Annotated in this window: 198 protein-coding genes, 2 pseudogenes, 1 CRISPR repeat array and 1 riboswitch (2 of these 202 running past the window's edge); of the genes and pseudogenes, 36 read left to right on the top strand and 164 right to left on the bottom strand. The window is 36.5% G+C overall.

The features are described from left to right. Positions 1-3, top strand: the end of a protein-coding gene (locus A5821_RS14750; protein ID WP_086315479.1) for an ArgE/DapE family deacylase. It extends 1,143 nt beyond the left edge of the window; the window shows 3 of its 1,146 coding nt (coding positions 1,144-1,146); its start codon lies off the left edge, out of view; the stop codon is at positions 1-3. A 68-nt stretch (positions 4-71) separates the two neighbouring features. Here A5821_RS14750 and A5821_RS14745 read toward each other — a convergent pair whose 3' ends face one another. Both A5821_RS14745 and cls read right to left on the bottom strand, forming a co-directional pair. Further along, positions 72-1,553 carry a helix-turn-helix domain-containing protein gene (locus tag A5821_RS14745; RefSeq protein WP_086315478.1) on the bottom strand — a complete coding sequence of 494 codons (1,482 nt, stop codon included), beginning with the start codon at positions 1,551-1,553 and terminating at the stop codon, positions 72-74. Positions 1,554-1,663: 110 nt separating this feature from the next. Continuing rightward, a complete protein-coding gene (gene cls / locus A5821_RS14740; RefSeq protein WP_086315477.1) occupies positions 1,664-3,160 on the bottom strand; it encodes a cardiolipin synthase in 1,497 nt (498 codons plus the stop codon). 395 nt (positions 3,161-3,555) lie between these two features. On the opposite strand from cls, the gene A5821_RS14735 reads away from it, so the two are divergent. Genes A5821_RS14735 through A5821_RS14720 form a run of 4 tightly spaced genes read left to right on the top strand, consistent with a single transcriptional unit; the run spans position 3,556 to position 6,996 of the window. Next, complete coding sequence (locus tag A5821_RS14735; RefSeq protein ID WP_086315476.1) at positions 3,556-3,765, top strand: hypothetical protein; 210 nt, start codon at positions 3,556-3,558, stop codon at positions 3,763-3,765. Between the two features lie 32 nt (positions 3,766-3,797). Beyond that, on the top strand, positions 3,798-4,937 hold the full coding sequence (locus tag A5821_RS14730) for a M20/M25/M40 family metallo-hydrolase (protein WP_086315475.1): 1,140 nt from the start codon (positions 3,798-3,800) through the stop codon (positions 4,935-4,937). Further along, positions 4,934-5,779, top strand: coding sequence for a YitT family protein (locus tag A5821_RS14725; RefSeq protein ID WP_086315474.1), 846 nt, complete (start codon positions 4,934-4,936; stop codon positions 5,777-5,779). Before A5821_RS14730 ends, A5821_RS14725 begins: the two co-directional genes overlap by 4 nt. 47 nt (positions 5,780-5,826) lie before the next feature. Further along, positions 5,827-6,996, top strand: a complete 1,170-nt coding sequence (locus tag A5821_RS14720; RefSeq protein ID WP_086315473.1) for a hypothetical protein — start codon at positions 5,827-5,829, stop codon at positions 6,994-6,996. 69 nt (positions 6,997-7,065) lie between these two features. On the opposite strand, the gene A5821_RS14715 is transcribed toward A5821_RS14720, so the two are convergent. The 3 genes from A5821_RS14715 to A5821_RS14705 all read right to left on the bottom strand — a co-directional run bounded on the left by A5821_RS14715 (position 7,066) and on the right by A5821_RS14705 (position 11,660). After that, a complete protein-coding gene (locus tag A5821_RS14715) occupies positions 7,066-8,322 on the bottom strand; it encodes an MFS transporter (protein ID WP_086315472.1) in 1,257 nt (418 codons plus the stop codon). A 272-nt stretch (positions 8,323-8,594) separates the two neighbouring features. After that, positions 8,595-9,926: a dihydrolipoyl dehydrogenase family protein gene (locus A5821_RS14710; protein ID WP_086315471.1), complete on the bottom strand. Its 1,332-nt coding sequence runs from the start codon at positions 9,924-9,926 to the stop codon at positions 8,595-8,597. A 297-nt stretch (positions 9,927-10,223) separates the two neighbouring features. Next, entirely contained in the window at positions 10,224-11,660 is a 1,437-nt protein-coding gene (locus A5821_RS14705) for a glycoside hydrolase family 1 protein (protein ID WP_086315470.1), read from the bottom strand. A gap of 572 nt (positions 11,661-12,232) precedes the next feature. On the opposite strand from A5821_RS14705, the gene A5821_RS14700 reads away from it, so the two are divergent. Beyond that, positions 12,233-12,775 carry a LysM peptidoglycan-binding domain-containing protein gene (locus A5821_RS14700; RefSeq protein ID WP_086315469.1) on the top strand — a complete coding sequence of 181 codons (543 nt, stop codon included), beginning with the start codon at positions 12,233-12,235 and terminating at the stop codon, positions 12,773-12,775. 359 nt (positions 12,776-13,134) lie between these two features. On the opposite strand, the gene A5821_RS14695 is transcribed toward A5821_RS14700, so the two are convergent. The 30 genes from A5821_RS14695 to A5821_RS14550 all read right to left on the bottom strand — a co-directional run bounded on the left by A5821_RS14695 (position 13,135) and on the right by A5821_RS14550 (position 49,753). Further along, a complete protein-coding gene (locus A5821_RS14695; protein WP_086315468.1) occupies positions 13,135-14,661 on the bottom strand; it encodes a bifunctional metallophosphatase/5'-nucleotidase in 1,527 nt (508 codons plus the stop codon). A gap of 6 nt (positions 14,662-14,667) precedes the next feature. Then, entirely contained in the window at positions 14,668-15,882 is a 1,215-nt protein-coding gene (locus A5821_RS14690; protein WP_086315467.1) for a metallophosphoesterase, read from the bottom strand. Positions 15,883-15,899: 17 nt separating this feature from the next. Beyond that, the gene (gene phnE / locus A5821_RS14685) at positions 15,900-16,673 is read right to left on the bottom strand and encodes a phosphonate ABC transporter, permease protein PhnE (protein WP_422392091.1); all 774 of its coding nucleotides are present in this window, start codon (positions 16,671-16,673) and stop codon (positions 15,900-15,902) included. A gap of 5 nt (positions 16,674-16,678) precedes the next feature. Further along, on the bottom strand, positions 16,679-17,458 hold the full coding sequence (gene phnE / locus A5821_RS14680; protein ID WP_086315465.1) for a phosphonate ABC transporter, permease protein PhnE: 780 nt from the start codon (positions 17,456-17,458) through the stop codon (positions 16,679-16,681). After that, positions 17,455-18,222 (bottom strand): phosphonate ABC transporter ATP-binding protein, encoded by a 768-nt coding sequence (gene phnC / locus A5821_RS14675; protein ID WP_086315464.1) that lies wholly within the window; start codon positions 18,220-18,222, stop codon positions 17,455-17,457. Before phnC ends, phnE (A5821_RS14680) begins: the two co-directional genes overlap by 4 nt. Positions 18,223-18,305: 83 nt before the next feature. Continuing rightward, positions 18,306-19,244, bottom strand: a complete 939-nt coding sequence (locus tag A5821_RS14670) for a phosphate/phosphite/phosphonate ABC transporter substrate-binding protein (protein WP_086315463.1) — start codon at positions 19,242-19,244, stop codon at positions 18,306-18,308. Between the two features lie 468 nt (positions 19,245-19,712). Then, positions 19,713-20,720 (bottom strand): ABC transporter substrate-binding protein, encoded by a 1,008-nt coding sequence (locus A5821_RS14665; protein WP_086315462.1) that lies wholly within the window; start codon positions 20,718-20,720, stop codon positions 19,713-19,715. A gap of 37 nt (positions 20,721-20,757) precedes the next feature. Continuing rightward, on the bottom strand, positions 20,758-21,522 hold the full coding sequence (locus A5821_RS14660) for an ABC transporter ATP-binding protein (RefSeq protein ID WP_086315461.1): 765 nt from the start codon (positions 21,520-21,522) through the stop codon (positions 20,758-20,760). Positions 21,523-21,524: 2 nt separating this feature from the next. Next, positions 21,525-22,616, bottom strand: coding sequence for a FecCD family ABC transporter permease (locus A5821_RS14655; protein ID WP_086315460.1), 1,092 nt, complete (start codon positions 22,614-22,616; stop codon positions 21,525-21,527). A 37-nt stretch (positions 22,617-22,653) separates the two neighbouring features. Then, positions 22,654-23,274 (bottom strand): nitroreductase family protein, encoded by a 621-nt coding sequence (locus tag A5821_RS14650; protein WP_086315459.1) that lies wholly within the window; start codon positions 23,272-23,274, stop codon positions 22,654-22,656. 198 nt (positions 23,275-23,472) lie between these two features. Continuing rightward, positions 23,473-25,689: a beta-glucosidase BglX gene (gene bglX, locus A5821_RS14645; RefSeq protein ID WP_086315458.1), complete on the bottom strand. Its 2,217-nt coding sequence runs from the start codon at positions 25,687-25,689 to the stop codon at positions 23,473-23,475. Between the two features lie 2 nt (positions 25,690-25,691). Next, positions 25,692-26,960, bottom strand: coding sequence for a PTS sugar transporter subunit IIC (locus A5821_RS14640; RefSeq protein WP_086315457.1), 1,269 nt, complete (start codon positions 26,958-26,960; stop codon positions 25,692-25,694). Between the two features lie 113 nt (positions 26,961-27,073). After that, entirely contained in the window at positions 27,074-27,901 is an 828-nt protein-coding gene (locus tag A5821_RS14635; protein ID WP_086315456.1) for an AraC family transcriptional regulator, read from the bottom strand. Between the two features lie 167 nt (positions 27,902-28,068). After that, positions 28,069-28,605 carry an HdeD family acid-resistance protein gene (locus tag A5821_RS14630; RefSeq protein WP_086315455.1) on the bottom strand — a complete coding sequence of 179 codons (537 nt, stop codon included), beginning with the start codon at positions 28,603-28,605 and terminating at the stop codon, positions 28,069-28,071. A gap of 188 nt (positions 28,606-28,793) precedes the next feature. Next, positions 28,794-33,653, bottom strand: coding sequence for a MucBP domain-containing protein (locus A5821_RS14625; protein WP_086315454.1), 4,860 nt, complete (start codon positions 33,651-33,653; stop codon positions 28,794-28,796). Positions 33,654-33,879: 226 nt separating this feature from the next. Continuing rightward, entirely contained in the window at positions 33,880-34,932 is a 1,053-nt protein-coding gene (locus tag A5821_RS14620) for a DUF916 and DUF3324 domain-containing protein (RefSeq protein WP_086315453.1), read from the bottom strand. A 136-nt stretch (positions 34,933-35,068) separates the two neighbouring features. After that, entirely contained in the window at positions 35,069-35,791 is a 723-nt protein-coding gene (locus A5821_RS14615) for a WxL domain-containing protein (protein ID WP_086315452.1), read from the bottom strand. 90 nt (positions 35,792-35,881) lie between these two features. Continuing rightward, the gene (locus tag A5821_RS14610) at positions 35,882-36,106 is read right to left on the bottom strand and encodes a hypothetical protein (RefSeq protein WP_086315451.1); all 225 of its coding nucleotides are present in this window, start codon (positions 36,104-36,106) and stop codon (positions 35,882-35,884) included. Positions 36,107-36,115: 9 nt separating this feature from the next. After that, positions 36,116-36,433, bottom strand: coding sequence for a hypothetical protein (locus A5821_RS14605; RefSeq protein ID WP_086315450.1), 318 nt, complete (start codon positions 36,431-36,433; stop codon positions 36,116-36,118). A gap of 2 nt (positions 36,434-36,435) precedes the next feature. After that, a complete protein-coding gene (locus A5821_RS14600) occupies positions 36,436-37,539 on the bottom strand; it encodes a DUF916 and DUF3324 domain-containing protein (protein WP_086315449.1) in 1,104 nt (367 codons plus the stop codon). A gap of 34 nt (positions 37,540-37,573) precedes the next feature. Beyond that, a complete protein-coding gene (locus A5821_RS14595) occupies positions 37,574-38,227 on the bottom strand; it encodes a hypothetical protein (protein WP_086315448.1) in 654 nt (217 codons plus the stop codon). Between the two features lie 72 nt (positions 38,228-38,299). Beyond that, positions 38,300-39,049 carry a winged helix-turn-helix domain-containing protein gene (locus A5821_RS14590; RefSeq protein ID WP_086315447.1) on the bottom strand — a complete coding sequence of 250 codons (750 nt, stop codon included), beginning with the start codon at positions 39,047-39,049 and terminating at the stop codon, positions 38,300-38,302. A gap of 262 nt (positions 39,050-39,311) precedes the next feature. Beyond that, positions 39,312-40,403, bottom strand: coding sequence for a tyrosine-type recombinase/integrase (locus tag A5821_RS14585; RefSeq protein ID WP_086315446.1), 1,092 nt, complete (start codon positions 40,401-40,403; stop codon positions 39,312-39,314). Positions 40,404-41,038: 635 nt separating this feature from the next. After that, positions 41,039-41,616: a CRISPR direct-repeat array (repeat unit 33 nt; unit sequence ATTTCAATCCACTAGCTCTAAACAGAGCTAGAC). Between the two features lie 171 nt (positions 41,617-41,787). Continuing rightward, positions 41,788-42,078 (bottom strand): CRISPR-associated endonuclease Cas2, encoded by a 291-nt coding sequence (gene cas2, locus A5821_RS14580; protein ID WP_086315445.1) that lies wholly within the window; start codon positions 42,076-42,078, stop codon positions 41,788-41,790. A 9-nt stretch (positions 42,079-42,087) separates the two neighbouring features. Further along, positions 42,088-43,119 (bottom strand): type I-C CRISPR-associated endonuclease Cas1c, encoded by a 1,032-nt coding sequence (gene cas1c / locus A5821_RS14575; RefSeq protein ID WP_086315444.1) that lies wholly within the window; start codon positions 43,117-43,119, stop codon positions 42,088-42,090. Next, a complete protein-coding gene (gene cas4 / locus A5821_RS14570) occupies positions 43,116-43,769 on the bottom strand; it encodes a CRISPR-associated protein Cas4 (protein ID WP_086315443.1) in 654 nt (217 codons plus the stop codon). The genes cas1c and cas4 overlap by 4 nt, the downstream gene beginning before the upstream one ends. A gap of 1 nt (position 43,770) precedes the next feature. Further along, on the bottom strand, positions 43,771-44,628 hold the full coding sequence (gene cas7c / locus A5821_RS14565; RefSeq protein ID WP_086315442.1) for a type I-C CRISPR-associated protein Cas7/Csd2: 858 nt from the start codon (positions 44,626-44,628) through the stop codon (positions 43,771-43,773). A 3-nt stretch (positions 44,629-44,631) separates the two neighbouring features. Then, positions 44,632-46,554 (bottom strand): type I-C CRISPR-associated protein Cas8c/Csd1, encoded by a 1,923-nt coding sequence (gene cas8c, locus A5821_RS14560; protein ID WP_086315441.1) that lies wholly within the window; start codon positions 46,552-46,554, stop codon positions 44,632-44,634. After that, positions 46,554-47,285, bottom strand: a complete 732-nt coding sequence (gene cas5c, locus A5821_RS14555; protein ID WP_086315440.1) for a type I-C CRISPR-associated protein Cas5c — start codon at positions 47,283-47,285, stop codon at positions 46,554-46,556. Before cas5c ends, cas8c begins: the two co-directional genes overlap by 1 nt. 44 nt (positions 47,286-47,329) lie before the next feature. Continuing rightward, on the bottom strand, positions 47,330-49,753 hold the full coding sequence (locus A5821_RS14550; protein ID WP_086315439.1) for a CRISPR-associated helicase/endonuclease Cas3: 2,424 nt from the start codon (positions 49,751-49,753) through the stop codon (positions 47,330-47,332). Positions 49,754-50,000: 247 nt separating this feature from the next. Here A5821_RS14550 and mazE (A5821_RS14545) point away from each other — a divergent pair, with 247 nt between their 5' ends. Then, the gene (gene mazE / locus A5821_RS14545) at positions 50,001-50,231 is read left to right on the top strand and encodes a type II toxin-antitoxin system PemI/MazE family antitoxin (RefSeq protein WP_086315438.1); all 231 of its coding nucleotides are present in this window, start codon (positions 50,001-50,003) and stop codon (positions 50,229-50,231) included. After that, positions 50,231-50,572, top strand: coding sequence for a type II toxin-antitoxin system PemK/MazF family toxin (locus tag A5821_RS14540; RefSeq protein WP_086315437.1), 342 nt, complete (start codon positions 50,231-50,233; stop codon positions 50,570-50,572). The genes mazE (A5821_RS14545) and A5821_RS14540 overlap by 1 nt, the downstream gene beginning before the upstream one ends. 303 nt (positions 50,573-50,875) lie before the next feature. On the opposite strand, the gene A5821_RS14535 is transcribed toward A5821_RS14540, so the two are convergent. Next, complete coding sequence (locus A5821_RS14535; RefSeq protein WP_139844078.1) at positions 50,876-50,962, bottom strand: type I toxin-antitoxin system Fst family toxin; 87 nt, start codon at positions 50,960-50,962, stop codon at positions 50,876-50,878. A 1,090-nt stretch (positions 50,963-52,052) separates the two neighbouring features. Between A5821_RS14535 and A5821_RS14530 the strand changes: the two genes are divergently transcribed. The 3 genes from A5821_RS14530 to A5821_RS14520 all read left to right on the top strand — a co-directional run bounded on the left by A5821_RS14530 (position 52,053) and on the right by A5821_RS14520 (position 53,033). After that, positions 52,053-52,325 (top strand): hypothetical protein, encoded by a 273-nt coding sequence (locus A5821_RS14530; protein ID WP_086315435.1) that lies wholly within the window; start codon positions 52,053-52,055, stop codon positions 52,323-52,325. Between the two features lie 137 nt (positions 52,326-52,462). Then, positions 52,463-52,696 (top strand): type II toxin-antitoxin system PemI/MazE family antitoxin, encoded by a 234-nt coding sequence (mazE, locus tag A5821_RS14525; protein WP_086315434.1) that lies wholly within the window; start codon positions 52,463-52,465, stop codon positions 52,694-52,696. Next, positions 52,689-53,033, top strand: coding sequence for a type II toxin-antitoxin system PemK/MazF family toxin (locus A5821_RS14520; RefSeq protein WP_086315716.1), 345 nt, complete (start codon positions 52,689-52,691; stop codon positions 53,031-53,033). The genes mazE (A5821_RS14525) and A5821_RS14520 overlap by 8 nt, the downstream gene beginning before the upstream one ends. A 49-nt stretch (positions 53,034-53,082) precedes the next feature. Here A5821_RS14520 and A5821_RS14515 read toward each other — a convergent pair. The 5 genes and pseudogenes from A5821_RS14515 to A5821_RS14495 all read right to left on the bottom strand — a co-directional run bounded on the left by A5821_RS14515 (position 53,083) and on the right by A5821_RS14495 (position 56,426). Next, a pseudogene (locus A5821_RS14515) lies at positions 53,083-53,357 on the bottom strand (type II toxin-antitoxin system RelE family toxin). Beyond that, positions 53,354-53,575 carry a type II toxin-antitoxin system RelB family antitoxin gene (gene relB / locus A5821_RS14510; RefSeq protein WP_086315433.1) on the bottom strand — a complete coding sequence of 74 codons (222 nt, stop codon included), beginning with the start codon at positions 53,573-53,575 and terminating at the stop codon, positions 53,354-53,356. Before relB ends, A5821_RS14515 begins: the two are co-directional and overlap by 4 nt. A 167-nt stretch (positions 53,576-53,742) precedes the next feature. After that, entirely contained in the window at positions 53,743-54,363 is a 621-nt protein-coding gene (locus A5821_RS14505) for a DJ-1/PfpI family protein (RefSeq protein ID WP_086315432.1), read from the bottom strand. Positions 54,364-54,660: 297 nt separating this feature from the next. Next, positions 54,661-55,599, bottom strand: a complete 939-nt coding sequence (locus A5821_RS14500) for a helix-turn-helix transcriptional regulator (protein WP_086315431.1) — start codon at positions 55,597-55,599, stop codon at positions 54,661-54,663. A gap of 170 nt (positions 55,600-55,769) precedes the next feature. After that, positions 55,770-56,426: a Crp/Fnr family transcriptional regulator gene (locus A5821_RS14495; RefSeq protein WP_086315430.1), complete on the bottom strand. Its 657-nt coding sequence runs from the start codon at positions 56,424-56,426 to the stop codon at positions 55,770-55,772. A 252-nt stretch (positions 56,427-56,678) separates the two neighbouring features. On the opposite strand from A5821_RS14495, the gene A5821_RS14490 reads away from it, so the two are divergent. Both A5821_RS14490 and A5821_RS14485 read left to right on the top strand, forming a co-directional pair. Beyond that, a complete protein-coding gene (locus tag A5821_RS14490) occupies positions 56,679-57,878 on the top strand; it encodes an MFS transporter (protein WP_086315429.1) in 1,200 nt (399 codons plus the stop codon). A gap of 15 nt (positions 57,879-57,893) precedes the next feature. Continuing rightward, entirely contained in the window at positions 57,894-58,076 is a 183-nt protein-coding gene (locus tag A5821_RS14485; protein WP_086315428.1) for a hypothetical protein, read from the top strand. A gap of 386 nt (positions 58,077-58,462) precedes the next feature. On the opposite strand, the gene A5821_RS14480 is transcribed toward A5821_RS14485, so the two are convergent. The 10 genes from A5821_RS14480 to A5821_RS14435 form a co-directional block, all read right to left on the bottom strand. Continuing rightward, positions 58,463-59,284: a MetQ/NlpA family ABC transporter substrate-binding protein gene (locus tag A5821_RS14480; protein ID WP_086315427.1), complete on the bottom strand. Its 822-nt coding sequence runs from the start codon at positions 59,282-59,284 to the stop codon at positions 58,463-58,465. A gap of 17 nt (positions 59,285-59,301) precedes the next feature. Beyond that, complete coding sequence (locus tag A5821_RS14475) at positions 59,302-59,976, bottom strand: methionine ABC transporter permease (RefSeq protein WP_086315426.1); 675 nt, start codon at positions 59,974-59,976, stop codon at positions 59,302-59,304. Next, positions 59,973-60,704, bottom strand: coding sequence for a methionine ABC transporter ATP-binding protein (locus A5821_RS14470; protein WP_086315425.1), 732 nt, complete (start codon positions 60,702-60,704; stop codon positions 59,973-59,975). Before A5821_RS14470 ends, A5821_RS14475 begins: the two co-directional genes overlap by 4 nt. Before the next feature lie 15 nt (positions 60,705-60,719). Continuing rightward, complete coding sequence (locus A5821_RS14465; RefSeq protein ID WP_086315424.1) at positions 60,720-61,733, bottom strand: lipoate--protein ligase; 1,014 nt, start codon at positions 61,731-61,733, stop codon at positions 60,720-60,722. A gap of 368 nt (positions 61,734-62,101) precedes the next feature. After that, positions 62,102-65,389, bottom strand: a complete 3,288-nt coding sequence (locus A5821_RS14460; RefSeq protein WP_086315423.1) for a KxYKxGKxW signal peptide domain-containing protein — start codon at positions 65,387-65,389, stop codon at positions 62,102-62,104. 337 nt (positions 65,390-65,726) lie between these two features. Beyond that, entirely contained in the window at positions 65,727-66,818 is a 1,092-nt protein-coding gene (locus tag A5821_RS14455; RefSeq protein ID WP_086315422.1) for a tyrosine-type recombinase/integrase, read from the bottom strand. A gap of 1,017 nt (positions 66,819-67,835) precedes the next feature. Next, positions 67,836-68,528: a thioesterase II family protein gene (locus A5821_RS14450; RefSeq protein ID WP_086315421.1), complete on the bottom strand. Its 693-nt coding sequence runs from the start codon at positions 68,526-68,528 to the stop codon at positions 67,836-67,838. Between the two features lie 21 nt (positions 68,529-68,549). Further along, positions 68,550-74,180: a non-ribosomal peptide synthetase gene (locus A5821_RS14445; protein WP_086315420.1), complete on the bottom strand. Its 5,631-nt coding sequence runs from the start codon at positions 74,178-74,180 to the stop codon at positions 68,550-68,552. 2 nt (positions 74,181-74,182) lie between these two features. Beyond that, on the bottom strand, positions 74,183-81,778 hold the full coding sequence (locus tag A5821_RS14440) for a non-ribosomal peptide synthetase (RefSeq protein WP_086315419.1): 7,596 nt from the start codon (positions 81,776-81,778) through the stop codon (positions 74,183-74,185). Then, positions 81,771-91,214, bottom strand: coding sequence for a non-ribosomal peptide synthetase (locus A5821_RS14435; protein ID WP_170923050.1), 9,444 nt, complete (start codon positions 91,212-91,214; stop codon positions 81,771-81,773). Before A5821_RS14435 ends, A5821_RS14440 begins: the two co-directional genes overlap by 8 nt. A 332-nt stretch (positions 91,215-91,546) precedes the next feature. Here A5821_RS14435 and A5821_RS14430 point away from each other — a divergent pair, with 332 nt between their 5' ends. Further along, positions 91,547-92,233, top strand: coding sequence for a 4'-phosphopantetheinyl transferase family protein (locus A5821_RS14430; RefSeq protein ID WP_086315417.1), 687 nt, complete (start codon positions 91,547-91,549; stop codon positions 92,231-92,233). A gap of 131 nt (positions 92,234-92,364) precedes the next feature. Here A5821_RS14430 and A5821_RS14425 read toward each other — a convergent pair whose 3' ends face one another. The 5 genes from A5821_RS14425 to A5821_RS14405 form a co-directional block, all read right to left on the bottom strand. Beyond that, on the bottom strand, positions 92,365-93,606 hold the full coding sequence (locus tag A5821_RS14425) for an MFS transporter (RefSeq protein WP_086315416.1): 1,242 nt from the start codon (positions 93,604-93,606) through the stop codon (positions 92,365-92,367). Between the two features lie 138 nt (positions 93,607-93,744). Beyond that, complete coding sequence (locus A5821_RS14420) at positions 93,745-93,948, bottom strand: hypothetical protein (protein WP_086315415.1); 204 nt, start codon at positions 93,946-93,948, stop codon at positions 93,745-93,747. A 20-nt stretch (positions 93,949-93,968) separates the two neighbouring features. Further along, positions 93,969-94,196: a hypothetical protein gene (locus tag A5821_RS14415; RefSeq protein WP_086315414.1), complete on the bottom strand. Its 228-nt coding sequence runs from the start codon at positions 94,194-94,196 to the stop codon at positions 93,969-93,971. A gap of 20 nt (positions 94,197-94,216) precedes the next feature. Then, positions 94,217-94,903 carry an ABC transporter permease gene (locus A5821_RS14410; RefSeq protein ID WP_086315413.1) on the bottom strand — a complete coding sequence of 229 codons (687 nt, stop codon included), beginning with the start codon at positions 94,901-94,903 and terminating at the stop codon, positions 94,217-94,219. Then, complete coding sequence (locus A5821_RS14405; RefSeq protein ID WP_249921889.1) at positions 94,900-95,613, bottom strand: ABC transporter ATP-binding protein; 714 nt, start codon at positions 95,611-95,613, stop codon at positions 94,900-94,902. The genes A5821_RS14410 and A5821_RS14405 overlap by 4 nt, the downstream gene beginning before the upstream one ends. 247 nt (positions 95,614-95,860) lie before the next feature. Here A5821_RS14405 and A5821_RS14400 point away from each other — a divergent pair, with 247 nt between their 5' ends. Together A5821_RS14400 and A5821_RS14395 are read left to right on the top strand one after the other, a co-directional pair. Next, entirely contained in the window at positions 95,861-96,448 is a 588-nt protein-coding gene (locus tag A5821_RS14400; protein ID WP_086315411.1) for a TetR/AcrR family transcriptional regulator, read from the top strand. A 22-nt stretch (positions 96,449-96,470) separates the two neighbouring features. After that, entirely contained in the window at positions 96,471-96,707 is a 237-nt protein-coding gene (locus A5821_RS14395) for a hypothetical protein (protein WP_086315410.1), read from the top strand. Positions 96,708-96,804: 97 nt separating this feature from the next. On the opposite strand, the gene A5821_RS14390 is transcribed toward A5821_RS14395, so the two are convergent. The 4 genes from A5821_RS14390 to A5821_RS14375 all read right to left on the bottom strand — a co-directional run bounded on the left by A5821_RS14390 (position 96,805) and on the right by A5821_RS14375 (position 102,645). Then, entirely contained in the window at positions 96,805-98,232 is a 1,428-nt protein-coding gene (locus tag A5821_RS14390; protein ID WP_086315409.1) for a family 1 glycosylhydrolase, read from the bottom strand. A 48-nt stretch (positions 98,233-98,280) separates the two neighbouring features. After that, positions 98,281-100,140: a beta-glucoside-specific PTS transporter subunit IIABC gene (locus A5821_RS14385; RefSeq protein ID WP_086315408.1), complete on the bottom strand. Its 1,860-nt coding sequence runs from the start codon at positions 100,138-100,140 to the stop codon at positions 98,281-98,283. Between the two features lie 4 nt (positions 100,141-100,144). Then, positions 100,145-100,993, bottom strand: coding sequence for a PRD domain-containing protein (locus A5821_RS14380; RefSeq protein WP_086315407.1), 849 nt, complete (start codon positions 100,991-100,993; stop codon positions 100,145-100,147). A gap of 203 nt (positions 100,994-101,196) precedes the next feature. Beyond that, positions 101,197-102,645 (bottom strand): glycoside hydrolase family 1 protein, encoded by a 1,449-nt coding sequence (locus A5821_RS14375; protein ID WP_086315406.1) that lies wholly within the window; start codon positions 102,643-102,645, stop codon positions 101,197-101,199. 162 nt (positions 102,646-102,807) lie between these two features. On the opposite strand from A5821_RS14375, the gene A5821_RS14370 reads away from it, so the two are divergent. Together A5821_RS14370 and A5821_RS14365 are read left to right on the top strand one after the other, a co-directional pair. Further along, positions 102,808-103,599 carry a MurR/RpiR family transcriptional regulator gene (locus tag A5821_RS14370; protein ID WP_086315405.1) on the top strand — a complete coding sequence of 264 codons (792 nt, stop codon included), beginning with the start codon at positions 102,808-102,810 and terminating at the stop codon, positions 103,597-103,599. Positions 103,600-103,622: 23 nt separating this feature from the next. After that, entirely contained in the window at positions 103,623-104,225 is a 603-nt protein-coding gene (locus tag A5821_RS14365; RefSeq protein ID WP_086315404.1) for a hypothetical protein, read from the top strand. Positions 104,226-104,422: 197 nt separating this feature from the next. On the opposite strand, the gene A5821_RS14360 is transcribed toward A5821_RS14365, so the two are convergent. The 16 genes from A5821_RS14360 to A5821_RS14285 all read right to left on the bottom strand — a co-directional run bounded on the left by A5821_RS14360 (position 104,423) and on the right by A5821_RS14285 (position 125,733). Beyond that, a complete protein-coding gene (locus A5821_RS14360) occupies positions 104,423-106,708 on the bottom strand; it encodes a glycosyl hydrolase family 18 protein (protein ID WP_086315403.1) in 2,286 nt (761 codons plus the stop codon). A gap of 311 nt (positions 106,709-107,019) precedes the next feature. Further along, positions 107,020-107,814, bottom strand: a complete 795-nt coding sequence (locus tag A5821_RS14355) for an LssY C-terminal domain-containing protein (protein WP_086315402.1) — start codon at positions 107,812-107,814, stop codon at positions 107,020-107,022. Beyond that, the gene (locus tag A5821_RS14350) at positions 107,815-108,030 is read right to left on the bottom strand and encodes a hypothetical protein (RefSeq protein ID WP_086315401.1); all 216 of its coding nucleotides are present in this window, start codon (positions 108,028-108,030) and stop codon (positions 107,815-107,817) included. Positions 108,031-108,245: 215 nt separating this feature from the next. Then, complete coding sequence (locus tag A5821_RS14345; RefSeq protein WP_086315400.1) at positions 108,246-108,821, bottom strand: LysM peptidoglycan-binding domain-containing protein; 576 nt, start codon at positions 108,819-108,821, stop codon at positions 108,246-108,248. 436 nt (positions 108,822-109,257) lie between these two features. Continuing rightward, positions 109,258-110,487 (bottom strand): hypothetical protein, encoded by a 1,230-nt coding sequence (locus A5821_RS14340; RefSeq protein WP_086315399.1) that lies wholly within the window; start codon positions 110,485-110,487, stop codon positions 109,258-109,260. Positions 110,488-110,508: 21 nt separating this feature from the next. After that, positions 110,509-112,290 carry a glucosaminidase domain-containing protein gene (locus tag A5821_RS14335; RefSeq protein WP_086315398.1) on the bottom strand — a complete coding sequence of 594 codons (1,782 nt, stop codon included), beginning with the start codon at positions 112,288-112,290 and terminating at the stop codon, positions 110,509-110,511. Positions 112,291-112,307: 17 nt separating this feature from the next. Continuing rightward, positions 112,308-113,447, bottom strand: coding sequence for a hypothetical protein (locus tag A5821_RS14330; RefSeq protein WP_086315397.1), 1,140 nt, complete (start codon positions 113,445-113,447; stop codon positions 112,308-112,310). A gap of 882 nt (positions 113,448-114,329) precedes the next feature. Next, complete coding sequence (locus A5821_RS14325; RefSeq protein ID WP_086315396.1) at positions 114,330-116,288, bottom strand: heavy metal translocating P-type ATPase; 1,959 nt, start codon at positions 116,286-116,288, stop codon at positions 114,330-114,332. A 184-nt stretch (positions 116,289-116,472) separates the two neighbouring features. Continuing rightward, positions 116,473-118,110: a peptide ABC transporter substrate-binding protein gene (locus tag A5821_RS14320; RefSeq protein ID WP_086315395.1), complete on the bottom strand. Its 1,638-nt coding sequence runs from the start codon at positions 118,108-118,110 to the stop codon at positions 116,473-116,475. Between the two features lie 33 nt (positions 118,111-118,143). Further along, a complete protein-coding gene (locus tag A5821_RS14315; protein ID WP_086315394.1) occupies positions 118,144-118,521 on the bottom strand; it encodes an OsmC family protein in 378 nt (125 codons plus the stop codon). A gap of 162 nt (positions 118,522-118,683) precedes the next feature. After that, a complete protein-coding gene (locus A5821_RS14310) occupies positions 118,684-120,000 on the bottom strand; it encodes a metallophosphoesterase (protein WP_086315715.1) in 1,317 nt (438 codons plus the stop codon). Between the two features lie 114 nt (positions 120,001-120,114). Continuing rightward, positions 120,115-121,539: a 6-phospho-beta-glucosidase gene (locus A5821_RS14305; RefSeq protein WP_086315393.1), complete on the bottom strand. Its 1,425-nt coding sequence runs from the start codon at positions 121,537-121,539 to the stop codon at positions 120,115-120,117. Then, positions 121,536-123,428: a beta-glucoside-specific PTS transporter subunit IIABC gene (locus tag A5821_RS14300; RefSeq protein ID WP_086315392.1), complete on the bottom strand. Its 1,893-nt coding sequence runs from the start codon at positions 123,426-123,428 to the stop codon at positions 121,536-121,538. The genes A5821_RS14305 and A5821_RS14300 overlap by 4 nt, the downstream gene beginning before the upstream one ends. A gap of 108 nt (positions 123,429-123,536) precedes the next feature. Further along, positions 123,537-124,373: a BglG family transcription antiterminator LicT gene (gene licT, locus A5821_RS14295; RefSeq protein WP_086315391.1), complete on the bottom strand. Its 837-nt coding sequence runs from the start codon at positions 124,371-124,373 to the stop codon at positions 123,537-123,539. A gap of 186 nt (positions 124,374-124,559) precedes the next feature. Beyond that, positions 124,560-124,892: a thioredoxin family protein gene (locus A5821_RS14290; protein ID WP_086315390.1), complete on the bottom strand. Its 333-nt coding sequence runs from the start codon at positions 124,890-124,892 to the stop codon at positions 124,560-124,562. Positions 124,893-124,965: 73 nt separating this feature from the next. Then, a complete protein-coding gene (locus A5821_RS14285; RefSeq protein ID WP_086315389.1) occupies positions 124,966-125,733 on the bottom strand; it encodes a MerR family transcriptional regulator in 768 nt (255 codons plus the stop codon). Positions 125,734-125,831: 98 nt separating this feature from the next. On the opposite strand from A5821_RS14285, the gene A5821_RS14280 reads away from it, so the two are divergent. Both A5821_RS14280 and A5821_RS14275 read left to right on the top strand, forming a co-directional pair. Next, entirely contained in the window at positions 125,832-127,574 is a 1,743-nt protein-coding gene (locus A5821_RS14280; protein ID WP_086315388.1) for an ABC transporter ATP-binding protein, read from the top strand. Continuing rightward, positions 127,574-129,349: an ABC transporter ATP-binding protein gene (locus A5821_RS14275; RefSeq protein ID WP_170923049.1), complete on the top strand. Its 1,776-nt coding sequence runs from the start codon at positions 127,574-127,576 to the stop codon at positions 129,347-129,349. The genes A5821_RS14280 and A5821_RS14275 overlap by 1 nt, the downstream gene beginning before the upstream one ends. Before the next feature lie 147 nt (positions 129,350-129,496). Here A5821_RS14275 and A5821_RS14270 read toward each other — a convergent pair whose 3' ends face one another. Next, positions 129,497-130,840, bottom strand: a complete 1,344-nt coding sequence (locus A5821_RS14270) for a hypothetical protein (RefSeq protein WP_086315386.1) — start codon at positions 130,838-130,840, stop codon at positions 129,497-129,499. 388 nt (positions 130,841-131,228) lie between these two features. Between A5821_RS14270 and A5821_RS14265 the strand changes: the two genes are divergently transcribed. From A5821_RS14265 to A5821_RS14250, 4 genes are all read left to right on the top strand, one after another. Further along, positions 131,229-132,848, top strand: coding sequence for an Ig-like domain-containing protein (locus A5821_RS14265; RefSeq protein ID WP_170923048.1), 1,620 nt, complete (start codon positions 131,229-131,231; stop codon positions 132,846-132,848). Positions 132,849-133,048: 200 nt separating this feature from the next. Next, a riboswitch (Lysine riboswitch) is annotated at positions 133,049-133,220 on the top strand. 149 nt (positions 133,221-133,369) lie between these two features. Then, complete coding sequence (locus tag A5821_RS14260; protein WP_086315384.1) at positions 133,370-134,953, top strand: ABC transporter permease subunit; 1,584 nt, start codon at positions 133,370-133,372, stop codon at positions 134,951-134,953. A gap of 9 nt (positions 134,954-134,962) precedes the next feature. Further along, entirely contained in the window at positions 134,963-135,706 is a 744-nt protein-coding gene (locus tag A5821_RS14255) for an amino acid ABC transporter ATP-binding protein (protein WP_249921880.1), read from the top strand. A 192-nt stretch (positions 135,707-135,898) separates the two neighbouring features. Beyond that, the gene (locus A5821_RS14250) at positions 135,899-138,022 is read left to right on the top strand and encodes a 5'-nucleotidase C-terminal domain-containing protein (protein WP_086315382.1); all 2,124 of its coding nucleotides are present in this window, start codon (positions 135,899-135,901) and stop codon (positions 138,020-138,022) included. Between the two features lie 46 nt (positions 138,023-138,068). Here the strand turns inward: A5821_RS14250 and A5821_RS14245 are convergent, their stop codons facing one another. Together A5821_RS14245 and A5821_RS14240 are read right to left on the bottom strand one after the other, a co-directional pair. After that, the gene (locus A5821_RS14245; protein ID WP_086315381.1) at positions 138,069-138,635 is read right to left on the bottom strand and encodes a TIGR00730 family Rossman fold protein; all 567 of its coding nucleotides are present in this window, start codon (positions 138,633-138,635) and stop codon (positions 138,069-138,071) included. 61 nt (positions 138,636-138,696) lie between these two features. Next, complete coding sequence (locus tag A5821_RS14240) at positions 138,697-139,335, bottom strand: histidine phosphatase family protein (protein ID WP_086315714.1); 639 nt, start codon at positions 139,333-139,335, stop codon at positions 138,697-138,699. 195 nt (positions 139,336-139,530) lie between these two features. On the opposite strand from A5821_RS14240, the gene A5821_RS14235 reads away from it, so the two are divergent. The 4 genes from A5821_RS14235 (at position 139,531) to A5821_RS14220 (ending at position 143,591) form a co-directional block, all read left to right on the top strand. Further along, positions 139,531-139,875 (top strand): MazG nucleotide pyrophosphohydrolase domain-containing protein, encoded by a 345-nt coding sequence (locus tag A5821_RS14235; protein ID WP_086315380.1) that lies wholly within the window; start codon positions 139,531-139,533, stop codon positions 139,873-139,875. After that, the gene (locus tag A5821_RS14230; RefSeq protein WP_086315379.1) at positions 139,872-140,360 is read left to right on the top strand and encodes a GNAT family N-acetyltransferase; all 489 of its coding nucleotides are present in this window, start codon (positions 139,872-139,874) and stop codon (positions 140,358-140,360) included. The genes A5821_RS14235 and A5821_RS14230 overlap by 4 nt, the downstream gene beginning before the upstream one ends. A gap of 115 nt (positions 140,361-140,475) precedes the next feature. Further along, positions 140,476-141,828 carry a branched-chain amino acid transport system II carrier protein gene (gene brnQ, locus A5821_RS14225; RefSeq protein WP_086315378.1) on the top strand — a complete coding sequence of 451 codons (1,353 nt, stop codon included), beginning with the start codon at positions 140,476-140,478 and terminating at the stop codon, positions 141,826-141,828. Positions 141,829-142,082: 254 nt separating this feature from the next. Further along, a complete protein-coding gene (locus A5821_RS14220) occupies positions 142,083-143,591 on the top strand; it encodes a helix-turn-helix domain-containing protein (RefSeq protein WP_086315377.1) in 1,509 nt (502 codons plus the stop codon). A 153-nt stretch (positions 143,592-143,744) separates the two neighbouring features. Here A5821_RS14220 and A5821_RS14215 read toward each other — a convergent pair whose 3' ends face one another. The 11 genes from A5821_RS14215 to A5821_RS14165 all read right to left on the bottom strand — a co-directional run bounded on the left by A5821_RS14215 (position 143,745) and on the right by A5821_RS14165 (position 157,797). Beyond that, positions 143,745-146,345 (bottom strand): YfhO family protein, encoded by a 2,601-nt coding sequence (locus A5821_RS14215; protein WP_086315376.1) that lies wholly within the window; start codon positions 146,343-146,345, stop codon positions 143,745-143,747. A 44-nt stretch (positions 146,346-146,389) separates the two neighbouring features. After that, a complete protein-coding gene (gene lepB, locus A5821_RS14210; protein WP_086315375.1) occupies positions 146,390-147,052 on the bottom strand; it encodes a signal peptidase I in 663 nt (220 codons plus the stop codon). A 24-nt stretch (positions 147,053-147,076) separates the two neighbouring features. After that, on the bottom strand, positions 147,077-147,763 hold the full coding sequence (gene lepB / locus A5821_RS14205; RefSeq protein WP_086315374.1) for a signal peptidase I: 687 nt from the start codon (positions 147,761-147,763) through the stop codon (positions 147,077-147,079). A gap of 41 nt (positions 147,764-147,804) precedes the next feature. Further along, complete coding sequence (locus A5821_RS14200) at positions 147,805-148,470, bottom strand: hypothetical protein (RefSeq protein ID WP_086315373.1); 666 nt, start codon at positions 148,468-148,470, stop codon at positions 147,805-147,807. Positions 148,471-148,494: 24 nt separating this feature from the next. After that, on the bottom strand, positions 148,495-149,553 hold the full coding sequence (locus A5821_RS14195) for a DUF916 and DUF3324 domain-containing protein (protein ID WP_086315372.1): 1,059 nt from the start codon (positions 149,551-149,553) through the stop codon (positions 148,495-148,497). A 78-nt stretch (positions 149,554-149,631) separates the two neighbouring features. After that, the gene (locus A5821_RS14190) at positions 149,632-150,390 is read right to left on the bottom strand and encodes a WxL domain-containing protein (RefSeq protein WP_086315371.1); all 759 of its coding nucleotides are present in this window, start codon (positions 150,388-150,390) and stop codon (positions 149,632-149,634) included. A 31-nt stretch (positions 150,391-150,421) separates the two neighbouring features. Then, a complete protein-coding gene (locus A5821_RS14185; RefSeq protein WP_086315370.1) occupies positions 150,422-151,228 on the bottom strand; it encodes a WxL domain-containing protein in 807 nt (268 codons plus the stop codon). Next, entirely contained in the window at positions 151,225-151,563 is a 339-nt protein-coding gene (locus tag A5821_RS14180) for an LPXTG cell wall anchor domain-containing protein (protein WP_086315369.1), read from the bottom strand. Before A5821_RS14180 ends, A5821_RS14185 begins: the two co-directional genes overlap by 4 nt. Positions 151,564-151,587: 24 nt before the next feature. Beyond that, a complete protein-coding gene (locus A5821_RS14175; RefSeq protein ID WP_086315368.1) occupies positions 151,588-155,151 on the bottom strand; it encodes a pectate lyase-like adhesive domain-containing protein in 3,564 nt (1,187 codons plus the stop codon). Between the two features lie 141 nt (positions 155,152-155,292). Then, positions 155,293-155,964 carry a winged helix-turn-helix domain-containing protein gene (locus A5821_RS14170; protein ID WP_170923047.1) on the bottom strand — a complete coding sequence of 224 codons (672 nt, stop codon included), beginning with the start codon at positions 155,962-155,964 and terminating at the stop codon, positions 155,293-155,295. 330 nt (positions 155,965-156,294) lie between these two features. Beyond that, on the bottom strand, positions 156,295-157,797 hold the full coding sequence (locus A5821_RS14165) for a helix-turn-helix domain-containing protein (protein WP_086315366.1): 1,503 nt from the start codon (positions 157,795-157,797) through the stop codon (positions 156,295-156,297). 318 nt (positions 157,798-158,115) lie between these two features. On the opposite strand from A5821_RS14165, the pseudogene A5821_RS14160 reads away from it, so the two are divergent. Continuing rightward, positions 158,116-159,311: pseudogene (locus A5821_RS14160) on the top strand (pyridoxal-dependent decarboxylase). Positions 159,312-159,393: 82 nt separating this feature from the next. On the opposite strand, the gene truA reads toward A5821_RS14160, so the two are convergent. The 53 genes from truA to iolA all read right to left on the bottom strand — a co-directional run bounded on the left by truA (position 159,394) and on the right by iolA (position 200,933). Then, positions 159,394-160,140 carry a tRNA pseudouridine(38-40) synthase TruA gene (gene truA / locus A5821_RS14155; protein WP_086315365.1) on the bottom strand — a complete coding sequence of 249 codons (747 nt, stop codon included), beginning with the start codon at positions 160,138-160,140 and terminating at the stop codon, positions 159,394-159,396. A 19-nt stretch (positions 160,141-160,159) separates the two neighbouring features. Beyond that, positions 160,160-160,957 carry an energy-coupling factor transporter transmembrane component T family protein gene (locus tag A5821_RS14150; protein WP_086315364.1) on the bottom strand — a complete coding sequence of 266 codons (798 nt, stop codon included), beginning with the start codon at positions 160,955-160,957 and terminating at the stop codon, positions 160,160-160,162. Continuing rightward, positions 160,954-161,823: an energy-coupling factor ABC transporter ATP-binding protein gene (locus A5821_RS14145; protein ID WP_170923046.1), complete on the bottom strand. Its 870-nt coding sequence runs from the start codon at positions 161,821-161,823 to the stop codon at positions 160,954-160,956. The genes A5821_RS14150 and A5821_RS14145 overlap by 4 nt, the downstream gene beginning before the upstream one ends. After that, a complete protein-coding gene (locus A5821_RS14140) occupies positions 161,799-162,638 on the bottom strand; it encodes an energy-coupling factor ABC transporter ATP-binding protein (RefSeq protein ID WP_086315362.1) in 840 nt (279 codons plus the stop codon). Before A5821_RS14140 ends, A5821_RS14145 begins: the two co-directional genes overlap by 25 nt. 305 nt (positions 162,639-162,943) lie before the next feature. Beyond that, on the bottom strand, positions 162,944-163,630 hold the full coding sequence (locus A5821_RS14135; protein ID WP_339098791.1) for a winged helix-turn-helix domain-containing protein: 687 nt from the start codon (positions 163,628-163,630) through the stop codon (positions 162,944-162,946). A 25-nt stretch (positions 163,631-163,655) separates the two neighbouring features. Further along, positions 163,656-164,282, bottom strand: coding sequence for a signal peptidase I (gene lepB / locus A5821_RS14130; protein ID WP_086315360.1), 627 nt, complete (start codon positions 164,280-164,282; stop codon positions 163,656-163,658). A 13-nt stretch (positions 164,283-164,295) separates the two neighbouring features. Then, complete coding sequence (locus A5821_RS14125) at positions 164,296-164,973, bottom strand: hypothetical protein (RefSeq protein ID WP_086315359.1); 678 nt, start codon at positions 164,971-164,973, stop codon at positions 164,296-164,298. A 24-nt stretch (positions 164,974-164,997) separates the two neighbouring features. Continuing rightward, complete coding sequence (locus tag A5821_RS14120) at positions 164,998-166,077, bottom strand: DUF916 and DUF3324 domain-containing protein (protein ID WP_086315358.1); 1,080 nt, start codon at positions 166,075-166,077, stop codon at positions 164,998-165,000. A gap of 112 nt (positions 166,078-166,189) precedes the next feature. Continuing rightward, the gene (locus A5821_RS14115; protein ID WP_086315357.1) at positions 166,190-167,023 is read right to left on the bottom strand and encodes a WxL domain-containing protein; all 834 of its coding nucleotides are present in this window, start codon (positions 167,021-167,023) and stop codon (positions 166,190-166,192) included. Positions 167,024-167,091: 68 nt separating this feature from the next. Beyond that, positions 167,092-167,901, bottom strand: coding sequence for a WxL domain-containing protein (locus tag A5821_RS14110; protein ID WP_170923045.1), 810 nt, complete (start codon positions 167,899-167,901; stop codon positions 167,092-167,094). Next, positions 167,898-168,248 carry an LPXTG cell wall anchor domain-containing protein gene (locus A5821_RS14105; RefSeq protein WP_086315713.1) on the bottom strand — a complete coding sequence of 117 codons (351 nt, stop codon included), beginning with the start codon at positions 168,246-168,248 and terminating at the stop codon, positions 167,898-167,900. Before A5821_RS14105 ends, A5821_RS14110 begins: the two co-directional genes overlap by 4 nt. 16 nt (positions 168,249-168,264) lie before the next feature. Further along, positions 168,265-171,042 carry an isopeptide-forming domain-containing fimbrial protein gene (locus tag A5821_RS14100; RefSeq protein WP_339098786.1) on the bottom strand — a complete coding sequence of 926 codons (2,778 nt, stop codon included), beginning with the start codon at positions 171,040-171,042 and terminating at the stop codon, positions 168,265-168,267. Between the two features lie 604 nt (positions 171,043-171,646). After that, entirely contained in the window at positions 171,647-172,750 is a 1,104-nt protein-coding gene (locus A5821_RS14095; protein WP_086315354.1) for a tyrosine-type recombinase/integrase, read from the bottom strand. 531 nt (positions 172,751-173,281) lie between these two features. After that, positions 173,282-174,463, bottom strand: coding sequence for a M20 family metallopeptidase (locus tag A5821_RS14090; protein WP_170923044.1), 1,182 nt, complete (start codon positions 174,461-174,463; stop codon positions 173,282-173,284). A gap of 20 nt (positions 174,464-174,483) precedes the next feature. Continuing rightward, positions 174,484-175,683, bottom strand: a complete 1,200-nt coding sequence (locus A5821_RS14085; protein ID WP_086315353.1) for a hypothetical protein — start codon at positions 175,681-175,683, stop codon at positions 174,484-174,486. A 266-nt stretch (positions 175,684-175,949) separates the two neighbouring features. After that, positions 175,950-176,333: a 50S ribosomal protein L17 gene (rplQ, locus tag A5821_RS14080; RefSeq protein WP_086315352.1), complete on the bottom strand. Its 384-nt coding sequence runs from the start codon at positions 176,331-176,333 to the stop codon at positions 175,950-175,952. 27 nt (positions 176,334-176,360) lie between these two features. Then, a complete protein-coding gene (locus A5821_RS14075) occupies positions 176,361-177,299 on the bottom strand; it encodes a DNA-directed RNA polymerase subunit alpha (protein WP_086315351.1) in 939 nt (312 codons plus the stop codon). Between the two features lie 80 nt (positions 177,300-177,379). Continuing rightward, entirely contained in the window at positions 177,380-177,769 is a 390-nt protein-coding gene (gene rpsK / locus A5821_RS14070; RefSeq protein ID WP_010761668.1) for a 30S ribosomal protein S11, read from the bottom strand. A gap of 27 nt (positions 177,770-177,796) precedes the next feature. Continuing rightward, positions 177,797-178,162: a 30S ribosomal protein S13 gene (gene rpsM, locus A5821_RS14065; protein WP_010761669.1), complete on the bottom strand. Its 366-nt coding sequence runs from the start codon at positions 178,160-178,162 to the stop codon at positions 177,797-177,799. Positions 178,163-178,180: 18 nt separating this feature from the next. After that, positions 178,181-178,297, bottom strand: coding sequence for a 50S ribosomal protein L36 (gene rpmJ, locus A5821_RS14060; RefSeq protein WP_002288710.1), 117 nt, complete (start codon positions 178,295-178,297; stop codon positions 178,181-178,183). Positions 178,298-178,329: 32 nt separating this feature from the next. Beyond that, on the bottom strand, positions 178,330-178,548 hold the full coding sequence (gene infA, locus A5821_RS14055) for a translation initiation factor IF-1 (protein ID WP_002356224.1): 219 nt from the start codon (positions 178,546-178,548) through the stop codon (positions 178,330-178,332). A gap of 194 nt (positions 178,549-178,742) precedes the next feature. Next, positions 178,743-179,393 carry an adenylate kinase gene (locus A5821_RS14050; protein WP_086315350.1) on the bottom strand — a complete coding sequence of 217 codons (651 nt, stop codon included), beginning with the start codon at positions 179,391-179,393 and terminating at the stop codon, positions 178,743-178,745. Between the two features lie 86 nt (positions 179,394-179,479). Then, complete coding sequence (gene secY / locus A5821_RS14045) at positions 179,480-180,778, bottom strand: preprotein translocase subunit SecY (RefSeq protein ID WP_086315349.1); 1,299 nt, start codon at positions 180,776-180,778, stop codon at positions 179,480-179,482. Next, positions 180,778-181,221 (bottom strand): 50S ribosomal protein L15, encoded by a 444-nt coding sequence (gene rplO / locus A5821_RS14040; protein WP_010761672.1) that lies wholly within the window; start codon positions 181,219-181,221, stop codon positions 180,778-180,780. Before rplO ends, secY begins: the two co-directional genes overlap by 1 nt. 36 nt (positions 181,222-181,257) lie before the next feature. Continuing rightward, on the bottom strand, positions 181,258-181,437 hold the full coding sequence (gene rpmD / locus A5821_RS14035) for a 50S ribosomal protein L30 (protein WP_010761673.1): 180 nt from the start codon (positions 181,435-181,437) through the stop codon (positions 181,258-181,260). A gap of 13 nt (positions 181,438-181,450) precedes the next feature. Next, positions 181,451-181,951, bottom strand: coding sequence for a 30S ribosomal protein S5 (rpsE, locus tag A5821_RS14030; protein WP_010770628.1), 501 nt, complete (start codon positions 181,949-181,951; stop codon positions 181,451-181,453). A 20-nt stretch (positions 181,952-181,971) separates the two neighbouring features. Further along, a complete protein-coding gene (gene rplR, locus A5821_RS14025) occupies positions 181,972-182,328 on the bottom strand; it encodes a 50S ribosomal protein L18 (RefSeq protein WP_010761675.1) in 357 nt (118 codons plus the stop codon). A gap of 96 nt (positions 182,329-182,424) precedes the next feature. Beyond that, complete coding sequence (gene rplF, locus A5821_RS14020; RefSeq protein WP_086315348.1) at positions 182,425-182,961, bottom strand: 50S ribosomal protein L6; 537 nt, start codon at positions 182,959-182,961, stop codon at positions 182,425-182,427. A 31-nt stretch (positions 182,962-182,992) separates the two neighbouring features. Further along, positions 182,993-183,391 carry a 30S ribosomal protein S8 gene (gene rpsH / locus A5821_RS14015; RefSeq protein WP_010761677.1) on the bottom strand — a complete coding sequence of 133 codons (399 nt, stop codon included), beginning with the start codon at positions 183,389-183,391 and terminating at the stop codon, positions 182,993-182,995. Between the two features lie 35 nt (positions 183,392-183,426). After that, positions 183,427-183,612: a type Z 30S ribosomal protein S14 gene (locus tag A5821_RS14010; RefSeq protein WP_002356214.1), complete on the bottom strand. Its 186-nt coding sequence runs from the start codon at positions 183,610-183,612 to the stop codon at positions 183,427-183,429. 18 nt (positions 183,613-183,630) lie between these two features. After that, positions 183,631-184,170: a 50S ribosomal protein L5 gene (rplE, locus tag A5821_RS14005; RefSeq protein WP_069635456.1), complete on the bottom strand. Its 540-nt coding sequence runs from the start codon at positions 184,168-184,170 to the stop codon at positions 183,631-183,633. A gap of 26 nt (positions 184,171-184,196) precedes the next feature. Beyond that, positions 184,197-184,505 carry a 50S ribosomal protein L24 gene (gene rplX, locus A5821_RS14000; RefSeq protein ID WP_010761679.1) on the bottom strand — a complete coding sequence of 103 codons (309 nt, stop codon included), beginning with the start codon at positions 184,503-184,505 and terminating at the stop codon, positions 184,197-184,199. 34 nt (positions 184,506-184,539) lie between these two features. Further along, positions 184,540-184,908 carry a 50S ribosomal protein L14 gene (rplN, locus tag A5821_RS13995; protein WP_010766218.1) on the bottom strand — a complete coding sequence of 123 codons (369 nt, stop codon included), beginning with the start codon at positions 184,906-184,908 and terminating at the stop codon, positions 184,540-184,542. A 59-nt stretch (positions 184,909-184,967) separates the two neighbouring features. Then, positions 184,968-185,234 (bottom strand): 30S ribosomal protein S17, encoded by a 267-nt coding sequence (rpsQ, locus tag A5821_RS13990; RefSeq protein WP_010761681.1) that lies wholly within the window; start codon positions 185,232-185,234, stop codon positions 184,968-184,970. Between the two features lie 23 nt (positions 185,235-185,257). Further along, entirely contained in the window at positions 185,258-185,446 is a 189-nt protein-coding gene (gene rpmC, locus A5821_RS13985) for a 50S ribosomal protein L29 (RefSeq protein ID WP_010761682.1), read from the bottom strand. Next, positions 185,436-185,870, bottom strand: coding sequence for a 50S ribosomal protein L16 (rplP, locus tag A5821_RS13980; protein ID WP_002356208.1), 435 nt, complete (start codon positions 185,868-185,870; stop codon positions 185,436-185,438). The genes rpmC and rplP overlap by 11 nt, the downstream gene beginning before the upstream one ends. Before the next feature lie 2 nt (positions 185,871-185,872). Beyond that, on the bottom strand, positions 185,873-186,529 hold the full coding sequence (gene rpsC, locus A5821_RS13975; protein WP_010766221.1) for a 30S ribosomal protein S3: 657 nt from the start codon (positions 186,527-186,529) through the stop codon (positions 185,873-185,875). Positions 186,530-186,640: 111 nt separating this feature from the next. Continuing rightward, positions 186,641-186,988, bottom strand: coding sequence for a 50S ribosomal protein L22 (gene rplV / locus A5821_RS13970; RefSeq protein ID WP_010761685.1), 348 nt, complete (start codon positions 186,986-186,988; stop codon positions 186,641-186,643). A 21-nt stretch (positions 186,989-187,009) separates the two neighbouring features. Continuing rightward, positions 187,010-187,288, bottom strand: a complete 279-nt coding sequence (gene rpsS / locus A5821_RS13965) for a 30S ribosomal protein S19 (protein ID WP_010761686.1) — start codon at positions 187,286-187,288, stop codon at positions 187,010-187,012. 42 nt (positions 187,289-187,330) lie between these two features. Beyond that, complete coding sequence (rplB, locus tag A5821_RS13960; RefSeq protein WP_086315347.1) at positions 187,331-188,161, bottom strand: 50S ribosomal protein L2; 831 nt, start codon at positions 188,159-188,161, stop codon at positions 187,331-187,333. Between the two features lie 38 nt (positions 188,162-188,199). Continuing rightward, complete coding sequence (gene rplW, locus A5821_RS13955) at positions 188,200-188,490, bottom strand: 50S ribosomal protein L23 (RefSeq protein ID WP_010761688.1); 291 nt, start codon at positions 188,488-188,490, stop codon at positions 188,200-188,202. Further along, entirely contained in the window at positions 188,490-189,113 is a 624-nt protein-coding gene (gene rplD / locus A5821_RS13950; protein ID WP_010770620.1) for a 50S ribosomal protein L4, read from the bottom strand. The genes rplW and rplD overlap by 1 nt, the downstream gene beginning before the upstream one ends. 25 nt (positions 189,114-189,138) lie before the next feature. Continuing rightward, positions 189,139-189,768 (bottom strand): 50S ribosomal protein L3, encoded by a 630-nt coding sequence (gene rplC, locus A5821_RS13945; RefSeq protein ID WP_010761690.1) that lies wholly within the window; start codon positions 189,766-189,768, stop codon positions 189,139-189,141. 24 nt (positions 189,769-189,792) lie between these two features. After that, positions 189,793-190,101, bottom strand: a complete 309-nt coding sequence (gene rpsJ, locus A5821_RS13940) for a 30S ribosomal protein S10 (RefSeq protein ID WP_002389727.1) — start codon at positions 190,099-190,101, stop codon at positions 189,793-189,795. A 393-nt stretch (positions 190,102-190,494) separates the two neighbouring features. Beyond that, positions 190,495-190,800, bottom strand: coding sequence for a PTS sugar transporter subunit IIB (locus tag A5821_RS13935; protein WP_086315346.1), 306 nt, complete (start codon positions 190,798-190,800; stop codon positions 190,495-190,497). A gap of 52 nt (positions 190,801-190,852) precedes the next feature. Next, the gene (locus A5821_RS13930) at positions 190,853-192,454 is read right to left on the bottom strand and encodes a solute:sodium symporter family transporter (protein WP_086315345.1); all 1,602 of its coding nucleotides are present in this window, start codon (positions 192,452-192,454) and stop codon (positions 190,853-190,855) included. Between the two features lie 24 nt (positions 192,455-192,478). Further along, on the bottom strand, positions 192,479-193,372 hold the full coding sequence (gene iolE / locus A5821_RS13925) for a myo-inosose-2 dehydratase (RefSeq protein WP_086315344.1): 894 nt from the start codon (positions 193,370-193,372) through the stop codon (positions 192,479-192,481). 33 nt (positions 193,373-193,405) lie between these two features. Further along, a complete protein-coding gene (gene iolG, locus A5821_RS13920; RefSeq protein WP_086315343.1) occupies positions 193,406-194,434 on the bottom strand; it encodes an inositol 2-dehydrogenase in 1,029 nt (342 codons plus the stop codon). Positions 194,435-194,594: 160 nt separating this feature from the next. Continuing rightward, the gene (locus tag A5821_RS13915) at positions 194,595-195,599 is read right to left on the bottom strand and encodes a Gfo/Idh/MocA family protein (RefSeq protein ID WP_086315342.1); all 1,005 of its coding nucleotides are present in this window, start codon (positions 195,597-195,599) and stop codon (positions 194,595-194,597) included. Positions 195,600-195,723: 124 nt separating this feature from the next. Next, entirely contained in the window at positions 195,724-197,637 is a 1,914-nt protein-coding gene (gene iolD / locus A5821_RS13910) for a 3D-(3,5/4)-trihydroxycyclohexane-1,2-dione acylhydrolase (decyclizing) (RefSeq protein WP_086315341.1), read from the bottom strand. A gap of 21 nt (positions 197,638-197,658) precedes the next feature. Beyond that, a complete protein-coding gene (iolC, locus tag A5821_RS13905; protein ID WP_212637430.1) occupies positions 197,659-198,618 on the bottom strand; it encodes a 5-dehydro-2-deoxygluconokinase in 960 nt (319 codons plus the stop codon). Positions 198,619-198,632: 14 nt separating this feature from the next. Continuing rightward, positions 198,633-199,451 carry a 5-deoxy-glucuronate isomerase gene (gene iolB, locus A5821_RS13900; protein ID WP_086315339.1) on the bottom strand — a complete coding sequence of 273 codons (819 nt, stop codon included), beginning with the start codon at positions 199,449-199,451 and terminating at the stop codon, positions 198,633-198,635. A 21-nt stretch (positions 199,452-199,472) separates the two neighbouring features. After that, entirely contained in the window at positions 199,473-200,933 is a 1,461-nt protein-coding gene (gene iolA / locus A5821_RS13895) for a methylmalonate-semialdehyde dehydrogenase (protein ID WP_086315338.1), read from the bottom strand. Between the two features lie 284 nt (positions 200,934-201,217). Here iolA and A5821_RS13890 point away from each other — a divergent pair, with 284 nt between their 5' ends. Both A5821_RS13890 and A5821_RS13885 read left to right on the top strand, forming a co-directional pair. Further along, entirely contained in the window at positions 201,218-201,973 is a 756-nt protein-coding gene (locus A5821_RS13890) for a DeoR/GlpR family DNA-binding transcription regulator (RefSeq protein ID WP_086315337.1), read from the top strand. Between the two features lie 24 nt (positions 201,974-201,997). Further along, positions 201,998-202,390, top strand: coding sequence for a tautomerase family protein (locus tag A5821_RS13885; RefSeq protein WP_086315336.1), 393 nt, complete (start codon positions 201,998-202,000; stop codon positions 202,388-202,390). 39 nt (positions 202,391-202,429) lie between these two features. Here A5821_RS13885 and A5821_RS13880 read toward each other — a convergent pair whose 3' ends face one another. The 6 genes from A5821_RS13880 to rpsL form a co-directional block, all read right to left on the bottom strand. Beyond that, positions 202,430-202,984, bottom strand: a complete 555-nt coding sequence (locus A5821_RS13880; protein WP_086315335.1) for a DUF2812 domain-containing protein — start codon at positions 202,982-202,984, stop codon at positions 202,430-202,432. After that, the gene (locus A5821_RS13875; RefSeq protein WP_212637429.1) at positions 202,974-203,312 is read right to left on the bottom strand and encodes a PadR family transcriptional regulator; all 339 of its coding nucleotides are present in this window, start codon (positions 203,310-203,312) and stop codon (positions 202,974-202,976) included. Before A5821_RS13875 ends, A5821_RS13880 begins: the two co-directional genes overlap by 11 nt. A 241-nt stretch (positions 203,313-203,553) precedes the next feature. Further along, positions 203,554-204,741 (bottom strand): elongation factor Tu, encoded by a 1,188-nt coding sequence (gene tuf / locus A5821_RS13870; protein WP_010761693.1) that lies wholly within the window; start codon positions 204,739-204,741, stop codon positions 203,554-203,556. 138 nt (positions 204,742-204,879) lie between these two features. Beyond that, positions 204,880-206,967: an elongation factor G gene (fusA, locus tag A5821_RS13865; protein WP_069635477.1), complete on the bottom strand. Its 2,088-nt coding sequence runs from the start codon at positions 206,965-206,967 to the stop codon at positions 204,880-204,882. Positions 206,968-207,047: 80 nt separating this feature from the next. Then, positions 207,048-207,518: a 30S ribosomal protein S7 gene (gene rpsG / locus A5821_RS13860; RefSeq protein ID WP_010761695.1), complete on the bottom strand. Its 471-nt coding sequence runs from the start codon at positions 207,516-207,518 to the stop codon at positions 207,048-207,050. Between the two features lie 56 nt (positions 207,519-207,574). Next, entirely contained in the window at positions 207,575-207,994 is a 420-nt protein-coding gene (gene rpsL / locus A5821_RS13855; RefSeq protein ID WP_086315334.1) for a 30S ribosomal protein S12, read from the bottom strand. 595 nt (positions 207,995-208,589) lie between these two features. Here rpsL and A5821_RS13850 point away from each other — a divergent pair. The 4 genes from A5821_RS13850 to gpmA all read left to right on the top strand — a co-directional run bounded on the left by A5821_RS13850 (position 208,590) and on the right by gpmA (position 213,453). Beyond that, the gene (locus A5821_RS13850) at positions 208,590-211,025 is read left to right on the top strand and encodes an Ig-like domain-containing protein (RefSeq protein WP_086315333.1); all 2,436 of its coding nucleotides are present in this window, start codon (positions 208,590-208,592) and stop codon (positions 211,023-211,025) included. Between the two features lie 122 nt (positions 211,026-211,147). Beyond that, positions 211,148-211,825 carry a ribose-5-phosphate isomerase RpiA gene (rpiA, locus tag A5821_RS13845; protein WP_086315332.1) on the top strand — a complete coding sequence of 226 codons (678 nt, stop codon included), beginning with the start codon at positions 211,148-211,150 and terminating at the stop codon, positions 211,823-211,825. A 131-nt stretch (positions 211,826-211,956) separates the two neighbouring features. Next, positions 211,957-212,544: a recombinase family protein gene (locus A5821_RS13840; protein WP_086315331.1), complete on the top strand. Its 588-nt coding sequence runs from the start codon at positions 211,957-211,959 to the stop codon at positions 212,542-212,544. Between the two features lie 222 nt (positions 212,545-212,766). Next, positions 212,767-213,453 carry a 2,3-diphosphoglycerate-dependent phosphoglycerate mutase gene (gpmA, locus tag A5821_RS13835; RefSeq protein ID WP_010770613.1) on the top strand — a complete coding sequence of 229 codons (687 nt, stop codon included), beginning with the start codon at positions 212,767-212,769 and terminating at the stop codon, positions 213,451-213,453. A 43-nt stretch (positions 213,454-213,496) separates the two neighbouring features. Here the strand turns inward: gpmA and A5821_RS13830 are convergent, their stop codons facing one another. From A5821_RS13830 to A5821_RS13765, 14 genes are all read right to left on the bottom strand, one after another. Beyond that, on the bottom strand, positions 213,497-213,832 hold the full coding sequence (locus A5821_RS13830) for a hypothetical protein (protein WP_086315330.1): 336 nt from the start codon (positions 213,830-213,832) through the stop codon (positions 213,497-213,499). A gap of 33 nt (positions 213,833-213,865) precedes the next feature. Beyond that, on the bottom strand, positions 213,866-215,056 hold the full coding sequence (locus A5821_RS13825) for an iron-containing alcohol dehydrogenase (protein ID WP_086315329.1): 1,191 nt from the start codon (positions 215,054-215,056) through the stop codon (positions 213,866-213,868). 152 nt (positions 215,057-215,208) lie between these two features. Further along, positions 215,209-215,916: a purine-nucleoside phosphorylase gene (deoD, locus tag A5821_RS13820; protein WP_010766242.1), complete on the bottom strand. Its 708-nt coding sequence runs from the start codon at positions 215,914-215,916 to the stop codon at positions 215,209-215,211. 26 nt (positions 215,917-215,942) lie between these two features. After that, entirely contained in the window at positions 215,943-216,761 is an 819-nt protein-coding gene (locus tag A5821_RS13815) for a purine-nucleoside phosphorylase (protein WP_086315328.1), read from the bottom strand. A 10-nt stretch (positions 216,762-216,771) separates the two neighbouring features. Continuing rightward, positions 216,772-217,938, bottom strand: a complete 1,167-nt coding sequence (gene deoB, locus A5821_RS13810) for a phosphopentomutase (protein WP_086315327.1) — start codon at positions 217,936-217,938, stop codon at positions 216,772-216,774. Between the two features lie 126 nt (positions 217,939-218,064). Further along, complete coding sequence (locus tag A5821_RS13805) at positions 218,065-219,027, bottom strand: ABC transporter permease (protein ID WP_010770607.1); 963 nt, start codon at positions 219,025-219,027, stop codon at positions 218,065-218,067. Beyond that, positions 219,027-220,160 carry an ABC transporter permease gene (locus A5821_RS13800; RefSeq protein ID WP_170923043.1) on the bottom strand — a complete coding sequence of 378 codons (1,134 nt, stop codon included), beginning with the start codon at positions 220,158-220,160 and terminating at the stop codon, positions 219,027-219,029. Before A5821_RS13800 ends, A5821_RS13805 begins: the two co-directional genes overlap by 1 nt. Continuing rightward, on the bottom strand, positions 220,153-221,718 hold the full coding sequence (locus tag A5821_RS13795; protein WP_086315325.1) for an ABC transporter ATP-binding protein: 1,566 nt from the start codon (positions 221,716-221,718) through the stop codon (positions 220,153-220,155). The genes A5821_RS13800 and A5821_RS13795 overlap by 8 nt, the downstream gene beginning before the upstream one ends. A 187-nt stretch (positions 221,719-221,905) precedes the next feature. Beyond that, entirely contained in the window at positions 221,906-223,003 is a 1,098-nt protein-coding gene (locus A5821_RS13790; RefSeq protein WP_086315324.1) for a BMP family lipoprotein, read from the bottom strand. Positions 223,004-223,218: 215 nt separating this feature from the next. Next, positions 223,219-223,614 carry a cytidine deaminase gene (locus tag A5821_RS13785; RefSeq protein WP_086315323.1) on the bottom strand — a complete coding sequence of 132 codons (396 nt, stop codon included), beginning with the start codon at positions 223,612-223,614 and terminating at the stop codon, positions 223,219-223,221. A gap of 24 nt (positions 223,615-223,638) precedes the next feature. After that, positions 223,639-224,301, bottom strand: a complete 663-nt coding sequence (deoC, locus tag A5821_RS13780) for a deoxyribose-phosphate aldolase (protein ID WP_086315322.1) — start codon at positions 224,299-224,301, stop codon at positions 223,639-223,641. An 18-nt stretch (positions 224,302-224,319) separates the two neighbouring features. After that, on the bottom strand, positions 224,320-225,621 hold the full coding sequence (locus A5821_RS13775; protein ID WP_086315321.1) for a pyrimidine-nucleoside phosphorylase: 1,302 nt from the start codon (positions 225,619-225,621) through the stop codon (positions 224,320-224,322). Between the two features lie 122 nt (positions 225,622-225,743). Then, positions 225,744-226,772 carry a LacI family DNA-binding transcriptional regulator gene (locus tag A5821_RS13770; protein ID WP_086315320.1) on the bottom strand — a complete coding sequence of 343 codons (1,029 nt, stop codon included), beginning with the start codon at positions 226,770-226,772 and terminating at the stop codon, positions 225,744-225,746. Between the two features lie 169 nt (positions 226,773-226,941). Continuing rightward, positions 226,942-227,427 carry an AmiS/UreI family transporter gene (locus A5821_RS13765; protein WP_086315319.1) on the bottom strand — a complete coding sequence of 162 codons (486 nt, stop codon included), beginning with the start codon at positions 227,425-227,427 and terminating at the stop codon, positions 226,942-226,944. Positions 227,428-227,619: 192 nt separating this feature from the next. Between A5821_RS13765 and add the strand changes: the two genes are divergently transcribed. Continuing rightward, positions 227,620-228,633, top strand: coding sequence for an adenosine deaminase (add, locus tag A5821_RS13760; protein ID WP_086315318.1), 1,014 nt, complete (start codon positions 227,620-227,622; stop codon positions 228,631-228,633). A 95-nt stretch (positions 228,634-228,728) separates the two neighbouring features. Here the strand turns inward: add and A5821_RS13755 are convergent, their stop codons facing one another. Then, a protein-coding gene (locus A5821_RS13755; RefSeq protein WP_086315317.1) for an endo-beta-N-acetylglucosaminidase crosses the window boundary here: on the bottom strand, positions 228,729-230,686 show its 3' portion. The gene runs 790 nt beyond the window's last position; 1,958 of the gene's 2,748 nt are visible here — the last part of the coding sequence; the start codon falls outside the window, past its right edge; the stop codon is at positions 228,729-228,731.

The following is a 230,686-nucleotide window of genomic DNA, read 5'->3' as shown; positions in this document are numbered from 1 at the left end:
TAAACAATAAAAAAAGTCGAAATGAACTTCAGTCCGTTCATTTCGACTTTTTCTATCGTTTTCAACTCCACTCAAATTTCAAATAACTTTTTCGTCAATCTTTCCAATTCTCCTATTGCTGGAAACTGCGAAACCTTGATACTTAGGCACCCTTCAAGTGGTACTAACATTACGTGGTTATAAATAATCACGTTGATTCCTTCTTTTTTTACATACTCTTCTGTAATTTTTTCATTAAAAACCCAGACAACATCAAAATTACTTGGAATTCTCTTTTTTAAAAGAGCAATCAAATGTTGTACATAACAGGCTTCACCAGAAATACTTAAAAGAATTTTTTTATTATTTTCGATCGTCGTGTCGATTAAATATGAACTAAAAAGTAAACTCAGGTTGGTCGCTACATCCTCTGGATAAAGCAACTTCGCATCATGTGTTAATTGAACTTGTTTTAATTTAGTCAAACAAGCTTGATAAATCTCAGGAAATTCTGTTTTTGCATACTGATTTAATTCAAATGAGTTTCTTTGAAACAGCGGTGTTATTCTGGATAATAAGCTGATATTTTCCAAAAATGAATTCACACAATGATACATCTCTTCGCTTTTTAATGGATCTAAAGGAATCGTTCCTTCAAAATCAAAGATCGCATTATACTTATTCTCATAATTAGATTTTCGTGTCAGATTGATCGAATAAATTTCCCCTTCAGGAGGCAAATAGATCACACTTGCCAAGGTTGTTATATAAGCATAAATATGTTCTTCATAAGGTAGATTTTCTATTGAAAAATACTTTTTCATCAATTGGTCATAAATCTCAGAAAATACGTCAAAACGCTTTGTCATAGGATATTTTTGTGTAGGATCTTGTTTTTTTGGCATATATAATTGCTTGTTGACTCTTTGTAAGATCACATGATGCCATAACTTCGCCCGATTAGCATCCAATGTTAAAACTCTTTGGTACTTTTTTAAAAATGCTTCCTGAAACTCATAATAAAATTTTTGTACCATTGTATCTAAGTGAATATCTTCTTCTCTCCATCCACGCTGACTTGTATAATCAAAATAGAGATACCGAATATTCGCTTCCTCACCAACCAAAGCTAGAAAAGGAGACAATTGTAAGGTTAGGTTATATCGTTCCAATACTTCAGTCAGACTAGGTAAATAGCGTCTTAATGTACGTTCTGATAGCCAAATACGTTCACACCAAGTTTCGATAGAATATTCTTCACCATCCAAAAGAGCACTCAATAACGTAAAAAGCGGTTGTTGATCAATGATATCTGATAAGACTTCTTCAATCGTATAGGTGCTATCTCGATTAAAAATAATTGTTTCTTTTTTCACTTGCACAAAACCATCTATCACGGGGCTATATTCTTGTAGCAGCTCTAAATCACTCTTTAACGTCTTTTTAGTCACACCTAAACTATCTGCCACATCTTCCATTGTTAATAAATCAGACGTATCCGCCAAAAAATAAATCAACTGAATCAATCGGATCGCTTTTTTGTCTGTTACTAAATCTATATACAATTTCCGCATGCTTTTTCCCCCTTAGGTGTGTCGTTCAGTTTAGTTATCTTTATTGAAAATACCTAGTAATAGTATAGCATGCGCGCTTTTAAAAGACGCCTGATATGATTCTTTTCCTCTTATAAAAGTGGGGCAAACAAGCCGCATATTTTGCCTTTGATTTTTTGCCAAGTGCTTCTTTGTGCTAATTCAAGCGCGGTTATTTTTCTAGCATTGATTTTGTCCTTTTTAAAATCAGCTGTTAATTTTTGAATCGCTTGTCCACTATACAAAATGGCAGACACTTCGTGGTTGATATCAAAACTACGAATATCAAAATTAGTTGAACCGATCGTGGCAACTTTTTCATCAATAATCATTATTTTACAATGTAAAAAAGCTGTATTATCATACTTATAAACATGAATGCCCGCACTAACTAAAGCTTCTAAGTAAAAGTCATTTCCATAATAAGAAAGTTTTCTGTCACCTTTCCCTGGAATGATAATTTCCACTTTGATTCCATTGCGAGCTACTCTTCTTAGCAAAGCCAGCATCTCGTCATCAGGAACGAAATATGGGCTTGCGATAGAAATTTTTTCCGTAGCCGAGTCCATCAAATTAAAAAGAACATCACGAACTACTCGCTCTTGATCGTAGGGTCCGCCATAAATCACTTGTCCTTCGTCATTTCCTTCCTCAATAATCGGAAAGTAATCTTCTGTCATAAACTCACTGGCGCTTCCATGACTGTTTTTCATATACAACCAATCATATAAGAACGCTTCCTGAAGTTCTGTAACTAACGCCCCTGTTACTTGCAAGTGTGTATCCCGCCAATGAGAAAACTTTGATGTGATTCCTAAGTATTCATTTCCAACATTTAAGCCTCCAGTGAAACCAACTTTGCCGTCTATGACGATCACTTTCCTATGATTGCGCCAATTCGCCCTAGCAATGTGATAAAACGATCGAATCGGATTAAAAATTTCTACTTCTATCTGGGCAGCTTTTAAAGAATCCAAATACTCATCAGATAATTTAACTGAACCTAAGCCGTCCACTCCAAATCGAACCTGCACGCCTTCCGCTGCTTTCCTTATCAGGATATTTCTAAGTTTATCAGCAAGTTCATCCTCTTTGATTATAAAATAAAACAAATGTATATGATGTTCCGCTTTGTTTAATGCCGAAAAAATCGCTGTAAATGTCTCTTCTCCATCCGTTAGTACATCAAACCGATTGCCACCCAACACTGCTTTTCCAGACAACTGTTTGTTTTTTTCTTCTACATTACTTAAATGCTCAAGATCCTTCGTTTCTAAATTCTGAACATAGTAAATCAAGGCTTCTTGTTCTCGCTTTTGAATCGCATTGCTTTTTAGATTCTTCCGTCCAAAAAAAAGATACAGAAATAGCCCCACAATTGGTACAAAATACAAAGTCAGCACCCAAGCTATTTTTACGCTCGTCACATCTGTTCGTCTAAAAACAATGTAGATACTTAATAAAATCGACAGCAGCTCAAACAATGTGAAAATAATCAACATAAACTGCGGGAAAAATATGAAAATCGTACCTAATGTGAGTAACGTAACAAATAAAATGATACAAAACTGCCGTACTGTTTGATTCATGATTACCCTCCTCTAAAAAATAATTATTCTATCGATTTCATCTAAAGAACACTATAATTCTTTTACACAAAAAACTTATTTATTCATTATAATAACGAATTAAAATCCAATAATACAGGCATTTTTTTCACTTTAAGGGAAAATGTTGCCAGATACACATCAAGTATTGCACTAATCCCTTGCGGTTATTGGGTTCTAAGATAAAAAAATTATAATAATGGCAAAAAATGCCAATTCACTACTTTTTTTGCCATTCAATTTAACAACTTCCCGTGATAAATTTGTGATATAGAAAACAAGCAGGGAAAATAGACACTGCTCAAAAAATACCACATCCTATTTTCCTGTCAAAGCTAGCTGAACTCATTACGCTTTTATAAAAGGGAGGGTTAAACATGAAAATAGAGCAGTATTTCTCTTACGGATACCTTTTTGAAGCCATACTATTGAATAAGCATGGCGAAACGATTGCAAAACAATTTGTTTCTATGGAATCACATGAAGAAATTGCTATGGAAAAAATTATTTGTCACATTTCTTTGTTGCAAGATTTTAAGTTACATCAGATCAGATTGATTGATGAAATTTGGATGGTTAAGGAATAAAAATAGGCATAAATAAGAAAGGATGTTTTTAAATGAATAAAAAAAGATTAGTTGATACATTTACTGAGTTAGTCGAAGTAGCATCAATTTCTCGTCAAGAAGGGGCATTTGTTCAATTATTAAAAGATAAACTAACAACATTAGGTTTAATAGTCTATGAAGATAATTCTATGGAGACAACAAAACTTGGAGCAAACAATTTAATCGCAAAACACGCTGGAAATTTAGCTAAAGAGCCAATCTTTTTTTCTTGCCATGTGGATACCGTAGAGCCTGGTGAAAATATTGAAGTAGTCGAAAAAAACGGTATTCTTTACTCTAAAGGCGAAACGATTTTAGCCGCAGACAATAAAGCTGGCATCGCGATTCTTTTAGAAATGATGGAAACAATTCTAGAAAACAATATCGAAACAGGCCCAATCGAGTTGGTCTTTTCCCCTGGTGAAGAAATCGGTTTGATTGGAGCAGCAGCATTGGATATGTCATTGATCGATTCAACATTTGGCTACGTATTTGATAATTCTGGTCCAGCTGGACACGGAATTGTTGCCAGCCCTTTCTTATATATGTTCGACATCGAAGTGACAGGAAAAGCGGCACACGCAGGTTTAGAACCAGAGAAAGGAATTTCTGCCTTTACAATTGCTCAGACTGCGCTTGAAGCCATTCCATTCGGCCGACTTGATGAACACACTACTTCAAATATCGGAAAAATTGCTGGTGGCGCTGGTGTCAATGTCGTGATGGAGCATTTGACAATCCAAGGAGAAGTAAGGTCGATCTCAGATGAAACAGCACGTGCCTTTCTTGCTTCGTTAGAACATGCATTCCAACAAGCTTCAATCCAGTATGGCGGTAACTTCACTCTTTCTGTTGATCAAAAAGCAACTGGTTTTCATTTAGCTGACAATTCTGATCCTTTTAGAATTGCTAAAGCCGCAACAAGTAAAATTGGTCGTACCTTTATCCCTGAAATTAGCGGTGGCGGCAGTGATGCCAATATCTTTAATGCTCATGGTAAACCAACATTGAATCTATCCATTGGATACGAAGAAATCCATACAGTCAATGAATACATCCCAATTACTGAAATGTTGAAGTCAGTTGAACTAGCTTTAGCAATCCTCGATGAAATCCCGAACATCGATACTTCAAGCGGGTCGCCAAGATGACTGCGCTTAGGAAAGGCCAAAATATTTTTCTGATCATTCTTGCGGTCTTGCTGCTGAGCATCTCGATCAATATGTTTTTGGGTCCCCATCATATAGCAGCAGGAGGCGTAAGTGGATTAGGTATTCTGGCAGAAGCTGCTTTTTCGATTGATAGATCAATCATCGTGTTGGTTTTAAATTGTTTGATGCTCCTTTTAACAATCATCTTTTTAGGAAAAAAAGTGTTCTTTAATACACTGATCGGCAGCTTATTGTTCCCTTTATTTTTAGCCGTCGTTCCTGAAATAATGGTTACCTCAGATCGATTATTATCGGTTATTTTTGGCAGTGCCATTTTTGGGATCGGCGTAGCAATTCTATATAAGATTGGGGCTTCTAGTGGCGGAACTACCATTCCTCCACTAATCTTACAAAAATATTGGCACATTAATACCTCAACAGGTCTACTAGTTACGGATGCTTTTATTGTCTTACTGAATGTTTTCATCTTTGGTATTGAATCATTTCTGTTTGCAATATTATCGATCATCATCACGTCGATCGTCATGACCTATATCGAAACTGGAGTTAAGCGAAGAAAATCTATTTTGATTTTCAGCCAAGATAAAACAAATGAGATCAAAGAAGAACTATTGCAAACTGTTAATCGAGGTGTCACACTCTTCAATGTTACTGGTGGAAAAACCGAGCAAGAAAATCAAATGTTGATGATTGTCAGTTCAAATAGTGAATATCCAGCAGTCATGCAGATTATTGATCAGATTGATCCAAAATCATTTGTCATCGTTTCAAATGTCGCTGAAGTTCACGGTTTAGGTTTTACTTATCACCCTATTCAGTGAGTTAGTCAAAAAAGAAAACATCTATCAAGAAAAGGAGCGCGAAAATTATGAATTCTGTGTTAGCTTTTACAATTATTATGCTTGTTTGGACGGTCAGTGATTATATCTCAAAAAAAACAAAATCCCTACTCTCAACCTTGCTAATTGCCTCATTAATCTTTTTGATTGGATTTAAAACAAACTTGTTTCCAGAAGATTTACTTCCTAGTTCATCGTTATTAGCCTTAGGAACAACTGTTGTCGGGTTTATCTTAGTCCATCTAGGAACCACGATCAGTTTGAAAGAATTTAAACAACAATGGCGAACCTTTTTGATTGGCGTCGCCGCAACACTGGGAATCGTGGCTGCTTTACTTCTTGTTGGTCCTTTATTTGAAAGCCAAAGCTATGCGATTGCAGCAATTGGCGCGATCTCTGGCGGTACAATTTCGATCATCATGGTTCAAGATGCAGCAATAGCTGCGGGCTTATTATCAGTGGCTGTTTTACCAGTTTTGATTTCTGCATTTCAAGGATTGATTGGTTTCCCTTTAACTTCATTGATTCTAAGAAAAGAAGCCAACCGTTTACATCAGGAATATCAAGCAAACCCAGATGCTTTTGCTAATACTGATAAAATCGAGGAAAAAGAAGAAAAGAAAACACGTCTACCTGAGCTTTTCCACACAACAGCTGGTACACTCTTCGTCGTTGGAGTTACTGTTTTACTCGCTACATTTGTTAATAACTTGACGAATGGCATGATCAATACCTTTATCCTTTGTTTGTTATTTGGGATTGCACTAAGAGAGTTAAATCTTTTCAAACCAAATATTTTGAATGGCATTGATGCATATGGTTTAATGATGTTGGCTATCTTAATCATCATTTTTGGTCCTTTAGCTACGATTTCCATTCATGACCTGATCGAATTGATTTTACCATTAACACTTTCATTTTTAGTTGGTGTTACTGGAAATGTTATATTCGCCGCGATTGCTGGAAAGTTTTTAGGGTATAGCTTGTCTATGTCCATTGCGATCGGTTTAACTTCATTATATGGATTCCCAGGTACGATGATTCTCAGCCAAGAAGCTGCAAAAAGCGTGAATGGAACTCCTGAAGAAATCGCCTTGATCGAGGGACAGATTCTACCTAAGATGGTGATTGCAGGATTTTCTACCGTAACGATTACGTCTGTTTTTATAACTGGGATTTTAGTGAATTTGATTGGTTAGATTAAAAAAAGAAAAAGTATGTCCTAGAAAAAATTGGACATACTTTTTCTTTTACTTCTCTATCATCTATCAGTCTATAATCCCTTTTAATTCAACGATCCCTTTATCGATTTCTTTCCATTCACTCATTACTTTTTTATAACGATATCGAATGATCACTGCCGCAATCACTCCGATCGCAGTCAAAAAGATATTCAATCCAAAAATCAATGACACATTGATTTTTGCCAATTGACCCGTGATATAGGGAACGACCATTACAGAGACAGATGTTGCAATTGAGTAGTAACTCGTGATTCTTCCTTTTCCTTTTGAAAACAACTCCAACAATACGGCAAGTCCTAATTGCCAGATACCTCCGGCCGCAAAAACACCGATACCGATCGAGCCAATTAAAAACATTGGCACACTTGGAAATACCGTCATACCAATTAACAAGAATAGTGAGATCAACGTACACCAAACAAGTAATAACGTCGGCGCAACCCCTCGTTTTACGATCAATGACGTTAAAAATACGGATGCAAAGGATCCAATGCTATAAGCACTGACCAAAACCAAGCTATTTGAATGATTCATAAGATTTAGTGACTCTGCAAAAGATGGCACCCACAAAATAAAAATATTGAACGTAGATACACAAGTAAAGCTAAAAACTAATAATGCCAATCCTTCAACCTTGAATAGTGGTCGTTTCTCTTTTGTATTCGCCTCGTCTTTTTCAATCGGTGATACATGTTCCTGTATCTGCGTTCTTTCTGGAAATCTAAGTTTAGAAATATACAGTAAATTAAGAAATAGCCCTAAAGCACAGCCGATAAAAACAAGTCCGTAGTAAATGTCATGGTTCAACATAAAGCGTGTCAGCAAAGGTAAAATAAATTGTCCTAAAGAAATAAAGGCTTTATTCAACACGCTAAGAGAGCTATTATCTTTTTCATTCGGATAAGCTTCCATCAAGGTTGGATAAGTGCTTGTATCCAAAAAAGCATTACTAAATCCAGCAAATAGGGCGAAAAATAGACCTTGTATATAATTTTGACTGATCAAAATCCCTAAGAAAAAAATTAAATAACTAATGATCCCCAACTGTACCGTTTTTTTACGTCCAAACTTATCTGAAAAATAACCAGCAAAGTACAAAATCAACACTCGTCCCAAACCAATACCGCTAATAACTAAGGTCACTTGTTGGACAGTTGCTTGCCAGTCATCCATCAAGGCATTAAGATTTTGAGATAAAATAATTGCCGCCATACCTTGAAAAATAAAATTCGTATATAAAGAGCCGATCAAAGAGGTATAATTTTTTTTTGTCGTTTCCATTGCCATTCTCCTAGCTGTTTAAGTTTAACTTTGCTCACTATTTCACTATATATAGTTTAAGAAGAATCGTCTATAATATCTAATGCTTTATTTTTATGTAATTGATAAATGAAATTTATGAATTACTTTTCTATAAACAATTTCCCTAGATTTTTAAAGTAATTATCCTATTATTGCTTACAGAGCGCTACAAGTCAATATTTTATTTTTTTATTCGGCATAATCAAAATAAGCTATAAACGAACTTTTCTAGGTTCGCTTATAGCTTATTTTTAGTATAGATAACTTAAATCACTAGAAACTGTTGGATACAACATAATCATTTCATTCACTTGTTCTGAAAGTAATTTTTGATTGATCATCAAGGTAAACAGATTAATCAGTTGATCTGCCTCATTACCTAGGACTGTTGCTCCAACTAATAGACCTGTCGCTTTTTCGATAATGATCTTCGCTTTGACCAAGGATTCATTGACATGTTTATACGTAAACCATTGAGATAAATCGAGATCTTGAACTTCATATCTTTCATTTTCAAGAGTATCCTGATTTGTTAAACCAACTTGTGCTAATTTAGGTGAGCTAAAAATAATTGTAGGTAAAGCAGGATATTTAATCCCTGTCTGTAAGTTTTCATTAAACAGTTTAGCAAGATATCTTCCTTCAAAACTAGAAACAGGTGTTAATTTGGGTTTATCTTTTTGTATACAATCTCCTATTGCGTAAATATTTTCTACAGATGTTTGTAGATATTCGTTTACTTGAATACCTTTATGAGTAAACTCAACACCTATTTTTTCCAAATTTAGACCTTCAACATTAGGAATCCGACCCGTTGCGCAGAATACTCGATCTACCAGCAGGGTTCCTTGACTGGTTAAAGAAACTTCAAACTGCTCCTCTATTTTGGTGACTGATTCAGCAGACTCATTTAAATGAAATTGAATTCCTCTGACTTTCAGATTTTCAATCAACGCTTTGGTCAAGTCCTTATCAAATCCTTTCAAAGGTCTTTCATTGTGGTGCAATAAATGAACCTCACTGCCGCAGCTGTTGGCAATATTAGCCAGTTCAAGAGAAATGTACCCACCACCGACAAATGCGATTTTTTCAGGTAATTCTTTCATGTTTAGAAAATCTGTACTTGTACCAAAGTTTTCTTTTCCAGGAATATCTAAAATAGCTGGTCTTTGTCCTGTCGCTAAAATAAATTTATCGGACCGATACTCTTGATTCTCCACTATAATTGTATGCTTGTCTTTAAAACTAGCTTTTCCAGTGATTGTTTGAACCCCAGCATTCCTTAATCCTGCTTTTTGTTCAACTGGTACAGGTTTGGTAAAGGTTTCTTTGAATGTCATTAAGTCGTTCCAGTTTATTTCAGGTACTGCATCAAATCCTATATTTTTCAATTGCAGAAGATTATCCCTTGCTTCAACAGCGCCATAAAGAACTTTTTTAGGATCACACCCTCGATTAGGGCAGGTCCCACCCCAAAGATCTTCTTCCACTACAGCAACTTTCGCACCTTTGGCTGATATGTCATATGCTGCTGCCATACCACCAGGTCCACTACCAATAATGATTACATCAAATTTCTCCATTGTAACGTCCTCCTTTATTTTCCAACGTAGTGAAGCTTTATTACAAATGGCTCTCATCACACAATACAGTTTTATTATAGCAAGGGTTTAGAAATAGTGCATAGGATTGACGCTTCACCATATGGAAAAAAACTTGAAGTTTGTTTATCTTCAAGTTTTCCCGTTATTCTTTGTCAACATTAACTCGCTTGACTATTTGATGATCCTACATTTCACTATCATTGATCGACATTTTAACTTCGTCCCCTTGACGAAGTATCCATCCACCAATCATCTGTTTCTCCACCCACAACTACTTTATACATTATTTCCATTTTCTTGAATAACTTTTTGATACCAATAAAAACTATCTTTTTTATACCGATTTAAGCTGCCATTTTGAGTTTCATCTTGGTCCACATAAACAAAACCATAACGTTTTTGATAGCCATTCAACCAACTTAATAAATCCGTATACGACCAAGTACAGTACCCTAAAACATCAACACCATCAGTAATCGCTTCTTTGATTGCATGAATATGGCTACTTAAATAGGCAATTCGATAGTCATCATGAATTTCTTTTTCATCTGTCAATTTATCATATTCACCTAGCCCATTTTCAGTGATCAATACAGGAATCCGATAACGGCTAGTAATTCTTCTAAGTGCAATACGCAGCCCTTCTGGATCGATCTCCCAATCCCAGTTTGTTCGTTCAACAAATGGATTTTCCACACGCTTAAAGACACCAGGAAGTCCAGTTTCTTCTGAAGATCCTTTTTCCCCTGTAGTATTCATCTTCCCTAACCCAACTCCATCAATTGGATTAAAAACGACTGTATTCGTTTGATAATAATTGATTCCTAAAAAGTCTGGTTTTCCAGCAGCTAAAAGCTCTTCATCGCCTGTTTCTATCAACGGAGCTAGCCCTTGTTCTTTTAGAATTTTTAGTGCGGCAATCGGGTATTGGCCAAACAAATAAACATCCATCCAAAAATGAGCATTTAAATCTTCAGCGTCTTCTGCTGCTAAGATATTTTTAGGATCACTATTTAAAGAGTAGTTTGGACTGTAGGCAAAACTTGGACCAATTTTTCCCGGCATACCCATTTCATGAAACTTCTTTATAACTGATGCATTCGCTAGATTAGCATAGTGATTTGCTTGATACATTCGCTTAGGATCGCTTACTGCTGGTGGGTGTGAAGCCATTAGATAGCCATGACTGATAAACACATTTTGTTCATTCAAACTAACCCAATAGTTGACCTTACCTCGAAATGCTTCAAATAATGTAACAGCATAATTTGTAAAATCAGCTACAATTTTTCTAGATTCCCAGCCTTGGTACTCGTCTTGAAGCGCTTTCGGTAAATCCCAATGATATAGCGTCAATACAGGTTCAATTTGATTTTTGATTAACTCATCCACTAAATCAATATAAAATTGTAATCCCGCTTGATTGACTTCACCGCGACCATTAGGAAAAATTCGCGTCCAAGCAACTGAGAAACGATATGCCTTTAAACCTTGCTCTTTCATTAAGGCGATATCTTCTTTATAGCGATGGTAATGGTCAACAGCTTTATCACCATTGGTTCCTTTAAATGTCTTACCAGGTATACGGACAAATTCATCCCAAACAGAAACACCTTTACCTTCTTCATTCCAAGCACCTTCTACTTGATAAGCCGCTGATGCCGAACCCCATAGAAAATCTGTTGAAAACGGATCTAATTGTGTATGCTCCATCTTTATCCTCCTATTTTGTTTTAACCTTTTAGTCATCTTATATATGAAATAATAAATCGACTCATTATAGTAATCATAGCAATTCATAAGAACATACGTCAAATATCAGTTCATCAGAAAGATGGGTACTCAACAAAAAAATCTACATTTTCTGAAAATACAGCTCGCACGCACTTGCATGAGCTTGATTCAACAAACATTAGACACAACTATTGAATTACTTTTCCCACTTTAATTAGCCTTTGAAAAATATTTTTTTGACTATTTACTGAAAATAAAATAATTTCAAATTAAAATCACTTATATTCTAAAAAAACAAATAATTAAAAACTAAACAGCACAAAAAACAAGAAAAAAACAAACAAATCCAAAGCAATCACATGATTATAGAAAAATATTTAGTTATTTCAAAAAAATGTTTTTTTACAATTGATTACTTGTTACTACAAAATCTATACAATCCACGCTTTTATTATTTTCCCCTTTGAGAGTAGTAGAGCATTGTGATATACTAGTAATGCTTTATTTTTCAGTATTTATCTCATATTTTTTTTGAAAGGAGTGAAACTATTTTGGAGGAAGAATACTCACGACGTAAACAGCAACGCCCGCCTTCATCATCCAAAGGCACTATCTTCATTGTTATTTTATTGTTATTTATAAATACACTCGCATTGGGTATTTTGCTATTTCTAAATGTTCAATCAGGTTCAAAACAAGAAGAACAATTAAGTAGTATAGAAAAGCTAGTCAACCAGCTAGACAAAAATCAAGTGACAAACAACCAAACAGCTGCCACAGGTAATACCGAACACAACGTTCCAGTTAGAGAAACTTCTACACAAACAAGCAAAGTAAATGAATCAAGTTCAACTGTTGAAAGCACCAGCCACCAAACTCAAACAACGCCCTCTTCATCAGACGTTGTTGAACAACAAACTGAACGTTCAACGGAACCATCAGTAGCACCTACAGCAACGACTTACACTGTTCAGCCTGGTGATACTCTGTCGGTGATTGCTGAAAGAAATAAGCTATCTCTTCAAGATTTGATGTTAAAAAATAATTTAACTGATTCAACTGTTTATATCGGGCAAGTGTTATCATTACAGTAGAGAACTATTTTCCCACTACATAATTTTATCTAAATGATGACACCTGTTATAAAAAATACAGAGCAAAACGAATAATGTTTTGCTCTGTATTTTTTATGATATTTCCCAAGTTGGCATGGAGACTTATAAAACAAGATACTCAGGAACTTTAATTCGGTCAGGGAATGAGTCAAAACATTAAAAAGGGAGTAGAACATAACTTTACAAGTCATATCCCACTCCCGAGGAATCCAAATAAAAGGTGCGACTCCTTGAAAAAAAAGCTTCTGTTCCGTTCTCTTTTTCTAAATTATCTCAATACATGACCAAATAATTGATTGCATTCCTACATTTGATCATGTCTATAAATTTTTAGCCTTTTACTTATGGCAATGATCTATTCTAAAATTTAAGTTCTTTGGAATCATAACTTCGTCTTTAGAATGAATAAAAGAGATAATCAACTCCACGATTTCTTCTGCCCCTTCATTGATTACAGGGCACTCCTGATAAACTGGAAAACCACCGCCACCACTGGCCCGATAATCGCTTAAAGCAATCGTAAATTCATCAGTATCTTTAATTCTTTGCTTTTTATAAGATAATTCAGTGACACGTTCTCCCGGCTGTTGACAAAGATCGATCGTATAATCAATACCGACAAAAAAGTCAAAATGATAATGTTCAATTTTAGGATACAAGTAACTCGGTGAAATAATCACTTTATTTTGCTCATCTAAACTAAAATAATCCGCATTTTTATCCACCACTTGTTTCAATTGAGCCCCAGTGATTTTGAGCGTAATCAACTGATTCGTATACGGATATGTTGCAATGACATCCCGCATCGTTACATTTCTATGAAATCCAGGTGAGGTATTAGCTAGCGAGACCACTGTGATTTGTGCGTTACTGGCTTGTAACTGAACTGCTCCAATCAATTCTACAACTGGGCTGCCATATAAAGCCATATCTAACTTTTCACTAGCTTTTGCATCACTATTCAATTTGCCGATTGCTTGATCCAGCCAATTTTGTACCTTTGTTTCCAAGGGATCAAGTTTAACTATCAAGTTAGCATCTGGTGCTCCAATAGGCTTACCGATTTTAGATGTTATTATGCTGTTATTTTGTCCTTTTTCAATCTCTATTTCAAAATAATTTTGCCCATTTGACGACGGTTGTACAATATATGTTCCGTGTAGTAATTGTCCTTCGATCAACAAATGCTGATGTCCTGTCAGCAATAAATCAAAATCAAGCTCTTCACAAATTTTATAGCCAATATTTTCACTTGTCTTTGATAGAATGCTCCCTGATTTTACGTCTCTTTCAAACCCACCATGATAAATACAAATAGTCAGATCAACCTGCGGCTTCATTTCCTCCAGAGCTTGTTTAGCTGCTATAAATGGATCAGAGATTGTAATATCTTTAATGTTTTCTTCTTTTTCCCAAACATTGATGTAGTCTGTCACTACACCAACAATGCCGACTTTCAAACCATTTTCTAAAGTCTTGATCGTCCAAGGAAATTTTTGCTTCTTACTTTTTGCATCTAGTAAATTTTCGCACACACACGTAGCATCTAATGCTTCTACATACTTATACAAATAGCTTGTTCCATAATTGACATCGTGATTTCCCACTGTTACAAAATCATAACCTGCGCGATTTAGTACTTCTGCTTGCGGAAAGCCCTCTTCTGGATGCGTTTGACAGTATGTTGCCAAAGCAGAACCTTGAAGCATATCTCCACCATCTATAATCAATGTATTCTCCTCTTTTTTAAAATTGGAAATGCATTTTAAAAGCCCTAAATCTCTTTCCTTAGTATCAGCATAATTAGTTGGGAATAAATAACCGTGGATATCAGATGTGTAATAGATTTTCATATGTTTTTCCATTTAGTCTCACCTCAGATCTAATAAATCATTGTTATTCACACTAGCAATATATTCATCAAACACATTATATATATAGTTTGTTTCTAGACGATAGCTTGGGAAAAGTGCTACATTAGATGTTATACGATAATCTGATTGATCCGGCACAAGTTGACCATTTTCTACCCTTAGCCCTTTAACGGTTTGGCTTAATGCTAGTTCGAGTAATTCACTTTTGGACACATGATAGGTCGAAAGTGTATAAGGTGGAATAAAACTAGTTAAAAACGCTCCAATCGTTTTCCCTTTGAGATCCACAGCATAAAAAGTACCTGGGATTTTCTTAGCCAAATACTGATCAAAAAAACTTATATCGAGGTCTTTTTTTAACCATTTTTCATACTCCTCTTTATCATATAAAGGATAACTAGCAGAAGGGTATTGTTTGGTCTCAAGCAATTGGGCTTTTTTAGCAGTTACTTGGTTAGCGTGAAGCGAAAAAATCAATGCACCAATATAATTCCCTCGATAGCCAGGCTGTACAAATGCAGTATTATTTAATACTCCTGCATTGATGCGATGCTGGTGTCCACAAATCACACCATCTATTCCTGAAATTTCACTAATGATTCTATAGGTCTGATCTTCCCCTGTATCATATTGTGTTGGTTCGCCTGTGATCATATCCCGTTCAATTCCGCCATGATAACTGATTATCAATACATCGACCTGCTCGCGGACAAGCGGCACCCATTTGTTTAAGCTCTCAATCACATTGATAAATTTAAGATCCTTGATTTGTTCGTAAGCAGTAATTTGCGGCATCGCACTAGTCGTCACTCCAATTATACCAACCTTGCATCCTTTACGCTCAATGATCGTATAAGGCTCAAAGATTAATTCATCTGACAAATCCAGAACATTAGCACAAAGATATTTCCCATTGAATGCAGCAGCTTGACGTTTTAAAAATTCGATACCATAATCAAAATCATGATTTCCCGGAATCATTACATCAAATCCAATTTTGTTCGCAAGCTCTATCAACGGTGAAATTGCTGTAGTCGTATTAAAAAAAGTAGTCTCAGGACTACCTACTAAAAAATCACCATTATCAATCAAAATTGGTTCATGATAGTTTTCAGCAATTGCAGGAAGAGAACAGATACCGTTCTCTTCCTTTGCTGTTGCTGTAAAAAAACCATGAACATCCGTCGTACTTAATATCGTTAATTCATTCATTTTTTCATCCTCACGAATTACTGTAATTTTTTACGTAAATAACCAGTTACAGCATCAATCAAGAATACTGTAATGATAATGCCAAACAAAATGATTCCAACTCTACCCCAATTTCTAGCTTGAATCGCAAATATCATCGGAGCGCCAATTCCACCAGCTCCAACTAAACCAAGTGTAGCTGCACTACGGACTGCGATTTCAAAATGATTCAATGCTAACGATAAAAATGTTGGAATCAATTGCGGCAGGCGTGCATAAAACAGGGTCTGCCAAAAGTTTGCCCCAACAGCCGTCATTGATTCTACTGGCGCTTCATCCATTGATTCGATTTCTTCTGTATATAACTTACCTAGCATACCAATCTGATGAACACCAATTGCTAATACTCCAGCAAATGGTCCAGGACCTACCATTTTCACAAAAATGATCGCATAAACAAGTTCTGGAAATGCTCTTAATACATTACAAATGAACTTACCTATTTTGGAAACGATCGTATTTGATTTCCACAAATTATGGGCACTAATAAAAGTTAATGGTAATGCTAAAACTGTCGCAATCACAGTACCTAAAAAGGCAATACCGATCGTTAATAACAATAAACTTAATAAATCTTCCCCGCTGCCATCATAAACATAACCCCAATCAGGTTGAAACAAGCCAGAAAAAACCGATTTGACCATATCAAACGACATATTACCAGCTTCTGAATAATCGATGCCTGCTGCTGAATACAGAATAATTGCTAAAACAACGATAATTGGTAAATAGCTTTTTACTTTTCGACTCATGCTCATTATACCAACCTCTTTCTGATAATTTCACTGATCCAATCAATCGTGATCACTACCACTAATATAGATAGAATAATGATCGACACACGATCATAGCGCATCAAACTCAATGAAGAGTTCAAGATCACACCAATACCGCCGGCTCCAACATATCCTAAAATCGTCGATGCACGAATATTTACTTCAAAAGCATACAAAGAATAACTAGCAATTTGGTGAGAAATCTGCGGTGCAATCGACCAAAAAGCAATCTGTGTCTTTGTTGCCCCAACGGATTCAGCGGCTTCGATCGGTCCATGATCGATCGTTTCGATGGCTTCATAAACTAATTGTGAAACCATCCCAAATGTAAATACTGCAATCGTCAATACACCCGTGAATTCCCCGATCCCAAACATGGCAACAAACAAAGCTGCTAATAATAAATTGGGAATCGTCCGAACAATACTCATTAGAAAACGGATAATCGTTGTTACAAAAAAGTTTCTTGTCACAACAGTTGTTGCTAGAAATGCAAAGGGCACAGCAAAAATCACCCCAAGTGTTGTACCGACTACAGACATTTTGATTGTTTTCAGCATCGGTTCAATGATTTTAGGAATATAACTCCAGTCAGGACTGAGAAAACGTTGTAAAAAAATCCCCATCTGATCCAAGTTATTAAAGACATCCGCCATTTGTGCTCCTGTGACTTGAGCACTTGAAACGACGCAAAGAAGAACTAACGCCACAATAAATAAATGCTTATATAAATCACGATGAATCGTATCTCTCAATTTCATTGTGCAACACCTTCAGTTTGTTTCAAAATATCCGCACCATAAATGCTTGTTAAGACTTCGTCTGTCGCCTCTTCTGCTGTTCCATCAAAAACCACTTCTCCATCACGTAAGCCAATGATTCGACTAGAAAATTCACGGGCCAAATCAACCGAGTGAAGATTGATTACCACAGTGTGGTTCAATTCTTGATTGATTTTTTTTAAATCTTTCATGATTTTTTGTGTCGTGATCGGGTCTAGTGAAGCTACAGGTTCATCCGCCAAAATAATGGATGCTTGCTGAACCAACGTTCGGGCAATTGATACACGTTGTTGCTGTCCACCACTTAATTCATCGCTTCGTGAATGCAGTTTATCCGCTAAGCCAACACGTCCTAATGCATCGTTTACTAAAGCATAATCGTCTTTTGAAAAAATGCCAAAGATACTTTTAAATGTAGAGTAATAACCTAACCTACCTGAAATAACATTTTTTTGAACAGAGCTTTTTTTCACTAAATTAAAGTGTTGAAAAATCATACCGACATTTCTACGAATCTTACGTAAGTCTCTCTTATTCGCTTTTGTGATCGAAGCACCATCAATGATAATATTCCCTTCACTGATTTCATTCAAACGATTGATTGAGCGCAGTAAAGTACTTTTTCCAGCACCACTTAGTCCGATCACTGAAACAAACTCCCCATCATTGATCGTTAAATTAATATTTTTAAGTCCTTTGACCCCATTATTATAGGTTTTTGTTACATTTTCAAACTGAATCATGATTTCTCCTTTTTATAATATAAAATAGAAAAGCTGAACGAAACCCGCTCAGCTTTCAATCTTTCCATAAATACAACAAAGCTTTATTCTGCTGCTTTTTCTGTATATTCTTCAACTGTATCGTAGTTTTTATCATCTGCTTCTACATAGCCTTTGTGTCCCCACATTGCCATCGCTTGTGCACCTTCAGTGTCATTAGGCATTGCCAAGAAAACGTCTTTGACTTTGGCTTGTAACTCTTTATCCATTTTTGGTTGAACAGCGATTGCATCATTTGGAATATCGCCTTTTGTTAGATATAAGACTTTTAAGTCTTTGAATAAATCGTCTTTTTCAAATTTTGAAGCAAACACGTTACGAGCACCTTCAAAGACAAAACAAGCATCTTGTTGTCCATTTAAAACAGCAGTGATTTCACTTGGGATATCATTTACCGTTGTCAATGTCACATCTTTTGTTGGGTCGATCCCAGCTTCCTTCATTTCAACGACAGGATAAATGTAACCGCTAGCTGAATTGGGACTTAAGCTAGCAATTTTTTTGCCTTTTAAATCTTTTAAAGAATCGATCCCGCTATCTGCACGAACTAACACTTCACCTTTAAATGTGCTTGATAGTTTATCTGGTTCTGGTTTACCTGTTTCACGATTAAAAGCTCCTAATTCAGAAGATAAAATCGCTGTTGCTGCTTTTTGATTTCGCGCTTGAACATATGCTGATGGCGGCATGATCCCGATATCTACCTTGCCCGATGCCATAGCTTCAACAATCGTCGAATAATCCGTTGCCAAAGTAACATTGACATCACGACCTAATTTTTCTGTTAAATATTTTGCGAAAGGTTTCGCTTTGGCTTCCATTGAGCCATCATTATTGGTTGGAACAAATTGTAACTCCAATGGTTTCGTATCATCTGCAGCTTTTTTGTTATTTGCTCCTCCGCATCCTGTAAGTAATCCTACACTTAAACCAATAACAGACAGCAACCCTAACAATTTCGTTCTCTTTTTCACTCTTTCCATCCCTTCGCATTTCGGTATTACTCAAGTAGATAATATTTCCCTACTTCAGTTATAACCATTGTATTTTAGTGGTGTAAATTTATCATAATAATGAAGTAAATATTGTGTAAATTTTCTGAAATATACAGCACTACTATTGTAGAACAATGAAATACACACTTGATAACTTTCAGTAAATCCCACTGAATTTCTCATTAAAAATGACTGTACCAAACTAAAATCAGTATAGCATATATTCAATCTTTTTCTAGACTGTTTTTCATATTTAGCTTATTTTATTCTCATATATTTTTTATTTTTAAAGTAAAAAAAACCTTTATTCTACAGGGTTCTATGCTTTCATTACTAATTGTTATCATTCGATTACACGAGATTGTTGTTATGCTATACATTTTAAAATTAATCTGAATCTAAAAAAAGAGCTTAGTCTTCTGACCAAACTCTTTTCACAAAATAAGAACTCTTCTTTTAGTTTGTCGGATACATCTCATCTGCCAATTTTTCGATTCCATCCAATGATTGGTATCCATAGCCAAACATGTAATTGTAATCCACCGCATAAACCTTTTTATTTTTTACCGCCGTCATGCTGGAAAGTTTTTGATTTTTCAATACAGCATCAATCATTTTTTCACCAGATATTCCATCCTTCATAGTACTCCAATCGGCTACGATCAAAACATCTGGATCGGTTTCGATCAGTTTTTCTACACTAACTTCCCCTTTCTCATTTTTGAAAACATTCTCTAATTTTACCATTTTGAAAATATCATTGAAAAAAGTTTCGTTATTCGCTGGATAAACATATAATTCTTCTGGATCAGTTGTGTGAAGATAGGCAAACGTTTGATCCTCTTTGATTTTAGTTAACTTTTTATCCACTGTTTCTTGGCGCTCTTTTAACTCTGATTTAAACGCATCCGCTTTTTCTATCACATTGAAAACTTTACCCAAACTGTCGATGTCCTCATAAACTGAATCAAATGTTCCGCCTGTGACAGAAGAGTTCAAGACGAACGTTTTTATCCCCATATCGTTTAGCGAATCTACAGTTCCGACACCCCAATCCTGGTTGTCAAACAAACCACCACGTCCATATACCAAATCAGGATCAACACTTAACGCCATTTCTTTGCCAATATAATCTGTTGATAAATGGTTCAATTCATTAAATTCTTTTTCAACAGTTTTATCTGGTTCACCGAAAACAGCGCCTACACCAACGATTTTATCTTTTAACCCTAAATGCAGTAATAATTCTGCGGCTGGTTGTGTATTGGCCAGAACTTTTTTTGGTACTTTATCGAAAGTTTGCTCTTTCTTTTGCCAGCTTTCCGCCCCTTCTGCTTTCGTAAAATTTTGGACCGTTACAGGATATCCTTCACTCTGGTTCTTTTTATCCGTCTTCTGCTCTTTTTGTCCACAACCAGCTAACATTGTTAAACCTAGTAAAGTAATAATAAGTGTTTTTTTCATTTTTTCCCTTCCTCTACTTAAAATTGAAATCTAGTGACTAATCTAATGAATAGGCAAAACCTAAACGATGCGTCACTGGATTTTGATAAATCGTACATTTAACCCCATAAATTTCTTCGATCAACTCAGCTGTAAACAACGCTTTCGGAGTGCCTTCAGCAATGATTTGCCCCGCTTTCATTGCATAAATGTAGTCACAGTAATGGGCCGCTAATTCTAAATCATGTAATGCTGCTAATACACCAATTCCCAGATTTTTCACACAATTCAGTATTTCCAATTGATAACGAATATCCAAGTGATTGGTTGGCTCATCTAAAATCATATAACTAGGCTGTTGTGCAATTGTCCGAGCTAAAATGACCCGCTGTTTCTCTCCGCCTGATAACGATAAGAAACTTCGGTCCGAATAGTTAGTCAGATTAGTCTTAGCTAAAGCATTCATCACAATGTCGATATCTTCTTGAGTGTCTGATTCTAATAATTTTTTATGCGGTGTTCGACCCAATAACACCATTTGAAAAACGCTTAGATCAAAATTTAGTTCATTAAATTGATTAACAACTCCTAGTTTTTGAGCGACTTTCTTTTCAGAAACTGACAAAAGATCTAAATCATCTAAAAATACACTGCCCGCTTGCGGTTTGATCCCTTTATAAATTCCTTTTAACATCGTCGATTTACCACAACCATTTGCTCCGATGACCCCCACAAATTGTTTCTTTTGTGTTTGAAAAGAAATGCTTTTAACGATCGACTCTTGCCCGATCATAATGCCTAAGTCTTTTACCTTTAGCTCCATTGTTAGCCTCCAAAATTGTAGCCTTTTTTGACGATGATATAAATAAATAGTGGCGCACCGATCACAGAAGTAATGATCCCGATCGGCAGTTCAACGCTTGGAATGATGGTTCTCGAAAGGACATCCGCCCAAATCATAAATAGTGAACCCGATAAAGCGACGATCGGTAATAATCGTTTATGATCCGAACCAATCAATCCGCGCACGATATGAGGAATGATCAACCCCACAAAGCCAATCATTCCAGAATAAGCCACGATTACACCTGTCAAAAGTGCTGCTAACAATAAATACAACTGACGATATTTACTCAAGGGAACCCCTAAAGTAATTGCCGCCTCATCGCCTAGTAACATGACATTTAAAATACGATGTTGAAATAAGAAAAATCCTGTAATCACTACAACCGTGATCGATAACACCGAAAGCTTATTCCAACTAGCTGATGCTAAGCTTCCCATAGCCCAAAAGGTTACTGTCTTCATCCCTTCAGCATTATTCGCCAGATACACAATAAAACTGGAAATCGAGCTGCATAGCGCGCCAATCACTGAACCTGATAAAACGAGTTTAACAGACGTCATCCGACCACCGATCCCTGATAAAATCAATACTCCGAAAGCCGCTGCCATTGCTCCCACAAAAGCACCAAAAGCCAAACCAAACTGAGAAAAAATACTTCCTGTACCAAATCCAACTAAAATCGCAAAAGTAGCACCTAGCGAAGCACCTGAAGAAATCCCTAAAATATAAGGGTCAGCTAATGGATTTTGAACAACAGCCTGCATCACTGCACCAGTTATAGCCAAACCCATTCCTACAAAAACAGCTAAAATCACTCGCGGAGTCCGGACAAACCAAATAATATTTACCGCTGAATTACTGCTGATCTCTTCTAGAGAGCCGACTCTGCCACCAGATATTTTAGTTAGTAAAATCTGAACAATATCTTCCGCTGAAATATTGGCTTGCCCATTGATCAAAGAATAAAGAATTGAAAAAAATATAAGAACTACTAGAAATAAAAGAATCAATGGATAATAGTGTTGTGTTTTAGCTTTGACCTTGTGATCGTTTGTCTTGATTGCCTGCAAAAAAATACGCCTCCTGTGTATCTGAAAATCTGTACTGCTAATTGCTGCCCTTTATATCTGTCAGTTTATCAGACAGATGAGTTGTCCATTGTTCTACTGGTTTTCTACGACTTGTTGGTAATTTCATCGTTGCATCAACTACGCTAATATCAAGCAAACCGATAATTTGTCGATTCGTTTCTACCCCAACAGCTTGTTTGAATACTTCGTCGAAAATCACTGGAATCGTGCGCCAAGTAACGCCAATGTCTCTTGACCAAGCCGCTAATTGAAAGTTTTGAATAAACGCTGAAACTGCCCCAATCGCTTCTAAGTTCAACTTTTCACTTTCACAAATAGGCGCAGTGACAATCAATGTTAGTGGAACATCCAAAAAATACTCACGTGTTCTCTTTTTAGCCTTCGTTACATTTTGTGGATCATAATTTGCCCAAGTATCCAACCGATCATAACTGTCCATGATTTTTTCTACGAATAACTGACGATCGCATGGATTGGCAACAATAATTACTTCCCACGGCTCTTCTTTAGAGTGATAAGGAGCATAACTGGAACTTGTTAATAGTTCATCTATAACTTCCAGAGAAATCGTTTGATCCGATACTGTTCGAATCGTTCGGCGAGCTCTTATGATTTGCTCAACTGAATCTATGTTCATCGTTTTTCTCCTATTCTTTTACCATTTTATGTTCGATAGATCTATAGAATAACTTTACACACCAATTGAAAGTGATAATCATTCTCAATTAGATTTTAAGAGTACCATTACATTATTTTATTTGCAAGTTTCTTTTCTATTTTTTAGAACAAAAAAACTGCCTGATCGGGCTATATCAAATCAGACAGCTTTTGTTTTTTATAACAATGTAAAGGATTTCTCTTGTGTGTCTTTCACATTTGGGCCAACAAAAACAATAAATGCTCCTGGTTCTGCGTCAAATGTCATATTCTTCGTATAAAATTTTAATTCTTCTTTGGTTAAATCAAAATATACGGTCTTTTCTTCGTCAGCATCTAACGCCACTTTTTGAAAAGCTTTCAATTCTTTTACTGGACGGACAACGGAACCTGTCACATCTTGAACATATAGCTGAACGGTTTCGGTTGTTGTGCGTTTGGATATATTTTTCACTTTAACCGAAACTTTTAGTGTCTCATGCATCTGTTCGCTACTTAATGTTAAATCAGTATACATAACTTTACTGTAGGATAAACCGTAACCAAATGAGAACAAAGGATCATTTTGACTGTCTAAATACTTAGAAACGAAACGTCCTTTATGAGTTGGACTTGTTAATGGACGCCCTGTTTTAAATTCACTATAATACATTGGCAATTGTCCGACCGAATAAGGGAAACTCATACTTAAACGTCCAGTTGGATTGGTTTGACCGAAAATAATATCAGCTAAAGCATTTCCGCCTTCTGTTCCTGGAAACCATGCTTGAACGATCCCATCTACAAGTTCTACTTCTTTTGTTAAAACTAAGGGTCTGCCGCTGATTACAATCAATACTGTTTTCTTATTTAACTCTGCTATTTTTTGTAAAAAGTCTTGTTGTATCTTAGGCAACGTAATGTCCGTGCGACTGCCTGCCTCACCACTTTGCATCGTATGTTCGCCTAACGCAAGTACGACCGTATCTGCTTGTTTTGCCAATGTTAAAGCTTGGCTAAGTTCTTGTTCTTTCATCGCATCTGTTAATCCTAATTGTTCGATCTGATCTTTAGTTGCACCGAACTCACCTAAAAATGTGTAATCTTCCAACATGTCGCATCCTTGAGTGTAGAGTAGATGCTCAGAATCCAGATAGTGTTCAAATCCTTTTTTGATCGTCACGACATCTTCACGTTTTCCATGAACAGCCCACAAGCCAATCAATTCTTGGTTATCGCCGTAGGGACCGACTAATAAGACCTTCTCTTGATTTGGCGTTAATGGTAAAACATCTCGTTTATTTTGCAGTAGCACAACGGATTCAGAGGAAACTTTTTTCGCTAAGTGACGTTTTTCTTCGGTTAAAAAAACACATTCTTCCTGTTCCTGACTTGCACCGCGATAAGGATCTTCAAATAATCCTAAATCATTTTTCAGTTTTAAAACGCGGTAGACGGATCGATCAACCAACTCAGTACTGATCTCACCATCTTCGATCAAGGGTTCCAACTCTTTCGCATAGCAAGGGGTCTTCATATCAATATCTGTTGTTGCTTCAATAGCTAGTTTCGTCGCTTCTCGATCATCAGTTGCTACACCATGAGCGATCAATTCTTGAATTGCTGCATAATCAGAGATAATGACCCCATCAAAGCCCCATTCTTTCCGTAAAATATCTTCCAATAAAAATTTACTCCCTGTCACTGGCATGCCATCATATGTGTTAAATGACGTCATGACTAATTGACAGCCAGCATCGACAGCTGCTTTATAAGAAGGTAAGTAATCTTGACGTAACCTGCGTTCTGACATATCAACTGTATTATATTCTCGACCACCTTCTGCCGCACCATAAGCCGCAAAATGCTTCACACAAGAAGCGATTCCTCCGCCATTAAGTAAATCTTTTTGCAAACCTGTCACCATTGCTTTAGCAAAGGCTGAATTCAGCACTGGGTCTTCCCCAGTAGATTCCAAGCTTCGCCCCCAACGAGCATCGCGTACTAAATCAACCATTGGTGCAAACGTTACATGAGCACCCGCTGCCTTTGATTCTTCTGCTGTTTGCTCATAAGCTTCTTCGATCAACGCAGGATTCCACGTTGCACCTAATCCTAATGGAATTGGAAAAATCGTACGATAACCATAAATAATATCTGCCATGAAAAGTAACGGAATCTTATGGCGACTTTTCTTCAAATAACGATCTTGGATTTCCCTTGTTTTCTCTGCGCCAGTGACATTTAAAACCGAACCAACTTGATCCACGATTTTTTGATCGATCCCTAATTTTTTTTGTGGTCCAACAGCTAATTGATCCGCATGGAAAAAATCACCTGACAACTGAACCAATTGTCCGATTTTTTCTGGCCAACTTAACGAATCAAGTAGTTCTTTTAATTTTGTCTCTTCCATTTTTACACCTCTTCACTTTGCTCTCTCAGGTATGTTTTTTTATCTAAACGCTTGAACCATGGGTACCAAAGAAGAGGTGATAATACTAGTTGAATCACTAATTGTAAAATAATCACAGAAATACTTCCTTGAACAGCAGCATGAAACCCGACTGGCAACCCAAAAATCGCTTGCACTCCGACAAATTTTGACACTAGCCCGATTTTCGTTAAAACATACGCTAAAATCAAGCCAATACTATTATTAAATATAAACGGCACCGCTAAATCAAAATTCAATACTAAAGGCGTTCCAAAAATTACTGGCTCTGTAATTCCAAACAATGCCGGCACAATGGAGATTTTCCCAACTTCTCGATACTGCTTACTTTTAGCCCGCAACATCAATAGCACTAAACCTAATGCCATGCCCCCAAATGTAATAATATTGAAAAATGCTAAACCAACGATATTCGGCGGCGTTTGACCAGCTGTTACAGCATTCATATTTTCAACATCCATTGCCATCCACAATGGCGTTACTAAAGGTAGGATCACATTCGTTCCATGAATTCCGAAAAACCAAAGTATCTGTTGAATTAAACTCAAAATAATCATAGCACCGATTGAACCGCCAATTCCTTTTAACGGTTCTTGAATAATCGTGTAAACAAACTGATGCATATTACCAAACGCAGTTAAACTAAACCCGAGATCAACTAAAATAAATAATATCCCGATCAAGACTGTTGGAATCAATGATTCAAACATCCGTGTTACCATTGGCGGTACACCTTCCGGCATTTTGATCGTCCAACCTTTACGCTTGATCGCTATAAACAAACGTCCAACAACTAACCCTACGATCATAGCCGAGAAGACACCTTGCGCACTTAACCAAGTGGTTGGCAATGCCGCAATCTCATCAGCCGTCTTATCTAGAGGTGTGATCAAAAGAAAACTCATTAATGAAATAATTCCTGCCGCAACGTAATCTTCTTTTTCATCCAATTTACGAACTAAATTGATCGCCATCAAAACTGAAATGTATAATGCCAGAGAACCAATCGTAAAGGTATTGACTTTTCCTAATAATGCAATCACTTGTGTAAATTCTTGTAACGTTTTAGACATGTTCATAAAAACAACTAATAATACCGCAATCGAACCGATAAAGACTGGACCTAATGTTGACATCATGGCGCCAGAAATAGCTTGAAGATAAGGATTATTTCCCATTTTATCAAAAAATGGACTCACCTTATCAAAAAGACCGATTAACTTTTTCTTCATGTTTATTTCCCCTCTCAATATCCAGTAAGCGCTTTACTTAAATTCAGTATACTGAGTATTCCTTCATATTTCTGTGCTAATTTCGTCTTCAAATCGGAAAAATAATGACTTTTTTATTTAAAATATTTTTGTCGATATTGTTGTGGAGACAAGGTGTAATTCTTTTTAAACACATTGTAGAATGACTTCACTGAGAAAAAACCATTTGCCATCGCAATATCTAATACGGTCATATCAGTATCTCTTAATTGATAATAAGCGTGCTCCAATCGAACGGTATTTACATATTCAGAAAAAGGAATGCCCATATATTTCTTGAAAAATCGTGAAAAATAGGCAGGATCATAGTTAAAAGTTTCTGCTACTTGTTCTAACCTCAGTGACTGATTATAATTCATTTGCACATATTCATTGATTTGTTTTAGCCGCTCTAAATGTTTCAAGCTTTTGATGGTTTGTTTAGTCGCTATCGGGATACTATAATGTTTAGTTAACACAGAAAGAAACGCCAACACCCGACTTTTGACCAGTAAATTCATGGATAAGTCATTTTCCTGATAATCGTGATAAATGTCATTCAATAAGGATTGAACAATCGGATCTTTTCGTTTTAATGGAATCAAATTAAATAAAAAGCGATCATTGTACTGTTGCTGTGTCATTTCTTTCAAAAAAGGAAGCGGAAACTGCATCACAAATACTTCATTGGGTAACGGACTTCTAGAAGAATGGATGATATTTGAATTGATGAATAATGTATCCCCTGGCTCTAACACATACGTTATCTGGGGAAAACGGACTTCTAAAGTCCCTTTCAAACAATACAATAACTCAGCACTTTCATGCCAATGCGTTGAAATCATTCGATCTGGGTTTCTAGATGTGAATGAAAAGAGTTTAAATGGATAATTTTTGTTAGGTGAAATCATTTCATGTTTCATATCGATACCTCTTTTACTTTTATTAAGCTGGTTAAATTATAAGCTATTTCAAACTTTGTTAAAAATGTTGATGTTTTGATTTTTTCAAACTATTTATCGACTCCTCCAAATTAATAGTGGTTTATCGGGCAAAAAAAAGAAGCTGGAAATCAGCTTCTCTTTTAGTGCTACTTAATATTACGCAATTGGAAAAATGAAACAATTTCGCCAATGCCCATAAAAATCAGAATACCACCAAATAATTGGAAAAGTACTAGTAAGCTACTGAATGGATTAAAGGTTAAAACCAATCCAGCAATAATCAAAATCACGCTATAAATCAGCATCGGCAGCCAGCTAACATTGACATACGTCCGTAAATTCACTGATTGGATCGCACGAGTAACACCAACAACCACGATCACTAGACCAAGGAAAATCGGTAGAATACTTACGATTCCTTTTGCAAAGACTAGCACGATTCCTGCAATCACTAATAAAACGATCCCACCTAGAAAACTCATTCCATATGTGCCCGTAGCTTTTTTGACTTTAAAACCATCATAAAGATTTAACACACCGATTATTGCAATATAGGCTGATATAAAGTAGACAGCCACCTGAAACACACTTCTAGGATTGATCAAAATCAACAACCCAAAAATCATATAAACAATTCCTCGTAACAATGCATATTTTCTTAATTGCTCCATAACGTTATTCATTATTATCCCTCCATTAACACATTACTTATTTGCTAACTATATTGTATAGAATTTCTTTGAATAAAACGAATAATATGGATCGATAATTGTTATTTTTTTAGAAGTTAAAAACAAAAAATACAACGAACTCGCCAGAAAAAGCTTCACCCATCATAAATTCTTTTGGGCGAAACTTTTTCATTTGTCTATTAAGGTGTTTGTTCTACTTGCCATAGAATCGTTGCGCGGTAGCCACCTGCTTGTAACACTTCACCAGAAGGAACTTCTAACAGTAAGCCTGACTGATTTTTATCCCATTCTGAACTTACATTGTATTGCCCTTTGGTTTCATGTGTTCTTTCTGCTATCGATTGTGTCTCATTTTCCGATAAAACAACCGTTTCCGCGTCACTTATCTTATAACGGATAGCAGAAGGTAAGACTTTGCTTGGATCTTCTTGGCTTGTCAGTGGTTTCTTCAACGTTGCTGTTAGATCCCATGCTCCGCCATTTTTACGATTATCCCAAACAATCAATGGTTTATCATACTTCGCTTTTTCTACCTTTATAAACGGAATTCCTAACGTTTTACGACCAAAATTCAAAAAGGTTGGTGAAGACTGTACGAATAACATCCCTTTAAATTGATATTGTACTGTACTCTCTTCACTTGTAACTGGAATTTTGGTTTCGTTATCTGGTTTTTTGACTAACTGATAGTTCTTTGCCAGAATTGATTCCAAGGCTTGTTGGACTTCTGTTTCTTCCGTTAGATCGATCGTTGTGCCGATGATCTTATCAAAAGTAATTTTGTCATGTAAAGAATCGCCTGTTTCATCTACGAATTCCACGTTCACTTTTTGGTTGCTTTGAATATCGATCGTGATTGTTTTTTTGGTTACTTCTGTCCCACGAACAGCTTTTAAAGTTGCCTTATAGCTTCCTTGTTCAGGATTCAGTGGTAATGTCGTTGACTCTACTGAAAGCGTGATATCTTTACTTGAACCAGTTGCAACATCCCAAGCAATCGCTTCAGATTTTTTAAGAATCAGTTTATTGACTTCGCTTTCAGTCAAGTTTTGAAATGATTCTGGTCTGCTATTAAAATTGTTCGCTGCAATATAAAGACCTCTAGATGGTGGTGTTTCATCGATCACTTGAATCGGAACCTTGATCAACGTCGTTTTATCTGGTTGATCGGCATCCGTCATTCGCACCATTACGCTGGTTAAACCTGTCACCGACGTATCTGGCATATCGCCTTCATATGCATATGAAGCGGTATGTCCAGGCAAGATAACTGCATCCTGAATGACTTCAGAAGCTTTTTTATTAAAAGCAGTTCCTTTTTTGATGATTTGCGGAATCGGTTTAGCACCAAGATTATAAACGTTGATTTTTACTGCATAATCTTGCGAAGGTAATCCATTATAGGGACCTTCTGACTCATTTATTGCTAGTAAAGAAGTATCATAATTTTTGATTGTACCTGGTTCTTCGTTCAACTGTTCAGGTAATCCTGTTCTTGGTATAGTCAATGGACTATCAAATTCTTTTTGACTATTTGCAGCAAAAGGCATCGTGACTTCAACACCTGTTGGATATGTCACATAAACCGTACCGTGATCCGATGCTGTAGGGATTTTACTTAGTTTGTAACTAGTATTAAAATCATCTACATAATCTGGATAAATATTGAATACTTCTGGATTCGCTTTTATTTGCATATAGGGAAGCTCATCACCTGCAAATATCTCGTAACCTGTGTTTAATGCTCCGTCTGGGGATATATCTTTCCACGGCGCACCTAATTGATACGCTGAATCGACACTCGATGCGATAACTTGCCCAGCACTGTAATTTTTACTTTCAGAACCTGCGCCCATAAAATCATTTCCGAAGTAATTTGTTCCGCCAGAAACCCCTGTACCGCTATATGAACCAGCTATATATTTAGTGTAATCTGAAAGCCAATTTCCTCGGGAATCTTTTAATCGAATTGTAAATCTTTTTCCAGACGAAGGTTGAATGTAAAAGCCACTACTATTCCCTAGTGCGTATATTGGAACTGAATCTGTATAATAATCCGTATCCACGCTTTCTAGCATTGAAAAGTTCTTTGTTGTATTAGAAAGATTGTACATATCTAATTGAACAGTGAAATTTAAATTTCGATTCAAAGTTAGGTTATATACATAAAGAATCTGATTAGGTTCATCTATTAAAATTTGCTTTAGCTCGTTGCCTTTTCGTAAAAAGTATTTGGAGGTCATCTTTGAATCAACCCCATTATAACCAAGTCCACTTCCTCTAGCCCAACCAGTCCCATAAATAGGGCTCGTATTTAATCCAGGAATATCTGATACTCGACCTTCACCACCACTATAAATATAGCCTTTACCAGCACTGTCTTTGATAATAAAACCGACTTCATTTTTCTGTGAAGTTACAGAAATTCCTCTTTCTGGAAAACCCATTTTTGAACCGTTTAATGGATTAGTAATAACACCATCAGTGGAATTCAAGGGGATGTTGTTCCAGCCTTCAATCGTACTATTTCCGAATACCTGATCTGGAAGAACCAGCACTTTGAACGTATAGGTCAACAGTTGTTCGCCTAAAGTTATCGTAATGGTTACCTCTTTAGACCCTCTACTTGAGTTCACAATCATAGATTTAGTAATTCGCGCATCCAGATCTTGTCCTGTCGTCAGATCCCAAGCTTTTGGTGCTAATTTTTTGGTTAGTAATTGGATGATTTGCGGAACAGTTTTTCCTTTGATCTCACTCGCATTTAAAAATGGTAGATGATTGAAACTCATCCCTGCTTTTGCATCTACAATAACAGTTTGATTATCTAACGTTACTGTAATCGGCACAGGAATAACTGTCGACACACTTGTATCTTTTTTATCCGTCATTTTTATATAACCCCAGTGAAATCCTGTTTTGCTAGTATCAAATTTATTGACAGGTTCAGTAGGATCACCGGCTGGGTTTTTGACCCATTCATAAGTAGAACTGGCGGCAGCCGAATCATTTAAGGACTGATATTTTGAAAAAATATTCGCTGCATTTGTACCCATCGCCATGTCTTTGCCTTGATCCACCTTAAAATAATAAGGGGATTTCACATCGGCACCAAAAATCGTAACATTTCGTGTAGTCGTAGCAGATGTCCCATCTAATTCTACTTTGATTGTCCCTGTATATGAGCCTATAGAATTATTGACTGCTGTCGTATCCGTAAATGATACTGGAACTGTTGCCCCAGTATTCATGTTCCAAGCACTTAAATGCGCTCTTGACTGAATGAGCGCAATCAGCTCTTCTTTACTTTTTCCTTTTGTTTCATTCGGGTAAAAAAGAACCTTCGCATCGGCTTTTACCATCACTTTATTTGTTAATAAAGCGGTAGTATCCGCGCTTGTCACATTGATCGGTACTTTGATGATCGTCGACACAGTGGCATCAGTTTTCTCGGTCATTTTTATATAAGCCCAGTGAAATCCAACGGTGGACGTATCAAACTTGTCGATTGCTTCACCATTTTCACCAACAAATTGATACAATGCGTTCGTTGCTGTCGTACTATTTACTGTTTGGAATTTTGTAAATAGGTTGGTTGGATTGGTGCTTAACGACAATGTGGCATTTTGGGCGATAGATACAAACGTTTGCGGATTAGCGCCGAATACCGTAACATTTCTAGTCGTTGTAGCCGAAACGCCATCTAATTCTACTTTGATCGTACCTGTGTATGAGCCTATAGAATCGTTGAGTGTTGTTGTTTCTGTAAATGATACAGGAACGGCTGCTCCTGTGCTCATATTCCAAGCACTTAAATGCGCTCTTGATTGAATCAACGCAATCAGTTCTTCTTTACTTTTTCCTTTCGTTTCATCAGGATAAAGTATTACCTTTGCATCAGATTTCACCATGACTTTATTGGTCAATAACGCAGTAGTATCTGCGCTTGTAACATTGATTGGCACTTTAATGATCGTTGTTACATTTTCATTCGTTTTTTCTGTCATTTTTACGTAAGCCCAGTGAAATCCAACTGTAGATGTATCAAATTTTTCCAATGCTTCGCCATTTTCATTTACAAATTGATAAACAGCATTTGATGCTGTTGCATTGTTCACAGTTTGAAACTTCGTAAATAAATTGCTTGGGCTTGTCCCTAAAATAAGTGTTGCATTTTGAGCAACAGACACAAAAGCTTGTGGATCAGCTCCGAAAATAACAACATCTTTTTGAACAGAAGCTTTTTGTTCCGCTTCACCTGTTCCTACTGTAATTTCAAACTCAGCTTTGTAAGTCCCTACAGAGGTTGTTACAATCGTTGTTTGAATTACATTCACTGGAACAGACGCGCCGTCTTCCACTTGCCAAGAGCGGACATTCGATTTTGTTTTGACCAACTGCTGTAGCTGCTCTTCCGTTTTATTCGCTGTTTCGTTTGGATACAAAATAATTTTGCCATTTACATTATCCGTTTGAAGCGCTATTTGATTGTCTAATAAAAAGGATGTTCCTAAGTCAGTAACAGTTACTGGCACGGGAACACGAATACTAGTCAACTCATAATTTTCAGTGATTTCTACATAAATTGTTTGAAATCCTGCCTGTTCACTGCTAGGTGTAGCAGGCGTTCCATCAGCGTTCACATATTCATATACAGCACCGTATTCTGGATGTGGAATAACCCTTTCTGAAAAGAGTTTTGCCAGACCTGCTTCGGTGTTGAGATTTGGGAAAGCTTCATTTTGTTTCAGCGTCAAAACTTTAGGAGTCGCCTTCAATCCGGCTTCATTTTCAACTGGATCTAGCGCCTTAGCTGTATAGTTTTTCTGTGCTTTTACTGTTGCTGATTTAGCGACACTTGCAGCCGACTCTTTATCGGTCGTCTGTTTGGTTACTTTTTTCACACTTGTTTCAGGCTTTGCTAATATCGGGTTGGTTATGGTGAATAAAGCAGTGACACAAAAAATGCCAACTATCGTAAGCCCAATTAGCATCCATAGTAGTTTAGCTTTAGAAGGATTCTTTTTTTTGTTATCCATTTTTTCTCCTTTCTTCTTTATTTTTGATTGCCTACCTGATTACACTCTATCGCAACACCTCCTTTGTATCACTATCACCTATTTAGTTCAGCTCAAATCAAATCATTGATTGAGCAATTTTGCTTGCTGATTAGAGGTGATGCACAAGAAGAGTGTTTGAGTCAGTTCACTATTATTTCTTTTAACACTATTCTTTTTCACACTTACAGTTGTGAAAAAGGGTTGCTTAGCGTCTCTTTTCATTTTCTGCTTTTTTTCGTTTTATCACTTTATAACCTAAAATGAATACAAGTGCACCTACACATAAAATTAAAAAAATGACCAAAAAAGTCTGTTTTGCGTCTGGTTTATTTTCTTTGAGCTGCATATTAAGGCTATTCGCCTCTAACGTATTAATCGTAAAATCTTCTATCCATGACCAATTGCCACCATTTTTGGAAGAAACCTTGATTTCAGCGGAATAAGTCCCTGCGCTCAATCCTTTATCGGTTAAATCAATAGGAAAATCAATCATCGAATTCGGAGCCATTCGCATGTCTTTCTTTTGGTATTCAACTAATACTTTTTGCTTGTTGGCTTTTCTTACTTGAACAGCGATCTTCATCCCTTCGACATATACCGGATGACGATTAGAAAGATTGATAAACAAATGACTTTTTTTATCTTTGAATGCTATGTATATTTTGTTTAATTTCAGCTCTGGTTTTATGCTATTCGTATCACCAACACGTAATAACATCCCTACTAAAAAAGCAAACTCATTTACAACGATATCTTTTTTTCCTTGATCACTTGCTTTATGATCCACCACAGGTTTCAATTGAATACCGCCAGCAATCAACCCATCTTTCATTTCCTTAGGCAGTGTGAGCATCAAATCGACTTGCTTACTCCCACCAGAAGGGATCACCACTTTAGTTGGTCCTTTAACGATAGTGGTGAAATCAGTTGTCAAAGAGGCATCTTTTGGCAAATCATTCGGTCCATATTCAACTTTCCCAATGCTATTGGTTTTTGCTGTGTTTAAGTGGATTTCAACTGTTAGGTCTTTTGCTAATGAATTATAGAGTTTGAGGGAAACTTGTTGTTCTTGTCCTTTCTGCATCGTCAGATCAAAGTAACCTAAGTTCTTATTTTTCTGATTCTCTGGATATACAATTTCATAAGATAATCCGCCAATCAAATTGGATGAATCTTGTTTTGCGAGGCTTTTAATGGGATCAACGAACAGTGCCAAACAGAAGAATAATACTATTAGATATATACGATGTTTTTTCAACGACTGATCCCTCCTTCTCTTTCCAACAATAATTCCTCGATTCTGTGTCATACAGACAATTCTGTGAACAATTTATAACAATAACTGTCAACCAATCTACTTACTTATTTATATCAACACACTACTAAGCTATTTCTTAGTAAGTATTGTCAAGACTCCAGTTCACGCTACCTTTAAATGCTTTACCGGCAGCTCCTGTTCCTGTAGTAACTGTTAGTTTAGTATCTGATAATTTTGTAGCAAAACCGCCTTTGACAGCATCTGCTTGCGTTTTTGCAATGATATTTGTTGCAGTCGTATTGCCAGCTTCTAATGTTACACTTTTGCTAACAGTGATATTGTTAGGATCAGCAAGTGTTCCTAAGTTTCCTTCGATTGGATTTGGTAAAAAGTCATTTGTATCTGGATCAACTTCACCAATATCGTAAGATTGTGCATCACCTAAAGTAAATGTTAGTTTTGATGGCAATTCTGTAGCTGAGCTGTCTTTAGAAACTAATTTAGACAATGAAGCCGTCACTTTCCAAGCAGAAGTTGTTACGGCTCTTGTGCCTTCTCCGCCTGTTTCAGTACCTTGTCTGTCATCATTCACGACAATATATTGATCTCCGGCTACAGTATTGCTATATGTAGCAATATTCGCTGTTGCTGCTTGACGACCAAAATCAAATTTAGATGGTGTCCATACCAATGCTAAGTTATCTTTGAATGGTCCTGGTCCAGGTTTTACTGGTCCATCAGTGTCAAAACGAATCCCCAAGTCTGTTTGCTCATTTCCGACTTCTTCTGCATTCGCAGGTTTTGCAAAAATCAGCAACGCTGATGAAGCAAGTAATGTTGTAAATAGTATTTTTTTCAAAATTTAATCACCCTTCTTATTTAACGTAAGTAAGATTGGCGACAGTTACTGTTATAAATCGTTCACAGAATAATACGTTGTTTCACCAATCTAGCCAATCAGTTTGATTTGGTCTTTTAGCAAAACAAACAAATAAATAATCAACCCTAGACTTGCGATAGACACAGCTAATAGACTAAAGTTAAAAACTAAATCCAGCTTCTTTTTTCGTAGCTTTCTGACTAAAAAAACGTCTCTTGAAAGTGTCACTAGAAAAAATAGTAACGATGTAGAGGCGATTCCTCCTAATATATAAATCCATAAATAATCTTTCATTTTACCCTCCTATACGTGCATGCTGTATACCTTACGTAAGCTGATAACACCTAAAAAGACAATCAAACAAGCGACACCTAACAATAATAGAATGAACGACGTCATCATTTGTCCTAAATGAGGTAACGCACCATCCGTTTCTGGGTAGACGGGAGGTTTTGTCTCATAAATTGGCGGTTTCGGTTTATCTGGTTCAACAGACTGATTGAATGATATACCTGTTTCTGTTTTCTCTTGCTCCGCTAACGCTTGAGGCGCTTGGCTAAACAAAATCCCAAACACACACACTACAAGAAACAACGGCCAAATAAAGTAAGGCTTTTTCATCCTTATTCACCATCTTTTCTATTGATTTTTTTTCGTTTTTTCTTTTGATTCCCCTGTTTTTTTCGTTTTGCAATTCTGACTTTTTTCCATTGTTTTTCCCATTTTTTTCTTCTAAGAAAGGTCAACGACATGATCAAGACACTAATCACTAAAAGGAATATCGCAGTACTTTTGATCCAAGTTGGCGTAATAATTTTAAACGCACTTTCTTCATTCATTTTTTTTGCTTGTTGGTTTGTGATCGTGAAGTCTTTGCTCAGCTGCCATTCTTGATAGTCGTTGGAGGCGTCTAGTTTTAAGGTATAGGCGCCAGATGGCAGATTAGCGATTCCCCAATCCATTTCAAAATCAAACGAACTGTTTGGCGCCATGCTGTAATTTTCGACAGATTTTCTTTTGACGACTTCCGCGGTCCCTTTTTTCGTCATCGTGCCGACAATGCTTAAATTTTCTAATACTTTGGGTTCTGGATTTTGTAAGTTCGCTAAAACCATTTTTTTCCCGCGTTTGATTGAAGCTTTTGCTGAGTTTAGATTCAATGTTTGGGCGTTATTGAATTCATCACCAGAACCTGACGTGATCAATCCGACACGGTAAGAAAACTCAGTTGAGACACCACTTTTCGCTTTCTCTCCTTGATCCAAGGCAAAAACGATTGCGCCCATTTTGACACCGTCATATTTTTCTTTCGGGGGTGTCAATTGAATTTTCACTGTCTTTTCCTCATAATTACCGACTGTAATATCTGGTGTGGCTATTTTGATCATCGAAGTCACTGGTTCTTTTAGTGTTGAATCGAAATACGTTTTATCGTCGCTATATTCGATCGTACCACCATCACCTGTGATCGCATTGGTACCATAGATCTTTATTCGTACATTTTCTTTTTTGGTACTTTTGACTCTTACTTCTAATGTTTGGGCTTCGCCTGGTGTTGTTTTTATATAAAAATAGCTTTTATTGGGATCGATTTGTGTATTTGACTGTACCAAAGTCACTGTATAGCCTAGATTATTGTCATCATCTGCCGCCATTACTTGATCAGTAAAAAAAAATAATGAAAAAACACAGATAAGGCTTAGATATATCGCATTAATCTTTCTCATGAAAAAGGGTTCTCCTAACTACTAGTATTTATTCTTATTGAATTGATTGAACAATGATTTCAACATACCATTCGTTTTTTTCGTCACACTTGATAGATCCTGCTAACTTATGACCTTTATTAGCAAAATAATCCGTCCAATGTGCCAAAAATTCTTTGGTATATTCTTCAGCTGCTTCCCTCGTTTGAAACGGTCCTTCGACTTTGACCATTTCATTTTCTTCGTACGATTCATCTTTTTCTTCATATAAAGATTTTGTAATGACATATATGATATAGACAATCGTCAGAGAAACGATGAATAGTAATAAAAACAGCGGCCAAATAATCGTTATCAATAGCGTTATAGCACTGATTCCGATAATCGCTAGAAACACGATCGTTGAATAAGTTCTCTCTTTTTGCTTGATTCCTTCGCGCTTATTTTTGGTATAAAACATCAAGAGTAGAAAAAGATTTAACGTCATCAGTAAAAAAGCAACAAATAAATACGTTAGTACATCACTCAAGTAATAATTCACTATGAACAATAACTGAATAATAAATTTGGCATTTTTGTCTACATAAAATATAGCCCCTTCATAAAACCTTGAAAAAAGAATAAAATTAGTGATCCATCCTACCAAAAGGATCAATTGACCGAGATAATACCCTCGATATTTTTGATAATAGTTCCGTTTGTCTTTCACACATTTAGCCATCCATTTCTTTAAATAATTACGTAGTCTTTTAAATCCATCTAGTCATTCTGATATGAGGGATCATTGCAAGACTTTTTCGCCTCGATTCTCGAAAAGAAATCGTTCGTTTTTTGAATAGGTAAGTAGATATCCTTTTGTTCGAATAATTTCAATTTCAAAATAGCTTTGTTCTTTTAATTTATTTCTGATATGGAAAATGAAGTTTGCCACACGATACTTTTCTAGAGATTCTCCCGTGGAGTTACCGTAAATTGCTTCATTGATTTGCTCATAGGTTACGACGTTCTCCAAGTTCTCATATAGCAGCTCAATAATTTTGAATTCTTTTCTGGTTAGTGCTATTATTTTGTCATGTACCACTAGACTTAGCTTGGCTGGATCTAAGTAATGATGATCAGATATTTTTTTCGGTTCTATCCTGTTTAATAAGTGATTTTTGTAATTGAGTGCATTTTTTATTTTGATTCCTAGTTCCTCAACCCCTTGATCCGACTCAATAATTTCAATTACTGAATTTTTACTTAGATGAGGATATAATTTTGTCAGCTCAGAGTCCTTTCCTTCACTTAGAATCCAAATAAATAAGGAATGTTCTTCTTTTAGATCGATCAACCACTGAAATGCTTTAACATAATCAGATGATTTCTCCAGCTGAAGCACTAAACCATCCAATGCTCCGATTTGTTCTTTTTCTGTAATTTCAATTAGTGAATACTGTTGCTCAATGAGAGCCCGTTTTATCAATAACTCTATGTGATCGTTCTGTTCAGAATCATCTCTGATATGTAATAGGCCAATTGTATTTTCCATATGGCTCCCTCCTCTTCAAATCTTTCTACCATTTATTTTCTTGTTTTATTAACAAACGAGAAACATCCTTACAAAACCACTTATACCAACACTCAAAACACTTTATGACGGCAAAATTGACGGCGTAGGTTTCTTAAATATCAAATAGCTAGCGAACAATCCTGCTACTCTTGAATCCATCAAACAAAAATAGTACGTTAAATGAAAATAAAGAAAAGTCTTACTACTTTTCAAATGTGATAATTTTTGAAAAGTAGTAAGACTAGCTGATTAAATTAATGGCTTTTCTTTTCTCTGACATAAAAGAATTTACGTAAACGTCTAGCGTCATTTTAGTAGAATGATGACCCAATAAAGCACTGATCGTTGCTATGCTCACTCCTTTTTCTAAACAACGAGTTGCAAAACTATGTCTCAGCTGATGAAAACGAATATTAGCAAAATGAAAACTTTGACAGATTTTCTTTAACCACGTTGAAATAAGACGTGGTTCTGCTGGTTTATCTCCTCCCAACACAAAGTCACCACTCGTTTGTTCTTTTTGTTGGATCAAAAGATTCTTGATATTTTTAGAAATTGGAATAGTGCGTTTAGACGCAAGACTTTTCGGCGTTCCTTCAATAACTTGTGTTTTTTTGTTCACCCCATTAACCATTTGGATTCTTTGAATCGTGCGTTGGACTGTTAGAATATCGGATGAAAAATCGATGTCTTTCCACTTTAATCCAGCAATCTCACCGATTCTCATACCAGTTTCTAGAGCTAAAATAATCGCAAGTCCTTTGGGATGCGTTGCTGCTTTTTCTTTTAATTTTTTTTGGTCTTGAGAGGTGATTGCCTCTATATTATTCGGAGTTTTTTTTGGCAAAGTGACATATTTACAAGGATTATCTGAGATCAACCCTCTTTTTACCGCGGCCGTACAGCAAGACATCAACACTTGATACACGATTCGAACAGAGTTAGGAGACAAATCACCTTCTATTTTTTTGATCCAATCATTCAAATTGCTCGTTGTAATGTTTTGCAGGGGACTGTCTCCTAAAAAAGGCAGGATGTGTTTCGTCATTTTATTAGTATAGCTAGCATGTGTGCTAGGCTTCAATTGCCCCTGTATTTCAGTTAGCCAACAAGTTGTCCAGTCATTAAGAGTCCCTTGATACTCAATGGTTTTAAAGGTATAGTTATGTGAATAAAGAGCTTTCATCGTTAATAATCTTTCTTTTAAATCCATATATGTTTTATTATATACATAGCCATATAGAGCACTTCCATCACTCTTTCTTCCTTTTATGTATCTTCCTTCCCAGCGACCATCTTTTCGTTTATAAATATTTTCACCTTTTCTTACCATAAATCATTTCCCCCTTATTTTAATTTTGACGGCGATTTGACGGCGAATAAAAATTATTGTAAAACAGCCATTAAACAATAAGATATAAAAGCGAACACAATGATTAAAATACAAAAAAATACTTAAAACAGTGTTGACAAACTGAAAAAAACAATATATCATCAGCTGAGAGACCTAAATATCACGGCAATTCCATAATTTTCTCGTTTGTTAATATAACAAGAAAATATTATTTTAAATAACAAATATAAAAGAATTTTTAAAACAAAAAAAATAATCTATTTTCAGATTTATGCCTAGAGACTATTTGAGATTTTGATTTCGGAGGTCTTTTTTTATGTGAGTATATATGTTTAAGTCCTGTCCAGTTAATTATCTGGATAATTCTTTTCTCGAAGTACCAATAACAATGACATCATGTCACTCTATTATACCTTTTATGAATGCAAGTTCTAGTTCCATTTTGTGATGTAGAAATTTTAGGAAGCAAAAAAGACCTAATAGAGATATTAGGTTTTTTTGTTTCCCGCTCTTCAGTTTTGATAGAGGTTCGTGTTTTTTTAGTAGAGCGGAAGATATACTGTTTAAACTGAGCTAGACTACATTAGTACAACCCAAGTAAAAAGGCATGACATATTTCAATACACTAGCTCTAAACAGAGCTAGACACTAACAACAAGAAAGTACCTAAGTTCACAGTAAAATTTCAATCCACTAGCTCTAAACAGAGCTAGACGAAAGTTCTCGAACCTCTTGAAAGAGATCTTCGTCAATTTCAATCCACTAGCTCTAAACAGAGCTAGACCAAGTCTTCGTTATTCAAAAAAGTGTCACCCCCTAATTTCAATCCACTAGCTCTAAACAGAGCTAGACATTGAACATTCATGTTTAATTCAATTGATCCGTCCGAATTTCAATCCACTAGCTCTAAACAGAGCTAGACCTTTATTTATTTTGTTACAGGTCGAAGTTTATATAAATTTCAATCCACTAGCTCTAAACAGAGCTAGACGACATAAATGCAATCACCATCACTCTTTACAAAAAGATTTCAATCCACTAGCTCTAAACAGAGCTAGACCTTTTCATTATTAGGGGGTCAACGATGAGGATAATTTCAATCCACTAGCTCTAAACAGAGCTAGACAATATTCCGGACAAAGATTCTATGGAAATTTTTATTTCAATCCACTAGCTCTAAACAGAGCTAGACCGTGAAAATAACAAAAATACATGACATTTTTCTGCTATTTCACAAAAAATCAACTTAAAAATTAAATTCAGATGAGAAAAAGAGCTTTTTATTGATGTTAAACACCTATTTATTGGTGCGGATCTCCCAGTGTTTTCATGTGCACTTTGGGTCCGCACCAAAATGTTAGTGCTAAAATATCAAAGGTGCTTCAATATTAAAGCTTTCTTTTACACCTATATGTTCTACTTTTTTTTGATAGTTATTTCCCAATCGATAAATTCGCAAACTGTCTAATTCTTCATCAATTAAATCAACTAATTCTTTTTTCAACTTTGTTAGTTCCGTCGCATCAACAACACATTCAAAAACAGAATTTTGGACACGTTGTCCATAATCTTGACATTTCTTAGCGACTTTTCTTAAACGACGGGTTCCATTTTTCGAACTTGTTGCAACATCATAAGTGATCAACACTAACATACTTTTCACCTACTTCCATAAAAATGGCGGGTAACCATCTAAATCTTCTCTTAAAAAGCGACTTAGTAATAATGCTTGAGCATAAGGAACTAACCCCCAATTGATTTTCTCCCCTAAAAACGGATGCTGAATTTGTTCTTGCTTTTTTTCTTGCCATTTTTGAAAAAAAATTCGCCTACCATCGTCCGTTAAAATCACAGCGCCACTTTCTTTTTTAACGAAATCCTTTTCAGTTATCATTTTTTTATTGATCAATGTCAAAACAAAACGATCTGCATAAATTCCACGTAATTCTTCCATTAAATCTAACGCCAACGAAGCCCGACCTGGTCGATCTTGATGCATAAAACCAACATACGGATCAAGACCAACTGTTTCTAAGGCTGCTGCACATTCTTGCGCTAACAAAGTATACGCCAAAGAAAGCATTGCATTGACATTGTCCAAAGGTGGTCTGCGGTTTCGACCATAAAAACCGAAATCACTTTTTTGTTGTAAAATCATTTGGTCAAACAATAGAAAATAGCGATTTGCTGCTTGTCCTTCGATCCCCCTGAGCGATTCTAGGTTATCGATTAGACGTATATCTTCTATATAATTTTTTAACTCTCCAGATATCTGTTTAAAGCGCTCAACATCAATTCTCATCGGATTCTCTCTTGTCAGACGTTCCAACATCCACCGTTGATTGTACAATTTACCAATAATAAAATGACGGGCAATCGCTAAGCTTTCTTCTTCAATGTCAGATAGACGATATTGCTTTTTACGTAATGTTACATTCCCCGTTGTACCTCCTGTAACCCGACTACCAAACTTACCAGTATTCGTCAAAAACGTTAGACCGATATTTTTTTCAGCACATTTGCGCATCAAAGCTGGACTTGCGCCCAAGTAGCCTGTTGTTACAATTGACTCTAAATTATGAAGAGGAACTCGGCCTAATGTTGTGTCTTCTTTTTTTATCACAATATTTTCACCATCTAAGGCTAGATAGGTTTCAGGAGTCGTAACGAATAATGTATTCAATAATTTTCTCATTCACATAACCTCCGATCTAAATAACCTTTAACCGTTTGAACATTCATCAATTTAGGCAAACAGATATTTTGTAACGAACACTTTTTACAGAAATTACCTGTTTTAACTTTAGGTGTGTAGCGCCTTGTCCAGTATTGATGCATTTCAGCTACATTTTTCTTGAGTTCTTCACGCAAAGCAGGCGTAATATCGATTTCTTCTCTGCGTTTTGTTTCATGATAATAAAGATAGCCTTTTGGTACTTCACAAACGAGCATTTCTTCTAAACAGACTGCCTGTGCGGTTAACTGTAAAATATCACTAAGTTCTTGCTTAGGCTTTCCATGCTTGTATTCAACTGGAATCGGTGAAAAGGTTCCTGATTCTCCGTTTAAGGGCACACCATTTGGATCTTGTACAAATTCCACAACATCACAGATTCCAGTAATACCCAAAGTTGGCGAATGGATAGGTAATGCACGAACAATTAAACGATCTTTGCGTTTTTCCCGAATCGTCGGTTGGTCTGTTTTTTCATGTAAATATTGTCCTTCTAGCGTCAAAACATTTTCTTGCCATTGCTGTTCAATGTGAATCAAGGCCCATTGACGGCGGCAAAAGAGAAAATGTTGGATACCAGAGATCATTAAATAATCTTGTTCATCGTACATATTATAGCCCTTCGATGACTGTTAGCTCGATTCCTTCTAGTGGTTCAACCATTACTGTATAATCATCGAATGATTTTGCTCGATCTACTTCAGGATTTTTTTCGATTTTTACAGAACGGTGGACTTTTGCAGAGGATGCTTTGCCCATTTTACTTGGGTGTTCCCACCAGTACACTTTTTCTACAGCCATGCTACCGTCTGGACGAGCAGAGGATGCATCATTTTCGAAAAGAGTTGTTAGGGCTGCTTTGATTTTATCTGCGTCATCGATGGTGAACCCAGTTTTTTCAGCGAGTTGAACGTTGATGCTGCCGCTGAAAACATAGACACCAAAGTCAACGAAATGTTTGGTTCCCATGGTATCGGAGCCTTTTTTATCACCCGTAACAGAGTTCACACTTTTCGTAATTTGCATCGTGTTGATATCGATTGGCTCTACACTTACAGCGGTCTGTATAGAAACAGGTCCACGAACACCAACGGATAAATCAGAGCCTTTAAACGCAAAGACTTGCCCAAAACTTCTAGTATCCATGAATGTTTTACAAGCGATTTGTGCGTAACGATCCGCATCCTTTTTCTTGTCTTTACTAATTGCCTCTAATTCCTCGACCGCGTCTGCTCGATCTTTCAAACTTTTAAAGCCATCATCCGCACGGTCATCAGACTGAACAAAAATACGTTCACCTAAGTCTTGTAGTCGATTACGAATTTTACGTTTAATTGCTACATCCGATATTTCTCCGAATCCGTCGAAGTTTTGGCGTGGTCGGTTTCCATTTAATGGATCACCGTTTGGATTGGCGTTTGTTACTGAAACAATGACTTTAAAATCGATTTTATTTTCTAATGTACTCATGATTTATTCCTCCGTTTTGTCTTCTGATTTTTTATAAGTGTCTAATTCATAACGTTGTTCAGAATAGCCCATAAGATATTCCCCATTCAATGGTTTGTTTGTTCTTTCCCCTTTTTCAAAGGATACAACAATTTCATCTATTAAATGTTGATAATATAGGCCTCTGTCTTTCAAACGTCCGTAATATGGAATTAAGTTTTCTTGGAGTGTTTGCCAAGTTTGTAAGGGATGATTACTAAATGTATTCATGTAACGCATTGCATTTGTCATTCTGTCTTTTTCACCCAAAGAAAGTGATTTTCTCTCCACCTTATCTGCTACCGCCAACATTCTTCCAAATAGATAACTTCTATCAGTTTCATTTTTATCTAATGCCACAATTCTTTCCCCCTTTTTAAAATGTTTATTCATGACTGCACAAGCAATACTTAGTGTTTTTTCCCATTCCCATTTTTCCATGCTTACAGGATTTGATGCTCGTTGCAACAGGTTTCTAACAAGATTGATTGGTATCTTTTTACCATCCACAACACAAGGAAATAATTCATGGATTGTATTTTTTATTAGCGTGTCATTAGCTCGTGCACCATACGCTGCTTCAGCAATGTCTCTAAGTGATGGAGCACCCCAAAATGTGTAGCGTTGCTTATTTTTACTACCATACGTATGACGCCAAAAACAGGTTTGATGCCATGCTTCAATTCGTGTAAAGTATTGTTCTTTTTCAAATGAACGATAGTAGAGAACGCCCATTCTTCCAGGAGTCGCAGCATCTAAAATCATAATATAAATTGGCTCATGGTAAGAAAGCTTCACGCTATAACCATTCAAGGCTTGCTTAAATAACTCAGAAAATTGTTGATGCGTTGTATCTGGATTTAATAATATTTCTGCTTCTTCATCTTTGGCAAAAATAGCATCAAAATCAAGAAAATCAGCACTTGATTCTTCTGGATTAGGCACCTCTGTTTCTTTTTTCCCCCAGGTTAAAAAGACTCGTCCATCCAAAATAAAGGCTTGTTTGCCAATCAGCCATTTCAAAGCATTGTGTCCTTTTTGAGAAACTTCGTAACTGATCGAAGCGACTTGATTTTTATCAGTAAAACGACCTTTGTATGTGAAATTTGTAGAATCATTTCCTGAGATCAATTTCGCCATATCACCGCCATAGCGTACTTTTGAAGGATGGTTTTCTGTTAGTGGTAACATTTTTCCAGTGACATAATCTAGCCCTTCATTTGTCAGTTCATTTGTATAATAAGCAACAAATGAATCAATTATTTCTTTATCTCCCCAGAGTGGTCGTTTTTCTTTTCCCTTTTCTTGAATAGCAAATCTGACAAATGAAGCTGATTGTTCCCCAACTACCACACTAAATAACGGCGGCTTCTCACCAAGTTCTGCTTCAAGCTCTTTTGACCATTTCGGAATAAGTTGATGATTCTTTTCAAACATTACATTTGCTTGTACTAAATCTTCAATCAATGTTCCTTTTTCTAAATACTTCAAAACACTTTTAACAACTGGCTGAGAATACTCTGATTCGCACCATGCCTGCAAGTTTTCTATATACATTTGATACGAATTTTTTCCAGCTTTATTCTTCTTATAGACACCACCATATTTTTCAAAGTCACCTGCCACATAGACTAAATTGTCATGGATTAAATGAGGTGCAGAGGTTGAGCCTGATCTTCCAGCAGACTCGATTGTCACAGGAATCATGGTTTGTGACTCTTCTTTTGGTACAACATCTGCCTCGTAAAATTCACCCTCTGGCGTTATCGTTACTTCGATTTGTGCATTTTGATAAGCATGAGCAATGGGCAAAAGAACGATTTCTTTTCCAGAAGATGTTCGTTGAACTTTCCCTACTTGATCCGCATTTTCTTTGTATGTTTCATATAAATCATTTAACCAACTCATCATTCAACCTCCTGTTCCAAGGTTTCAAATAGTCGATCGACAGTTTCCATTCCTGAAGGGTCAAATATTTTCGCTTGCATCGTTCTAAGCGGTCGAACTAAGCTACATTCTTCTGGTCGTATAAATTGAATAATGCCTTTTTCCATAATCGGACGCCACAAACGAACAGCTAATTCCTCTTTTCCTGTTTCATCTGGATAAGATAAACCGTGCACCATCGTGCCAAAATGTAACTCTCCTTCATAATTGTCATAGTCACCTTTCGTCGCACCAAACTCAACTGGTTCTACATATCCTTGACATTCTCTTGTTCCTAAAAAAATATCTCTCCGTCCGCCAGCTTTGATCGAACGTTTTAAAATCTGATAATGTTTGTCTTCATCCCAATCTCCTTTTAAATCAGGGCGATGTGGATTAAACTCAAAATGGACTTTCACTTCATAAACAGGCTTTTTCAGATACGTATAATATGCTAAATCACTAGCGCTGCTATCATTGTATTTCATCGGTCGCATGCCTTTTGATTCCATTTGAATCGAGTTCATCACGCGAACTTCATCAATATAGTACATAATCGATGGTTTCCAATAAATGCTTTCTGTGATTCCTTTGAGCGCTTGATAGGTGGGCACTTGATAGGTCATTTTTTCACCACCCATTTTTGTCAAAGGATCTGTAAAAAGAGCGTATTCACCTTCAACTCTAAATGAAATCTGATTTTTGTATCTCATCGTTGCTTCCTCCTTTATAATCAAACTCTTGAAGTCAGATACTATTAAAATCCTAAATAACCACTCGCCACTTCTGCTTCTATATCTATTCCAAACTTCAAATCATACGCATTACTGGTCAGAGCCAAAATATCGCCATTCAACAGTGGATAAATTCCACCACTTGCTTGAAGTTCTATCAATTCATGCTGGAAAATATTGACCATATATTGTTGTGCTTTTTTCAACGTTGGCGCATACTCTTCAGGTCTTAGCTCACCATTTAAATCCGCAATCAATTCATTCCCATCTTTGTACGGAACAAGCACTGATGTCGTTGGACTATCAATGACTTGAAAATATTTCCCTACTGTTTTAGGACTACTTCTCAGAGCCAAAATAGGTGCAGAGCCGTGTGTTCGTTTATAATGTTCCAGCGCATTAGCACCTTCTCCTAATAGACTAAATAGTTCGAGCGATGTCTTTTTAACTGGATAGTTTAATTCATACTTAAAACAATCATAATAACGATCAAAATACCGTTTTTGAACATCATGAGAAAGTAATTCCGCTTGTTCAAGTTGACTGTTTTCTTTAAGAATATCTAACGTAATTCCTTGTCCTTTTTTAATCTGTGGCAAATGAGTCAGATTTTCAAGATCTGTGGAAAGATTAACTAGGTAGACTGGTTGTTGCTTAGTTTCCCCATGTCGATTACACCGTCCTGCAGCTTGAGCAATTGAATCCAAGCCAGCCACCGAGCGAATCACCGATTGAAAACTAATATCTACACCCGCTTCAATTAATTGCGTTGTGATACAGATTAGTTTTGTCTCACTATTTTTTAGTTTCTCACGTAATTCATCCAACAAATCTTTCCGATGTTTGGCACACATTGAGGTACTTAAATGATATAATTCAACATCTTCTAATTGTTGTTCTTCCAAATATTGATATAAACTCCGAACAGCTTTTTTGGTATTTAAAATAATCAACAAATTTTCTTTCTCTACTAAAATGTCTTGACTGAAATCAGCTAATGCTTCAAGCTTCCATGGTTCATCTGTTGTTCGATCAATGACCTTTACTCGTTTAAACTTAGATTCTACTTCTGATAAATCCAAAACCATTTCGCCATCGGAATCTTTGGTTAACGCTCGTCCAACATTTTCTAAAGACGGCTGAGTTGCTGTACACAGAACACTCGTTGTCCTACCGAATTTTTTTAAGAAGTTCAAACTTTCATTAAATAAATGGGTGCAGTTCGTTGGAACACCCTGAGCTTCATCAAAAATAATCACAGCATTCGTTAAATTATGAAAACGACGTGGGTTTCGAGTTCCTCGACTGTAAATCGTATTTAGAAACTGCACCATCGTTGTAAAAATTACAGGACTTTCCCAATTGTCTTTCATTAACGCTTGTTTTTGCTCCAACGCTTCTTTTTCTGATTCTTCGGATTTCCTTGCTTTCGTTTCTTCCTGATCTGTAAAAACATTGGAATGATGCTCTAGAATATTTTCTTCATCTTTTAAAATCTCTCGGACTGTCGCAGCGTTCTGTTCGATAATCGTTGTGAATGGTACGACATAAATGATGCGCTCTTTTCCATGTTTTATAGCGTGATTCAAGGCAAATCGTAAACTAGCTAACGTTTTTCCACCGCCCGTGGGAATCGAAAGGGTATAAATCCCTATTTCTCTTTCAGCAAAGGCCTTGCATTGATTTGACATCTGTCCACGAAGTTGGTTAATTGGTGTGTCAGCGGTAAAAGTTGAAATATATTCTTCTAGGCTTTGACTATAAGATTTCAGTAACTCGTCATTTTCATGCTTTTTAAATTTTTCATTTTCTTCAAACAACATCGTATTTGTTCGGTCGGCATCCAGTAAGCAACTATAGATGAATTTCAAAAGGAAAAATGTATCATTTTGTTTGATTCTGCTTTTTCCATTTGATTGATAAAAACCTTTTAAATCTTCTATTGCTTCTGATAATAATTGTTGAAATTGTTCTTCTGACATCACTTCTTCAAAAAAACGAAGTTTAATCTGTTCATAATCTACAACTTCTATTTCCGCTACTCGCCTAAGATAATCAGAAGTTGCTTCTCCTTCTGGTGTAAAAAAATCTTGCAGCCCTCGACTGCTGTGATGAGAAATAATCGCATTCCCCACCAATTCAGCAAAAATATATGAAAATGGATCACGACTATTTTTGTGGCAATAATCAAAAAGAAGTTTACCGCCAGCTGTTGAATGATCCACGCTCCCCCGTGTCACACTTTTCGGATCAGCAACAGCTTTTCTTAAATATTCTTGGAATTCGTTGGAATATTTTCCTAAATCATGAAGTAAACCTGCTATATAGCTGACTTTTCTTAATCCAATTTTTGCGCCCCAATCGCCGCTCAATACGGCACATTCTACTAGGTGATTCTTTAATAATTGCTCTTCTCCATCTGATTTCCTTACATGTGCGACATACATACTTAAACTCCTTAATTGGTTTCTAAATGTCTTAAATAAATTATACCACTTATAAAAAAAAGAACTATCTAAAATTTTAGATAGTTGAATTAATTTCCATAAAAATAAATTCGTATTAATGTTTGTTAATATAAATTGACATTTAAAAACAAATAAATTATAATTGTACAACAACACTAAATATCACTCAGAATTCTTTACAACATTCAATATATCGTAGTAGAATAAGAATTAAGAGGTGATAGTTATGTTATTTACAAAATCAAGATTACAAGGTAGCTCTGTTGTCGTGACACTACCAGCTAACAATGGAGAAAAACCTGAATCTAATAAAGAATATGTGGTTGTCTATTCAGAAGATGGTACGATTACTCTAATACCCAAAATCACTGATCCCTTTTCTGGCGGAGCTGAGGGAGAATTTTATGAAGCTGATGAATGGTCAGACCTGACGCCTGAAGGGAGAGAATTATTTTAATGCCTAAAAATAAGACTTACATCCCTAAAAAAGGTGATATTATTTGGATTAACTTTGATCCTTCATCTGGTAAAGAGATTCAAAAACGAAGACCTGGCCTTGTTGTTTCACGTTATGATTTTAACAGGAAAACAAAATTTGCAGTGATATGCCCAATTACCACAACAGTTAAAGAAATTCCAACCAGATATACCCTTCCTGAAGAAGTTGAAATACAGGGTCAAGTTATTATCTCTCAACTAAAATCATTAGATTTTGTTTCAAGAAAAATTGAATTTGCTGATCGCTTACCTGTTAAAGATATGTCCAAAATAGATCAAGTAATTGAATACATTTTTTGAATAGGTAAGTTTTACATATTTTCAGTATTCACAACTATGTCACATTACTTTATGTGTGGATTGAAACGTATTTATGTTTGTTTTATAAGAAAAGTTGCAGAGCTGAGATCAGCTCTGCAACTTTTGCTAATCCTTTAGATTTACTTTTATAAAATAGACTCTCCGCACTTCAAAGCAAGAAAAACTTGACTCCATCTTTCTTTTCATGTATCTTATAAGTAGAAAATAACGAGCATGTAGATACACCAAAGACCCCATCACTTTCGAGGAGTGATGGGGTCTATTTTGGCTTTCAGCCGCTTTCTAGTCCTGCCGATTATCTAGCCAATGTTTGAATAGTCCCAAGACTACTTCAACAATAATCGGGCCAATAATAAACAATAGGTTCACCCCTTTTATGCGATACGTATCGCCATCGCAAAAGAGAAAGCGACCACTTTTAGCATTGAGGTTGGGACAGAAGTGTTTAATCCCAAGAAATAAGCTGAAATGCACGAAAATTGCTCTTCAAATTTTTGTGCATTTCAGCTTATTTCCGAAGGGATTGCTTCTGCTCCCACCGTTTATCAGGATTCTTACTACCTTTTCTTCGTAATTAATTCTGCTTTTGTCAAATTTGTCCTATTCTTAAAATTATTTTGCCCATTTTCATTAATTTTGACTTCGCAGAAAAAACTCCTCAATTTCAAAAAAATGTTGTTATTTTTCCTTATATATAAGGAGTATGATTTTCATGTTATTTAATGCCGTTCCACAAAAAAACTCGTTGTGAACAAGCACCTTTTTATGTATAATAAAATGCATAGGATAGAAATAACTAACATTAAAAATAAATAAATTGGCTCTTCATGGTCTGGCGCCAACCAAACCAGAAGCCTTGTTTAAACAGCAGTATCTGTAAAGCAACTTTGCCAATAGCGTCAGGATAAATCTATTTTTTGTTGCACACTCACGACAGTGACAACATTTTTTATAGTCTCTTTATCTTGCCTATTTGTAGACGATTACAGGTCACCTGTGGATCGTCTTTTTTTATTTCTATCCTACAAACTTTGAGACGAAGAAGAACTTTCAGGGGAACAACGTTCATTTTATTCACCTTGTACTTTTCATCATCTGCTCTGCCTTATTGTCAGTCGCAGTCCTTCAATTCTTAGAGCTTTAGCTCTTAGAAATTGATGCGATCGAAGCGACAGCGTAGTAATTCAAAGCAAAAAAGGCACTTCATTGTTCGGCGCCAACCGTTCAATGAAGCCCTGAATAGAAAGCAGTATCTCTCTATCCAAGTTGCCCATTTACTAGTACCGTAGTACCAGCTTCTTTATTGTACCTAATTCTTGTAAGAATTTCTAGACACTTTTGAAATTTTTTCTGAATGCACAAGGTAGGGTTCTACATACTAGCATAATTCAACAATAGAGACGGACAGCTTTAGCATTTTTCTTTTGCTCTACATACTAAAGAGAAAAGGAGTATTCCCATGAAAAATTCCGCCATCTGCATCAAAACTGTCCCTTATCAAGAGATTCTAAATCTTCGAGATTCACTCGAGCGTTTAGAATCTTGGAAAGAACCGCTAGAAGTTTTGGAAAAGTATTTTACCAATCCAACTACACCAATCAATAAAAAACAAGTAGTCAAACAATACTACGCTAGTGCAAAATTGTTTGAAACCTTTCATAAAGAGTATGCACTTTTGATAGCCGAATCGCAAAATCAATTAGCGAGTATTACACAAAATCAAAAGATCTAATCAAAAAATGAAAAGGAATATTTTTTGCGTATTTAGATATTGTAAGGGATAAATTGAAAAAACTCACACGTCATTACAGCAGAAAAGTTTCGTAAGATGTAATTACATCTTATAATAGAAAAAAAGGAGGTCATCTTATGGATACTGTAAAAGCAAGAAGACAAGGAAATGCAATCATGGTTACCTTATCAAGTAAGTTCGCCGTAAAAGACGGTCAGGAGTTCTTTTCCTACAAAGACAGTGAAGGCATTATTTCTCTCATACCAAAAGTTGATGACTACTTTGCTAATGCTAAACCAGGTGAGTTTACAGACAGTGATGATCATTTAGCAACTGATTTTACACCTAAAGGAATTGAACTGGATAATTAAACAAAGAGACATTGTCACAATTGATTTTGAACCTGCAAAAGGTAGCGAAATCAAAAAAAGACGACCTGCTTTAGTCATGAGTCGTGATGAATACAACCTTTCTTCAAACCTGATTACTGTCTGCCCCATCACCTCAACTAAGTCAAATCATCCTTACTTTGTTTCAATAACCAGTGAGGCTTTTGAGAAAGAAAGCACAGTCAATACAAAGCAAGTTTACTCACTAGATTTTACCGAAAAAGGTGGACGGAATGTTCAAGTAATCGGTCATTTAAAAGCAAAGGACTTTTTAAATGTTGCGCAACATTTTCTACTAAACTTCAATTTTCCTTTTTAAAACAAACGAAAGACTTAGAAGTTCATTACCATCTTCTAAGCCTTTTCCACTAATTACATACGTCTTTCCTATGTCCAATTGTTACAATAAGAATCGTAATTGACCCATCCTCTATATCGCAACAATACGATAATCTCCAATTTGGTAGCACCATTGTCCGCTTTTGTTGCCAACCAAGCCTTTTCCTATCATTCTGGGATTTTCAATCCCTTCCAGATATTTATCAATCCACGAAAGAATTAATTTTGCTTGAAATCTGTCCATCTCTTTTAATACTTTTTGCGCTTCTTTTTCATACCGAACAACATACTTTTTTTCTGTCATAAACCAAGCTTCTTCACCATTTCAACATGAGAAATACTTTCATCTTTTATTCGATGCTCTTTCATTAGTTTATTGTAGGTATCCATATCAATTTGATCTTCTAAATTTTCCAAAATTTTAGTTCTAGCAAGTTCAGATAAGGATAGCCCATTAAAATCAGCCATTTTTTGCATGAACTCTTTTTCGTCCTCAGATAGTCTGAATGTCACAGTGCTCATTTCGTTCCCTCCTTTTGTATACAACTCTCAATTGCACGCTCTAAAAAAACTTGCCTGTTATCGAGCTCTTGAAAGTCCGCCTTCTCTTTTACCAAGAATTCATTTTTCGAAGGACTCTGTTCACAACGAAATTCTCTAATAACTCTTCACCCCATGAAGCACTACTTTTAATCAACATCCTCATCACTTGTACTTCTAAGTTCTTGTTTTAGCGCTTCATAATACCCTAATTTGAAAAAGTTATACCAGTTTGCTACTTCTTTCTCTGGCATTACTTGAAGTGCCAGCAAAATTTCTCTAGCAAACTCTAAATACCCCGTCCCGTTAGCTGTAATCAAATTATTCGCTCTTATTGCTTGGGTTTCTACAAATTGGTTTGCGCCCGTATAACGATTACCTGCGTACTCTTGCAAGTCTTGTAGTTGGTTACTTGTATGTTTGCCATCATTTAGTAAACCTAGAGTTCCCAGATAAACAGTCGCATCGCAAATCGCAGCAATCAAAGCGCCTTGCTGTTCCGCTTTTTCTACTAAAGCCACAACAGCTTCTGCTTTATCCTTTCGCCAAGACTTTCCGCCAATTAAAACCAACGCAGCAAACTCTTTTTGACACGCTTCAGCAAATGTATAATCCGGCAATGTAGAAAAACCGCCCATCGAATGAATGGCTTGTTTTTCATTTGACACTGTTTTAACGGTGAAACCTTCTTCCTGATTCAGAACCGCCGCAATTGAGGCCGCTTCCCAATCTGCATATTCTTCTAATAACACAAAAAGTACTTCTGTCATATTTTATTCCTCCTTATATATAGGTAACAACGCTCCGCTACACCTTGTACTTTTCAACATCAGTTCGTTTTATTCACTGTGTTTCAAAGCAGGCTCGTTTAACTCTGACAGGAAAATAGGAAAAACGAACTGAGGTGCTTTTTGCCTCATTTAGTTTTTATCTTTTTCCCGAAGACCTTCAATCCTTAGAGCTTTAGCTCTTAGGAATTGTTGAGATCGAAGCACAGCGTAGTGATAGCCCGTATAGCTAGATACCTTTCGGACTTTATCATACAACAGAAGTGTGACAACTGATTGTCAGCTTTTATAAAGAAAATACATTTGTTCAATTTTCGATTTGACTGCTTCAACGATTATCGGCGGTTCAATGACTCGTACCTTGTCTTGAAAACGTAAAATGAAATCCACTGTTTTTTCCTGATCGATCAATGGAAACACGATTGTTCCAACAGCCGAGGCTTTATCCTGTTCCTCAAAAAATTCTGCACCAAATTTGTCAATCAAATATAATTTATCCTTTTGATCATACGTTAAAACTACTTGTTGACTTGCCGGCAATGCCATTGCTTCTAGATAATCATTTTCAGACTCAATAGTTAGCTTTATAGCTTCTAAAGGTCGAGGCTCAAATCCCTCATCTAACAACTCATATGTTTGAATCCTGGTCAGTTTAAACAAGCGAAATGCCTTTCTTTTTAAGCAAAAACCATAAAGATACCAATGGGACGCTTTAAAAACAAGTTTATACGGTTCTACTTTTCGCTCTGAATAGCCTTTTTTGGAATGATACTGAATAACAATGATTCGCTGCATTGCTATTGCTTGGCGTAAATCATTTAGTTTGTTCTTGCCTTCATTGAGTGTAAACCACGACGATAGATCGATCAATAAATCGCTTTGCGGTTGTTGCAAGCTTGTATTTGGTGCAATTTTTGCTAGTAAGGGACTGATGTCAGAGGACGCTGAGATACTTTGAATCGCTGAAAGGCCGGTCAAAATAGTCGAGATATCTTCTGTTGAAAAAATATGTTTACTAACTTTATACCCCTCAACTATGCCATAACCGCCACGAATTCCTGAATAAGAAACAATCGGAATCCCTGCTAAATTTAACGTTTCAATATCACGATAGATAGTTCGTTTAGATACTTCCAATCGTTCAGACAATCCTTTGGCAGTCATTCGGTCATTTTCGGTTAACAAATTTACTAGACTGAGTAAGCGATCGATTTTCATATTTTCTCCTTTTCATTGCATAGATACGTAATAAAAAAGGAATCTATTTGCTAAATGCGCATTGATTCCTTCTTTCTTGATTTTTGTATCATCATTATACTGTGTAATTTCTTACAGCACAATTCAAGTTATTTGTTGATCGTGTCAACATCGGATTTATATACGCTTTTCTACAAAATTATATTATCTTTCAAAATATCCATATCCGTAATCACAATCTTCCGATCTTGAATCTTAATCGCTCCTAAATCCTTCAGCTGCTGCATCATGCGATTTACACTACTAGCAGAAGTGATTCCACAAAAATGGGCAATCTCTTCATTAGTGACCACAAAATCAACCAACAGCCCATCTTCTAACTGCACGCCAAACGTATCATATAACTCATATATCTGGGTACAAACCGCTCCAAATTTGCCATTCATCAACATTTGCTGCATCTTCTTCATCGAATACATCAACCGAACACGGTAATAATCCTTCACGTACATCTGTAATTCTTTACTCTGATTGATATCCTTCCAAAACTGAACCCGATCAATTTGATACAATTCTGCTTGCTCTGATTCGATTCGAATATTAAACGGCGCGTCGATAAACTGGGAATATTCATCTCTCAACAACGATACGATTTCCAAACTATTGATATACCTCAAATTAAACTCTCGTCCATCCGGAGAAATAACGCTAGTTTTGATGATACCGCTCTTCAAAATATACGCATAGCGATCCTGCAATCCTTCATAAGTTAAATAGGTTCTTTTTTTCTTCACAACGATTGGAAATGAATGATTATCTAAATATTCTTGTAAGACATGACTATCCATTTAATGACTCCTTATCCTTTTTTGAACATTTTCTGTAAAAATCTATTCTTATTTAAAAGCATAACACATCGAAAAACAATAACAAATGTATATGACTTTTGTTGTGTTTTTTTGTTACTAACTTTTTTTAAAAACAAATCCGCATTTTTTTTCATGGCTTTTTTCGTATAGTATCTATACAACTAGCTTTCAGAAAAAAATTGTAACTTGCAATTTAAGCTTATCACACTAAGAAAGAAGGAACTCTTCACAATGACGGAACATTCAGAAGAAAAACTATTTAACAAAGGTTTTATCAGTATTACGTTGATCAATTTTGTGGTGTATCTCGTGTACTACTTACTAATGGTGATCATTGCAGTGATTGCTCAAGATACCTTGCACGCTTCATTAGGTCAAGCAGGTCTTGCTTCAGGGATTTATATTATCGGCACCTTATTTGCACGATTGTTTATGGGTAAACTATTAGAACTCATTGGTAGAAAAGCAGTACTGAGATATGGCGCTTTATTTTATCTCATAACTACGATCGCTTATCTATACATCCCAAGTATCGGAATTCTTTACCTTGTCCGCTTGCTAAATGGTTTTGGCTATGGAACTGTCTCAACAGCAACAAATGCCATCGTAACAGCTTATATTCCTAAATCAAAACATGGGGAAGGGATCAATTATTACGGATTAAGCACGAGTCTAGCTGCTGCTATAGGTCCATTTATCGGGATGGTTTTACTTAATACTATGAGTTTTTATTTTATTATTTTATTTTCGATCGTACTGATTTTCTTGACCACGATCGCCTGTTTTATCTTCCCTGTAAAAAATATTCAATTGAGTGCTGAGCATAAAGCGAGTTTATCTCGTTGGACAGTTGATAGCTTCATTGAAAAGAAAGTGCTATTTATTTCATTTATTGCTTTTCTAATGGGACTTTCTTATTCAAGCGTACTGTCTTTCCTTTCATCTTACGCTAAAGCAATCGATCTTGTCAGCGCAAGCTCATTTTTCTTTGTGGTCTATGCTTTAGTGATTACAGCTACTCGTCCCCTATCTGGTCGCATTTTTGATGCAAGAGGTGAAAATGCCGTGATGTATCCTAGTTTTTTATTTTTAACAGTCGGATTATTTTTTCTAAGTGTTACAAATTCAAGCTGGATGCTGCTAGTTTCAGGTGGTTTGATTGGTCTAGGTTATGGAACGTTCATGTCTAATGGTCAAGCAATTTGTTTAAAGGAAAGTCCTAATAGTCACCGTATTGGTATTGCGTTATCTACCTATTTTATTGGTTTGGATCTTGGTCTTGGCGTGGGGCCTTATGTTTTAGGAGAATTACGAAGTATTTTGTCATTCCAAGGTTTATATTTCGTTGCTGGTCTGATTCCGATAGTTTGTACGATTCTTTACGCTTTGTTTTACCGATCAAAAGTCTCTGTTTATGAAAATATCAAATAAAAAAGGAGTAACATGATGAATACAGATGAACGTATGCTTGAAATTTTACAACAAACGTTAAACAAGATAGAAGAACTAAACACTCGCCTAGGTCATATTGAAAAAGATTTGACCTTGATCGACAACTATCAAGCAAATACAAATCAATACGCAAGAGCAATTGAATCAGCTATCGAGAATAATAATATCATGGGTTAAAAATAATAATTAGGAAATAGAAATTGGCTATTTTCTAATTATTATTTTTTTCCATTTATTTACTGTATATTTCAGTTGATTACGTTTTACCTTTGGAGGTCATAACGTTATGGAAAAAAAGTGATGAGTAAAAACTTGATATTTTCAAATTGATTTTCTTTAGTAAAAATGGCATTTCCGTCAATATGATTGCGGAAAAATCAACCTTGCCATTAAATCTGATTTATCGAAAGATCAAAGTAAATCGTGATGATTTGAAAGAAGTTTCCTCTCCAGAATCAGTAATAAATTATATTCTACGATCTTCTACAAACAGCTCTAATTTTTTTTTATCCAAATAAACAATCAGAGAGCAGAATAATTTTCTGCTCTCTGATTGTTTATTTTTAAAATGCCGGTGTTAATGTTTCACTGTATTTTGTTTCTAATAACTCACGAACTTTATCACTAGTCATTGCTTTTTTTAATGCCTTTATTTTGTCGGAGTCTTTGTTATCTTCTCTGGCAACCAAGCTTATGGCAAAGCGATCATCCACTTTCTTCTCCAATAAAATCGCATCTTTTGGTGTTAAGCCGATTTTAGCAATATAAGTCGGATAGTTGTAAATCATTGCCATATCTTTTTCATTATACGCTTCTGCTAGGTTTAGTAAGTCAACAGAAACCCATTCAAACTTTTTAGGATTTTCAACTACATCTTTGATTGCGCCATTGAACCCTACACCGTCTTTCAGTTTGATCAAACCAGCGTCATCTAAAATTGCCAGTGCACGGCCTTCGTTGGAAATATCACTTGGTAGTGCAATTTTGGCGCCATCTGGGAGATCTTTAATATCTTTGAACTCTTTCGAATAAAAGCCAACTTTAGCATTATAAATTTTTTGCACAATCACTAAATCACCATTTTTTTCTTCATTGAATTTTTGCATAAAGGGTTCATGTTGAGCAAAGTTGGCATCGATTTCTTTGGCATTTAAAAGTTCATTATATTGAATATTATCATTGACTTGAACCAACTCTACTTTATACCCATCTTCAATATTTTTGCCCGCCAATTCAACAACTTCAACAGTCGATGGAATATGAGAAGCAACTTTGATGACCTTATCTTCCTTCTTCTCCGTATCCGCTTGTTTTTTCTGTCCACCGCATCCTGCAACCACTAGACCCGTTACCATTAACATACTAATCAATACTTTTTTTTTCATGTTTCTGCTCCTAACTACTATTTTTTATTTATCTTTTTAGATACCCAACTACCACTTATTTGAATAAAACTTACGAATAGGATCATAACAACGATTGCTGTGTACATTATGGCATATTCATAACGTTGATAACCATACCTTAATGCAAAATCACCTATCCCACCGCCACCAACTACACCCATAACCGTTGAATAAGAAACCATACTGATTATAACTGACGTTAATGACAACACTAGACCCGAGCGAGCTTCAATATAAAGAAAACGGGTGATCAGCTGAAACTTAGTACTACCTAAAGATTGAGCCAACTCTAAAATGTCATTTGGTATTTCTAACAATACCTGTTCCACAAGCCGGGCATATATAGCAACCGCTACAAAACTTAAAGGCAAAGAAGCAGCATATGTCCCAAAAGCAGTCCCTAATACGAATCGAGTAAATGGGATCATAGCAACCACGAGTAATAGAAATGGAAATGAACGCACAATATTAATGTAGCCATTTGCTAACATGCCCAGCCACTGATTCGACTGAGTTGGTATCTTCTTTGTTAAATAAACAAATGTTCCAAGTGGTAACCCTAATGCCACAGCTGCAATGATTGAAATCAAAATCATTATGCCGCTTTCTGATAAAGCCTTACTTAATTCTGGAAGGTAATAACTAATTTTACTTATATACGCTGCCATCATCCCAAACTCTCCCGTACTCTTTCATAATAAGATCCAAACTGCGTTGATTGTTGACTTCTTTGAATGGCTAATATATCCAATACTTTTCCATTTTCTAGAATCGCTGTTCGATCGCATAATTGTTTGATCATATTCAATTCATGGCTGACGATAACCATTGTCGTTCCAAACGTTTGATTGATTCTTCGCAATAACTCTAAAATATCATAAGCATTTTGGCCATCTAAAGCAGAAGTTGGTTCATCGCAGAGTAAAATTTTGGGCTGTGTAATCAACGCCCTGGCAATTCCTACACGCTGTTTTTCACCACCACTAAGCTGGCTTGGATAATATTTGCCTTTATCAGACAAACGTACAAACTCCAAAACTTCTTGAATACGTTTTTGGTCATATGCGTTATTCAATCGTAAAGGAAGCCCAATATTTTCGTTGACAGTTTGGTTGTATAGCAAGTTAAATTGTTGAAAAATCATCCCAATTTGCTTACGACTTTGCCGTTTTTGTTTCTCATTTAACTGCATCAAATCCGCATCAAAGACTTTAATAACGCCTTGACTCGGTTTTTCTAAGGTGTTGATCATTCTTAGTAATGTAGATTTACCAGATCCACTTTCACCAATCACACCAAATATTTCATGTTCTTGGATTTTAAACTCAACATTATCTAATGCTGTGACAGCTGATCCATTATGATTATAAAACTTTGAAACTTGGTCAAACGTAATCATTTTATTTCCTCCAACTCAATCTACCAGCAACTGAACAAATTCGGCTTTAGAAACATTAGTAAAATAATCTCCTACTACGACATCAGCTAATACTTGCTTAATTGCTGCTTGCTCATATTTACAGCCAATCAATAACTCTGCTATTTCTTTTGTATCTTTTTGACTGAAGTAATCACCGTAAATTGTGATAGCTGAAATCCTTCCCTTTTCTACAGAAATATTTGCTTCTATGAGTCCACCTTGGAATTTTTCTTCTCTTTTGATCGTATACTTAGGTTCCTCACCAAATACCCAAGTCTCATTTCCATAAATCTCTGCTACCAATTGATCAATCGCTCGTTCATCTTCTTGGGTTAGATGATATTCTCGTGTCTGAATTGCGTCCATTGTCTTAGCTTTAAATAAATGCAATAATATGCGGTCTCGAAAATCTTCAGTGGAAATCCCTTGATATTCTTTAGCTAAGTAAGGTTTTAAATTGGTCACTCGGCTTCTAACAGACTTCGTCCCTTTTGATGCTAACTTTTTTTCAGAAACGGTAAGCACTCGACTAACTTCGTCTAAATCAACATCCAACATCAATGTTCCATGTGAATACATCTTTTTATTTTTCGTATACATAGCATTTCCAGAGAATTTTTTCCCATCGATCAGTAAATCATTTCGACCACTAATTTCTGCCCCGAGCGCACCCATTTCATGTAAAGCATCAATAATTGGCTGTGTAAATGCCTTAAAATTCCCAAATGACTCATGGGTTGCATCAACAACAAAACTAAAACTTAAATTACCTAAATCATCATACACTGCACCACCACCAGATAACCTTCTGGTAATAGTGATTTGGTGTTCCTTAGCATAATTCAAATCGACCTCTGCACGTACATTCTGATTGCGTCCGACGATAACACATGGTTTTTGAATATAAAACAATACCAGTGGTTCGTCGAATGACCGCTGATTCAACAGGTATTGTTCTGTCGCTAAATTCCGACGGATATCGTTAGAGGGCATAATAACATAATACATTTTATTCCTCTTTTCTTATTGTCTAAGCTTATAGGCTATTTCAGCCACCGCATGAAAATGCTTTCAATATAAATTTCTGATAATTCCAACAATAGATTTAGTCTATCATTCTTAATTATAATATTACATATATTTGCTCAAAAAAGCTTTACATTATAAGAAAAAATCATATTTTATATAACAGAAATTTTAACTTAACACAGATTTTAGTACACAACAGTGATGATCCCTATATTCTAACGATATGTATAAATAGAAAAACGACACAATAACCAGAAGTATCTCTGATTCATTGTGCCGTTTTTCCATTTCAAGCTATTTAAGTGTTAGGTAAAAATCTCAGAGTAATAAACGAGATTAGTTTCCCACTATTTTTTTTCGACTAGGCGAATTTGAACAGCTTCCATACGTAATGCCTTACCAGTTGTTCCTGCTGTTGCACCATTTGAAACATACGCGCCCCAGCCTTTGTTTTTAGAGTGCGCACGATATTGAACATCATATCTCTTCGCTAACTCACCAGTCAATCGAATTTGGATAGCTTCCATTCGTAAAGCTTTACCAGTTGTACCAGCTAATTCTCCATTAGCTTTGTATCCTTGCCAACCAATATTACGAACGTGAGCACGGTACTCGATGCCGCCTTCGATTTTCTTAGCTGATTCAGGCATGTCTACATCTTCTAGATTCAATTTAACAGCTTCAAGAGCTAATTTTCTACCTGTCGTCCCAATAATTTCATTGGTATCAACAGTTTTTTGCCAGCCTATATTACTAACATGACCTGTTCCTCTAATATTTGGCGCTACTTTTTGAGCGTCCTCTAATTGTTTTTGTAATTTAGCTTTTGTATCAGCATCACGAATTTTCTTGATTGTTTCCGCTGCTTTATCAAAATCTTTGGCTTTGATTTGAGCTTCTGCTAATTCAATCAATGATTTGTCGTGAACAAGGTTGTCTGCTTTTACTAATGCTTCAACTTCTTTTTCAACAGCTGCTTTAGTTGTTAATTTAGAAATCTTGTCTTTAGCTGCAACTTTTTCTTCAGCAGTTAAGTTTTCTAATGCATCGATTTGTTTGTTTGCAGCGGCTTTTGCTTCAGATAGAGCAATACCGTTATTTAGTTTATTTTGATATTGTTTACGTGTCGTGTCTGATTTTAATTGATTGATCATTTTTTGCGCTTCTACGTATGAACCAGAATCAATCAATGAATCAATTTCATTGGTAAGTTCTTTATCATATTGCTTGATGGCTTCTGCTTTGGCTTCTTCGTAAACTGCTACCATATCTGCTTTTTCTGATAAGCTATTTACTTTATTTGTATAAGCAACTTTTTGGGCAGGTGTTAAGCCTATCAAACCGTTAATCGCATTATTAATAGTAGTTTTAGCAGCATTTAAATCTGCCGCCGCAACTTGACGATCTGTGATTAATTGCTCTACTTTTCCTCTAAGAGTCGCCACTTCCTCTGTAGTCGAACAATCAACTACTTCTGATGAGAATTTTTTCTTTTCAGCATCAGTTAATTCAGATGATCCATTAATAAATCCTGCAAGAGCCTCTTTATCCGTCAAAAGCTGCTCTTGTTTATTTGCAAGATTAGTATCTGCAGCCATAGCACGATTTACTACATCAGTAATATCATCTATTGTAGTTTTGGCATTAATTTCAGCTTTATATCCATCTTTGACACTCTTTGAAAGATATTTTAATTCATCAATTTGCTTGTTTGCAGCAATTTTTGCTTCCGCTAGCTCATTGGCTTTGTCTTTGGTCGCTTTATTCGTAGCATTTAACGCTTCTGCTGTTTCTAAAGCAGTTTTAATCTCTTCGTTATTTTTTGCATCTGTAATACTTTTTAGCGCAGCTTTAGCTTGTGTTACTGTTAAATCTTCTAATTTATTCAAAATATTTTTAGCAATTTCTTTTGCTTCATCTAATTCGGCTGTCTCAATTGCTTTAATATCATTTGCATAAACAGCTTTAGCTAAGATATCTGCTACTTTTTCTAAAGTATCAACTGTATCAACATCAAGTTTTGCTTTATGAGTTGTTCTTTCAGTTTCATCAAGAGCTTCCAATGAATCAATTTGTTTTTTTGCATCAAGTTTTGCTTTTGACAATTGAGCTGCTTTATCAGCATCTTTAGCAAGTTCTAATTTGGTATTTACTTCACTTTTTGTAGTTGCAGCTTTTACAGCTGTAATGTGCGGTTCTTTCTCATCAGCTTTTAAATTAGATAATGCTTGAATTTCTTTGATTGCTGTCTCTTTGGCTACTTCTAAAGCTTTGATTTCTAACTTTCTAGCAGCTTGAGCTTGTGCAACAATTTCTGCAACGGCTTCTGCGGTTTTTGATAAGCCAACATTTGCTTTATACGTAGATAAAGCAATTTTATCTTCTAATTCTAAAGCATCAAGTAATGTTTGCGCCTCAGCTTGTGCTGCTGCTAAATTCTTTTGCTTAAGAGATTCTACTTCATAAAATTCATTCCATTCCTGCATAACAGCATCAAGTGCTTCAGTTGTTTTTGCTGCATCAACTTTACCTTGGAATCGTTTAACGTCTTCTGCTTTGACTACATCGCCTGCTTCTGAAGCAATTTGATTTTTCATATTTGCTTTTTTCTCATTTAAATCAGCCGTTTCTTTGTTTGCAATTGCCTGATCTATGTCTGCTTCTAGATTTGTTAAATCTACTAAATCTTGTTCTGCTTTTGGCGTTTTATTTGCGATTTTTTCAAGACGATCGCTGAATGCATCATCTAAGGTAGCCGATAAGTCTGCTTCTTGTAATTTGCTACTTAACGCATTTACTTGAGCATTAATTAGTTTTGTTAGAACACCTTGGTAAGCAGTTTTTGCTGCATCAACCGCTGAATCTACCTCTTCTTTAGTTTCAGCATTATCAATTGCAGTATAGTGGAGCTCTTTTTCTAAATCAGAAAAATAGGTCATTCCTTTAATAACTTCTTTTTGCTGAGTTTGATATTTCGGAAGATTCGCAAATGCTGTATTGGCTTCTGTTGCCGCTTTTAAAACTTCTTCTGCTGCTTTTTGATTCTCTGCTAAATCAGCAGCAAAAACCTCTTTAGCTACACCATAATTTTTTGATTCGTTAGCCAATTCTGCATTAAATTTATTTATTAATCCAGTTTTAGCAAGTGCTGTGGCGATCTTGCCTTTATATGCTGCTTTAGTGCTTTCACCAGTTTCTGGTAAAGAGTTTAAAGCTTCGATTTGATTATCATAACTAGCTTGTAATAAATCAATTTCGGCAACAACATCGGCCTTATATGCATCTACTGTAGCTGTATTGACTTCTTCTTCATTAGTAGCCTTTCTAACATTGGCAAGATGTACATCTTTCGCTTCTGGTGACAATGATTTTAGGGCTTCGATATTTGTAACTGCTTGATTAATCAGCTTCTGTAATTCTTCATCATCTACTACTCTCATTTGCGCTGTTTCTGCGTTTGCTTGCTCAGTATCTGTGACCGCTAAAGCAGCAACCGGACTAAACGCATGCAGTAATAATCCAAATACTACAGGGGCTACTACCCACTGTTTCTTTCTCTTATACATTTTGTAAATTTTCTTCGTGTTGCTTTCAGGACTCAAATCGTCTTTTCTGAAATTTTTGTTGCTCTTCATGAACCATTACCTCCATAATAATAATTTTTTTGTTAAATACCAATTTGAATTAGTACTCACGCAAAGTAAAATAATGGACACGACCAAAAAAATCCATATAATAAAGTACATAGCATATTAGATTAAGGCGTATCCGATTAGCTTCCCATTTCTTCTTTTTTGTAGGAACAAGAAATGGCTTTTTTGTTATTGATTACATGCGTCCCATTTTTACCTTGACGGCTTTCTTGACGGCTGAAATCCAGTGTTAATGCTAAAAAAACATAATAAAAAAACCATATGAGCTTATCAAATGGTTTTAACTGGATCATTAATTTGTTTTTTTTAGAATAAGCAATTAAATAGTAGAAATTTTTTCAATTGCTTGTCTTTCATCTTTCATAAATGAATTTGTGTAGACATCCAACGTCATCTTAGTTGAGGTATGACCTAACATTGAACTTATTGTAGCAATGTTCACCCCCAACTCTAAGCAACGAGTTGCAAAGGTATGCCGCAATGCATGAAAAGGTAACTGTGTTATTTGCAGCTGCTCCAAAAGGTTTTTAAATCGATACGTAATCGTTCGTGGTTCAGTACAAGAATCGGCAATTCCAACAACATATGAACTTTTAGAAGATTGCTTGATTTCAATTAGATAGGTTTCAAGTTGGTTTGATAATGGTAAGGTTCTCTCAGATTGAAACGTTTTTGGTGTTCCTTCAATCAAAGCCGTTTTACCACTGTCCACTTGCAATCGTTGGAGTGTTCTTTGAATATGAATTGTTTTTTCAGTAAAATCTATGTCACCCCATTGTAAGGCACTGATCTCACCGATGCGCATTCCAGTTTCTAACGCTAGAATAATCGGTAAGTATTTTTCATCTGCAATGGCAGCTGCTTTAATTTTTTTTTGTTGTGCTACAGAAAAAGCTCGTACTTTTTGTTTTTCCAACTTGGGTAAATCGATATTTAGCGCTGGATTCTTTTTCAATAAATTTTGACGAACCGCTTGAGCTAAACCATTTTTCAAAACGCGATGAACAGCATGCACTGAGCTTGGCGATAGTGACAGACTTAACTGCAAAATCCATTGATCGATATCTGTCGGTAATAATTCAGTTAATCGAATAGCACCAATCCTCGGCAAAATATGCAATTGAACTTTACTTTTATAACTATTATAAGTACTTAGCTTAACTCTTGTTTTGACGATTGTATCAAGCCAAACTTCAAACCACTCAGTCAGTGTTCCAGTATAGGTTGATTGAAACTCAGGATCTCTAAGTGAATCAGCTTTTAGTAACATTAATTTATGTTTTACTTCCAAATACTTTCTAGAATAAATGTAACCATAACGAATTTTCCCATCCATTTTTCGTTCCTTTATATAACGGCCTTCCCAGCGGCCATCTTTTCTCTTATATATGTTTTCTCCTCTTTTTGCCATGATAAAATCCCTCTCTCATTTTTTGATTTGTGACGGCGTATTTGACGGCGTTGGAATTAAAGTACCGAATCGTTGTTTTCTCAGCATTTTATTCAACTAAATATACGCATTCCCAATTTTCAGGGGAGAATTATTCATTCATAAAATATCAAATTAGTACTATATTTCTTTTGCAAAACGTTTTTATATCCGCAAGAAAATATCATTATGAACGTTTTTTAATAACATAAGAGATTAAGACTTTTTTTTATAAAACCAATTACACCAATACCTATTGACATTCAGCCTACTTAAATAGTACAATACTAGGTGTTGAGTGAATAAGACTGTTTATAAAACCAACATTTTTTATTCATCAAAATTTCATTTTCTCATTTCTTGTTCCTACAAAGAACAAGAAAAAATATCATTAAATTTTTCCCCTCAAAATCAACACAGTTAAGTCGATTTCCAACATTTTTATCCTTCTCTCCAATGCATTTTTACGTTTTCATTACTAACTCCCCATAACTCATGGTACTAACTTTGTAACTTCCCTTTTTTACTATCTTACAACCAACATTTCTTAAGTCTCACCTAATTTTTTTCATTTTCAATCACCTTTTAATACTCTTTCATTTTTTTGGTTGCGCATTCATAATTCTCTAAATAAAACAGATCTACCTGCCACAGTATAGAAGTTAAAAATGACACGCGTTATTAATTACAATGTTACAATACCAAGGCTGAAGTTTCCAATCTAATTTTTTTTTTTAATCTTTTCTTTCCTTCTAAAAAAAAATAATTCTATAAATAGTTTTTTTTTACAGTTAAATTCCCATCCTCTTTTTTATTATCCTGTTTTTTTATCACGAACTATCATCTACTTTAAGCAAAGTTAGAAAAAAATAAATGTTTTTTTATAGAAAAAAGCACCCTGTTTATCTTTTCAGGGGTGCTTTCTTTTTTCTTTTTTTTTATTCTTTTATATTAGTTTTTTTCTTTCACAGCACTATTCAACAAAGCATCGTCAATAAGCTAGCTTTCATTCACTTTTTTCTTAATAGCAGAAAGAATTTCTTGAACATTATTTCTAATAAAGAAATGATCTCCTTGAAAAACGATCTGTTCGCAATTAGAGCCTATAAGATCCATCCACTCTTTTAGCTCGCTCTTTTTCTCTTGTGTTCCATTAAAAATAAGTACTGGACAACTTACTCTTGTTTTTTTGGGGCTAATGCTGAACTGATTTAATAATGCTAAATCTTCCCTCAAATAATCTGTCACTAGCTCTAACAGCTCAACTTCTTCAATGACTTCCTTGGGAATTCCACCTAACTTAAAGAAAAATTGATTAAATTTTTTAGTTGGTGCAGATAAAATCGATTCATAAGTCTTTGAACGAAAAGTCTCACTTCCAGAAAATATCAACAGTTTGGGTTGTCTGATCGTCATCTTTTCAAGCTTCTTATAAATATCCATTGCAACTCTGGCTCCCATGCTATGACCAAATAAAATATACTCTTTGGTAAAATCCACACATTCTAATACTTGTTTTAAGGTTTTGTCAATCAACATCCGCCAAGATTGCGGTCTATCTGCAAAACTTCTCCGCCCCCGACCATCATATTCGATTTGAATAATTTCAAAATGCTCATCATTCAACTCTAACCATTCTTTATAAGGATTTACGATACTCCCGGCGTAAGGAAGCATAACTAATTGAATCATCTTTTTTCTCCCATTTCCATTCTAACGTAATTCCAGTTCTAGCTGGTCGCAAGCACTTTGTAGTAGAGTATCCAGTTGTTTTTTCTGGTTTATATTTTCTGGGTAAATTAGAACTAGTTGATCTAAATATTTGTTGATAACGATCTCAAACCCATCAACGTTTTCCATTATCTCTACTTGTTTTTTAGCGGTTTCCAAGGTTTCACTTGTGAATTCAAAAACTGTTTGGTTATTGATTGAATATATCTCTTTATTTGTATAGTCACTATCCATTTTACTCAATTCATCGATCAGGCTAATCTGAGTATCTAGTTTTAACTGCTGCAAATAGCCCATCTGTTCTTCTATATTGTCGACTGACTGATTAAGTAAAACTGGCCATAAGTCAATATACGGACCAATCGCTTGTGCAAAATCTGCTGGTAAGTATTTTCTATTTTCTTGCACAACATAAACAGGAATTGTTTGAGGATAATCGATTCCATGGTTTTTACGAATAATAATTTGAGCTAAATACATAATAAGTGCCCAATGATTTTTCCCATAATATTTTTTCGTCTTTTCCCCTAAACTTAATGTAGACAAGCAAATAGAAAACTCTTGCTTTCTTTTTTGTTCAACACGAATATGCTCTTTATTTTGCTTAAACATCAACAGATGTGCTTCCAGTTTTTTCAGCTCTGATTCCTCGTCAAGGACAGGTTTAGGTAAAAGATAGCCAATGTTAGGTTTAGGATTTTTAACAGGATTCATAATGTATTCTTTTATTCGATCGTAAAATACTGTATCACTATACTTATCCCAAATAGTATGAGAAATCAGTAGATGTAAAATCGTTGTTTCTTCATTTATTTGGGTAAGCAGCATATGATATAGGGCATTTGTTGTTTCATTTTTAAGTGCTGATACCATGTTATCTTTTATTCCCTTTTGGAAGATAACCTTATCTTCCTCTGGTCTATCACTTAAATCAATAAAAGGAATTGTAAACGACTCCTCAAAAGGATGTTCATACAACCTGAATTTTTCTCCCTGCCATCCATAACTCGTACGCAGTAAAGGCTGCTCATACACAACTTGTTTTACTGCTTCAATGATTCGTTCAGAATCTGATGTAGGTAGCTCAAATGCTGCATAAACCATCGTAGCATCTAACGTATCCAAAAACATTCTTTGCATAGCTGAAGGCTGAATCACTTGCTTAACTGGTGAACCTTCCCAATTAATTGGAACAAATAAGTCCCCTTCATCTGTGACAGATTGCGGTTCATTCTGTAAAAAATCTAAAATTTCATCTATTTCTTTTAAAAATCGCTCATTTACATTTTGAATAAATTCCTTTGAAAAAAGACGATTGTCATAGACGATATTACTATTCAAATTTTTGTCTACGATCACTAAATTAACTGCAATCGGCGTTCCAAATTGATTATTAGGACTAACTTCATTTCCTTGCGGCGCAGGACTCATCTTGAATAAGTGATCTCCTTGCTGTGATTCATTAAACTCTCCTGAATAATTGAATGTAACCATTGGTTCAGCCTTAGAAATTTCAGGTAAAACTGTTTTAGCAAGCCCATAACCAATACCATTTTTAGGAATTGCTTTCAATGAACGGTTTACTTCTAAAATATCAGCTTCAATACTATTATTCCCCAACGAAAACGCAACTGGATAGGTGACTGTAAACCATCCAACAGTTCGATCAATCTCAGTATCATCCGTTAGTTGTTCCCTGCCATGGCCTTCCATAAGTAAGGAAACCGCTGAATTTCCAGTTACTCTCGCTATTGCTCTAGTTAGAGCGGTAATCAAAATTTCATTGATGTAGAAATGACTAAAGCGATTTTTCTGCATTAAAAGCTCAGTTGTTTTTCTCATACCTAATTGAGTGGATAAGATTGTTACTTGTTTGGTTCGTTCAGCATCTAAATCATTTTTCAACTGACTTTTTTCAACAATTGCCGCTGTTTCTTGCCAAAATAATAGCTCATTAGCTAGTTCCTCACTCTTACTGTAGTCAACTAATTCTTGACTCCATTTTTGATAAGACATGGTTTTTAATGGGAGTTTTATTTTTTGTTCAGCTTTGAGTGCATTATAGGCTGTTTCAAGATCCTCCAAGATGATTTTCCAAGAAATGGTATCAACAACCAAATGATGGGCAATTAGCAATAAGAAACTACGATCTCTAAACTGATAAATAACTGCTTTAAAGACTCTACCATCTGCCAAAGAAAGGTCTGCTTGTGCAGCATTGCTTAATTTTTGCATTGATTGATAGATTTCAGTTGTTTGATCAAACCAATCGATTGTCCGACTATCTTGTTCAAAATTATAACGCTTCAGTGTAAATGAAGAGACCATTTCTCTCGGCTGAACAGACTGCCCTCCATTATAAATAGCCCGTAACATATCATGATGGATCATGATTTCTTGCAATGCTTGTGTCATTTTTCCTTCACTCAATTGTTCTGTCGCAAATTCAAGCATGATCGATTGATTAAAATGATTAGGTTCCGCTAACTGTTCATCCATAAATTTTTGCTGGATCGGTGTAAAAAGAACTGCTCCTGTCACATCACTCTGATCAAGAGCCATCTTTTTGTTTTGTTTCAGATTCGTGCTTAATTCTTTGATCGTTCGGTACTGAAGAATGTCATTGATTGTAAGTGAGTACCCCTGTTCTTTCAGTTTTGATACAATTCGGATAGCTTTAATTGAATCTCCACCTAAGTCATAGAAATCTTCATTTATCCCAATCTCATCTTGATTAAGGATTTCTTTAAAAATCGCTAAAATATTCATTTGTATTTGCGTTTTTGGTTGTTCTTTTTCTTCTTTATTTAGATCGAGCTGATGCTCTGGTAATTGGTCAACAGCTAATTTTCCATTTTTAGTGGTTGGTAACGAATCTAAGAGAATAATCGCTTTTGGGATCATATACTCGGGTAATTGCGCTCTTAAAGATTCTTTTATTTGTTTTTCAGAAATATTCTTTGTAGTACTCACATAGGCAATAAGCTGTTTTTCTGCTGAGGTTTCGCTTTCAACAACAATCACAGCTGCTTCTTTCATTTCAGAAATATCTAACAGATGTGCTTCAATTTCTTTAAGCTCAATTCTAAATCCACGAATTTTTACTTGTTGGTCGATTCGCCCTAAAAATTCAACTTGCCCTGCTTCATCCCACCGAACTAGATCTCCAGTTTTATATAATTTTTCTTTGGGGTTAAATGGATTTTTTATGAATTTTTCATCTGTTAATTCATCCTTCCCTAAATAACCTCTGGCAAGCCCTTCGCCACCCAAATATAATTCTCCTGGCATTCCGATCCCGCAAAGCGACTCGTCAGAAAAAATCAACGCCGTAGTATAATTGATTGGCTTACCGATCGGAATCGTCTGCATGAATGGCTCAGAAATTTCATAAGTCAAAGCAAAAGTTGTACACTCCGTCGGACCATAGCCATTGATCAAGTGAGTTTGCTGATTGGCTTGCTTAAATTTAGAGACATGATAATTTGACAGCTTTTCACCACCGATCAATAGATAGTTTAGGGATGAAAAAATTTGCTCATTTAAGGAAACTAATTGATTAAACAAAGAAGAGGTCAACCACATCACATCGATCTGGTTCATTTCAATTATTTCTTCTAATTTATCTGGATCAACTAAATTTTCAATTTCTGATAAATGTAATGTTCCACCATTTAACAACGCACCCCAAATTTCAAAAGTGCTTGCATCGAAAGTTAGGGAACCAGTTTGCAAAATTCTTGGCTGAGCCAGTTGGACATAATTTGGTTCTTTGACTAAGCGAATAATGCTTTTATGCTCAATCATTGTTCCTTTAGGTTCCCCCGTTGTACCAGACGTATAAATCACATATGCTAATGAATGCTTTGAAAGTTGGACAGGCTGATAACTAACGATTAAATCAGGTCTTTCTAAATCAGCTAATGTTACTTTAGCTACTGAGAAATCATCATCACATTGTTCTGAAGTAAAATCGATCAGTAACCCAGCCTGACTTTTTTCTACAATTTCTTTATTTCTCTTTTTCGGACTTTTAGGATCTAACGGCAGATACGCACAACCTGCTTTTAAAATACCTAAATACGCTATAATGGTTTGAACTTCTCTTACAGCAAGAATCGCAATAATCTCTGATTCAGCTTTTTTAGATTGGATCAAAGAAGCAATTTTTGTTGATTCATGATCTAATTCAGCATAAGTCAAGGTTTTGTCTGGTCCTGCAATAGCAATACTCGTCGGATAGTTCTTCACTTGTTCTTTGAAATGATCGATGACCGTCTCATCTTGGGGTAATTCAGGTTCTGAGCTATTAAATTGAGTCATGATTTTTGTGATTTCTTCTTGCTCCAAACATGAAAACTCTCGAATTGGTTTAGTTACATCTGCTAAAATAGCCCCCATCAATGTTACAAAATGCTGCTGCATTCGTTCAACAGTTGATTTTTTGAATAAATTAACATCATATTCCCAAACTAGCTCTACTTGATTTTCTGCTATACCTAAATTAAACGTCAGATCAAATTTTGCCACATGAGACTCTCTTGGAACCTCAGCTAATAGGCTATCTCCCAATGTTACATCCAATTGTCCATTACTTTGATAGTTAAAAAGAATATCAAAAATAGGATTTTTATTTTCACAAATCGGAGCCTTCAAATCCTCAATGATTTCATCTAATGGATAATCTTGATGATCAAAAATACGCATTAGCTTATGCTTGATACGATCTAAATACACAAGGAAATTTTCGTTTGATTGTATCTTATCATTGATCGGAACTGTATTAACAAACATCCCCAATAGATTTTGAATATCTGGATGATCCCGCCCCGACATGGTCGTACCGATCACGACATCTTCACTGCCTGAATATTTTGATAAAAAGATCATAAAACACGCAATAAAAATCATGTAATTTGTTGCACCCGTTTTTTCAGTCAATTGATTCAACTGTTTGATCTGTTCGGCAGATAAACACGTACTAATCGTATCACCACAATATTCTCTCTCTTTAGGGCGTGGATAGTCATAAAATAATTCAAATTCTGGTAAGCCATCTGAAAACTCATCCAGCCAAAATTGTTTGCTGGACTGCTTATCTTTTTTTCTATGCCATGCACTATAATCTTTATATTGCAACTTCACAGGCGGCAACGGCTTATCATCATATAAATAACTCAATTCTTCTAAAAAAATCCCCATTGAGCCACCATCCATAATGATATGATGGGCATCAAATAGTAGATATCGTTCGCCTGTTACAAGTGTGCAGTAGCACACTCGTAACAAAGGCAAAGCATCAATAGTAAAGGGTCTAACAAATTCATCTATGATCACCGATAGCGGTTTGGCAGAATCACTAATCATTTCAATTGAAAATTTATAATCTTCTTCTACGATTTGTCCGAATTTACCATCGATCATATCAAAATAAGTTCTTAATACCTGATGTCGCTCAATTAGTTTGTTTAAAGAGCTGTTCAGTTTTTCTAACTCTATCGGTTGTGATAATTGAAAAGCAATCGGAATATTATATGTGATACCTTCTCCTTGTACTTGCTCAATCGTGTAAATTCTTTTTTGAGCAGAACTCATTAAATATTTTTTACTCACCTTTATAACTCCTCATCGTCCACAATTTCAATGCTATCAAGAACCAAAGAACCTGCGGAAGTTAATTCTTTGACTTTTTCTGCTATACTACGAGCATTTTTCTCTTGGAGGATGTCACTTAATGGAACCTTCACCCCTGAGAATGTTGAAATGCCATTTGCTAAATGAACAGCTTTTAAAGAATGACCACCTAGTTCAAAGAAATCATCGTCGATACCGACTTGTTCGATTTCTAAAATTTCTTCAAACAAATTACAAATCGTCGCTTCTAACTCATTTCTTGGTGCTTCATAAGAAATACTTGGATTCAGTTCTGGTTCAGGTAAATTTCGTTTATCGATTTTCCCTGCTTTAGTGACAGGCAACTTATCCATAATCGTGATATAGCCTGGAATCATATAATCTGGTAATGTTTTTTTCAATTGCTCTTTCACTTCAAACGCAGTCATTGCTTCATTAGTTACAAGATATGCGCACAATGCTAATTCATTGTTAATCGTTTTAGTAATCACACAGGCATCCCAAACACCTGGAATAAGTCCCAGCTGGTTTTCAATTTCACCTAGTTCAATTCTAAAACCACGTATTTTCACTTGTTCATCGATTCTTCCTACATATTGAATATTGCCATCTTCCTGCCACTTCACTAAATCACCGGTTCGATACATTTGCTCTGTTGGAATCACAGGATTTTGAACAAATTTTTCTGCAGTTGTCTTATGATTATTTAAATACGCCAAAGCTAAGTTATCACCACTTATACATAACTCTCCTAGCATACCTATTCCACAAATTTTCTCTTGGTGAAAGACAAATAATTTAGAATTGGCAATAGCACTGCCGATAGGAACAGATTTATACAATTGGTTTGACACTTGATAGGCAGAAGCACAGACAGTCGTTTCAGTTGGTCCATAAAGATTATAAAGAAGTGTCTTTCCTTTGGTCATTACCTGATAAAATTTCTCGACTAACGCCATCGTTGTCGCTTCCCCAGCAAGTCCGACCTTGCTTAGTTGATTGATTTCGTCTTGTCGACCATTTTCTTCTGCAAATTCTAATAACATTTTGAAAAGGGACGGTACTGTAATAAGGATTTTTTGATCTAGTTTTTTCAAGAAACGATCTGGATCATTTTTCACCTCATCCGATATAATCTCAAGCGTTCCACCAACTAGGCACCCAGCAAATAATTCAAATACCGATCCATCAAAAATAAATGAAAATTGTTGTAAAATCGTCTGGTTTGAATCAAGATCAAAGTAATCTTTCTGCCAGTTGACCAAATTCATCAAAGAGGCATGACCTACAATGACTCCTTTAGGGTTACCCGTTGTTCCTGAAGTGTAAATGACATACGCATTATCTTCTGGTGTCAGCTCTGGCAACATGATTTGAGCGAATTCATCTGGCTCTAGTTCTTCAACTGTGTAGTTGATCACTTTTGCATCTAAGGATACGGCTCTCTCCGTTTGACCGTTTAATACAAGATTAATCTCGCTATCTTTCAAAATATAAGCGATTCTTTCTTCTGGTAAAGTTGGCGATAATGGAATATAAGCCGCGCCAGCTTTCATAATCCCATAAATTCCTACAACCATTTCGATTGTTCGGTCACAATATAAGCCGACAAAAGCTGTCTCTTGAACTCCCGTTGCAAGTATCCGTTTCGCCACTATCGTTGATTTTTCTTCTAATTGCGCGTACGTCAATTGCTCTTGTTCAAAAACAACAGCGACTTTATCTGGATGTTTTTGAGCTTGTGCTTTTAACGCTGCTAAAATCGTTGGATAGCTGCTATTTTCTTGTTTTTCTGGGTTAAATACAGTAATTACCTGCCTTTGTTCATCCTCATTTACTAAAGAAAAATCGCCACAGGTCAATGCTGGATTTCGAGCCAACTCTTTCAATCCACAAATAATTCGAGATAAAATCAATTGCGCCTCAGTTTCCGTAAACAAACGCTCATCAAACATCAATTTGAAGCTCAGTTCATCTGCCGCACCAACACTCAATGAAATTGGATAACTTGTTTGCTCGCGATAATCTTCCATTTCACCTAGCAAACTGATTGCTTCATCTGCTTCTTGTACAGCATAATTTTCAAAAACTATAATTGTGTGAATCAATTCTTTTCCTAATAGTGTTCTATTTTGAATTTCGGATAATGAACAATACGTATGTTCATCGCTTTCGATCGATTGATTCTGAATCTCTTTGGCTAAGTGTACGAATGAATCTTTTTCCTCGCTTTTAACTCTTACTGGTATTGCATTGATGAACAATCCAACAGCCTGTTCGATTCCCTCTAATTGTAAATTTCTACCAGAAACCATTTTACCGAAAACAGCGTCGTTTGTATGATTGTATCGTTGCAAAATGAGTCCCCAAAGCGTTTCGACAACTGTATTCATAGTTATGCTGTTTTCTTTGGCAAACGTTTGGATTCTAGATGTGTCTTCTTTTGAAAGTGAGTCAAAGATCGCTTTAACCTCAGCATTTTGATCGTTTTTAGGATACATTCCTGTAAAACTTGCTTGGGTTTCGTATTCTTCTAATAAGCTTTCCCAGTAATTTAAACTTGCTTCTTTATCTAGATCTGCAACTGTTCGTGCATAGTCCTCGTAGATTGTATCTGTTTCAGACTGAATTAAAACAATTGTGTCATCGTTATTTTGCAATGCCTCGTATATCTTCATCCAGTCATTTAAAACAATCGACAAACACCAGCCGTCCATAATAATATGATGGAAGGTAAAAATAAGGCGTTGTCCTGCCGGCATTTCCACGAGCGACACTCTAAAGAGAGCTTCTTTTTCTAGATCAAAACCTCTATTCACATCAGCGACTTTGTATTGAGCAAACTGTTCTTCAGCATTTGCCACTTTAGAAAAATCATAACTTGAACATTCTAAGTCTCGATCTGAAAAAATGACTTGCCTTGGTTCTTTGATTTCTTTGTATAGTATATTGGTTTTTAATGCTGGATGTTTTTCAGCAAGCATACTCAAACTTTGTTCCAGTAATGGTTGATTCATTTGTGTATTTACTTCATAAGAACATTGAATCACATAGCTTGTTGACGCTTCGTCAAGCAATTTATGATACAGTAGTCCTTCTTGCATCGATGTCAACGGAATGATTTTTTGGATTTTTCCACTTAATAGTTCGTTCGCTCTTTGTTGAGCCAAATCAAATTCAGCTTGGTTCCATGAAAATTCGCCTAAATCAGAAGCGGTTTGTTGCGGTTCGGTTACACGTTGACAATAGTCAATGATCGCTGACAGTTCTTTTTGATAACTACTACTGATAACATCGATTTCTTTACTTGAAAGAATAGGTGTAGCGTAAACTAAATCAGTGATCAACTGATCATTTTGAATGTAGCAATTGACTGATAATGGACTACCAATTGTATTTTCTTTAGCACTATCATTCACATTGGCAATATCACTGATCGTAAATAATTGTGTATTGTCTTTACTGTTCCCTAATTCACCAAGATAATTAAATACCACATCAGTTTGTTGGGTTGTCAGTTTATCTGTATACGTCGCTAATAGACCATAACTCATTCCCTTATTCGGAATTTTTCTAATTGACTCTTTAACATTTTTGATTGTTGCCTCCAACGTTTCTTCTAATGTAACCATTAAAGGATACATGGATGTAAACCAACCGATTGTTCGGTCTACAGAGCCCACTGATTCAAACAATTCGCGACCATGTCCTTCTAACGTAAAGGAAACATTGTTTTTATCAAAGATATTTCCTAGAGATTTTGCTAAAGCAGTTAACAGTAAGTCACTGATATCTGTAGAAAATGCCTTATTTGCCTCAAAACGAAGCTGCTTAGTTTCTTTTACGCCTAATTCAAACGTAAACGTCTGACTTTGATTTGTTGGAATCGTCTGATCGAATAGACTTGTACTTGTTATTTTCTGATTGACTTCTTGCCAATAGTCTTCGTCTTTTTTTATTTCATAACGTTGCGTCAACTCTTTCAACCCTTCACTCCATGCTGGGTAAGAAGTCGTTTTTTGCGGCAATTGGCTAGTCTGATCATTCAGCAAACTTTCATAGCTTCGATTTAAATCCTCAATAAAAATTTGCCATGACACCGCGTCAACAATCAAATGATGCATTTGGACCCAAAGATACGATGTCTGTTTCGATTGAAAAACTAAAATTCTTAGTAACGGTGACTGATCAAAAGTAAACATTGCCTGAAATGGAGCACCGATCGTTTGAATTTCTTCCGTTGGTATTGGTCCATCTTCCTTCAATTGGAAAGAATGAAAATCGTAATTTGCTTCTTGTTTCCAATCGAAAATCGTTTGTTGCTTTTGCTTGACACCCATTCTTAGCATGTCATGATGTAAAACAAGTTCATCTATCGCTTTTTTCAATAGCGCTTCATCTATCAAACCATCTATTTCTAAAATCAGTGACTGATTGAAATGTTCTGGGGTATTTAAATTACTTGAATAAAAGAACTGCTGTACTGGACTTTGAGGAACCACACCTGTTACTATTTCCTGATCCATTTTTTGAGTGATAACATGTATTTTTTGGATAATTTCTTTGATCGTTCTAGCTTGCATGATCTCTTTTACAGTTAATTGATAGTTAAGTTCTCTCACTTTTGAAACGACCCGAATAGCTTTGATCGAATCCCCACCTAGTTCATAAAAACTATCCAAAAGATTGATTTGCTCCAATTGCAAAATGTCTTTCAATACAGTGGCAATCTGTTCTTCTTTCTCAGTCTTCGGGGCCAAAAACAATTTAGTTTTGGAAGTATCTGGTGTAGGTAACTGTTTTTCATCTAACTTCCCATTTGCAGTAATCGGCAATTTGTCTAAGAAACTAAAGTAATTCGGTACCATATAATCTGGCAATGATCGGCTTAAATAGTCTTTTAAATCATTTTCCGCCAATGAATGATCTGTTACTACATAGGCACACAGATAGTCTGTTCCTTTTTGTTCTTTTACAGTCACAGCAGCTGATAGTATTTCAGGTATTTGTAACAGAGTCTGTCTGATTTCGGCTAACTCCACACGAAATCCACGGATTTTCACTTGATTATCTATTCTTCCAAGGTAATCGATCGAGCCATCTGCTCTATATTTTCCTAAATCACCTGTTTTATAAATAACCTTTCCATCCAATGTTACGAATTGTTGAGCGGTCAATTCTGGTTGATTTAAGTAGCCTCTGGCAACACCAGCACCACCAATACACAATTCTCCTGGAATTCCGATCCCACAATATGTCTGATCGTTCATTACATAAACTTGTGCCTGATGAATGGCTTTACCTATCAGTGTATCTTGACTATCCAGCTGATCAGGATATTGATAGTACGTTGCACACACAGTGCCTTCTGTTGGTCCATATAAATTCCGAATGATCGATAGTTTTTTCCCTGTAGTGTCGACAAATTGAGTAAGTAAATGATTGGTCACTTTTTCAGCCCCCACATAAACCGCTTCAATCGTTTCAAATGCTTTTTCACGTTTGTTTTCTTTTGTATAATTTAATAAAGCTTCTAAAAATGTCGGTACCATTAGGAAATGCGTCACATGATTTTTTTCAAATACATCTAGTAATTTGCCGAAATCCTCATGTTCTTCAGATGACATCATCTGTAACGAAGCACCTGAAAGTAAAGCTAGAAAAATTTCCCAAACTGATGCATCAAAAGTATAGATTGCCTTTTGCAAAATGGTACTTTTTCCTGAGACATTTCCTTCATTTCTTTGCCACTCTATCAAATTCATCAAAGAATGATTTTCTATCATGACACCTTTGGGCTTTCCTGTACTACCAGAAGTATAAATAATATAAGCAAGATCTGAGCCTTCGACTTGTTCTCGTTCAACCGATTCTTTTTGACAGTCCTCTGCATGAAGAATCATAGGCTCACAAACAAGTTCTCCAGAGACTCGTTTTTCAGTCCCAGCTGAACAAAGAACTGCTTTAGATCGACTATCTTCTATAATGTAGTTGATTCGTTCAATCGGTGTTGTCGGTGTAATCGGAAGATAAGCCGCCCCTGCTTTTAAAATACCTAATATACCGATCGTTAATTCTGTAGACTGTTCAACGATCAACGCCACAACATCATTTTTCCCGACACTTTTCTGCTTTAATTGTTGTGCTACAGCATTTGCTCGTTCATTCAACTGACTATATGTCAGTTTTTCTTCTAAATAATAAACAGCAGGTTTATCTGGATTTTTCATTACTTGTTCTTCAAAGCACTGAATTGGAGAAATAAAGGATTCTTGTACTATTAGGCTGTTTGGTTGATTGAATTCTTTTTTGATTTGCGTGATTTGACTTGAACTCAAATATTGCAGCTCACATACAGGTTGATTTGTTTGTGTTACTAAATTAGTCAGTAATACTTCAAAGTGATCAGCTAATCGTTGAATCGTTTCTTCTTTAAAAAGCATTGAATTATATTCCCAATTGATCGTGTAATCAAAAGCGTGCTCGATCAATGTGACCGTTAAATCAAATTTTGAGACTTCCAATTGAATTTGTTCTACTTTAGCAAGTTGACCACCTATATAAACCGTCTCATCATAGCCTACTTCATAGGAAAACATTACATCAAAAAGTGGATTTTTCGTTCCTAGCTCTGCAATTTTTTCATACGGATAATCTTGGTTCTCAAAGACATCTAGACTCTTATTTTTAATATCTTCTAAAATTTCAATGAAGTTTTTCTGATGATCGATCGTCCCTATGATCGGCAAGGTATTTACAAACATCCCTATCATTTCTTCTGCTGAAGGATGGTTTCTACCTTCAGCAGCTGTTCCAATGACTACACGTTCTTGACGGTTTAACTTGGTGAGAAAAATCATCAATGCCGATAAATAAACCATAAAACTGGTTGTCTGATTTTGCTTGTTTAGCCCATCGATTTTCTCTTTAATCGAAGCATCGATTTTCATTTCTACGTGACTGCCTTTAAAAGACTGCTTTTCGTGCAGTTTAAAATCGACTGGTAACTCAGCTTCTGGCAAAAGCTCACTCAATTCTTCTTGCCAAAACTCTTCTTGATCGTCTAAATCCAAACTATTTTGCCAAGCTGAAAAATCTTTATAATGCAGCTCAATTGGCTCTAAAATATTGCCGTCATAAAGCTCACTCAATTCTTCTAACAAAATACCTGTGGAAGCACCATCTGAAATAATATGATGGACATCTATCAGTAAAAGTGTACAGCCTTCTTGATCTTTTCCTAATCCTATCCGAATCAGCGGTGCCTGACTTAAATCAAACGGTCGCACAAAGTTCTTGATCATTTCTTCTGAGGTGTATCCTTCAACGATTTCAACTCGATTTTTTTGAGGTGAATGAATTCGCTGTACAAATTTATCTTTTTCAATTGAAAAACTTGTCCGAAATGCTTCATGTCTTTCGCATAATTGATTAAATGCTTGATTCAAACGAGCATAATCCAACGCCTTTTCAACTTTCAAAATAATTGGCATGTTATAAGTGACACTAGAATCTTGTGATTGCTCAAGTGTATATATTCTTTTTTGATTGGAACTCATTAAATATTTTTTACTCATCTAAGCACTCCTCAGCAGCTTTTAATAACGGTTGAAAAACCTTTTTATTTTTCTTTTTAATGACTTTAGCAATGTTTTTTACGTTTTGTTCTTTCATAATATCTTTTAAAGACACCCGCAAATCAAATTCTTTTTCAATTCTTCTAGATAATTCAACAGCTTTGATCGAATAACCACCAAGTTCAAAGAAACTGTCCGTTATACCAATATCTTCTACATTCAAGACTTCTTTAAACAACGGCAATAATTTTGCCTCATCTTTTGTTTTTGGCGGAACAATGGTTGTATTATATTCAATCGGAATTTCCTGCAAGACTTTTTCATCCAATTTACCATTGTGATTTTTTGGTAGTTCATCGATTTGTTTGATAAAGCTAGGAACCATATAATCTGGGAAAACATCTTTTAATTCTGCTGAAATCGTTGAACTATTCAGAACTGACTTACTGACTACATACGCGCATAATTGCGGATTTCCAAGACTTTCGTTGACGATCACCGCCGCACTTGAAATATTCGGCAATTTTAGTAGCCCTTTTTCGATTTCTTCAATTTCAATTCTAAATCCACGAATTTTAACTTGTTTGTCGATTCGACCAAGATAATGAACCTGACCATTTTCATCAATTTTCCCAAGGTCTCCTGTTTTATATAACTGCTGATTAGAATCAATTGGACTTTGAACTAATTTCTCTTTAGTTAAACTTTCCGAGCCCAAATATTCTTTGAATACACCAATACCGCCAACACAAATTTCCCCTGCAACATCGATTCCGCACAAGTTGCCATCATTCATAATATAGACTTGAGTATTTCGCACGGGTTGCCCAATCGCTACTCGATTATTTAAGTCTTCTACACTCACTTCATGGAAGGTAGCACAAACAGTTGTTTCAGTTGGTCCATATAAATTCGTAATTTTAGATACATTACTTCTATTTTTAGTGACGTCTATATACTTTTCTAAAAGTTCTGTCGTTAAAGACTCCGCTCCTAGATAGATTTTTTCTAATCCATCCAAAGCATCCGTTACACTTTCGGCTCTCATATAGTCCAAAATAGAATCAAAAACAGTCGGAACCATCAAGGTATGTGTCACTTTTTTTTCTTGGATCAATTGCAGTAATTTTGTATAATCTTGGTTTTCATCATCTGTGAGCATTTGAAGTTTTACACCAGATAATGTTGCTAGAAAAATCTCCCACACAGATGCATCAAAAGAACAAGTCGCTTTTTGTAAAACAACGCTCTTGTCATTGATTTCACTCTGTTCTTTTTGCCACTCAATCAAGTTGACCAGACTATTGTGTTTGATTTTAACGCCTTTGGGTTGTCCCGTACTTCCTGATGTATAAATAATATACGCACAGTCATCTGCTGAACTTTCCACTGTTTGGTTTTCTTCTAGTCTCTCTTTTGGTGACACTAGGATTGTTTGGCGTTTTAATGAACTGGATGGTTCATTTGTTAAAATCACTTTTGTGTGACTGTTTTCTAAAATATAGTCGATTCTCTTAGATGGAAGCTCCACATCAATCGGTAAGTAGGCTGCACCGACCTTTAAAACACCATAGATTGCTGCAACAAATTCAATGGAGCGATGGAAAAGTAACCCAACTACATCATTTCTTTCAACTCCAGAAGCTTTTAACTTTTTAGCAACTGCATTCGCCATTTGATTTAATTCAGCATACGTGACTTCCATTCCCTCAATACCTACAGCAATTCTATTTGGATAATGCACTACATTTTCTTCAAACCACGAAATAGCTGTTTCATGCTGCAATGGGGATTTTTCTTGCGTGTTGAACGTGTAACAAAGTTTTTCTTTTTCTGCTTTATCGATCATTGAAAGTTCAATTAATTTACTATCTGGCTGTTCAAGTGCAGATTTGATCAACCTTACAAAGTGTTCTGATGTTTTTCTCATCGTTTCTTCTTTAAATAACTGAATGTTATAATCCCAATTGATCGAGACTGTCTCAGGATGTTCTTTGATGGTCAATGTTAAATCAAATTTCGCTGTATTATTAGGCAGCTCATAATAACTCATCTGAGCGTCACCTAAAGAATAGCTTTCATCCTCTAAATTTTCATAAGAGAACATTACGTCAAAAATGGGATTGCGCGTTTGATCTGGTTTAATAGCTAACTTCTCTACTAATTGCTCAAAGGGATAGTCCTGATTGTTGAACACTTCAAAGAAATTAGTCTGAACTTGTTTTATATAGTTCAAAAATGATACATCAGGCTCAACATCTTGCTTTAAAGCTACCGTATTTACGAACATGCCTAACATTTTCTCCACATCGGGATGAGTTCTACCCGAGATAGCCGTTCCTGTGATAATTTCTTCTTTCCTTGTATATCTTGAAAGTAATAAATTAAAGATTGCTGCGTAGAAAATATAGCTAGTTACGCCATTTTTCTTTCCAAAAGCTTGAATTTTTTCATTCAGTTGTTTAGGTAAGTCTATTGAGAAACTCTCCCCTGCAAAACTTGCCTCAGATCCTCTAATAAAATCAGTTGGAAATTCGGTATTTAATTCTGCACCGTCTAATTGATCCAACCAGAATTTTTCTTGCTTTTGTAAATCCAACTGCTTATTCCAAGAACTATAATCTTTGTATTGAATAGCCGCCTCTTTTAATTCTTCACCATTGTAGGCAGCCGCTAGTTCAGAAACAAACATCGGAATCGATTCTCCATCAAAAATAGCATGGTGAATATCTATAACAAAATAATGTTCATTTAACGAAGTAGAGAAAACATGTCCTCTAATTAGTGGCCCTTTATTTAAATCAAATGGCTGAATGAAATCAAAAATAGCTTGATTTAATGTTTCTTTTTCAACTGTAGAAGTAGACATTGGGATCTGTATTTGATCGGCGATAACCTGATGATAGGTTCCTTCCTTAAATGCAAAAGTTGTTCTTAAAATTTCATATTTTTGGCTTAGTTTTTGTAATGACTCTTTCAAGCCTTTAACTGAAATTGCACCTTCGATCGTTAATACAACTGGAATATTGTAGGTCGTATTATTCACTAACGTTTCTTCTACCAAAAGAATTCGACTTTGTGCAGGACTTGCCTCTAAGCTAGATCCTTTTGGAATCGGCTGATAGGTTTCTCCTTTTTGAAGTTTAAGCGCAATTTTCTCCACAGTCCGACCAGTCATTATTTCTTCTAAAGTTAGTTTTGTGCCTGTTTTTGCCGCTAATTGAGCTGACAATTGCATAACTTTCAATGAGTGACCACCTAAGGTAAAGAAGTCATCCGTAATACTGATTTGTGGTACATCTAAAATTTCAGCGAATGTTTCACAAACAATCCTTTCTGCTTCATTTCGAGGAGATACAAAATTCTGCATTTCTGGCATCTGAGGTTTAGGTAAAGATGATTTATCGATCTTTCCATTTTTATTCAGCTTAAATTTATCCACATCCATTAGCACTTTGGGTACCATATAATGCGGCAATTTCAACATCAACTCATGACGGATCGTTTCAAGGTCTATCACTTCTTCTAGTTGAACATAAGAGCAAATATCTTTTTGGCCATTTTCTTCAAAAATGATGGTTATGGCATTGCTAACATAAGGTAGTTGCTTGATGACGGTCGTGATTCCTTCTAATTCAATCCTGAATCCTCGAATTTTGACTTGATCATCTACTCTTCCTAGATAATCGATTGAACCATTTTCAAGCCACCGAACAAGGTCTCCTGTTTTGTATAAACGCTGATTTGATTCTGTTACAATGAACTTTTCATCGGTACTTTTCTCTAAATTTAAATAACCTGCAGCTAAACCATCTCCACCCAAATAAAGTTCTCCAGGAATTCCAATACCGCACAGTTGCTCCTCTTTCATTACATAAGCCGTTGTATTTGAGATCGGCTTTCCAATCGGTACGAGCGTTTCGATTTCGTAATCCAGATCTTCAAATAAAGAAAACGTCGTATTTTCAGTAGGTCCATAAATGTTGCAAATGCTAACAGTTGGATTATATTCTTTAAATCGTTTGATTGGTGCAGAAACAATTTTCTCACCACCAACTAAGATCCGATTTAAAGAATGAAACGCTTTAGGATGCATTTCAACAATATTGACGAATAAGGCAGTTGTAATAAATAAAGTATTGATTTTTTGTGATATGATCACGTCTTCTAATGATTCTGGGTCCAACAAGACATTAGAGGTCGTCATAAACAATCTTCCGCCATTTAATAACGCACCCCAAATTTCAAATGTGCACGCATCAAACGTTAGTGAACCTGTTTGTAAAATGTAACTGTTTGTAAAATCGACATAATTCGTATTTCGAACCAAGCGAAGAATATTTTTATGTGTGATCATCACTCCTTTAGGTACACCAGTTGTACCAGAAGTATAGATGACATAGGCTAGATCATCTGCACTAACCGTAGGCAATTCTTGTCTATCATCACTTTCTTCAAATGCATCATTTGTGATTACTGTACAATTTTCTATTACTGGATACTCTTGTAACTGCTGACCAAAATCACATAGAACTTTACATTTTGCATCATTGAGAATAAATTTGATTCGTTCTATTGGACTATTGCTATCAATTGGTAAATAGGCCCCACCAGCCTTCAAAATACCTAAAAATAGTACTATTGTTTCAACTTCCCGATCAGCCACTACAGCAACTAAATCACCTTTAATAATCCCTAGATTTTTTAATTTATACGCTAAATTTGTGGAAAGTATATCTAATTGCTCATACGTCAAAACTTGATTCTCAGACGCTATAGCAACTTGTTTATGATAAGTTGGTAAAATTTCATTAAATGCCGTTACGACCGAAACATCATTTGGATACTTAGTCGTAGTTTGATTAAAACCTGATACAATCAATTCACGTTGCTCATCTGTAAGAAAATCAATGGTCGAGATTGGCTGCTGCGGTGATTGGATAGCCGCTTTCAACAATTGACAAAAATGAGTCAAAATATAGTCCACACCTTGTTTTGAATACTTGGAAACATCAAATAAAAGATTTACTGCGAAACTTTCACCATTTTGAATAGAGAGAGTCAAATCATAATTTGTTTCTTCTCTGATATCCTCTAGTAAAAACTGCGGTACTTCTATGTCAGACAACACATTTTCTTCATAATTTTCAAAAGCAACAATCGTTTGTACTAATTTATTTCCTAGTTCATTTTCATTTTGAATCTCGCTTAGCGGATATAGATCATGGGCTCCACTTTGATTTAGTTGTGTCTGTAAATTAGTCACAATCGTTGTAAAATCAGCATTTTTTTCATTCTGTACTCGAACTGGAATCGTGTTGATAAACAACCCAACTTTATCTTCAATATTTGCAATTGGACTATTTCTTCCTGAAACTACTTGCCCAAAAACAACATCTTCAGTATTCGTATAATTTTGCAATAAAATACCCCAAGCTGATTCAAAAATAGTATTGACTGTTACGTTTAAAGATTTTGCTAAAACGCGGATTTGCTCACTTGTTTGACTATCTAGAACTTGTTTAATTTGATTGTTTTCTGTTTTAACAGTTTGTACAGCCGTTGGCAGGATACTTGCAACTGTGGTGTAATCTTCTAATAGAGTATGCCAATATTTTTTTGCCTCACGGGTATTCATTTCCGCTAAATATTTCACATGTTCTGCATGTGCATAATCTGGTTCAATCCCTTGTTTGATTGCTTCGTAGTCTTGACCTGCAAGCAATGATTTATAAAATTCTTGTAAATCATTCAGCAAAATGGCATTACACCAACCATCTAATATAATATGATGGAAGCTCATTAGCATCTTATAATTATCGGCCGCTACTTTCATGATCTTTATACGGAACAATGCATCTACTTCAAGATCAAACCCTCTTCGGATATTTTCTTGTTCGATATTCTTCATTGCATCTTCAATTATTAAAGTCCCAGTTAAATCAATACTTTCCACATCACAACTAGCATTTTGATGGATCACTTGCCTTGGAATACTGACATTTTTATAAATAACACTTGTTCTTAAAACGCTATGTTTCTGTACTAATAAATGAAGTGCTTGCTTAAATTCTGTTATTTCAATGTTCCCTAGCTCATAGATCGCTTGGACAATATAGGCACTAGAATTGGCTTTTTCCTGTTCATGAAACAACAAACCTTCTTGAAGGGGAGTTAAAGGATAAATCTTTTCGATCTGATCATTACCTTTAGTAAAATTTGTCTCTACCTGTCTAAACTCTTCTTCGCTCCAATTCGTCTCGCCAAAATCTGATGCTGTTTTTTCAGGTACGACTTTTTTAAGACAATGATCGACAACCATTTTCAGTTCTGTTTCAAACAACGTTTTAAGTTCTTTGATCATTGTGTCATCACACATTGATTTATCGTAAATGAACACAAATGAAATGACCCCATTGTTCAAAGAACCATCTATAGAAATTGGCGTGCCAAAATGATTGTTTTCTGAAATCTGATAACCATACTCTACTGTCTTTATTTGAATATCATACTCTGAAGACTCTTGCTCAAAATCGCCCAGATAATTAAACGTCACTTCAGTCTGAACTCCTTCAAACTGCTCATCGTAACAATCTAAAACACTATAACCCAAACCATGATTCGGGATACGACGCAGATTCTCCTTCACTCTTTTCAGATCATTTTGTAAACTACCACCGATTCCTGTACAAACTACTGGATAAATCGTTGTGAACCAGCCAATTGTTCGATCGATGTGAATTGGCTTATGAATCGGCTCACGACCATGACCTTCCATTCGTACACTAATTGTATCCGTGGCAGTCATTTTATTTATCGTTCTGAATAGAGCTGTTACTAACAAGTCGTTTATTTCTGTATTGTATGATTTATTAGAGTGTAAAATAAGATTTTCTGTTAGTTCTTTGGATAATGAAATCTCGTCAATGCCTGTTCCACGGTTATCTTGTGGTGCACATAAAGTAGTATTAGCTTGGGTTGCTAATTTACTGATTTTATTCCAATAAGGGCGTTCTTTTTCCAATGTTTCGGACGTACTAAACGCTTCTAATGACTCACACCATCTAGAAAATGATGCTGTTTTCATAGGTAATTCAATCGTTCTTTCTTCTAGAGATTGTCTATAGGCAGTATTGATATCTTCTACTAAAATACGCCAAGAAATACCATCCACCATTAAATGATGAACGATCAATGAGATATAGTCCATTTCTCTTGTATGAAAAACAACCACCTTGATCAAGGGTCCTTCAGTTAAGTTTAAAGTTGGCTGTATTTGGTCACTGATAGCTTCCATTTTTTCAAAAATAAGCGCCTCTTTTTCATTCATTAAATCGAAGGAAATCATCTCAAATAAATTTGAGCTGTCTTGCTCCTTAATTATTTGTTTCCCCTCTATATAAATCGCTCTCAGCAAGTCATGATGGTTACAAACCGCTAGTAAGGCTTTTTTCAAACTATCTATTTCCAGGTTTTTACATTCCAACAAAAATGTTTGATTAAAATGCTCTGGCACAGGCAGTTTACTGTTAAAGAAATAATTCTGAATTGGAGATAATGGTGTTTCGCCAACAATTATCGGCTCGTTTTGATCTTGCGTCTCGATTTGGTTCAATTCCATGTGGGTCGCAATATTTCCTAAGTTTTTCTCAGTCATGATCGTTGGAACACTTAAGTTATAGCCAATTTCTCGCAACTTTGAGACAATTCTGATAGCCTTGATCGAGTCTCCACCAATCTCGAAAAAGTTATGATTACATCCGATATTTTCGTTATTTAAAACAGTTGAAAACACAGAAATAAGTACACGTTCTTGTTCCGTTTTTGGTGCTACTATTTCTTTTGTCCTAACCGCCGATTCTTCTTCAATCATAGGCAATTTACTCTTATCTAATTTGCCATTATTATTTACAGGCAACTCATTGATTTTTATAAACCTTTTTGGAATCATGTATAGCGGTAGTTTTTTCTCTAAAAATTCTTTTAATTGTGTTTCTTGATACTCTGATTTAGATACATAATAGGCAACGATCTGATTTTTTTCAGAAACAATTACCGCTGCATCATCGATATTCGGATAGCTAGCTAACGTATTTTTAATTTCACTTAATTCGATTCGCAAGCCATTGATTTTAACTTGCTCATCAATTCGACCTAAATATTCTAAATTGCCATTATCTTGCCACTTTGCTAAATCCCCTGTTCTATAAATCTTTCCTGGCAGACCAAAACAGTTATCGACAAATTTCTCGTTGGTCAACTCTGGTCGATTCAGATACCCCCTAGCAACACCGACTCCTCCAATACACAATTCCCCAGGTTCATCAATCCCACACAACTTATCATCATCCATTATATAGATGGCGGCATTGTTGATACCTTTACCAATCGAAACAGTTGATTTATTGTCTAAATCAGCTAGATGAAAATAAGTAGCGCCGATAGAAGCTTCTGTGGGCCCATAGAGATTATAAATGTTTTCTTTGGTTAAAGGCGTTAGTCTACAGATTTTGTTCACCAGTGATTCTTCTAATTTTTCACCAGCGATATATAACGTATTTAAACATGCTAAATAAGACTCTTTGTCGACTTCAACAGCATAATCTAAAAAGACAGAGAGAACCGTTGGGATCATCACCATATGTGTTACTTGATTTTTTTTAATCACTTCTAGTAACATGCTGAAATTGTTATTTTCTTGGTCAGTTAATAGTTGTAGCTTTGCTCCACCTAGAATCCCTAAGAAGATTTCTCCAACTGCGGCATCAAAAGAACAAGTAGCTTTTTGAAGCATTACACTTTTTTCATCAAATTTTGCTGTTCCAAGTTTCCATTTGACAAAATTTACTAATCCTTTATGCTCGATCATAACGCCTTTGGGATTTCCTGTTGTTCCAGAGGTATAAATAACATAAGCTAATTGATTTGGGGAATAAGTTACATTGACTTTCTCTTCACTTATATTGGTAAAGTTTGGACAAATCATTTTTTTATTTAATCGGTTTTCCCACTTTTCTCTCGAGCTTATATCTGTTATTACTTGTTTCACATTGCTATCTTCGATTATATATTTGATTCGTTCTTCAGGATTTTCAGAATCTATCGGCAAAAACGCAGCACCTGATTTTAAAATCCCCAATATCGTCACAACTAATTCAATGGAACGATTTAAAATAACACCAATCAAATCTTCTTTTTCGATACCTGCTTGTACTAAAGTTTTTGCAATGTGATTTGCTCTTTGATTCAGTTGTTCATATGTCAGAGTCTCACCACTGATACCAACAGCTGTTCTTTGTGGATAGTGTTGAACTACCTCTTCAAACCAGCTAACTAAATCCACTTCATCATAGGTTGTATCTCTGTTCGAATTAAACGTATGAACGACTTTTTCATATTCATCCTTTTCCAATTGATTAATTAATGTATTCTCCAACGTATAACCCACTCCATTTTGTTATATTAAAAAACAAGCTAAATATTTTTATATTCTTTTGATAACTCTCCTTGAATTAAAAATATTGAATATTCACTTGTTTTAATTCAAAGTCTATTAAATATTTCACTAAATGTCAAATTGATTTTCGTCATAAAAAAAAGAAATACTTTAATTTTATTTTTTATTTTATAATGTAATATTTTAAATTTCATAACTTGTGTAAATAAATACTACATAAAGCAGCAAAAAATAGAGTTGACTTTTTCCAAAATGTAAAATATACTTACGATGTTTTAACTATTCTATTTACTACTATTTGTGGGGGCGCTATGCTAATTACACATTTACTAAAACTAGATCATTCATTAAACTCAGATACTTGGAACAACTGGTATCATTCACTTGAATCTGAGAGACAAAATAAAATAGATAATTTAAGATTCCCTGATGATCAGCTCCGCTCACTTACAGCTGGAGTTCTTTTACAATCGATGTTGTTCAATTATTGTCAACTGCCACCTGATGAGCTATTTTTTTCAACTTCTAAACAAGGAAAACCATTTTTGGCATCCCATCCAGATATTTTTTTTAATTTAACTCATTCTGGTGAGTATGTTTGTTGTTCAGTAAGCACTGCTCCAGTTGGGATAGACATTGAGCAAATGGAGAGCATTGATGTTAACGGTATCGCTCGTTTTTTTTCTATTCACGAGCAAAAGTACATACACTCTAGACAAACCAAGACGGAACAATTAGATGCCTTTTATTCAATTTGGACACTAAAAGAAGCTTTCAGTAAAACAGTTGGTCACGGTCTATCCCTGCCAATGGATACCTATCATTTTATCTTGAATGGAGAGTCAATTTCTCTGTCAACACAAATAAAAAATGATTATCAATTTTACTCTCGCATCATTGATAATCATTATAAATTTGCTCTTTCTTCATCCATACTTTCCAAAAATGTTGAAAAACATTTAACGCTAACTGAACTTGTTAAAACTGTTTCTTTGTAAATAAAAAGAGATTGAGCCATAACTTTTCAGTTATCACTCAATCAATTAAAAAATGGATTAAACCTTGGAATTATATTGCCTTATTAGTGATCTTTATTCAGCATTCAAATCTGATTTTTTTCAAGTTGTTCTCATTGATTGAAATTTTTAAACGAATTTTTTGAAAAGTAACTCACTAAGAGCATAACTAATCCCGTAAATATAAACAGTATGTAGACTGAATTTGAAAAAATATCGAATAATAAACCATAAACTGCTTGAGACAACGGCTGCGCACATAAACTTAAAGTGGTTACATAGGACATGACTTTTCCAACTAACTGAACTGGGGTGTTTGCTTGGATATTTGAAATAACAAAAATAGAAAATAATGTAAACAAAGCTTGTAAAAGCATGATTACAAAAGTAAACAATGTAAAGGTTACTGCAGCAGGCATATCAATCATAAAGATGACGCCCATAACAAGAACCAAAAGACTCGATGCCCCCACAATCAAGTAGCTATTTTTCATGTTCAATTTTTTTGAAAGTAATCCAACCATAACAGCTCCAGCAATTCCAGCCAGAGAAATCATGCCTTGGTTGATTCCTAAATACTGACTGTTAAGGCCTAAAACAATTCTAATGATATATGGAATTCCAACAAATAATAGTCCTGAAATGAAAAAGCTAATAGCACCTAAAACAACGATTATTTTTACTATCGCAGGCTCTTCTTTCCGAATAAACAACCAACTTTCTTTCAAATCTCTGATAACAGTTGCAATTGCCCCATTTTCAAATTTGACAGCTAATATCGGGATTCTAATAAAACACTCAATTAAAGCAGCTCCAAAAAATAAGATAAAGCAAATAACGAATATCCATTCAATCTTCACCAAACTATATAAAAAACCCGCTAGTATTGGTCCAACAAAATTAGCAAACAGCTGAATTTGATTGACAACTGAGTTAGCTTTTAATAAGTTATCTTCTTTAAATAATAACGGCATACTTGACTGAACAATTGGTGTTTCAAAGGCTGACACTACAGACATCAGCAATAAGCATATGGCAACAATAGCTATATTTGCTCTTGATACTACTGCTAAGTAAACTAAAATCGCAATACCAGCATACAAGCCATCCATGATGACCATCATATTTTTCTTGTTGAAATTATCTGCTAGCACACCACCGATTGGTGAAAAGATAATTGTCGGGATTATCGATACAGCTAAAAGTGTTCCAAATAAGGCTGCTGACTTCGTTAAATCTAAAATATACAGTGATAGAGCAAACTTCATCACAGAGTTTGCTAAAACTGAGAGTGTCTGTCCCATAATAATGTAAGCAAAATTTCTATTCCAAATCACATGCTTTTCAATTTCCATTTTTTTCCTCCTACTATTCAAACGCTAAATAAGCTTATTTAGCTCTAACTGAAAATAGAAAAACTGAATGAGTGGTGTTCCCCCTCATTCAGTTTTCATTTGTTGTGAAGTCTTACTCGAAAACATTAATGCTTCTTTTTAACGTTTTCTATTTACTAAGAAAAAATTAGCTCCAGCCAAAATGCCTGGTATTAAAAAGGCTACTGAGAATTTTAAACAAACAAGACTAGCTATCATAATAAGTAGGCTAATAACAGAATATTTGTTTGTTACTCTTGGTAACTTCACTTTTACACCTAAACTTTGTCCGATATTTTCAAAAAAGCGCGTCATTTGTTCCATTATAAATCAGTCCTTTCTATTTATAGTAAACTCGTTAACAGTTGTGCGCCTTGGGCCAACACAATGACGATGCCGCCCCAGATCAAAACTTTAGAAATATTTTTATTTTTAAGCTTATTTCTCTTTCCTAAAATCAATCCAATAATGAGCAGCACAATTCCTAGAATAATGGTTCCGATCCATACGTATATTAAAACCGATTGATCTGGAATTTTGATGAATGAATTATCTAAAAGTTTATTTGGCATGATGTATATCTCCTTTTAATTTAAATTTCTTTGACTAACATTGAGCGATAGGTCATGATCATTAAAATCACACTCACTGCACCTAAAAATAATGACACAATAGGAATGCCTAATAACCCAGTTGGTGATGCTTGGGAATTAGAACCAATCACTACAATCACTAATGATGAAACAACTGTTGCAATAACCGAAACGTTTCTCATTCCAATAAATAAAGGCAAAAAGCCTAGACAAATATTTGAAATAAGTACGATCATTAAAGACCACAAACTTTCTGAAGCAAAGCTAACAAATGCCAATCGTTGACTTAATAAATAAATGCTAACTTCTTGAAATAAAGTTGAAAATACAGCAAATGCAGCAGTTAACAGAAAGATAAGTAAAAATTTAACTAAAATCAATTGTTTTTTACTATACGGATAAGTAAAAAGTACTGTGATCGTTTTTGTTTTATATTCTTCAATAATGATTTGAACAATTAGAATTGCTTGCCAAACGATCAAGACTGCTCGCGTAATCAACAAGGCTAATTCTGATGTTGTCAGTTGAACTGCTACACCTGTTGGATTTACTTCACTTGATGGATCAGCTAACAATGTTGATGTAAAAATGGAAAGTAGTAATACGATGCTATTCATCACGACCAGAGAAATAATCTGGCTTTTTAAATTTATTTTCTTTAATTCGATTTTCAACAATTTAATCATGCACTCGCTCCTTCTTTAACTAAGGATAAGTAATACTCTTCAATATCTAGATCCATCTCTTCTAAAGCTTGCTTACTGATTTCTTTGATCAATTTTCCTTTTGCCACAATTCCAATCATATCAGCGATTTTAAACACTTCAATCAGAATATGACTAGAAATCAAAACTGTCGTTCCATACGTTTGATTAATAGTTAAAATCAAGTTTCTGAAATCAATAATTCCTTCTGGATCCAGCCCATTTATCGGTTCATCTAAGATCAATAGCTCGGGTTCATTTAAAAGCGCTCTTCCTAAGCCTAAACGCTGCTTCATTCCTAATGACAGCTGATTGATCATCTTCTCCTTTTCATTGAATAGTCCAACATCTTGTAGGACTCTGTCTATATTACTTTTAAACTGTTCTCCCATGTAATCGCAATGAAGCAACAAATTTTCTTCCACGGTCATATTCTCATAGAAGACAGGTGTTTCGATGATACTGCCTAGTTTTTTGTATTGCTCCACCGATTGAGGCATTTTCTCATTGAAGAGAGAGATTTCTCCACTATCGGGTTTTACAAGATCAAAAATCGACTTGATGATTGTCGTTTTACCAGCGCCATTTGCACCTAACAAACCGTAGATCGTCCCTTTTTTTAATGAAAGTGATACATTGTCTAAAACAAGTTGCTCGCCAAATGACTTCGTCAACTTTTGAATTTCCAACACATTAGTCAATAAAAATTTCACTCTTTTCTTTTTTGAATATTTTATTATGAATATTCATAACTTTATATTCACATATTAATGCTTGTAATTCGTTCTGTCAAGTGTTTATAACATTTTTGTTATTATGTGTTGATTTTTTACTAGACTTACGGATTTTGCTTACGATAAAAACTTGACAAATATTTTATTTAAACTACAATTATGAATATTAAGAGAAATATATTCAAAGTCAGAAAGTAGGCTACTAATGAAAACAGGCACTAAGGGATTTTCAGAAGAAAAAAGAGCAGAATTAAGAAGTACTCTATGTATGGAATGTGAAAAAAGCTGGGGGACTAATGGATATAAGAAGACGAATATTGCCGAATTAACGTCTAAAGCCTCTATTTCTACCGGTGCATTTTACTTACTATATGGAACAAAAGAAGACTTATTTGTAGATACATTGGACAGAGTACAAAATCGTTTAAAAACAAATTGGCGTAACATTTTAAATGCCTCACCTTCGAAAAAAGGTTTTGTCGAAGCAATGAAATTCTTATTCAGAGAATACAAAAATTCACCTTTTCTTTATGACTTCTCAAACCCTGATTTTTTAGCCTTTATTGGTAAACTACCACCAAATCTCATTACTGAGCTTGAAACGGACAACTGGAAATTTTTTGAAGAGGCACTACACATTGCCAATTTAGAACTTAAAGTGAGTGAAAAAAAAGCCTTTGAAATTATCAATACTCTGTTAAGTATTATTATTATTCGTGATAGAGTAACAGATGATTTCGAGAGTATTTTTGAGTTTATTTTAGACTCTACTATTGATAATGTGATTGAATAACTATACGACAGGAGGAATAACTATGTTATCTGGAATTAATTCTACTTTAAACAAGGTCAATGACTCATTAAATGTAAATGTTGCTTTGCCTACACCGAACAATGAACGTTTAGCTAAAGCTTCCGCTGTCAATTTATTACTAGGGACAACAGCAATTTGCTATGGTTTGATAGCAAAAAAGAAAAGTTATTGCTTGATGGGTGGACTTTCTGTATTGTCGGCTTGGTTCCTAAATGAAGAAATTGACTCAACAAAATGATTTTTCCTTTTACTGCTAGCTACCTGCTTAAAGTAAAACGATTGACTTAAAACATATCCTGTTTTAAGTCAATCATTTTTTTATTATTTCCGCTTTTCTAGACAGTAAAGGTTTGATTTTTTTTAATGATTTCTTGATACCAACTAAAGGACTTTTTCTTTTTCCTCTCTAAAGTTCCAGTTTGATCATCATTTTTGTCTACGTAGATGAAACCATATCTTTTTTTCATTTCACCAGTCGTTGCACTAACTAAATCAATTGGTCCCCACATTAAATAACCGAAACAATCAACATAGTCTTCAACAATTGCTTTTTCCATTTGTTCTAGGTGTTTTTGTACATATTCTATCCGATAATCATCTTGAATTGAACCATCTGTTTCTAATTGATCTACGGCACCTAAACCATTTTCAGTAATAATGATCGGTAGTCCATAGCGCCTATAGACGTAGTTTAATGTATAACGTAATCCAATCGGATCAATCGCCCAGCCCCATTTACTTTGTTGGAGATGAGGATTTTGGACACCACCGAATAAAGTTTCTTCGTTGGCTTCATCACCTTCATAATGCGCCACACTGGAAGAATAATAGTTTAAGCCAATAAAGTCTAGTTTTCCCTCTTTAAATGCGAGCTGATCTTCTTTTGAGACCTTTAAGTCGATTCCTTGCGCTTGGTATTCTTTCAATTTGTATTCTGGAAATTTCCCCATACACATGGCATCTATTTGATAAAATTCGCGATCGGTTTCTTTCAATGAATTCATGACATTTTGCGGGTCACAATTTAAAGGATACGCGGGAGTTAAACCAAAGACACACCCAATTTGGTTGGCAGAATCGACCGTCCGTGCTAGCTTAACAGCTTTTACACTTGCTAGTGTCATATTATAGCTAATCGTTGCTAGTGTCTGTTTTTTGTTGTCCATCTCTGTATATTTCAAGCCTGCAATAATGTACGTAAAAATATCTGATGCTTCTGTTTGTGGATCGATATGATTCATCTCGTTAAACGTTACCCAGTAGCGTACTTTTCCTTTCAACGCTTCAAACATTGTTTGACAATACTTTAAATAAAAATCGATCACCTTTGGATTAGTCCATGAACCATATTCTCTCACTAAGTGCACAGGCATCTCAAAATGATACAAGGTCACGATCGGTTCAATATTGTTTTTTAGTAACTCATCAACCACATTTTGATAAAACTGAATGCCTAATGAATTTGGTTCTTGTTCGTCTCCTTTAGGGTAAATTCTTGACCAGTCAATTGAAATACGTAGGGCTTTAAACCCCATTTCAGCAAATAGCGCAATATCTTCTTTATATCTATGATAAAAATCGATCCCATCATGAGAAGGATAATATTTACCAGTTTCGATCGTTTTGCAGATTTCCCGCGGTTTGTCATAGGTTCCTTGTGTGACAAGATCCATGATCGCTACACCTTTGCCGTCTTGATCCCAAGCACCTTCACATTGATGAGCAGCAATACTGCCGCCCCATAAAAATTCATTTTTTTTCATTTCAAACGCTCCTTGATTTGTTAGTAAAAAATACATCTTCTAGTCTTATTATAATATAACTGTTAAGCACTCATCATCCGTAAATACACTCTCTTTTGCAGCCGGAATCACATCTAAATAGTCTGTTGTGTTCGTAACAACTATAATCACAGTTGGATCATAGCCCTCTTTTTGAATCTCTGCAAAGTCAACCGTTGATAGTAATTGACCTCGTTCTATCATCGCACCTTGTTCTACGATCGTATCAAAATGTCTTCCATCAAGTTCTACGGTGTCGATCCCAATATGGATCAGCACCTCTATTCCTTGTTCTGTCTTGATACCGATTGCATGCTTTGTTGGAAAAACAGCTGATACTTCACCCGAAACTGGCGCAACAATTTGAGCATCGGTTGGTACAATTCCTATCCCTTTACCTAATGCTCCCGTTGAGAATGCTTGATCATTGATTTCTGCCAAAGGAACTACGTTGCCTTCAACTACTGAATTTAGCGGAACTTTCTTTAACTGACTATTTTTTTCTGGTACTGTTTCTTTTGACAGATCTTTAGTCTGTGTTTCTTTTTCGTCTTGAGGAATCCCTAAGAGATATGCTGAAATTGTAGCTGTAACAAAGCCGATCACAACACTGATGATCATAAAAACTAAATTTGAAAAGTCTTGATTATCAGCATAAGATGGTAATCCCATCAGGCCCCAAACGATAGAATACGTTTTAACATTTGTCAATCCTGCAAACAATCCACCAAGACCACCACCGATCATAACGGCAATAAATGGTCTTCTAAATTTAATAAATGCACCATAAATAGCTGGTTCAGTCACGCCCATCAGCGCACTAAAACTAACCGTTCCAAATAATTGCTTTTGTTTAGAATCCTTCGCTCTTAAAAAATACCCTAACATTGCACCAGATACGGCTAAATCAGAAATCGTCGCTGCTGCTAAGAAAATTGGATCATACCCCATTTTATTCACAAAGTTCAATGCTAGTGGCATCATGAAATTACCTGCCCCCAACATAATCAAAAATGGCTGAAACGCTGCATATAGCATCACAACAATCCAACTACCAAAGGTATTGTGAAGCACCTCAAAGAACCAGCCGATTCCATCACCGATCCAAATACCAATCGGACCGAAAATCAGTAAAGTCACAGGTAAACAAATCACCATGATCAATAGAGGGTTTAAAAAGTATTGTAAAAACTTAGGAACATATTTTTTTAGTAAAACAGTTAATTGCCCCATAAACCAAACCGCTAAAATGATTGGAATAAATGAATTTGCATAAACGATCTGCGGTAGTTGAATTCCAAAAATACTCAATCCAGATACATCATTAATTGAGCTTGAAACTAGCGTCACTGCTAAAGCCACTGCTAAATAGGGACTGGCTTTTAATCGCTTTGCACATGACATTGCAATAAAAATTGGTAAAAAGAAGAAAACTGCTGAACGAATTGAATCCAATAGTTGATAGGTTGGACTATCAACTGAGATTAGCCCAGTTATTGAAAATAAAGATAGAAAACCTGCAAGCAGTCCAGATGCAATGATTGGTTCAATAACTGGGGTCATTGTCTCCGAAAGTAAATCCATTGCAGCTTTCAGGGGATTTTTTTTCTCTTTAATTTTTGATTCTTCATCTGAACTAGGCGTTAACCCTAGCATACTGATCAACTCAGCATGTACTTCACTAACATGTGTGCCTATAATTACTTGATAGGCAACATTGTTAGACACAACGTCGATCACTCCATCTAGCGCTTTCAATTCTTCTGTGTTGGCTTTTGTTCGATCTTTCAAAGTAAAACGCAAACGAGTCATACAGTGAACCACTGCCTGAATATTTTCTTTTCCTCCTACAAGGCGGATAATTTCTTCATTAAATGATTGATACTTCATTGTCTTATGTCCTCTCTTTTTGACTTCGATTCGTCACTCGATGGATATGGAGCATAAGATATGTTTCTTCATCAATCGTTAGGTCACAGGCGTACTTTTGCTTGATATAGACTCTGATTTTCTGAACACATTCATAAGATGAGGCATACATCAATTTAATTTGTTCGTTTAAATTGACGTCACTTTCATCATAGCTATTTTTAGTCATGACGCGTTGAATGAAATATTGCAGATGAGTCATCAGTCTCATATAATTCAAGGAGCCTTCATCTAATTTGAGTTGAAAATGGTACTGAATGATCGACAAGATATCTCTTAAGCTTTCCATGGAGCGGATCGTTTCGTCTAGATTATTCTTATCCTCTTGCAGATTGACAAAGTGCAATGCAATTGAAACAGCTTCGTCTTCTGGAAATGTCAGTTGGAATTGTTCGTTGATCAAGTTCAATGCATACATGCCAATATCAAAATGCTGTGGATAAAATTTCTTCACTTCCCACGTTAAGGGACTACGGATAAATTGTCCTTTAGCTGCACGTTTCAATGCAAATTCAATATGATCTAGCAAGGTCAAACTGAGATAATCATTTGATTTCTCACCCAACTTTTCTTCTCCGTAAGCAATGATTTGATTCACTAAAGTGATATGACTAGCATCAGAATGGGACAATAAATAACTAAAATGCTCTAGCATATCATTCGAATCTAGAACATAAGTCTTTTCGATTTCATTTTCATAGATTACTTGCCCAACTTTCTTCTTGAATGCCAAGCCTTTAGCATAAACAATAACCTCATTATTTCCTCTGCTCACGATTGCTACATTGTTGTTTAAAATTTGACTTACTTTCACTTGATTTACTCCTTTCCAGAAAAAAAACTCAAATTACCCAGGAAAGGACATTCCTAGGTAATTTGAGTTCTGCCTGCATCATTCAGTAACATACTCTATAAAATGGCTACATCGCCACTAACGTTTTTTTTCTTGTTCTTAGTATAATGCATTTCATTTCAATATGCAACGCTTTCATCGGATTTGTAATGATGATTGATTCCTTATTTTAGGTCCGTACCGTTTGTTTCAATCACTTTTTTATACCAATAGAAAGAATCTTTTCTTGATCGATCTAGCGTTCCTTTTCCTTCATCATCTAAATCAACATAGATAAAACCATAACGCTTCGACATTTCGCTGGTACTTGCACTGACTAAATCAATACAGCCCCATGGCGTATATCCCATTAAATCAACTCCTTCATCGATTGCTTGCTCCATTTGTTCAATGTGGCTTCTTAAATAATCAATTCGGTAGTCGTCATGAATACTGCCGTCAGGCTCAACGACATCTTTAGCTCCTAAACCATTTTCTACGATAAATAATGGTACTTGGTAACGATCATACAATTTATGCAACGTAACTCGAAGTCCAATCGGGTCAATTTGCCATCCCCAGTCACTTGCTTTTAAATATGGGTTTTTCTTAGATCCTAACAAGTTTCCACCAGTGGTATCTCCCTCTTTTTTATGAGAAGCGATACTGCTCATATAATAACTGAAGGACATAAAATCAACGGTTCCCTCACGTAATATTTGATCGTCTTCCGTTTCCTTTTTGATCGTGATATTGTGATCACGGAAGAATTTATTCATATAAGTTGGATAATATCCTCGAATTTGTACATCTGAATAGAATAAGTTCATGTGGTCACTGTTAACACTTTCCATCACATCTAGAGGATTGCACGTTTCCGGATAAGCTTCCATTCTAGCTAACATACAGCCGATTTTTGCATCCGGAATGATTTCATGACAGGCTTTGACCGCTAAAGCACTGGCGATAAATTGATGGTGTGCCGCTTGATATTGCGCTTGAAGCATATTTTTCTCGCCATCAGCTAAAATACCACCACTTAAATAGCCGGTCATTCCAATGATATTGATTTCATTAAACGTCAACCAATAGTTTACTTTATCTTTATAACGATTGAAAAGAACGCGTGCATATCGTTCAAAGGCTTCTATTGTTTTACGACTTTCCCACCCATTTTGCTTAAATGCCAAGCCTAACGGAAACTCATAATGTGAAATCGTTACTAAGGGTTCAATACCATATTTCAAGCATTCATCAAAAACTGCATCATAAAATGCCAAGCCTGCTTCATTAGGTTCTAATTCATCACCATTTGGAAAAATACGCGGCCAAGAAATCGACAAGCGAAACGTTTTAAAACCCATTTCAGCAAATAACGCGATATCTTCTTTATATCTATGATAAAAATCGATTCCGTGACGTTTTGGGTAGACTCCTTCTTTATCATTCATTGCAAATTCAACGTCTGCCTTTGTCGTAGGTCGTAATAATTCTGTCATGCTTATACCGTTTTCTTTAATATAGCGAGCTGTATCTGCAGTTGACCAACCTTTACCGTCTTCTAAAAAAGCACCTTCGAACTGATTGGCTGCAGTTGCGCCACCCCATAAAAAATTTTGTGGAAATCCACTCATATGTTTCCATCCTCTCAGCCATTGATTTAGTGTATAATTGATTTATTACCTTTATCTTAGCATGAGAAACCGTAAAGTTATTTTTTTGTTTTAGAGGTTATTTTCATTATTTTATTTCATTTTCATATTCACGAAAATATCTTACCGCAGAGGAGTTTTTTGATGCTTGATCTTTTTGATTTTCTTCATTATTTAAATACAAACAAACGAGATGCGACATATTCACGGATCATCATTTATCTCTTTACTCATCTTCATGAAATTCGTACATTGACTATCACCGAAATTGCTGAACGCTGTTTTGTTTCACCAGCAACCTTAACACGCTTCTGCCGTCATTTTGGAATTGCGACTTTTGCTTCTTTACGGGAATCACTCGTTTCATTAGGAACGATGAAAAAGCATAGCGGCTTAAGAATGAAAGAGCAAGAATTGACCGACTTAAAAAACGATCCAAAAACTTATCTTGATTCTTATGCAGCAGAAATCATTACAGCTGTAAATGATGTTTTGCAAACGATCGATATTAAACAGGTCGATCAGATTCTGGCAGATATCCACCGCGCAGAGGAAGTTGTGCTTATTGGCTATAGCGCAACATTGGAACTTGCTAAAGATCTCCAAACTTCTTTTCTACTGAGCCAAAAACTAATTTTTGTGGGAGAAACTGAAGAAACCCAGCAAGCCTTTGTTGAAGATCTTAGCGAGAAATCTATCGTGATCGTGATTTCATCTTATGGTTCCTTACTCAATCGAAGTAGTGAATTAATGAGAATGATTAGTGATAGCCCTGCAAAATCAATTCTTTTAACGCAGCATACACAAAATACCTTGACGAATCAGTTCGATCTGTCTATTAATGTGACTACGACCAATTATGTTCGAATCGGTAATTATCCGTTAACTTTTTTTCTAGATTATTTTGTCCGACGGTATGCTAGTTTGTATCAATAATACATTAAATAAAAGGAGTTACTATGGGAATATTTGATTTTTTTAAACAGGAAGAACCTAAAGAGAGCATCAACTTGGATGATGAAGTTGCTAAAATCGTTGCAATTTATGAAACTTATCCTGAATTTCCAGTAATGTCAACAGACCGAAATGTTGACGACTGGCTAAAAATGATTGCTATTGGCACGGCTAAAATCGTTCCTAAAGAAAATATGATCAGAAATGCTGATGGTTTGCTGCCTGGAGAAGTTCTTTTACTTGATTGGCTCACTGAAAAAGATTCTACGACTGCAGTCTTTCCAGATTTTTTTGAACTTGAGTTTGGGATCGACCCTATAACAAATACTGATCGGTTGTTGTTTGCTGATTATCTGGATATTTTGAATGACGCGTCTGTGATTAATTATTGGTCACTATTTCAGCTAAATGAAGTTCTAAAAGAAAACGGATTGATACAATGTGACACCAAAGAACAAGCAATTCAATTATTGAAAAAAGAATTTACAACTGACTATATTATAAATATGGTAGATCCAGGAATTTATATTTTGATGGATAAAGGGCAAGCGATCGTAGAAAAATATGCTGATTTTATTCATGATTACTTGGATACGCCACCAAAATAAAGAGGTTGAGATAAAAGTCGATTAGGTTCGAGCAATTGGAGTAAAAAGCGAACAATACAAAAAATGTATTGTTCGCTTTTTGCGAAATTGCCGAAAAACCTGACTTTTGGCCATCGTTTATTACGTTTTAAAATGCGGAACAAAACTGAGTTTTAGTTTTGTCCCGCACTCTTTATTTTACCTTGTTTTTTCTTGTTCTAACCAATTAATTCCCAAGGTCCCCATTGTTCTGTTCCCGGTACGTTTCCTTGAGTCCACCATTTTGCTTTGTACGTTTTTCCTTGATACGTCACTATATCTCCACCATTATAGGCTTTAGCAGCATCCCATTCTTTGCTTATAGGAGGCGTTGTGCTTTCTTTTGTTTTCACAGCAACTGAGTTACTATCTGCTGAAAGATTCCCGGCTGCATCATAGGCTTTCACAGTGTAATTATAGGCTGTGTTAGGTTTCAAGTTTGCATCTGTGTAAGTTGTTTCAGCAACCGTTCCAACTAATACGCCATCGCGGTATACTTTGTAGCCAGCTAACTTCACATTGTCAGTTGAAGCTGTCCAGTTTAATGCGACGCTAGATTCAGTAATTGCTCCAGCTGCTAGGTTGGCAGGTGTTGATGGTGGTGTTGTATCCGATGGATCTGGATTGACTACGCCACCGCCATAAATTGTTTGTTTGCTGAGTTCTGCTCCATTTTTGGCAATTCGTTGCGTTAGTGAAATACTACTGATTCGATTTACGTCAACCGCTGTGGCACTTGATTTTAATCTAAATGTATAACTTGTTCCTTGTGGAATTTGTTGTGCATCGTAAACGGATGATAAATCTACGACCACATTTCCATTTTCTACTGTTACAGTCCCAGCTTTATAATCTCCCGCAGTCAATGTTTCTGCTGCATTAATCGGAATGTATAGTTTAGGTAATTTCACTGTTTCAAAAGCTGCTTCTACTGCTTTTAAGACATCACTTGTTTCGTTTGAAGTCTCATTATTTTTTACAGTGATTTCATATCCAGCACCATTTTCATTGTATGGCGTGATTGTTGCTTTGACATTTAAATCAGCATAAACGGTTTTATTCCCTGGAAGTACAGCCGTACCGAATAGACCTGTTTTAATGGCTTTTGTTAATTCATCACGTTTTGTTGTATCGGTCGCTTTATCTTGTGACTGCATCCAAGAAATCACGCCGCCTAATTGGTTATTTTTCACATATTCTGCTTTATAGCCAATCGAACGAGGATTGTCATACGTGTAAAATTCTCCTGTTTTTTGATTGTACATATATGGAGCTTTGGCTACATCATCCCAATACTCTTTTAAATCAGGAGATTTTATTTTAAGATCGGCAATGTTGCGATATGGCCAAACACCGCCTGCACGACCACCATCACCTGACTTCAATGGATTTTTATTGTTAGCACCATAGGTTGGCGATAAGTCTGCATCTTTATTATTTTTTTCTGCTGCTTGGAATAAACCAGGATGCGCAGCATCTGTTCCAGCCGCTACTTTATTCCAACCACGTGTATAAAAAGCTGCTCCAATTACGATTTTACTTGCTGGGGCGCCGTTTGTTTGTAAGTATTTGACTGTTTGATCGACAGAAAAACCATTTGCATAATTAGGATCTGCAGGATTACCGTAAAGTGCGCTGTGATGAGCACTATTTGGTGTCCAAGCGCCATTCATATCATAGGTCATTACATTGGCAAAATCGACTACTTTAAACAATTGTGCCACATCTACACCATTTTTCAAGGTATTTTGTGCAGCTGGCAATGCAACGGAAAGTTCATAGGTTTTTCCTAACTCTTTCCCTTGTTTATCGATAGCAGAACGAATGTCTTGTAGTAGCGTGATAAAATTTTGTTTATCTTCTGGTTTTGCATGAGGTGTTCCTTCGTCATTGGTATTATCAACTTTGTCTGGTTCACGAACAGACGCAGGATACTCCCAATCTAAGTCAACAAAATCCATATTAGTATACTTGATAAACTTAGCGATATTGCTGACAAAAGTTGCACGTACAGCTGGATTGGCAGCTACATCAGAAAAATCTCCTGATTTAGACCAGCCACCAATTGAAATACCGATTTTTAAATTAGGATTTTTTGCACGAATGTCTTGGATTGCATTTAAAACACCTGCACTAGCACTATTCCACTGAACGCCTTCTTGTCCAACGGGAGCTCCAACTGCGGCATCTTTATCAGTAAACTTCAAATTGCCACTACTGTCAAAATCTAAAAAAGCATAGTTTAAATGAGTCAACTGATCTGCAGGAATATCTTTTGGATAAAAGTTATCCTCCCCTCCCCATATCGACCAATCCCCATAGTACATGACATTGCGGTATTGAGACGGTTCTGCAGCTTCTACAGTCTTAGTGGGTACTAATACAGATAAGGATAAAACCAAACTTGAAACAACAAGTACCAAAACAGATAAAACGTTCATATTTTTTCTAAACACTTTTTTCAAACTTTCCACCTCGTTTTAAGTTTTTTTTACGCTATTTAAACATCCACATTTGACTCTGCTTCCTTCACTTAAAAGAAGGAAACTTTTTTAGAACTACACCTCCCGCTATTCGTTTCATTTCCCTTATAATAATATAACAATTAGATTGCAAACGCTAACAATATACTCTTTCAAGCGATATTTTTTTATTATTTCAAAAATATTAATTGAAGTAACAAAAAGTGTGGACCACGCTAAGAATCAGCCCACTCCACACACTCTATTCAAACAAGAAAAAATACAACTGTGCCCTTATCTCTTCTTGTACTTTTTTATTTGTTTTCTATTTTAATAAATGGCAATGAACCATCGGTAAAAATTTCGTCTCCACCACCGTTACGTCCATGATAACTCGTAGTAAAATGTGCGACTAATTCAATTGAGACTGATTGCTCTGAACGTTCAAGCGACTCTAAAACAAAGTCTCGTTCTTGGTCTACATCAGAATTGATTTTATGAGTGATTTGTCCTGTAAAAAGCGAAAAACCAACTTTTTTATCATAAGTTGCAGCCCCTAACCAATCCGCTTTTCTTCCACCAGGTAAATACCAGTTTTTTGGCGTTTTCCAAAAACGAACATGATGTCTTCTTCTGGGATTATTTTCTATCTCTCGTTCAAATGCTAGATCTTGCTTTTTATTAAAAAGAAATAATGAACTTACCGGAGCTTTAGGGTAGGACTTAGCAAGAACACTAGCAACAATCATTCGTAAGCTTGATTTTAGTGTTAATGGTTCTGCCTTCATCCAACCTGATTTTATAAAAAGTTCCTCCAGTTCATCTTCTGTTCCAATAAATGCAAGATTGATTGGATCACCAAGCAGACCATCACTTGTTCTAGCGCGACCTATAAAATAATCTGGTAAATAGCGTCCTGTCATTAATTTATTAATAAAAGGAAGGATCAAATAGGAACTAAACAACCAAAAAAAGATATAAAGGAAGATATGGATTTTTCTTGTTAAAATTTCGGATAATAATGACTTATAAACTAAATAACCAATAATGGTAATAAAGATAAACCTAACCAACCTAAACGCACTATTTCGTACAGTCTGCTTCTTCATTTAGCTCCTCCCATTTTCTTCTGGATCATAAGGAGCATACTGACTATAATTATCCAACTCACCTTCAAACACCTTATTGGCAAAGCTACTATATGCTCCTAGTCCCATTGTACTAAGATCTGCAGTCGTTTCCGCCATATTATTTACAATTTTTGCTTGATATTCCCTTGCAGTGATCACAGCTCCAGTTTTGAGATTCTTATAAAATTTCGGCATATTCCTTCATCCTTTCTTAGATCAAGTGCATTTAATTAAATTATACTCACTTCTGAGATAAAGTCGCCTAATACCTTCTCCATTGCAAAAAAAGTCTAGGATATGACTCTTTGAGTCATATCCTAGACTTTTGATGTTTGGTTACCACATTATTTTCTAAACGTTGATGTGAACATCTTCAGTTAAAAAAAGTTAATCTATTAATAATGGTTTGCTTAATACCAACCATTCGCCATCCAGAAAGCTTGTGCTGCTTCCCATGATCCATAACGTCCTGCTACATAGCTATCTGCTACTCGTTCTTGGTTGGCTTCAGAATAGTCACCATTTAAATAAGAGGCATCTAGTTGATATCGACCAATATACTTACCATTAGTTGCTGCATAAGAACCGCTAGATTCTTTTTGTGCGATCCATTCTTTTGCAGAAGAACTGTCTGCTGCTACTGTTGGAGCAGGTGCTGCTTCTGTAACTGGAGTTGGAGTTTGTTGTACTGCCTCTACAGTTGGTGTTTCAGCTTCTTGTTGAGTCGGTGCTTGAGCTGCTTCTTCAGCTGTACGAATTACTAATTCTTCTCCTTCAAAGATCATATTTATATTAGAAATATTATTATCTTTTGCAATTAGATCGATCAAGCTATTGTCTCCATTAAATTGATGAGAGATAGTAGATAATGTATCTCCTGATTTTACTGTATATAAGCTATCAGCGTGTGCGTCAGTCGTTCCCATAAAAATGCCAAATCCTGCAGTCAAAGTTGTTGCTAATAAAATCGTTTTAAGTGATTTCATGTTGTTTCTCCTTTGTAAAAAATATTTTCGTCGTTTGTTTATCGACTTTGCATACTTTAACATCTAAAAATATTTCATAGGTGAAGATCCAGTAACAATTCGTTACGAGTATTTTCATTACGTAACAGCTTGTAAAATACAATCAAAAAAACACTTGTTCGCACTGAGTTTGTCTCTATCTTGTCGAATGTAAAAAATCATGTTTTTTTCTGAAATTCTACTCTTCTTTAGTTCAATAACGATTGTCATATTACAAAATTCTAGAATTATTACAAGGTTTTGGCTAAAAACTTTTATTAATTATCACTTTTCTTCCATCAATTTTACGTCTTTAAGAAATTAAATCAGACTAAAATCGACACTTTGTCCTCTTTTATTCATACAAAAAAGCAGAAACATCTCTAGCTTAGCTAGCGTTTCTGCTTTCTATTAATGATCATCCATTAAAATCTTTCTGTTCGATTACTGATTCTAATAGTCTATTTTCAGTTTGAATAATATCAAAAAATGCACTAATTTTCTCTAATTGTTCATAATCGATTTGATATAATTTTACTCTAGGTTTAAAAAATAGGAAGCCTTGACGAATTTTTACGCGTTCGTTAATCAAATGACATTGCTCCATCATTGATTGTAAATCCATCTCTGATACACTATTTTTTATTTTTTCAACACGGGCTCGTTCATAAACCCATTGATCTTTTGTTACAGTCATTCTTTCAGTAATCGTGACCAACTGTCGATTCAAGCGCCATGATTGTTCAATAAACTTCGCTTTTTTGTACAAATCATCATACTGGATCAAATCAATTCGAACAGGCTTATACCAGTCTTCCTCGTCAATTGAAGTTTTTTGATGTTTTTTGAATCTTTTTAATCCACTAACGAGTAAACTATTTTCTATGGCGAGCAGCTCGTACTCCAATTTTTCTTTTGCTACCCGCACGCGTTCCTTTGACGCCTTTTCTCGCTTTAAACTTTCTTTTAAGAAAAGTACTTCACTCTCATCTGAACGAACAAGCGCAGTTAGCTCACTTTCATTATCTGGCTCAATTTCAATTCTTTCCTCTTCCCCAGATTCATCCTTCTCCAAAAACATTGAATCTACGTCCAACGGAGGTTCAACATTTTCTTCTATTGAAACTTCTACTGGAAAACTAAGCGTTTCACCAGTTAATGGAATATTTTCTTCTTCTTGGAAAATAGAAAGGAGTTTTGCTTGTAAAATACTACTAACAGACTCACTTTTTGAATAGCCCATCTGTTCTAGGCTAGCTGAAACAATAAACTGAATCGGTTCTTCTTCAGAATTAAAAGAAACAGGAATCAATTCACAGAAATATGTACTAAAAATCCCATCGACTTCTTCCACTATTTTTGTCCAAACAAATTGTGGGAAAAGTTCTTCCAACTCTTCCAATAAAACATCCCAATTTAATTGAGTTTGAAAAAACTGAATTTCCACATGTTTTTTAATAGGCGAAGAAATAACTTTTCGGGAAAGTTCATCATTTTCCCGAAAAGTAAGAAAATCTCCTGTTGAGCGTTCATAGAGTGTTTCACATGCCTCAACGATTTCTTCTGTGTTGTCTTTTTGATAGAGAACGGTTCCCACAGTGAATGGAATTGCCTGTTGATGAAAAAAAACATCGAAATAATCATTCATTATACCGTTCTCCTTTCTTTTTTATGATTGAAGATCATAAACTGGCGCTAAGATAAGCTGCTGTCCTTCAGTCAAAAAGTACTGATCTAGATCGTTCCACTCTTTTAACGACCACACTGAAATGCCTGTTTTCTTGGAAATACTCGCTAAAGTATCACCTTTTTTCACTTCATATGTTTCTTTTGTTTTTTTGCGTGTTGCACTAACTTGATAATCTTTTGTTTCCTTTTTGGTTACTGCTTCACTTGTTTGAGTTGTCGATTTTGTTTCTTTTTTAGCTTTCGCTTCTTTAGTTGTTGTAGCTTTTGTTTCTTTTTTAGCAGCAGATTGTGTGGTTTCTTGACCTGTGAATGCATTAGATAATTTTTGAACCATATCTAATGAACGGTCTACTGCATCTTCTTTTACAACAGTGGTAACTTTTTCTTCTTGTTTAGGAACACTTAATTTTTGACCGATGAATAACATTCGTCGATCTAATTGGTTCTTCTCTAAAATAGCTAACGTCGAAATATCATATAACTCACTGATTGATTTTAATGATTCACCTTTTTTCACGATGTGTGTAAGATATTCAATATTTTGATCTTTTTGATCATTTTTCTTCTCTAGCTTATCAAAAGAAGTATTCAGTGTGATTTTTTTAGCTTTTTTCGTTTTCTTTTTATCTTTTAAGGTATCATATTGCGTTAAATTATACGCATCTATTAGACCATTCAATTTTGAATTGTAGCTAGTATCCGTTGCATAACGTCCTGTTAGAAACTTCGTCGCATCTTTATATGATTTTGTGTTTGTTTTCCACGTACCACTATAAAAACCGCTGCTAGCGTCTGTTCCACCTCTAAGAAGTTTCACATAATCGCCAAGAGATTCTTTGTATGAGGGATACTTTCTAAAATTAGAACGAATCGTAAACATACTGCCAGATCCATTATCTTCACTAGTCAAAAAGTTAGCACTAGCTCCTTCATAGCTACCTTTGATACCAAATAAATTATAATTTGGCGCAGAGGCTAGTGCACTGTTTCCAGAAGCACTTTCTAAAATTGCTTGCGCAATCATCACTGATGCGTATAAATTATTCTCACCAGCAATTGAGCGAGCATCCTCCCCAATGACCTTAACAAAGCTTTTCGTTGTTAGATTAGGGCTGATATGGAACACCTGATCTGATCCACCAGTATTGCTACCTGTTGTTGTTCCAACAGTAGAGCCAACGTTTGGCCTACTTGGTTGCGGAGCTGTGACACTTGGTTGTTGGATTGGACCTTGCACTGGTGGTGCTGGATTACTTGGTGCAGGTTTTGGTTCATTCGGTTTTGGCTTTGGTTTACTCGGTTTTGGCTTACTTGGTTTTGGTTTATCAGGTTTCGGTTTCGGCTTTGACGGAGTTGTTGTTGAACTCGTCGTACTTGTGCTTGTGCTACTTGTACTACTTGATGTTGATGTATCAGATGTACTTGTTGTATCGTTTGTGCTAGATGTCGAACTAGTATCATCTGATGAACTCGTCGAATCACTACTGGTCTCGTCTGTCGACTCTTCAGTCGAAGAAGTCGTACTATTTTCGGTAGAAGAACTAGTTTCTATTCCTTCAACTGTACTTTCTGTCGTCTCATGTTCCTTAGTTGAAGATAAAATTGCTACATCTTCATGTTCTTCGGAACCTGAAGTTGCTTGATTATCAATTTCTTTAGCAACAATGGGTTGAACATCGGTAACAGAAAGGACAGCACTTGAAGTAAGTAACCCTACACTTAATAATCGTAACTTTTTACTGTTTAGATTTCTTTTTTTCATTCTGTGTCCTCTCTTTCTTATTGATATGGATCTTCTTTTACCAAGTTGATGATTTGATTGAATGCTTGTTCTGATTCTTCCTTAACATCCTTGATACGTTTATAGTAGTTTTGGTATTCTTGTTCGGCACGTTCTAAACGTTTTAAGACACTGGCTTTTTTCTTTGTTTCTTCATTGATAAGTTGTGCTCTTTGGTTTGCTTGATTCACAATTTCTTTAGCTTGTCTCTTAGCATCTAGTAAAACTTCACCAATATCTTCTTTAGACAATTGTTGATCGACATCGATCGTTTTTTGCGCTAATTGACGTTTTGTCGCTTCTAACTCTTGACGGACCTTAGCCAATTCCTCGTAAGCACCTGTATCTGTTGGCGTATCTGATGCCATGATCACAATACGATCTTCTGAAAGTTTATCGATTTCTTCTTGTTTCGCTAATAACTCTTGCTCATATTGCCTAATTTTATTTGCAAAACGCTCTGCTTTCTTGCGATTTAAATCAGTTTCATCGATTTGACGATTACTTTCACGTAATAAACTATTATATTTACTTCTTACTTGCTCTAGTTCTGCCATACGAGCATCGTAGTCTTTTGGCACAGCTTGTACCATCGACAACTCGTTTTCTAACGATTCATTTGTTTGACGTGCTGCTTCAACTTCATTTTGTAATTGAGAATTTTCTCTTTTACTCTTACGCAACTCAGCTTTTAATTCCCGAAGTTCACTTTGAAGCTGTTCATTTTCTTCTTGAAGTTCTTCTAGCTCATCATCATCAATGACCACATTGACTGGCGGTCTCTTTTTCTTTGGTTGAGCTTTTTTAGGCGGTGGCGTTTGTTTTTGTTTTTTCTTTTTCAGTGAGAATAATGGACGGGCATCTTCATCGTCGTCTTCATCGTCATCATAATCTTCATCATCGTCGTCATAGTCGTCGTCATCATAATCTTCATCGTCGTCATAATCATCGTCATCTTCATCATCATAATCGTCGTCGTCATAATCGTCGTCATCTTCATCATCATAATCGTCGTCATCATAATCTTCATCGTCTTCGTCATAATCATCGTAATCTTCATCATCATAATCGTCGTCATCATATTCATCGTAATCTTCGTATTTTTTTCTTTTTTTACCTTTGCCAAAAATTTTTAGCATATGCTCACTTCCTTCTAATATAAATGGGACTATCTCTTTGATTATTTTTAACGTACTAATTTTAAATACTAAGTAAATTATGTGAATTGTCTATTATGTAACTATAGTGACAAGTTGCGGTAATCTTTTTATTCGTAAAAATAATCAGCTTCACTTCTAATGTGTACTGTTTCTAGCAGCTACAGTACATCATACTTTTGAGTCATCATGTTCAACACAAGTTAGTTATTATTTTATTTGATAAAAAAAGATGTTAACCTCCTTGCAAAAACGTGCCTACCTCTTTCTATTTTATCAGATAAAGACTAAACAAACAAACCGATTTAGTGGATTATTTTCATTTTCGCAAAATGCAAATCCTATTCTCTTATAATTTCAAAATAAACAAATCCACTCCTGTCAATATATATGTTTTTTTATTATAAAATTCTAAAAAAAAGAACTTGTTAATTTCAAAATTATATATATGATCGAAAAATTATACATTTTATTCATATATTGAATCGTCTTTCCATTTGTTCGGAAAAAAATTGATTTCCACATTCCTATATCCACAAAATCTTTATATAGCTGACTTACACTTCTTAAAAAAAGGGTTAAAACGTACACAAAAAGAAGTGCTCTCTGATAAAATAAGAAACCACTTCTTTTCAAAATGAAATTTTCAAATTTCAAAATCAATATTATCTTAAAAAATGAAAATTATATTTCATTGTTTATTTGTTATTAAATTAATTTTAATTAAGCATTACCCGTAACTATGTTTTTTGGTCCTTCACTATTTTTTCATAAAAAATACTCATTTTTTTCACATTTTCCCGATTTAACCTATTATATTCTCACTATAAAACAATTTTTAGAATTAAACAAATTTTCATCCTGCTAATCTTTTGATGGAATCAACAAACGTAAGCCATTCAAAATAACAAGTAACGTGCTGCCTTCATGAGCTATAACTCCAACTGTGATATCCATTTTCCCAAGAATATTCAAAGTAATCAATAGAACTACAATAAACATAGAAAAGATAATATTTTGCCAAACGACCCGATCTAATCGTTTAGAAATTTTATGGGCATAACTGAATTTTGTTAAATCATTTTGCATCAGTACTGCATCTGCTACATCAATAGCGATATCCGTACCATCTCCCATTGCCACACCAATATCGGCTGTTACTAATGCAGGAGCATCGTTGACTCCGTCACCTAACATAGCTACACTACCGAAACGAGCTTGCTGATCTTTGATGATTGCAGCCTTATTTTCTGGCAAGACATTTCCAACCACCTCATCGATCCCAATTTGACGACCAACTGCCTGACCTGTTAATTCTGCATCGCCAGTAATCATTGTTGTGTGAATCCCTTGTGATTTAAGATACTGAATCACTGTTTTAGCATTTTCATTTGGTACATCCATCATGGCAATCAAACCGATCACTTCATTATTTTTCGCAAAATAAACCACGGTTTTACCTTCTTTAGCGTACTGCTCATTATGAGCAGTGATTTGGGTGTTTACTCGATCAAAAATTTCTGGTTTACCGATTTGATACGTATCACCACGATATTCTGCTATTAGTCCTTTTCCAATTTCATTTTCGACTGTCAAAGTCAATTCCGTTTCTGCTTTGAACTTATCCAGAATTGCATTGGCTAATGGGTGATTCGCTGTTTTTTCCATTGCAACGATTAGATCGATACATGCTTGTTCCGTTAATTGTGCTGTCTCCGTCAAGAAATAAAAATCAGTAACAGATGGCTTGCCTTTGGTCAATGTTCCAGTTTTATCAAAAGCAACTGATTTAATTGTAGCTAGATTTGCTAAGTACGAACCACCTTTAAATAAAACTCCTCTTTTCGCTAAATTTGAAATACCTGATAATGTTGCTGGAACAGCACTTGCTGCAAGTGCACACGGTGATGCTGAAATTAAAAATACCATACCACGATAAAAACTTACATTCCATGACCAGTTAAATAGAAATGGACTTGCTAGTATAAAAATCGGTACTAAAATCAAGACGATCGTTACATAATAAGGTTCTAGTTTTTGAATCTTCGTTGCAGTTTTCGATAAATTGGATTGTGATTGGTTGACTAGTTGAAGAATTTTAGCAAAAACTGTATCACTACTATCCTTCGTAACTTCCATGGTAAAAGTACCGCTACCGTTGATAGTACTACCAAACACTTCATCACCAACCGTTTTTTCTCTAGGTATACTTTCACCATTAATAGAAGATTCGTCAATTGATGTTCGCCCAGATAAAATGATCCCATCTGTGGCAATTTGATCGCCATTTAATACTTGTAGTTTGTCACCAATCTTTAATGTAGCAACCTCAACTGTCTTCACACTACCATCAGCTTGGATCAAACGCGCTTCTGTTGGATTCATTTTAAGTAAATTCGTGATTTCTCTTTTACTGCGGCCTTCTGCGTATTCTTCAAGAAAATGTGCTGCAGCAAAAATAATAATCAGCAAAGCTCCTTCTTCATAATTCCCAATGATCGTTGCACCAAAAGCGGCTAGTGTCATCAAAATGTGGACATTTGGCACAAATTTCCTTTGCTCTTTCGATTCATTGATCGTATCAACAATACCTTCTATGATAATGTGATATCCAGATAGTAACATTGCGCTTATAAAAAGAATATTCTGTAATAGCGAGCCTTCATTGATGAAAAATGCAACGATAAAAATAGCTAAACCTGAAAAAAATAAAATGACTGGAGATTTCCCGTGATCATGACTATGTCCATGTTCGCTTTCATGCTTATGATCATGGCCTTTTCCAGTTGAACAATTGTGTTCATGTGCTTTTGTTGTTTCCATTTTATTCGTCCTCCTTTTGATTGTTTTCTGAAAAGATACATCTTCTTTTCAAATGAACATCCATTCATATATCTTATATCCATAATACATGAACGAGTATTCATGTGTCAAGCGAAAACTGCATTTTATTTGCATAAAAAAAGCTAGAGCCAAATCTTTTACGATTTACACTCTAGCTTCTAGCTTATTTTTCTTCTACTTGGATATATTTAAAACTATATGGTGACCCAAAGCTATGTTTTACCACACCTTTAACTTTTTTCTTTTGCAATAATGCTGTTTGTTGCTGATAAATTGGCGCGATTGTGTAATCTTCTGCCAATAGCAAATGTTCTGCCTGTAGTAAATCCGACCATCTTTTTTCTTCATTTGCTGCGTCTGTAAGAGAAGCAGCTTCAATTAGTTGATCGTATGCAGAATTTTTATAATTGACATGATTTAAGCCAGAAGTTGAAGCGAACATATCTAAAAATGTAATAGCATCTTTAAAGTCCGGCATCCATTGACCAAAAGCAATGTCATAATCACCTGATAAATAGCGCTCTTGTAAATTATTACTTGGTAATGTAGTCAGCTCAAATTTGATTCCAGGCAACACTTCGGCAATTTGGCTAGCTAAATATTCTGCTGTCTTTTTCTCTGTATCTGTATCCTTCGTTAAATAAACCAAGGTGATCTCATCTTTACTCAACTCTTTTTTGGCTTCCGTATAAGCCTTTTGTGCTTCTACTTTATCAAATGTTTGTTGTACGCCATTTTCTTTACGGAAATCTTCTCCGGTTTTAGGATTTTGAACAAAATTTTGAGGGACAAAACCTGTAGCTGCAATTGAACCGTCTCCTAAGACATTTTTTACAAAGGTCTCACGGTCGATTGCTAAAGAGATTGCTTTTCGGAGGTTGGTATTTTCCAATAGCTTTCCTTGACCTTGATTAAAGCGTAGATACCCCATTTTTGTATCATTTTGATTTTGAAAATCCGGATCATTCTTATATTGTTTAGAAAATTCTCCATCTAAAACAACTCGGTCAAGTTCATCTGTCTGATATAAATTAACAGCTGTGCTCGTTGATTTCACAACAGTTGTTTGGATTTCATCGACCTTTACATTCTTTTGATCCCAATACTTCGGATTTTTGACATACTTCCAAGTATCAGAATTTTGTTCCCAACCTTCTAAAATAAACGCTCCATTATAAAGCGTTGATTTTGCCGAAGTGCCATAATTACTCCCCTGTTTTTCAGCAAAAGCTTGATTGATTGGGAAAAAGGTTTCAAAAGTTAGTAAAGAAGTAAAATATGGAATCGGCTTGATAAGATGAATCACTAATGTATGCTCATCTGGTGCTTCTACTCCGAGTTGTTCTGGTTTCATTTTCCCTTGATAAATGGCGTCTGCATTTTTTATAGAAGAAACAAATAAACTAGCATATGACGGTGCAGTTTCTGGTGTGACTGCTCGTCTCCAAGCATAAAGGAAATCATCTGCTATGACAGGTTCTCCATTCGACCATTTTGCATCCTCTCTTAAAGAAATCGTATAGGTTTGCTTGTCTTCACTGATTTCTGGTAATTCTTTAGCTACCGCAGGTATGGCTTCATCTTTTTCATTTAATTGGTAAAGTCCTTCAAGAACTTGATTTTGTGCGTTGAAACTGGTAAAGTCTTCTTCTTGTGTGGTATCTAGCGTTAATAGTTCTGCTGGTTCTGTGAAATGAACGATCGCTTTTTTTACTTCATTCGACTCTTTTTTTCCAGCTGAATTGCAACCGGTCACAAAAAATAACAGTGCCAGCGCACTAATTGCGAAAAACTTTTTCATCTTCTTCCTCCTTGTGTCATAATCAATGATCAACTAAACAAAAATCACCTGTTCAACTACAGCTATTTCAGGATCTAATGATTGCATGACTGGACAGTTTTTCCCAATCAATTTCAGCGCTCGTTCTGCTTTTCCTTGTTCTTCTTCTGAAACACGGAGCGAAAAAGTAATGACAACACGACTTAGCGGTTTCGCTGGCTTATTTTCTGCTCGGTCATAAGAAATCTCTACCTTATTGATTGTAAAATCGACATGAGAATTGCTTAATATTTTTTCATACACATAAGCCCCACATGCACCAATGGACGCGACTAGCATTTCAACAGGAGAAAAACCAATCTCTTTTTTTAGTACCCAGTTACCACTTTGATGGACTAATTCAAATCCCTTTTCACTTGGAATCAATTCCATTTTTTACACTCCTCTGTTTCTCTATTTTTATAGCGTTTTCTTTATCTTACTATGATAGTACAAATTCCAGCAAACTTATAATAGTTAATTAGCAGGTATGATAACAAAAAGCTATCAATAAAAAAACTTCCCTCATTCACTTGGAATTTAGGAAGCTAATTATCAGTATAGATTTTTCTTTAATTGATTATCTTTTTGGTTCTTATCTTGAATAATAGAATCAATATAGTCTTTTAAAAATTTACTGTTGTCCGCAATGATCTGATAGCCTGGCTCTGCTTTGATTTTTTCTACTTCTTCATCTGAAATAAAATCATTCCCTGAAAAGAAGCGATAATTTACTTGCCCCACAAATTCAGACGCTATGTCCAACTTTTTACTATCAGATAGGCCTGCGTCGGTCAACTGAGTGTAGCCTAATCTTTTCCCATCTTCGATAAAAAGTTCCTTGATGTACTCTGGATAATTTTCTACTTGTGGAATTTTGTGGGTATTTTCTTGTTTTTGATAGTCAAATGAATTTCCATTTAATGTCACCACACCATATCCTTGAGGTGCAATCGAAAAAGAGCTAGAGACGATTTCAGTTAACGGATGATCATTGACCGTTTCTGTCATGATATCTTGAGCATGGATATGACCTGAAAATACAATTGGGACTTGATAATCAGCTAAAACTTTCTTGAATTCTTCTGCATTATTAAGAACAAATCCATTGGATAATAGTTCATTATGCGCAAAGATGTTATGATGCAGAAAAACCACTGTTTTTTTCTTTTCTTCTTTTGCTTTTTTTAATTGTTTTTTGACCCATTTCATGGTCTTACCCCGAATCGTCCCACCTGTTGTCGGGCTTGTTTGAGGTTGACTATCTTCAGGGTAAATATTGGAATCAAGGAACAGAAAGTTGTACCGTTGATTGACTGATACTGAGTAACTTAACGAACTTTTATCATAACTTGTTGCATTTTGATACCCAAAATCGGCAAATATTTTTTTAAAGTCAGCTATCGAAATTACTTCAGTTTTTTCTTGCTGGTCACCGACAAATTTTCTAGCCCAACCATCATTAATATCATGATTTCCAGGGATTACAAAAACGTTGATTCCTTTGTCGGTCAATTGTTTCAGTAGTTCTGCAAGTTTTTCCGCACTGACTTTTTCCCCATTCAAAGTTAAATCACCTGTAATGATCAACATCTCTGGCTTTTGCTTGATTGCTTTATCGATAAAAGCTTGCCAGCTCTCTTTTTGGAAATCTAGCTCTTTTCCAGCCGCTGTTTGTTTGATTTTTTTAAATGCAATACCTGAATCAGTTAGGCTTTTATCAATGTAATGAGGATCACTGACTACCCAAAATTCAATTGCTTCTTTTTTAAATAAAGTTTCTTCTTTCTGTTCTTTATCTCGGCCAAAGTAAATCGTTACACCTAACACAATGATTATACTCAGTAACACAAATCCTATCTTTTTTCTCATTTCGTCATTCCCCATTCTCTTTTGTTCCCTTCTATTTTATGCTTTTTTGCACAAAAAAGCTCTCACTGTTTTTATTTTACTAAAATCCAGTGAGAGAACCTTCTATATTATTGTTTATATTTCTGCTCCGTTTGTTTGGATCAAATGCTTGTACCAATCGAAGGAATCTTTTTTGATCCGTCTCAATGAGCCATTTCCTTGATTATCACGATCGACATAAATGAAACCATAGCGTTTACGCATTTCTCCAGTCGTAAATGAAATAGGATCGATACAGCCCCAAACCGTGTAGCCGATAACATCTACACCATCTATCTCAATCGCTTTTTTCATCTCTTTGATATGCTGGCTAAGAAAATCGATTCTTTCTACATCGTGGACTTTCTCTTCTACTAATGTGTCTGCATAGCCAAAACCATTTTCTACAATAAAGATTGGCCGTTCATAGCGATTACTTAACAGATTTAGATAATGACGTAAGCCGGCAGGATCGATCGACCAGCCCCATTCTGTCATACTGACATAAGGATTTTCCACAAGGGAACTATCGCCAAGTAAGTCATCGTCTAAGCGAACTGCTTCTGGTCGTGTTGAGATTGTATTGCTTAAATAGTAGCTGATACCGATATAATCTACTGTGCCAGCTTTTAGTAACTGTAAATCTTCCTCCGTAATATCCAGATCATAGCCCTTTCTTTCCCATTCTTTGACTGCCCAACGAGGATAGTTTCCTCTTACTTGAACATCTGTGAAAAATAATTGTTTCTCATCTTCTTGTTGGGCTGCTATGATATCACTTGGATCACTTGTCAGCGGATAATTCGGTGTGGCCGCCAACATACAGCCAATTTGAAAATCAGGATTGATTTTTTTCCCTTCAGCAACTGTGATAGAACTGGCCACAAATTGATAATGTGCTGCTTGATACATTGTCTTTAATTTGTCTTCATCTGCTTGATAAAGGATACCTGAATTGGTAAATGAATAAATTGGATTTTCTAAGATTCGTTGATTATTGATTTCATTAAAAGTCATCCAATACTTTACTTTACCTTTATAACGCTCCATCACAGTTACAGCAAATTTAGTGAAGAAACCAATCAACTCACGACTACGCCAACCACCATAATGTTTAACCAAATGATACGGCATTTCAAAATGGGACAATGTGATCACAGGCTCGATTCCATATTTCAATAATTCATCAAACAAATTATCGTAAAAAGCAAGACCTGCTTCATTCGGTTCTTGCTCGTCACCCTTTGGAAAAATTCTAGTCCAAGCGATACTAGTTCTTAAGCATTTAAACCCCATCTCGGCAAATAACTTAATATCTTCTTGATAATGTCCGTAAAAATCAATGGCTTCATGGTTAGGATAAAATTTTCCCTCTATAATACCGTCTGTAATTTCTCTAGCATGATCTTTTGAGCCAGAAGTCATCACGTCCGCAATACTTACGCCTTTTCCACCTTGAGTAAAACCGCCTTCTACTTGATGGGCGGCTACTGCGCCACCCCATAAAAAATCATTTCTCATTTATGTGCTTCCTCCAAACCTGTTCCTACAACGAATAGTTTCGTTGCGGGAGTAACTGATTCACTTGTATTGATGATATTCATTGTATCCATACTTGGGCCATCTGTTAAAATCACTGGTGATGTCATCGCATAGCCTTCTTGTTCGATTTTTTCACGATCAAAGACTAGTAATGTTTGACCACGTGTGATCGTATCACCCATTTCAACTTTTGTTTCAAAATGTTCGCCATTTAAATTAACGGTGTTGATACCGATATGGATCAATAGTTCACTACCGCCCTTTGATTTCAATCCAATCGCATGTTTTGACGGGAAAATCGCGACAACGGTTCCGTCAAATGGGGCTACAACTTTATTATCTGATGGGATGATCGCAACACCTTTACCAGCAATTTCGCTAGAAAAAACATCATCATCAACCTCCTTTAAAGGAATTACCGTACCTTCAAGCGGTGCGTACACAATCGTTTCAGTTGTACTTGCAGCTGGGATTGGTCTTTCATCAGTTGTTTCTTGAAAATCATCTTCACCTTGATCTGTTTCAGGTAAAAAATCAGTCATTTCATCGTCTTTAACACCAAAGAAATACGTCAATACAGCTCCTGCAATCAAAGCAGAACCAACGCCAATAAAGTATCCTAATTTTGGTGTATAAACTGGTATAGAGAAAATGTTATGGAATACATAAGCATTCATCGTAACACCTGTCACACCACAAATTGCTCCACCAATGGCGCCAGAAATTGCTACGATTGGCAATAAACGTTTGTATCTTAAAATCAAGCCATAAACGATTGGTTCTGTTACCCCTGCAAATAAACCAGTTAAGGCTAAAGGACCAGCTAAAGCTTTCATTTTTGAATGTTTTTTAGATTTTAGATAGAAACCAATCGCGATCCCAATTTGAGCAAATACTGCTGCAACGGCCATTCCTTCGATTGGGTCGCCGCCCATCACAGTCAAGTTTTCAAGTGTGATAGGAGAAAAGCCCCAATGCAGACCAAACATTACCATAAACGGCATTCCGCCACCTAAAACGATTCCTGAAAGTAAGGCACTTTTACCGATCAACCACATGACACCTTGTGATAATGCATCCCCAATAACCGTTCCAAATGGGCCAAACAGCAAAGCCGTTAGTGGAACCATGATCATCAAACTAAACATTGGTACTGCAAATAATTGCAAGTCTCTAAAAATAATTTTGCGTAAAATTTTATCCACGAATGAATAAATAAAAATTGCGACAAAAATCGGGAAAATCGTCGTTGCATAATCAACAACGTTTAAATTGATTCCAAGGAAATCAAGTTTTTCCTGACCAATCATACCCGTGAATGATGGTTCCAGCAAGGCCGCACCGATCACACCACCAACATACATATTCCCACCAATTTTTTTCGTTAAGGTAATCCCTAAGAAAACAGGTAAGAAGTAAAAGATCGCATTACTTGCTGCACTTAGTACCATATAAGTTGAACTAGTATCCGCCAATAATTTCATTTCAACTAAAATCGTTAAAACAGCTTTGATCATTCCAGAACCTGCCATCGCTGGAATCAGTGGTGAGAAAGCACCAGAAATCACTTCAAATACATAATTAAAACTTAGCTTTTTCTCAGTCTTAGGTGCATCTTCGTTTAAATCAGCGAGTGATTGGATTGCCGCATAATAATCTGGTACTTTACTGCCGATCACCACTTGATATTGCCCACCACTGTTGACCACTGACATGACATAAGGAAGTTTTTCTAAGGATTCTTTATCTGCTTTTTTTGTATTTTTCAAACTAAATCTTAAACGTGTGGCACAGTGAACTAAACTGTTGATGTTCGATTTACCACCGACAAGTTCGATGATTTTTTTACTCTCTTCTTCATAACGCATGATGATAGTTCCTCTCTTTGATTCATTTTTTTATAAAAAAAGTGACCTAAGAAACACTTAGAAACTAAGTGTTTTTCTTAGGTCACGCCTGCTTAACCAGTAACGATCCTATTGATTGCTTGATAAGCGATTTAAGTGAAGAGTTAAGTACATCAATTCATCATTGGAAATCGTCCAATCATATTGTTGTTCCAAAAATGTTTTGATTTTGACTGCACACTGATAATCTTGTTCATATTTGACAGCGATCAAATTAATCAAGGACGAATCCTCATTTGAGGAAATTTCTTTATCTAACTGTCTTTTAACAAAGTAACGAATATGGGTAATGAAACGAGTAAAATCATAAGATGTTTCGTCATATTCTTTGCCATAATGATATTTAATAATATCGATAATGCTTTGAATGATTTTCGTTGTCAGCATGGTTTCGTTCATATTGCTGGTAGAGTTATAGGCATTTACAAAATGAAGGGTAATAAAGGCTGCTTCCTGGTCTGGAATCTCAATCCCTGTTTTCTCCCGCATCATCTGAACAGCTTTCAACGCAAATGCATATTCTTTTGTATAAATTTGTTTGATGTCCCATTCTAATGGCGAGCGCATTTGTAATCCTTCTGCAGCTCGATTTAAGACAAAACCAATATGATCGGACAATGTCAGCAAAATGGAATCATCGATTGATTGTTCTAATTCTGCTTCCCCTAATTGAATAATATCACTGGCCAGTTCAATATCTTCAATATCGATTCGTGCAAGCAGATTATCTAAGTTGCTAACGGAATTGTTACCTTCAAGAACAAATCTTTTTTCAATCAGGGCTGAATCGATCACATCACCTTCACGCTTGTTGAAGCCGACACCTTTGCCCATAATGATTTCTTCGATGTTGTCATCATTTAAAACCAAAGAAACATTATTATTAAAAACTTTCAGTATTTTCATTGAAATTATCTCCTGTTCTTGACTTGAAAAACGAAAAAAGACCTGACCATATCAAACATCACCAAAAAAAGTAATGTGAGAGGTCACGCCTGCTTAACCAGTAACGATCCGTTGACCAAAGTATACAACGTCTTATTTCCTTTGTCAATAGTACGCTTACATTTTGATGACAGATGGCTTCTCACCTTACATTTTGCTCTCTTTGAACGAATAAATTTGCTCAATAGAATTGGCTAATTTTTTAAATTGAACAAACTTCCCTTCACGAAGATACTCTTTTCCATCAACGAAAAAAAGTAAGGTCGGTGCTGAAAATATCAAATATTCAGCTGAAATCTCTTTAACTTTATCCGCTTCAACTTCTCTCAAATCGATTTTAGGATAGTTTTTTAATAGCTCAATCAATTTAGGTTTGAGCACATGACACACCGAACAATCTTCTTGTGAAACATATAAAAAAGCAAGGTGTGTTTCATTTATAAAGGTTATTACCTCTTGAATTTTTTGTAATTTTTTCATTGGTCGATCATCCTTTTTTGATTGGCTAAATCATAGCACCTTCTCAGCAAGATTACGATATTTATGCCTAACTTTACCTACCCACTTCGATCCAAGCTTTGTAATAATCACGGTAAAATCCTTCTTGGTCCTCTGCCGTCATGATATAGCGCCCAATCATTGTCCCCGTCTGATATCCATTTTTCTTCAATTTTTCTTTCATTGATAGGAAATTATTTTCTGAAGGATTGTCTGACTTGATTGTCAGCAGGAATTGTTTGTATGAATATTTTGGTTGCTCTATTTGTTGCCAAATCGTGGCTTCTTCTACAAATTCTTTTGTAGTTACGGCAAAACCATAGATGATTTCTTTTTCATTTTTAGAATCGATATAAACTACTAAACTGGAAGGATTATCAATGTATGTCTGTAATTCATTGGGATCTTTTAAATCAATTGGAATAATTCTTTCCACATCTAATGGCTCGTCAATAAATTCTTTTTCTTTCAACTCAATCAAGCTCAATAATTGGTCTTTTCTGTGTTTGATTCCTTGTTGCTTTTTCTCTAGTTCAGTTAACTCTGCAGCTACTCTCGTTTCTGTTTCATCTAATATAGTCCATAATTCCTCTGGCGATTTTCGATAAAGGTTCGTCATTTTATTGATGGGAATATCCAGTCTGCGATAAAAATCAATGTCACTGATTGTCAGTATATCCTCCATATCAAACATTCGATAGCCATTCTCCCTATTTCTGGAGGATGTTAGTAAATTCATATCATCCCAATAACGGATCTTCGACTTTGGTAATTTCATGATTTCAGCCACTTGTCCCACCGTCAATAATTTCTCTTTTTCCATAAACTCACCTCTTATTTTAATTATAAACAAAAAACATTGACCTTCAAGTAACTTGAAGGTGTAGAATTCATTTTGAGTCTTGAAAAGGAGGAATTCACATGAAAATCATTCAGTTTTTCATTAAAAAGAATAGCACACTTATTTTTGCTACAATCATCTGTTTATGTTTACAAATTATCGGAACACTTGGTGTACCGTTACTCGTTGCTCAGTTGATCGATGTGGGGATTGCGAGCGGCAACGAACAATCGATCAAAATCATTGGGCTTAAAATGCTCGCAATGGCTTTATTTGGTGCGCTCTCAGCAATTGCTGGAAGTTATCTTTCAGCTAAAGTAGCAGCGAAATTTGGTTTAGAAACACGGGAAATGTTTTTCGACAAACTCCAAACATTCTCTATTAAAGATGCAGACAATTTCGGAACTGGCTCGCTACTGACACGAATGACAAATGACGTTGACAATATTCAACAAATGATCGTGTTGTTTCTACAGCTAATTTTACCAGCCCCGATCATTGCCATATTCTCACTTTATATGACATTCACTTACTCAGCGACATTAGCTTTAGTTCCATTGATCGCAATTGCAGCTTTTGGATTGATCGTTTATATCTTAATGAAAAAAGGGACACCTCTTTCCTTATTGATCCAACCTAAAATGGACAAGATCATCGTGACCTTACGAGAATTTTTTACTGGGATCAATATGATTCGGGCTTTTAACAATCAAGATTATGAAGAAGAACGAACAAATAAAACATTTTCAGACTATGCGAATGGCATGATTCGAGTAAATAGTATTTTTGCTTTTATTACGCCGGTTGCCTTCTTGCTTATGGGAATCGTTTTCTCTTCTATTCTATGGTTTGGTGGAAATTTAGTTGCGCTTGGGACTTTGCAAATTGGAACTGTTTCAGCTGTCGTGGAATATTCTTTACTAACGCTCGCTTACTTGATGATCGCAGCAATGGTTTTAGTTATGTTGCCTAGATCCCTTGCTTCAGTAAAAAGAATCGAAGAAATTTTGAATACACAAGACCAAATTCTTGATACTGACCAACCTGTTTTACTTGAAAAATCTGATTCACAAGATACCTTGATCGATTTAAATCATGTAACATTCAGTTATGACCAAGCGGATGAACCTGTTTTAGAAGATATCCATTTTAGCATTCCAAAAGGAAAAACAACTGCAATCGTCGGCGGTACAGGTTCTGGTAAAAGTACTGTTGCCAAGCTATTATTACGACTTAGCGATGTCTCCGCGGGAGCAATTTTATTCGATGGTGTGGATATTAGAAACGTTACCCAGGAAGAATTACGCTCTAAAATCAGTTACGTTCCGCAAAAAGCTTTCTTATTTAGCGGAACGATCAAGAGCAACTTATTGATGGGTTACCCTGAAGCAACAAAAGCAGATATGGATCGAGCGTCCGAAATCGCTCAACTCGCTTCTTATCTTGCCACACTAGAAGATGGCTACGATTCATTTGTGGCACAAGGTGGAACGAACTTCTCAGGTGGTCAAAGACAACGTTTGTGTATCGCTCGAGCTTTGATCAAGCCTGCAGATATTTATATCTTTGACGATAGCTTCTCAGCGCTTGATTATCAAACAGATGCCGCATTAAGACTCGCATTAAAAGAAGAAATGGCGGACAAAACCTTACTGATCGTCGCTCAAAGATTAAGCACGATCCAGCAAGCAGACAACATTATTGTCCTAGATGAAGGGAAAATCGTTGGTCAAGGAACACACAGCCAACTGCTACAAACGAATAAAACGTACCAAGAATTCGCCCGCTCACAAGGGATTATCATGGAAGGAGCGCTAGTCTGATGGAAAAATTAAATAAACAAACCTTAAAACGATTCTTTCAATTGATTCGACCTGAACGTCCGATATTTTTCGGCTTGATTTTATGTAGTTTGCTCGGCAATGCCTTAGTTATTGCTATGCCATTTATTATGGGTATCGCTATTGATGATTTGCTGTCTCTGATTAAAACACACGGAGTTGGTCACATCACGTTTCCAATGATCCAAGAAGCTTTATTAACACCCGTTTTGATTCTGATTGTATTTTCGATCATTAGTAGTTTGATGTCCTACACACAAGAGCGTGTGATGGCTTCTCTAAGTGAAAGGATCACGTTAAGAGTCAGAAAAGAAGTTACGAAAAAGTTCAAATCATTACCGATGGCCTTTTTTGACCAACACCAAGTTGGCGATATTTTGAGCCGAACAACAACCAGTTTAAATCAATTATCTCAAGTTTTCCTAACAGGGATCAATCAATTCTTCACATCGATTTCGACGATCGTTTTTGCTGGGATCATGTTGTTTTATATTGATGTCAAATTAACATTGATCGTGGTTTTACTAATTGCTGGAAGTTCTTATTTGACGGGTAAAATTGCTAATAAAAATAAAAAACTAGCCGAAGCAAGTCAGGCAGAGCTCGGGATTTTAAATAATAAGACAGAAGAATTTTTATCTGGAAACTTAGTGACGAAAACGTTTAATCAACAAGATCATGCTAAAGATGTCATTTCACAAACGAACCAAAAGCATTACAAAGCCTTTCTAAGTGCGCAATTTATGAACTTTGCGATTTATCCAGCGATTCGTTTGATCAATCAATTAGCATTTATCGTCAGTGCGATCATCGGTGCATTCTTAGTTTTACAAGGTGGAATCACGATTGGATTACTTCAAGCTTATCTACAATATATCAATCAAATTTCTGAACCGATCTCTACTGCTTCTTATGTTATCAACTCGATTCAAGCAGCCTTAGCAGCTGTTGATCGGATTTTTGAGATTTTAGATGCAGAAGATGATGTTCCAGAAAAAGCAAACTTACAACTCATCGATCAACCAACTGGCGCCATTGCTTTTGATAAGGTTCAGTTTGGTTATACAGAAGAAAAAATATTGATGAAACAAGTTGATTTTACTGTTAAACCAAAACAAATGGTGGCAATCGTTGGGCCAACTGGTGCTGGTAAAACGACTTTAGTAAACTTACTGATGCGTTTTTATGAATTAAATGGTGGGCGAATTACCTTTGACGGCGTGGATATCACAGATCTTTCAAGAACAAATCTACGCTCTATGTTTGGAATGGTTTTACAAAATACATGGCTGTTTGAAGGAACGATTGCGGAGAATATCGCGTATGGACGAATGGATGCAACACGAGAAGAAGTCATCGAAGCTGCTAAAATCGCCCAATGTGATCACTTTATTCGGACATTGCCAAATGGTTATGATTCGATCATTTCCAGCGAAAATGGCTCATTGTCACAAGGACAGCAACAATTATTGACGATTGCTAGAATCATATTGGCAAATCCTCCTGTGGTTATTTTGGATGAAGCGACGTCTAGCGTGGATACTCGAACGGAAGCTCATATTCAAAAAGCGATGGACGAAGTAACCAATAATCGAACTAGTTTTGTGATTGCACACCGGTTGTCTACAATTGAAAATGCTGATTTGATTTTAGTGATGAAAGATGGCGATATCGTGGAGAAAGGGAATCACCAAGAGTTATTGGCGAAACCTTCGTTGTATGCATCGTTGTATAATAGTCAGTTTCAACAGACTTAAGAATTAAAAAATATAGTAAGATTCGAGGAGAAAGTTATCTGTAGATGACTTTCTCCTCTATATTCTTAGTATATTTTGTGTCCGAAAATTCTAATATATTACTATCATTTAACTTTCTACATTTTCAATTTTATATTAAAAATATCCTCACCATTCCATATAATCCGAAGAACTAAAACTCCCCAGATCATCCGTTGGTTCTTCTAACATCGAACTACTTAAAAGCTCATTTACTTCAATCATCTGATGATCTTTCACAAGAAACAATTGTGGTGAATTTGCTGAGTCAATATTTATTTTATAATAACCATTCATTAATTTTGAGTAATCAAGATTTTTTATCACTTGTTCCTGATACTTCGTAGCATTTTCTGTCCTTTCATTAAAGTCACTTTCTTCTATATAAGGATACTGTACTGGAACATTCGCAATGATCATATGGCTGTTCATCAACTGTTTGACCGTCACTGCTGCATATCCACCAAAGGCTGCCTTTTTTTTATTTGTAGAACGGCTATTTTCTTTCGCCCACTGTTTGATTTTTTTGGGAGCAAGCTCGTTATTATAAGCTAGATACGGCAAGTCATACGCTGTTCGAGTTTCATTTTTTTCTAGCGGTGTATTTATACCAATTTTCTTTGTCAAGTCACTTTTCGCAATACTCTTTTCAACTTCTACTGTGAATGTATCTAAAAATGTTTCTGCTTCTTTTGAATGCGCTGGCACTTGAAGAATGGTTTGAATGGAATTATCATAGGTAGTCAGACTACTATCTACTAACTCCCATTTATCTTTCGCATTAGATCGTTGTAGAACTCCTTTGGCATAAACAGAAATTCCTTCTTGAGTTACAGTGTAATCTAGCTGGACATGTGTCGATTTTTTTGAAGAATCATAAGCTTTAACGATCTTTACCTCCCCCTTTGTTCCCACACTTTGAAGTTTTTGTTCAATAACTTGTTGATACTCATCATTTCGATCATTTTTGGCATGAATAAGAAAACCTAAGCGTGTTCCGACCGTTAATATAACAATTACAACTGGAATCATTACGCCAAAAGCTACAGATTTTATACTAACTATTTTCGGTTTGTCGCTAATAATATCCGTTGAGCAATCAACAATTTGCCAGCCTATTACAGCTAAAAATATCGCCATTAACCCTACGCCAATTGTTCCAGGTTCAAAGAATGTTTTATATGGAAACAAGGCAGAGTAACCTATCCTAAAAAATAGAACGAGCAGTAAAAGCCACGATGTCACATAGATACTGATCAGACATTGTAATTGCTTATTCTTTTGTTTAAATTTTCTCAGAAAAAATACAACCACGACCGCATTCACAAAAAAAGAAAAGATATAACCGATAAAAACAAACGACAATACAAAAAATGAATAAATCAATCCATAAGACTGGTTGGGTGTATTCCCTGAAAAATCAAATTTCAACAACCCGTAGATAAATGTTGCAATAAAAATCAGAAGCGGCAACAACACCGCAGTTTTTGTTAACTTTTTAAATTTTATAATACCAATTCCTCCTTATTTATTCTCAAAACTCTTTTTTTTAATCAAACATACTAGTTATCAGTTTAACATAAGAAAAAGCTTGGTCTAGTTGTTTCATAAAAATTAGAACGACAAATCCAAGCGTTACGTAACCTTTTCCACCAGCAAAAGGTTATAAAAAACAATTATCAAACTCAAAGATAAATAGCTCTAAGCTGATGGAAAACTTCAACTATGAAGTTAAATAAACGAATTGTCGTAAATTTATTTGTATATGTTGCTATTTTTTACGATTTATACTATAATTTCTCTAGCTATTATTCTATGAATATTAGACTGACAATTTAAAATGGGAAAGGAATTATTTGTTTTGAAAAATTTAAAATTAGGTTTGATTGGTATTTTTTTATTAGGAGCATCCCTGGTTAGTTTGTCTCCTCAAGCAGCAACAGCAGTAGAATCTCGCTCCATCATTGGTGCAGATGACCGCGTTCAGATTACAGATACTACTGTAGCACCCTATCAAAGTGCAGTATTTATTGGCGCAAACGGCGCCTCAGGTTCTGGTTCAGTTATTGGAAAGAACACTGTTTTAACAGCAGCTCACGTCGTAATAGGGATTAAAGACAATCCAAATACGGATTCTAGTTATGTTGTTCCTGGAAGAAATGGGGCAAACCTTCCTTATGGAAAATTTAAAATCAAAGAGGTCCACATTCCTCAAGGGTATTTAGATAACAGACGTACAGATGATGATTATGCAGTGATTACACTTGAACCTAATGAGGGGAAAAGCATCGGTGATATCGTCAAACAGAACCCTATTGCCTTAACTGACAGCATATCACTTGGTTCAGAAGTCTCGAGCATGGGTTATCCTGGTGATAAGCCTTGGGGAACATTATGGGAAACTAAAGGAAAAATCATCGGGAAAGAAACAACTAACTTAATCGACTATGATTTCGATACCTTCGGCGGTCAATCTGGGTCATCCGTTTTTAATGACAAGCAAGAAGTAATAGCCGTTCACTCCGCTGGAGGAGGAAATAGAAATGTTGGTGTAAAACTAAATTCAGAACACTTTGCGTTCGTACTAGAACATATTGGCGAAACATCGAATCCTATTGAAATTGCACCTAAAGAAATTGTTGTTGAAAAAGATGAAGTAGATTTGAATGTTGGTGAATCACTAACTCTTAACGCTTCCGTTTTACCAGCTAATGCGACAAACAAACAATTGCACTGGGATACTACCGCTGAAGATATTGCTGTAGTAGATGCAAATGGTAAAATTACAGGCGTATCCCCAGGTTCTACAATTATCGATGTAAGTACAGCCGATGGAAAAATCGTTAAGTATATTGAAGTGAATGTAAACGAAGTTGCGCCAGAAGAAATCGTTGTTGACAAAGAGAATGTAGAATTAAGTTTAGGCAGTTCCTTAACACTTAAAGCCTCTGTTTTACCAACCAATACCACAGACAAAGAACTCTTCTGGATTTCTCAAGATGAATCAATCGTTGATGTTGATGATAATGGTAAGATCACAGGTAAAAAAGTCGGAACAACCGAAATTTTAATACTATCTGTAACTAATTTTGGTGAAATTGAAAAACGTGTCACTGTTACAGTGAAGGAAAAATTACAATCAGCAGACTTAACCTTTCCAGTAAGAAATGGATTATACTTTTCTAAACAAGATCTAAAAGAAACTGTTGAAATAAAATCGATTTCTGATGGGAAAGCACACATCCTCTTCCATCTAAATAAACTCAATAAAACGTATGATTTAAAAATTGGGGAATTAGATTTTGCTGGTGGAACCGGGGTATATAATGTTCAACCATTAGCTTTAGGTACTCCCATGATTCAGTCATTATATGATGTTAGTATTGATAGAAAATTAGTGAATAGCAAAATTGTAATTATGTATGTAGATAAAAAGAACCCTAAGATTGTCAAAGACTATTTTATCGTTCGAGCGATGTAAACTATTTCTAAATTTAGACAAAATAAAGGTCTGTAGTGAACGTCTAAAATGACTTTCGCTACAGACCTTTAACGTATAAAAAATGAAACGAATATTACATAGGTTTCTCATTTTCCATGCCGTTTTCTATCAAATCATTGACTTTTCTGCTCAAATATCGTACACTTTCTACTTGAATCTAATAATTAAATAGTACCTCAAATTGAGGTAGAGGTTGCGATTTTTATTAATCTTGTGGAGTGAGAGGACACGTCGAAGCAAGTCTAGGAGAAATCGCCGAAATGTATAACAGCCTCCCTGTTATGCGTTGGGACGTAAGCGAACAACTTACGGACTGTCTTAGTAGTGATGCTAAGTTGCGCTATGTTTTTGTTGAGAGTACCTGACGATAGTAGGCAACCATGCATTTTTGCATGGTTGTTTTTTGCGTAAAGAAGAATATGTTCGACACATTCTTCAAAACTCTTTAAACTAAATTATAGTAAAAGAAATTAAGTGCTTAAAAAGAAAGGAAGAAAAACATGAACAAGAAATCATTTTCACTTAGCTTACTCTTTGCAATTATTTTAAGTGTGTTCTGTGCTCCACTATTCAGTCAAGCAGAAACCAACGGTGAATTCCGTGTCGGGATGGAGGCCGGATACGCACCTTTTAACTGGTCGCAAAAAACGGACGCAAATGGCGCAGTACCAATACAAGGAAATTCTTCTTATGCAGGAGGATACGATGTTCAAATTGCTAAAAAAATTGCGGATGGATTAGATAAAAAACTAGTAATCGTTCAAACAAAATGGGATGGTTTGGCTCCAGCCTTACAATCAGGTAAAATCGATGCCATTATTGCTGGGATGAGTCCTACTGCAGAACGTCGCAAAGAAATTGATTTTACTGATCCTTACTATGAATCACAATTAGTTGTTGTCGTTCAGAAAAAAAGCAAGTTTGCCGACGCTAAAAATTTGAAAGATTTATCAGGTGCTAAAATCACAGCACAGTTAAATACCTTCCATTATAGTGTGATCGATCAAATCCCTGGTGTGAATAAGCAACAAGCTATGGATAATTTCTCAGCAATGAGAACAGCTTTAGCTTCTGGTATGATCGATGGCTATGTCAGCGAACGACCAGAAGGTGTGACTGCGACAAGTGTTAATAAGGATTTAGAAATGCTTGAGTTCTCTAAAGAAAATGGTTTCCAAACCAACGCGGAAGATGTTCAAATCGCAGTGGGTATGCGAAAAGCAGATCCGGAAATCAGTACAGTCAATCAAATTTTATCAGGTATTTCATCAGATGAGCGAACAAAAATCATGGATCAAGCAGTCAAAGATCAACCCGCTGCCGAAACAAGTGACAGTGAAAAATCAGGTGTTTTAGCCGACTTCAAAAATATTTGGGATCAATACGGCGGTATGTTCTTACGTGGAGCAGGTTTGACTTTATTTATCGCTTTAATCGGAACAGTTGTAGGAACAACATTAGGATTATTGATCGGTGTCGTTCGCACGATTCCAGAATCTGAAAATAAAGTGACTCGTTTATTCCAAAAATTAGGAAACGGTTTGCTTTCGGTCTATATCGAAGTGTTCCGCGGCACACCGATGATGGTACAAGCTATGGTCATTTTCTATGGTTTAGCCTTAGCTTTTGGGATTTCTCTAGATCGAACGATTGCGGCTTTGTTTATTGTTTCTATTAATACAGGTGCTTATATGTCTGAAATCGTACGCGGCGGAATCTTTGCTGTTGACCAAGGGCAATTTGAAGCAGCACAAGCAATTGGAATGACGCATGGACAAACGATGCGTAAAGTCGTTGTTCCTCAAGTATTGCGTAATATTTTACCTGCAACAGGAAATGAATTTGTCATTAATATCAAAGATACGGCTGTTTTGAGTGTTATTGGTGTAGCTGACTTATTCTTCCAAGGAAATTCTGCATCTGGCGCAAACTTCCAATTCTTCCAAACATTTACGATTGTTGGAATCATGTACTTGATCATGACTTATGCGATCACACGCATTCTGCGTGTCGTTGAGAAAAAAATGGACGGTCCTTCTGCTTATGTAAAATTAGAAGAAGCAGAAAATCTAAAAGAAAGCTAAGAGGAGATAATGATGAACGCAATTATTGAAGTCGAACATCTAAGAAAAAGCTTCGGTGAAAATGAAGTTTTAAAAGATATCAATGTGACTGTAAATAAAGGAGAAGTCGTGACGATCATCGGCTCTTCTGGTTCGGGCAAATCAACCCTTTTACGTTGCATCAACTTATTAGAAAAACCTACTGGTGGCAAAATTATCTACAATGGTGAAAATGTTTTAGAACGTGGATACAACCTTCCTAAATACCGTACACATCTAGGCATGGTTTTCCAATCCTTTAATTTATTTAATAACATGAATGTTCTAGAAAACTGTACTTCTGGACAAATCACTGTCTTAAAACGCAGCAAAGAAGAAGCTCGTAAAATTGCTTTAGAAAATCTAGATAAAGTGGGGATGGAGCGTTTTATTGATGCAAAACCATCGCAACTTTCCGGTGGGCAAAAACAACGTGTCGCAATCGCTCGTGCGTTATCAATGAATCCTGATGTAATGTTGTTCGATGAACCAACTTCAGCACTTGATCCTGAAATGGTCGGAGAAGTTTTGAAAACGATGAAAGACTTAGCTGACACAGGATTAACAATGATTATCGTGACACACGAAATGGCATTCGCTAAAGAGGTTTCTGATCGTGTAATCTTTATGGACAAAGGTGTGATTGCTGAAGAAGGCACATCTGATGATATCTTTGTTCATCCAAAAGAAGAACGGACGAAAGAGTTTTTACATCGAATCTTGGCTCAAGAATAATAGCCCTCTATCAAAAGAAAAACCTGAGTTGAACATGTATCGTTCAATTCAGGTTTTTCTTTTGATATTCTATTGGAATTATATATTCATACTTCTCAAAAAATTTAATAAAATGATACCTTCCATTGTCTTGAGATAAGCTAGAAATTTCATATAACGTATGTTATATTCACTTTAAGGAGATGTTATAAAATGAAAAATAAAAAAAAATTATTATTACTACTTACAGCGCTTTTTCTAGCTTATTCGTTTTCACCTCAAGCTGTCCAAGCTAAAGAAATAGCTAATAATAATCAGTCTCAACAATCAACTATACTACCCATACAATTGCTAGGCACGAATGATTTCCATGGTGCCCTCTATGAAGCCCCTTCTCTTGCTGGTCATTTAAATCAGGAAAAAGATACCTTTATGTCACAGTCACCTAATGGTATCTCACTCAGAATTCAAGCAGGTGATATGGTTGGCAGCAGCCCAGTTAACTCTAGTTTGCTTCAAGATGAGCCTACCATCAAAGTGATGAACCAAATGAACTTTGATTATGGTACTTTAGGAAATCATGAATTTGATGAAGGATTAGCAGAATTTAATAGAATTCTCACGGGTACTGCTCCAGAAAAAGGGCAATTTAATTTGGAAACCGAAACTTATCCCAGAGAAGCTAGTACGCAACAATTGTTGATTGCTAATGTTTTACAAAAAAGTGACCATACGATTCCATACAATTGGAAACCTTACGCTATAAAAGAAATGACTGTCAATCAGAATAAAATACGAATTGGCTTAATCGGAATCGTAACTAAAAATATTCCAAATTTAGTTTCAAAAAAATACCATGAAGAATACACATTTTTAGACGAAGCAGAAACGATTGCTAAATATAGTCAAGAACTTAGAGAACAAGGCGTACAAGCAATTGTTGTTATTGCTCATACCGGTCATGGAGAAGCAATCATCAATAAACTAAACCAAATTGCTCCCGATCATAGTGTTGATATATTTTTTGATGGGCATAGTCATAAAGAAGTCAATACAGCTGTAGGCAACACACGAATCGTCCAAAGTTTATCAAGCGGACGTGCCTTTAGTAGTGTTGATGGCGAAATCGATTCTGAAACAAACGACTTTAGAACAACACCTGCTGCCAAAATACTTCACGTCAATAAAACAATTGCTAAAGATCCAACGGTGGAAACAATCGTAACAGATGCTGATCAGCGAATCGAGAGCCTTTCTAACCAAACAATCAGCTATGCAATTTCTACTGCAAGTATTTCAAAAAAGGACAATCGCTTCAAAGAATCAGCTTTAGGTAACTTAGTGGCGGATGCCCAGCTAACAATTGCCAATAAAGAAGGTTTTTCTGTTGATGGTGCGTTGGTAAATAATGGTAGTTTAAGAGCTGATTTAATTGTTAATCCTGATAAAACAATCAGTTACGGTAATGCGCATCGTGTTCAGCCGTTTAATAACCCACTATATGTTGTCCAGCTTTCGGGTCAACAGTTGACCGATATTTTGAACAAACAATATCAAAATAACCAAAAAAATCCCCTTCACATTGCGGGAATATCTTATCAATATACTAATAACACTACTAATGCACAACCTTACTTAGTCACTAAAATGAAGAAAAAAAACACTGCTCTTACTTTACAACAAACCGTTACTGTCGTTGTGAACGAGTATATTTATACCAGTGATTTTTTCAGTCCTATTTTTTCTAAAGGTAAACTCTTAGGTGTACTTCAAGCGAACGATACCGAGGCCTTCATTCAATATCTTAACGATCAAAAAGAGCAAAAAATTTCAATCAATGCTAAGATCGATAATCGAAAACAATATGCGCCATTCAACCCAAACACCGAGTTTAAGTATCGAACACATGTACAAGATCACGGTTGGAAGCCTTATGTAACCTCAGGAAAAACTAGTGGAACTGTAGGTCAATCGAAAAGGTTGGAAGGAATTCAAATAAAAATAGATTCAACCATTGATGGAAAGGTTCAATATAAAACCCATATTCAAGACTATGGGTGGCAAGGTTGGAAGGAAAATAATGCTCTTAGTGGTACGACAGGGAAATCTAAGCGTTTGGAAGCTATTCAAATCAAACTAAACGGCGCTATTGCAAACCAATATGAGGTGCATTATCGTGTCCATTCCCAAGATTATGGCTGGTTAGGTTGGGCTAAAAACGGACATTCCGCTGGCACTCAAGGTTTCTCTAAACGGCTAGAGGCTATAGAAATAAAAGTTGTCCCTAAAAACACCCCTTTACCTTCTAATAATCGAACAGCATTTATAAAAAAATAAAAAAAGCGTGTACCAAAGTCATTTTTTACTTTGGCACACGTTCTTTTTATTTCTTATAAGATCGGATTTCCGGTGGCGTATATTCTGAGATAAATTGTTGAATCTGTTCCAAATCATCCGAAAAGAAAATTTTTTCTCGATCTGCTTCAGTCAAAAATCCTTCTCCAACCATATTGTCAAAGAAATTTGCTAACAAATCATAATATCCATTAACATTAAAAAAGATACACGGATTTTGATGCTCTCCCACTCTTCCCCAAGAAACAACCTCTGAAATTTCTTCCAATGTTCCTGGACCTCCTGGTAATGCCAAATAGCAATCTGCCAAGTCGATCATTTTTCTTTTACGTTCGTGCATATCATTTACAATATGCATTTCAGTAATGTTTTGATGCGCTAATTCTCGTTCGAGTAAAAACGTTGGCATGACACCAATTGCTTGACCACCGTTTGCAATGACCGTATCTGCCAAAATCCCCATTAAACCGACATTGCCACCACCATAAACAAGATCATATGCATTGTTACTCATCCAATGCCCTAATTCTTTTGTTTGCTCCTGATAAATTGTCTTGTTGCCTTCACTGGCACCACAGTAAACCGCCATTTTCATCGTAAAACCCCCGTATATCAGCTAAATAAGAAAAATCTATCGATCATATCTTATACTTATTTTATGCTTCTTCATTTTTTGATTGATATGAAATATCGTTAAACGCTCTTATCATATACTTACTTTGGTCGTTCGCTTTTTCTAAAATCGTAATGCTTGTGTTCGCTAAAGGTCCACCTTCACGCCACTTCGATTTCTCTTTTCCGACTAATGAATTGATCAATGTAATCAGCAAAACGCCGTGAGCTACAATCAACACTTTTCCATCTGGATATTGTTTACTGATTCTTTCTATTACCTGAGTTGATCGAGCAACTAACGAGTCGATCGTTTCACCACCAAAAGCTGCAGGATCATATAGATCGGGGCGTTTTCGCAAATGATTGGTTTGTTCATCTGTCTGATCGATCTCAGCACCTTCACGCTCACCAAATCTTATTTCTCTCAAGTTATCATGATACTGGACAGTCAGACCATCTAAATAGTTATTTTCTTTAAGAATATAATTAGCTGTGTCCATTGCTCTTTTTTGAGTACTGATAGCTGCCATATCGAATGAAATATCGCAGAGATAACGCCCTGCTTGAATCGCTTGTTCAATTCCGATCGGTAACAGCGGCGAGTCTATTTCTCCACCTTGAAAGCGTAAACTTAAATTTAATTCAGTCTTTCCATGTCTAACAAAATAAAATGTGGTCATATGTTCCATTCCCTTCATTTTTTTGAAATGTTCCTTCACTTGATTATAATACTACAAATAAAGTTTTTTTGCCTTACCTCTAAAATTTGTTTCCGCTTAAGTAAACCTTGCTTAATAGATAGCTAACCTACTTAAGTATTTTTCATTTTTCTCTTCCTTATGCTACCATAGTAAAATAGACTGGGGGGGATTCTAATGGAACTTCAATACTATCAACAATGGATCAGTGAATTTTATAAAGAAAGAGGCTGGTATACCCTTAATTCGTTTATTCGCGTAGGTTTCTTAGCAGAAGAAACAGGAGAAGTTGCGCGCGCTGTACGTGCTTTAGAAATTGGGCGTGATCGACCAGATGAAGAAGAAAAGAGTTCGGAAACATTAATTCAAGATTTGACTGAAGAACTTGGGGATGTTTTAGATAATATATTCATTTTAGCTGATAAATACGATATTCGTTTTGAAGATATTTTAATGTCTCACAAACAAAAATTAGAAGAGCGTTTTAATGAAAAAAATACTGGGAAAGAAGGGACAAAATGAACACCAAAATAACGATTCGCCCAGTTGAAGAAAAAGATTTTCCAGCATTGCTGCAAATAGAAAATAGGATTTGGACGAATGAAAACTCTCCAGTACTTCATTATTATGCATCGGTAGATGAGTATAAAGAGAAAATAGACGGACGGATTATTTTTGTTGCGGTAGAGGAAGACAAGGTTCATGGCTTTGTTGACGTTCATCATCCAACACCACTACTCTCTCATAAAAAACAATGGATGTTCGGCATTGGTGTTCATCCTGACAGCCAGTCACTAGGCATCGGTCGACAATTACTCGATCATTTAAAAAAGGTTGCTGTCAAAGAAGGCATTCATAAAATTTCTTTACGAGTCATGGGATCGAATACTAAAGCAATTCAGTTTTACCGTAAAAATGGGTTCACTCAAGAGGCCCTATTTAAAGATGAATTTTTTATTGATGGACGATACTGTGATGACTATCAATTTGCCTATTTTACAAATTAATCTCAGATCGTTTTAATGTTTTCAGAAAATATTGGTTTTTTTCTGAAAATCAGCTTGCTGTAGGCTTCTTATTCTGTTACTTTTATTAAGGACAAAATTTAAGGAGTGTTGAAGTGTGACAAAGAAATTATCATGTCGTGATTACCTTTATGTAGGTTCCATGCTATTTGGCTTATTTTTTGGAGCGGGGAATTTGATTTTTCCTGTTCATATGGGGCAAGAAGCTGGTGCTAGCATTTTTCTAGCTAATTTGGGCTTTTTGATCACAGGTATTGGATTGCCGTTTTTAGGGGTGATTGCTATTGGTATCTCCAAAAGTAATGGTGTTTTTGATTTAGCAACTCGTATCAATCGCCGTTATGCCGTTGCTTTTACCGTATTATTATATCTGACGATCGGACCTTTTTTTGCATTACCACGTCTAGCAACGACGTCTTTTGAAATTGGATTGGCCCCTTTTATTCCTAATGACCAGCATAAATTATTTTTAGCAATTTTCTCTGCACTGTTCTTTTTGATTGCCTGGGCATTTTCTCGTAAGCCTTCTAAATTATTAGGGTATGTAGGAAAATTTTTAAATCCATTATTTCTATTTTTATTAGCAATTTTGATTCTATTTGCTTTTCTTACCCCTCTTGGAGCTGTATCATCTGCACCTGTTACGGATGCCTACGCAGTAAATCCTTTTTTCAAAGGCTTTACAGAAGGCTATAATACCTTAGATGCACTAGCTTCTTTGGCTTTTGGAATCGTCATTGTTTCAACGATTCGAGGAATGGGAGTAGAAAAACCAAATGATATTGCAAAGGATACGATAAAATCAGGAGCAATCAGCATTGTCTTGATGGGCATCATTTATACTTTGTTATCTTACATGGGAACGATGAGTTTAGGCAAATTCCCTCTCAGTGAGAATGGTGGTATTGCTTTAGCTCAGATTGCTAACCATTATTTGGGTAATTTAGGCAGTATTTTACTCGCTTTTATTGTTATTTTAGCTTGTTTGAAAACAGCAATCGGATTGATCACTGCTTGCTCTGAAACATTTAGCGAGCTTTTTCCAAAAGGTTCTTATGCCTTTTACATCGCTGGTGCTAGTATTTTACCTTGTTTGTTCGCAAATGTTGGGTTGACCAATATTATACAATTTTCGATTCCTGTTTTAATGTTTCTTTATCCTTTAGCAATGACGTTGATGATTCTAGTTATCATCAGTCCGCTATTTCAACATCGCAAGGAAGTCTATCAAATGACAACCTATGTGACTCTTATAGCTGCATTGTTGGACGCTTTAAATAGTGCTCCTGATTTCATCAGATCCAATACTGGTGTTGCTACTATTTTGAAGTCCGCTCAGAACTACTTGCCGTTATTTACAATCGGTATGGGCTGGGTCGTTCCTGCAATTCTAGGTTTTATTGCTGGGTTGATTTGGATCAAGATAAAAAAAGAATCGACTTATCATTAAAAATGAGAGATGTGATAAAACAGTATGTTTTATCCATCTCTTTTTTAACACTTTCTTACCACAAACTTATCTATCATACTGAAATTTTTTTCGACCAAAATGAGAAATAATGTTCATCACATCCTATCTTTTGTTCATTTCAGGAAAAAGCTTGCCTTTTTGTTAAGGATGCATCACTAACTGTTCTACCGTTATCGTTTGAGCTGACAAGTGACCATGAAGTACAGTAGAATAGGGGCAAGGAAGTGATTAGCATGCTCTATGAAGAATTGATGATGGATTCGGGAATGCTTACAAAATTCAAATTGTTCAAACGAATCACACAAATCAATCAATCAGATATTTCTATTACCCAATTATCTGAAGAACTCTCGTTAAATTATCAACAGACGTTTATTATTGTAAATGAAATAAATAATGATCTGGTTAAAGTAATCTCTAGTCATCCCTCTATTTTAAAAAAGGCTGGGAAAATCGATAGTACTAAATTGCTTGTAACAATTGATGAATATCGTTATTTTTTGTTGAAAAAGTCAGTGCCATTTCAATTTATTCTTTATTTTCTAAACTATGATTCTCCTAACATAGATGATTTTTGTCAACGATATTACGTTAGCCGTTCTACAGTTTCTAGAAAGATGCTGCCTTTGAAAAAGCACGTAAAGCAATATAATCTACGTTTTACATATACTGAAGCCAACTTATCTGGCGATGAACGTGCTGTTAGAGTCGCTCTTTTTGATACTTTATGGTTAGGAACAAGAGGAACTGCTTGGCCATTTAAAAGTGTTGCACGTGAGGATGCTGAGCGCCTTGCTGGTGCCTTTTCTGAATATTTTCCTTTATCCAGAACTTATTTAGGTGCAAAGGAATTAACCTATTTTGCTGCAATTTTTCTTTGCCGTACTCGAAAAAAGATTTATGTTTGCTATGATGATAAATATGACTTTTTAATGATGGATAACCCTTATTATGATTTTGAGCGCCTAAATAAAGAGCTTGGCCCCATCCAAGCATTGCCTGCTAAATACAGTAAAGGAGAAAGCAGCTTTATCTTCTTCTTAGCACACTATGCTCCTTTTTATACGCTAGATGATGATCCTTCCTTGTTCCAAACACTGCAGGATTTTTCCGCACGGCCTAATCCCGTCTATGAATTAGTTCAGGAATTTTTAGACTATGCTAAAATCAACATCTTTAAAAAGGAACCAGACGTCCTTAATAAACCAATTATTATTGGAAATCTGCTAAATATTACCTTTGCTTTCTTTGTCTTACGTCAACCTTTCCCAAATCTTCAAAAATTGGTAGAATTACCGCGTAAAAAGAAAAAAGCAGGCGAACTTCTTGAAGCAAGAATTCAAACTTTCTTTGATGAAAAAGCGAAAGAGAAAGAGTATAAATTTATTTATACGATCAAAAAACCATTAGTTAACGCATTCAAAAGTGTCTTACTGCCCGCTTATGATAAACCAAAACATTCTGAACATCTAAACGTCGGGATTGCTTTTGAGCATAATTTTCTTTTAGTTAGGAGAATCTATCAGTTTTTAAATGATCTAGGTTTTGTAGATTCTGCTCCTTATCAAGAAGAGTTGAATGAACAGTATGATTTAGTAATTAGTTCTTCTTTGTTGCCAAGAAAAAAATATCCAGAATTACCACTTTATTTCTGGGATTTATCTTATGATGAAGAGGAGTTAGCTGACTTATATCGAACATTACAACAGCTTTTTGAGAAGAAAAATATTATCAATGAGTGATCTCACTTTCATAAATAGCTAAAACTCAAAAAATAGACTTACATCCGTCCCTTACAAATTTAGGTTTGCTAGGTATAGATATAAGTCTATTTTTCATTTTAAATTAGCAGCAAGTGTTCTAGTCTCTTTGAAAGAATATTAGACTATCCGTCTCTATTCGATGCGCTCGTTCAGCCTTCTATTTATCTGTAAATAGCAAATGAAACTAATAAAACAAATCACAGATACTATTGTTCCTACAATTAAGCCCTCGGGTATAAAAACAAGCTTAACTGTATGTTCTCCCTGTGGAACAATCAAAGATATAAATGCATCTTTAAAAGGCTTAAGTTTCACTTTTTTGCCATCAACATAGGCTGACCACCCCTTATCATAAGGGATAGTTGTCCATAAAACATTGTTTTCGCCAACAGCCACTTCCGCTGTAAGAGTGTTATTATTATTTTTAAACGCTACCCCATTTTTTTGTGCTACTTGAACTGTTTTCGCAAACTCTTTTGTATCAAGAAACACCAACTCTGGTTTGAGAAATTTCAGATGATTACCATTATAAAAACGAATTGAAAAAGTAACCTCCGTTTCTTTTTCGTAGTTTCCTATATCATAATATTGGTTGGTACGGCTTATTTGTGTCCCTCGAATTACTTTTCCTACATTAAAAACAGCTCTAGCATTAAGATTTTCTGGTCTATATTCTGCTGGTTTCAAGGATAGATATGCTTGTTTATGCGCCGGAATTTTAGCAGTCCATGTCAGAGTCATGGCTTTTGATGCTGTTCCGTTAGTTGATTTAGAATATGTCACAAAGGGGCCATCTTCTACACTCGTACTATTTTCTTCCTTCGCCGGTGCAAGATCATCTATTTCATAATATTCACTGGCTCTCCCACTTAGCTGCTCAAACAAATTGGTTTGATTTTCAGCTGCTCCCTCATTATATATCGTTCGATCGGTCATCACACCTAACGGAAGAGCGTAGGCATTTTCATATAAACTATAGTGTTCACTTTGCCCAACTTTCTTATAGCCAAATTTCATTGGATCTTCTAAGGATAAATTATATTTGATTCCAACTAAAGCATCTAACATCAGCGTATTGTTAGGATATTGTATTTGCAAATTAGTTCCCCAAGATCTAAACCCTAGTGAATCTAAATAAGCAGCGGAATTCCGATTACGAATCGATGAGAACATTGTTACGCCACTATATCCATAAGTGAATACATCATTCTTTGATACAGGGTTCAGATTTTCCATTCGATAAAACGTTTCATTTTCATGTTTCGTTTGTTCTACCAATTTTTTTATTTCTGGATAAGGTCCAGCATATAAATTTTTTTCTGGATATGTCCAATCTTGTTTTATCCCCTCTATCAATCCTCTTGTGTTCATCCCTAATTCTACTGTTACGGATAGCAGCAATAAAAGGAATAACCATTTCTTCCCTTGTTTTTTTTGAAAGAAAAGATAAAGAGCTAAATACATGCATAACATAAGGACTGTAATGAAGAAGGAACTAGTTTTTAGATACTGAACCCCTTCCATTCTTGCACTCACTATCTTCACAATACTAAAGACAAAAATCAAACCAAAAATAATTCTTGAAAGTAATTTAGTGTCTTCTGTTTTTAATTTTTCCCACCCATATCCAGCAGCAATCAAAACTAAAAAGGAAAAAAGAAAACTATAACGAAAGGGTAAATTATTGGGTATATGCATACCCATCCAGAATAAATTTAATGGCTCTATATAAAAACTAGCAATTAGAAGCAGAAACAATGCCCCCAAAGACAGCTTAGAACGTTTAGCAATTTTCTTTGAAAAAAAGAAAAACAAACATAATATCAATGGAATCAATCCGACATAGGTGAACGGTGTGCCTCCATTTCTAGTAGTGTCATAAACACCAACCATATTCTTTACAATTAAATCAAGTATTCCTATATTATCTGTTGTGAATCCTGTAATCTTTGAAAATGACTCTCCATTGTTTCTTAGATCAATGAATGTTGGTAAAATTACAATCAGAGAGGCTCCTCCTGCTAACAGCGAAGTAATCAGATAATGAACGATTCCCCTTACTTCTCCTTTTATTGAAAACCAACGAGCGATAAAATAGAAAAAGGAAAAAAGCCCCACCATAAAAGCCATATAAAAATTAGTTATAAAGAGCAAGAAATACGATAAAAATAAGAGTAGTGGTCTTTTCTTATTCGTTAATCGATTGATTCCTAAAATAATCAAAGGCAAATAATACATAGCATCTAACCACATAATCATTTCAGATAATGCAATACTAAACCCCATTAATCCATAACAAAGGCTTAATATAACCTGTTGGCCTTTAGATAATTGAAATGTATTTTTAGCATAAACCCAAAACGATAAGCTAGCCAGACCTATCTTTAATAATGTCAAAAAATACAACGCATCTGGAATATTTTGATTATCAAAAAAGAACACGAGCGGGGTCAATATTCCACCTAAATAATAAGAAATAAACGACCAGTAATTTAATCCTAATGATGCATTCCACGTATATAGAATATGTTGTTTCCCATGAAGCATATCATTAAAACTAGCATGGAATGCTGAAAATTGAGAAAAACTATCACTTGCCATAATACTGATCGAACTACCAGGGTAAATCCCTTTTTCGGCATATACTACTGCAAGTATCAGTATAGGTAAAAAGAAACAAGCGACCATTGATAAACTATTTTCTTTTAAAAAAAGACTAATTTTTTTATTCATAAAAACTCCTTTTAGAAAATTCACGATATGTTTTCGGTTATCTTTTAATTAACAAGCCCCAATTTATTAATCGGCGTATAACGTAATATAAGTTTCCCTTCAATTTGGCTTTGATTTACTAGACCAAATTTCCTACTGTCTAGTGAGTTATTTCGATTATCTCCCATAACAAAATAATACTCATCTGGAATTTTTTTCTTTTCAGATAATTCCATGCTCACTAGCGGATCGATCTTCACTTTAATTGTGCCATCTGGCAATTGTTCTTTTTTTAAGGATGAAGGTTTTTTTGGAATCTGATGATTGATATACAGATCACCTTTATCTAACCAAATCACATCACCTGGCATGCCGATCACGCGTTTTATATACATTTCATTAGGTTTATTCTTTGGTTTTAGTGTCACGATTGCATAGCGGTCGACTTTTTTTGTTTTAGCGATGAGTACTCGATCTTTATTTCGTAAAGTAGGCATCATAGATTCTCCATCCACGTAATGCGTGCGTATATTAAATAAAAACCATAAACTAAACAAAGCTAAAATTGCCAATAAAACATTCTTTATTATTCTCATTCTTCTTTGTTTCTGTAATTTTAATTGACGTTTTTTTAGCTGTTGTGTAGATAACGGCTTATGAGAAGGTTTCTTTTTAGCTGATGCTTTTCCCCTGTGCGGTTCTTTTTTTTCTGATAATCGATTGATCACAAATGACTTTTCCTTTCCTATTTTTTAAAATTTTGTGGCTCTATGTAGCGGTAGCAAGCGATACGTAACAACCCCGATAACGTCTTTTTCATCAATATAGCCATAATAACGACTATCAGATGAAAAAGGCCGGTTATCCCCTAGAACAAAATAGTGTCCTTTGGGAACTCGGCTGTTATTTTTCCATATATCTAAACTAAAATCCTCAGTATACATATAGTTATCCCTTTTAGCATTTACCAATTCATTTGCTAAAAAACGTTCCGCTACTAACGCATCATTTATATATAACTCATCGTTTATGTATGCTAACTTTTCTCCAGGTAATCCGATAATTCGTCTGACAGAGGTTTCTTTGACTCCTGGAACACGAAAATAAATGAGAGCAAATCGTTTTATTGGTGCAAGACGATCAACCAACACACGCTCATTATTATTTATGCTATGTGTCATGCCATAGCCAGTTACTTTAGCCGTTGTAAAGGTAAAAAATGACAGTATGTACAATAAGCTAGTTACAATCAAAAATGTAAATAACAGCTCTGAAAGAAACATAAGCTTTCTTTTTTTTCTCTGCTTCTTTTGTTTAGAAATTATGAGTTTTTTTCGTGAGTTTTGTTTACTTTTAACTGTTCTTTTTGCTGTTTTATGGGGATGCTTTTTGTTGAGATCACGGTTTCTTTTTTCGTTATCAGAAACTTTTTTCTTCATTTTAGCATCCCTCATAACTCGCTCGACTGCCTTTCAATCATTTATTTTTTCTTCGACAATGCTGATTCATTGATATGAAAATACTTAAATACTTTCTTTTGCTGTTCTTTTGCTTTATCCAAATCTTGCGTAAATTCCGATAATTTTTCTTCATTACCCAAAAATGATGGAGCTTGTGCCGCAAGGTTTACCCCAAGTTGTTTCATATAATCGTATTGCTTATTTAAAATTTGCTGACCTTCCAAAGTTAAACGATGATACGCCTTTTGATTTCCATAACTAGCTAAACGACTAGAAAGTTCCTTGATATTATTCGCTAATTTTTCTTGGTTGTCACTGTTCTTCGCTTCTTTCAGCTGAATATCGATTTGAGAAATAAAATAATATCCTTGAACAATTGCATCCGAATCTCTATTATTTAATGTATGCTTTTGATAGTAAGAAGCATAGTAGGAACTGCCGAAACTCAGACCGGCAAGCAGTACAAAAATAATACTTGCTATTAGTTGTTTTTTTACTTGTTCTTTTTGTTGCCGAATCATTCTACGTAATTTTTTCCGCTTAAGTTTATTCTTTGGACGTTTTCGCTCTAGCTTTTTCAATTGTTTCTTAGAAAAAATCGAGAATAAAAAGTAAATGAATGAAAATACGCAAAAAAGAATCGCTAAAGATAATAATGCAACAAATATCCAATCTAACGTACTCATTTTTTATCCCACACAATCACTTGATTATTTTTTGCTCTTTTTCTTCTTTTTTTTCTTGCCTTTTTTTGACAGTTTTCGTACAACAAAAAATACGATAACCACTAGTACAACAACACCTATGATAATTCCAACAACAATTTGCCAATTGATTCCTTGTTCTTGAATTTGTCCTAAATCTTCGGCATTAAATTTATCTGCCTGCTCATTGGTAATTTTGAACTCCTTCACCCAACTCCATTTTTTCTCACCAGAAGTGACAAGGATTTTGGCTTTGTAGTCGCCTGGAATCATTTTCTCTCCTTGCATCGAAACAGGAAAATCGATCATAGAGTTTGGCGCCATTCTCATTCCAGCTTTTTTTGTATCATAAAGTACTTCTTCACTTTTATTACTTGTTATTTGTGCATCAACAGTCATATCATCCAAGAAATTAGCTTGTGTGTTTGAAAAATTGATCATGATACTATTACGGAAATTTTTCAAATCAGGATAGACTTTATTTAATGATAAATCTGGTTCAACAGGTGTGTCCGTTTCCTTTAATACAACACCAATAATATACGCATACTTATTAACAATCGTTCCTTTAGGTTCCTTGCTTTTCTTTCCTTCGTTTGTGATATCTTGCAATTGAATCCCACCTGTGATAATGCCATCATAAGAAGAGTCTGGCATTGTAAGATCAATGTCCAACAGCGCACTTCCTTTTGCGGGAATGGTGATTTTGTCTGGAGCCGTAGCAATAGAAGTTAGATCATATTTTAATGAGGCATCTTTTTCTAATTTACTTGGACCAAATTCAACTACACCATTACTATTTGTTTTTGCGCCATTGATTTTCACGCTGACAATGTTATCACTTGAAAATTCGTTCGTAAATTTTATTTGTAGTTTTTGTTTTTGCCCTGGATTCATCTTTAAGTTAAAATAATTTGAATCATCTAATTGATTTTCCGGCTTGATTACTTCATAAACAAATCCTGTTGCAGCTTTCGAGTCTTCTGCATATGTTGATACTGGTAAAAAGTTAAATAGTCCTATGTATGTTAATAAAAAAACTATAAAAATATACTGTTTCTTCATAAAAATCCTTCTTTCTATTCATAAACAAGGTCACCAGTTCATAAAGAACTGGTGAACTCTTTCGTTTTATTTCTTTAATTATTCAGCAGCTGCTGGTACGTCAGCAATTGTCCAAGTGATATCGGCTGTATAAATACCTTTAGCAATTGTAACACCTGCTGGAATGCTTAATTTAACAGAGTCTTCTGCTGTTTCGTTAGTACCAAATAATAAGTCAAATTGTCCAAAACCTTTTTTAGGATCTGTATTTGAAACGAATGTTTGAGAAGCACCATCTGAAGTTAATGTTACTGCTCCAGTTGCAGTTCCTACAGGAATCAAATCTTGGTTAGCGTCTTTTTTAGAAGTCAACGTTCTTAAGTTGTTATAAATAATAGAAGCTTGCTCTAAAACCATACCATTGTTTGTAAAAGGTGACGTCATTGCTGCAGATACAGTATATTTGTGATCTGTTGTTGCACGATAATCTTGGAAACGTACAAAGTGTTGCATTTCAATAGCTTCGCCATTTTCTTTGTTTGTTGTACTGAATTTTTTAGCATTGTATTCTTTTGCTTTACCATCATATAAATCAGTGTGCTTGTCAAAGTCTAAATCTGTTGCAGCATTGATTTTCATGTCTTTGTCTTCAGTATTTGGTGTTGGTTCTGTAATTGTGATATCTGTGTCCGTATCTGGAACAGTAATATCGCCTGAGTCAGATGTATCTTTATCAAATTCTACTGAACCTTTTGATGCCCATGGGTTTGCTTCCGCTTTTGTTGCTGTTGGTACAGCTAAAGCTACTCCTAATACTGCTAATAAAGCTGCTCCTGATAATTTGTGTGTGTGTTTCATAATGTGTTTCCTCCTAGTTTATGTGTGTTATTTATGGTAACTCGGATAAAATCCAAGTTATCTCAGTTTGATACGTAACGGGATCGATTTTTGTTTCATTCGGTATTTCAATAGAAATAGCGCTATTTTCTTGAATAGGCTTATTTTCGAATGCTTGATCTGTTACTGGGTTACCTTTTTTATCTACTTTTGGTTTTAGTGTAGAGGGCATGCTTTTTGGATTATCTTGTGATGCACCAAAGACAATCGCCCATGAACCTTCACCAGTATCTTTCTGAGCTTCTGCCAGATTATACGTATCACCAATGTTTTCGATTTTTATTACATCCTTTTGAACATTTGGGACAGTTGTATTCGGCCAAGCAGAGCTTGCCCACGATTTATCAAATGAAATCACTGCTCCGTTGAGCATATTATTTAATGTTTCGTGATTTGAAAATTGCGTTTCTTGTCTCATCTGTAATGTCCAACCGCCAGCATTTCCCCGATAATCAGAGATTTGAATAAAACTTCCTCTAGCAGGTGTTTCATCATGGAACAATTGTGCATTAGCAGAATAAACCGTACTGTTTTTCCCTTTTTTTATAGAGTTTGCGCTAAAATTCAATGTAGGTACAAAATCAATTCTTAATGCACCTGTTGTTTTAGGACTTTCTCCAGGATCTACAGCTACTTCGGGTCGCTCTGGATCATATATGGCATTATCATCACCTGATCCTTTTTCAAATTGAATGGTCCCTGTTCCTCTTGTTCCATTTGCTTGTTCAGCAAAACTAATTACTGGAAATAAGCAAATGGTAAGAAAAAGGAGTACTAACGATTCTATAAAACGTTTCACTGACCTACATCTCCTTTCTTAGACTTTTTACGTGTCCAAAAAAAGAGAATGATCGCAGCAAGCAACAGGATAATTCCACTTAGGGAGAGACTTTTTTTCACTAATTCTCCTGTAGAAGGATATCTTCCTTTAGGTTTTTCAACCAATTGTGGATTATCTTTTTGTTGGGAGCTACTTGGTGATGTAGTGCTATCTTCATCATAAAAGCTGATAACTCCATTTGTTTGAACTGCTCCGCCATTTTCAGATGCGTAAGCAAGTGCTGGTACAACTAATGAAATAGCCCAAAAAGCAACAGCAGTGAGAACGATAATAAATATTTTTTTCTTTTTCATAGTTATCTGCTCCCTTTTATGCCACTATGGTGTTTCAGCTATTTCCCAAGTGATTTCGCCTTGATATTCACCTAGTTTTATAATGTCAATAGCTTTTACATCAAGTTTTAGTCCCTTATTATCTTTCCAAACATTCGCGTTGACATCAAATAGCCCTGCCGTCGTATGGTGATTGTTAACAATCGGCTGCGGATCATCCAACCCTAAAATAATTTCATTGTCCGTACCGTCGTTATAACGGATAGCATCTGGCAATTTTGTTTTCTCATCGCCAATATTTGTCAGTACTTTAGTGACTTTAGCTGTTAAAGTCCAATTGGTTAAATTAGCTCGATTATCCCAAACCGTTAATGGTTGCTCAAAGTTTGGTGATTCAACACGGACATTTTTATCCTTAAATTTATTCAATCCAAAATCGATTTTATTTGGGATCGAAGCAATTGATAATGTCCCTTTGAACACATATTTAACCTTTGTGCCACCTTCTTTGATTTCGACAGCATCTTCATCAACTGGCGCTTGATCCAACACATATCTTTTAGCAAAGATTGATTCAAGTGTGGTTTGAATGTCTTTGTTTTCTTTCAAATTAACTTTATCTCCAATATTTCCAATGATGGTGACAGAGGTTATATCAGGAATTGGCTGTCCTTTTTCATCAACAAAGTCAATCATGATCTGGTCTTCACTTTTTATCACAGTTACGTTAATTGTTTTTGTAACAGCTGAGTCTCCTAAACCATAAGAAAGTGGAACTGAATATGTTCCAGCTGGAACTGTTGCTCCTGCTGTTTTCGGTGCTGGCAAATTGCTTGTGTCGATTTGAATTTCAGAAATATCCATATCAACTGCTGGAGCTGGTAACAATTGTTTCAACTGTAACTTTCCGCCTGTTTCTTGGTCACGGATCATTGATAAGATACCTTCGGCAGTTGTTGGATAGTCTTTAGCCGCAACATTGAAGTTATAGGCACTTAATGCATATTTTTCATCTTTAGATATTTCAGTATCATCATTTTGAATAAAGACTTGAATTGGCGCTGAAATATCTGCTGGAATGCCTGCTGTACTTGCTTTTACCGTTAAGTGAACTGTAAATACACCCTCAGTGGAAGCAACAGACAAACCACCAAAATCAGTGATTTCAATGTTATCTGTTAGGTCAACTAAACGACCATCTTTAATACTAGACGCAACAGCCTTACTTCTTTGTAGAATTAAATCAGACAATTCTTTTTGGGTCATTGTCTTTATTTCTGAAGATTTTGCCGTTATAGGATTGCCTTCAATAAAATCTGCACTATCATGAATAACTAGTTTAGATTTTATCTTCGTTCTGTTAGGCACTGGCTTTCCAGCAGTATCGGTCGCTCCATCTAAAAGATAAACATAAATATCATGTTCGCCTTGCTCACTCATCAATGATGCAATATCAGCTGCTGAATTTTCTTCTGCAAATTCATACTTGAATGCAGGAGTAGCAGGGTTTGTATCTGCTGGATTTTTAACAAGTTTATCTGGGGTTGGCGCAGTATCTCCTGATTTAGCATGGTACTCTACTGACTCTCCAGTTGGAGGTGTTTTATCAAGAACTATTTGCCCAATCATTGCATCTTTACCTTCTTTAAAAGCGTAAACTGCTATAATACCGCCGGCTTCAAAGTGTTGATTATTTGGTAATGTATAGCTATAAGTTGCTGCAACACCACCTACACCGCCAACTCCCTTCACAGTAAACGGAGAATTTTGGTTATCCCATACTTCTCCAGGTAGTTTTTCAACTGGGCTAGGTATTGTATTTTCAATGGTTATCTGTTTACCATTTGCAGGTGGATAATAGCTGATCCGAACATAGGCATCTGGATTGGTTACTCCTTTGACAGTTGTAGAGCTGATATCTGTAATCAAATCATTGGATACACTATCAAAAGATACATCTACGTCTGGAATATATTCAAATAATATACGCTGTGCTCCTGATATCCCTTTTGTAGGACCAGTATTAAAATAGTTCATAAAATTTGTTCTCACAGCAGAACTTGTAGAACGTGCTTGGATACTGCCATTGTTAATAACGCGGGCACTATAAGGTAGGCGCATTCCAAACATTGGGGACCAATCATAGCTAGGTTCTTCCCCTAAACTCCCTCGATTCCATTGCTTTACTCGCTGAACGTCAACATCAAAATAACCTGCACTTCCACTCATTTCAACAAGAGAAGATGCTGCATTTGGTGTACCAATAAATTTCATATCTACTTGCTCAGCATCACTAAATTGAAATTTTGCATTGGTTCCCATACGAACTAAAGATTTTGAGCCGGTTCCATCACTTTCAACAGAGAAGGTTCCTTTCTTCGCTACTGTAAATGTTGCAGAGTTATCTGCATAAATAATAGAGCCAGTTCCTGCTCCGGTATAAGTAGAAGAAACTGATAGTTTCCCTTCCTCTCCTACAGATAACATAGCGCTCGTTCCTAAACGAATAACATTTCTGTTCGCACCGTCATTTTGTGTATTTGCTAATGCGTTTATATCAAGATTTGCTTTTCTTGCAATTTTTAAAAAGCTTCCTGCTGATGCCAAATGTACTGCTGAATAAGGTCTGACCGTTTTAACTAACAGCTTGGATTGTTCTTTCATATCCAGATTTCCAGAGATCAACAATGCTTCTGCTAATTCTCCTGTAGTAGTCCCCGTTGAAGCTGTATTGTCGATTGTTACATTAGCATTCGGACTTACTTCAAAAGTACCTCCTGCCTTGATATCAGTACTACCAACATTACCTGCTACTAGCTTCAACGTTGTTCCAGCCAAAGCAACTGCATTTCCAACTTCTAAATTTTGCTGAGTAGTAAAAGATTGTGTTGCAAAAGCTGCTCCTCCAAAAGGTGAAACATAGGATGCCACTAAACTAGTTGATACGTTCCCAGAAAATTTAACTGGGGTATCATCTGCTCTTAGCAATTGAGAACCCGTATGCTGAATATTATGATAAGTAATCGTTGAAAGGTTCTGGTTAGCAGTAGTAGCAAACCTTGTAGTTACCACTCCATAATAATGACGGGAATACATTGTTAAATTTTGCAACGTTATATCCCAAGCACCGTTACTTGTTCTAAAAGCTCTTCCACGAAAATCAACAATGTGGTTGTTCCCTTCAATGACAATGGTTCGATTTCCAGTTGGGTTCCAGGCAGCAGAACTTGTCACATAGTTTGCGTCACCAGTAGATTCAGTGATTGCAAAATCTGCTACAATATTGAATACAACAATATTTGGATCCTTAAAAGCAGCTTGGAGATCTGCATCATTACGAATATCTTTTATTTGAGAAGCTGGGATTTTTGTTGTATCAACTTCAGCAGATTCTTTATAATCTAATGGGATATCTCCGTTTTCATCTCTTGGATATTCATCAGCTAATAATGAAGCAGATTTTGCATCTAGCTCTACTCCCTTACTACCATCCACTTCTTCAGAAATTCTATTAGATTCATCATTCGCCTTAATCTCACTTGTCTGATACAAATAAACGGCTGATACTAGTCCAGCTAATAGTACTAAGCTGATTTTTATTTTTTTCATTTTTTCCCTCCTCCCTCGATTATTGCTGTAAACCATAGTCTGGTTATACAAGATATATTTCAAATCTCTTTTGCACCTAAAAGGTTTCTATCTATATAAGAACTAAGCAAAAGAGATGAGAAAACAAAGAAAATCGTTCCATTATACTGGAGGAACAAACTTGTAGCCTATGCTTCTAACCGTTTTTATAACATGAAAGTTATAAGGTTCTTTTTCTAACTTTTCTCTTAGATGGAAAATAATATTAGCAAGTCGTGGTCGATATTGTTCAATATCATCTCCCCAAATCCCTTGGGATAATTCTCTATAACTTAATGCTTGTCCAGGTTGCTGATAAAGATGAGTCAGCGCTTTGAATTCTAGCTTTGTCAAGCCAATCTCTTCTCCCTCAGCTGTTAGAATACTTTGATTTTTTTTGTGCAATTTGAATAAATGACATTCTTTTTTTTCCTTTTTACTTTGTTTAATTCTACCGATAGTATTACGCACTATTAAAAATAGTTCTTGTTTCTCTTTTTCAGTAATATTCCCATCCACTCCTAGTTGTAGATAAATTAGGCGATTTACTTCAGAAATTTCTTTTCCATACATCCAAATTAAAAGTTTTGGATAATTTCTTAATTGCGTAATCAAGCCACAACTTTTACTAATACTTTTTTGGTATTCATCAACAATAATAACCCCATCTATAGCCTGTAACATTGAGAAATCGTTACTATCAACTTCTAGAAATTCAATCTCTCCTGTACTGGACAATTCTAAATTTTGAAAATCCACTTCACCAGACAGTAGAATTATTCCTAACTTTATCATTTTGTTCCTCCTAAATATGTACGCTCTACCATTCATGTTTTTATGTTTTCTTTTTTATATAATTCATATACGAAATATTAATATCTCATGTATTATTTATATCATTTTTAACCACAGTTCAAATTTCACTTTTTTCACTAAAAAACAAATTAATTGAAATACAAATATGTAAAAAAAATAAAACCCCATATAATCGTTGTAAAACAAAGGTTTCTACTTCCGTAAATAAATTAAAAAAAATACATATAAAACCTTAAAACATTAATTTTTATCATTTTAAAATAAAAAAAAGGGTGATTTTGACATAAAAATCACCCTTTTCCATTAAAATTATAGAAGTTCATTATTCATTTGCTTAGTAATTTCTAAAAAAATTTCATTGTAAAGTTTGTCCATCGCTTGAGTATCATAAAATGTAGTAATATAAACTATTTTAGGAAAACTTATCTGATCATCGTATTCTTTGTCTGTGACAAATAGATCAATTTTTGTTGAATATACCGAGGCGATCTCTACTTTATCCGAAAACATTTTCTTTATTTTGGCCTTTATAATCTCTCCTGTATACACTCTAGAATTCTGAACATAAACTATCACTTTTTCTCTACTGACTTTGTTCATCTCTTGTTTCGACAAAAAACTATAAACTAAAACAAATAATTTATTATACATCCCACTTTTTTTATCGAACTCATTCAGCGCAATACCGAAGAAGCTCCATAATAAGTCTTGTTCCATATTATTCAGTATCTCAATAACCCTATTGTAAATTTGCTTTTCATAATTGTTCTTATTTTCATAATTATCATTGTCATAATTATATAGAAATCTTCTTGCATCTGAAAAACTAGTGTATGCAAAGAGTAGAAAAGTAGTGATCTCAAAATTTATCATTTTATACCACTGTTCATCTCCATCAAAAAAATGAATAAGCACAGCATCCACTAAATAATTTTTTACATAATCAAAGTATTCGATATCTTTCGTCTCAAACGTAATTTCATCTTCTATCATTAAATCGATTTTAATAATTTGATGACGTGTACAAAATACAAAAATGAATTTTGCTTCCTCTACTATATTTTCATAAAAAGGAAAATAGCTATTTAAATATTGGTAAATATCCAGAAATATTTTTTGTAATTTGCCTTTCCCTTTGATTTTAATAGAAGTAACCTCGGGTACATAGTGCTTTTGCGCATTTCTTGTATTACAGATATGCATAAACAAACGGACTAAACCTTTTTGTGAAGGATCAAAATTTAAAGAGTTTAAAAAGTCAGATTTTAAAGAAGCCTCTAACGTACTATAAGCTTCTTTAGAAAAGAGCCACTTAGAACACGCATTGGAAAAAAATAAAAAATAGAAGTTCCTAATTTTGTATTCTTCTCCTTCAAGAGTATTTTCTCTTGTTAATTCGAGATCAAATGATGATAAAATTTCAGAAAGCCTTTGTCTTACTCTTGAAAATGTTGAAGAACTTATAAAGTACTTATCACATATTTTCACTCTATTAATATACCCTGCTTCAAATAACTCTTTTATGGTAATAAATAATAACGATTTTTTTAGATAGAAAAAGGAAGCATCAATCATTGAAGTATCGATGATTCTCACAGAATGTAGTTTTCCAGCTTCATTATAATTCCATTGTATATTTTCTTTTTTTATGTATGTATTTTCTTTAAAAGAGTATAGGATATGATTAATTGTGCTATTCGAAAGCTTTGTTTCGGAAACAAGTTCCGTTACCAATACCTCTTTTGACGTTCGGATTAAGTAATCAAGTACCATCACTTTATTATTATCTGATTTATTCAAGAACTCCTTCATACTTTACCCTCTCCTTATTTACTTATTTCGTTCTCTTGCTTTCCTTAATCTATTTTTCAAGTAGAATTTTTACAATAGAAGAAATAGTACTACAGATTAAAGTTATTTTCAAACTTTTTATATAAATTTACTATAATTATATATTTTAAATTTATCAAAAGAAAAACTTTTAAGATGTTTACCATAGAGTATCACTGCTTCAAAAAGTAGTATTGGTTTCAATCACAACTAAATTGTTAAGGTAAGACTTATTCCTTTAAACGTTATACACTGATTATAGAAGGATGCTTTTGACTAATTTTTTTAGAGTGAAGACAAATGCTGCAAAAAAAAGAAACAGATTATTTAGAACCAATTTTTGGAACAAGAGCAGAAAGCACTGTATTACCAAAGCACCATCTGGCTCAAAAATCAGTTGAGCCACGTATTACACAGTAATTAGTAGAAGATGAACTGTTGGATGAAGGCAATGCTCGCCAAAACTTAGCCACGTTCTGCCAAACATTTATGGAACCAGAAGCAATCGGTTTGATGACGCGTACCTTAGAAAAAAATGCTATCGACAAGCTGACTTATGGCATGCAATGAAGCGGAAGACTATCTAGAAACCTCAACAATATGCTCTTCTGAAGCCTGCATGCTTGTAGGCTTGGCTATGAAATTTTCATGGCAAAATCGTGTGCAAAAATTAGGCTTAAACATTACAAAGAAAAACCAAATTTAGTGATATCTTCTGGTTATCAAGGATGAATATACAATTGGCATTGTAGGATCACTTATACAGGAAAATATGATGATATAAAAAAGTTAAACAACTTGGTTGAACAATACAATCAAGCAACGAGCTATAAAGTATTTATTCATGTAGATGCTGCATCAGGCGGATTGTTCACACCTTTTGTTGATTCAGAACCTGATTGGGATTTCCGATTAAATAATGTTATTTCTATAAATACGTCTGGTCATAAATATGGCTTAGTTTCCCCTGGGGTTGGATGGGTTATCTGGCGTGGGAAGAAATATCTTCCAGAAGAACTAATTTTTGAAGTTAGTCATTTGGGTGGAACTATGCCAGCAATGGCTATCAATTTTTCACATAGTGCATCTCCTATTATCGGTCAATACTATAATTTTTTGAGCTTTGTTTTTGAAGGATATCAGAAAATCCATCAAAAAACACGCGTCGTTGCTAACTTTTCAGGAAAAAACTAGCGACATTTGGTGATTGTGATGTTATTAATGACGGCAATGAATTGCCCGTTATTCGTTATTCACTCAAGAAAGATAAAAACGTCCACTGGACACTTTACAATCTTTCAGACCCTTTAGTTGTACAGTTCCCACTTATCGTTTGTCAAAACTCTTGTCCAACGAATCGTTGTTTTGGAGGACTTTAGAATGTATTTAGCGATGATTTCGTTAAGGTCTTACAAAGTAGATTGATCGTACTAAACCAAGCACATATTCTTTTTCATGATAACGATGGATTACAATCTTATGACTTCACTCGTTAAGCATGTTTCATGTTTAACACTTAAATAGATACAGATAAAAAAGTTCTCAGCTAAGTTATAAGCTGAGAACTTTTTATTCACACTATTCATACTTTACTTCAACTAAACACAATCCTTCTGGATGCGCAGTGGGTCCAGCTAAATTTCGATCTTTGGCTGCCAGAATTTCTGGAATTATTGTTTCATCCATCCGCCCATTCCCTATTTTAAGCAGTGTACCTACCAAGATTCGAATCATTTTGTATAAAAAGCCGTCACCTCGAAACGTGAAAAGCAGCTCATCTTCTGCCTCATTAACATCCAAAATCACTTCATGGATCGTACGTACCTTATCTTCTATTTCAGTACCAGAAGCACAAAATGAAGTAAAATCATGAGTTCCCACTAAATCAGTTAACGCTCTCTTGATTTTTTTTGTATCTACTTCATAAGGAAAATAACTCGCATAGAATCGACTAAACGGACTTCTCGGTTTCCCAATATCTACCCGAAATTGATAGGTTTTCTCAACAACATGATAACGGGCATGAAAATCATCTGAAACGATCTCCACACTTTTCACCGCGATATCTTCTGGTGTTTGGGTGTCCAACGCATAACGCATCTTCTCTAAATCTCTCGTTTGTGGATAATCAAAATGAATGACCTGTCCTGCAGCATGAACCCCTGCATCTGTTCGACCAGAACCAAAAATCGTAATTGTTTTGCCATTATTCATTTTCCTCAATGTTTTTTCAAACTCTTCCTGAACAGTTCGGCCATTTGGCTGAGTTTGAAATCCATTAAAATTCGTTCCATCATACGCAATTATTGCTTTATAGCGCGGCATTTCTTTTCCACCTTTACTTCTAACTTCTTATTAAAACTAACACTCCAGTTAAAATGGCAAACGCCAACATCACTACTGTGTCTTTCAAGTGCCAATGAAGAATCCGATATTTCGTTCGGCCATCTCCGCCTTGATATCCACGAGCTTCCATTGCAGTCGCTAAATCTTCTGCTCGATTAAAACTGCTAACAAACAACGGTATCAACAAAGGAACGACAGCTTTCATTTTCTGGATCAAATTTCCTTCTCCAAAATCTACTCCACGTGCTCGCTGCGCATTCATGATTTTTTCAGTCTCATCCATCAATGTTGGCACAAAGCGCAACGCAATCGATAACATCAATGAAACTTCATGAACTGGGAAACGAACAACTTTCAAGGGACGCAATAAATATTCGATCGCATCTGATAAATCAAGAGGCGGTGTTGTCAATGTCAATAATGTAGACATAAAAATAATCAATACAAAACGGCAAAATATAAATAAACCATTGATCACACCAAATTCGGTAATCGTAAAAATTCCCCAACTAAAGTAAACTTCCCCACCTTGAGTAAACAGCATCTGTAAAGCCACTGTAAATAAAATCAACCAAATCAGCGGTTTGATACCGCGAATAAAGAAACGAATATTCACTTTAGATAGAAAAATCGCAAATAAAGTAAAAATAGCTAAAATAGCATATGTTTGCCAATTATTCGCTAAAAATATGATCCCAATAAAATAAAAACTAGCGATCAGCTTTGCCCGTGGATCCATCGTATGAATAAAAGAAGTTCCTGGGATATAGCGACCAAAAATCAATTTATTCATCATAGATCTCCACCAGCCTTTTTGAAGCCTTTTAATAAATCATCCGCTAAAGCTTCCGCAGTCAATGGTAATCCTTCAAAAGAAAAACCTTTCGCTCGTAATTTCTCTGCAAAGATCGCAGCAGTTGGTACACCTAATTGTTTTTCTTTCAACCAATCAATATCCTGAAAAACTTCTTGTGGTGTGCCAGCCTTAACAATTTGGCCTTGTTCTAATACGATCACATGATCTGCATAATTAGCCACGTCATCCATTAAATGGGTCACCAAAACAATCGTCATACCGCGTTCTTCATGTAAACGCTGAAACATTTCCATCATGTCTTTACGCCCTTGTGGATCAAGTCCTGCTGTAGGTTCATCCAAAACGAGCACTTCCGGTTCCATCGCCAGAACACCAGCAATCGCCACACGACGCATTTGACCTCCTGATAATTCAAATGGAGAGCGTTCCAAATAACTAGCATCTAGTCCAACTAACTCAAGCATTTCAGCAGCTAATCTCGCAGCATCTTCTCCTGATACGCCAAAGTTCTTCGGACCAAAAGCGATGTCTTTGGCTACCGTTTCTTCAAATAGCTGAGCTTCCGGAAACTGAAATACGATACCAACTTTTTTACGGATCGGCTTTAAATTTTTATTATTTGTCTCAGGAACGATCACTCGATCACCAATCGTTACAGTTCCTTTTGTTGGTTTTACTAACGCATTCAAATGCTGTAACAAAGTGGATTTACCACTACCAGTATGCCCTACGATTGCTGTATAAGAGCCATTTTCTATCGTCAAATTTAAGTCGAATAATGCCCTTTGTTCAAATGGTGTATTCGGTTGGTACGTAAAATCTACTTTTTCAAAACGGATGTCCATAACCAATCCACCATCCTTTCTTCAGTCAAATATTCATTTGGCACCTCGATACCACGCTGCTTCAAAGAAATTTTTAGTTTTTCTGGAAAAGGTAAATCTAAGCCCATCTGGATCAATTCCGTTCCAGCAGAGAAAATTTTCTCTGGAGTGCCTTCATTAACAAGTTCTCCTTGTTTCATTACTAAAATCCGATTCGCATTAGCAGCTTCATCAATATCATGTGTAATAGAAATAACGGTTAAGTTACTTTCCTCTTTAATTTTTTTAATTGTCGAAATAACCTCTTCTCGTCCCTCTGGATCAAGCATGCTTGTAGCTTCATCCAAAATAATGATATCTGGACGTAAAGCAACTACACCTGCAATTGCTACACGCTGTTTTTGTCCGCCTGACAATCGAGCTGGCTCCCGTGTGGCAAAGGCACTCATTCGAACTTTCTCTAACGCATCTTTAACTCTAACAAGCATTTCCTCGCGAGGAATCCCTTGATTCTCTAAACCAAATGCAACATCATCTTCTACTGTTGACCCAACAAACTGGTTATCAGGATTTTGAAACACCATCCCTACCATTTTGCGAATATCCCAAACGTTGTTTTCATTTAGCTCTTTTCCGCCAACTGAAATGCTGCCAGAAGCAGGTAGTAATAACCCATTGATCGTTTTGGCCAACGTTGATTTCCCTGACCCATTGTGTCCAATAATCGCAATCCACTCACCTTGTTGGATGGAAAAAGATACATCTTTCAAAGCGGGAGAAGCATCTTCTGGTTGATAGTTAAAATCAATATTTTTTAATTCAATTATCGGTTGCATCGCGTACTCCCTCAATTATTTAGTCTTACTAACACTAACAAAAAATCAGTGTTTTTTCAATCATATATTCTTTTAAATACAACAATACTCATTATAACAAAAATAACTCCGTTAAGGGAGAAATGAACCTACCAAGAGCGATTTTTTATAAAATAAGCAGTAAACTTTCAAACAACTTTTTCTTAGAAAAAACATAGTACTTTTTTACGTTATTTCTTTGATTCAACAAAAATAGCATAAATATAACTTTTCCAGTTATATCTATGCTACTTTTTCAGTTTCCTAAACTTGTTATTCACTGTTATTTAAACCCTATCCAACCAATAACCTCTAGAACGAACTGTTTTAATCACTTTGGGTTGTTTGATGTCTTGTTCGATTTTACTTCGTAGGTGAAAAATGATATTACTGACTCGATATAGATTAGACTCTTCTCCGTCTTGTTGCCATATCTCTTCCCAGATTTCCTCGTACGTTACGACTTGTCCCGCATTTCGATATAATAAGTCCAATACTTGGTATTCTAATCGGGTTAACCGTATCGCTTTTTGATCCCCAATCTTTACTGTGCTATTTCTTCCGTTAAGCAAGATCTCTCCTGCTGGTGCTTTCACAAAAAGCTCTTCCTCTCGGGGCGTTCCTTTCGTCTTAAAACGGTTTAAATGATTCGTCAATGTCAGTAACCACTCTTCTACCGTCAATTGATCCGTCACTACTCCATCGACTCCCAAACTTCGGTAAACTTTTCGGGTACTTTCGCTTTCTAACGTTGTCCAAACCCATAATAAGGCATTGGTCACTTTTCTTGTATGCAGTATATATTCGCAAATCTTCGCAATCTGTTCCATCGATTGTTCATAAAAAAGAAGTAAATCATACGTATTTTTTTCTAACGGTTCTTGTGTGTCAATGACTCCCACTTGCCACTCGTTTGGCCATTGTACGTCATTCAGGTTCTCTTCTCCAAACGTCACTATTCCTACTCTGTACATCTTATTCTCCTCTCCACCTCTCTTATTACTGACTTGTATTCACCACACCAATAATCTCTTCTTTTTTTATCACACTGTACTCTCGACTATCCGTTGAATACAAGCGGTTATCTCCCATCACAAAATAGGTATCTTTTGGGATGGTTTCAACTCCAGTTACTTCATATAAACTAAAATCTTTCGTGTAGACAAAGCCATTCTCAAACGCTGCTTTTTTTTCCAAAGCGATAAACGGTTCTGCTCGTTCTTCTTCATTTATGAACAGTTGGTCATTTTGATAGGCTATTTTTTCTGTGGGCAACCCAATAACACGTCTTAACTCTGATTTCTGTGCACTTTTGCGTTTAATCAACACGATCGCTTGACGCTGAATGGGGGCTTGTTTTTCAATCAAGACATACTCCCCCAGTTTCAAGGTGGGACTCATTGCGTAGCTGTCGACTTTCGCTAAACTGAAGAAGAAATAGGATTGTGCATATATCAATAAAATAAGGAGGCCCATACCACAGATTACTTCTATAAACAGTCTATTCCGCTTTTTACGACGAACTAGTTTGTTTAGTGCCTGCTTGTTCTTCTTCGTTCGCTGAATGGATTGACTATTTCTAGCTCGTTTGTTCTTCGGTTTACCTGTTTGTTTTTTTGCGCTCATGATCCGATCCTACTCAAGAATTGCTTTTGGCTTTTTTTAGGGCTGCTTCATCGACTTTATACAATTCAAAGACTTTCTTTTGGTACCCACGTATTCGGTTGATATCTTCTTGATACCCTGCGATCACTTCTTCATTCCCATAAAAACCATCCGTCATGCGCATCGCATTCGTGCCAAGATCCAACATCGCCTTATAGTAACGATTCAAGATCAACTGACCTTCTTCTGTGTTCAAATCACTCGCTCGATTCGCACCATAACTCGTAATAGCGCTCGCTAAGTAGCGGATATTTCCATCTAGTTTTTCCTTACTTTCACTTTCTGTTTTCGCCTTTTCCAACTGCTCATCAAAATCATTCAATAAAAAGTAACTTTTTACAACGGACTCTTCATCTTCATGACTTAGGCTCATTGATTGATAATAGGCTACCAATTGACTTCCTCCAAAAAATAGAAACGTGACGACCAAAAAAAGGAGTGTTCGACGCTTGTTTTTCTTCTTTTGACCTTGTAAGTGTTTCCGTTTTCGAGCAAGTTGTCGTTTTCGTTTGGCCCCTTTTCCTCGTTTTTTTGCCAGTTGTTTGGCTTCTTTGGTTAGTTTGACAGAAATCAATACGCACAGAAGGAAAAGCAATCCGCTCAGTATCGTCAACGTTAGAAGGACGAGTATGGTTATTTCCAATACAGTCATTTCTTTACCCTACCTTACTTCGGTCTATTTCTTTCTGTTTTTTCTTTCTGTTTTCTTCTTTTTGGTATTCATGAAACGGATTCCGCCAATAAGACCAATGACGAGCACAAATATTCCTACCGCTACCCCTATGATCAAGGGCCAATTCACGCCTTTTTCCCGCACTAAATCGACATCATCTTGGTTAAATTTATCTGCTTGTTCGTCTGTAATAGTGAAGTCTTCCTGCCATGTCCATTTTTGATCCCCAGCTTTCGCAAGGATATTCGCTGTATAGGTTCCTGGCACCATCTTTTCCCCATTCATCGTAACGGGGAAATGCAAAAAGGTGTTGGGGGCGATATTAATGCTTGATTTCTTGGTTTCGTATAGCACTTCCGCTTTGCCTTTTGGCGTTATTTGGACTTCCATTGATAATTTTCGTAAAAATGCTGCCTGAGTATTGGAGACATCCACAAAAATCGTATTACGATAATTGAATTGGCCTACTTCTACTTTGTTCAAGGCTAGTTCTGGTTTGACTTCTTTGTCTGTTTCTTGCAGCACCATCGCAATGACATAGGCATATTTATTGGCGATATTCGCCCCTTCTTTTGCGGGTTTTTCTTCTTGGTTCTCCCCTTCAATCGTTTTTAATTGAATTCCGCCAACAATAATCCCATCATATGACGTTTCCGGCATTGTAATCGTAATCGGGACCGTTTTCTCTTCTTTAGGCGCTAAGGTGACTGTTTCAGGGGCGTTCACTAAATCCACAAAATCAAATTTTAACGACGCATCTTTTTCAATTTGGCTAGGGCCATATTCAATCACACCACTAGAGTTCGTTCTTGTGCCGTTTAAGCTGATACCGATCGTTAGCTCTTTCTCCCCTAAATTTTTCATCAAGAGGCTGACTTCTTGTTTTTGTCCTGGTGTCATCTTCAAATCAAAGTACCCATTTTCTTCTTTCTGATTCTCTGGATAATTGAGTTCATAATAAAAACCAGTTGCCCCTTGTGCATCTTGTGCGGAGGGTTCTTTGGCATATGTATAGTGATTGGTACTGATGATGCTTATCATTGCCATCATCAAAAATAACATGTATGTTCGTTTTAATTTCATTCGATCTTCTTCCTTTACTTATAAGATAAACAAGGGCTGACAGTTAGAAACTGCCAACCGCTTGTACGCCTCAGTACTAGACTGAGTAGTTCACCTCGTTTCGTATCACGAATTAAGGTGCTGGTGTGTATTCAATTGACCATGTGATATCTGCTTCGTAAGTGCCTAATTCAATGGTTTGAGCTGGTACGTTTAAGGAAACTGAACTAGCAGATTTACCAACACCTGCAGTAGAAGCACCTGGACGTAAGATATTCGCTGCAGTAAAGTCAGCGGATTGTCCGAATTCCGCAGAATACGTGCCTAAACCAACAGCTCCTGTAGACGCTGTGTTATCAAAGACCAATTGTTTGCCGGCACCTGGATTGGTTGTACCATTTCCTAATGTGAAGTTTGTTGGTTCTCCTGCTGGCCAATAGTTAATATTTTCTTGTGTTGAATTTAATAAGCCATTTGTGTAAGCAATCGTTGCTTTATCTAGTGATTTCGTTGTTTTTGTTGTGTGTGTAAATTGTTTTGTCATTTCAGCTTTGATAGAATACGTGTGGTCATCTCCAGCACGTTTGTCTGTCCATTGTACGTAGGGTCCACGTACTTTTCCTGCTGTTTCTGTCCCATCTGGAGCCACTTCCGTTACTGGAATTTCTGCGGCTGTGTATGTTTCTGTTTTTGTCGATACTTTTTGTTGCCCAAAATTCAACACCGCTACACGGTCAATCGTAATTGGACCAAAGACTGGGTTTTTATCTACAGTGTTTGGATCTTCTGGCTTGATCGTCCCTGGTTTCTCTGGATCGATGTCTTCATTGTCCCCATTGTCTTCAATGATTTCAATGATTCCTTTTCCTTTTAATGAGTGCTCATCCGCAAAAGCTGTTGCGCTTCCTGCTAGTGATGCTGAAACGATGGCTGCTAAAGCAACGGTACATAGTGTTCTTGTTTTCATTGTGTTTTCCTCCTAAAGATATATGTGTGTTTTATATATAGTTACTTGCTTGCACAAGTGAACTCCAATTAAGTTGGCAAGGCTGCCAAGATCCAGGTCAATTCTGTTTCATATTGCACTGGTTTGATTTCTGTTCTCTCTGGAACAGATAAGAAAATAGCGGTATTTCCATAAACTGGTTGATTCTCAAATTCTGGGTCTACGATGGCATCACCAGATGGGGTCGTTTTTGGAAATAGAGTATTTTTTTGTTGGTTTTTATTCGTTTCCGATGCGCCAAATTCAATCGTCCATTGACCTTTCCCACTGCCTATTTCGGCAATCGCAATGTTTTGCGTCATGGCCAGTTCTGAAATTTCAATGGTATCTTTCGTCACGATCGGCGGGGTTTCCCACGTATAGATACTATTGGCCCAACCGTGGTCTAAAGACAAGGTCGCTCCTTTTAATTCTTGGGCTTCTTTTTCTTGAATGATCGTATTTCTAAATTGATATTCTTGGCGTACTTGTAAGGTCCACCCTTTTTTATCCGAACGCTCATCTGTAATTTGGATATAACTCCCTCTGGGCGTTGTCCCGTCGTGAAACAATTGGGCATTCGCGTAAAACTGTCGGTTTTTTTCCTCGATTTTATTATGTCCAAAGTGGAATGATGACACAAAATCGATGCGTAATGGACCGTCTGTTGACGGGCTTGGCCCCGGATCAACGGGGATTTCTGGGTTTTCTGGATCGATCGGCTGTTTCGGGATGCCCCCTGTCATTTCGATGTTTCCAGTCCCTGTTACATCACTGCTTTCGGCATAACTAGTAAGGGGTAAGCCTAGCGCTAAGAGAGCCAAGCAGGAAAGAGGAATAATTGTTTTTAAATCACTCATTGATTCCCCTCCTTCGCTGACCGATTTTTCTTCGCTCGTCGAAACAAGATCAAGGCTCCGACAGCTAACAACACGCCCACCCATGTATACGGACTTTGAATGAGCTCACCAGTACTCGGCAAGCGGCCTTTCGGTTTTGTAATGGGCAACTCTTTAGAAGAACTGGTTGCCGTTGACGGTTCACTGGTACTAGCGTGTGTCGGTTCAGTACTCGATTCTTCATAGAAACCAACTACACCATTGGTCGTGACTTGGCCACCCTCGGCCAAGGCCTTTTGGGTATTCGCCGCTCCAATTCCTACAAGAAGTAACAGAGCGAAAAATAGTCGTTTATAGCTTTTTTTCATATCTCTCCTCCTTCTCTTACGGATCCGGCGTCGCTGCGAGTTCCCATAGAATTTCTCCTTGGTAGCTGCCTAATTTTTTAACATCGCCTGGGTCAACTTCTAACTTGAAGCCGTCGCCTGCTTTGGTGCCATTCCATGTGGTACTAATGTTATAGAGTTCTTTCTCTGCCTCATTTGTATGAACCATGATCGGCTGAGCACCCTTGTCTAATATGATTTCTTTCCCTTCATATACATAACGAATCGCATTTTTTAAGACACTGTCTTTATGAGCAGGATCTATATGGGTCATTTCAGCTGTTAATTTCGCCGTTAAGGTCCATTTATCTTTGACGGAACGGCCATCTTTGACCACCAAATCTTGGTCGTATGCCGGGGCGTTCACCCTTGTGGTTTTCCCATCATATTTGTGGGTACTGAAATTAATTCTATTGGGTGCAGAATAAAGCAGAAGTTTTCCATCAAATACATAGGTCACTTCATTGACTCCGTCAATAATTTCAACAGAGGCTTCATTCGCGGGGCGCTCAACGAGTTTAAATTGGTTCGCTTCGACCGCTTTGATCGCATTGTAAAGAGCTGAACCGACAGTCTCTGCCTCTTCTTTCAACTTGACAATCGAACCAATCGTTTCACTTCGGATAATCGGCTCCGCAATTTTTTCACCGGCCTTATTTACAAAGTGGATAGTGAGGTCTTTGATCAAAGGTTTTTTGGGAAATACTGGAATCGCCACTTGAGCCTCTGCTTTTTTGGTCGAATCACTCACTGTATAAGCTGTAACTTTATTGGTAATCGTCGTTCCTTCACCAGAGATGATTTTTGCTTTATATCTTAGGGTTATCTTTTTCCCTGCTTGTACCTCTAGTGGTGTATCACTTACTGTAAATGAAGGAAGTGATGCATGAAAAATAGGTGTAACTTTCTTTTCTACGCCTTTGTCATCTACTAAGACGAAGGACTCTTTATCTAATTCTAATTCTGCTGGATACTCATCTTTCCAACCCACTTCTTGCCAAGGGGCTTCTCCTGTATTTGATGCACTTAATTCGAAAGTAAGACTGTCATCCATTCGATCTTTTCCGTCCGTTGACGTGTTATTTGTGTATGTTTTAGCCGCTTCTGGTTTGGCGGGTTCCTCACTAATAGGGATCTTAACCTCCCCTACAGCATTTTGGTCTACTGGATTACTAGCAAAAAATCGATTGATGATAGTTGTATTCGTGCCACTGATAATTTTTGCTTTATACTTGATTTTTACTTCTTTGTCAGGAGCAATGCTATACAATTTATTTAATTTAAAAGAACTTGTTTCTGGTCTTTGGTCAAATTGGTAATCCGTAGGAGCCAGATTTGTCACAGTACCATCAGTATCAGTTACACTCAGTGAGTCCCTCACTAATTCTAATTCTTTAGGCATCGTATCTGATAGTGTAAGTTGCGACCACTCATGAATCACTCCAGCGCCACTGTTTGTGGCACTTAATGTAAATTCAAGGATATCTCCTACTACATTTTTCTTCGGTGTCAATTCGGTAAGATTGTCAAATGTTTTTATTGCCTTTGGCTTAAGTTCGGCTGGTTCTTCAATTGACAAATCTAAAGAACCAGTTCCAATCTTGTTGGATTCTATGGTGTTGATCTCCCATCTCAATGCAAAGATTGGATGAGTCAACGAGTAGTAGGTGTCTTTTGGCATAGGCGCGTCCCAAGCTTGATAAGCATCTGTAGCACCAGTCAACTTACTAGCCATTTTTGTATTCTCTGGAAGCTTCCACCCCCCCTTGTGTATAGCAAACCAGTTGCCCACTTGGAAAGTAGGGCCCAGATCTCCAATTTTTGTTGCATTAGGTCCTTTCATTTGATTGTATCCAGCATTAGTATAAAAATAAATCCTTGCTGGAATGCCATCGACTATGGTCTTAGTTGGTTCATCGAAATAGATTCCCGCATCGCCGTAAGAATATAATTTAGAACTCATATGATTCCCACCAACATCCATGTGAGAAGCATGAGTCATTGCGTAATTTTTTATTTGACCACTGTTATTATAGTAACTTATATCATAACGAACTCGACCTGTTTCAAAATCCACCACATATCCATGAACTCTTACTGGCATGTACTCCATAGAGGTACCTGAGGAACTTACACCTCGACCATAATAACCATACGCAACGATTTCATTGTCTTTCACGTATTGTTCCATAATATAAATGTCATTTACATTTGAACTTCCGCTTGTTCGTCCAGCTCTTTTAACTTCCCACTTTCCCGTCATTAGATTCTGTTCTACATCGCCGATGTCAAATCTACTTCCCGTCTCTCCCGTATAAGTCCTACTATAGTCAAAATCATATCCAAAAACACGAGTAGACTTTTGAGATGCATCAGTTTGTTTCTTCACTCCTATTATCATAGGCCCTAAAAGTGGGAGTTCGAAAGCCCTACCTAACCGAGCATACATATTACCAATTGTAGAAAATGTGCTTGTTGCGTAGGTATAGTTATTCGAAGATCCTACATGACCAAAAAACAGATAGTAGTCTCTCATACCACGATCGAAAGCCCCTCCTGTTAGTTTAGCAGGCGTATTTACATCTGTTTTAGTAAATGAAGATAAATCAATATTATCGTCTTGATCCAATAGTCGCCATCCTAGAGTTGTATCTGGCGTATCTGGTATAGCAACTGGTAATTTCGCCGCTAAAGCAGCCGTCCCTCCCCAGAGTCCCCCCCAGATAAAGATTAGCGATAGAATTAAGACAACAAGTGTCTGACTTTTTTTACTCACATTTTTCCTCCTTTCACCATTTAATATATATTTCATTTTTTATAGCAGCCTACATTTAAAGGAAACCTTGCCGACCATACAAGAGTTACTTCCTTATATGTTTTAGCTTCTTTTAAACGATGGTTGGTATAAAAATTGAAAACAAAGAATAGTTGTATTCGAAATATTTTTCTATTTTTCTGGTTTATAGTATTATTAAATTAGTCACTTTTCACGAATTTTCTACAAAAATTATTTTATGCCAAAATTTTATATCGTTACATTATCAAATTTATTTTTTCAATTTATACTGAAAAAAAAGTAATAAAAATATATACCTAATTATAAATTCCAGACAGCTAAACAAAGCCATTGAATTATTTCTTTTTTAGAAAGATACTTTTTCATTTCCTGTTTTTCTATAAAACAGGAAACAGCACTGAAAAAGCCTTATATAAAACTATTTACCTTTCTCGTTTGACGACTAATTTGACGGCGGATTGCAAAAAAATAACCTTACTCATCTGAGTAAAGCGAATCATAAGAATATTATCCTAATAAAAAACATTAGTTATTTTAAAAAAACACAAATATAATGTATTTGAGATGAAATTAAAAAAACAGATTAAATAAGTGATAATTTTTTTATTGCAGCTCGTTGTTCTTCTAAAAATGAGTTGGTATAGGTATCTAATGTTAACTTTATAGATGAGTGGCCTAATAATGAACTAATGGCTGCTATATTTACTCCTAATTCTACACAACGTGTGGCAAAGGTATGGCGAAGAGCATGAAATGGCATGTTAAATAAACCCAGCTTTTGTTTAATTTTTTCAAAGCGATAACTAACTGTACGAGGCTCTATTGAGCGATTATCACTAGTCACGACATACTCAGCTGAAGAATGACTTTTCCAATACAATAGTACTTTTTTTATTTTTGTCGTTAAGGGAATAACTCTAGTCGAATTTGCTGTTTTTGGCGCTGTCTCTACAATTTTTGACCGTTGCCCAGTAGTACTATTGGGTAAACAAATTCGTTGCTTTGTCCGTTCAACTCTTAATAAAGAGGACTCAAAATCGATATCCGTCCATTTCAATGCACAGATTTCACCAATGCGCATCCCAGTTTCTAATGCTAATAAAATAGGTAACCCCTTTTCATCCATTAAACTCTCTGCTTCTACAGCTTTCTGTTGAGCACGAGTCAAAGCTTGTATATTTTTTTTTGAATTTTTAGGTAAAGCTGTGTTCTCGCAAGGATTCAAATAAATAAATCCTCGTTCTTTTGCTGCTTCAAAGCAACTTTTGACGATCCTAAATACAATTTTGATCGAACTTGATCCCAATGACTTCGCTAACGATTGAACGAATTGATTGATCGTTAATGAAGTAATCTTTTTTAGCGGATAGCTTTCTAAAAAGGGTAAAATATGTAATTGAAGTTTATTGTTATAGCTAGCATATGTGCTTTCTTTGATTTTTTTCGCCATTATCTCTGTCAGCCAAAGGTGCGCCCAGTGACCAAAAGTTCCTTGAAATTCTTTTGAATGCCCTTCATAAGATACAATTGCCTGTGCTTTTTTCTCAATCATCTGTTCTTTGACGGTTCGATAGGAGCGTGCATAGATATAGCCATAATAAATAGAACCATCTGCTTTTCTAGCCTTTGGATAACGTCCTTCCCACCGTCCATCTTTTCGCTTATAAATATTTTCACCTTTAATCAAAATAATCAAATCCTTTCTATCTGTATTGACGGCGGAACTGACGGCGGAAAAAAACGAACCGCCTCTTGTACACTTCGATACTGATTTTCTAAATAAAGTCACTATAGAATTTCATCTACTGAAAAAATTTAGACCAGATTCCTACTTTTTTCTCTCAAAAAAAACGATATAATTATATAAATTCTCATTTTTTTCCATATTTAACAAAAAAACTGGAAATAATTATGAGATATTTTCCGATTAGCTACTTGATTTTTATCAAATACTCTAATAGAATTAATTGTGTTGTTAAACTAGTTACTTTAAAAATCAAATTAAAAACGTTTCCTGTTTTATAGAAAAACAGGAAACGTTTTTGATTTAAATAAAGTATACAATAAACATGCCAAAGAAAAATTTCAATTTTTACTAGAAATACAGTATTTTTCTTTATACTAATTTCATTTACCGTGGAGTATTTTCACTATACAAATACGCTTAGCTTATTAACATACCTATTTCTTCAATATGACATTTAATTTATAGATGTAATTAATCCATATCTACTTTTTCTAAATATTCAAAAGCATATTGCGCGTATAGTTCTGCGCCAACTTCCATTGCGTCTTCATCCACATTGAAACGACCATGATGATGAGCCCATTGTGTATCTTTTTCTGGATTTCCACAACCGACTAAAGCAAAACAACCTGGTGTATTTTCAGTAAAATAGCTGAAATCTTCTCCTCCAGTAGTTGGCGGTTCTTGAATAAGTGCTGAATCACCAAAGTTTTCTTTGATAATGCCTTGGGCAAACAATGCGTCTTCTTCATCATTGATTACCGGGACTGTCCCATAATCATAATTCAGAGTAGCTATTCCTCCATACATCGCGGCAGTTTGTTCTGCATAACGTTTTAAAGCTTTCTCTACACGATCTCGCGTCTCTATACTAAAACAGCGCACAGTCCCCTCTAATCGAGCATTTTCAGCAATAACATTAAATCGCGTACCAACATCCATTTTACCCACAGTCACTACAACGGGATCTAATGGGTTCGTTTCTCTTGAAACAATCGTTTGTACATTCATAACAAAGGATGAGGCCATAACGGCAGCATCTACACAAGCATCCGGCATAGCACCATGCCCACCGCGTCCTTTAAAATCAATGGAGAAGATATCAGCTGAAGCAAATGATGAACCCACAACACAAGATGCTGTTCCAGAAAGCATTTGTGACCAGATGTGAATTCCAAAAACATCATCTACACCCTCTACTGCGCCTTGTGCAACCATCGCTTTTGCCCCTTGTGCATTTTCTTCTGAGGGTTGAAAAATAAAACGGACAGTACCTTTTATTTGCGCTTGAACCTCTTTTAAAGCTTTGGCTGCTGTTAGTAGCATCGCCGTATGTGCATCATGTCCACACGCATGCATTTTCCCATCTTCCAGCGACTTATATGAAAGTCCATCCGTTAGTTCTTGAACAGGTAAAGCATCCATATCTGCTCGTAGAGCAACAGTCTTTCCAGGCTGAGCGCCAACAAGTTCCGCAATAATACCTGTAGGCTCCGTCTTGCGATAAGCAATCCCAATTTTATCTAACGCTTCAGCAACCTTCTCAGTTGTTCTAAATTCTTCAAATTGCAATTCTGGATGTTGATGTAAGTCTCGTCTAAAATCAATCATCTCTTCTTTATACTTTTGGATCAACGCTTTTATTTCTTTCATTTTATTCCCTCATTCCTATTCTATAAACTCAATAAAATACTTGCAAAAACGCCTGCTAATATCACTGATACAATGGTAACCGTTATGAAACCAGCAACTAGCATCGGCGGCATCATATGGCTGGTCAGTGCTTCTTTTTCTTTTTCATCTTCTGTCAATGACTGAATAACTTCATTGGTAATGATGTAATCCGCTGGAAAGCCGTATAACGCTGTCAGTGAAACAGCAAAGGCCATTTCTTTACTAACACCTAACAAACGCCCGACAATCGCAGAAAAAACATACATCCCAATAACGCCAATAACAATAATACCAATCATAGGTAAAAATAATTCTTCTAACATCTCTGGCGTTGCTTTTTTCAGTCCATCAAAAATAAATAACATTAACCCTAAAATCGCAAAGCCAAAACTATTCGCCTTTTTCAATGGTTGCTTCTCTAGAAAGCCTATTGAAGAAGCTACAACACCAAAGAATAAACATAAAACAAATGGGCTAATTGAAACAAAAGGTGCGCACCATACTGAAACATAATAGGCGGCCAAGGCCACAATTGCCAAACGAAAGATTCTTGAAAAATCAGTATGGTATTTTACAGGAACATTTTTAAATAATCTTGGTATATCTTCATCTACTTCTACTTGTCCATTTTCTTGTTCATGAACGGGTGTCCATTCCCCATTTCGGTACTTTTCAAGCATTCGTTTTCCTTCTTTTTTCAACATAATCGACGTTAACGGATAGCCTGCGAATCCTTGCATTACATAAATTAAAATGGCCAATACTGATAGCGAAGTTAATCCCGCCGTTTGAGCAGCCTCTGACATAATCAATGATGAAACAACACCGCCAACTAGCGGTGGAACTGCGACCAAGACTGTTTTAAAATCAAAAATCAATGATCCCACTGTTAATAATAATACAACGATACCTAAAATTCCTGAAAGTGTAATCACGATTGTTTTCCATTGATTGGCTAGTTCTTTGATCGATAATAAGGTCCCCATATTTGTAATCAATAAATACATCAATAATGTCGCGACTACTGGTGGAATCCCTGCAATTTCAACAATATTCTCTGGAAAAAAAGTCCAATAGCCAATAACAAATAGTACTGCACAAACAAAAACGGATGAAATCCACGCTTTTGTCTTACTTGATACAACATCTCCGATATATAAAATAGCCATCAGTAATGTGAAAGCTGTCATTTGCGCCATGATACTCCCCCTTTAAACTCTTTGTATTTGTCTGAAAATTCCGACTAATAAAAGTATACTAAAGTTCACACCTAGATGCAATAACATAACAAAAATAAAAAAAGTCCTAAGAAAAATTCTTAGGACAAAAAAATACACCTTATACTATGATGAGTGCTCCCCTGTCAAACCAAGTTCGACAGGGAAAGCGTTGAGCTAGACTAGGAGTCGCCTCCAACATCATAACACTCTAAAAGAATCATCTATAAAGTGACGGTATAGTTTGATTATTTAACAAATTCGATAATTACCATTGGTGCTGCATCTCCGCGTCTTGGTTCTGTCTTCAAGATACGAGTGTAACCACCTTGGCGCTCAGCGTAACGAGGTGCAAGATCATTGAATAACTTTTGTAAAGCTGATTCAACAACGATTTTTTCGTCTTCTTCACGTACGCTAGCAACTTCATTACGTACATAAGCAGCTGCTTGACGACGAGCATGAAGATCTCCACGTTTGCCTAAAGTAATCATTTTTTCTGTAGTTGAACGAATTTCTTTCGCACGAGATTCTGTCGTAACGATACGTTCGTTGATAATTAAATCAGTAGTTAAGTCACGCAACATTGCCTTACGTTGGCTTGATGTGCGTCCTAATTTACGATAACCCACGTTGGTTTTCCTCCTTCGTAAAAAGTATTAATCGTCTTTACGTAAGCCTAAACCTAAATCATGTAGTTTTAGTTTAACCTCTTCAAGAGATTTACGACCTAAATTACGTACTTTGATCATTTCTGGTTCAGATTTATTTGTAAGTTCTTGTACAGTGTTAATACCTGCACGTTTTAAACAGTTATATGAACGAACAGACAAGTCTAGTTCTTCGATGGTCATTTCTAGCATTTTTTCTTTTTGTGTTTCTTCTTTTTCAACCATGATTTCAGCGTTTTTCGCTTCATCAGTAAGGTTAACAAAGATGTCTAAATGCTCCGTCATAATCTTAGCAGCTAAGCTAAGGGCTTCTTGAGGAATGATTGAACCATCAGTCCATATTTCCATTGTTAATTTGTCGAAATCATCACGACGACCAACACGAGTGTTTTCTACTTGGTAGTTCACACGGCGAACTGGTGTATAGATGGAATCAACAGGGAGAACACCGATTGGCATATCTTCCTTTTTGTTTTCGTCTGCTTGAACATAGCCACGACCAGGTTTCACTGTTAAGCGAGCATGGAAAGTAGCTCCTTCAGAGACACTACAGATAATTAAATCTTTATTCAAGATCTCAACATCGCTGTCGACGATAATATCGCCAGCAGTTACTGTAGCAGGTCCTGTAATATCGATCTCAAGGGTTTTTTCTTCTTCTGCATAAAGCTTAAGAGCTAAACCTTTAATATTCAAAACTATTTGAGTTACGTCTTCTCTTACACCTTTAATGGTAGAGAATTCATGCAACACACCATCGATCTGAATATTTGTAATAGCCGCACCCGGCAGAGAAGATAATAAAATACGACGTAGAGAATTACCTAAAGTAGTCCCGTAACCTCTTTCCAGTGGTTCAACGACGAACTTGCCATAATCTCTATTCTCATCAATTTTTTCGATTCTTGGTTTTTCAAATTCAATCATTCTTATCTATACCCCTTTCAAAACGAAAAGTGTCTTGTTCAATGACGTTCTTAATTCAAACTCAGAATGAGTGGCACTCATTAAACACGACGGCGTTTTGGAGGGCGGCATCCATTATGAGGAACTGGAGTCACGTCACGAATTGCAGTCACTTCTAAACCTGTTGCTTGCAATGAACGAATCGCTGCTTCACGTCCAGAACCTGGTCCTTTAACTGTTACATCAACAGTTTTAAGTCCGTGTTCTTGTGCTGCTTTAGTTGCAGCTTCTGCGGCCATTTGAGCTGCAAACGGTGTTGATTTTTTGCTTCCTTTAAAACCTAATGATCCTGCTGATGACCATGCTAATGCATTACCATGACTGTCAGTGATCATTACAATTGTATTGTTGAATGTAGAATGGATATGTGCAATCCCAGTTTCTATATTCTTTTTCACACGGCGTTTACGACTAACTTTTTTTGCTGCCATGAAGATCTAACCTCCTTCACTTAGGAATTATTTTTTCTTGCCTGCTACAGTACGAGCTGGGCCTTTACGAGTACGTGCATTATTTTTCGTGTTTTGTCCACGAGTTGGTAATCCACGACGGTGACGGATTCCACGGTATGAACCGATTTCCATCAAACGCTTGATGTTCAAGTTCACTTCACGACGAAGATCACCTTCAACTTTTAACTTATCAATTTCCGCACGGATGGCATCTGTTTGATCATTCGTTAAATCACGAACACGAATATCTTCAGATACGCCAACGTTTGCTAAAACTTTTTTAGCAGTAGTATTACCAATACCAAAAATATAAGTAAGAGAAATTACTACACGTTTATCACGAGGGATGTCTACTCCTGCAATACGAGCCATTATTCGTTACACCTCCTATTATCCTTGACGTTGTTTATGTTTTGGATTTGCTGGGCAAATGACCATAACACGTCCTTTACGGCGAATTACTTTACAATGTTCACACATTGGTTTTACTGATGGTCTTACTTTCATGATAATACCTCCCTGAATTTTACGGAGTACAATTATTTAAAGCGATAAGTGATTCGACCACGAGTTAAATCATATGGAGATAACTCAACAGTTACTTTATCTCCAGGTAAAATTCGAATATAGTGCATACGGATCTTACCGGAAACAGTAGCAAGAACTTGGTGTCCATTTTCTAGTTCAACTTTAAACATTGCATTCGGCAAAGTTTCGACGACTGTACCTTCGACTTCAATCATATCTTCTTTAGCCACGCACAGTACCTCCTTGTACTTGTTTCGCATTTTCACACGATAAAATGGCGGAAACTTCAGCCCCCACCTAGAATTTTCAATTAAACCTCTACAAAAAGGTAGAAGTCGGACTGATATATTCTATCATAAACTATTCTATTTGGCAAGAGAATCTGAATCAAACACAAATGGTAAGCTTGCGGCAAATCAGAAAACTATTTTTTTTCAATGATTTGTTTCACTTCAGAAAAAACAGTATCGATCTCGCGATTCCCATCTATTGTATGCAATACGTTTTTAGCCTTGTAAAAGTCTAAAATTGGCGCACTGCTTTTGATGTTGACTGCCAGACGGTTTTTGACCGTTTCAGGCTTATCATCTTCTCTTTGATAAAATTCATGTCCGCCGCAACGATCACATGTTCCTTCCTCTTTGGGAGGATTGAAGATTTTATGATAAGTTGCACCACATGAGCGGCAGATAAACCGACCAGCTAAGCGTTCAACTAAAATCTCTTCTTCAACATGGATGTCGATGACAGCATCAATTTTTTTATTTAACTCTGTTAACATTTTATCTAATGCTTCTGCTTGATCCAAAGTACGTGGAAAACCATCTAATAAAAATCCTTTATCAGTATCAGGTTCTGCCAAACGTTCTTTGACAATTCCATTCGTTACATCATCAGGAACTAAAGCACCTTTATCGATATAAGATTTCGCTTCTAAGCCAAGAGCAGTTTCGTTTTTCATAGCGGCACGGAACATATCTCCTGTAGAAATATGAGGAATACCATAAGTATCCACGATCTGTTCTGCTTGAGTACCTTTGCCTGCCCCAGGCAGTCCCATTAAAATGAGGTTCATTTCATTTCCTCCTAATTTTAAAGGCTGGCTTTTGAAGCTAGCCTAGCGAGAGAATGGTGCTGAGGATGATCCTCAACACACGACTCTTACTTATTGATAAAGCCAACATATTGACGTTTCAACATTAAACCTTCTAATTGTTTCGCTGTTTCTAAAGCAACACCAATCACAATCAGTAAGCTCGTTCCACCTAGTCCGATAGATTGCGGTAACTTCCAGATCATTTGAGCAATGATTGGTAGCAAGGCAACTAGTCCTAGGAATATAGAACCGACAACACTTAGTCTCATTAACATTCCAGAAATATATTCTTCTGTCCCTTTACCTGGTCGAACGCTTGGAATATAGCTTCCTTGTTTTTGCAAGTTTTCCGCTAATTTCTCAGGGTTAACTTGAACAAACGCATAGAAGAATGTGAAAGCGACGATCAGTACAGTATAAATAATTGCACCTGGAACGGTATTATAACTAAAAATTTGTGTCATTATATCATACCAGCCTTCACCAGCATAGCTTTTAGAAAAGGCTTGTAAAACAGCGTTCGGCGTTGCGATCAATGAACTGGCAAAGATAACTGGGATAACACCGGCAGCATTTACTTTTAACGGTAAATAACTACTAGTCGGCGCACCAGAAACACGTTTAGTATATTGAATCGGAATTTTTCGTTCTGCTTGCTGGAAAAATGTTACTAATGTAACAATAACCAAAATTGCAAGAATTAAAATTGCGATGAAAATGGCAGATTGCCAAATTCTAGAAGACTCAATATTGATAAAGTAATCGTCAACGATTTCTTTGATTCCTTCTGGTAAACGGGAAATAATCCCTGCGAAGATAATCATTGAAACACCGTTACCGATGCCTTTTTCAGTAATTTGTTCTCCTAACCATGTAACAAACATTGTTCCACCAGTTAAAATTACAGAAATCATCACAAAAGTGTTGATGTTCGGATTTTTTACGATCCCAACTGAACTTAAGCTTTGAAATCCAGCAGTAATCCCAATAGATTGAGCAATACCCAAGACAATCGTTAGATATCTTGTTGCTTGATTCAATTTCTTACGTCCAACTTCACCTTGCTTCGACCATTCTACAAATTTTGGTACGATGTCCATTTGTAATAATTGGATGATGATCGATGCTGTAATGTAAGGCGAAACCCCCATCGAGAAGATAGAGAAGTTTTGCATTGCACTACCACTGACCATATTCAACATATTTAAAAATGGTAAATTGCTTAAGTCTTGCAATCCTTTTGCATTTACGCCAGGTACAGTTATATGCGCACCTAAACGAAATACAAAAAGAATGAATACAGTAAACAAAATTTTTGATCTAATGTCTTTGACTTTAAAAGCATCTTTTAATAGTTTAAACATTAGATCACCTCGATTGATCCACCAGCTGCAACAATTGCTTCTTCTGCTGCTTTAGAGAATTTAGCTGCTTTCACAGTTAATTTTTTAGTTGTTAATTCACCATTAGCAAGAACTTTGATTCCAGCTTTTTCGTTTTTCACGATTCCAGCTTCGATCAAGCCTGCAGGTGTTACTTCAGTTCCATCTTCGAAACGATTTAAGACATCTAAGTTGATGACTGCATAATCTTTACGGTTGATGTTCGTGAAGCCGCGTTTTGGTAAACGACGGAATAATGGAGTTTGACCCCCTTCAAATCCAAGTCTTACACCACCACCTGAACGAGCTTTTTGCCCTTTTTGTCCACGGCCGGCAGTTTTACCATTACCAGATGAAGTACCACGTCCAACACGGTTACGTACTTGGCGTGAACCTTCAGCAGGTTTCAATTCATGAAGTTTCATTGGTTTGGCACCTCCTTAACAATGTACTATTGTAAATTAAACTTCTTCAACGTCCACTAAATGTGACACAGTGTTGATCATACCTTTGATTGCTTCGTTCGCAGGTTTCACAACAGAGCTGTTTAGTTTACCTAAACCTAATGCTTTAACTGTATCTTTTTGGTTTTGAGGACGTCCGATAACGCTGCGTTTTAATGTAACTTTTAATTCAGCCATTATTTTGTCCTCCTTATCCTAAGATTTCTTCTACAGATTTACCACGAAGTGCTGCCACTTCTTCGGCACGTTTTAATTGTTTTAACCCTTCAACTGTTGCGCGAACAACGTTGATTGGTGTATTTGAACCTAATGATTTTGATGTAATGTCTGCTACACCAGCTAATTCCAATACGGCACGAACTGGTCCACCAGCGGCTACCCCAGAACCTTCTACTGCAGGTTTCATAAGGATACGGCCACCACCGAATACCCCGATCACTTCGTGAGGGATACTAGAACCAACCATAGGCACTTCAACTAAGTTTTTCTTCGCGTCTTCGATAGCTTTGCGGATTGCTTCTGGCACTTCTTGTGCTTTACCAGTCCCAAAGCCAACGTGACCGTTTTTATCTCCCACAACAACTAATGCTGCAAAGCGTAGACGACGTCCACCTTTAACAACTTTCGTTACGCGGTTGATAGCAACTACGCGGTCTTCTAATTCCAAGTGTTTTGGATCAATATAAACCATGAATGGTGTTCCTCCTTCTCCTAAAATTCTAGTCCATTTTCACGCGCTGCTTCAGCTAAAGCTTGCACGCGGCCATGGTAAAGGTATCCACCACGGTCAAAGACTACTACTTTAACGCCTTTTTCAGCGGCACGTTCAGCGATTAATTTACCAACAGCTGCGGCTGTTTCTGTTTTGTTTCCACCTGAAATTTCTTTATCTAAGGCAGAGGCACTTGCTAGCGTTACACCCGCTACGTCATCAATGATTTGCGCGTAGATGTTTTTGTTAGAACGGAATACGTTCAAGCGTGGGCACTCAGCAGTACCAGAGATTTTGTTACGTACACGACGGTGTCTCTTTTGACGTGTTTTGTTTTTATCTGGTTTTGTAATCACAATTGTCACCTCTTTATATTTGCTAGCTATTAAGCTGCGATAGACAACGGATCGTTATTTTTCAAACAGAGTTGAAAAATAACTCTCAAGTTGCTATTATTTACCAGTTTTACCTTCTTTACGACGTACGAATTCGCCAACATAACGGATTCCTTTGCCTTTATAAGGTTCTGGAGGACGAGTACCACGAATGTTTGCTGCTAATTCACCAACGTGTTCTTTGTTAGCGCCTTTTACAACTACTTGTGTATTCGAAGGTACTTCTACAGTTACACCAGCTGGTGGTGTAATTTCGATTGGATGAGAATACCCAACGTTAAGAACTAATGTAGTTCCTTGCATTTGAGCACGGTACCCAACCCCGATAAGTTCAAGACCTTTTTCAAAGCCTGTACTTACACCAACAACCATGTTGTTGAAGTTCGCACGAGTTGTTCCGTGGATTGTTTTCATGTCTTTGCTATCATTTGGACGAGTGAATGTTACTTCGTTTCCTTCGATATTCATAGTGATATCAGCAGAAAATTCACGTGTTAATTCACCTTTAGGTCCTTTTACAGTAATGTTGTTTCCTTCTTGTTTGACTTCAACGCCTGCAGGAAGTACAACGATTTTATTACCAATACGGCTCACTTAGAGACACCTCCTTGTGTGTTTTTTTAAATTACCATACGTAGGCGATTACTTCGCCGCCGATGTTTTTAGCTCTTGCTTCTTTATCAGTTACAACACCTTCAGAAGTAGAGATAATCGCGATTCCTAGACCATTCAATACTTTAGGTACTTCGTCAGATTTGACATAAGCACGTAAACCTGGTTTAGAGATACGTTTTAAGTTTGTGATAACACGTTCTTCGTTTTTACCATATTTAAGGAAAACACGAATCACGCCTTGTTTGTCATCTTCGATATATTCTACATCGCGTACGAAACCTTCACGTTTCAAGATTTCAGCGATATCACGTTTGATTTTTGACGCAGGCACTTCTAAGCTTTCATGTTTAACCATGTTTGCATTACGAATGCGCGTTAGAAAATCTGCAATTGGATCTGTCATGACCATTGAACTATTTACCTCCTTTATGCGAGTTTACTTGTTTACCAGCTAGCTTTCTTCACGCCGGGAATTTGACCTTTATAGGCAAGTTCGCGGAAGCAAATACGGCAAAGATGAAATTTACGATAAACTGAATGTGGACGTCCGCAACGTTCACAACGAGTATACGCTTGTGTTGAATGTTTTGCAGGGCGTTTGTTTTTAGCAATCATTGATTTTTTAGCCACGTAGTTCGCCTCCTTTTATTATTTTTGGAATGGCATACCTAATTGTGCCAACAATTCACGAGATTCTTCATCTGTGTTTGCTGTTGTTACAATAACGATGTCCATACCGCGTACTTTATCTACTAAATCGTAATCAACTTCTGGGAAGATTAATTGTTCTTTAATACCTAAAGTGTAGTTACCACGTCCGTCAAAGGCTTTTTTGCTTACACCGTGGAAGTCACGTACACGAGGTAGAGAAACTGATACTAATTTATCTAAAAATTCGTACATTCTTTCTCCGCGTAAAGTAACTTTCGCACCGATTGGCATTCCTTCACGTAAACGGAAACCAGCGATTGATTTCTTAGCTTTAGTGATCAATGGTTTTTGACCTGTGATCAATGCTAATTCTTCAACTGCTTTATCTAAGTTTTTTGCGTTTGAAACAGCGTCACCCACACCCATGTTAATAACGATCTTATCAACTTTTGGTGTTTGCATAACTGAACTATAATTAAATTTTTCCACTAATGCTGGAGTAATTTCTTTAATATATTTTTCTTTCAGGCGGTTCATTTAGTAAGCCCCTCCTTCCTATTAATCTATTTATCTAAGACTTCACCGGTTTTTTTAGAAACACGGACTTTTTTACCATCGACTTCTTTGTAACCTACACGACCAGCTACACCTGTTCCGTCAATCACCATTACATTAGAAACATGAATCGGCGCTTCGACTTCTAGGATTCCGCCTTGCGGCGCTGCTTGATTTGGTTTTTGGTGTTTTTTCATAATGTTAACACCTTCAACGATGACTTTGTCTTTTTTAGGAAACGCTGCTAATACAACGCCTTCTTTATTTTTGTCTTTACCAGTGATAATTTTCACTTTATCGCCTTTTTTAACAAACATTACTGTTTCGCACCTCCTTTGATACGTGTCCTGATTATAATACTTCTGGTGCTAGAGAAACGATCTTCATGAAGTTGTTTTCACGTAATTCACGTGCAACAGGACCGAAGATACGAGTTCCACGCGGGCTCTTATCATCACGAATAATTACAGCAGCATTTTCATCAAATTTAATGTATGAACCGTCTGTACGACGAGCTCCTGATTTAGTACGAACGATAACGGCTTTTACGACTTCACCTTTTTTGACAACCCCACCTGGCGTTGCTTGTTTAACCGTAGCAACAATCACGTCACCAATATTAGCAGTTTTACGTCCAGAACCACCTAGTACTTTAATCGTTAAGATTTCACGAGCACCTGAGTTGTCTGCGACTTTTAATCGGCTTTCTTGTTGGATCACGATGTGTATCCCCCTTTCAGATTTTATGTTTCAATCTATATAGGAAAATCTCGTTTTTATTAGATAATAACTGCTTCTTCGACTACCTCTAGTAAACGGAAACGTTTTGTAGCTGATAATGGACGAGTTTCCATGATTCTTACGATGTCTCCAACTTTTGCAGTGTTGTTTTCATCATGAGCTTTGTATTTCTTAGAATATTTCATACGTTTACCATAAATAGGATGGTTTTTCTTTGTTTCTACGACAACAGTGATAGTTTTATCCATCTTATCTGAAACAACACGACCTTGGTAAACTTTGCGTTGATTTCTTTCTTCAGTCATACGCGTTTGGCCTCCTTCCACTATTAGTTAGCTTGTTCACGCAATACTGTTTTGATGCGTGCAATCGATTGACGTACTTCTTGAATACGTGCAGTGTTTTCTAATTGACCTGTTGCTAGTTGGAATCTAAGATTAAATAATTCTTCTTTGAATTGCTTTTCTTTTTCAAGCATTTCGGCAGTGGTTAATTCTCTGATTTCTTTAACCTTCATTCGATTCACCACCCATTTCCTCACGTTTTACAATTTTGGTTTTCACCGGTAATTTGTGGGATGCAAGACGAAGTGCTTCACGAGCTACTTCTTCAGGTACGCCTGCGATTTCAAACATGATCTTGCCACGTTTAACTGGTGATACCCAGCCTTCAGGTGCCCCTTTACCTTTACCCATACGAACACCGATAGCTTTACTTGTGTATGATTTGTGAGGGAAAATTTTAATCCATACTTTCCCGCCACGTTTCATATAACGAGTCATAGCAATACGGGCAGCTTCGATTTGACGGTTAGTAATCCAGTGAGATTCAGTTGCTTGTAAACCCCATTCACCAAATGCTACTTCTTTTCCGCCTTTGGCTTCACCACGCATTTTACCTCTAAATTCACGACGGTGTTTCACACGTTTAGGTACTAACATGATTATTTCCCTCCTTTCTCAGTGTTTTTTTTCGTTGGAAGAATTTCTCCACGGTAAATCCACACTTTAACTCCTAATTTTCCGTAAGTTGTGTCTGCTTCTTCCCATGCGTAATCAATATCAGCACGCAAAGTGTGAAGTGGAACTGTACCTTCAGAGTAACCTTCTGAACGAGCGATATCAGCACCGTTTAAACGACCTGATACTTGTGTTTTGATTCCTTTAGCGCCTGAACGCATAGTGCGTTGGATCGCTTGTTTTTGAGCACGACGGAAAGCAACACGGTTTTCTAATTGACGTGCAATTCCTTCGCCTACTAATTTTGCATCTAAATCTGGTTTTTTGATTTCAATGATGTTGATATGAACTCTTTTACCAGTTAGTGAATTCAATGATTTTCTTAGGTTTTCGACTTCAGATCCGCCTTTACCAATAACCATACCTGGTTTAGCTGTGTGGATTGAAATGTTCACACGATTTGCAGCGCGCTCGATCTCAATTGTAGACACAGCGGCATCAGCAAGTTTTGTCGCGATAAATTTACGGATTCTTAAATCTTCGTGTAAGAACTCAGCATACTCTTTTTCAGCATACCATTTTGCATCCCAGTCGCGGATGATGCCTACACGCATTCCAATTGGATGTACTTTTTGACCCACTGATTGTCCCTCCTCTTAATCTTTTAAGGTTCGGTAGTCACTATCTTTTAATACTTAGGTATCAAAGATAATGATCCTCCTCTTATTAAGTGACGTCTGTTTAAAACAGAATTATTTTTCTGATACTACTACTGTAAGATGACTTGTACGTTTATTGATTGGTGATGCTGAACCTTTTGCACGTGGACGGAAGCGTTTCATTGTTGGTCCTTCGTTAACAAATGCTTCAGATACTACTAAGTTTTCAACGTCTAAGTCAAAGTTATTTTCTGCGTTAGCAACTGCTGACATTAAAACTTTTTCAATGATTCCAGCAGATTTGTTTGGCATGAATTTCAAGATAGAAATTGCATCCGCAACGCTTTTACCTCTGATAAGATCGATTACTAAACGGGCTTTACGAGGTGAAGTGCGAACTGTTTTAGCAGTTGCCTTAGCTGATGTAATTTGTTCTGACATTTGCATTTCCTCCCCTCAAAATTAACGTCTAGTTTTCTTATCGTCGGCACCGTGGCCACGATAAGTTCTAGTTGGTGCAAATTCACCTAATTTATGTCCTACCATGTCTTCTTGGATGTATACAGGAACGTGTTTACGTCCATCATATACGGCAATTGTAAATCCAACGAATGTTGGAAAAATTGTAGAACGGCGAGACCAAGTTTTAATTACTTTCTTCTTTTCGGCACCTTGTTGAGCTTCTACTTTTTTCATTAAATGCTCATCAGCGAAAGGTCCTTTTTTCAAACTACGACCCATGGTGAACCTCCTCTCAAAATGTACGACACATGGTCAAAAAAATTATTTAGTACGACGACGAACAATAAGTTTGTCTGATTTAGCTTTTTTATTACGAGTTTTCAAGCCGATAGCTGGTTGACCCCAAGGTGATACCGGAGCTTTACGTCCAATCGGTTGTTTACCTTCACCACCACCGTGTGGGTGATCGTTCGGGTTCATTACGCTACCACGAACTGTTGGGCGTTTACGCATCCAACGAGAGCGGCCTGCTTTACCAATGTTGATTAATTCGTGTTGTTCGTTACCAACAGAACCGATTGTTGCACGGCAAGTTGCTAAGATCATACGAACTTCACCAGAGTTCAAACGGATCAATACGTATTTGCCTTCTTTACCAAGTACTTGAGCACTTGTTCCAGCAGAACGGATCAATTGACCGCCTTTACCAGGTTTCATTTCAATGTTGTGGACAACAGTACCTACTGGAATATTTTCCAATGGTAATGCGTTCCCTATTTTAATATCTGCATCAGTACCGGAAACAAGGCGCATGCCTACTTCCAATCCTTTTGGTGCTAGAATGTATGCTTTGATTCCATCTTCGTAATGTACTAACGCGATGTTAGCAGAACGGTTTGGATCATACTCGATAGTTTTGACAACCGCTACAACGTTATCTTTATTACGTTTGAAGTCGATCATACGGTATTGACGTTTGTGACCGCCACCTTGATGACGAACTGTAATACGACCGTTGTTGTTACGACCGGCATGGTTTTTTAATGGCGCCAACAACGATTTCTCAGGTGTTGATGTCGTGATTTCAGCAAAATCAGATGCTGTCATATTACGACGGCCATTTGTGGTAGGTTTATACTTTTTAATCGCCACGTCTTTTTCCCTCCCATTTAATAGTTAACATGGACTGCTTATTCAGCAGCATCGAAAATTTGAATTTCTTTTGAATCATCTGTTAATGTCACAACAGCTTTGCGACGTTTTTTTGTGTAACCAGCGTGTTTGCCCATACGTTTAAATTTAGGGCGCACGTTAATGATGTTTACGTTTTTAACTTTAACATCAAATGCTGCTACAACAGCTTGTTTTACTAAAGTTTTGTTTGCGCGAGTGTCTACTTCGAAAGTGTATTTCTTTTCGTCCATAGCAAGCATGGATTTTTCAGTGATCACTGGGCGTTTGATTACGTCTAGTAAGTTCATTATGCAAGCACCTCCTCAATTTGAGTAAGAGCAGTTTGTGTTGCCAATACTTTAGTATTAGAAACGATATCTAAAACACTTACGTTATCAGAAGTTACTACAGAAACGTTTGGTAGATTGCGAGCAGATAATGCTGCGAAATCATTGCCTGTTTCTAAAACAACTAATACTTTCGTATCAATAGATAAGTTTGTAAGAACTTGTTTGAATTCTTTTGTTTTTGGTGCATCAAAGCCTAAAGCTTCAACTGCTACCAAGTTGTTTTCAGCAACTTTATCTGACAATACAGATTTCATTGCTAAACGACGAACTTTTTTAGGAAGTTTGTAGCTGTAAGAACGCGGTGTTGGTCCGAAGACTACGCCACCTCCACGCCATTGTGGTGAACGGATTGATCCTTGACGAGCACGACCAGTTCCTTTTTGACGCCATGGTTTACGGCCGCCGCCACGAACTTCTCCGCGGTGTTTAACTGAGTGTGTGCCTTGTCTTAATGAAGCGCGTTGCATGATGATTGCATCGTAGACAACTGTTTCATTAGGTTCGATTCCGAAAATCTCTTCGTTTAAAGTGATTTCACCATTTTGAGTTCCATCTTGTTTGAATAATGCTACATTCGGCATTCCTTAGTTCCTCCTTTCCCTACGCTTATTTAGCTTTCACAGCTGATTTGATTGTGATTAATGATTTTTTCGCTCCAGGAATGTTACCTTTGATCATGATTACATTTCTTTCAGCGTCCACTTTAACAATTTCAAGGTTTTGAATTGTTACGCGGTTACCACCCATACGGCCGGCAAGTTTTTTATTTTTAAATACACGGTTAGGTGCTACTGGACCCATTGACCCAGGACGACGGTGGTAACGAGAACCGTGAGACATTGGTCCGCGGCTTTGTCCGTGACGTTTGATAACGCCTTGGAATCCTTTACCTTTCGAAGTTCCTGTAACATCAATAATGTCTCCTGCTTGGAAAACATCTACCTTAATTTCTTTACCTACTTCATATTCTCCTAGCTCAACATTTTTGAATTCCTTAATGAAGCGCTTAGGAGCCGTGTTTGCTTTTGCAACATGACCTTTCGCAGGTTTGTTCGATAAAACTTCACGTTTGTCTTGGTAACCGATTTGGATAGCTTCGTATCCGTCAGTCTCAACAGTTTTTACTTGTAAAACTACGTTTGGCGTAGCTTCAACTACTGTTACTGGAATTAATTCACCAGACTCAGTAAAGATTTGTGTCATTCCCACTTTTTTTCCTAAGATTCCTTTGGTCATGAGTACACCTCCATCATCTTGATTTTATAGTTTGATTTCAATATTTACACCAGATGGTAAGTCAAGCTTCATTAAAGCATCAACTGTTTTTGGTGTTGGGTTCACAATGTCGATTAGACGTTTGTGCGTACGCATTTCGAATTGTTCGCGTGAATCTTTGTATTTATGAGTCGCACGAATAACTGTGTAAAGCGAGCGTTCTGTTGGTAATGGAATTGGTCCTGACACGTCAGCTCCAGTTCTTTTTGCTGTTTCCACAATTTTATCCGCTGATTGATCTAAAATACGGTGTTCATACGCTTTTAAACGGATACGAATTTTTTGTTTTGCCATCTTGTTCCCTCCTTCGCCTATTTTGAAAGTAGACATAGCTCCACGAAAATTTTTCCGTCACGCTCGTTCGTGGCAAAGCGTCCGGGCGTGTCGCAACCTCTCGTTTCTTAGCCGGTAGATCAAAAGCTTGATTTACCAATGCTTTTTACACTTCTGTAAATAGCACCTTTGTAATTATATTATAGAAACATAGTAATAGCAAGGTTTTTTTCAGAAAAAAGTCATTTTTTTATTGCAAGCATTTTCTCAACTTTTATTTCTTGATGCACAACTTATTTAATTAGCAATTTTAAAAACTTTATAATAGAAGAAAAAGCTATTTTTTACGAGACAAAAAAATAAGGCAAAACATTTTTTGTTTCGCCTTATCTTTCAACATAGCACTGACTTCTTTTATAGTTTAGCAATAATTCGTTCAACATTCATATACTGAAAATCTTCTGGTTGTATAAATATGATGTTAGATGTACATTTTTCCTGTTCAACAATTCTTTTTATTTTGTCTTCATGCCTTGCAACTTGAGGCGTCAAAAGTAATACATCATAATTCTTAAAGGTCAGCTTTTCTTGAACGCGACTTACAGGTGCATAATCGATCGTATACTCTAACTCTTTTTCCCTAAGAGCCTCAAGCATTTTTGAGACCAATAAAGACGCACTGATTCCAGCCTCACAGATAATTAAAATATTCTTTTCCATTCTATCCCTCCCTTAATTGATGCATGCTTTCCCAACTATACGTTTACTTATTTTATTGCAGACTCGCTAAACCTATTGGAGAAAACGCAATATACGTCAAAATAACAATTGCAACCAAAACAACGGAAACAATTTTTGTATAACGCCACGGTTTAATGTCGACTTTTGTATCAAACGACTCCAACACAAAATTGCCATCTGGTTTCCATTTCGAAATTGCTAGCATAATCAAAACATCTAAGAAAAATAGCAGACTTAGTACATATAAGAAATGGATATCTTTCAAAAAGACTTTTGATAACGCATACAAAACAATATGAATCGCAATCGTTGATTTCGCTGCAACAGCTGTGGCTTTTTTAGAATAAAAGGCAAATAGAATAATCACCAATAATGGCATATTGTATAACCCATTGAATTCTTGGACAAATTGATACAGCCCTGCTGGTGCAAAAGATATGAATGGTGCTACGATCACAGATATTACACCCACTACTATAGTAACAATTTTCCCAGCTCGCGCAATTTGTTTATCATCTGCTTGCTTATTGAGCACAGGTTTGTAGAAATCTAACGAAAATAGAGTTGCGGTTGCATTTAAGGCTCCAGCAAAAGAGGATAGGATCGCCCCGAAAATCACAGCTGCAAACACACCGAACAACGCTTGTGGTAACACTTCTGTCACTAGATGAGGATAAGCATTATCAGGATTGCTCATTAAGGCATCTCCAAAAATATTACGCGCTACTATACCTGGAAACACCAAGAATAACGCTCCAAATACTTTAAATAGCCCTACCATAAATGTTCCTTTTTGCGCTTCGGCTAAATTTTTCCCTGACAACGCTTTTTGTACGATCATTTGATTGGTACACCAGAAATACAAATTATTAAACAGCATTCCTGTAATCAACGTCGGCCATGGTACGATTGCTGAATCGATCGCTCCAACAGAGTTTAACAGCCACGGCGTATGATCGACGATATAATCAATTCCGCCAATAAAATTGCCCTCACCTAATTTCATCACACCTAAGATGGGGATCAACAGACCGCAAATCAACAATCCAACACCATATACTGTATCACTATTGGCGCTCAACGATAATCCACCGATCAATAAATATAGAATACCGATTACACCTATTATCAAGGCTACCAAAATAATTGCTACAATTGGACGGACACCTAATAGTTCATCTATATGAAAAATCTTATTAAAAACGAGTGAACCTGAATATAAAACAACAGGTAAAAAGGAAATCATGTACGTTACGATAAATAAAATCGAAATAATCCGTTTCGTCACTGTATCATAGCGAATTTCAATAAAATCTGAAACAGTATTAATACCATATTTAAAATATTTCGGTAAAAAGACGACCGCTAAAGCAACAATTGCAATCGCAGCAGTCACTTCCCACGCCATCACTTCCATACCCGCGTGATAGCTTTGACCATTTTGACCGACGATTTGTTCTGTTGATAAGTTTGTCATGATAATTGAACCTGCAATCGGCAAAGCAGTCAGGCTTCTCCCTCCCATAAAGAAGCCTTCCGAGCCAGAAGTATCTACACCTTTAGCACGACTGTATGCAAAAATCCAGACACAAGCCACGATTACGACAAAACTAATAAGAGAAAATAAATTCATAGGATTCCGCTCCTTTTTTGGATTTTAAATACTCGTGATTTTACGAATATAATTTCTCGCTTTCACGGCATATTCAAAAGGATTCGCTTTTGCTGGATCTTGTTCTGCTTCAACAACGATCCATCCTTTGTAATCGCTACTCTTGATAGCTTCCCAAATTGGCGCAAAATCGATCATTCCATCACCTGGAACAGTAAATACACCTGCTTTAACTGCATTTAAAAAACTTTGCTCCTCTTCTCTTACTTGTTTTGCTATTTTCTCTCGAATATCTTTAAAATGGATGTGTTTGATACGATCCTGATATTTTTGATAAATCTCAATCGGATCTTCTCCAGAAAAAACTAAGTGTCCTGTATCAAAAAGTAACGAAACTTTCTTAGGATCGGTCAGTTCCATCAATTTAGCGATTTCTTCCGTCGTTTGTACACCTGTCCCCATATGATGATGGTAAACAATTGCCATTCCTTTAGCTTGTGCCAAATCGCCTAAGCGCTCCAAACCAGTAGCCAACGCTTGCCACTCCGCTTCTGAAAATACAGGCTTTTCTTTAAAAATCCCTAGTTCCATTTGCCCTTGAATACTATGTCCTTGTTCTGAAACGACGATTACTTTAGCTCCCATAGCATGCAGAAAATTCATATGTTCAATAAAAGCTTGTTCTGTTTCACCATACGGCTTCGTTGTTAAAAAGGCGCTGAACCACGCACTCGCTACAGACAATCCACGAATATCAAGATATGGTTTCAGTACAGCGGGATCTTTTGGGTACTTATTCCCAATTTCAGTCCCCACGAACCCTGACAAGGCCATTTCACTGATGCATTGTTCAAACGTGTTTTCTTTACCTAACTCTGGCATATCATCATTTGTCCAGGCAATTGGGGCAATCCCCAAACGGATTTTCGACTCATTCATTTTATTTTTTCTCCCCTTTCTAAGGAATATTGCTTACAAATTCTCAATTTCAATCAATTCATTTGTTTCAAACGATTGTTTACATGCTAATGCCACTTTTGTTGACTGTAGCCCATCATTGGCTGAAACTTGCGGTTGGCGCTTTTCTCTAATACAGGCAATAAACTCTTTTGCTTCATTAACAAAAGCTTCGCGAAATCTTTCTGGAAAATCTTGTGAGCAAGCTCGTACAACGCCATGTTCATCCATTATCGTAACTAGATTTTTCTCTGGTGCTGCAGCCACCCTAAGCATCCCTTTTGTTCCGATCAGCTCTGTTTCTACATGATACCCGTGATGACAATTTCGACCAGCGACCAAGATCGCCATCGCTTGATTTTCCATCTGCATCATAGCAGCTCCTGTTTCCAATTCTCCTACTTCATCTAATTCAGGATAAGCCGCATTTTTTCCAATCGCCCAAACTTTACTAACTTCTTTCTTTGTAAACCAACGGACTAAATCAATATCATGAATCGACATATCCATGAAAATCCCTCCGCTATCGCTAGCCCCTGCGAATTTCACAAAGCTTTCCATACCTGAACTAGGATCAATACTATAACAGCGTATCAAAGTCAGTTCCCCTAGTTCCCCAGCCTCTACTAGCTGTTTGGCATAACGATACGAATCGTCATAACGACGCATGAATCCCAACATGAAGACTTGATCTGGACGACTTTGAATCACTCGTTCAGTTTCTTTTATTTCAGCCAGATCCAAGCCGATTGGTTTCTCACAAAAAACGTGTTTCCCCTGTTTCATCGCTAATTGAATCTGTTCGCAATGAAAACCTGAAGGTGAAACAATAAAAATAGCATCGATCGTTGGGCTTTTTACCATCGTTTCATAATCTTTGTATGTTTCTTGTACGCCTAATTCTGTTACCGCATAATCTAATTCCTCTTGAACAAAACTACAAGCAGCAACTAATTGGCAGCCTTGAACATTTTCAGCTAAATTTTGGGCGTGAACTTTCCCTAAACGACCTAAACCGACAATTCCAACTTTGATTTTCCCCATTCGGACATCCTCCTAAATTTAAAAGCTGAAAGAGCTTGTTCAGCCTTGACTGGAAAATAGGAAAAAACGACTGTGGCGCTTTTTGACACATTCTTTTTTTATCTTTTTCCTGAAAGGCTAGCTCTTGAAGCTCATCGTTATTTACACAAATAGACTTGTCTTATTTATATAATGCTGGGCAATCTGGCAATTGAATAGACGTTTTCTCACCTGTATCTCTTGCCTTACCACAAGCATCCATCGTAACGGCTGCCGCGTAGCCATCCCAAGCCGTTGGTCCTGTTAGATTGCCGGTTTGAATCGAACGGATCCACAATTCAAACTCATAGTCATATGCTTCGACAAAACGAGTTTGCCAATCTGGTGCAACTTTCGTGTAATTTTTGCCTTTTGCCTTCACATGAGTATACGCCGGATCTTCTAGTCCAATCTCCCCAGTCTCACAAACAACTTCACATTTGATATTATAGCCAAACTGACAATTAACGAAAATCTCCAAATCAATGTGAATACCAGAAGCTGTTTCTAAAATCAACATTTGCGGATCATGCAATTTTTCATGCGTAAAACTCGTTTGTTTCGGCAAAATCATCTGAGCCGAAACATAATCTTCTTGAAGCAGCCAACGCAACGCATCGATTTCATGAATCCCTGTATTGATAATCGCCATTGGTGTTAGATAGTTTTCATCTGCCGTTGGATTTCTATGAGCACAATGAAGCATCAAAGGTTCTCCGAATTTTTTAGTTTCGATCGCTTCTTTCAACTCAATATAACCACGGTCATACCTTCTCATAAAACCAACTTGGACTAATTTCTTTCCAGCTTTAATTTCGGCATCAACAATCCGTTTACAACCTGCACTATCTGTAGCTAAAGGTTTTTCGCAAAAAACATATTTTCCATGTTTAATTGCTTCTAATACATATTTTTCATGGGTTGGATCCCAAGATGTTACCACAACAATATCCACCTTCGATGACGCAATCAATTCTTCTCCTGTCTCAAAAAAGACAGCCTCAATCTGATCTGCTAAACTTTGCGCTTGCTCTACATTAATATCTGACACCGCAGTAACATAAGCACCTTGTACTTTTTCATTGATTCTTCTAATATGTTCGATCCCAATTGCACCTGTTCCAATGACGCCGACTTTTAAATCCATTGTTTTGCCTCCATTTTCTTTTTTTACAAACCTGTCAGACAACTTCTCCAACTCAATTGAACGTATGCGCTTTCAAAAAAACTTTAGTTATATGTCCGCTTCTTTATAAAGCGGACATATAACGTTAATACTCTTTGGCTTTTTTCAACATTTCTTGACTATGCTTATACGCCGCCTGAACAGTTGGACTATTCGAAACTTCAGCAACGCCCACATGCCACCAACTATCATAGCCATCTGACATCGTTTTCGGTAAAACCTTCATTTCGATCAACGTAGATTTTTCTTGTTTCTTAGCATCTTCTAACGCTGCAATAAGTTCTTCTTCCGTGTTAGCCCGATAACTTTTAGCGCCATAGCCTTCCGCGATTTTTGCATAATCTATATTCATGATTTGATTATTATAATCTCTAAATTCGCACTTATAGCTATCACTGCCATTCCCCATTTGTAAATTATTGATACAGCCAAATCCAGAATTATCAAACAGTAGAATATTGATTTTTTGTCCATATTGCAGTGCTGTGACCAGCTCTGAGTGAAGCATCAGGAAACTACCATCGCCTACCATGGCATACACTTCTTGTGCTGGATTTGCCAACTTCACACCTAAGGCACCGCTAACTTCATAGCCCATACAAGAATAACCATATTCTAGATGATACGTATTCGGTACAACAGGATTCCATAAACGCTGCATGTCACCAGGTAACGAACCAGCCGACGCAATAACAATACTGTCTTTAGCTACCGTATGATTGATCGTAAGAAATGCACTCGTCTGAGTCAGTTCAGTCTGCAACGCATCCGCATATTCATTTAGAATTTCTTGCGCAAATTGGTCTTTGATTTCTGGCGAAAAATGCTCCCTTGAAAAAGAAATCTCACCTAGACGCCTTCTTTCAACAGCCCACTCTTCTTTCAGCTTTTGAATACTTCCACCAAATGATGTTTGATATTCCGTTAACATCGGTATCAGTCGTTCCAATGTCTCTCTTGCATCACCGACGAGCTGAAAAGCATCAAACTTGTAGGCCTGCATTCGATTGACATTGATATTTAGAAATTTCGTTTCTTCATAATTAAAAGCCGTTTTTGAAGAAGTCGTAAAATCTGTATACCGTGTTCCAATCCCAATAATCAAATCAGCTTGTCGAACCGCTTTGTTGGCCGCTAACGTTCCTAAAATACCAGTACCACCTAAGTTATTCTTAAAATCCGACTCTACAGTGGACTTGCCCGCAGGTGTTTCTACTAGCGGAATCTCACATTGTGAAGATAAACGAATCAAAGCCTCACGTGCTTCGGAATACTTCGCACCGCCTCCAACGATAATCACTGGTTTCTTACTTGTTGCGATTCTCTGTGCAGCCCCTTTTAATTCACGCTCCGTCGGGACTTGCCGATCAATGTAGTGGATTCTTTTTTTAAAGAACTCTTCATCGTAATCATACGCTTCGGCTTCTGTATCTTGGGCAATACAAATCGTTGCTGGCCCGCAGTTCGCCGGATTCGTCATCACTTCAAAAGCCCTTAGCAAACTACTCATTAGCTGTTCTGGTCGTTGAACACGATCCCAATATCTTGAAACTGCTTTAAACGCATCATTTGTTGTGATTGCCGCACTCGTTTCGTGTTCTAATTGCTGTAAAACAGGATCAGGTTGCCGTGTTGCAAAGGTATCTGCTGGTAAAATCAACACTGGAATGTTGTTGGCAAATGCCGTCGCTGCCGCCGTGATCATATTAGCTGATCCAGGACCAGCCGAGGCCGTAACAGCAAAAATTTTCTGTCTCAACTTCTGCCGACTATACGCCACGGCTGCATGCGTCATCCCTTGTTCATTTTTACCTTGAATCACTTTCAAATGCCCCGGATCTTCTTCAAGCGCCTGACCAATCCCCAAAACATTTCCATGACCAAAGACATTGAAAATCCCTTCAACAAAAGGAATTTCTTCCCCATCAACCTGAATATATTGCTGATTCAAAAATTTGATAAGTGCTTGTGCTGTGGTTAATCGAATTTTTTTAGCCATTACTTCCCCGCCTTACTTTTATCAAGATTGCTCTGCAATTAATTGCTCGATTTCTTTGGCTGTCGGCATCGCTTCTGATGAACTATGTTTACTAACAACGATAGCCGCCGATGCACTTCCATACTTCAACGCGGTTTCTATATCTTTTCCCGTATTCAGTGCGTATAGAAATGCCGCTGCATAAGAGTCTCCCGCACCAAACGTTTTCAACACTTCAGTCTTATAAGAACCTGCTTGATACGTTCCCCCATTTTTCGTATAGGCATAGGACCCTTTTACACCATGCTTGATTACGATCAACTCTGGTCGATGTTGAAATAGATATTCAATAGTAGCTTGGTTTGTTCCACCTTTTTCCCCTTCCATTTCATCGTATTCATCTCTCGTACCGATCACAATATCAGCATTTTCAGCGACAATTGAATAATAAACTGAAACTTCTTCCGATGATTGCCATGTGTATGGACGATAATCTAGTTCAAAGGCTACTTTTACTTGATTTTTTCTAGCATACGCAATCGCTTTTAATACAGCTTCTCTAGAAGGGCTTTGCGCAAGAGCCGTTCCAGAAACTAACAAAAGATCTGTTTGTTTGATATACTCCTCATCAATTTCTTCAGGCGCTAAGTACAAATCCGCCACTTGATCCCGATACATCAAAATACTACATTCTTCTGGACTTTTAATTTCTGTAAATGCAAGTCCTACTTTATGGCCTTTTTGATCAATAAACATCTGGCTCGTATCGATTCCAGCTTCACGCATAAATCCTTCAATAAAACGTCCATGCTGGTCATCGGAAATTTTCCCGATAAAACCAACTTTTCCCCCTAACTTCGCACTACCAATCGCAATATTTGCGGGGGAACCGCCCACATATTTTTTAAAGGTCATCGTTTCTTCCATCGGCCGATTATATTCAACTGCATTCAGATCAATACATGCTCGACCAAGCGCAATCATATCAAATTTCTTTGTCATCATTTCCACTCCTTCTATTCTCTCGTTAAAATCCATTCATGATCAGGATCATTGTGAAACTGCCATTTTCTAGTTGGACCAGCCATGACATTCAAGTAATAAGAGTCGTAGCCATCAGGCACCCCTATTGGGTGGTAGCCTTTAGGAACTACAACAACATCGCCATTTTCCACAGACATTGTTTCATCAAGCAATCGATCATCTGTATACACTCGTTGAAACACAAATCCTTGCCTTGGATTTATTTCATGATAGTAGGTTTCTTCTAATTTAGATTCCATTGGCAAATTATCTTGATCGTGTTTATGCGGCGGGTAACTAGACCAGTTACCGCCATCTGTGAATACTTCAACGACTAACAAACGATCAGCCAGTAAACTAGTATCTGGTAAAATATTATGAACTAAACGTTTATTCTGATACTTCCCTCGATGTTCAATGGTATTGTCTGAGGCTTTGATCAGAGCAGTCGATTTTTTCGTTTCAGATGGTGAGTAACAAAGAATCACCGTGGCTTCGGATATCGCTGTAATCTTAAAAGTATGTTCTATCGAAATATAGACACTATCTGTCGGGATTTTTTCAAAGACACTTTCCCTTGTACCGATAGCCTCAAATTTTTGTTCGCCATCTGATACTGTGATTTTTCCTGTCAGTGCAACGATACATACTTCTTGCTTTCCTAAGCTTTCTTGAAATACGCTTCCACTAGTCATTTTGATCACTTTTAGTTCAATGTATTGCAACGCTGTATTTTTATCATTGATATGCTGAAGCAATGTGATCCCTTGTGATAATGTTTGCGGGACAGGTTTATACTTTAAATGAGCCATCTTTACGCCTTCTTTCCCAAATTAAATACTTGTTTTCGGATACCGCGCTGTCACTACTTTTTTCCGTGTGTAAAACTCCACGCTATCTTTACCATTTGCATGAAGCGTTCCGTAAAACGAAGACTTCCAACCAGAAAACGGGAAAAAGGCCATCGGTGCGGGAACCCCTAAATTGATTCCTAACATGCCAGCATCGATATTTTCCCTAAAATAGCGAATCGCCGAGGCATTATTCGTGAACAGGCAAGCCCCATTTGCAAATTCAGACTGATTCGCTGTCGCAATAGCTTCTTCTAAATTTTCTACTCTGATGATCGACAAAACAGGGGCAAAAATTTCATCCCGCCAAATGGTCATATCTGTTGTTACACCATCAAAAATGGTTGGACCAACAAAATAGCCATTATCTGGAATATTCTCTCTGCCATCTGCAATCAACTTCGCGCCTTCTTCGACTCCTTTTTCAATATAAGCTAATGTTCTTTTTTGATTTTCTTCTCGAATGACCGGTCCTAAAAAGACACCATCGTCCAAACCATTGCCTATGTTGATATCTGATGCTTTTTCTTGTAATTTAGTGATAAACGCATCTGCTATTTCATTTTCAACCGTGACCACCGCACATGCCATACAACGCTCACCAGCGGAACCAAAAGCAGCTGATACGATATTTGTCACTGCATCCTCTAGATCTGCGTCTTTTAAAACAATTGAATGATTTTTAGCACCTGTCAAAGCTTGCACTCGTTTCAAATTTTTACTCCCTTGAGTGTATACATATTCTCCAACTGGTTGCGACCCAACAAAGGAAATCGCTTTCACTTCTGGATGTTCTAAAATCCCATTCACAACATCATGTGCGCCATAAACAATATTGAACACACCAGCTGGCAATCCTGCTTCTGTAAATAATTCTGCCAAGCGTTCAGTCAACAAAGGCGTTCTTTCTGAAGGTTTTAAAATAAAACTATTCCCACACGAAATCGCCATTGGAAACATCCAGCAAGGAACCATCATTGGAAAGTTAAACGGAGAAATTCCAGCAACTACCCCAATTGGGTAACGATAGTTGGCAACTTCCACATCCGTTGCAATCGAAGCTAATGAATCTCCCATCATTAGTGTGGGCGTTCCTGCAGCAAATTCTACATTTTCAATTCCTCGTTGAACTTCTCCTAAGGCTTCGTTAAGATTTTTTCCATTCTCTAACGTAATCAGACGAGCCAATTCTGATTTATGTTTGATTAGAAGTTGTTGATAGTTGAAGAGAATCCTTGCACGTCTTGGCACTGCCAGCTCTTTCCATATTTTGAATGCTTCTTTAGCAACCGTGACCGCTTCTTCTAAATCTTCTTTTGTAGAAAGTGGCACCTCACAGAGTTTTTCTTTCGTAGCTGGATTATAAACCGTTTCATACACTTCTGTACGACTGGATTTCCATTCTCCACCAATGTAATTTTTTAACTTTCGTACCGCTACCATCTATCATGTCCTCCTTGTTTTCTATTAAAAATCAACACATTGGTCATATCTTGATAATGTTTGGTTAACTTTTGATTACATTGTACAATTCCAATTTCCGATAGTCAACCCATTTCCGGTGAAATATTCTTTTTTTTGATTACTTTTTGCTAAACTTCTTTCTTCAAAATAAAATAGTCAGGAGAAGAAAGACAAAAACATACACAAATTTGGTTACATGTTGATTACATTCAGGTCATATGTTATAGTAAATCTAATTACACGAAGTGGAAAGGTTACAGAATATGAAATTACAACGGATTCAGCAAATTGAAAATTACATACAGCAACAAGGCAGTATTTCACTTGATGAACTATGCCGTGTTTTCAATGTCTCTAAAAACACCATTCGTCGCGATATCAATGAATTAGAGAAAAGGGGAACCTTGAAAAAAGTCTATGGCGGAGTAGTTTATGTAGAAAATAATCTGGTTTCATTTGAAAATCGAAACATTCATAATCAAAAAGAGAAAGAACAGATTGGTCAAAGAGCTGCTGCATTGATCGAAGAAGATGATTTGATCTACATCGATTCAGGGACAACTACTAGTCAAATTCTAAAACACATCGATTCAGAACTGCCATTTACCTTACTCACGAATAATCTCGATATTATCAATCTTGCGGCTGCCATGAAAAATGTCCAACTTATTCTTATTGGTAATAGTTACAAAAGAAAGACACGTTCTTTTGTAGGGATCGAAGATGAAGCTGTTGTGACAAGATACAATATAAACAAAGCTTTTATGGCAGCCACTGGGGTCTCGATCACAAGCGGCTTGACCAATTCAGATTTGATGGAGTATCGGATAAAGAAAATGATTGTTCAACGAACGAAAGATATTTATTTACTCGCGGATAGCTCGAAATTTGACCATTCCACTTTACTCACTTACTCTCCTTTAGAAAGTATTAAAGGAATCGTCACTACAAGAGATATACCTGAAAAGTATGTAGAGTTTTGCACCACACATACGATTGAACTGTTATATAGCAATTAGAAATATTAAAAAGGAGGAGACAACTTGCCACTACTAAAATTTGATTTGGTCGAAGGTCGCAGCAAAGAAGAAATACAAGCGATACTTGATGTCGCTCACTCCGCAGTTTTAGCATCCTTTAATGTTCCAGCAGGCGATAGATATCAAATCGTGACTCAGCATAAATCTTTCGAAATGGTGATGGAAGATACTGGATTAGGTTTTAAAAGAGATCCTGCTAAAATGATTTCGTTAACTGTCATCAGCCGAGAAAGAACCACAGCTCAAAAAGAAAAATTCTATCAGCTACTCTCACAACAGCTAGACGCGTTATGTGGGATCACACCCGAAAACTTACTTATTTCTTTCATCATCAACAATGATGCGGATTGGAGTTTTGGCTTCGGGGAAGCACAGTTTCTGACGGGAAAACTTTGAGATATAAAAACAGACTGAAGAAATTTCTTCAGTCTGTTTTTATATCTGCTCTTCTCTTTTGATAATACGATTGAGCTTCAAAAAATTTTTTAATTGAACTCCTACTAACACAATCATAATCACTCCATAAATTGCTAAGAACATCAGCAAAATATTGCTTCTTCCATCACTTCTATTTAACAATAAAGGGACTAAGTACATTAACGGAAATAGCGTTAAAAGAAGAATCATACTTTGAAACCTGACTACTTTCTTAGCCATCTCCGCACGAGATGGAGCATCATTAAAAATTACATTTTCCTCTTCTAATTCAGATTTTGGTTTTCTAAAATAATGCCAATTACCAAATTTATAGAAATAATCCCAACCGCAGTCTTCAAATAATTGCAAATATTCTTCAAGGTCCTTTCCTTCTTGTTTAAAATCTAGCTGGTATACATAATCTTCTGATTCACTTTTTTCAAAGATATACGTACTAAATGGTACCTTGAGATCCACCATTTTCCAGCCATTTTTATGTTGTTCTTGCAAAAATTTCTCTTCCTCCAAATAATCTGCCAACTCGAAGCGTTTTCTGATTTTTTTATACTCCATTCTTTTTCTCCCCAATACTATTTTTATATAACCTTTTAATTCTATTGATTTCGTGTAGGAGTATTTCTTCTCCCAGCTCGGTGATCAAATAGCTTTTCCTCCTATTTTCTTCTTTGGTCACTCGAATCAGACCGTCTTTTTCCATCTTGCTGAGGCTCCCATACATTGTACCAGCGCTAACAATAATTTCTTGATCTGTCAATTCTCTCACGTATTGAATAATGTTATACCCATGTCGTTCTTCTCGAAGGGCAAATAAAATATAAAACCCTGTTTCAGTCATTGGTATGTAAATTCTTTTTAGTTTATCTTCCACCAGCTCATCCATTCCTCTCACGGTATATCGAAGTTCGATACATTGTACCACTATATTATATCGAACCTCGATATATGTCAAGTTAATTTTGATTTCTTAAAACTATGTACGTAACTGAACTAAAAATTTTTCCAATCCGCCTATAAAATTAATCACAAAAAAAAAGCCGAAGGGAAATCCCTTCGACTTACGTCCGAGTACGCCGATGTTTTACGTCGGTTTTGTTGCTTTATATTAAATCGTTAAATTTAAATTATTTAGTGATTTCAGAAACAACGCCTGAACCAACAGTACGTCCGCCTTCACGAATAGAGAAACGAGTTCCGTCTTCGATAGCGATTGGGTGGATTAATTCAACGTCCATTGCAACGTTATCACCAGGCATTACCATTTCAACGCCTTCTGGTAATTCAACTACACCAGTTACGTCAGTTGTACGGAAGTAGAACTGAGGACGGTAGTTAGTGAAGAATGGAGTGTGACGTCCGCCTTCTTCTTTTGATAAAACATAAACTTCAGCTTTAAATTTTGTGTGTGGAGTGATTGAAGCAGGTTTTGCCAATACTTGTCCACGTTCGATATCTTCACGTGCAACACCACGTAATAAAGCACCGATGTTATCGCCAGCTTCAGCGTAGTCTAACAATTTACGGAACATTTCAACACCAGTAACTGTTGTTTTAGCTGTATCTTCTTTAATACCAACGATTTCGATTTCGTCACCAACGCGAACTTCTCCACGTTCAACACGGCCAGTAGCAACTGTACCACGTCCAGTGATTGAGAATACGTCCTCGACTGGCATCATGAATGGTTTGTCAGTATCACGAGTTGGAGTTGGGATGTACTCGTCAACTGCAGCCATTAATTCCATGATTTTTTCTTCGTATGAAGCGTCGCCTTCTAATGCTTTCAAAGCAGAACCAGCGATAACAGGAGTGTCGTCACCTGGGAAGTCATATTCAGATAATAAATCACGAACTTCCATTTCTACTAATTCTAATAATTCTTCGTCATCTACCATATCCATTTTGTTTAAGAAAACAACGATGTATGGTACACCAACGTTACGTGATAACAAGATGTGCTCACGAGTTTGAGGCATTGGACCATCAGCAGCAGATACTACTAAGATAGCTCCATCCATTTGTGCAGCACCAGTGATCATGTTTTTAACGTAATCCGCGTGTCCTGGGCAATCCACGTGCGCGTAGTGACGAGCATCAGTTTCATACTCGATGTGAGAAGTGTTGATTGTGATACCACGTTCTTTTTCTTCTGGAGCGTTATCGATATCAGCATAGTTTTGAGCTTCACCGCCACCGTGTTTAGCTAACACAGTTGCGATTGCAGCAGTTAATGTAGTTTTACCATGGTCAACGTGTCCAATAGTACCAATGTTTACATGGGGTTTAGAACGGTCAAATTTTTCTTTAGCCATTTTAAATGTTCCTCCTAAAATATATGAATTTTATTTTATTTGATAGATAGTGACAACTACCTGATCATCTTTAATTAGTTTAACCGAAATCGGTAGAAAATCCTAGTCATAAATAAGCTTACGCCAATTTCTTAACTATTATGCGTTGTTTCCGCCATTTTTCTTGATGATTTCTTCTTGTACAGATTTTGGTACGTCTTCATAGTGGTCAAAGACCATCATAAATGTACCACGACCTTGTGTTGCTGAACGTAATGTTGTAGCGTAGCCGAACATTTCAGCTAGAGGCACCATCGCGTTAACGATTTGTGAGTTACCGTGTGCTTCCATTCCTTCAACACGTCCACGACGACTTGTAACGTGTCCCATGATATCACCTAAGTAATCTTCTGGTACAGTGATCGTTACTTTCATCATTGGTTCTAAGATAACTGGATTAGCTTTCTTAGCAGCCGCACGTAGAGCCATAGAAGCTGCTACACGGAAGGCTGTTTCATTTGAATCGACATCATGGTATGAACCATCGTAAAGTTTTGCTTTAATATCAACTAATGGATATCCAGCAAGAACACCGTTGTTCATAGATTCAGCCAAGCCTTTTTCAACCGCTGGGATGTATTCACGAGGAACCACACCACCGACGATGGCATTTTCAAATTCAAAACCTTTTCCTTCTTCGTTTGGTGTAAATTCAACCCAGACATGTCCGTATTGACCTTTACCACCAGACTGACGTACAAACTTACCTTCTGCCTGAGTTAAAGGCGCACGGAAAGTTTCACGGTATGATACTTGAGGAGCACCAACGTTTGCTTCAACCTTGAACTCACGTCTCATACGGTCTACTAATACGTCTAAGTGCAATTCGCCCATACCAGAGATAACTGTTTCACCAGTTTCAACGTTTGTTTCAACGCGGAATGATGGATCTTCTTCTGCAAGTTTTTGCAGCGCCACACCCATTTTATCTTGGTCAGCTTTTGATTTAGGTTCAACAGCAACTTGGATAACTGGTTCTGGGAACTCAATTGATTCAAGAATAACTGGTGAATCTACCGCACATAAAGTATCACCAGTTGTTGTATCTTTCAATCCAACAGCGGCAGCGATATCTCCTGAGAACACTTTGTCGATTTCTTTACGTGTGTTCGCGTGCATTTGTAAAATACGACCGATACGTTCTTTTTTGTCTTTAGAAGCGTTCAATACGTATGAACCACTTTCAAGGACACCAGAATAGACACGGAAGAATGTTAGACGACCTACGAATGGGTCAGTCATAACTTTAAATGCTAATGATGCAAAAGGTGCTTCGTCATCAGCAGGACGAGTTGTTTCTTCGTCTGTTTTAACGTCAATCCCTTTGATTGCATCAATATCTAGTGGTGATGGCAAGTAATCAAGAACTGCATCAAGCATTATTTGAACACCTTTATTTTTAAAGGCAGACCCACACATTACTGGGAAGAATTCAACGTTAATCGTTGCTTGACGGATACCCGCTTTTAATTCTTCGATTGTAATTTCTTCACCGTCTAAATATTTCATCATTAGGTCTTCATCAGTTTCAGCAACAGCTTCAACTAATTTTTCACGCCATTCAACTGCTTGATCCATATATTCTTCTGGAATTTCAGTTTCTTGAATGTCAGTACCTAAATCATTTGTATAAATTTCAGCTTTCATCGTAATTAAATCGATGATCCCTGTGAAGTTATCTTCTGAACCAATTGGTAATTGGATTGGATGAGCATTAGCTTGTAAACGATCATGTAATGAGTTTACAGAGTATAAGAAATCCGCACCGATTTTATCCATTTTATTACAGAAAACAATACGCGGAACTTTATAATCAGTTGCTTGACGCCAAACTGTTTCAGTTTGAGGTTCCACGCCTGATTGTGAGTCAAGAACGGTTACAGCACCATCTAATACACGTAGTGAGCGTTGAACTTCAATAGTGAAATCCACGTGTCCTGGTGTATCGATGATATTTACACGGTAACCTTTCCATTCTGCAGTTGTTGCAGCAGATGTGATAGTAATACCACGTTCTTGTTCTTGTTCCATCCAGTCCATTTGTGATGCACCTTCGTGTGTTTCACCAATTTTATGGATTTTACCAGTATAGTATAAAATACGCTCTGTTGTTGTTGTTTTACCCGCATCAACGTGCGCCATAATACCGATATTACGAGTGTTTTCCAACGAAAATTCTCTTGGCATTCTAGGTTTCTCCTCTCTTTATTTAAATCGATTGTAAAGTGACTGTCTGCAGTAAAGTTAAATTACATACAGAGAGGATCTTACCAACGATAGTGTGCAAACGCACGGTTAGCGTCCGCCATTTTGTGTGTGTCTTCACGTTTTTTAACAGAAGCACCAGTGTTATTGGCAGCATCCATGATTTCTTTCGCTAGACGTTGTTCCATTGTATGTTCACCGCGTAGGCGAGCATAGTTAACAACCCAACGTAAACCTAAAGTTGTACGACGTTCCGGACGAACTTCAACTGGTACTTGATAGTTAGAACCCCCAACACGGCGAGCTTTTACTTCTAGTACAGGCATAACGTTTTTCATTGCTTGTTCGAAAACTTCCAATGGATCGTTACCTGTAGATTCTTTGATGATATCAAATGAATTATAGATGATATTAGCAGCAATCCCGCGTTTTCCATCAACCATTACACGGTTGATCAAGCGAGTTACTAATTTTGAGTTATAAATTGGATCTGGTAAAACATCGCGTTTTGTAACAGGACCTTTACGTGGCATCCGTAACTCCTCCTTCCGAAAATTCTTTATTATATAAGACCTTAGTGATTGTCAAATTATTTAGCAGCTTTAGGCATTTTAGTACCATATTTAGAGCGGCTTTGTTTACGATCTGTAACACCGGCTGTATCAAGCGCACCACGTACGATATGATAACGTACCCCTGGTAAATCCTTTACACGTCCACCGCGTAATAGTACCACGCTATGTTCTTGTAAGTTGTGACCAATACCTGGGATATAAGCTGTTACTTCGATTAAGTTAGACAAACGAACACGGGCATATTTACGTAAAGCCGAGTTAGGTTTTTTAGGTGTCATTGTTCCCACACGAGTACAAACCCCACGCTTTTGTGGTGAATTTACGTTCGTTTGAGATTTCTTAAAGCTATTATATCCTTTGTTTAACGCTGGTGAATTAGATTTATCCACCTTTGATTTACGAGGTTTACGTACTAATTGATTAATTGTAGGCATTCCTTGTTTCCTCCTTCCTCATTTCGCATCTAGTCCCACACATCCAGGTGGTTCTTTTTTAGCGATAAAAAATAATGCAATCTCTGCACTTATTATCAAATATGCTTCGATAGACAGTCAGCACGTCTCAACGAGAGACCTGTAGATAAAGCACCTTTGATAGCATATCACGTCATGTTTTGTTTGTCAACCTCTGTATTTTATTTCTATTTCAACTCGTTAAAACTTGAATATCCCCAATCAAAATATTTTGCCAACTACTTATATTAGCAAGGAATAAAAGAAGATAGAATACAGACATTTAGAAGGAACTAAAAACCAACGCTTCTATTAAAATATATGAACTTTCTGCATAAAGCATTAGATTTGGTCAACTCAACTATATAACATGACTTTTTCCAATTGGATGACACTGCTGTCCAATCAATCCGTACGCACTCACTTCTTCTTTCCACATTCCCATCAGTTTTATCATGATATTTCCTATAATATAAAAAATATAACAAAAATATTTATAATTCTTTTTAAAAAATATATTTGACCTAAAGGAATATAATAAGTACAATTGTGATTATATCAAAAGGGAGGCTCTAAAATGAAAACACACACAACAACTGCAATTAATACTACTTATCAAAAAATAAAAGTAAAAAAACACCGTTATTTATTTTTTTGTATCACGCTCATATCCTTTTTATTTTTGTTACCAAGCCGCAACTATGCAACAGATTTACCAGAAAAGTACGACCCTAGAGAACTAGGACTGACCACACCTGTTAAAACACAAACTAGAGGACTTTGTTGGGCATATGCAGTAAATTCAGCGCTTGAAAGTTATTTAATGATGTCAGGGGAAACGCATGATTTTTCTGCAAATTACTTTAACTATTTACTTGCAAGGGATGCTACGGGAACAATTGGGGAAAATCCGTACGCACATTCTATCAACAGCAATGGAGGTAATTTGGATCAAGGATTTGACTCTGCACCTGCTTTGACTGCACTGCTAGATTGGTCTGGTCCTGTGAGAGAAACAGATTTTCCAAATAGTATTACTGGAGCTCAACCTTTATCTCTATGGGAAAATCTTCCTGAGCAAAAACACGTTCAAAATGTGATCAACATGAACTCGGTGCCGCTAGATATCAGTGCGGAAGAAAATAATCAACGCGTACAAAAAATCAAGGAATATGTCCATAAATACGGAAATGCCATCCAACGAAATCGAATGTATGTTGGCTACGAAACAGGTCACGCTTCCCAGTTTATTCCCAAAGACCGTGTCGGCCCTGTAAATCATGTTACGACTATCGTCGGTTGGGATGACTCGTATAGCAAAGATACTTTTGTTTATACTCCTTCACAAGATGGTGCATTTATTGTCAAGAATAGTTGGGGAACTTCATGGGGCGATGGCGGCTATTTTTATATCTCTTATGACGATTTTCAATTGAAACGTTCTGATATCGACATCATCTCTCTGGTAGAACCTACTACTAACTACTATAAAAAATATAATTCAGCACTAGAAAACATTGGTTCTTTGATGTCTATCCCTTCAGACAAAACTAGAACTATCGCTAATTCTTATAGTCGTGATAGCAACACCAAAGAGAAACTATCTGCGGTTTCGTTAAAAACTCTTTATGAAAAAACAGCCTATGAAATTTATGTATTACCTTCTGGAAAACCAACGAAAAACTTGGATGGCTTTATTAAAGTCAAAGAAGGGATCAAAAATGACATCGGCACAGAAACCTTTTCTTTAGACACCCCTGTAACATTATCTGGGTCAGATTATTCAATCGCAGTCGCTTACCGCTCACTCGATCCAAATAACAAATGGCTACCAGTAAATTCAAAATCAGGTGACAACGTGTTGGGTGACAGCTTCACACTCACTGATCGAGGTTCCTGGTACAAAGAAACCTATCGTAATTATTTCATTGCCGGCTTTACTAATCTCGCAGTTGAACAAGTTCCTAGTAATATTAATATCTCAGAAAAAAATGTTCAATTAATTGTCGGGGACAATCATCAAGTAAAAGCAACCCTAACACCTGAAGATGCGACTTATCCTGAGATTGGCTTCAAAAGCAATACACCCAAAATTGCTACAATCAATAGCGATGGAACAATCAATGCTCTGCAAGAAGGTAACGTAACTATAGAAGCTTTTTCTACAAGAAACCCAAACATTACAGCTACTGTCCAAGTAACCGTAACTGATAAACCTAAAATAGATAAGATAGAATTGAACCTATCCGCACTGTCACTAAAACGCAATGAAAAAGCGACCATCACAGCTAAGACATCGCCAGAAAACGCTCAACCAGAAAAAATCATTTGGAAAGCCGAAAACCCACTTATTGCAACGGTTGATGCTAATGGCGTCATTACAGGTCAAGGAACTGGCGATGGAAGAATATTTGCTATGACAAGCGATGGACGCATTAAAGCTGAATGTGTAGTAACGATTGCTCCTAGCACGTATAATGGCGGGTTCACTTCACTTGAAATGGCGACTGATTTACGAAATAATCAACGTTCCTATTTATATGTTGATGATCCATTAAATGACATAATCTACCTACGCTACGGAAAAGGAATTATATTAAACAGTAAAGATAATTGGTCTGAATTCCATTTGACTACGCCTCAAGGCAGAAAGCTAAAATTACTAGACTATCCAGTAATTTCTTGGCATAACATTTCAGAAACCAAGCAATTTGAGCCTAATATCATAATTGAATATTCTACAGATGGAACAACTTTCTCATCAGAAAAACCTGCACTACATGATTTAGAAGGATTTCGTATTACTTTAGATGCTAAAATACCTGAACAGATATTGCTATATGCTGACTTAAAAATGAAAGCCGATAATCTTCAACCAGAAGACAAAAATAAACGCTACTTACCATTAAAAATTGCTTCTGGCGACACTATATACTCCCCATCAGAAAAAATACATTCTGACGGTGAAACAACAAATTGGATTACTCGCTGGAATTTATACTTTGCTAATTAAAGAGACCATCGTTCCTTGCTTTTCTACTCCTAAAAATTTTGCTCGTCGCCTTGATTAGACTATCTTTTTGTACCGTTTAACGGTACAATATCTTTGATTATTTGAAAGGGGCTAACAAGTGAATGAATCTTAAACAAATGGCAGGGATAGAAGCAGCAAAATATGTAAAAGATGGGATGATTGTAGGTCTCGGTACCGGATCTACTGCAAAATTCATGGTAGATGAGATTGGTCGCCGTGTAAAAGAAGAAGGATTATCGATCATCGGTGTAACAACCTCAAAAGAAACGGAGCGTCAAGCACAAGAGTTGGGTATTCCTTTAAAAGGGATCGATGAAGTTCCTTATGTTGACCTAACAATTGATGGAGCAGATGAAATCAGTGAAGATTTCCAAGGCATCAAAGGGGGCGGAGCTGCTTTATTATTCGAAAAAATCGTTGCGACCTACTCAAAAAAATGCATTTGGATCGTGGATGAATCAAAGCTTGTGAAAAAACTTGGTAAGTTCCCGTTACCTGTAGAAGTAGTTCCATATGGCAGCCAACAGTTAGTTCGTTTATTTGAAGAAAAAGGTTATGCTCCTATTTTACGAAAAACAACTGGGGGAGAAACATTAATCACTGATGGCGGTCACTATATCATTGATCTTCATTTAGAAGAAATAGCAGATCCAATCGCTTTAGGTACTTACTTAGATCAATTAGTAGGTGTGGTCGAACATGGATTATTCCTTCAAATCGTCTCAACTGTTATCGTCGGTGGAGAAACAGGTCCTAAAACTATTCATGTACCCAAATAACGAATTATTTGAATAAGATTTGAAAAAAAAGAATAGCATTAAAAAAAGATAAAAAAACAACTACCATTTCGTTCGTTTATATGCTACATTTTTAGTATCCTATTTTACTTTTTTATTAGAAAGGACGAACGATGAAAACAATTGGTTATGCACGAACAACAATTACCGATAACGATTTAGAGGCTCAAATCAAAGTGTTATCTGAATACGGCTGTGACGAGGTTTATCATGAATCTTTCGAGTTCACAGATGACAAACACCTCATTTCTGAGCTGGAGACTGTCCTTAATAGTTTAGAATCAGGCGACACCTTAGTCATCTGCCGCTTGAATCGCCTAGGACGTTCTACACGTCAATTAACTGAATTGACACAAACGTTCAAAGGTTCTGGCATTCATTTAGTCAGCCTAGACGAAGAGATCGATACTCGACATCCCATGGGAGAAATTTATTTCAAGTTAATGAATGGTTTGGCGACGATGGAATGTGATTTAATCAAAGAACGTACTCTAGTCGGATTGAATAATGCGCGAAAAAAAGGCAAAATCGGCGGACGACCCAAAATAGATGGACGAACCGTAAAAAAAATACGACACTTATACCACGAAAAGAAAGAGACGATTCAATTTATCTCTTCAAAATGCAACGTTTCTGTCGGTACTTGTTACAAATACATCAATTTATCTGACGAAGATGTTGCGAAGCTTTCTCAAGATTGATAACAATACAACCACTTAATTTTTTAGGAGAGCACAGTGTTCTGGCGCTCTCCTTGTTTGTGCCCTCTTCTTTTTTTATTAAGGAGACTTACCCGTGCTCACTAACTTAAGCAGCACTTTCAGTATTTTCCACTAATTTACAATGGAAATCTATTTTAAAACGGTGTACAATAGAAAAGGAAATGAAAGTTTCAGAAACTACAACTCAAAGGAGAGCTATACATGCCAAAATTAGTATTTTCTCGTCATGGACTTAGTGAATGGAATGCGTTAAATCAATTTACAGGTTGGGCTGACGTAGATTTAGCACCAGAAGGTGTTGAAGAAGCAATCGAAGGCGGACGCAAAATCAAAGAAGCTGGAATTGAATTTGATGTAGCTTATACTTCTGTATTAACTCGTGCGATCAAAACATGTAACTTACTTTTAGAAAACTCAGATCAATTATGGGTTCCACAAATCAAATCTTGGCGCTTAAACGAACGTCACTATGGTAAATTACAAGGTTTAAACAAAAAAGAAACTGCTGAAAAATATGGAGATGACCAAGTTCACATTTGGCGTCGTTCTTACGATACTTTACCTCCATTGATGGAAGCAACAGACGAAGGTTCTGCTGCAAACGATCGTCGTTATGCAATGTTAGACCAACGCGATATTCCAGGTGGAGAAAACTTAAAAGTTACTCTAGAACGTGCATTACCATTCTGGCAAGACGAAATTGCCCCTGCTTTACTAGACAACAAAACTGTTTTAGTAGCAGCACATGGTAACTCTTTACGTGCCTTAGCAAAACATATCGAAGGTATTTCAGATGAAGACATCATGGATCTTGAAATCCCAACAGGCCAACCACTTGTTTATGAATTAAACGATGACCTAACAGTAGCTAAAAAATACTACTTATAAAAAAGAAAGACCGCTGAAACCTTATCGTTTCAACGGTCTTTTTTTATTTTTCTAAATTTTCTTTCAAGCGTTTGAGCCAAATAGAGATGCTATCTTGTTGTGTCACAAATTCAAAATCAGACATATTATATTGAACATAGTATCGTTCATCCACAAAACGCACCATGATCGAAGATCGTACTTCTTCCTCTAATGCATCTTTTTGTAACTCTTCGCGGTAAAATATCCAACTTGTCGCCGAAACATCCTTAGAGGCCTGTAAATCCTTTTGGATAATTTGGCTAATCGTTCCTATTAAACCCATTTGCTCTATATCTTTAAAATAAGCATACCAAAGTGTTCTGTTTTCAGCATACGTTTCATCAAACAATTGTTTCATAGAATCGTCCCTTTCTCAAGTCGTTGATTTTAGTTATACAAAGTTAGTTTCTGTTAAACATTCACGATAAATCGCTTCAACATCTGATTCAGTTAAGGGAACAAACGCATCTGTTTTAATCGTACTGTGTGCAACTGCTTGTTTCGCCATCTCACCAAATTTTTCCTCATCGATCCCAACAGCTGGCAATGTCATTGGAATATCACAAGCTTTAAAGAAATCGTATGTTGCTTGAATGCCTTTTTTCGCCGCAAGCATGGGATCTTCTTCTGTGATTCCCCAAACGTTATGGGCAAACTGAGCAAATCTAGCGACTGTTTGTTCCGAAAGTACATAATTCATCCAACGAGGTGTTAAAATAGCTAAGCCAATTCCATGCGTAATATCATAAAATGCGCTTAACTCATGCTCCATCGCATGACACGACCAAACACCATGTTTGCCATTTCTTGTTAATCCATTTAATGCTAAACTACTTGACCACATCAAGTTCGCGCGAGCATCGTAATTATCAGGTGTTTCTAATGCAATCGGGCAATTCTTGATTACTGCACGCATCAAGCCTTCTGAAACAAAATCTTGTACATCTGTTCCTTCCGTGATATTAAAATAACTTTCAAATAAGTGACTTAATATATCAGCAGAACCTGCTGCTGTTTGATAAGCTGGTACAGTAAATGTCGTGGTCGGATCTAAAAATGATACTTTGGGCATCATTGCTGGCCCACCAACACCTAATTTTTGGTTTGTAGCTAAATTGGTGATTACGGCGCCAATATTCATTTCGCTCCCCGTTGCAGCTAAGGTTAAAATCGTCACAATCGGCAGCGCTGCACCTTGGAATCCTTTGCGTCCTGCTATGACTTCCCATGGGTCTTCATCACTGTAAAAACCTGCCGCAATCACTTTAGAACAATCGATCGTCGATCCGCCACCTACAGCTAAAATGACATCGATCTCATTTTCCCGGCATAATGCTACGCCACGACGAACCGTTTCAATTCGAGGATTGGGCTCCACACCGCTCAATTCCACCACTTTATTTTGATTCTTTTCAAGTAAGTCGATAACTTGATCGTACAAACCATTTTTCTTAATACTGCCGCCGCCATAAACGAGCAATACATTTTTACCATATACATCCAATACATCTGTTAACTCTGTTGCCAAACGATCTTTCCCAAAGCGAATATCTGTCGGTACGTAAAATCTAAAATTATCCAATTTTTCTTCCTCCGTTCAATTTAGGTTTCTTATTATATGATAGTTCATCAAAAAAGAGTGTCAAGAAAACAGACCTTTAATTTCACTCGATTAAATCGTAGTATAAAAACAGCTCCGTCTATAAGCAGGAGCTGTTTTACTAACTATTTTTATTAACTGTTGATTGCTGTTTCTAGACCGACTTCGATCATATCATTGAATGTTGTTTGACGTTCTTCAGCAGTTGTTTCTTCACCTGTTACTAGACTATCACTAACCGTCATGATCGCCAAAGCTTGCACATCAAATTTAGCTGCTAAATAATATAATGCTGCAGCTTCCATCTCGATTGCTAAAACGCCTAATTTCCCTAATTCAAAAACGCCATCCATACTATCTTTATAAAAGACATCATCCGATAAGACATTCCCTACATGCGTTACGAAACCTTTTTCTTTTGCTGTTGTGTAGGATTTCAACAGCAAATCAAAATCAGCGATTTGCGGAAAGTCGTACTTAGGAAAATCATTTCGGATCATTGATGATGGTGTCGCTGCCGCTTGAGCGATCACTAAGTCTCTTACATGTACTTTCTCAGAGATAGATCCGCAAGTACCAACACGAATCAATTTTTTCACATCATAAGAGTTGATCAACTCATGGGCGTAAATAGTCGCAGAAGGCATTCCCATCCCTGTTCCTTGAACAGAGACACGTTCCCCTTTATACGTACCTGTATAGCCTAACATTCCTCTGACTTGGTTATAACATACTGGATTTTCTAAAAAAGTTTCCGCGATGTATTTTGCACGCAGAGGATCTCCCGGTAATAAAATTTTATCTGCGATTTCACCTGGTTTTGCTTCGATATGAACGCTCATATTTTTTCTCCTTTATACTAACTCTTTTATAGTTCAGCTAATGTTGCTTTGATCAATTCTTTAAACTGCGCCTTAACACGTTCTGTTGTTTCAACAACTTCCGCATGGTTCAAACTACTTTGCATACCAGCAGCTAAGTTTGTGATACATGAAATCCCTAAAACTTTCAAACCACTATGTGCTGCAACAATCACTTCTGAGACAGTCGACATGCCAACTGCATCGGCTCCCATCACACGGGACATACGAATTTCAGCTGGTGTTTCATAGGTTGGACCTGAATAGCCCATATAAACGCCTTCTTGTAATGGTACATTTTGTTCTTTTGCCACTTTTTTAGCAATTTCAAAGTAAGCAGGTGTATAAGCATGACTCATATCTGGGAAACGAGGACCCATCGCTTCGTCATTCTCACCAATTAGCGGGTTATCGCCTGTAAAGTTGATATGATCTGTGATCAACATCAAATTACCTGGAGTGAAGTTTTCGTTCACACCGCCAGCGGCATTTGTTACGACAAGCGAATGTGCCCCCATTGCTGCCATTACACGAACTGGATACGTCACTTTTTGCATCGAGTGACCTTCATAATAGTGGAAACGTCCTTGCATAGCCAAAACTTTTTTCCCAGAAAGTGTACCATAAACTAACTTACCAGCATGTCCAACAACCGTTGAAACTGCAAAGTGGGGAACTTCTGAAAACGGAATAGCAATCGCATCTTCGACTTCATCTGCCAACTCACCTAAACCAGAACCCAGAATCAAACCAAAATCAACTTCTCCAATGCCTTTTTCTTTTAAAAACGCTGTTGTCTCTGTTAACATTTCACCTAGTTTTGTCATTATGTCTCTCCTATACCAGTTTATTTAAAAAGCTTTCGCCATTTTCTGTTTTTGGAACTGCAAAGTTTTCAGCCACAGTTGCTGAGATATCTGCATAATGACCTTGCGGCAAGCTGCCTTGGCCGTTCATCTTTTTGCTGTACACTAACAATGGAACATATTCTCTTGTGTGGTCAGTTCCAGGGAAAGTCGGATCATTTCCATGATCAGCTGTGATCATCAATAAATCATCCTCTTCCATAGCGTCGATGATTTCTGGAATTCTTAAATCAAAAGCTTCGATTGCATGCGCATATCCGACTACATCACGACGGTGACCGTATAATGCATCAAAATCAACTAAGTTAGTGAAACTCAGGCCTTCAAAATCTCGTTTCACTACGTTAAGTAATTGATCTACACCATCCATATTGCTCTTCGTACGAACAGAATCAGTAATTCCTTGACCGTTGAAAATATCGTTGATTTTCCCAACTGCAATGACTTCTTTTCCATTTTCTTTCAACGAATCCAGCACAGTGTGACCGAATGGATCTAGCGCATAGTCATGACGGTTGCTTGTTCTTGTAAAGTTGCCTGGTTCACCAAGATATGGACGTGCAATAATACGACCGATCATATAGGGCTCATCTTTAGTAATGTCACGAACATACTGGCAAATACGATATAATTCTTCTAAAGGAATGATTTCTTCATGAGCTGCAATCTGTAATACCGGATCAGCAGATGTATAAACGATCAAATCTCCAGTCTCCATTTGATGTTGTCCATAATCATCAATAACTGCCGTACCACTATATGGTTTGTTACAAACGATCTTACGGCCAGAAAATTCTTCGATTTGTTTTAATAATTCATCTGGAAATCCGTCAGGAAATACTCGGAAAGGTTTTTGAATATTCAAGCCCATGATTTCCCAGTGCCCTGTCATTGTGTCTTTCCCTACAGAAACTTCTTCTAATTTTGTCGCATACCCTTTATGATCCGCTACAGCTTCAACATTATGAAGAGGAGCAATTGTTCCTAGACCTAGATTTTCTAAATTTGGGATCGTCAAACCTGCTTCTTTTGCAATATGACCTAACGTATCACTACCTACATCGCCAAATTTTTCAGCATCAGGCGCTTCCCCGATACCAACTGAATCCATTACAACTAAATGCACACGTTTAAACATAACCATCCTTCTTTCCTATTCTTTTAAAAGCTTTACTCATTCATTCTGTAAAACTAGAGTGATAATTATTTATAAAAAGGGCATGACTTAAGATAACTTCCCATAGCCCGCCCTTTTATACTAACTTTATTTTGATTTGATATAATTTTTCCCAATCGCTTTTGGTCCAGAAGCTTTTCCTAAGAAAACGACTAAAACAATAATGGTCAACACATACGGTGCTGCTTGTAAATAAACCGCTGGAATTGATGAAATCACTGGTAAGTTTGATCCAGCAATACTGATATTTTGAGCAAAACCGAAGAATAAAGCAGCGCCCATCGCACCTAGTGGATTCCATTTACCAAAAATCATCGCTGCCATCGAAATAAATCCTTGTCCAGCAATTGTTGTAACTGCAAAACGTCCAGCAATCGTTTGAGCAAAGACTGCTCCTCCGATTCCGCCTAAAAATCCAGAAATCAAAACGCCAGCGTAGCGCATTAAATACACATTGATTCCTAACGTATCAGCTGCTTGAGGATTTTCACCTACTGAGCGAAGACGTAAACCAAAGCGGGTTTTAAACAACACAAACCATGAAAGAATCGCGACTAATATCGCTACAAATGCAGGTAAGGTCGTTTGTTTGAAGAATAAATCTCCTAAAATTGGAATATCCTTCAAAATCGGAAATGAAAAATAACCAAACGATTCAGTGATTGTATCTGTTTGACCTTTTCCATAAATAACTTTGATCAAGAAAATGCCTAAAGCTGGTGCCATCAAATTGACAACCGTTCCACTAATAATATGATCGGCTCTTAAATTGATTGTCGCAACTGCATGAAGCAATGAAAACAACATGCCGACTACACCACCGACTAAACAAGCTAGCCAAGGCGTTGCTGCACCAAAAGTTTCAGCAAACGTTAAATTAAATACGACTGAACTAAAAGCACCCATAACCATGATACCTTCTAGTCCTACGTTTACAATACCACTACGCTCAGAAAATGTCCCGCCCAAAGCCGTGAAGACCAAAGGAGTGGAATAAACCAAAGTTTGTGTAATAATCGGCGCTAATACAGCGATTAATGCAATATTCATTAGATTTTTCCTCCTTCTTGACTGGTCGGATCTGATTTTCCAACTAATTCTTCAACTACCGCTACTTCTTTTTTGCTGCCTGATGCTTTTGCTAATAAGAAACGAATTAAATAGTTGATTGCCACAAAGAAAATGATTGCCGCAATAACAACATCCACTAATTCAATAGGCACTCCTGCACGAAGCGGCATTCCTTGCCCACCCAGTTTCAGCACGCTGAAAAGGATTGCTGATAAGAATATTCCGACCGAGCTTCCTGCCCCCAATAAAGAAATAGCCATTCCGTCAAAACCAATACTTAATGAAGAACCTTGGACAAAGAAGTTGCCAAATGTTCCTAAACCTAGAACAACGCCGCCAAGACCAGCTAATGTTCCAGATATCACCATTGACATCACGATTGTCCGTTTACTGCTCATCCCTGCATATTCTGAAGCGAATGGATTCAACCCAACTGAACGAATCTCGTAGCCCAATGTTGTCTTCTTCATAAGGAACCAAATTAAAACTAAGAAAATAAGAGCCATAAAAATACCAATGTTCAAACGTGAACCGCTACTCAATTCTTTCAAGAAACCTGTTCGTAAACTGGCATTTTCGCCAATTACTTTCGTAACACCTTTGTTGGTCATTAAATCTTTTGACATGACATTATTCACAATATGTGTACTTGTATAAAGAAAAACATAGTTCAACATAATCGTAACGATTACTTCACTTGTCCCAAAGAATGCACGTAACAATCCTGGAATTGCAGCAGCCAACGCTCCCGCCAAAGCACCTGCAAGTACAGCTACAGGCAGTACGACCATACGAGGTGCATCAGGCATAGAAAGTGCCACCCAAATACTTGTTACCCAACCGCATAGCGCTTGACCTGAAAGCCCGATATTAAAGAATCCAGCTGAATTCGCTACGGCAAATCCTAGCGCTGTAAAAATCAATGGACCCGCTGTTACAAAAATTTCCCCGATACTTTTCGGACTTTGAAAAGCAGTTTTTAGCATCGCTTGATAACCAGTGATTGGATCTTGCCCTGAAATCAGCATAATAATTGCACCAAGAAGGAATCCCATCAATACTGATAAAATAGGGACTAAAATATTCCGTAATCTTTCTGATTGATTATTCAACTGCCTCACCTGCCTCTTGACTTAATTCTCTTCTAGCTTCTTCTAATGAATAACCTGCCATCAGCAATCCTAATTCATTTTCGCTTGTTTCTTTAGGATCAACGATTCCGACGATTTTTCCAGCATGGATCACTGCAATACGGTCAGAAACATTTAAAATTTCATCTAATTCAAAACTAACAACTAATACCGCTTTATCTTTATCTCGTTGTTCAATCAGGCGTTTATGGATATATTCGATTGCACCAACATCCAATCCACGTGTTGGTTGAGAGACAATCAACAAATCAGGATTACGGTCGATTTCTCGTGCAATGATCGCTTTTTGTTGATTCCCTCCTGATAGTGCTTTAGCAGGAACCAATTCATTGACTGTCCGCACATCGTATTCTTCTATTAATCTACGTGCGTATGAATTGATTTGACTGTAATTCAACACGCCAGTATTACTTAATGGTTTTTTATAGTATGTTTGTAGCGCAATATTTTCTGCCAACGTCATATCCAAAATCAATCCATACTTATGACGGTCTTCTGGTACATGTCCAACTCCTGCTTCTGTAATCGCACGAGGTCGTTTATTGGTGATTGATTCTCCTCTTAATTCAACTGATCCGCTTTCTGCTTTGCGTAATCCAGTTAGAGCTTGGATCAATTCCGTTTGACCATTACCATCGATCCCAGCAATCCCTACTACTTCACCAGCGCGCACATCTAAACTAAGACCTTTCACCGCTTCTAATCCACGGCTTTCTTTGACAATTAAATCTTTGATGGAAAGAACCACTTCTTTAGGTTCGGCTGCTTTCTTTTCTGTTTTAAATGAAACAGAACGACCTACCATCATATCCGCCAATTGTTGTGAAGAAACATCTTTGACATTCACCGTGTCAATACTTTGACCGCGACGAATAACGGTACAACGATCCGCTACTTTTTTGATTTCATCTAATTTGTGTGTGATCAAAATGATCGATTTGCCTTCTTGTACAAGTCCACGCATGATTTCGATCAACTCATCGATTTCTTGTGGAGTCAAAACGGCTGTCGGTTCATCAAAAATCAGAACATCTGCACCACGATACAACGTTTTCAAAATTTCCACTCGTTGTTGCGCGCCGACAGAAATATCACGAATATACGCACTTGGATCTACTGATAACCCATACTGCTCAGAAACTCGTTTGATTTCCGCTGTTGCTTTTTTGCGGTCTAATACGCCAGCATTGGTTGGTTCACTTCCAAGAATGATGTTCTCTGTTACAGTAAAAGCATCTACCAACATAAAGTGCTGATGGACCATCCCTATTCCTAAACGATTTGCTGCAGTCGGTCCATTGATCGATACTTTTGAACCATTCATAAAGATTTCACCCGATGTTGGTTCTAATAAACCAGATAAAATATTCATCAAGGTGGATTTTCCTGCACCATTTTCTCCAAGCAAAGCGTGGATTTCTCCAGGCCGGACAGTTAAGTTGATATTATCATTGGCTTTAAACGTCCCAAACTGCTTAGTGATATTGCGCATCTCAATTACAAAGTTTTCCTGAGCCACATTTTTCACATCCTAACGATTTAATCACTTACATTTATATCATCTATTAATACGGTAACTCTAAAAAAATAAAGTAGCTTTTAGGCTCTTAAAGAAAGAAAATGAGTGGTTCGATCATTCGTTTTCTTTCTTTAAAGGCTTAATAAAATCTTAGCGCTGCTACAAACGCAGCGCTAAGCAGTAAATCCTATTCTTTTACGTCTTTTGGTACTTCTGGAACAGTGATTTTTTCAGCGATAATTTCTTCTTTCGCTGCATCAACAGCTTTTTGTGCTTCTTCTGACAAGTAACCTTTTGTCAAATCAACACCGCCGTCTTTCAAACCGTAAACTAAGTGTTCGCCACCAGGGAATTTATCTTCTAATGCACGATTAGAGATATCTTGTACTGCAGCACCTACACCTTTAAGTGTTGATGTTAAAGTGAAGTTATCTTCTTTACCATCTTTTGTTTTGTATTTACCTTCTTTATCTTGATCACTATCTACACCGATAACCCAAACTTTGTCTTTTGAACCAGTTTCATTCAAGTCTTTTGCTTCTTGGAAGACACCTTGTCCTGTACCACCAGAAGCGTGGAAGATAATGTCTGCGCCTTTTTGATACATAGAAGCAGCTAATGCTTTCCCTTTAGCTGGATCACCAAATGAAGCAGCATATTCGATCTCAACTTTGATGTCTTTGTTCAATTTTTTCGCTGTATCGATTACACCTTGATGGAAACCAGCTTCAAAACGGTCGATAACCGCGCCTTCTTCACCACCGATAAATCCTACAGTATTTGTTTTTGTAGTGTGAGCAGCTGCTACACCAGCTAAGTATGAAGCTTCTTGGTCTTTAAATGTCGCAGACACTACGTTATCTTTTCCTTCAATGACACTATCAATGATACCGAATTGTGTATCTGGATTTGCATCCGCTGCAGTACCGATTGAATCAGCTAATAGATAGCCAATACCAAAGACTGTTTTAAATCCGTTAGAAACAGCTGTATCAATATTTGTTACGTATTCTGAAGCATCGTTTGATTGAATGTAATCAAAACCATCTGCTCCTTTTTTCAAATCATGTTCTTTCCCCCAAGCTTGTAAACCTTCCCAAGCTGATTGGTTAAACGAACGGTCATCTACCCCACCGATATCAGTAACGATTACAACGCTATGATCAGCGTCCCCACCTGCTGATTTTCCACCTGTTGAATCTTTTTTACCTCCACCACATGCCGCTAGTGCAACTGTTAATGCTAGTGCAGTCAAGCCAAAACCAAATAATTTTGCTTTTTTCATCTCTGTAAAGCCCCCTAAAATAGTTTTATATTTTCAACAGCCGGATGACTGAATGAAACAATTGAAAAGCGGAATGAACCGCTCAGACCTCGAACAAATTAGGAAAATGATAGAAAGATGTTTTTTATCTTTCTAGCATTTTGTCTATTTGTTGAGAGGTTTGGTTCATGTAGCTGGATCTTGCAATGCCACATGTACAGTAGTGTAGCTAGATCTTATAAATCTTTTTCCGTAAATGCATACGGCAATAACTCACCGACAGTCGTCTCTTTCGTTACACCGTGTTCGCCAACCAACGTAACTGGCATTTCAGGCGCGCAAAATTCAGCCATCACTTGGCGGCATGCACCGCACGGAGAGATCGGCTCAGGTGTATTTCCTGCAATCACTAAATGTTGAAATTCTCGTTCGCCTTCAGAAACAGCTTTAAAAATCGCTGTCCGTTCTGCACAATTGGTCAATCCATATGAAGCATTTTCAATATTAACACCTTGATAGGTTTTTCCTTCTTTGGTGATTAGGCATGCTCCCACCGGAAAGTGAGAATACGGTACATACGCTTTTAATAACGCATCATCTGCGATAGCTAACCATTCTTGTTTTGCTGTCATTTGTCCGCCGCTTTCTTCTTTAGATTAATAGCCTGCTCCAGTTGAGCCTTCCATAATTGCAACTCCAGCACTTGTTCCGATACGTGTCGCTCCTGCATCGATCATGGCTTTAGCTTCTTCTTCATTGTGAATACCGCCAGAGGCTTTAACGCCCATATCTGGTCCTACTGTTTCACGCATTAATTTCACATCTGCTACAGTTGCTCCGCCAGTTGAAAAGCCAGTCGATGTTTTAACAAAATCTGCACCTGCTTCTTTAGCAAGCTCACAAACTTTGATTTTTTCTTCATCTGTTAGTAAAGCTGTCTCAATGATTACTTTCACTAACGCTTTACCTTTCGCTGCATCAACCACGGCTTGAATATCCTTCAAGACTTTTTTATACTGCTTAGATTTAAGCGCACCGACATTGATGACCATATCAACTTCTGTTGCTCCATTATTAATTGCATCCGTCGCTTCATAAGCTTTTACTTCTGAAGTATTAGCCCCTAGAGGAAAACCGATTACTGTACAAACATCAACAGATGTCCCTGCCAAGTGTTCTTTTGCTAAAGCAACCCAACATGGATTGATACAAACTGAGAAGAATTCGTATTTTTTTGCTTCTTCAATGATTCGTAAAACATCCTCTTCCTTTGCGTCTGCTTTTAAAATAGTGTGGTCAATCATTTGATTTAATTCCATTATTTTTTTACACATCCTTTATGCTGTTATTATATCATGAATCAGCTCAGGTTCAGTGCCAGAACTGCCGATTTCGATATTTTTATATAAAAGTTCTTTTACGTTCTCGATTGATTCTGAATTTGAATAAATAGTTAACAGAGACTCCCCAGATTTCACTGGCATACCGACTTTCTTGTGTAACTTGATACCTACTGCATGATCGACTTCATCTTCTTTTGTTGCTCGACCTGCACCTAGTAACATTGCAGCGATACCAATTTCGTTTGCCACGAGCTTTTGAACAACTCCTGACGTTTTTGCAGGTAATTCTATTTGATATTTCGCTGTCAATAAGCGTTCAGGATGATCGATGATACTATCATCGCCACCTTGATTGCGGATCATTTCTCTGAATTTCTCTAATGCTTTACCTGACTCTAGCGCTTCTTTCAACATCGCACGTGCTTCGTCTAATGTATCAGCCTTTTTAGCTAAAACGACCATTTGACTTCCTAAGATGTAGCACATCTCCATTAAATCTTCTGGCCCTTTTCCTTGAAGTGTTTCGATTGCTTCGACGACTTCTAAGCTATTTCCAATCGCTTCACCTAAAGGTTGGGACATATCTGAAATCACTGCCATCGTTTGACGATTGGCTAATCGACCAATTCGAACCATCGTTTCAGCTAAGCGACGCGCTTCATCGATATTTTTCATAAAAGCACCTTCACCAGTGGTTACATCCAACACTATTGCATCAGCGCCAGCTGCGATTTTTTTACTCATAATCGAACTTGCGATCAACGGAATCGAGTTGACTGTTGCTGTAACATCGCGCAAGGCGTATAATTTTTTATCCGCTGGCGCTAAATCACCAGACTGACCAATTACCGCTACATGACTCTCATTTACCAAACGAACAAATTCTTCATCTGGTATCTCTACATGAAATCCTGGTATAGCCTCTAATTTATCAAGTGTACCGCCTGTATAGCCAAGCCCTCTACCAGACATCTTAGCCACGCTAGCACCAACACTTGCAACAAGTGGCGCTAAAATCAAGGTTGTCGTATCACCAACACCACCTGTAGAATGCTTATCTACTTTAATGCCTTGAATCGATGAAAGGTCGATCATTTCTCCTGAATTAGCCATGGCTAATGTCAGCGTCGTAATTTCTTCATCTGTCATGTCTTTGTAAAAAACAGTCATCAAAAAGGCACTCATCTGATAATCCGGAATATCGCCATTTGTATAACCTGTAATAATGAATTGGATCTCTTCTTTCGTTAAAACCTGTCCATCACGTTTTTTCTCGATCAAATCTACCATTCTCATGCTTTTTTCCTCCGAATCAATCCCCAAGGATGTATTATACACTAAAATCATTCAGGTTAAAACCTTTTAGTAAAACAGTTTACTAACGCTTACATAATTTGAAAACGCTTATAACACGAACATTAAATCAAATCGACCAGATTGTCAATCGATTTCGTGCTATTTCTTAAAATAAATGTTGTATCGAAAATTTTATTGGGCATTTTTTTGTCAGGATCATTGATCGATTCCACTAAAAATTGTGCGGCATAAAAGCCAATATCAAAACTAGGCTGATAAACAGTTGTTAGTCCAGGCACTAAATATTCTGAAATTTCCAATCCATCAAACCCGATAACAGAAATGTCATCCGGAATTTTCTTGCCGGATTCTTCAATGGCTTGATAGGCCCCCATCGCCATTTCGTCATTTCCACAAAAAATAGCTGTGATCTGAGGATTTTTCAATACATTTTTGGCCGCCATGTACCCGCCGCCTAAATTTAAGTCACCACTGCTCATATATTCTTCTCTCACTGGAATTCCATGATCTTTTAGCGCATGCTGATAGGCTGTCACTCTTTCTGTCAGCTGATAATAACCGTCATTTTCTTTTAGCATTGCAATATGTCTGTGTCCTTGCTCAATCAAGGAACAAACTGCTTGGTAAGCGCCCTCATATTCTTTCACGATCAAGCGGCCGTTTTCACGGGGATTGATGCCGCGATCGACTAAGATCACTGGTACTTTCCGTTTGCTTTTATTTCTCAAGATATGATCCACCGGTAAAATATTCGGCGTTGCAAAAATAATTCCATCAACTGAACGATGGATCAGTTCAGTAACATATTGCGTTGCCTTTTCTTCATCATGCTTGGAATTACACAACAAGATCATATAGCCTAATGAATTTAAATAGGTTTCAACACCTTCAATCACTTTAGCAAAGAAAAAATCTGTCACATCCGGTACAACCATTCCAATCGTTTTCGAATGACGAGTAATGATATTGGAGGCAAAGTAATCTGGCTTGTAATCAAATTCCTCCACTACAGCTAACACTTTGTTTCTAGTTTTCTCACTAAAACGACTGCCTTTGTTATTGATGATTTGAGACACTGTCGTAACAGATACACCTGCCATATCTGCAATTTCTTTAATAGTCAATTTCATATTTTATTCTCCCTTTATTGACAAGACCTACCAACCATGTCAACGTTTTCAAAATACGTATCGAATGATCCTAGTTTATCAGAATTCGATAGAATAAAATAGCTTAAGCAAACATTTTACAAAATTTAGCAAAAAAAAGCTGCTACTCCACTTTCACAGACCACTTTTTTCACCAGTTGTTCGTTAGCATCAACAGCCCAGGAATCCAACAAGTGACAACTCCTTCAAAAATCGCAAAATAAAGAACAGGTTTCCCAATTTCTTTTTTCAGGACATATTCTATAAAGCCCGTCATCCATAAAATCCCCCATGACAACCAGATCAATGCAAAACGCCAGTCACCATCCACTGTATAGGAAATATATGCTGCAGGAATCGTATTGACTGCTACGAACAAAGCGAAGATCCCATAAATACGCATATCCAAATCAAACACATAAATCAACCCAACCATCAGATAGGTAAAAGCAAATAAATAGCCTGTACCAGCATCATAATACGCTCCTCTAAACAAGTAAATCGTATTGATGATAAAAGACAAACTTCCTGTGAGTAAATTAATTAATCCTGTAGATTTTTTATCTACTCCCGCTAACCCGCAATAACCATTGCTGATCAATGTGATCGCTACAAATAACAGTCCTACACCTAACAAAATGAACCCTCCAATAACTAATCAAAAAGACTAATTTTCTACTGGACTATTTTACTTTAATTCGTCTAAAAAAACTACTCTTAATTTCAGTTTCTTCCCACTCTTATTGACAGAGCTCACTCAGCATGTTAAAGTCTTCAAAATACTTACCAACAAGACCAATCGCTTTAAAAGAAAAGAGAGGATGATATCGTGAAACGAGAGCAAGTCAAGAAACTACCAAAAATAGAGCTGCATTGCCATTTAGATGGTTCCGTACGCCCAGAAACCTTACGGAAAATAGCAACTCCTCAAGGCATCTCTTTGCCCGCAGATAATGAGCAGTTAAAAGAACTCTTAGTCGCGCCTGTTGATTGCCAAAATTTAAATGACTACTTAGAACGTTTTGATTTAGTTTTATCTTGCCTACAAACCGAAGCAGCCTTAACAGCCGCTGCATTCGATGTCATCAGTCAAGCAGCAGAAGAACATATCCAGTACATCGAAGTCCGTTTTGCGCCTTCTCTCCATACCGAAAAAGGCCTTTCCTTACCTAAGATAATAAAAGCTGTATTAGCAGGTCTCGAGCAAGGACAACAACGTTTCGGCGTCAAAAGCAATGCCTTATTATGCGGCATGCGACATGAAGATACAGCAGCTATCGAAAAAATTGTTCAATTAACTGAAGATTTCAAAACAGATGGTATCGTAGGTTTTGATCTCGCTGGAAATGAATCAGATTTTCCGCCTTATACTTTTGAAGAAACGCTAGAGTTAGTCAATCAATTGACGATCCCTTTAACCCTTCATGCAGGCGAATGTGGTTGCGGAAAAAATGTTGCTGATGCAATTTATTTAGGCGCCAAACGAATTGGACATGGCATTGCTGTAAAAGATACGCCTGAATATTTTTCTTTATTACGAGATAAAAATATTTTGATCGAGATGTGCCCTACCAGTAACTTTCAAACGAAGACCATCACTAGATTAGAAGATTACCCTTTCCAAACATTTATTGATGCTGGCATCAAAGTCTGTATCAACACTGACAATCGAACCGTTTCTAACACAACGTTAACGGATGAATATATGAAACTCCACGAATGGTACGGCATCACTTATGCAGATATGGAAAAATTAAATCACAACGCAGTGGATGGTGCTTTTATCCCTGAAAGTGAAAAACAAGTTCTTCATGAATACTTAACAGGTAGCTATCAACTTTAGTTCAATAAATCCACTAAAAAAGTCAAAATGAATGACTCTTGAATCATTCATTTTGACTTTTTCTATCTCAAGTAAATGCTAAACTTTAACATTTACTATTTGATGATGCCCGTTTGATCCACTCCAATAATCTGCCAATCATAAATTCTAGCTGTTTTTCCATTTTGTTCTGCTTTTTCTAAAGACAGTTTGACATATCTCGCTTCAACCAAACTGATTGCATCTTTGCTATTGTCTGCTGCGTTTCCTCGATGTTGAACCACAGTTGTCCAATTACTTCCATCATGGCTTACAGAGATATCATAGTCTCTCGTATTCCACTCTGGACTTTCACCACCTGCTCCAGCATGGAAAAGCTCAAACCCAGAAATGGTTTTCTCTGCGCCTAAATCTACGATCATCCATGGCTTCTCACTACCGTTATCACACCATTTTGTCTGTAAATTTCCATCTAGTGCAAAACGATAACTTTCACGCTCATTCGTGTAGCCAGAACCTTGAGTAGCAGTTGTTGTCGGCAAAGTAGCCAAATTTTCTATTTTGATTCCAGCATTTTGATCGTAAACATAGAGATAATTTTCTTTGGTAACCTCCGTTTCACCTGAAGCATTCACTGCAACTGCTTTAACTGTATAGATGCCAGATTTAGCAAAAGAAAGTGTCACTTCTTTGCCAGAAGCACTTTGAGGTATCTCTCCAACCACTTCCCAATTAACCGTTTCCGTCGATTTAGAGACCTCTGCTGACAATGTTACTGTTTCACCCACTGACAACAATGTACTGCTAGCATTGATCGTTATTTCTGGTTTTTTCAACGCTTCAAATGTATAAACTGCCGCCGCTCCTTTTCTTTGGTCTTCTCGACCATACTGATCGACTGGGATCACTTGATAGTTAGCCGTGTCACCTGTTCGCTCTTGATTTAATAGCGTATACGACGTATTCGCTGTTTCGCCTTCAAATTGCAATTGACCAGCGACTTCTCGATAAATACGATAAGATGCAGTGTTTTTCCCTTTTGTCTGCCAGTTCATTCGAATACTTTCTGTCAAATCGTCCACAATCGTTTTCCCAGAAAATGTAAGATTGCTGACAGCGCTGATTGGTGTTGTTTTTTCTTTCCCTATTCTTAATTGACCTAAATAGATAGAAGCTGTTTCAGTTTGAGCGTTTTTCACATTCAATCCAATCGCTGTAATCGTTTGGCAAACCGCTGGCTTAAGTGAATAAGTCGTTTGTACCCACCCATTTTCTAGAGGCTGTTTAGTCCCTTGAATAATCAATGGTTTTTCTTTTCCTTGTAATTCCAAGACTAAAGATGTTTCACCGGCACCTTTCGTTACAATCGATGCTGTTTCTGAAGCACTAGCTTTCACTTTGGTAGCGTAAAGCTTGATAAAGCTGTTCTTATCTGCTGTCATTGGCCCTGTCAACTTGATAGAAGAACCGCCATTAAAAGCATCCTCATAACTAACTGCAGCCTTCAATTGGTTGCCCTCTTCATTATCAATGACCCAACGATAGGTTGGCATTACGTCTTGAATACTTCGGTTATTAAACGTTCCTTCTTTGACCTTTGTGCCATTTTTATAAAAAGCATCTCCATTTCCCACGTTAAAATTCGTTAAGAATGGCAACTTCGTAACAGGCGTTTTTTCTACATAGTAACGTGAGACTCCTTGCCATTCATCATTAGAACTTTCAACTGCGCGTGGATCTCCTTGCGGATTTATCCATAGTAGTTTTTCATTTTCCCAATACTGATTGATATCATACTGTCCACCATCTCGTAATGTCCAATCTGGGCAATACAGTCCTAACGAAACTAATGGTTTTCCATCTTCGCCTAAAATACTACTTGGCTTACGTCTGCTATTTACCCCATTCGCTTGTACATCAATTCCAGCAAAAAGGTCGTAGGGACTGCGCTTCAATTGGGTTGCTTTTTCGTTGGATGATTTAAGTCCTTGCCAACGGAAATCAATAAACATCTTATCTGAAACACGCTTTTTCCCATCTTGAAAATAGCCTTGGTTCGTCTCATTGAGTGCTC

Origin of the sequence: Enterococcus sp. 7F3_DIV0205, assembly GCF_002141365.2 — a bacterium.
Classification (GTDB): Bacteria; Bacillota; Bacilli; order Lactobacillales; family Enterococcaceae; genus Enterococcus_L; species Enterococcus_L palustris.
Note: the sequence above shows the minus strand (reverse complement) of the source record. Positions and strands in the feature narration are given on the sequence as shown.

What these genes read in the sequence shown, in the direction of transcription:
- A5821_RS14400 (WP_086315411.1), top strand. Translation starts at nt 95,861, where the DNA reads ATGAAAACAGGCACTAAGGGATTTTCAGAAGAAAAAAGAGCAGAATTA.
- A5821_RS13805 (WP_010770607.1), bottom strand. Translation starts at nt 219,027, where the DNA reads ATGAATATTGCATTAATCGCTGTATTAGCGCCGATTATTACACAAACT.
- licT (WP_086315391.1), bottom strand. Translation starts at nt 124,373, where the DNA reads ATGAAAATACTGAAAGTTTTTAATAATAATGTTTCTTTGGTTTTAAAT.
- A5821_RS14630 (WP_086315455.1), bottom strand. Translation starts at nt 28,605, where the DNA reads ATGAATAACGTTATGGAGCAATTAAGAAAATATGCATTGTTACGAGGA.
- A5821_RS14475 (WP_086315426.1), bottom strand. Translation starts at nt 59,976, where the DNA reads ATGATGGCAGCGTATATAAGTAAAATTAGTTATTACCTTCCAGAATTA.
- iolA (WP_086315338.1), bottom strand. Translation starts at nt 200,933, where the DNA reads ATGGTAGCGGTACGAAAGTTAAAAAATTACATTGGTGGAGAATGGAAA.
- A5821_RS14730 (WP_086315475.1), top strand. Translation starts at nt 3,798, where the DNA reads ATGAATAAAAAAAGATTAGTTGATACATTTACTGAGTTAGTCGAAGTA.
- rplD (WP_010770620.1), bottom strand. Translation starts at nt 189,113, where the DNA reads ATGCCGAATGTAGCATTATTCAAACAAGATGGAACTCAAAATGGTGAA.
- A5821_RS14415 (WP_086315414.1), bottom strand. Translation starts at nt 94,196, where the DNA reads ATGCCAAATAAACTTTTAGATAATTCATTCATCAAAATTCCAGATCAA.
- A5821_RS14220 (WP_086315377.1), top strand. Translation starts at nt 142,083, where the DNA reads ATGCTCTATGAAGAATTGATGATGGATTCGGGAATGCTTACAAAATTC.
- iolC (WP_212637430.1), bottom strand. Translation starts at nt 198,618, where the DNA reads ATGACAAAGAAATTTGATATGATTGCGCTTGGTCGAGCATGTATTGAT.
- rpsQ (WP_010761681.1), bottom strand. Translation starts at nt 185,234, where the DNA reads ATGACTGAAGAAAGAAATCAACGCAAAGTTTACCAAGGTCGTGTTGTT.
- A5821_RS14320 (WP_086315395.1), bottom strand. Translation starts at nt 118,110, where the DNA reads ATGAAAAAGTTTTTCGCAATTAGTGCGCTGGCACTGTTATTTTTTGTG.
- A5821_RS14355 (WP_086315402.1), bottom strand. Translation starts at nt 107,814, where the DNA reads ATGAAGAAGCAGACTGTACGAAATAGTGCGTTTAGGTTGGTTAGGTTT.
- phnC (WP_086315464.1), bottom strand. Translation starts at nt 18,222, where the DNA reads ATGATTCAGTTTGAAAATGTAACAAAAACCTATAATAATGGGGTCAAA.
- A5821_RS14690 (WP_086315467.1), bottom strand. Translation starts at nt 15,882, where the DNA reads ATGAATGAATTAACGATATTAAGTACGACGGATGTTCATGGTTTTTTT.
- A5821_RS14075 (WP_086315351.1), bottom strand. Translation starts at nt 177,299, where the DNA reads ATGATTGAATTTGAAAAACCAAGAATCGAAAAAATTGATGAGAATAGA.
- A5821_RS14370 (WP_086315405.1), top strand. Translation starts at nt 102,808, where the DNA reads ATGCTTGATCTTTTTGATTTTCTTCATTATTTAAATACAAACAAACGA.
- A5821_RS14300 (WP_086315392.1), bottom strand. Translation starts at nt 123,428, where the DNA reads ATGCGTTATGAAGAAGAGAGTAAAAAAATCATCGAACTTGTCGGTGGT.
- iolD (WP_086315341.1), bottom strand. Translation starts at nt 197,637, where the DNA reads ATGGCTAAAAAAATTCGATTAACCACAGCACAAGCACTTATCAAATTT.
- iolB (WP_086315339.1), bottom strand. Translation starts at nt 199,451, where the DNA reads ATGGCTCATTTAAAGTATAAACCTGTCCCGCAAACATTATCACAAGGG.
- rplC (WP_010761690.1), bottom strand. Translation starts at nt 189,768, where the DNA reads ATGACCAAAGGAATCTTAGGAAAAAAAGTGGGAATGACACAAATCTTT.
- A5821_RS14150 (WP_086315364.1), bottom strand. Translation starts at nt 160,957, where the DNA reads ATGATGAATAAATTGATTTTTGGTCGCTATATCCCAGGAACTTCTTTT.
- gpmA (WP_010770613.1), top strand. Translation starts at nt 212,767, where the DNA reads ATGCCAAAATTAGTATTTTCTCGTCATGGACTTAGTGAATGGAATGCG.
- A5821_RS14470 (WP_086315425.1), bottom strand. Translation starts at nt 60,704, where the DNA reads ATGATTACGTTTGACCAAGTTTCAAAGTTTTATAATCATAATGGATCA.
- A5821_RS14410 (WP_086315413.1), bottom strand. Translation starts at nt 94,903, where the DNA reads ATGATTAAATTGTTGAAAATCGAATTAAAGAAAATAAATTTAAAAAGC.
- rpmC (WP_010761682.1), bottom strand. Translation starts at nt 185,446, where the DNA reads ATGAAGGTTAAAGAAATCAGAGAATTAACCACTGCCGAAATGCTTGAA.
- fusA (WP_069635477.1), bottom strand. Translation starts at nt 206,967, where the DNA reads ATGCCAAGAGAATTTTCGTTGGAAAACACTCGTAATATCGGTATTATG.
- A5821_RS14145 (WP_170923046.1), bottom strand. Translation starts at nt 161,823, where the DNA reads ATGGACATCCGTTTTGAAAAAGTAGATTTTACGTACCAACCGAATACA.
- deoC (WP_086315322.1), bottom strand. Translation starts at nt 224,301, where the DNA reads ATGGAATTAAATCAAATGATTGACCACACTATTTTAAAAGCAGACGCA.
- A5821_RS14480 (WP_086315427.1), bottom strand. Translation starts at nt 59,284, where the DNA reads ATGAAAAAAAAAGTATTGATTAGTATGTTAATGGTAACGGGTCTAGTG.
- rpsS (WP_010761686.1), bottom strand. Translation starts at nt 187,288, where the DNA reads ATGGGTCGTAGTTTGAAAAAAGGACCTTTCGCTGATGAGCATTTAATG.
- A5821_RS14495 (WP_086315430.1), bottom strand. Translation starts at nt 56,426, where the DNA reads ATGGATAGTCATGTCTTACAAGAATATTTAGATAATCATTCATTTCCA.
- A5821_RS13785 (WP_086315323.1), bottom strand. Translation starts at nt 223,614, where the DNA reads ATGACAGCAAAACAAGAATGGTTAGCTATCGCAGATGATGCGTTATTA.
- rpiA (WP_086315332.1), top strand. Translation starts at nt 211,148, where the DNA reads ATGAATCTTAAACAAATGGCAGGGATAGAAGCAGCAAAATATGTAAAA.
- phnE (WP_086315465.1), bottom strand. Translation starts at nt 17,458, where the DNA reads ATGAAATTGAGAGATACGATTCATCGTGATTTATATAAGCATTTATTT.
- A5821_RS14280 (WP_086315388.1), top strand. Translation starts at nt 125,832, where the DNA reads ATGAAAATCATTCAGTTTTTCATTAAAAAGAATAGCACACTTATTTTT.
- A5821_RS14085 (WP_086315353.1), bottom strand. Translation starts at nt 175,683, where the DNA reads ATGGCGCAAATGACAGCTTTCACATTACTGATGGCTATTTTATATATC.
- A5821_RS13880 (WP_086315335.1), bottom strand. Translation starts at nt 202,984, where the DNA reads ATGGAGTATAAAAAAATCAGAAAACGCTTCGAGTTGGCAGATTATTTG.
- A5821_RS13775 (WP_086315321.1), bottom strand. Translation starts at nt 225,621, where the DNA reads ATGAGAATGGTAGATTTGATCGAGAAAAAACGTGATGGACAGGTTTTA.
- rplO (WP_010761672.1), bottom strand. Translation starts at nt 181,221, where the DNA reads ATGAAACTTCATGAATTGAAACCTGCTGAAGGTTCACGCCAAGTACGT.
- A5821_RS14695 (WP_086315468.1), bottom strand. Translation starts at nt 14,661, where the DNA reads ATGGAAAAACATATGAAAATCTATTACACATCTGATATCCACGGTTAT.
- A5821_RS14245 (WP_086315381.1), bottom strand. Translation starts at nt 138,635, where the DNA reads ATGAAAATGGCGGTTTACTGTGGTGCCAGTGAAGGCAACAAGACAATT.
- A5821_RS14275 (WP_170923049.1), top strand. Translation starts at nt 127,574, where the DNA reads ATGGAAAAATTAAATAAACAAACCTTAAAACGATTCTTTCAATTGATT.
- A5821_RS14500 (WP_086315431.1), bottom strand. Translation starts at nt 55,599, where the DNA reads ATGAAAATCGATCGCTTACTCAGTCTAGTAAATTTGTTAACCGAAAAT.
- A5821_RS13935 (WP_086315346.1), bottom strand. Translation starts at nt 190,800, where the DNA reads ATGGAAAAGAATATTTTAATTATCTGTGAGGCTGGAATCAGTGCGTCT.
- A5821_RS13850 (WP_086315333.1), top strand. Translation starts at nt 208,590, where the DNA reads ATGAAAACACACACAACAACTGCAATTAATACTACTTATCAAAAAATA.
- A5821_RS14705 (WP_086315470.1), bottom strand. Translation starts at nt 11,660, where the DNA reads ATGGAGCATACACAATTAGATCCGTTTTCAACAGATTTTCTATGGGGT.
- rpsM (WP_010761669.1), bottom strand. Translation starts at nt 178,162, where the DNA reads ATGGCTCGTATTGCAGGAGTAGACATCCCTCGTGATAAACGTGTAGTA.
- A5821_RS14135 (WP_339098791.1), bottom strand. Translation starts at nt 163,630, where the DNA reads ATGTACAGAGTAGGAATAGTGACGTTTGGAGAAGAGAACCTGAATGAC.
- A5821_RS14715 (WP_086315472.1), bottom strand. Translation starts at nt 8,322, where the DNA reads ATGGAAACGACAAAAAAAAATTATACCTCTTTGATCGGCTCTTTATAT.
- A5821_RS13890 (WP_086315337.1), top strand. Translation starts at nt 201,218, where the DNA reads ATGAAATTACAACGGATTCAGCAAATTGAAAATTACATACAGCAACAA.
- A5821_RS14105 (WP_086315713.1), bottom strand. Translation starts at nt 168,248, where the DNA reads ATGAAAAAAAGCTATAAACGACTATTTTTCGCTCTGTTACTTCTTGTA.
- A5821_RS13830 (WP_086315330.1), bottom strand. Translation starts at nt 213,832, where the DNA reads ATGAAACAATTGTTTGATGAAACGTATGCTGAAAACAGAACACTTTGG.
- rplW (WP_010761688.1), bottom strand. Translation starts at nt 188,490, where the DNA reads ATGAACTTACTAGACGTAATCAAACGCCCAGTGATCACTGAAAAATCC.
- A5821_RS14285 (WP_086315389.1), bottom strand. Translation starts at nt 125,733, where the DNA reads ATGGAAAAAGAGAAATTATTGACGGTGGGACAAGTGGCTGAAATCATG.
- truA (WP_086315365.1), bottom strand. Translation starts at nt 160,140, where the DNA reads ATGCCGCGCTATAAAGCAATAATTGCGTATGATGGAACGAATTTTAAT.
- cas5c (WP_086315440.1), bottom strand. Translation starts at nt 47,285, where the DNA reads ATGAGATACAAAAATCAGATTTCATTTAGAGTTGAAGGTGAATACGCT.
- A5821_RS14455 (WP_086315422.1), bottom strand. Translation starts at nt 66,818, where the DNA reads ATGGCAAAAAGAGGAGAAAACATATATAAGAGAAAAGATGGCCGCTGG.
- cas7c (WP_086315442.1), bottom strand. Translation starts at nt 44,628, where the DNA reads ATGAGTACATTAGAAAATAAAATCGATTTTAAAGTCATTGTTTCAGTA.
- rpsE (WP_010770628.1), bottom strand. Translation starts at nt 181,951, where the DNA reads ATGGTTTATATTGATCCAAAACACTTGGAATTAGAAGACCGCGTAGTT.
- A5821_RS14235 (WP_086315380.1), top strand. Translation starts at nt 139,531, where the DNA reads ATGGAACTTCAATACTATCAACAATGGATCAGTGAATTTTATAAAGAA.
- A5821_RS14215 (WP_086315376.1), bottom strand. Translation starts at nt 146,345, where the DNA reads ATGAATAAAAAAATTAGTCTTTTTTTAAAAGAAAATAGTTTATCAATG.
- iolE (WP_086315344.1), bottom strand. Translation starts at nt 193,372, where the DNA reads ATGAATGAGTCGAAAATCCGTTTGGGGATTGCCCCAATTGCCTGGACA.
- A5821_RS14460 (WP_086315423.1), bottom strand. Translation starts at nt 65,389, where the DNA reads ATGAAGAGCAACAAAAATTTCAGAAAAGACGATTTGAGTCCTGAAAGC.
- A5821_RS14390 (WP_086315409.1), bottom strand. Translation starts at nt 98,232, where the DNA reads ATGAAAAAAAATGAATTTTTATGGGGCGGCAGTATTGCTGCTCATCAA.
- A5821_RS14540 (WP_086315437.1), top strand. Translation starts at nt 50,231, where the DNA reads ATGCCTAAAAATAAGACTTACATCCCTAAAAAAGGTGATATTATTTGG.
- rplX (WP_010761679.1), bottom strand. Translation starts at nt 184,505, where the DNA reads ATGTTTGTTAAAAAAGGCGATAAAGTGAAAATTATCACTGGTAAAGAC.
- mazE (WP_086315438.1), top strand. Translation starts at nt 50,001, where the DNA reads ATGTTATTTACAAAATCAAGATTACAAGGTAGCTCTGTTGTCGTGACA.
- A5821_RS14465 (WP_086315424.1), bottom strand. Translation starts at nt 61,733, where the DNA reads ATGTATTATGTTATTATGCCCTCTAACGATATCCGTCGGAATTTAGCG.
- A5821_RS14635 (WP_086315456.1), bottom strand. Translation starts at nt 27,901, where the DNA reads ATGAAACATGAAATGATTTCACCTAACAAAAATTATCCATTTAAACTC.
- A5821_RS14725 (WP_086315474.1), top strand. Translation starts at nt 4,934, where the DNA reads ATGACTGCGCTTAGGAAAGGCCAAAATATTTTTCTGATCATTCTTGCG.
- A5821_RS14200 (WP_086315373.1), bottom strand. Translation starts at nt 148,470, where the DNA reads ATGAGTACGTTAGATTGGATATTTGTTGCATTATTATCTTTAGCGATT.
- rpsG (WP_010761695.1), bottom strand. Translation starts at nt 207,518, where the DNA reads ATGCCACGTAAAGGTCCTGTTACAAAACGCGATGTTTTACCAGATCCA.
- A5821_RS14385 (WP_086315408.1), bottom strand. Translation starts at nt 100,140, where the DNA reads ATGAAGTATCAATCATTTAATGAAGAAATTATCCGCCTTGTAGGAGGA.
- A5821_RS14125 (WP_086315359.1), bottom strand. Translation starts at nt 164,973, where the DNA reads ATGACTGTATTGGAAATAACCATACTCGTCCTTCTAACGTTGACGATA.
- lepB (WP_086315374.1), bottom strand. Translation starts at nt 147,763, where the DNA reads ATGAAGAAAAAAGTTTCTGATAACGAAAAAAGAAACCGTGATCTCAAC.
- A5821_RS14590 (WP_086315447.1), bottom strand. Translation starts at nt 39,049, where the DNA reads ATGGAAAATACAATTGGCCTATTACATATCAGAGATGATTCTGAACAG.
- A5821_RS14090 (WP_170923044.1), bottom strand. Translation starts at nt 174,463, where the DNA reads ATGAAAGAAATAAAAGCGTTGATCCAAAAGTATAAAGAAGAGATGATT.
- A5821_RS14585 (WP_086315446.1), bottom strand. Translation starts at nt 40,403, where the DNA reads ATGGTAAGAAAAGGTGAAAATATTTATAAACGAAAAGATGGTCGCTGG.
- A5821_RS14450 (WP_086315421.1), bottom strand. Translation starts at nt 68,528, where the DNA reads ATGATTCAATTAGTTATGCTTCCTTACGCCGGGAGTATCGTAAATCCT.
- A5821_RS14350 (WP_086315401.1), bottom strand. Translation starts at nt 108,030, where the DNA reads ATGCCGAAATTTTATAAGAATCTCAAAACTGGAGCTGTGATCACTGCA.
- A5821_RS14260 (WP_086315384.1), top strand. Translation starts at nt 133,370, where the DNA reads ATGAACAAGAAATCATTTTCACTTAGCTTACTCTTTGCAATTATTTTA.
- A5821_RS14315 (WP_086315394.1), bottom strand. Translation starts at nt 118,521, where the DNA reads ATGGAATTGATTCCAAGTGAAAAGGGATTTGAATTAGTCCATCAAAGT.
- lepB (WP_086315360.1), bottom strand. Translation starts at nt 164,282, where the DNA reads ATGAGCGCAAAAAAACAAACAGGTAAACCGAAGAACAAACGAGCTAGA.
- A5821_RS14140 (WP_086315362.1), bottom strand. Translation starts at nt 162,638, where the DNA reads ATGCAACCGATAATTGAATTAAAAAATATTGATTTTAACTATCAACCA.
- cas2 (WP_086315445.1), bottom strand. Translation starts at nt 42,078, where the DNA reads ATGTTAGTGTTGATCACTTATGATGTTGCAACAAGTTCGAAAAATGGA.
- rpsL (WP_086315334.1), bottom strand. Translation starts at nt 207,994, where the DNA reads ATGCCTACAATTAATCAATTAGTACGTAAACCTCGTAAATCAAAGGTG.
- A5821_RS14735 (WP_086315476.1), top strand. Translation starts at nt 3,556, where the DNA reads ATGAAAATAGAGCAGTATTTCTCTTACGGATACCTTTTTGAAGCCATA.
- A5821_RS14530 (WP_086315435.1), top strand. Translation starts at nt 52,053, where the DNA reads ATGAAAAATTCCGCCATCTGCATCAAAACTGTCCCTTATCAAGAGATT.
- A5821_RS14660 (WP_086315461.1), bottom strand. Translation starts at nt 21,522, where the DNA reads ATGGAGCTAAAGGTAAAAGACTTAGGCATTATGATCGGGCAAGAGTCG.
- A5821_RS14395 (WP_086315410.1), top strand. Translation starts at nt 96,471, where the DNA reads ATGTTATCTGGAATTAATTCTACTTTAAACAAGGTCAATGACTCATTA.
- rpmD (WP_010761673.1), bottom strand. Translation starts at nt 181,437, where the DNA reads ATGGCTGAATTAAAAGTTACATTAAAACGCAGCGTTATCGGACGTCCT.
- A5821_RS14375 (WP_086315406.1), bottom strand. Translation starts at nt 102,645, where the DNA reads ATGAGTGGATTTCCACAAAATTTTTTATGGGGTGGCGCAACTGCAGCC.
- mazE (WP_086315434.1), top strand. Translation starts at nt 52,463, where the DNA reads ATGGATACTGTAAAAGCAAGAAGACAAGGAAATGCAATCATGGTTACC.
- A5821_RS13930 (WP_086315345.1), bottom strand. Translation starts at nt 192,454, where the DNA reads ATGAATTTATTTTCTCTTATTAGTTTTGTCGTAATCGTGGCTTGTGTC.
- A5821_RS14180 (WP_086315369.1), bottom strand. Translation starts at nt 151,563, where the DNA reads ATGAAAAAGAAAAAAATATTTATTATCGTTCTCACTGCTGTTGCTTTT.
- relB (WP_086315433.1), bottom strand. Translation starts at nt 53,575, where the DNA reads ATGAGCACTGTGACATTCAGACTATCTGAGGACGAAAAAGAGTTCATG.
- A5821_RS14050 (WP_086315350.1), bottom strand. Translation starts at nt 179,393, where the DNA reads ATGAACCTCATTTTAATGGGACTGCCTGGGGCAGGCAAAGGTACTCAA.
- A5821_RS14365 (WP_086315404.1), top strand. Translation starts at nt 103,623, where the DNA reads ATGGGAATATTTGATTTTTTTAAACAGGAAGAACCTAAAGAGAGCATC.
- A5821_RS14255 (WP_249921880.1), top strand. Translation starts at nt 134,963, where the DNA reads ATGATGAACGCAATTATTGAAGTCGAACATCTAAGAAAAAGCTTCGGT.
- A5821_RS14670 (WP_086315463.1), bottom strand. Translation starts at nt 19,244, where the DNA reads ATGGAAAGAGTGAAAAAGAGAACGAAATTGTTAGGGTTGCTGTCTGTT.
- A5821_RS14325 (WP_086315396.1), bottom strand. Translation starts at nt 116,288, where the DNA reads ATGGAAACAACAAAAGCACATGAACACAATTGTTCAACTGGAAAAGGC.
- A5821_RS14190 (WP_086315371.1), bottom strand. Translation starts at nt 150,390, where the DNA reads ATGAAACACACACACAAATTATCAGGAGCAGCTTTATTAGCAGTATTA.
- deoD (WP_010766242.1), bottom strand. Translation starts at nt 215,916, where the DNA reads ATGAGCGTTCATATCGAAGCAAAACCAGGTGAAATCGCAGATAAAATT.
- A5821_RS14610 (WP_086315451.1), bottom strand. Translation starts at nt 36,106, where the DNA reads ATGAAAGATTATTTATGGATTTATATATTAGGAGGAATCGCCTCTACA.
- A5821_RS13790 (WP_086315324.1), bottom strand. Translation starts at nt 223,003, where the DNA reads ATGAAAAAAGCAAAATTATTTGGTTTTGGCTTGACTGCACTAGCATTA.
- A5821_RS13770 (WP_086315320.1), bottom strand. Translation starts at nt 226,772, where the DNA reads ATGAAATTGACTATTAAAGAAATTGCAGATATGGCAGGTGTATCTGTT.
- A5821_RS14640 (WP_086315457.1), bottom strand. Translation starts at nt 26,960, where the DNA reads ATGAAGAAAAAGTTAATCGGTCTTTTTGATAAGGTGAGTCCATTTTTT.
- A5821_RS14625 (WP_086315454.1), bottom strand. Translation starts at nt 33,653, where the DNA reads ATGGATAACAAAAAAAAGAATCCTTCTAAAGCTAAACTACTATGGATG.
- tuf (WP_010761693.1), bottom strand. Translation starts at nt 204,741, where the DNA reads ATGGCTAAAGAAAAATTTGACCGTTCTAAACCCCATGTAAACATTGGT.
- A5821_RS13875 (WP_212637429.1), bottom strand. Translation starts at nt 203,312, where the DNA reads ATGGATGAGCTGGTGGAAGATAAACTAAAAAGAATTTACATACCAATG.
- rpsJ (WP_002389727.1), bottom strand. Translation starts at nt 190,101, where the DNA reads ATGGCAAAACAAAAAATTCGTATCCGTTTAAAAGCGTATGAACACCGT.
- rpsK (WP_010761668.1), bottom strand. Translation starts at nt 177,769, where the DNA reads ATGGCAGCAAAAAAAGTTAGTCGTAAACGCCGTGTGAAAAAGAATATA.
- A5821_RS14170 (WP_170923047.1), bottom strand. Translation starts at nt 155,964, where the DNA reads ATGATAAAGTTAGGAATAATTCTACTGTCTGGTGAAGTGGATTTTCAA.
- A5821_RS14175 (WP_086315368.1), bottom strand. Translation starts at nt 155,151, where the DNA reads ATGAAAAAAATAAAAATCAGCTTAGTACTATTAGCTGGACTAGTATCA.
- A5821_RS14550 (WP_086315439.1), bottom strand. Translation starts at nt 49,753, where the DNA reads ATGTATGTCGCACATGTAAGGAAATCAGATGGAGAAGAGCAATTATTA.
- rplE (WP_069635456.1), bottom strand. Translation starts at nt 184,170, where the DNA reads ATGAACCGCCTGAAAGAAAAATATATTAAAGAAATTACTCCAGCATTA.
- A5821_RS14345 (WP_086315400.1), bottom strand. Translation starts at nt 108,821, where the DNA reads ATGAAATCACTTAAAACGATTTTATTAGCAACAACTTTGACTGCAGGA.
- A5821_RS14505 (WP_086315432.1), bottom strand. Translation starts at nt 54,363, where the DNA reads ATGACAGAAGTACTTTTTGTGTTATTAGAAGAATATGCAGATTGGGAA.
- cls (WP_086315477.1), bottom strand. Translation starts at nt 3,160, where the DNA reads ATGAATCAAACAGTACGGCAGTTTTGTATCATTTTATTTGTTACGTTA.
- A5821_RS14165 (WP_086315366.1), bottom strand. Translation starts at nt 157,797, where the DNA reads ATGAAGGAGTTCTTGAATAAATCAGATAATAATAAAGTGATGGTACTT.
- A5821_RS14240 (WP_086315714.1), bottom strand. Translation starts at nt 139,335, where the DNA reads ATGACCACATTTTATTTTGTTAGACATGGAAAGACTGAATTAAATTTA.
- A5821_RS14120 (WP_086315358.1), bottom strand. Translation starts at nt 166,077, where the DNA reads ATGAAATTAAAACGAACATACATGTTATTTTTGATGATGGCAATGATA.
- A5821_RS14745 (WP_086315478.1), bottom strand. Translation starts at nt 1,553, where the DNA reads ATGCGGAAATTGTATATAGATTTAGTAACAGACAAAAAAGCGATCCGA.
- rplV (WP_010761685.1), bottom strand. Translation starts at nt 186,988, where the DNA reads ATGTCAGAACAAATTACATCAGCTAAGGCAACTGCTAAAACAGTTCGC.
- A5821_RS14440 (WP_086315419.1), bottom strand. Translation starts at nt 81,778, where the DNA reads ATGAGTAAAAAATATTTAATGAGTTCCAATCAAAAAAGAATATATACA.
- A5821_RS14420 (WP_086315415.1), bottom strand. Translation starts at nt 93,948, where the DNA reads ATGGAACAAATGACGCGCTTTTTTGAAAATATCGGACAAAGTTTAGGT.
- A5821_RS14230 (WP_086315379.1), top strand. Translation starts at nt 139,872, where the DNA reads ATGAACACCAAAATAACGATTCGCCCAGTTGAAGAAAAAGATTTTCCA.
- A5821_RS14665 (WP_086315462.1), bottom strand. Translation starts at nt 20,720, where the DNA reads ATGAAAAAAACACTTATTATTACTTTACTAGGTTTAACAATGTTAGCT.
- A5821_RS13840 (WP_086315331.1), top strand. Translation starts at nt 211,957, where the DNA reads ATGAAAACAATTGGTTATGCACGAACAACAATTACCGATAACGATTTA.
- A5821_RS14490 (WP_086315429.1), top strand. Translation starts at nt 56,679, where the DNA reads ATGACGGAACATTCAGAAGAAAAACTATTTAACAAAGGTTTTATCAGT.
- A5821_RS13915 (WP_086315342.1), bottom strand. Translation starts at nt 195,599, where the DNA reads ATGGATTTAAAAGTCGGCGTCATTGGAACAGGTGCAATTGGGATCGAA.
- cas4 (WP_086315443.1), bottom strand. Translation starts at nt 43,769, where the DNA reads ATGTACGATGAACAAGATTATTTAATGATCTCTGGTATCCAACATTTT.
- A5821_RS14340 (WP_086315399.1), bottom strand. Translation starts at nt 110,487, where the DNA reads ATGAATGATTATTTCGATGTTTTTTTTCATCAACAGGCAATTCCATTC.
- rpsH (WP_010761677.1), bottom strand. Translation starts at nt 183,391, where the DNA reads ATGGTCATGACAGATCCAATTGCAGATTTTCTAACGCGCATTCGTAAT.
- phnE (WP_422392091.1), bottom strand. Translation starts at nt 16,673, where the DNA reads ATGAGTCGAAAAGTAAAAAGCTATTTACCAATTATCGTTGTTTTAGCA.
- rplP (WP_002356208.1), bottom strand. Translation starts at nt 185,870, where the DNA reads ATGTTAGTACCTAAACGTGTGAAACACCGTCGTGAATTTAGAGGTAAA.
- bglX (WP_086315458.1), bottom strand. Translation starts at nt 25,689, where the DNA reads ATGGAAGAGACAAAATTAAAAGAACTACTTGATTCGTTAAGTTGGCCA.
- A5821_RS14250 (WP_086315382.1), top strand. Translation starts at nt 135,899, where the DNA reads ATGAAAAATAAAAAAAAATTATTATTACTACTTACAGCGCTTTTTCTA.
- deoB (WP_086315327.1), bottom strand. Translation starts at nt 217,938, where the DNA reads ATGTTTAAACGTGTGCATTTAGTTGTAATGGATTCAGTTGGTATCGGG.
- A5821_RS14195 (WP_086315372.1), bottom strand. Translation starts at nt 149,553, where the DNA reads ATGAAGAAACAGTATATTTTTATAGTTTTTTTATTAACATACATAGGA.
- A5821_RS14330 (WP_086315397.1), bottom strand. Translation starts at nt 113,447, where the DNA reads ATGCTAAAAATTTTTGGCAAAGGTAAAAAAAGAAAAAAATACGAAGAT.
- A5821_RS14305 (WP_086315393.1), bottom strand. Translation starts at nt 121,539, where the DNA reads ATGAGAAATGATTTTTTATGGGGTGGCGCAGTAGCCGCCCATCAAGTA.
- A5821_RS14600 (WP_086315449.1), bottom strand. Translation starts at nt 37,539, where the DNA reads ATGAGAAAGATTAATGCGATATATCTAAGCCTTATCTGTGTTTTTTCA.
- A5821_RS14710 (WP_086315471.1), bottom strand. Translation starts at nt 9,926, where the DNA reads ATGGAGAAATTTGATGTAATCATTATTGGTAGTGGACCTGGTGGTATG.
- A5821_RS14110 (WP_170923045.1), bottom strand. Translation starts at nt 167,901, where the DNA reads ATGAGTGATTTAAAAACAATTATTCCTCTTTCCTGCTTGGCTCTCTTA.
- A5821_RS14720 (WP_086315473.1), top strand. Translation starts at nt 5,827, where the DNA reads ATGAATTCTGTGTTAGCTTTTACAATTATTATGCTTGTTTGGACGGTC.
- A5821_RS14290 (WP_086315390.1), bottom strand. Translation starts at nt 124,892, where the DNA reads ATGAAAAAATTACAAAAAATTCAAGAGGTAATAACCTTTATAAATGAA.
- rpmJ (WP_002288710.1), bottom strand. Translation starts at nt 178,297, where the DNA reads ATGAAAGTAAGACCATCAGTAAAACCAATGTGTGAACATTGTAAAGTA.
- A5821_RS14115 (WP_086315357.1), bottom strand. Translation starts at nt 167,023, where the DNA reads ATGAAAACAAGAACACTATGTACCGTTGCTTTAGCAGCCATCGTTTCA.
- A5821_RS14430 (WP_086315417.1), top strand. Translation starts at nt 91,547, where the DNA reads ATGCTAATTACACATTTACTAAAACTAGATCATTCATTAAACTCAGAT.
- A5821_RS14650 (WP_086315459.1), bottom strand. Translation starts at nt 23,274, where the DNA reads ATGAACATAGATTCAGTTGAGCAAATCATAAGAGCTCGCCGAACGATT.
- A5821_RS14605 (WP_086315450.1), bottom strand. Translation starts at nt 36,433, where the DNA reads ATGAAAAAGCCTTACTTTATTTGGCCGTTGTTTCTTGTAGTGTGTGTG.
- A5821_RS14425 (WP_086315416.1), bottom strand. Translation starts at nt 93,606, where the DNA reads ATGGAAATTGAAAAGCATGTGATTTGGAATAGAAATTTTGCTTACATT.
- A5821_RS14485 (WP_086315428.1), top strand. Translation starts at nt 57,894, where the DNA reads ATGAATACAGATGAACGTATGCTTGAAATTTTACAACAAACGTTAAAC.
- A5821_RS14335 (WP_086315398.1), bottom strand. Translation starts at nt 112,290, where the DNA reads ATGAAAAAAAGAAATCTAAACAGTAAAAAGTTACGATTATTAAGTGTA.
- A5821_RS14310 (WP_086315715.1), bottom strand. Translation starts at nt 120,000, where the DNA reads ATGAGAAAAAAGATAGGATTTGTGTTACTGAGTATAATCATTGTGTTA.
- cas1c (WP_086315444.1), bottom strand. Translation starts at nt 43,119, where the DNA reads ATGAGAAAATTATTGAATACATTATTCGTTACGACTCCTGAAACCTAT.
- secY (WP_086315349.1), bottom strand. Translation starts at nt 180,778, where the DNA reads ATGTTTAAACTATTAAAAGATGCTTTTAAAGTCAAAGACATTAGATCA.
- iolG (WP_086315343.1), bottom strand. Translation starts at nt 194,434, where the DNA reads ATGGGGAAAATCAAAGTTGGAATTGTCGGTTTAGGTCGTTTAGGGAAA.
- A5821_RS13815 (WP_086315328.1), bottom strand. Translation starts at nt 216,761, where the DNA reads ATGACAAAACTAGGTGAAATGTTAACAGAGACAACAGCGTTTTTAAAA.
- cas8c (WP_086315441.1), bottom strand. Translation starts at nt 46,554, where the DNA reads ATGAGTTGGTTAAATGATTTATATGAAACATACAAAGAAAATGCGGAT.